General features: G+C 67.8%; 207 protein-coding genes, 2 tRNA genes, 2 pseudogenes and 1 riboswitch (2 of these 212 only partly in view). Of the genes and pseudogenes, 133 read left to right on the forward strand and 78 right to left on the reverse strand.

Translation table 11 applies throughout. The annotated features are described in order from the left end of the window. A protein-coding gene (locus tag GGR03_RS20935) for an L-serine ammonia-lyase (RefSeq protein ID WP_183210742.1) crosses the window boundary here: on the forward strand, positions 1–200 show its 3' portion. Its footprint begins 1,198 nt before the window's first position; only the last 200 of its 1,398 coding nucleotides appear in the window; the start codon falls outside the window, past its left edge; its stop codon occupies positions 198–200. Between the two features lie 166 nt (positions 201–366). Here the strand turns inward: GGR03_RS20935 and GGR03_RS20940 are convergent. Then, positions 367–451 (reverse strand) — tRNA-Leu (locus GGR03_RS20940). A 246-nt stretch (positions 452–697) separates the two neighbouring features. On the opposite strand from GGR03_RS20940, the gene GGR03_RS20945 reads away from it, so the two are divergent. Next, complete coding sequence (locus tag GGR03_RS20945; RefSeq protein ID WP_183210743.1) at positions 698–1,702, forward strand: complex I NDUFA9 subunit family protein; 1,005 nt, start codon at positions 698–700, stop codon at positions 1,700–1,702. 14 nt (positions 1,703–1,716) lie between these two features. Next, complete coding sequence (locus GGR03_RS20950; protein ID WP_183210744.1) at positions 1,717–2,469, forward strand: sulfite exporter TauE/SafE family protein; 753 nt, start codon at positions 1,717–1,719, stop codon at positions 2,467–2,469. Between the two features lie 16 nt (positions 2,470–2,485). Here the strand turns inward: GGR03_RS20950 and GGR03_RS20955 are convergent, their stop codons facing one another. Next, positions 2,486–3,364 (reverse strand): undecaprenyl-diphosphate phosphatase, encoded by an 879-nt coding sequence (locus GGR03_RS20955; protein ID WP_183210745.1) that lies wholly within the window; start codon positions 3,362–3,364, stop codon positions 2,486–2,488. 318 nt (positions 3,365–3,682) lie between these two features. Between GGR03_RS20955 and GGR03_RS20960 the strand changes: the two genes are divergently transcribed. Further along, complete coding sequence (locus GGR03_RS20960; RefSeq protein WP_183210746.1) at positions 3,683–4,375, forward strand: glutathione S-transferase family protein; 693 nt, start codon at positions 3,683–3,685, stop codon at positions 4,373–4,375. A gap of 79 nt (positions 4,376–4,454) precedes the next feature. On the opposite strand, the gene GGR03_RS20965 is transcribed toward GGR03_RS20960, so the two are convergent. Beyond that, positions 4,455–4,724, reverse strand: a complete 270-nt coding sequence (locus GGR03_RS20965) for a carboxypeptidase-like regulatory domain-containing protein (RefSeq protein ID WP_183210747.1) — start codon at positions 4,722–4,724, stop codon at positions 4,455–4,457. A gap of 64 nt (positions 4,725–4,788) precedes the next feature. Next, on the reverse strand, positions 4,789–5,373 hold the full coding sequence (locus GGR03_RS20970; protein ID WP_183210748.1) for a hypothetical protein: 585 nt from the start codon (positions 5,371–5,373) through the stop codon (positions 4,789–4,791). 144 nt (positions 5,374–5,517) lie between these two features. Between GGR03_RS20970 and queG the strand changes: the two genes are divergently transcribed. The 4 genes from queG to GGR03_RS20990 all read left to right on the forward strand — a co-directional run bounded on the left by queG (position 5,518) and on the right by GGR03_RS20990 (position 8,436). After that, positions 5,518–6,675, forward strand: a complete 1,158-nt coding sequence (gene queG / locus GGR03_RS20975; protein WP_246368368.1) for a tRNA epoxyqueuosine(34) reductase QueG — start codon at positions 5,518–5,520, stop codon at positions 6,673–6,675. Continuing rightward, entirely contained in the window at positions 6,653–7,051 is a 399-nt protein-coding gene (locus GGR03_RS20980) for a hypothetical protein (protein ID WP_246368371.1), read from the forward strand. The genes queG and GGR03_RS20980 overlap by 23 nt, the downstream gene beginning before the upstream one ends. Then, entirely contained in the window at positions 7,048–8,001 is a 954-nt protein-coding gene (locus GGR03_RS20985; RefSeq protein ID WP_183210750.1) for an SDR family oxidoreductase, read from the forward strand. Before GGR03_RS20980 ends, GGR03_RS20985 begins: the two co-directional genes overlap by 4 nt. 114 nt (positions 8,002–8,115) lie before the next feature. After that, positions 8,116–8,436: a DMT family transporter gene (locus tag GGR03_RS20990; protein WP_183210751.1), complete on the forward strand. Its 321-nt coding sequence runs from the start codon at positions 8,116–8,118 to the stop codon at positions 8,434–8,436. An 87-nt stretch (positions 8,437–8,523) separates the two neighbouring features. Here the strand turns inward: GGR03_RS20990 and hpxZ are convergent, their stop codons facing one another. Then, on the reverse strand, positions 8,524–8,898 hold the full coding sequence (hpxZ, locus tag GGR03_RS20995) for an oxalurate catabolism protein HpxZ (protein WP_183210752.1): 375 nt from the start codon (positions 8,896–8,898) through the stop codon (positions 8,524–8,526). Positions 8,899–8,996: 98 nt separating this feature from the next. After that, complete coding sequence (locus tag GGR03_RS21000; protein WP_183210753.1) at positions 8,997–10,208, reverse strand: amidase; 1,212 nt, start codon at positions 10,206–10,208, stop codon at positions 8,997–8,999. Positions 10,209–10,387: 179 nt separating this feature from the next. Between GGR03_RS21000 and GGR03_RS21005 the strand changes: the two genes are divergently transcribed. The 14 genes from GGR03_RS21005 to GGR03_RS21070 all read left to right on the forward strand — a co-directional run bounded on the left by GGR03_RS21005 (position 10,388) and on the right by GGR03_RS21070 (position 26,789). Continuing rightward, positions 10,388–11,539, forward strand: coding sequence for an AAA family ATPase (locus tag GGR03_RS21005; RefSeq protein WP_183210754.1), 1,152 nt, complete (start codon positions 10,388–10,390; stop codon positions 11,537–11,539). 177 nt (positions 11,540–11,716) lie between these two features. Continuing rightward, positions 11,717–12,265: a TetR/AcrR family transcriptional regulator gene (locus tag GGR03_RS21010; RefSeq protein WP_183210755.1), complete on the forward strand. Its 549-nt coding sequence runs from the start codon at positions 11,717–11,719 to the stop codon at positions 12,263–12,265. After that, the gene (locus GGR03_RS21015) at positions 12,262–13,461 is read left to right on the forward strand and encodes an MFS transporter (RefSeq protein WP_183210756.1); all 1,200 of its coding nucleotides are present in this window, start codon (positions 12,262–12,264) and stop codon (positions 13,459–13,461) included. The genes GGR03_RS21010 and GGR03_RS21015 overlap by 4 nt, the downstream gene beginning before the upstream one ends. 111 nt (positions 13,462–13,572) lie before the next feature. Then, a complete protein-coding gene (locus tag GGR03_RS21020; RefSeq protein WP_425486730.1) occupies positions 13,573–14,184 on the forward strand; it encodes a DNA-3-methyladenine glycosylase in 612 nt (203 codons plus the stop codon). 115 nt (positions 14,185–14,299) lie between these two features. Beyond that, positions 14,300–15,769 (forward strand): alanine/glycine:cation symporter family protein, encoded by a 1,470-nt coding sequence (locus GGR03_RS21025; protein ID WP_183210757.1) that lies wholly within the window; start codon positions 14,300–14,302, stop codon positions 15,767–15,769. 51 nt (positions 15,770–15,820) lie between these two features. Further along, positions 15,821–16,105 carry a hypothetical protein gene (locus GGR03_RS21030; RefSeq protein ID WP_183210758.1) on the forward strand — a complete coding sequence of 95 codons (285 nt, stop codon included), beginning with the start codon at positions 15,821–15,823 and terminating at the stop codon, positions 16,103–16,105. 88 nt (positions 16,106–16,193) lie between these two features. Then, complete coding sequence (locus tag GGR03_RS21035; RefSeq protein WP_246368374.1) at positions 16,194–17,279, forward strand: HlyD family secretion protein; 1,086 nt, start codon at positions 16,194–16,196, stop codon at positions 17,277–17,279. Further along, positions 17,276–20,059 (forward strand): ribosome-associated ATPase/putative transporter RbbA, encoded by a 2,784-nt coding sequence (rbbA, locus tag GGR03_RS21040; RefSeq protein WP_183210760.1) that lies wholly within the window; start codon positions 17,276–17,278, stop codon positions 20,057–20,059. Before GGR03_RS21035 ends, rbbA begins: the two co-directional genes overlap by 4 nt. Positions 20,060–20,061: 2 nt before the next feature. Continuing rightward, positions 20,062–21,150, forward strand: a complete 1,089-nt coding sequence (locus GGR03_RS21045; protein WP_183210761.1) for an ABC transporter permease — start codon at positions 20,062–20,064, stop codon at positions 21,148–21,150. A gap of 238 nt (positions 21,151–21,388) precedes the next feature. Continuing rightward, a complete protein-coding gene (locus GGR03_RS21050) occupies positions 21,389–22,486 on the forward strand; it encodes a helix-turn-helix domain-containing protein (protein ID WP_183210762.1) in 1,098 nt (365 codons plus the stop codon). Between the two features lie 107 nt (positions 22,487–22,593). Next, complete coding sequence (locus GGR03_RS21055) at positions 22,594–23,763, forward strand: efflux RND transporter periplasmic adaptor subunit (RefSeq protein WP_183210763.1); 1,170 nt, start codon at positions 22,594–22,596, stop codon at positions 23,761–23,763. Then, the gene (locus tag GGR03_RS21060; RefSeq protein WP_183210764.1) at positions 23,730–24,446 is read left to right on the forward strand and encodes an ABC transporter ATP-binding protein; all 717 of its coding nucleotides are present in this window, start codon (positions 23,730–23,732) and stop codon (positions 24,444–24,446) included. Before GGR03_RS21055 ends, GGR03_RS21060 begins: the two co-directional genes overlap by 34 nt. Further along, positions 24,443–25,585, forward strand: coding sequence for an ABC transporter permease (locus GGR03_RS21065; RefSeq protein WP_183210765.1), 1,143 nt, complete (start codon positions 24,443–24,445; stop codon positions 25,583–25,585). The genes GGR03_RS21060 and GGR03_RS21065 overlap by 4 nt, the downstream gene beginning before the upstream one ends. A gap of 4 nt (positions 25,586–25,589) precedes the next feature. Then, entirely contained in the window at positions 25,590–26,789 is a 1,200-nt protein-coding gene (locus tag GGR03_RS21070) for an ABC transporter permease (protein ID WP_183210766.1), read from the forward strand. Positions 26,790–27,012: 223 nt separating this feature from the next. Here the strand turns inward: GGR03_RS21070 and GGR03_RS21075 are convergent, their stop codons facing one another. Continuing rightward, positions 27,013–27,495, reverse strand: coding sequence for a VOC family protein (locus tag GGR03_RS21075; protein WP_183210767.1), 483 nt, complete (start codon positions 27,493–27,495; stop codon positions 27,013–27,015). Positions 27,496–27,970: 475 nt separating this feature from the next. On the opposite strand from GGR03_RS21075, the gene GGR03_RS21080 reads away from it, so the two are divergent. Both GGR03_RS21080 and GGR03_RS21085 read left to right on the forward strand, forming a co-directional pair. Then, positions 27,971–28,969: a helix-turn-helix domain-containing protein gene (locus GGR03_RS21080; protein ID WP_183210768.1), complete on the forward strand. Its 999-nt coding sequence runs from the start codon at positions 27,971–27,973 to the stop codon at positions 28,967–28,969. 142 nt (positions 28,970–29,111) lie between these two features. Next, entirely contained in the window at positions 29,112–29,861 is a 750-nt protein-coding gene (locus GGR03_RS21085) for an SDR family oxidoreductase (protein WP_183210769.1), read from the forward strand. 644 nt (positions 29,862–30,505) lie between these two features. Here GGR03_RS21085 and GGR03_RS21090 read toward each other — a convergent pair. From GGR03_RS21090 to GGR03_RS21105, 4 genes are all read right to left on the reverse strand, one after another. Then, on the reverse strand, positions 30,506–31,168 hold the full coding sequence (locus GGR03_RS21090) for a DUF924 family protein (protein ID WP_183210770.1): 663 nt from the start codon (positions 31,166–31,168) through the stop codon (positions 30,506–30,508). Between the two features lie 252 nt (positions 31,169–31,420). Further along, positions 31,421–31,497: transfer RNA gene (locus GGR03_RS21095), tRNA-Arg, on the reverse strand. Between the two features lie 171 nt (positions 31,498–31,668). Next, the gene (locus GGR03_RS21100) at positions 31,669–33,063 is read right to left on the reverse strand and encodes a hypothetical protein (protein WP_183210771.1); all 1,395 of its coding nucleotides are present in this window, start codon (positions 33,061–33,063) and stop codon (positions 31,669–31,671) included. A gap of 77 nt (positions 33,064–33,140) precedes the next feature. Continuing rightward, positions 33,141–33,773, reverse strand: coding sequence for a hypothetical protein (locus tag GGR03_RS21105; protein WP_183210772.1), 633 nt, complete (start codon positions 33,771–33,773; stop codon positions 33,141–33,143). A 449-nt stretch (positions 33,774–34,222) separates the two neighbouring features. Here GGR03_RS21105 and GGR03_RS21110 point away from each other — a divergent pair, with 449 nt between their 5' ends. Continuing rightward, positions 34,223–35,374: a GNAT family N-acetyltransferase/peptidase C39 family protein gene (locus GGR03_RS21110; RefSeq protein WP_183210773.1), complete on the forward strand. Its 1,152-nt coding sequence runs from the start codon at positions 34,223–34,225 to the stop codon at positions 35,372–35,374. Positions 35,375–35,382: 8 nt separating this feature from the next. Then, complete coding sequence (locus GGR03_RS21115) at positions 35,383–36,837, forward strand: RimK family protein (RefSeq protein WP_183210774.1); 1,455 nt, start codon at positions 35,383–35,385, stop codon at positions 36,835–36,837. A 36-nt stretch (positions 36,838–36,873) separates the two neighbouring features. On the opposite strand, the gene GGR03_RS21120 is transcribed toward GGR03_RS21115, so the two are convergent. Next, a complete protein-coding gene (locus tag GGR03_RS21120; protein WP_183210775.1) occupies positions 36,874–37,773 on the reverse strand; it encodes a response regulator transcription factor in 900 nt (299 codons plus the stop codon). Further along, complete coding sequence (locus GGR03_RS21125) at positions 37,763–41,125, reverse strand: hybrid sensor histidine kinase/response regulator (RefSeq protein WP_183210776.1); 3,363 nt, start codon at positions 41,123–41,125, stop codon at positions 37,763–37,765. The genes GGR03_RS21120 and GGR03_RS21125 overlap by 11 nt, the downstream gene beginning before the upstream one ends. Before the next feature lie 334 nt (positions 41,126–41,459). Between GGR03_RS21125 and urtA the strand changes: the two genes are divergently transcribed. From urtA to GGR03_RS21160, 7 genes are all read left to right on the forward strand, one after another. Continuing rightward, complete coding sequence (gene urtA, locus GGR03_RS21130; RefSeq protein WP_425486731.1) at positions 41,460–42,728, forward strand: urea ABC transporter substrate-binding protein; 1,269 nt, start codon at positions 41,460–41,462, stop codon at positions 42,726–42,728. Positions 42,729–42,820: 92 nt separating this feature from the next. After that, on the forward strand, positions 42,821–43,747 hold the full coding sequence (gene urtB, locus GGR03_RS21135) for an urea ABC transporter permease subunit UrtB (protein WP_183210777.1): 927 nt from the start codon (positions 42,821–42,823) through the stop codon (positions 43,745–43,747). A gap of 5 nt (positions 43,748–43,752) precedes the next feature. After that, positions 43,753–44,910 carry an urea ABC transporter permease subunit UrtC gene (urtC, locus tag GGR03_RS21140; protein ID WP_183211056.1) on the forward strand — a complete coding sequence of 386 codons (1,158 nt, stop codon included), beginning with the start codon at positions 43,753–43,755 and terminating at the stop codon, positions 44,908–44,910. An 11-nt stretch (positions 44,911–44,921) separates the two neighbouring features. Beyond that, positions 44,922–45,668 (forward strand): urea ABC transporter ATP-binding protein UrtD, encoded by a 747-nt coding sequence (urtD, locus tag GGR03_RS21145; RefSeq protein ID WP_163042320.1) that lies wholly within the window; start codon positions 44,922–44,924, stop codon positions 45,666–45,668. A gap of 10 nt (positions 45,669–45,678) precedes the next feature. Continuing rightward, positions 45,679–46,368: an urea ABC transporter ATP-binding subunit UrtE gene (urtE, locus tag GGR03_RS21150; RefSeq protein ID WP_183210778.1), complete on the forward strand. Its 690-nt coding sequence runs from the start codon at positions 45,679–45,681 to the stop codon at positions 46,366–46,368. Between the two features lie 51 nt (positions 46,369–46,419). After that, positions 46,420–47,652 carry a formamidase gene (gene fmdA, locus GGR03_RS21155; protein ID WP_183210779.1) on the forward strand — a complete coding sequence of 411 codons (1,233 nt, stop codon included), beginning with the start codon at positions 46,420–46,422 and terminating at the stop codon, positions 47,650–47,652. A 1-nt stretch (position 47,653) separates the two neighbouring features. Further along, positions 47,654–47,983: an FmdB family zinc ribbon protein gene (locus tag GGR03_RS21160; protein WP_183210780.1), complete on the forward strand. Its 330-nt coding sequence runs from the start codon at positions 47,654–47,656 to the stop codon at positions 47,981–47,983. A gap of 97 nt (positions 47,984–48,080) precedes the next feature. On the opposite strand, the gene GGR03_RS21165 is transcribed toward GGR03_RS21160, so the two are convergent. Next, complete coding sequence (locus GGR03_RS21165) at positions 48,081–48,671, reverse strand: NAD(P)H-dependent oxidoreductase (RefSeq protein WP_183210781.1); 591 nt, start codon at positions 48,669–48,671, stop codon at positions 48,081–48,083. A gap of 387 nt (positions 48,672–49,058) precedes the next feature. Here GGR03_RS21165 and GGR03_RS21170 point away from each other — a divergent pair, with 387 nt between their 5' ends. From GGR03_RS21170 to GGR03_RS21190, 5 genes are all read left to right on the forward strand, one after another. Then, the gene (locus GGR03_RS21170; protein WP_183210782.1) at positions 49,059–50,942 is read left to right on the forward strand and encodes a heavy metal translocating P-type ATPase; all 1,884 of its coding nucleotides are present in this window, start codon (positions 49,059–49,061) and stop codon (positions 50,940–50,942) included. Between the two features lie 256 nt (positions 50,943–51,198). Continuing rightward, positions 51,199–51,615 (forward strand): hypothetical protein, encoded by a 417-nt coding sequence (locus GGR03_RS21175; RefSeq protein WP_183210783.1) that lies wholly within the window; start codon positions 51,199–51,201, stop codon positions 51,613–51,615. 192 nt (positions 51,616–51,807) lie between these two features. After that, on the forward strand, positions 51,808–52,962 hold the full coding sequence (locus tag GGR03_RS21180) for a winged helix-turn-helix domain-containing protein (RefSeq protein ID WP_183210784.1): 1,155 nt from the start codon (positions 51,808–51,810) through the stop codon (positions 52,960–52,962). 26 nt (positions 52,963–52,988) lie between these two features. Next, positions 52,989–53,276: a hypothetical protein gene (locus GGR03_RS21185; protein ID WP_183210785.1), complete on the forward strand. Its 288-nt coding sequence runs from the start codon at positions 52,989–52,991 to the stop codon at positions 53,274–53,276. Positions 53,277–53,628: 352 nt separating this feature from the next. Beyond that, positions 53,629–54,453 carry a lytic murein transglycosylase gene (locus tag GGR03_RS21190; RefSeq protein ID WP_418885001.1) on the forward strand — a complete coding sequence of 275 codons (825 nt, stop codon included), beginning with the start codon at positions 53,629–53,631 and terminating at the stop codon, positions 54,451–54,453. Between the two features lie 77 nt (positions 54,454–54,530). Here the strand turns inward: GGR03_RS21190 and GGR03_RS21195 are convergent, their stop codons facing one another. Beyond that, on the reverse strand, positions 54,531–55,262 hold the full coding sequence (locus GGR03_RS21195; protein WP_183210787.1) for a glutathione S-transferase: 732 nt from the start codon (positions 55,260–55,262) through the stop codon (positions 54,531–54,533). 366 nt (positions 55,263–55,628) lie between these two features. Between GGR03_RS21195 and GGR03_RS21200 the strand changes: the two genes are divergently transcribed. The 5 genes from GGR03_RS21200 (at position 55,629) to GGR03_RS21220 (ending at position 61,217) form a co-directional block, all read left to right on the forward strand. Next, positions 55,629–57,215: a peptide ABC transporter substrate-binding protein gene (locus GGR03_RS21200; RefSeq protein ID WP_183210788.1), complete on the forward strand. Its 1,587-nt coding sequence runs from the start codon at positions 55,629–55,631 to the stop codon at positions 57,213–57,215. A 77-nt stretch (positions 57,216–57,292) separates the two neighbouring features. Next, positions 57,293–58,216, forward strand: coding sequence for an ABC transporter permease subunit (locus GGR03_RS21205; RefSeq protein WP_183210789.1), 924 nt, complete (start codon positions 57,293–57,295; stop codon positions 58,214–58,216). Then, positions 58,213–59,136, forward strand: a complete 924-nt coding sequence (locus tag GGR03_RS21210; protein WP_183210790.1) for an ABC transporter permease — start codon at positions 58,213–58,215, stop codon at positions 59,134–59,136. Before GGR03_RS21205 ends, GGR03_RS21210 begins: the two co-directional genes overlap by 4 nt. Before the next feature lie 4 nt (positions 59,137–59,140). Continuing rightward, positions 59,141–60,157, forward strand: a complete 1,017-nt coding sequence (locus GGR03_RS21215; protein WP_183210791.1) for an ABC transporter ATP-binding protein — start codon at positions 59,141–59,143, stop codon at positions 60,155–60,157. Then, entirely contained in the window at positions 60,150–61,217 is a 1,068-nt protein-coding gene (locus tag GGR03_RS21220) for an ABC transporter ATP-binding protein (RefSeq protein ID WP_183210792.1), read from the forward strand. Before GGR03_RS21215 ends, GGR03_RS21220 begins: the two co-directional genes overlap by 8 nt. A gap of 13 nt (positions 61,218–61,230) precedes the next feature. On the opposite strand, the gene GGR03_RS21225 is transcribed toward GGR03_RS21220, so the two are convergent. The 3 genes from GGR03_RS21225 to GGR03_RS21235 all read right to left on the reverse strand — a co-directional run bounded on the left by GGR03_RS21225 (position 61,231) and on the right by GGR03_RS21235 (position 64,212). Beyond that, on the reverse strand, positions 61,231–62,037 hold the full coding sequence (locus tag GGR03_RS21225; protein ID WP_183210793.1) for an ATP-binding cassette domain-containing protein: 807 nt from the start codon (positions 62,035–62,037) through the stop codon (positions 61,231–61,233). Further along, positions 62,013–63,083: an ABC transporter permease gene (locus GGR03_RS21230; RefSeq protein ID WP_183210794.1), complete on the reverse strand. Its 1,071-nt coding sequence runs from the start codon at positions 63,081–63,083 to the stop codon at positions 62,013–62,015. The genes GGR03_RS21225 and GGR03_RS21230 overlap by 25 nt, the downstream gene beginning before the upstream one ends. A gap of 100 nt (positions 63,084–63,183) precedes the next feature. After that, on the reverse strand, positions 63,184–64,212 hold the full coding sequence (locus GGR03_RS21235) for a substrate-binding domain-containing protein (RefSeq protein WP_183210795.1): 1,029 nt from the start codon (positions 64,210–64,212) through the stop codon (positions 63,184–63,186). A gap of 243 nt (positions 64,213–64,455) precedes the next feature. Between GGR03_RS21235 and GGR03_RS21240 the strand changes: the two genes are divergently transcribed. Beyond that, on the forward strand, positions 64,456–65,685 hold the full coding sequence (locus GGR03_RS21240; protein WP_183210796.1) for an ROK family transcriptional regulator: 1,230 nt from the start codon (positions 64,456–64,458) through the stop codon (positions 65,683–65,685). Between the two features lie 23 nt (positions 65,686–65,708). Here GGR03_RS21240 and rsgA read toward each other — a convergent pair whose 3' ends face one another. The 5 genes from rsgA to GGR03_RS21265 form a co-directional block, all read right to left on the reverse strand. After that, positions 65,709–66,743: a ribosome small subunit-dependent GTPase A gene (gene rsgA / locus GGR03_RS21245; protein ID WP_183211064.1), complete on the reverse strand. Its 1,035-nt coding sequence runs from the start codon at positions 66,741–66,743 to the stop codon at positions 65,709–65,711. 162 nt (positions 66,744–66,905) lie between these two features. After that, positions 66,906–67,520 (reverse strand): thermonuclease family protein, encoded by a 615-nt coding sequence (locus tag GGR03_RS24835; RefSeq protein ID WP_183210797.1) that lies wholly within the window; start codon positions 67,518–67,520, stop codon positions 66,906–66,908. Positions 67,521–67,630: 110 nt separating this feature from the next. Beyond that, positions 67,631–68,308, reverse strand: coding sequence for a glutathione S-transferase family protein (locus tag GGR03_RS21255; RefSeq protein WP_183210798.1), 678 nt, complete (start codon positions 68,306–68,308; stop codon positions 67,631–67,633). 113 nt (positions 68,309–68,421) lie between these two features. After that, positions 68,422–68,997, reverse strand: coding sequence for a DUF2585 family protein (locus GGR03_RS21260; protein ID WP_183210799.1), 576 nt, complete (start codon positions 68,995–68,997; stop codon positions 68,422–68,424). A gap of 86 nt (positions 68,998–69,083) precedes the next feature. Then, positions 69,084–70,685, reverse strand: a complete 1,602-nt coding sequence (locus tag GGR03_RS21265) for a bifunctional metallophosphatase/5'-nucleotidase (RefSeq protein WP_183210800.1) — start codon at positions 70,683–70,685, stop codon at positions 69,084–69,086. A 160-nt stretch (positions 70,686–70,845) separates the two neighbouring features. On the opposite strand from GGR03_RS21265, the gene betI reads away from it, so the two are divergent. Together betI and betA are read left to right on the forward strand one after the other, a co-directional pair. After that, positions 70,846–71,448: a transcriptional regulator BetI gene (gene betI / locus GGR03_RS21270; RefSeq protein WP_183210801.1), complete on the forward strand. Its 603-nt coding sequence runs from the start codon at positions 70,846–70,848 to the stop codon at positions 71,446–71,448. Further along, positions 71,445–73,136 carry a choline dehydrogenase gene (betA, locus tag GGR03_RS21275; RefSeq protein WP_183210802.1) on the forward strand — a complete coding sequence of 564 codons (1,692 nt, stop codon included), beginning with the start codon at positions 71,445–71,447 and terminating at the stop codon, positions 73,134–73,136. The genes betI and betA overlap by 4 nt, the downstream gene beginning before the upstream one ends. Before the next feature lie 5 nt (positions 73,137–73,141). On the opposite strand, the gene GGR03_RS21280 is transcribed toward betA, so the two are convergent. The 4 genes from GGR03_RS21280 to GGR03_RS21295 all read right to left on the reverse strand — a co-directional run bounded on the left by GGR03_RS21280 (position 73,142) and on the right by GGR03_RS21295 (position 77,238). Further along, positions 73,142–73,561, reverse strand: coding sequence for a DUF805 domain-containing protein (locus tag GGR03_RS21280; RefSeq protein ID WP_183210803.1), 420 nt, complete (start codon positions 73,559–73,561; stop codon positions 73,142–73,144). Positions 73,562–73,597: 36 nt separating this feature from the next. Further along, positions 73,598–73,996: a DUF1850 domain-containing protein gene (locus GGR03_RS21285; protein WP_183210804.1), complete on the reverse strand. Its 399-nt coding sequence runs from the start codon at positions 73,994–73,996 to the stop codon at positions 73,598–73,600. Next, positions 73,993–76,179 carry a TRAP transporter permease gene (locus tag GGR03_RS21290; protein WP_183210805.1) on the reverse strand — a complete coding sequence of 729 codons (2,187 nt, stop codon included), beginning with the start codon at positions 76,177–76,179 and terminating at the stop codon, positions 73,993–73,995. The genes GGR03_RS21285 and GGR03_RS21290 overlap by 4 nt, the downstream gene beginning before the upstream one ends. Before the next feature lie 108 nt (positions 76,180–76,287). Next, positions 76,288–77,238, reverse strand: a complete 951-nt coding sequence (locus GGR03_RS21295) for a TAXI family TRAP transporter solute-binding subunit (RefSeq protein ID WP_183210806.1) — start codon at positions 77,236–77,238, stop codon at positions 76,288–76,290. A gap of 182 nt (positions 77,239–77,420) precedes the next feature. On the opposite strand from GGR03_RS21295, the gene GGR03_RS21300 reads away from it, so the two are divergent. Together GGR03_RS21300 and GGR03_RS21305 are read left to right on the forward strand one after the other, a co-directional pair. After that, positions 77,421–77,561: a hypothetical protein gene (locus GGR03_RS21300; RefSeq protein ID WP_183210807.1), complete on the forward strand. Its 141-nt coding sequence runs from the start codon at positions 77,421–77,423 to the stop codon at positions 77,559–77,561. Between the two features lie 106 nt (positions 77,562–77,667). Further along, positions 77,668–79,839: a malate synthase G gene (locus tag GGR03_RS21305; RefSeq protein WP_183210808.1), complete on the forward strand. Its 2,172-nt coding sequence runs from the start codon at positions 77,668–77,670 to the stop codon at positions 79,837–79,839. Between the two features lie 847 nt (positions 79,840–80,686). Here the strand turns inward: GGR03_RS21305 and GGR03_RS24840 are convergent. The 6 genes and pseudogenes from GGR03_RS24840 to polA form a co-directional block, all read right to left on the reverse strand. Then, positions 80,687–81,907: pseudogene (locus GGR03_RS24840) on the reverse strand (polyhydroxyalkanoate depolymerase); the annotation flags it as partial. Between the two features lie 94 nt (positions 81,908–82,001). After that, entirely contained in the window at positions 82,002–82,532 is a 531-nt protein-coding gene (locus tag GGR03_RS21315; RefSeq protein WP_183210810.1) for a GNAT family N-acetyltransferase, read from the reverse strand. 1 nt (position 82,533) lies between these two features. Beyond that, complete coding sequence (locus tag GGR03_RS21320) at positions 82,534–82,827, reverse strand: DUF1330 domain-containing protein (protein ID WP_183210811.1); 294 nt, start codon at positions 82,825–82,827, stop codon at positions 82,534–82,536. Between the two features lie 47 nt (positions 82,828–82,874). After that, a complete protein-coding gene (gene pyrF / locus GGR03_RS21325; protein ID WP_183210812.1) occupies positions 82,875–83,591 on the reverse strand; it encodes an orotidine-5'-phosphate decarboxylase in 717 nt (238 codons plus the stop codon). Further along, positions 83,591–84,856 carry a PAS domain-containing protein gene (locus GGR03_RS21330; protein ID WP_183210813.1) on the reverse strand — a complete coding sequence of 422 codons (1,266 nt, stop codon included), beginning with the start codon at positions 84,854–84,856 and terminating at the stop codon, positions 83,591–83,593. The genes pyrF and GGR03_RS21330 overlap by 1 nt, the downstream gene beginning before the upstream one ends. Before the next feature lie 152 nt (positions 84,857–85,008). Continuing rightward, positions 85,009–87,930, reverse strand: a complete 2,922-nt coding sequence (polA, locus tag GGR03_RS21335; protein WP_183210814.1) for a DNA polymerase I — start codon at positions 87,928–87,930, stop codon at positions 85,009–85,011. A 692-nt stretch (positions 87,931–88,622) separates the two neighbouring features. Here polA and GGR03_RS21340 point away from each other — a divergent pair. The 11 genes from GGR03_RS21340 to GGR03_RS21390 all read left to right on the forward strand — a co-directional run bounded on the left by GGR03_RS21340 (position 88,623) and on the right by GGR03_RS21390 (position 101,989). Next, entirely contained in the window at positions 88,623–90,017 is a 1,395-nt protein-coding gene (locus GGR03_RS21340) for a dipeptidase (protein WP_183210815.1), read from the forward strand. 327 nt (positions 90,018–90,344) lie between these two features. Beyond that, positions 90,345–91,175, forward strand: a complete 831-nt coding sequence (locus tag GGR03_RS21345) for a MipA/OmpV family protein (RefSeq protein WP_183210816.1) — start codon at positions 90,345–90,347, stop codon at positions 91,173–91,175. A gap of 225 nt (positions 91,176–91,400) precedes the next feature. Next, positions 91,401–93,653, forward strand: a complete 2,253-nt coding sequence (locus tag GGR03_RS21350) for a transglycosylase domain-containing protein (protein ID WP_183210817.1) — start codon at positions 91,401–91,403, stop codon at positions 93,651–93,653. A 500-nt stretch (positions 93,654–94,153) separates the two neighbouring features. Continuing rightward, the gene (gene dnaK, locus GGR03_RS21355; protein WP_183210818.1) at positions 94,154–96,082 is read left to right on the forward strand and encodes a molecular chaperone DnaK; all 1,929 of its coding nucleotides are present in this window, start codon (positions 94,154–94,156) and stop codon (positions 96,080–96,082) included. Between the two features lie 209 nt (positions 96,083–96,291). Then, a complete protein-coding gene (locus GGR03_RS21360) occupies positions 96,292–97,374 on the forward strand; it encodes an acyltransferase family protein (RefSeq protein ID WP_252920339.1) in 1,083 nt (360 codons plus the stop codon). Between the two features lie 136 nt (positions 97,375–97,510). Beyond that, positions 97,511–98,653: a molecular chaperone DnaJ gene (gene dnaJ, locus GGR03_RS21365; RefSeq protein ID WP_183210819.1), complete on the forward strand. Its 1,143-nt coding sequence runs from the start codon at positions 97,511–97,513 to the stop codon at positions 98,651–98,653. A 112-nt stretch (positions 98,654–98,765) separates the two neighbouring features. Continuing rightward, positions 98,766–99,452, forward strand: a complete 687-nt coding sequence (locus GGR03_RS21370; protein WP_252920338.1) for a phospholipid methyltransferase — start codon at positions 98,766–98,768, stop codon at positions 99,450–99,452. Next, positions 99,449–100,051 carry a methyltransferase domain-containing protein gene (locus GGR03_RS21375; protein WP_252920337.1) on the forward strand — a complete coding sequence of 201 codons (603 nt, stop codon included), beginning with the start codon at positions 99,449–99,451 and terminating at the stop codon, positions 100,049–100,051. Before GGR03_RS21370 ends, GGR03_RS21375 begins: the two co-directional genes overlap by 4 nt. Beyond that, a complete protein-coding gene (locus tag GGR03_RS21380) occupies positions 100,048–100,632 on the forward strand; it encodes an NADPH-dependent FMN reductase (protein WP_183210821.1) in 585 nt (194 codons plus the stop codon). Before GGR03_RS21375 ends, GGR03_RS21380 begins: the two co-directional genes overlap by 4 nt. A gap of 102 nt (positions 100,633–100,734) precedes the next feature. Beyond that, positions 100,735–101,337: an HdeD family acid-resistance protein gene (locus GGR03_RS21385; RefSeq protein ID WP_183210822.1), complete on the forward strand. Its 603-nt coding sequence runs from the start codon at positions 100,735–100,737 to the stop codon at positions 101,335–101,337. Between the two features lie 4 nt (positions 101,338–101,341). Next, a complete protein-coding gene (locus GGR03_RS21390; RefSeq protein WP_183210823.1) occupies positions 101,342–101,989 on the forward strand; it encodes a hypothetical protein in 648 nt (215 codons plus the stop codon). Positions 101,990–102,008: 19 nt separating this feature from the next. Here GGR03_RS21390 and GGR03_RS21395 read toward each other — a convergent pair whose 3' ends face one another. Next, positions 102,009–102,764 carry an SDR family NAD(P)-dependent oxidoreductase gene (locus GGR03_RS21395; RefSeq protein ID WP_183210824.1) on the reverse strand — a complete coding sequence of 252 codons (756 nt, stop codon included), beginning with the start codon at positions 102,762–102,764 and terminating at the stop codon, positions 102,009–102,011. Positions 102,765–102,937: 173 nt separating this feature from the next. Here GGR03_RS21395 and GGR03_RS21400 point away from each other — a divergent pair, with 173 nt between their 5' ends. From GGR03_RS21400 to hrpB, 4 genes are read left to right on the forward strand one after another with little or no spacing between them, the layout of a single operon-like run. Continuing rightward, positions 102,938–104,161, forward strand: a complete 1,224-nt coding sequence (locus tag GGR03_RS21400) for an ABC transporter substrate-binding protein (protein ID WP_183210825.1) — start codon at positions 102,938–102,940, stop codon at positions 104,159–104,161. Next, complete coding sequence (locus GGR03_RS21405; RefSeq protein ID WP_252920336.1) at positions 104,137–105,882, forward strand: ABC transporter permease family protein; 1,746 nt, start codon at positions 104,137–104,139, stop codon at positions 105,880–105,882. The genes GGR03_RS21400 and GGR03_RS21405 overlap by 25 nt, the downstream gene beginning before the upstream one ends. Beyond that, a complete protein-coding gene (locus GGR03_RS21410) occupies positions 105,879–106,535 on the forward strand; it encodes an ATP-binding cassette domain-containing protein (protein ID WP_183210826.1) in 657 nt (218 codons plus the stop codon). Before GGR03_RS21405 ends, GGR03_RS21410 begins: the two co-directional genes overlap by 4 nt. Beyond that, positions 106,532–108,997, forward strand: coding sequence for an ATP-dependent helicase HrpB (gene hrpB / locus GGR03_RS21415; protein WP_183210827.1), 2,466 nt, complete (start codon positions 106,532–106,534; stop codon positions 108,995–108,997). Before GGR03_RS21410 ends, hrpB begins: the two co-directional genes overlap by 4 nt. A 69-nt stretch (positions 108,998–109,066) precedes the next feature. Here the strand turns inward: hrpB and GGR03_RS21420 are convergent, their stop codons facing one another. Then, entirely contained in the window at positions 109,067–109,564 is a 498-nt protein-coding gene (locus tag GGR03_RS21420; protein WP_183210828.1) for a DUF892 family protein, read from the reverse strand. Between the two features lie 158 nt (positions 109,565–109,722). Here GGR03_RS21420 and GGR03_RS21425 point away from each other — a divergent pair, with 158 nt between their 5' ends. Together GGR03_RS21425 and GGR03_RS21430 are read left to right on the forward strand one after the other, a co-directional pair. Then, positions 109,723–111,072, forward strand: coding sequence for an ActS/PrrB/RegB family redox-sensitive histidine kinase (locus tag GGR03_RS21425; RefSeq protein ID WP_183210829.1), 1,350 nt, complete (start codon positions 109,723–109,725; stop codon positions 111,070–111,072). Between the two features lie 154 nt (positions 111,073–111,226). After that, positions 111,227–111,790, forward strand: a complete 564-nt coding sequence (locus GGR03_RS21430; protein ID WP_183210830.1) for an ActR/PrrA/RegA family redox response regulator transcription factor — start codon at positions 111,227–111,229, stop codon at positions 111,788–111,790. A gap of 54 nt (positions 111,791–111,844) precedes the next feature. Here GGR03_RS21430 and GGR03_RS21435 read toward each other — a convergent pair whose 3' ends face one another. Both GGR03_RS21435 and cueR read right to left on the reverse strand, forming a co-directional pair. Then, positions 111,845–112,354, reverse strand: coding sequence for an MmcB family DNA repair protein (locus GGR03_RS21435; RefSeq protein WP_183211069.1), 510 nt, complete (start codon positions 112,352–112,354; stop codon positions 111,845–111,847). 73 nt (positions 112,355–112,427) lie between these two features. Then, a complete protein-coding gene (gene cueR / locus GGR03_RS21440; RefSeq protein WP_183210831.1) occupies positions 112,428–112,823 on the reverse strand; it encodes a Cu(I)-responsive transcriptional regulator in 396 nt (131 codons plus the stop codon). Positions 112,824–113,058: 235 nt separating this feature from the next. Here cueR and GGR03_RS21445 point away from each other — a divergent pair, with 235 nt between their 5' ends. After that, positions 113,059–113,787, forward strand: coding sequence for a L,D-transpeptidase (locus GGR03_RS21445; RefSeq protein ID WP_183211070.1), 729 nt, complete (start codon positions 113,059–113,061; stop codon positions 113,785–113,787). A gap of 95 nt (positions 113,788–113,882) precedes the next feature. Here the strand turns inward: GGR03_RS21445 and GGR03_RS21450 are convergent, their stop codons facing one another. Both GGR03_RS21450 and GGR03_RS21455 read right to left on the reverse strand, forming a co-directional pair. Then, on the reverse strand, positions 113,883–114,548 hold the full coding sequence (locus GGR03_RS21450) for a ceramidase domain-containing protein (RefSeq protein ID WP_183210832.1): 666 nt from the start codon (positions 114,546–114,548) through the stop codon (positions 113,883–113,885). A 37-nt stretch (positions 114,549–114,585) separates the two neighbouring features. Beyond that, a complete protein-coding gene (locus GGR03_RS21455) occupies positions 114,586–114,996 on the reverse strand; it encodes a VOC family protein (protein ID WP_183210833.1) in 411 nt (136 codons plus the stop codon). 313 nt (positions 114,997–115,309) lie between these two features. Between GGR03_RS21455 and GGR03_RS21460 the strand changes: the two genes are divergently transcribed. The 11 genes from GGR03_RS21460 to GGR03_RS21510 all read left to right on the forward strand — a co-directional run bounded on the left by GGR03_RS21460 (position 115,310) and on the right by GGR03_RS21510 (position 124,800). Continuing rightward, positions 115,310–116,881: an SLC13 family permease gene (locus GGR03_RS21460; RefSeq protein ID WP_183210834.1), complete on the forward strand. Its 1,572-nt coding sequence runs from the start codon at positions 115,310–115,312 to the stop codon at positions 116,879–116,881. 155 nt (positions 116,882–117,036) lie between these two features. Further along, positions 117,037–117,465, forward strand: a complete 429-nt coding sequence (locus GGR03_RS21465) for a DUF2852 domain-containing protein (RefSeq protein ID WP_183210835.1) — start codon at positions 117,037–117,039, stop codon at positions 117,463–117,465. A 141-nt stretch (positions 117,466–117,606) separates the two neighbouring features. Further along, positions 117,607–118,356: a M48 family metallopeptidase gene (locus GGR03_RS21470; RefSeq protein ID WP_183210836.1), complete on the forward strand. Its 750-nt coding sequence runs from the start codon at positions 117,607–117,609 to the stop codon at positions 118,354–118,356. Positions 118,357–118,426: 70 nt separating this feature from the next. Next, positions 118,427–119,098 carry a phosphoribosylanthranilate isomerase gene (locus tag GGR03_RS21475; protein ID WP_183210837.1) on the forward strand — a complete coding sequence of 224 codons (672 nt, stop codon included), beginning with the start codon at positions 118,427–118,429 and terminating at the stop codon, positions 119,096–119,098. Next, positions 119,095–120,318 (forward strand): tryptophan synthase subunit beta, encoded by a 1,224-nt coding sequence (trpB, locus tag GGR03_RS21480; protein ID WP_183210838.1) that lies wholly within the window; start codon positions 119,095–119,097, stop codon positions 120,316–120,318. The genes GGR03_RS21475 and trpB overlap by 4 nt, the downstream gene beginning before the upstream one ends. A 70-nt stretch (positions 120,319–120,388) precedes the next feature. Further along, entirely contained in the window at positions 120,389–120,733 is a 345-nt protein-coding gene (locus GGR03_RS21485) for a hypothetical protein (protein WP_183210839.1), read from the forward strand. Between the two features lie 106 nt (positions 120,734–120,839). Further along, on the forward strand, positions 120,840–121,169 hold the full coding sequence (gene cutA, locus GGR03_RS21490) for a divalent-cation tolerance protein CutA (protein WP_183210840.1): 330 nt from the start codon (positions 120,840–120,842) through the stop codon (positions 121,167–121,169). A 1-nt stretch (position 121,170) separates the two neighbouring features. Beyond that, positions 121,171–122,004 carry a tryptophan synthase subunit alpha gene (gene trpA, locus GGR03_RS21495; RefSeq protein WP_183210841.1) on the forward strand — a complete coding sequence of 278 codons (834 nt, stop codon included), beginning with the start codon at positions 121,171–121,173 and terminating at the stop codon, positions 122,002–122,004. A gap of 46 nt (positions 122,005–122,050) precedes the next feature. Then, a complete protein-coding gene (gene accD, locus GGR03_RS21500) occupies positions 122,051–122,971 on the forward strand; it encodes an acetyl-CoA carboxylase, carboxyltransferase subunit beta (protein WP_183210842.1) in 921 nt (306 codons plus the stop codon). 43 nt (positions 122,972–123,014) lie between these two features. Further along, positions 123,015–124,349, forward strand: coding sequence for a bifunctional folylpolyglutamate synthase/dihydrofolate synthase (locus GGR03_RS21505; protein WP_183210843.1), 1,335 nt, complete (start codon positions 123,015–123,017; stop codon positions 124,347–124,349). Between the two features lie 52 nt (positions 124,350–124,401). Continuing rightward, positions 124,402–124,800: a (R)-mandelonitrile lyase gene (locus tag GGR03_RS21510; RefSeq protein ID WP_183210844.1), complete on the forward strand. Its 399-nt coding sequence runs from the start codon at positions 124,402–124,404 to the stop codon at positions 124,798–124,800. Positions 124,801–124,901: 101 nt separating this feature from the next. On the opposite strand, the gene trxA is transcribed toward GGR03_RS21510, so the two are convergent. The 8 genes from trxA to ahcY all read right to left on the reverse strand — a co-directional run bounded on the left by trxA (position 124,902) and on the right by ahcY (position 140,762). After that, the gene (gene trxA / locus GGR03_RS21515) at positions 124,902–125,219 is read right to left on the reverse strand and encodes a thioredoxin (protein ID WP_183210845.1); all 318 of its coding nucleotides are present in this window, start codon (positions 125,217–125,219) and stop codon (positions 124,902–124,904) included. A 54-nt stretch (positions 125,220–125,273) separates the two neighbouring features. Further along, positions 125,274–128,957 carry a double-strand break repair helicase AddA gene (addA, locus tag GGR03_RS21520; RefSeq protein WP_183210846.1) on the reverse strand — a complete coding sequence of 1,228 codons (3,684 nt, stop codon included), beginning with the start codon at positions 128,955–128,957 and terminating at the stop codon, positions 125,274–125,276. Next, on the reverse strand, positions 128,954–132,064 hold the full coding sequence (gene addB, locus GGR03_RS21525; RefSeq protein ID WP_183210847.1) for a double-strand break repair protein AddB: 3,111 nt from the start codon (positions 132,062–132,064) through the stop codon (positions 128,954–128,956). The genes addA and addB overlap by 4 nt, the downstream gene beginning before the upstream one ends. Before the next feature lie 54 nt (positions 132,065–132,118). Further along, positions 132,119–133,960: a PAS domain-containing sensor histidine kinase gene (locus GGR03_RS21530; RefSeq protein ID WP_183210848.1), complete on the reverse strand. Its 1,842-nt coding sequence runs from the start codon at positions 133,958–133,960 to the stop codon at positions 132,119–132,121. A gap of 251 nt (positions 133,961–134,211) precedes the next feature. Beyond that, positions 134,212–134,955 (reverse strand): nucleotidyltransferase family protein, encoded by a 744-nt coding sequence (locus GGR03_RS21535; protein WP_183210849.1) that lies wholly within the window; start codon positions 134,953–134,955, stop codon positions 134,212–134,214. A gap of 21 nt (positions 134,956–134,976) precedes the next feature. Continuing rightward, complete coding sequence (gene tsaE / locus GGR03_RS21540) at positions 134,977–136,509, reverse strand: tRNA (adenosine(37)-N6)-threonylcarbamoyltransferase complex ATPase subunit type 1 TsaE (RefSeq protein WP_183210850.1); 1,533 nt, start codon at positions 136,507–136,509, stop codon at positions 134,977–134,979. A gap of 32 nt (positions 136,510–136,541) precedes the next feature. Beyond that, positions 136,542–139,064, reverse strand: a complete 2,523-nt coding sequence (locus GGR03_RS21545) for a PAS domain-containing sensor histidine kinase (RefSeq protein WP_246368380.1) — start codon at positions 139,062–139,064, stop codon at positions 136,542–136,544. A gap of 303 nt (positions 139,065–139,367) precedes the next feature. After that, on the reverse strand, positions 139,368–140,762 hold the full coding sequence (gene ahcY, locus GGR03_RS21550; RefSeq protein ID WP_183210851.1) for an adenosylhomocysteinase: 1,395 nt from the start codon (positions 140,760–140,762) through the stop codon (positions 139,368–139,370). A gap of 199 nt (positions 140,763–140,961) precedes the next feature. On the opposite strand from ahcY, the gene GGR03_RS21555 reads away from it, so the two are divergent. Further along, the gene (locus tag GGR03_RS21555) at positions 140,962–142,689 is read left to right on the forward strand and encodes a sel1 repeat family protein (protein WP_183210852.1); all 1,728 of its coding nucleotides are present in this window, start codon (positions 140,962–140,964) and stop codon (positions 142,687–142,689) included. Between the two features lie 15 nt (positions 142,690–142,704). Here the strand turns inward: GGR03_RS21555 and GGR03_RS21560 are convergent, their stop codons facing one another. The 5 genes from GGR03_RS21560 to GGR03_RS21580 all read right to left on the reverse strand — a co-directional run bounded on the left by GGR03_RS21560 (position 142,705) and on the right by GGR03_RS21580 (position 146,633). Then, positions 142,705–143,040 carry an HPr family phosphocarrier protein gene (locus GGR03_RS21560; RefSeq protein WP_183210853.1) on the reverse strand — a complete coding sequence of 112 codons (336 nt, stop codon included), beginning with the start codon at positions 143,038–143,040 and terminating at the stop codon, positions 142,705–142,707. A gap of 7 nt (positions 143,041–143,047) precedes the next feature. After that, positions 143,048–143,449 carry a PTS sugar transporter subunit IIA gene (locus GGR03_RS21565; RefSeq protein WP_163043171.1) on the reverse strand — a complete coding sequence of 134 codons (402 nt, stop codon included), beginning with the start codon at positions 143,447–143,449 and terminating at the stop codon, positions 143,048–143,050. A 181-nt stretch (positions 143,450–143,630) separates the two neighbouring features. Beyond that, positions 143,631–144,092 (reverse strand): HPr kinase/phosphorylase, encoded by a 462-nt coding sequence (locus GGR03_RS21570; protein ID WP_183210854.1) that lies wholly within the window; start codon positions 144,090–144,092, stop codon positions 143,631–143,633. Then, entirely contained in the window at positions 144,089–145,909 is a 1,821-nt protein-coding gene (locus tag GGR03_RS21575; protein WP_183210855.1) for a stimulus-sensing domain-containing protein, read from the reverse strand. Before GGR03_RS21575 ends, GGR03_RS21570 begins: the two co-directional genes overlap by 4 nt. A gap of 19 nt (positions 145,910–145,928) precedes the next feature. Then, entirely contained in the window at positions 145,929–146,633 is a 705-nt protein-coding gene (locus GGR03_RS21580) for a response regulator transcription factor (RefSeq protein ID WP_183210856.1), read from the reverse strand. 521 nt (positions 146,634–147,154) lie between these two features. Here GGR03_RS21580 and GGR03_RS21585 point away from each other — a divergent pair. The 6 genes from GGR03_RS21585 to GGR03_RS21610 all read left to right on the forward strand — a co-directional run bounded on the left by GGR03_RS21585 (position 147,155) and on the right by GGR03_RS21610 (position 151,766). Then, a complete protein-coding gene (locus GGR03_RS21585) occupies positions 147,155–148,765 on the forward strand; it encodes a phosphoenolpyruvate carboxykinase (protein WP_183210857.1) in 1,611 nt (536 codons plus the stop codon). Positions 148,766–148,924: 159 nt separating this feature from the next. Next, the gene (arfB, locus tag GGR03_RS21590; RefSeq protein WP_183210858.1) at positions 148,925–149,359 is read left to right on the forward strand and encodes an alternative ribosome rescue aminoacyl-tRNA hydrolase ArfB; all 435 of its coding nucleotides are present in this window, start codon (positions 148,925–148,927) and stop codon (positions 149,357–149,359) included. Positions 149,360–149,532: 173 nt separating this feature from the next. Beyond that, entirely contained in the window at positions 149,533–150,105 is a 573-nt protein-coding gene (locus tag GGR03_RS21595) for a fasciclin domain-containing protein (RefSeq protein ID WP_183210859.1), read from the forward strand. 227 nt (positions 150,106–150,332) lie between these two features. Beyond that, the gene (gene msrB, locus GGR03_RS21600; protein ID WP_183210860.1) at positions 150,333–150,839 is read left to right on the forward strand and encodes a peptide-methionine (R)-S-oxide reductase MsrB; all 507 of its coding nucleotides are present in this window, start codon (positions 150,333–150,335) and stop codon (positions 150,837–150,839) included. A 207-nt stretch (positions 150,840–151,046) separates the two neighbouring features. Further along, a complete protein-coding gene (locus GGR03_RS21605) occupies positions 151,047–151,481 on the forward strand; it encodes an Hsp20 family protein (protein WP_183211073.1) in 435 nt (144 codons plus the stop codon). A gap of 33 nt (positions 151,482–151,514) precedes the next feature. Beyond that, positions 151,515–151,766 carry a BQ00720 family protein gene (locus tag GGR03_RS21610; protein WP_183210861.1) on the forward strand — a complete coding sequence of 84 codons (252 nt, stop codon included), beginning with the start codon at positions 151,515–151,517 and terminating at the stop codon, positions 151,764–151,766. A 112-nt stretch (positions 151,767–151,878) separates the two neighbouring features. On the opposite strand, the gene ptsN is transcribed toward GGR03_RS21610, so the two are convergent. The 6 genes from ptsN to lptC form a co-directional block, all read right to left on the reverse strand. Continuing rightward, positions 151,879–152,343 carry a PTS IIA-like nitrogen regulatory protein PtsN gene (ptsN, locus tag GGR03_RS21615; protein ID WP_163043161.1) on the reverse strand — a complete coding sequence of 155 codons (465 nt, stop codon included), beginning with the start codon at positions 152,341–152,343 and terminating at the stop codon, positions 151,879–151,881. Between the two features lie 59 nt (positions 152,344–152,402). Then, a complete protein-coding gene (gene hpf / locus GGR03_RS21620; protein ID WP_183210862.1) occupies positions 152,403–152,990 on the reverse strand; it encodes a ribosome hibernation-promoting factor, HPF/YfiA family in 588 nt (195 codons plus the stop codon). 235 nt (positions 152,991–153,225) lie between these two features. Further along, positions 153,226–154,707, reverse strand: coding sequence for an RNA polymerase factor sigma-54 (rpoN, locus tag GGR03_RS21625; protein WP_183210863.1), 1,482 nt, complete (start codon positions 154,705–154,707; stop codon positions 153,226–153,228). Between the two features lie 172 nt (positions 154,708–154,879). Further along, positions 154,880–155,710 (reverse strand): LPS export ABC transporter ATP-binding protein, encoded by an 831-nt coding sequence (gene lptB, locus GGR03_RS21630; RefSeq protein WP_418885002.1) that lies wholly within the window; start codon positions 155,708–155,710, stop codon positions 154,880–154,882. 16 nt (positions 155,711–155,726) lie between these two features. Next, positions 155,727–156,335, reverse strand: a complete 609-nt coding sequence (gene lptA, locus GGR03_RS21635; protein ID WP_183210864.1) for a lipopolysaccharide transport periplasmic protein LptA — start codon at positions 156,333–156,335, stop codon at positions 155,727–155,729. Between the two features lie 3 nt (positions 156,336–156,338). Next, positions 156,339–157,034 (reverse strand): LPS export ABC transporter periplasmic protein LptC, encoded by a 696-nt coding sequence (gene lptC / locus GGR03_RS21640; RefSeq protein WP_183211076.1) that lies wholly within the window; start codon positions 157,032–157,034, stop codon positions 156,339–156,341. A gap of 228 nt (positions 157,035–157,262) precedes the next feature. Between lptC and sppA the strand changes: the two genes are divergently transcribed. The 3 genes from sppA to GGR03_RS21655 all read left to right on the forward strand — a co-directional run bounded on the left by sppA (position 157,263) and on the right by GGR03_RS21655 (position 159,141). Next, the gene (gene sppA, locus GGR03_RS21645) at positions 157,263–158,243 is read left to right on the forward strand and encodes a signal peptide peptidase SppA (RefSeq protein ID WP_183210865.1); all 981 of its coding nucleotides are present in this window, start codon (positions 157,263–157,265) and stop codon (positions 158,241–158,243) included. A gap of 107 nt (positions 158,244–158,350) precedes the next feature. Continuing rightward, positions 158,351–158,632, forward strand: a complete 282-nt coding sequence (locus GGR03_RS21650; protein ID WP_183210866.1) for an integration host factor subunit beta — start codon at positions 158,351–158,353, stop codon at positions 158,630–158,632. Positions 158,633–158,772: 140 nt separating this feature from the next. After that, a complete protein-coding gene (locus GGR03_RS21655) occupies positions 158,773–159,141 on the forward strand; it encodes a lipopolysaccharide assembly protein LapA domain-containing protein (RefSeq protein ID WP_183210867.1) in 369 nt (122 codons plus the stop codon). A 40-nt stretch (positions 159,142–159,181) separates the two neighbouring features. Here the strand turns inward: GGR03_RS21655 and GGR03_RS21660 are convergent, their stop codons facing one another. Then, positions 159,182–159,658, reverse strand: coding sequence for an SRPBCC family protein (locus GGR03_RS21660; protein ID WP_183210868.1), 477 nt, complete (start codon positions 159,656–159,658; stop codon positions 159,182–159,184). 138 nt (positions 159,659–159,796) lie between these two features. Between GGR03_RS21660 and GGR03_RS21665 the strand changes: the two genes are divergently transcribed. The 5 genes from GGR03_RS21665 to olsB all read left to right on the forward strand — a co-directional run bounded on the left by GGR03_RS21665 (position 159,797) and on the right by olsB (position 164,371). Next, positions 159,797–160,900 carry an RsmD family RNA methyltransferase gene (locus GGR03_RS21665; protein WP_246368382.1) on the forward strand — a complete coding sequence of 368 codons (1,104 nt, stop codon included), beginning with the start codon at positions 159,797–159,799 and terminating at the stop codon, positions 160,898–160,900. Beyond that, positions 160,893–161,759, forward strand: coding sequence for a TrmH family RNA methyltransferase (locus tag GGR03_RS24500; protein ID WP_246368384.1), 867 nt, complete (start codon positions 160,893–160,895; stop codon positions 161,757–161,759). Before GGR03_RS21665 ends, GGR03_RS24500 begins: the two co-directional genes overlap by 8 nt. After that, positions 161,756–162,268: a signal peptidase II gene (lspA, locus tag GGR03_RS21670; RefSeq protein ID WP_246368386.1), complete on the forward strand. Its 513-nt coding sequence runs from the start codon at positions 161,756–161,758 to the stop codon at positions 162,266–162,268. Before GGR03_RS24500 ends, lspA begins: the two co-directional genes overlap by 4 nt. Before the next feature lie 68 nt (positions 162,269–162,336). Continuing rightward, entirely contained in the window at positions 162,337–163,329 is a 993-nt protein-coding gene (gene acuI / locus GGR03_RS21675; protein WP_183210871.1) for an acrylyl-CoA reductase (NADPH), read from the forward strand. A gap of 121 nt (positions 163,330–163,450) precedes the next feature. Continuing rightward, on the forward strand, positions 163,451–164,371 hold the full coding sequence (olsB, locus tag GGR03_RS21680) for a l-ornithine N(alpha)-acyltransferase (protein WP_183210872.1): 921 nt from the start codon (positions 163,451–163,453) through the stop codon (positions 164,369–164,371). A gap of 39 nt (positions 164,372–164,410) precedes the next feature. Here the strand turns inward: olsB and GGR03_RS21685 are convergent, their stop codons facing one another. Next, entirely contained in the window at positions 164,411–164,689 is a 279-nt protein-coding gene (locus GGR03_RS21685; RefSeq protein WP_183210873.1) for a hypothetical protein, read from the reverse strand. Positions 164,690–165,052: 363 nt separating this feature from the next. On the opposite strand from GGR03_RS21685, the gene mutS reads away from it, so the two are divergent. The 29 genes and pseudogenes from mutS to moeB all read left to right on the forward strand — a co-directional run bounded on the left by mutS (position 165,053) and on the right by moeB (position 199,626). Next, entirely contained in the window at positions 165,053–167,734 is a 2,682-nt protein-coding gene (gene mutS, locus GGR03_RS21690) for a DNA mismatch repair protein MutS (protein WP_183210874.1), read from the forward strand. A 228-nt stretch (positions 167,735–167,962) separates the two neighbouring features. Further along, the gene (locus GGR03_RS21695; RefSeq protein WP_183210875.1) at positions 167,963–168,391 is read left to right on the forward strand and encodes a hypothetical protein; all 429 of its coding nucleotides are present in this window, start codon (positions 167,963–167,965) and stop codon (positions 168,389–168,391) included. 182 nt (positions 168,392–168,573) lie between these two features. After that, positions 168,574–171,438, forward strand: a complete 2,865-nt coding sequence (locus GGR03_RS21700; protein ID WP_183210876.1) for a [protein-PII] uridylyltransferase — start codon at positions 168,574–168,576, stop codon at positions 171,436–171,438. Next, positions 171,435–173,075, forward strand: coding sequence for a murein biosynthesis integral membrane protein MurJ (gene murJ / locus GGR03_RS21705; RefSeq protein WP_183210877.1), 1,641 nt, complete (start codon positions 171,435–171,437; stop codon positions 173,073–173,075). The genes GGR03_RS21700 and murJ overlap by 4 nt, the downstream gene beginning before the upstream one ends. A gap of 69 nt (positions 173,076–173,144) precedes the next feature. After that, positions 173,145–174,212, forward strand: a complete 1,068-nt coding sequence (gene trpS, locus GGR03_RS21710; RefSeq protein WP_183210878.1) for a tryptophan--tRNA ligase — start codon at positions 173,145–173,147, stop codon at positions 174,210–174,212. Between the two features lie 122 nt (positions 174,213–174,334). Beyond that, complete coding sequence (locus GGR03_RS21715; protein WP_163043141.1) at positions 174,335–174,826, forward strand: universal stress protein; 492 nt, start codon at positions 174,335–174,337, stop codon at positions 174,824–174,826. Between the two features lie 101 nt (positions 174,827–174,927). Further along, a complete protein-coding gene (locus GGR03_RS21720; protein WP_183210879.1) occupies positions 174,928–175,503 on the forward strand; it encodes a NifU family protein in 576 nt (191 codons plus the stop codon). A 79-nt stretch (positions 175,504–175,582) separates the two neighbouring features. Then, positions 175,583–176,296 carry a tRNA (adenosine(37)-N6)-threonylcarbamoyltransferase complex dimerization subunit type 1 TsaB gene (gene tsaB, locus GGR03_RS21725; RefSeq protein ID WP_252920334.1) on the forward strand — a complete coding sequence of 238 codons (714 nt, stop codon included), beginning with the start codon at positions 175,583–175,585 and terminating at the stop codon, positions 176,294–176,296. A gap of 69 nt (positions 176,297–176,365) precedes the next feature. Then, a complete protein-coding gene (locus GGR03_RS21730; protein WP_183210880.1) occupies positions 176,366–176,890 on the forward strand; it encodes a GNAT family N-acetyltransferase in 525 nt (174 codons plus the stop codon). 48 nt (positions 176,891–176,938) lie between these two features. Then, positions 176,939–177,811: a lyso-ornithine lipid O-acyltransferase gene (gene olsA, locus GGR03_RS21735; RefSeq protein WP_183210881.1), complete on the forward strand. Its 873-nt coding sequence runs from the start codon at positions 176,939–176,941 to the stop codon at positions 177,809–177,811. A gap of 48 nt (positions 177,812–177,859) precedes the next feature. Beyond that, complete coding sequence (miaB, locus tag GGR03_RS21740) at positions 177,860–179,272, forward strand: tRNA (N6-isopentenyl adenosine(37)-C2)-methylthiotransferase MiaB (RefSeq protein ID WP_246368388.1); 1,413 nt, start codon at positions 177,860–177,862, stop codon at positions 179,270–179,272. A gap of 41 nt (positions 179,273–179,313) precedes the next feature. Continuing rightward, a complete protein-coding gene (locus GGR03_RS21745) occupies positions 179,314–180,312 on the forward strand; it encodes a PhoH family protein (RefSeq protein ID WP_183211080.1) in 999 nt (332 codons plus the stop codon). Continuing rightward, the gene (gene ybeY, locus GGR03_RS21750; RefSeq protein ID WP_183210883.1) at positions 180,313–180,855 is read left to right on the forward strand and encodes an rRNA maturation RNase YbeY; all 543 of its coding nucleotides are present in this window, start codon (positions 180,313–180,315) and stop codon (positions 180,853–180,855) included. A gap of 8 nt (positions 180,856–180,863) precedes the next feature. Next, the gene (locus GGR03_RS21755; protein WP_183210884.1) at positions 180,864–181,946 is read left to right on the forward strand and encodes a hemolysin family protein; all 1,083 of its coding nucleotides are present in this window, start codon (positions 180,864–180,866) and stop codon (positions 181,944–181,946) included. 140 nt (positions 181,947–182,086) lie between these two features. Beyond that, the gene (gene lnt / locus GGR03_RS21760; protein ID WP_210292245.1) at positions 182,087–183,784 is read left to right on the forward strand and encodes an apolipoprotein N-acyltransferase; all 1,698 of its coding nucleotides are present in this window, start codon (positions 182,087–182,089) and stop codon (positions 183,782–183,784) included. Positions 183,785–183,909: 125 nt separating this feature from the next. Then, positions 183,910–184,335, forward strand: coding sequence for a helix-turn-helix domain-containing protein (locus GGR03_RS21765; protein ID WP_183211084.1), 426 nt, complete (start codon positions 183,910–183,912; stop codon positions 184,333–184,335). A 158-nt stretch (positions 184,336–184,493) separates the two neighbouring features. After that, positions 184,494–185,207 carry a tRNA (guanine(46)-N(7))-methyltransferase TrmB gene (gene trmB, locus GGR03_RS21770; protein ID WP_183210885.1) on the forward strand — a complete coding sequence of 238 codons (714 nt, stop codon included), beginning with the start codon at positions 184,494–184,496 and terminating at the stop codon, positions 185,205–185,207. 253 nt (positions 185,208–185,460) lie between these two features. After that, entirely contained in the window at positions 185,461–186,066 is a 606-nt protein-coding gene (gene rimP / locus GGR03_RS21775; protein ID WP_183210886.1) for a ribosome maturation factor RimP, read from the forward strand. Between the two features lie 97 nt (positions 186,067–186,163). Further along, positions 186,164–187,774: a transcription termination factor NusA gene (gene nusA, locus GGR03_RS21780; protein WP_183210887.1), complete on the forward strand. Its 1,611-nt coding sequence runs from the start codon at positions 186,164–186,166 to the stop codon at positions 187,772–187,774. A gap of 8 nt (positions 187,775–187,782) precedes the next feature. Then, positions 187,783–188,406: pseudogene (locus tag GGR03_RS21785) on the forward strand (RNA-binding protein); the annotation flags it as partial. 144 nt (positions 188,407–188,550) lie between these two features. Further along, a complete protein-coding gene (gene infB / locus GGR03_RS21790) occupies positions 188,551–191,628 on the forward strand; it encodes a translation initiation factor IF-2 (protein WP_183210889.1) in 3,078 nt (1,025 codons plus the stop codon). 225 nt (positions 191,629–191,853) lie between these two features. Continuing rightward, entirely contained in the window at positions 191,854–192,267 is a 414-nt protein-coding gene (gene rbfA / locus GGR03_RS21795; protein WP_183210890.1) for a 30S ribosome-binding factor RbfA, read from the forward strand. After that, entirely contained in the window at positions 192,267–193,253 is a 987-nt protein-coding gene (gene truB, locus GGR03_RS21800) for a tRNA pseudouridine(55) synthase TruB (RefSeq protein WP_183210891.1), read from the forward strand. The genes rbfA and truB overlap by 1 nt, the downstream gene beginning before the upstream one ends. 214 nt (positions 193,254–193,467) lie before the next feature. Beyond that, a complete protein-coding gene (gene rpsT / locus GGR03_RS21805; RefSeq protein ID WP_183210892.1) occupies positions 193,468–193,737 on the forward strand; it encodes a 30S ribosomal protein S20 in 270 nt (89 codons plus the stop codon). Between the two features lie 659 nt (positions 193,738–194,396). Continuing rightward, on the forward strand, positions 194,397–194,831 hold the full coding sequence (locus GGR03_RS21810; RefSeq protein ID WP_183210893.1) for a rhodanese-like domain-containing protein: 435 nt from the start codon (positions 194,397–194,399) through the stop codon (positions 194,829–194,831). Positions 194,832–194,932: 101 nt separating this feature from the next. Next, positions 194,933–196,390, forward strand: a complete 1,458-nt coding sequence (gene dnaA / locus GGR03_RS21815; RefSeq protein WP_183210894.1) for a chromosomal replication initiator protein DnaA — start codon at positions 194,933–194,935, stop codon at positions 196,388–196,390. 144 nt (positions 196,391–196,534) lie between these two features. After that, positions 196,535–197,659, forward strand: a complete 1,125-nt coding sequence (dnaN, locus tag GGR03_RS21820; RefSeq protein ID WP_183210895.1) for a DNA polymerase III subunit beta — start codon at positions 196,535–196,537, stop codon at positions 197,657–197,659. Further along, complete coding sequence (gene recF / locus GGR03_RS21825; protein ID WP_183210896.1) at positions 197,634–198,860, forward strand: DNA replication/repair protein RecF; 1,227 nt, start codon at positions 197,634–197,636, stop codon at positions 198,858–198,860. The genes dnaN and recF overlap by 26 nt, the downstream gene beginning before the upstream one ends. A 1-nt stretch (position 198,861) precedes the next feature. Continuing rightward, positions 198,862–199,626 carry a molybdopterin-synthase adenylyltransferase MoeB gene (moeB, locus tag GGR03_RS21830; RefSeq protein ID WP_183210897.1) on the forward strand — a complete coding sequence of 255 codons (765 nt, stop codon included), beginning with the start codon at positions 198,862–198,864 and terminating at the stop codon, positions 199,624–199,626. Positions 199,627–199,632: 6 nt separating this feature from the next. On the opposite strand, the gene GGR03_RS21835 is transcribed toward moeB, so the two are convergent. From GGR03_RS21835 to GGR03_RS21850, 4 genes are all read right to left on the reverse strand, one after another. Further along, a complete protein-coding gene (locus GGR03_RS21835; RefSeq protein WP_183210898.1) occupies positions 199,633–201,033 on the reverse strand; it encodes a uracil-xanthine permease family protein in 1,401 nt (466 codons plus the stop codon). 172 nt (positions 201,034–201,205) lie between these two features. Further along, positions 201,206–201,376 (reverse strand): DUF1328 domain-containing protein, encoded by a 171-nt coding sequence (locus GGR03_RS21840; protein ID WP_183210899.1) that lies wholly within the window; start codon positions 201,374–201,376, stop codon positions 201,206–201,208. Positions 201,377–201,473: 97 nt separating this feature from the next. Then, positions 201,474–203,300, reverse strand: coding sequence for a flavin-containing monooxygenase (locus GGR03_RS21845; protein ID WP_183210900.1), 1,827 nt, complete (start codon positions 203,298–203,300; stop codon positions 201,474–201,476). Between the two features lie 131 nt (positions 203,301–203,431). Next, positions 203,432–204,433, reverse strand: a complete 1,002-nt coding sequence (locus GGR03_RS21850; protein WP_183210901.1) for a 2-hydroxyacid dehydrogenase — start codon at positions 204,431–204,433, stop codon at positions 203,432–203,434. A 186-nt stretch (positions 204,434–204,619) separates the two neighbouring features. Between GGR03_RS21850 and GGR03_RS21855 the strand changes: the two genes are divergently transcribed. Further along, positions 204,620–205,165 carry an SH3 domain-containing protein gene (locus tag GGR03_RS21855; protein WP_183210902.1) on the forward strand — a complete coding sequence of 182 codons (546 nt, stop codon included), beginning with the start codon at positions 204,620–204,622 and terminating at the stop codon, positions 205,163–205,165. Between the two features lie 91 nt (positions 205,166–205,256). On the opposite strand, the gene irrA is transcribed toward GGR03_RS21855, so the two are convergent. Both irrA and GGR03_RS21865 read right to left on the reverse strand, forming a co-directional pair. Next, positions 205,257–205,727 carry an iron response transcriptional regulator IrrA gene (gene irrA / locus GGR03_RS21860; protein WP_183210903.1) on the reverse strand — a complete coding sequence of 157 codons (471 nt, stop codon included), beginning with the start codon at positions 205,725–205,727 and terminating at the stop codon, positions 205,257–205,259. 168 nt (positions 205,728–205,895) lie between these two features. Next, on the reverse strand, positions 205,896–206,357 hold the full coding sequence (locus GGR03_RS21865; RefSeq protein ID WP_183210904.1) for a hypothetical protein: 462 nt from the start codon (positions 206,355–206,357) through the stop codon (positions 205,896–205,898). 227 nt (positions 206,358–206,584) lie between these two features. Between GGR03_RS21865 and fabA the strand changes: the two genes are divergently transcribed. The 3 genes from fabA to fabI are packed head-to-tail and all read left to right on the forward strand — an operon-like array spanning position 206,585 to position 209,236. Further along, positions 206,585–207,118, forward strand: a complete 534-nt coding sequence (gene fabA / locus GGR03_RS21870; protein WP_183210905.1) for a 3-hydroxyacyl-[acyl-carrier-protein] dehydratase FabA — start codon at positions 206,585–206,587, stop codon at positions 207,116–207,118. A gap of 34 nt (positions 207,119–207,152) precedes the next feature. Continuing rightward, positions 207,153–208,370 (forward strand): beta-ketoacyl-ACP synthase I, encoded by a 1,218-nt coding sequence (gene fabB / locus GGR03_RS21875; RefSeq protein WP_183210906.1) that lies wholly within the window; start codon positions 207,153–207,155, stop codon positions 208,368–208,370. 17 nt (positions 208,371–208,387) lie between these two features. Beyond that, a complete protein-coding gene (fabI, locus tag GGR03_RS21880; protein WP_183210907.1) occupies positions 208,388–209,236 on the forward strand; it encodes an enoyl-ACP reductase FabI in 849 nt (282 codons plus the stop codon). 28 nt (positions 209,237–209,264) lie between these two features. Here the strand turns inward: fabI and GGR03_RS21885 are convergent, their stop codons facing one another. Further along, entirely contained in the window at positions 209,265–209,966 is a 702-nt protein-coding gene (locus tag GGR03_RS21885) for a winged helix-turn-helix transcriptional regulator (RefSeq protein WP_183211086.1), read from the reverse strand. Between the two features lie 63 nt (positions 209,967–210,029). On the opposite strand from GGR03_RS21885, the gene GGR03_RS21890 reads away from it, so the two are divergent. From GGR03_RS21890 to GGR03_RS21900, 3 genes are read left to right on the forward strand one after another with little or no spacing between them, the layout of a single operon-like run. Continuing rightward, entirely contained in the window at positions 210,030–210,467 is a 438-nt protein-coding gene (locus tag GGR03_RS21890) for a YybH family protein (RefSeq protein WP_183210908.1), read from the forward strand. 33 nt (positions 210,468–210,500) lie between these two features. After that, entirely contained in the window at positions 210,501–210,929 is a 429-nt protein-coding gene (locus GGR03_RS21895) for a VOC family protein (protein ID WP_183210909.1), read from the forward strand. Between the two features lie 42 nt (positions 210,930–210,971). Beyond that, positions 210,972–211,328 (forward strand): DUF1428 domain-containing protein, encoded by a 357-nt coding sequence (locus GGR03_RS21900; protein WP_183210910.1) that lies wholly within the window; start codon positions 210,972–210,974, stop codon positions 211,326–211,328. A gap of 88 nt (positions 211,329–211,416) precedes the next feature. Here GGR03_RS21900 and GGR03_RS21905 read toward each other — a convergent pair whose 3' ends face one another. The 6 genes from GGR03_RS21905 to GGR03_RS21930 form a co-directional block, all read right to left on the reverse strand. After that, a complete protein-coding gene (locus GGR03_RS21905; protein WP_183210911.1) occupies positions 211,417–212,025 on the reverse strand; it encodes a thiamine phosphate synthase in 609 nt (202 codons plus the stop codon). Then, a complete protein-coding gene (locus GGR03_RS21910; protein ID WP_183211087.1) occupies positions 212,022–212,801 on the reverse strand; it encodes a thiazole synthase in 780 nt (259 codons plus the stop codon). The genes GGR03_RS21905 and GGR03_RS21910 overlap by 4 nt, the downstream gene beginning before the upstream one ends. A gap of 35 nt (positions 212,802–212,836) precedes the next feature. Next, on the reverse strand, positions 212,837–213,034 hold the full coding sequence (thiS, locus tag GGR03_RS21915; RefSeq protein ID WP_183210912.1) for a sulfur carrier protein ThiS: 198 nt from the start codon (positions 213,032–213,034) through the stop codon (positions 212,837–212,839). After that, complete coding sequence (locus GGR03_RS21920; RefSeq protein WP_183210913.1) at positions 213,031–214,008, reverse strand: FAD-dependent oxidoreductase; 978 nt, start codon at positions 214,006–214,008, stop codon at positions 213,031–213,033. Before GGR03_RS21920 ends, thiS begins: the two co-directional genes overlap by 4 nt. A 119-nt stretch (positions 214,009–214,127) precedes the next feature. Beyond that, positions 214,128–214,238: riboswitch (TPP riboswitch) on the reverse strand. Positions 214,239–214,446: 208 nt separating this feature from the next. Then, positions 214,447–214,962 carry a DUF2937 family protein gene (locus GGR03_RS21925; protein ID WP_183210914.1) on the reverse strand — a complete coding sequence of 172 codons (516 nt, stop codon included), beginning with the start codon at positions 214,960–214,962 and terminating at the stop codon, positions 214,447–214,449. An 82-nt stretch (positions 214,963–215,044) separates the two neighbouring features. Beyond that, entirely contained in the window at positions 215,045–215,938 is an 894-nt protein-coding gene (locus tag GGR03_RS21930) for a LysR substrate-binding domain-containing protein (RefSeq protein ID WP_183210915.1), read from the reverse strand. 101 nt (positions 215,939–216,039) lie between these two features. Between GGR03_RS21930 and GGR03_RS21935 the strand changes: the two genes are divergently transcribed. Further along, entirely contained in the window at positions 216,040–216,318 is a 279-nt protein-coding gene (locus GGR03_RS21935) for a hypothetical protein (protein WP_183210916.1), read from the forward strand. 117 nt (positions 216,319–216,435) lie between these two features. Here GGR03_RS21935 and pnp read toward each other — a convergent pair whose 3' ends face one another. Both pnp and rpsO read right to left on the reverse strand, forming a co-directional pair. Next, positions 216,436–218,568 (reverse strand): polyribonucleotide nucleotidyltransferase, encoded by a 2,133-nt coding sequence (pnp, locus tag GGR03_RS21940; protein ID WP_183210917.1) that lies wholly within the window; start codon positions 218,566–218,568, stop codon positions 216,436–216,438. 304 nt (positions 218,569–218,872) lie between these two features. Further along, positions 218,873–219,142, reverse strand: a complete 270-nt coding sequence (gene rpsO, locus GGR03_RS21945; protein WP_163043103.1) for a 30S ribosomal protein S15 — start codon at positions 219,140–219,142, stop codon at positions 218,873–218,875. 255 nt (positions 219,143–219,397) lie between these two features. Here rpsO and GGR03_RS21950 point away from each other — a divergent pair, with 255 nt between their 5' ends. After that, complete coding sequence (locus GGR03_RS21950; protein ID WP_183210918.1) at positions 219,398–220,129, forward strand: DUF899 domain-containing protein; 732 nt, start codon at positions 219,398–219,400, stop codon at positions 220,127–220,129. 63 nt (positions 220,130–220,192) lie between these two features. Next, entirely contained in the window at positions 220,193–220,963 is a 771-nt protein-coding gene (locus GGR03_RS21955) for a VOC family protein (RefSeq protein ID WP_183210919.1), read from the forward strand. Positions 220,964–220,966: 3 nt separating this feature from the next. On the opposite strand, the gene mutM is transcribed toward GGR03_RS21955, so the two are convergent. Then, positions 220,967–221,860 carry a bifunctional DNA-formamidopyrimidine glycosylase/DNA-(apurinic or apyrimidinic site) lyase gene (gene mutM / locus GGR03_RS21960; protein WP_183210920.1) on the reverse strand — a complete coding sequence of 298 codons (894 nt, stop codon included), beginning with the start codon at positions 221,858–221,860 and terminating at the stop codon, positions 220,967–220,969. 138 nt (positions 221,861–221,998) lie between these two features. On the opposite strand from mutM, the gene ubiE reads away from it, so the two are divergent. Both ubiE and ubiB read left to right on the forward strand, forming a co-directional pair. Beyond that, positions 221,999–222,778 (forward strand): bifunctional demethylmenaquinone methyltransferase/2-methoxy-6-polyprenyl-1,4-benzoquinol methylase UbiE, encoded by a 780-nt coding sequence (gene ubiE / locus GGR03_RS21965; protein ID WP_183210921.1) that lies wholly within the window; start codon positions 221,999–222,001, stop codon positions 222,776–222,778. 16 nt (positions 222,779–222,794) lie between these two features. After that, a complete protein-coding gene (ubiB, locus tag GGR03_RS21970; protein WP_183210922.1) occupies positions 222,795–224,381 on the forward strand; it encodes a 2-polyprenylphenol 6-hydroxylase in 1,587 nt (528 codons plus the stop codon). Positions 224,382–224,462: 81 nt separating this feature from the next. Here ubiB and GGR03_RS21975 read toward each other — a convergent pair whose 3' ends face one another. Then, positions 224,463–224,897, reverse strand: coding sequence for a pyridoxamine 5'-phosphate oxidase family protein (locus GGR03_RS21975; RefSeq protein ID WP_183210923.1), 435 nt, complete (start codon positions 224,895–224,897; stop codon positions 224,463–224,465). Positions 224,898–225,244: 347 nt separating this feature from the next. Continuing rightward, on the reverse strand, positions 225,245–225,870 hold the 3' portion of the coding sequence (locus tag GGR03_RS21980; RefSeq protein ID WP_183210924.1) for an ABC transporter ATP-binding protein. It continues 814 nt past the right edge of the window; 626 of the gene's 1,440 nt are visible here — the last part of the coding sequence; its start codon lies off the right edge, out of view; it ends in the stop codon at positions 225,245–225,247.

The following is a 225,870-nucleotide window of genomic DNA, read 5'->3' on the forward strand; positions in this document are numbered from 1 at the left end:
AAGTGCCCTGCATCGAGCGCAACGGCCTCGGCGCGATCAAGGCCGTCGCCGCGGCCTCGCTGGCGCTCCGCGGCGACGGCGAACACGTCATCCCGCTCGACAACTGCATCGAGACGATGCGCCAGACCGGCCTCGACATGCACACCCGCTACAAGGAGACGAGCCTCGGCGGCCTCGCGGTCAACCTGCCGGAATGCTGATCGCGCGTCGGGCGGACCCGAGTTCCTGGCAAGGTCCGAGAAACCGATGGCTGGCTGCTTGAAAGAATGTGACGTCGCAAGAGTCGGCGACTACCCGGCCACCGCGGGAGCCATCAACTTCATTGATCTTGCGGAAACTCCTGCATCTCAGAGTCTGAGAGAGGATTGGTGCCCAGGAAAGGACTCGAACCTTCACGCCTCGCGGCACACGGACCTGAACCGTGCGCGTCTACCAATTCCGCCACCTGGGCACGGCGCGGACCATTAGAAGCTGGGCCGGTCGCTGTCAACGCGGTTTCTGCGGATGTTCGCCAAAGCGGTGCCGCTTGAAAGCGGTGGCGAGCTGCGGATGCGGGAAACTTGGCCGCGGCGGGCTCGATTTGCAGCGGGCGATCCCCTTCTCCGGCAGCGTTTCGCCTTCACCTCCTCAGGCGAACCGGCTATGACCGCGCGGGAAAGTGCCGTCATGCGGCAGGTGATCGAAGGAGCGGTGCCAGATGGCTGTCGATACGAACAAGACGGTGACGGTGTTCGGCGGATCGGGCTTCATCGGCCGCTATGTCGTGCGGGCGCTGGCCAAGCGCGGTCACCGGATCAAGGTCGCCTGCCGACGGCCCGACCTGGCCTACCATTTGCAGCCGAACGGCAATATGGGCCAGATCATGCCGATCCAGGCCAATCTGCGCTATCCGTGGTCGGTAGAGCGGGCGGTGGATGGCGCCGACTACGTGATCAATCTCGTCGGGATCCTCGCCGAGAGCGGCCAGCAGCGTTTCGAGACGCTGCAGGCCGAGGGCGCCCGGCTGGTGGCCGAGGCGGCGCGCGGGGCCGGCGCCGGCATGACCCAGATCTCGGCGATCGGCGTCGAGGCGGGTGGCGACACGGCCTATGGCCGGACCAAGGCGCTGGGCGAAAAGGCGGTGTTCGAGACCATCCCCGATGCCACGGTCATCAGGCCCTCTATCGTGTTCGGCGCCGAGGACCAGTTCTTCAACCGCTTCGCCGACATGGCGCGTTTCTCGCCGTTCCTGCCGCTGATCGGCGGCGGTAACACCCGCTTTCAGCCGGTCTTCGTGGGCGACGTCGCCGAGGCGATCGCCGCCACGGTGGACGGTGCGGTGCCGGGCGGGCGGGCCTACGAGCTGGGCGGGCCGGAAGTGCTGACCTTCCGCGAGATGATGGAGGAGATGCTGCGGATCATCGGCCGCCGCCGCCACCTCCTGACCATCCCCTTCGGCGCCGCCGGGGCGATGGCCAGTGTCATGCGCTACCTGCCCGGTGCGCCGCTGACGCCCGACCAGGTGCGCCAGCTGCGCCACGACAACGTCGTCTCGGACGCCGCCGAAGCCGAGGGCCGCACGCTTGCCGCCTTCGGTATCAGGGGCCGCACGCTCGAGGCGGTGCTGCCGACCTATCTCGTGCGCTTCCGCCCGCAGGGCCAGTTCACCCAGCCGCGGCCCCAGGCCGGCGGCCTCGACCGGGACGACGACGAGCGCAGCTAGCCCCGGTCGATCCGATGCCGTTTCTGCCGCCGGAGCTCGGCGCCGCCGGCGCCGCCATTCTCGTCGTCGCCAGCTTCTGCACCTCGGCGCTGACCGCCGCCTTCGGCCTTGGTGGAGGCCTGTCGCTGCTAGCGGTGATGACCGCCTTCCTGCCGGTGGCGGTGCTGATCCCTCTGCACGGCATCGTCCAGCTCGCCTCCAATGGCGGCCGCGTGGTCATCCAGCGTCGCGGCGTCGCTTGGGCAGCGCTGCCGCCTTTCCTGCTGGGCGGGGCGATCGGGGCGCTGATCGGCGCGCGCTTCGTCGTGGCGCTGCCCGAGGCGACGCTGCAGGTCTCGATTGGCCTGTTCATCCTGATCGTCACCTTCGTGCCGATCCCGCGGCTCGGCGTGCTCGGCTTCGGCGGCTTTGCGCTGACCGGCGCGGTGACCACCTTCCTGTCGATGTTCTTCGGTGCCACGGCGCCGATCATGGCCGCCCTGTTCGCGCAGACCTTCAAGGAGCGCGAGACGGTGGTGGCGACGCTGGCGGCGGTGACCGCGATCCAGCATGCGCTGAAGGCGGTGGCCTTCTTCGCCATGGGTGTCGTCCTGTGGCCGTATGCGGCGCTGCTTCTGGCGATGATCGTCACCGGCTTCCTCGGAACCCTCGCCGGCACGGCCGTGCTGCGCCGGCTCGACGATCGGTTCTTCCGCCTGGTGCTGCGGATCATCCTGGCCGTGCTCGCGCTCGATCTGGTGCGGCGCGGCGTGCTCGGCCTGCTCTGACTCCGCCGAGCGCCGCCTACTGACCGTCCGGCGTGCCGTGATCGGTGACCCTTTCGCCGCGTCCGTCCGCAGCGCTCTCGTCGATTGCGGGAGACAGGGTCAGCAGCAGGACCATGCCGACGATGCCGACGCCGATGCGCCACCAGGCGAAGGGGGCGAAGCCGTGCCGCGAGACGAAGTCGAGCAGCCGGCGCACCACGAACAGAGCCGCCAGGAAGGCTGCCACGAATCCGATGACCACCAGCCAGAGATCGTCGACCGACAGCAGCGCGTGATTCTTGGCGAGATCGTAGGTGAAGGCCCCTAGCATGGTCGGCATCGCCAGGAAGAAGGAGAACTCGGCCGCCGAGCGCTTGTCGGTCCCCATCAGCAGCGAGCCGGCGATGGTGGCGCCGGAGCGCGACGTGCCGGGGATCATCGCGAGGCACTGGAAGAGGCCGATCTTCAGGCAGAGTGACAGCGGATAGTCCATGATGTTGTCGTAGCGGACCTTGATCGTCATGCGATCGATGATCAGCAGGACTATGCCGCCGACGATCAACGCCACGCAGACCACCATCGGCGTCTCGAACAGCACCGTCTTGATGAAGTCGTGCGCCAAAACGCCGATGAAGGCGGCCGGCAGGAAGGCCAGCACGATGCCGCCGACGAAGTGACGGCTCCGGGGGTTCGACGGCAGGCTGATGAAGAGCTGCCACAGCCGGGCGAAATAGACCGACAGGATCGCCAGGATCGCGCCGAGCTGGATCAAAACCTCGAAGCTGCGCGCCGTCGACTGGAAGCCGAGGAAATGCCCGAGCAGCAGGATATGGCCGGTGGAGGAGACCGGGATGAACTCGGTCAGGCCCTCGGTGACGCCGAGGATGACGGCGTCGAGGATCGCTTTGATGTCCATTCTCGTTCCGTGCTCGCAGGGGGTTTGACGCCGCTCTAGCGCCGATGGCTGGGCCGAACCTGTCGCCGGGGACTCCGGCCTTTCTGCGGCATGGTGTGCGGTCCCCGAGCCCTTTGGCCGGCTTTGGAAGGGATTGCAACGTCTTGCCTGCGGCAGCGAGGCTGCTATGTCGCGAGGAACGCCCGCTGGCAGCCGTTCAGACTTAGTTGACGCATTGCTGCGACGATCCCCGGGAGCGGCCTCAGGCTGCCGCTATCCCTTGCATCCATGCCACGCGCCGGTCGATCCGGGCGAACGGCCGAGAGCCCACCCTCCTTCATGTTGAAGCTCTATCATCACCCGATGTCCGCCGCCTCGCGTTTCGCGCGGCTCGTCCTCGGGGAGTACGGCGAGCGGGTGGAACTCCTCGAGGAACGGCCCTGGGAGAAGCGGCGCGACTTCCTGGCGCTCAATCCGGCCGCCACCCTGCCGGTGATGATCGAGGACGAGGGGCCGGCGATCGTCGGGGCCAGCGTCGTCGGGGAATATCTCGACGAGACCCGCGGCGTCTTCCAGCGCGACAAGCGGCTGATGCCGGAAAAGCCGATCGAGCGGGCGGAATCCCGCCGGCTGACGGAATGGTTCCTGGTCAAGCTCGACGGCGAGGTGACGCGCTACCTGGTGCGCGAGCGGGTGTTCAAGCTGGAGATGCGGCCGGAGGCCGGCGGCGGGCCGCCCGACGCCTCGGCAATTCGCGCCGCAAGGGCCAATCTCAAGCATCATCTGCGCTATCTCGGCTGGTTGGCCGAGAGCCGCGACTGGCTCGCCGGGCCGCGCCTGTCCTATGCCGACATCGCCGCCGCGGCCGCCATGTCGATCCTCGACTATCTGGGTGAGGTCACCTGGGACGAGGAGCCCGCGGCCAAGGACTGGTACATGCGGCTGAAGTCGCGCCCGTCCTTCCGCCCGCTGCTGACCGAGCGCATCCGCGGCCTGCCGCCGGTGCATCACTACACCCAGCTGGATTTCTGAACCGACCGGCCAGGGCGGTCGGCAGCGAAGCGCCAGGTCGTCGCGCCGGATCGGCGCCGGCCGGGCGACCGCGCGACGCCTACTTGGCGAGGATCCGCAGCTGCTGGGGGCGTCCGGCATCCACCGTCACGTCCCGCTCCAGCCATCTTCCGTCGCTGCCGGGGGTCTTGAGCGTGTAGGTGCCGCTCTCCAGATTCTCGAACTGATAGTAGCCTTGCCCGTCGGTGACCTGGCTCTCGCAGCTGCCATCCCCTTTGTCGCAGAGCTCGACCGGCTGGTTGGGCAAAGGCCGCAGGGATGCCTCGCCGTGGGTCGCGGCGAGAACGTCGCCATACAGATCGCCGGCCAAGGCCGGGCCGGATCCGAACGAAAGGCACGCTCCCGCCGCCAGGAGCGACGACAGGAGACGGCGTCTACTCGAGCAGGACGACGGTCGCATCGCTCTCTCCGATCGGGGTCAGGGGCCGCTTCCTCGGCAGGGTGACGGGCTCGAACATCAGTGACGCCGCGGACCCGTTTGGCCGCGCGGCGGACAGCGTGAGCTTCTGTGTGACGAAATCCGGATAGCCGATCAGGATGTGGTCCAGCGGCCTGTAGCCGGCGGCGCCCGGATCTGTGGGCTGCAGCGCCTCCACCTTCCAGTCGAGCTGACCCTCGCCATAGGGCCGACCGATTTCGTAGGAGCGCGGCGCGTAGCTGATGGTCAGCTGGCGGTAGTCCGGCTCCTCGGTCATGCCCTCCAGTTTCACCGTTCCGGCAATCGTGTACAACCGATAGCGATCGGTTCCGGCGACATCGTCGAGGCTTACATAGTTGACGCCGATGATCAGGACGACGACGTAACCGGCGATCGAGCCGGTCAGCTTGATGGGCACGCCGTAGAGCGTGCCGCCCACCTCGCCGGCTGCCGGAAGAAAACGGTAAAGCACGAAAGCCGGGACCATGGGCAAAAGGAACAGCAGTCCCAAGGTTATCCAGTTGACAATAGCCGCGTCCATCGGAACACTCCATCAGCCATCGGCAAGATTTACATGACCGGTGATGAAATTCAATCTGCATCGAGAAATCGTGACTATGGAAATAGTCAGAGAACTCGCCGATCTGATGGCGCGGGGACACATGACGACGCAGCGTCAGGTTCTTTGCCGGCTTCCTGGGGCGACCGGCTGCGGCAATTCATCGAGGCCGACGCCCGCCGCCTCGGCTTCGACGCGGTCGGCGTCGCACCGGCGTCGAGCGAAGGCGTCCTGATCGGCGAGCGGCTCGACGCCTTCGTCGAAGCCGGGCACCACGGCACCATGGACTGGCTGCCGGAAACCGCCGGCCGCCGCCGCTCGGCGCGGGCACTCTGGCCGCAGGTGCGCTCGATCATCGTCCTCGGCATGAATTACGGACCGGACGAGGACCCGCTGGCGATCCTCTCGCGCCCCGACCGCGGCGCGATTTCCGTCTATGCCCGCCACCGCGACTATCACGAGCTGATCAAGGGCCGGCTGAAGGAACTCGCCGGCCGGCTTTTGGCGCAGGCGCGCCAGGCCGGTGCCGGCGAGCATGAGGTGAAGGTCTTCGTCGACACCGCGCCGGTGATGGAAAAGCCGATGGGCGAGATGGCCGGGCTCGGCTGGCAGGGCAAGCACACCAACCTCGTCTCCCGCGAGCACGGCTCCTGGCTGTTCCTCGGCTCGATCTTCACCACGCTGGACCTGCCGCCGGATGCGCCGAGGCGGGATCTCTGCGGCTCCTGCCGCGCCTGCCAGGATGTCTGCCCGACAAACGCATTCCCGGTGCCCTACCAGCTCGATGCGCGCCGCTGCATCTCCTACCTCACCATCGAGACGCGGAATGTGGTGCCGCGCGAATTCCGGCGGGCAATGGGCAATCGCATCTATGGCTGCGACGACTGCCTCGCCGTCTGCCCGTGGAACAAGTTCGCCGGCACGGCGAGGGAGGCCAGGCTGATCGCCCGGGACGATCTGCGGGCGCCCTCGCTGGATCATCTGCTCGGCCTCGACGACGCTGAATTCCGCGCCCTGTTCTCCGGCTCGCCGATCAAGCGCATCGGTCGGGCGAAGTTCGTGTCGAATTGCCTGATCGCCGCCGGCAATTCCGGCCTGGCGGCGTTGCTGCCGCCGGTCGAGCAGCTCCTGTGCGACCCCGCGCCGCTGGTCCGGGCGATGGCGGTCTGGGCGCTCGACCGGCTTTCTCCGCACGACGCCTTGCGCCGGCGCACTTCTGCGCTTGATAGGGAGGAGGACCCTCTGGTCAGGAGCGAATGGCATGCGCTGGGGCAGGAAGACTGAAGCGACCGTCGCGGCGGTCGAGAAGGCGGCGGAGACGGTTGCCGAGGCGGCCGGCGACGCACGCAAGGCCGGGCTGGAAAAGGCCCGCCAGTCGCTACGCTGGACGAGCGACAACATGCCGGAGGCGCTTCGGCGCCAGGAACTCCTCGGCAGCGGTGCCGTCGGCGCTGGCGCGATGGGCGCCGGGGCGATCGGGGCGCTGGCGCTGGGCGCGGTCGCCATCGGCGCGCTCGCGGTCGGCGCCTTCGCCATCGGGCGGCTCTCGGTGGGCCGGGCAAGGGTCGGGGAAGCCGAGATCGGCCGGCTGCGGATCGGCCAGCTCGAGATCGGCGAAGTGGTGCGGCCAGGCTGGCGCTTCGGGCCGTTCCGGCATTGACCGGGCCGCGGTACTTCGTCTTCGGCCACGGCTATTCCGCGGGGCACTACGTCGCGACGCTTGACCCGAAGAGCGTCGAGGGCGTCACCGTGCGGACCCGCGACAAGGCATCCCAGCTCGCCGCGCATGGCCTCAAGCCCTTCGTCTTCGACGGCGAGCATCCGACCGACGGCATCGCCTCGGCCCTCTATCGCGCGACGCACCTGCTGATCTCGGTGCCGCCCGGCCACGAGGCGCCCGCCGGCGCCCATGTCGGCGGAGCCAATGCGAGGCCCGGCGACCCGGTGCTGCGCTGGTACGAGAACGAGATCGCCCATGGCAGCCCGAACCTTCAATGGATCGGCTATCTCTCGACGGTGGGCGTCTATGGCGACCATGATGGCGGCTGGGTAGACGAGACCGCCGATGTGCGGCCGGTCTCCGCACGGTCGCGCGAACGCGTCGCGGCGGAACAGGCCTGGCAGAAGGCGGCTGCGACAAGAGGCGTGCCGCTCGCCATACTTCGCCTGTCGGGAATCTACGGCCCCGGGCGCAACGGCTTCGTCAACCTCGCCAACGGCACGGCACGGCGGCTGGTCAAGCCCGGGCAGGTGTTCAACCGGATCCATGTCGACGACATCGCCGGCGCCCTGCAGCTCCTCGCCGAGCAGCGACAGGGCGGCATCTTCAACGTCACCGACGACGAACCCGCCCCGCCGCAGGACGTCATCGCCCATGCGGCCGAACTGGCGGGCATCGCGCCGCCGCCGGAAACCCCGTTCGACACGGCCACGCTGTCGCCGATGGCGCGCAGCTTCTACGGCGAGAACAAGCGCGTCTCCAACGCGGGCATCAAGGCGGCCGGCTACGTCTTCCGCTATCCGACCTACCGGGAGGGGCTGGCCGGCCTGACGGCGGACGCCGAGCGGGCGAAGGCGGCTCCGGGCGGCAGCGAACCGTCGACAGGCTGACCGCATCTTGCGGCGACGCGGCCGAAGCCTCATCTTCAGGCCCAAGCAGGACGACCTCGCTTCCAAGATCGACCACTGTCCGGGACGACCCGGCCCTCACACAAGGGTTGGACCATGGCCTGGATTTTTCTCTTCGCCGCCGGAGTGCTGGAAGTCGTCTGGGCGTATTTCATGAAGCGCTCGGAGGGGTTCACCCTCCTCTGGCCGACGATCATCACGCTGGTCGTTATGGCAGGAAGCTTCGCGCTGCTGTCGGTTTCCATGAAGACGCTGCCGCTCGGCACGGCCTACACGATATGGACCGGCATCGGCGCCGTCGGGGCGTTCATGGTCGGCATCGTCGTCCTCGGCGAATCGGTGACGCCGATGCGGCTCGTCGCCGCCGCGCTAATCCTCGCCGGACTGGTGATGATGAAGCTGTCGAGCCCGCATTAGCCCTGCCCGCGGCTTCTACGCGCGGTGCGAAGGGGGCGCGATCATCGGGAAAGTGCCCCCGCCGCTATGCCTGGACGTCTCGCACCCTCACTCCGCCAGGCTGACATGCGCGGCGACGATCTGCCAGCCGGCCTCGGTGCGGACCCAGGTCTGGCTCTGGCGACCGACGCGGGCGACGGTGTCGCGCTCGAACAGCGTCATCGCGGTCGCGAAGTCGCGGCCGAAGGTGGTGATCCGCGTGCGCCGGAGCGTCCGCGCCAGTCCCTTCGGGCTGCGACCCGCCCGGAAGGCCCGGATCTCGTCATAGCCGTAGAGATTCTCGGTGGCGCCGTAGCGGACCGTGCGCGGGTCGTTCCAAAAGAGCTCGTCGAGAACCGCGACGTCGTTGGTCACGAGCGCGGTCTCGTAGCGGGCGAACGCCGCCTCGACCTCCGCCACGATCTCCGGCAGATCGATATCCATGTGTCCGTTCCTTTCTACGAGCGGATGCCCAGGCGAGACGAGCAGCCTGAAGCAGGCGTCAGGCCGGAGCACGGCTTGCCGCAGAAAAGTCCCCGGCGTCAGGCGGTCGCCGGCGCCAGTCTGGCCGCCAAGGCGAGCAGCGCCCGGTCGCTGCCGCGCGGCCCCAGCAGCGAGAGCCCGATCGGCATGCCCTCGTGCGTCGCCAGCGGCAGCGAAATCTGCGGCAGGCCGGCAAGGCCGGCGCAGCAGAGCAAGTTCATCGCAGCGTGCCGGTAGGCGACTTCGACTTCCGCGGCGGCGAGATTGCGCAGCGGGGCGACGCGCGGCACGGTCGGCATGAGGATCGCCGCCTCCGGCGTCAGGAGACCGTCCAGCCGGGCCCGTATCGCCAGCCGCCGTTGCTTTGCCGCTTCGATGGCATCCTGATCCAGCAGTTTGGCCGCGGCGAAGCGTTCGCTGACGCCCGGGCCGAAGCGGGGCTTTACCGCCTCGATCCAGTCGCCGAGTGACGCCCAGATTTCGCCGGCCTGCACGGTCCGGAACGTTTCGGACCACTGGTCGAGACCATCTTCCGCCAGGGTGACCGGGGTCGTCGGCGCGACGGCCGCCTCGACCTGTACGATCGAAGCCGCGAATGCCTGGCGAAGCGCCGGGTCGAGCAGCGCGAAGGCGTCCTCAGCGAGGAGGAGACTCGTCACCGGCTCGGCCGGCGCGTCGTCGGGCAGCAGCAACTTGCCGACGCGCGCGAAAGTGTCCGGGTCCCGCGCGAACCAGCCGACGCAATCGAGGCTCGGCGCGAAGGGCACGACGCCGGCTGCCGTGACCGCGCCGTGGGTGGGCCGCATGCCGTAGAGGCCGCAATAGCTCGCCGGCACCCGCACCGAGCCGCCGCAATCGGTGCCCAGCGCGAAATCGACCAGCCCCGCCGCCGTGGCCGAAGCCGAACCGCTGGAGGAACCGCCGGGGACGCGCGCCGGGTCATGGACGTTCACGGGCGTGCCGTAGTGATAGTTCTCCCCGGTCAGCGAGTAGCTGAGCTCGTCGGCGATCGTCTTGCCCACCAGATCAGCTCCGGCATCCAGCATGCGTTGCACGGCTGGCGCGGTGCGGCTCGCCGGCTCCTGGGTGCGCAGCCAGTCGGGGTGGCCGTTTCCGGTTTTCGTCCCGGTAATGTCGAAGACATCCTTGGCCGCGAAGCGGAGACCCGCCAGTTCGCCCGCGGCCGCGCCGCTGAGGGCGATCTGGTTGTCTTCGGGGCAGAAGGCGCCGCTCGCCTCGCGCGAAAGGGCTGGCTGGTTCGATTGAGGCATCGGCACTTCTCGATTCGGTCGATGGATCTGCCACCGCGGCGGCGGGTGTCTTGCATCGATGACATATTTCGACGCTTCAATGCCATGCCCGCCGGGATGGCCAGCGGGCCCACCGGATTTGACCGCGACGCGGTGGGCCGGCGATTCAGGATGCTCGTGGGCCGTGGACGGAGCCAGCAATGATCACGACGCTTGCGGTGTCCGGCTACCGCTCGATCCGCAGCCTCGTCGTTCCTCTCGGAAGGCTGACGGTCGTCACGGGTCCGAACGGCAGCGGCAAGACCAGCCTCTACCGCTCGCTGCGCCTTCTGGCAGAGACGGCGCAGGGCCGGCTGATCCAGACCCTGGCGCGGGAAGGCGGCTTGCAGTCGACGCTATGGGCGGGGCCCGAGACGATCGGGCGGAGCATGCGCTCCGGGGTTCATCCCGTCCAGGGTACCGTGCGCAAGGGTCCCGTGAGCCTGAAGCTGGGCTTCTGCGATGCCGCCTTCGGCTACGCGATCGATCTTGGACTGCCGAGCCCGGATAACCCGTTCCCGCTCGATCCGGCGATCAAGGTGGAAGCGATGTGGACCGGCGGGACACTGCGCAAAGGGTCGCTCTTCGCCGAGCGGCGGGCGTCCCTGGTGCGGCTGCGTACCACGCAGACCCACGAATGGCGGGAGGCCGCATATGGACTGTCGCCCTTCGACTCGATGGTCACGCATTGTGCCGATCCGGACGACGGCGCCGAGCTTCTCGCGATGCGTGAACGCATGCGCGACTGGCGCTTCTACGATGCCCTTCGCACCGACCCCGAGGCCCCGGCCCGGCGCCGCCAGGTGATGACCTACACGCCGGTGCTTTCGGGCGATGGCGCGGATCTGGCCGCCGCGCTCGCGACGATCCGCGCCGTCGGCGATCGGCAGGCGCTGGGCGGAGCGATCGAGCACGCCTTCCCCGGTTCCACGCTTCAGACCAGCATCGACGATCTCGCCGGGCTCCGGCTCGGTCAGCAGGGGCTCCTGCGCCCCTTGGGGGTAGCCGAGCTCTCGGATGGAACGCTGCGCTACCTGCTGCTCGTGGCGGCGCTCCTGTCGCCGCGCCCTCCCGAACTGATGGTGTTGAACGAGCCGGAGGGGAGCCTTCATCCATCCCTGATGCCCGCTTTGGCACGACTGGTCGTTCAGGCCTCCGGCTATGGACAGGTCGTTCTCGTCACCCACAGCGAGGCGCTGATCCAGGCGATCCGCAGCGAGGGCGGCGCCACCGAAATCCGTCTGGAGAAGAGCTTCGGCGAGACTGAAGTGCCCGACTGCGACGCCCCGCCTTGGGTCTGGCCAAAGCGCTGATGATCCGGGCGGGCGCACCCCGCCGAGCGAACCGTGATGCAGCAGGGGCCCTCGCCGTCTTCCGCCGCAGATGCCGTCCGGCGGGACCCGGCAGCCCGCCCGGGCAAAATGGCCGCATACATGCGCGGATACGCGGTCGTCATTGCAATGTAAAACGATCGCTTTACATGTGTCTGTATGAACAAGCGAAATGACATGATCGCCGGGGCGGACCTGGCATTCGACGCCGAAGGCTTCCGGGGCATCGGCGTCGACGGCATTCTCGCTCCCTCCGGCGCCTCGACCCGAACGCTCTACAAGCATTTCGGCTCGCGCGACGGGCTGGTGCTGGCAGTGCTCGAGGAGCGGCACCGGGCTTTCATGGCGCGGCTCGAGGCAGGAGGCGAGACGGCTGATCCGATCGGCGCGCTCTTCGACGCGCTGGAACAATGGCTGGTCGAGCGGGGCGCGCGCGGCTGCATGCTTCTGCGCGCCCGCAGCGAATATGCAGGCGCCAACGCCGATGTCGTGGCCCTCGTGCGGCGTCAGAAGCACGAGTTCGAGGCCGAGATCGCCGCCCGCGTGAAGCAGGTCCTGGGCCGAGCCGACGCCGACCTGACGGTGCAGGTCTGGCTTCTCTTCGAGGGAGCGACGGCGGCGGCAAGCGTTGCCGACCTGTCGGTCGTCGGAGCGGCCAAGCGCGCGGCCGCCAATCTCCTCGCCGCGGCGGGGAGCCGTGAGCGATGAACGGGCGGGGCAATCTCGTCGCGGCCGGCTTCGCGCTGACGGCGCTGAGCTACGGGCTGGCGCGTTTCGCCTACGGGCTCCTGCTTCCCGACATCCGCGAAGAACTCTCGCTTGGCGCCACTGCCGCCGGCTGGATCGGCGGCAGTGCCTTTGCGGCCTATTGCTTCGGTATCGTCTTCGCCCTTTCGGCCGGCGCGCGGCTGGGCGAGCGCGTCCTTACGGTGCTGGCCGGCCTGACCGCGACGGGGGGAATGGCGCTCGTCGCCGCCGCGTCGTCGGGCTGGACCCTCGGGCTGGCGATCGCCCTGGCCGGGCTGAGCACGGGACTGACTTCCCCACCGCTCGCGGCCGCCGTGGGCCGGTGCCTGGGCGATGCGGCGCGGCCGAAGGCGAACGGGGCGATCAACGCCGGCACGGCCGCCGGGATCGTCTTCTCCGGCGTCGCGGTCATTCTGTTCGCCGGGGACTGGCGGGGGCTCTACGGGCTCTTCGCGGCCGTTGGCGCGGCGGTGACGGTCTGGCTCTGGTTCGCCATGCCGCCCGCAGCCGGCGGGCGGGCATCGCGCCGGCTGTCCCTCAAGCGGCTGACGCGCCGCGGCGTTGGCGGTCTCTGCGCCGGCGCCTTCCTGATGGGCGCCGCCAGCACCGCGATCTGGACCTTTGGCGCCAACATCCTGCGTGACGAACTCGGCTTCAGCGACGGCGGCATCGCGCTTGCCTGGAGCGTGCTGGGTGCCGCAGGCATTGCCGGCGCCGCGACCGGTATCCTGACGGTCCGCTTCGGGATCGGCCAGGTCCATCGGCTGGCCGTGTTCGCCATGGTCGTTGCGCTGACTGGGCTCGTCGGCGCGGGCCATGCTCCCGCGGTCGCCTTCGCCGTCATGGGCCTGTTCGGCGTTGCCTACATCGTCTCGAGCGGTGCCTTTCTCCTGTGGGGAATCATGCTGTATCCGGCCCGGCCGGATATCGGGCTCGGCCTGCCCTTCCTGATGATCGCGCTCGGGCAGACGGCCGGCGCACCGCTGTTCGGATTCCTGTGGGACGCGGCCGGGAGCGCCGCAGCCCTCGCGACCTTCGCGGTGATCATGGCGAGTGCCGCGTTCTGGACTCCAGGCCAGCCCTCGGCACGAAGGAGGAGCAGCCGGGTGGCGTCCCCTGCCGCGACAGCGAACGCGTTGTCCGCCGATTGCGGTTGACGGGATGCGAGGCCGAGGGCTCGGGGGCCGGACGCGACGATGATTGCCCTCGACATGGTCACGTAATAGGTCCCATGCCCGAGCACTGCATGCCCGGCCAAGGCCTCTGCCATGCGTGACGCAACCGGGCAGAAGGAAGCCGGGATGGGGCTGCTGCCGTTGGACTTCTTCCGCCGCGATGCCGTCAGCGTCGCCCGGGACCTCCTTGGAACGACCCTCCTGGTCGGAGGCGTCGGCGGCGCGATCGTCGAGACGGAAGCCTACGGTCACGACGACCCGGCCTCCCACTCGTTTCGCGGCCCCACGCCGCGCAATGCCGCGATGTTCGGGCCGCCGGGGCATGCCTATGTCTACCGGTCATACGGTATCCACTGGTGTTTCAACGTCGTTTGCGCGGAAGGCCCTGCGGGAAGCGCCGTCCTGATCCGGGCGCTCGAGCCTCTGGTGGAACTGGATGCGATGCGCGAGCGCCGGCGCGCCGAAGACCCGCGCCTCCTCTGTTCGGGCCCCGGACGGCTGACGCAGGCACTCGGCATCACCAGCGCCCACGATGCCCTGCCGCTCGATGCGGCACCGTTTCGCCTGGAGCAGGGTTTGCCGCCGGCGGAGATCCTCGTAGGGCCGCGCATCGGCATCACGCGGGCGGCAGACATGCCATGGCGCTTCGGCGTGGCCGGCTCGCGCTTCCTCAGCCGTCCGTTTCCCCGGGCGGCGAGACGGTAGACACCGGTGCGGGCCGGGCGCGCTTCCTGGAGCCTGCATCCCCCGCCGGGAGATTTGTGGCAAACCGCGCCGGCGGCCATAGTTGACCGGGGGTCAACGCGGCGGGAGCGAACGCATGGAACTGATCTACCAGTTCTTCGGGCTGATCGAAGACCTCACCTGGGGATGGGCGCTCATCCCGATCCTGGTGATCTTCGGCCTGTTCATCACGGCAATGACGGGCTTCGTCCAGTTCCAGTTCTTCGGCCGGATGTTCCGCGTGCTGTCCTCGAAGAACCAGACGGGGGATCCGAACGCGATCAGCGCGCGCGAAGCGCTGCTCATCTCGGTCGGCGGGCGGGTCGGCGGCGGCAACATCGCGGGTGTCGCGGTGGCGATCACGATCGGCGGGCCCGGCGCGGTCTTCTGGATGTGGGCGATCGCCCTCGTCGGCATGGCGACCAGCCTCGTCGAATCCTCGCTCGCGCAGCTCTACAAGCGGTCCGCCGGTGACGGCACCTACAAGGGCGGCCCGGCCGGCTACATCCTTTACGGACTCGGGCACCAGTACCGCTGGCTCGCGGTGATCTACGCCCTGTGCCTGCTTCTGTCCTTCGCGTTCGGATTCAACGCCTTCCAGGGCAACACCTTCGCCGGCGCGGCCAACGACAGCCTCGGCATCGACCGCATCTGGAGCGCCCTGCTGCTTGCCGTCATCACCGGCTTCATCGTCTATGGCGGCATCAAGCGCATCGCCAAGGTGGCGGACGTCATCATCCCGATCATGGCGATCAGCTACATCGCCATGGCGCTCGTCATCATCGTCATCAACATCACGTCGCTGCCGGGCGTGCTCTGGATGATCGTCGCCAACGCCTTCGGGTTCGAGGAAGCGGTCGGCGGCGGCATGGGGGCTGCCATCGCGCAAGGACTGCGGCGCGGCCTCTTCTCCAACGAGGCAGGCCTCGGGTCGGCGCCGAACGTTGCCGCCACCGCGCATGTGCGCCACCCGATCAGCCAGGGGATCACCCAGTCCTTCTCGGTCTTCATCGACACCATCGTCATCTGCTCCTGCACCGCCTTCGTCATCCTCCTGAGCCCGCTCTACACGCCGGGCGCGGAGATCGACGGGGTCGTGCTGACGCAGCAGTCGCTGGTGAGCCATCTCGGTGATTGGTCACAGTACTACCTCACCTTCGCCATCCTGCTCTTCGCGTTCAGCTCCATCATCTACAACTACTATCTGGGGGAGGTGGCGCTCGGGGTGATGACGAAACATCCGGCCTCGCTGCACGTCCTGAGGATCGCCATCGTCGGCGTCGTGTTCCTCGGCGCCACCGCGCCCGGGGCGACGGCCGTGTTCTTCTTCTCGGACCCGCTGATGGGCATCCTCGCACTGGTCAACCTCATCGCCATCATGATGCTGTTCCCGGTGCTCATGCGGATCCTGAACGACTTCAGGGCTCAGCTGAAAAACGGCGCGCTGCGACCGGTCTTCGATCCTGCGAAATTCCCCGATCTCGACCTCGACCACACGGCATGGCCGGATGCGCACCTGGCAGAACCGGCACGGGATGTCCCGAACGCTGCGCGGGTCGCGGGCTAGCCGAACCCGGCGGGAGCTGCAGGGCTGTTCGCAAGGAAGTCCACGCTGATCATGGCTTATGACAGCGTCTTCGGCGACGTGAAGGCCCCACGCGAAAGCGACGAGTTCAGGAAGGATGCCGCGCGCTGGATCGGCAGCCACGGCAAAACTACGCTCGGTCAAATGCTGACTGAATCGAGGCCAGCGGTCGAGATGACAGACGAGGCGTTCGCGCCGGTGGCTGACAGCTGGCAATATACGAGTACCGCTACGGCCATGGTCACGAGTGATTTCCGTGCACGCTTTGGCCGTCCGCGTAGCGTTCGCGACGAAATCTCGCTCGAGCTTCGGATGTGAAGTTGTCAATGCGTCATGCTTCTCATTTACTGGCAACCGCATAGGCACCTGTCGCGAGTCCAGCACGATCGGCCTGTAAGTTGTGCGAATGCCGGAACGACTGAAAATGATCTCCCGAAGCCGGTGGTATTGGCTGGCGGCCGCCATCGTCGCGCTCGCAGCGGGCTGGTATCTCACCCGGTATGTCGCGGAAGACGCGTTGCCGCCTGGCATGGCCTCGGGCAATGGCCGCATCGAAGCCGTGGCCATCGACATCGCCGCGCGCACGGGTGGCCGCATCAGGGAGATACTGGTTCAGGAGGGGGAAGCCGTGGCGGCGGGCGATGTGTTGGCGCGTCTCGACACGCAGCAGCTCGAAGCCCAGTTGCGCGAGGCGCAGGCACAGCATCGGCGCGGCCGGATTGGAAGGGACGTCGCCGAAAGCGGCGTGGCACAAGCCGAGGCCGAACTCTCCGCGGCGCTCGCGGTCGTTGCGCAGCGGGAAGCCGAACTGGGCTCGGCGGAAAGCCAGTACAATCGCTCGCGCCAGCTTGTGGACCGCAATGCCGTTGCGCAGCAGGTCGTTGATGACAACCGTGCCCGTGTCGAAGGCGCGCGTGCCGTGCTCAATGCCGCGCGCGCCCAGGTTGCCGCCGCCGAGGCCGGTGTCTCGACGGCCCAGCTGCGGATCGTGGATGCGGATGCGACGGTCGAAGCGACCGAGGCGGCCATCGAACGCATCAAGGCCGACATCGACGACAGCTCCTTGCGGGCGCCGCGGAGCGGCCGCGTGCAATACCTCGTTGCGCAGCCGGGCGAGGTGGTCGCAGGCGGTGGGCGCGTGCTCAACCTCATCGACCTCGAGGACGTCTTCATGACGGTTTTCCTCTCGACTGTGGACGCCGGCCGACTTGCCATGGGCGCGGAGGCGCGCATCGTGCTCGACACCGCCCCGGACGTGGTCATTCCGGCACAGGTCTCGTTCCTCTCCGACGTCGCGCAGTTTACGCCGCGCATGGTCGAGACCGCCGAAGAGCGGCAGGGACTGATGTTCCGGGTGAAGGTCCGCGTTCCCCCGGAGCTGCTGCAGAAATATGCCGACTACGTGAAGCCCGGCCTCCCGGGGATCGCCTATGTGCTTATCGATCCCTCGGCCGAATGGCCGCAAAGCCTGCGCACCGGACTGCTCGAATGAACGGCCCGGCCAGAAGCGGCGACGCGCCGCCGTGTGCCGCGCGCGTAAAGGCAGTCAGTCACGTCTTCAAGAAGACGCGTGCGCTCGACGGGGTCTCGATCGACTTCCCGTCGGGTAAGATCCTGGGCCTGATCGGTCCGGACGGCGTGGGCAAGTCAACCTTGCTGTCGCTCATCGCCGGCGCGCGCAAGGTGCAGCAGGGCGAAGTCGAAGCGCTCGGCGCCGACATGAGGAACGCGCGCCAGCGCGGCGAGATCGGCCCGCGCATCGCCTACATGCCGCAGGGGCTCGGCATGAACCTCTATCCGACGCTGTCCGTCTTCGAGAACGTCGACTTCTTCGGCCGCCTCTTTGGCCATGCCCGGAAGGAGCGTGCGCAGCGCATTCACGAACTCCTCGCCGCGACGGGCCTGGACCCGTTTCCCGATCGCCCGGCGGGCAAGCTGTCGGGCGGGATGAAGCAGAAGCTCGGCCTGTGCTGCGCGCTGATCCACGATCCCGACCTCCTGATCCTCGACGAGCCGACGACCGGCGTGGATCCGCTCGCGCGCCGCCAGGTCTGGGAGCTGATCGGCGAGATTCGGACAGGCAGACCCGGCATGGGCGTCATCGTCGCCACCGCCTACATGGACGAGGCGGCCGATTTCGACTGGCTCGTCGCGATGGATGCAGGGCGCGTGCTCGCATCCGGAACCCCGGCAGAACTGCGGGAGCAAACCGGGAGGCCCTCGCTTGACGAGGCCTTCATCGCGCTCCTGCCGGAGGCAAAGCGCAGTCGGCATCGCAAGGTCGAGATTCCCCCCCGTCGGGAAGCCGATGGCGACCGGCCCGCGATCGAGGCGGAGGGGCTGACGATGCGCTTCGGCAGTTTCACGGCCGTCGACGATGTCAGCTTCCGCATCCCGCGCGGCGAGATCTTCGGCTTCCTCGGCTCGAATGGCTGCGGCAAGACCACCACCATGAAGATGCTGACCGGACTGCTGCCGGCCAGCGACGGCACGGCCCGGCTGTTCGGCCAGGAGGTCGACCCGCACGATATCGATACGCGGCGACGCGTCGGATACATGTCGCAGTCCTTCTCGCTCTATTCCGAGCTGACCGTCCGGCAGAATCTCGACCTCCACGCCCGGCTCTTCCAGATGCAGGCGGGCAGTATTCCCGGGCGCATACAGGAAATGGCCAAGCGCTTCGATCTCATGGAGGTGCTCGACGCATTGCCCGGCGCGCTGCCGCTCGGCGTGACCCAGCGCCTGTCGCTCGCCGCGGCAATGATCCACGCGCCCGAAATCCTGATCCTCGACGAGCCGACCTCCGGCGTCGATCCCGTCGCGCGCGATTCGCTGTGGCAGAGTTTTGCTGACCTCTCCCGCCAGGACGGCGTGACGATCTTCATCTCCACCCATTTCATGAACGAGGCGGAACGTTGCGACCGCATCTCGCTGATGCATGCGGGCAAGGTGCTCGTCAGCGATACGCCGGATGCAATCGTAAGAAAGCGCGGCAGCGCCGACCTGGAAGATGCTTTCGTCACTTATCTGAAGGAGGCGATCGATCGGGAGGAGGGCCCGCAGGCCACCAGGCCGGGAGCGGACTCCGCCTCGCCGAAGGTCGTCCATGCTGCTGCTCACGAGTCCGGACCAGCCCGAAGCCGCTTCCTCGATCCTCGACGGATCATGAGTTATGCCCATCGTGAGGCACTGGAGCTGCGTCGCGATCCGATCCGCGCTTCCTTCGCCCTCATTGGCAGCCTGCTGCTGCTCTTCGTGCTCGGCTACGGCATCAGCATGGATGTCGAAGATCTGCCATTCGCCGTCCTGGACTACGACCAGACGACCTTGAGCCGGGACTATACGCTCGACATCTCGGGCTCGCGCTACTTCATCGAACGGCCCCCGATACTCGACCCGGCCGACATGGACCGGAGGATGCGCAGCGGCGAACTCAGCCTCGCCATCGAGATACCGCCCGGCTTTGCGCGCGAGGTGGCTCGCGGCCGGAACGTGGAGATCGGCGCGTGGATCGACGGCGCCATGCCCTCGCGCGCGGAGACGGCCCAGGGCTACGTCGAGGGCCTGCATGCGCACTGGCTGCAACGCCAGGCACGGGAGGCGCGAGGCGACGAGGCGATGGCGAGCGACTTCCGGCTGGAGACGCGCTTTCGCTACAATCCGAACGTCGAGAGCCTCATCGCCATGGTCCCCGCGGTCATAGCGCTCGTCCTGCTCTTCATCCCGACCATGCTGGCGACGCTCTCGATCGTCAGGGAAAAGGACGTCGGTTCCATCGTCAATCTCTACGTGACGCCCGTGACGCGTCTGGAATTCCTGCTCGGCAAGCAACTTCCCTATGTCGCACTGGCGATGTTGAACCTCGTCACCCTGACGGCTTCGGCCATCCTCCTCCAGCGCGTTCCGTTCACAGGCAGTCTTTCTGCCTACGCTCTGGGAGGTCTTCTCTACGTCATTGCCGCGACGGGGCTCGGCCTCCTGGTGTCGAGCTTCATGAACAGCCAGATCGCGGCGATCTTCCTGACGACCGTCGTGACCATGGTGCTGGCGGTTCAGTATTCCGGCATGATCGACCCGGTCGCCTCGATGGAAGGGGAGGCCGCAATCATCGGCGCGCTCAACCCCGCGACCCACTTCGTGACCATCGCCCGCGGAACCTTCTCCAAGGCGCTCGGCGTCGGGGACCTGACCACACCGATCCTGTCACTGCTTGCCACCGGCCCCGTTCTACTGGCCCTGAGCGTTCTGTTCCTCAAGAAGCAGGCACGCTGAGCATGCGGATTGCCACCATCTGGCGACTGGGTATCAAGGAATTATGGGGCCTGCTGCGCTCGCCGGCACTCCTTGTCCTGATCGCAGCGGTGTTCTCGATCCAGGTATATGCGTCGGCCGTCGCGACCCCGTTCTCGCTCAACAAGGCGCCGATATCGATCGTGGACGAAGACGTCTCGCCGCTTTCGGCACGCGTCGCCTCGGCATTCTACCTGCCCTATTTCAATCCGCCGCGGGCGATCACCCTGACGGAGATGAACCGGCGGATGGATGAAGGCACCGACACCTTCGCGCTGGTCATCCCGCCCCACTTCCAGCGGGACCTGCTGGCCGGCAGCGAGCCCACCATGCAGCTCAACGTCGATGCGACCCGCATGACCCAGGCCTTTACCGGCGCCGGCTATGTCCAGGCGATCGTCGCTGGCGAAGTCGCAGAATTCCTGCAGCGTTACCGCGCCGTCACGACCCCGCCGGTGGAACTGATACTCCGCGCCCGCTTCAATCCGGAACTTAATCTCGGCTGGTTCAGCGGGTTGATGGAGGTCGTCAACAACATCGCCCTGCTGTCGGTCATTCTGGCTGGCGCCGCCCTCATCCGCGAACGCGAACGCGGCACGATCGACCACCTTCTCGTCATGCCGGTGAAGCCGGTGGAGATCGTGCTCGGCAAGATCTGGCCGATGGCGATGGTGGTGCTGGTGGCGGCGTGCCTTTCCATCACTGTGGTGGTGCAGACGTGGCTGGCCATCCCCGTGGCGGGCTCGCTCTGGCTCTTCGTGCTTGGCATGGCGCTGCAACTCTTCGCGACGACCTCGCTCGGCATCCTGCTTGCGACGATTGCCGGATCAATGCCGCAATTCGGTCTGCTCCTCATGCTGGTTCTCTTTCCGCTTCAGATCCTGGCCGGCGGGCTGACGCCGATCGAGAACATGCCGGGTGGGCTTCGGCAGCTTATGGCGCTGGCGCCCGACACGCATTTCGTCTCGCTCTCGCAGGCGATCATGTTCCGCGGGGCGGGGCTAGAGGTCATCTGGCCAGAGCTGTTGAGCCTCCTCGCCATCGGCCTGGCGTTTTTCGCGATATCCTTGTGACGCTTCCGAAAGTCACTGCGATAGCGACGATGCCACGGTGGCCGGCCCTGAGTTCGGACCGCCTTGCGGGATAATCTCCAGGTGATGCTGCTCCGGCCGGCGAACTGCTGAAACGTCAGGCCCTGTGCTTTGCGGCAGCGCTGATGTGGTCTCAATCCGTCGCGTTGACCAGCCGGGGTAACCGGCACCGCCCGCTTGAAGGGAGACGAAACGCACCGGTCTTGGTATTCGTCGTGCCATGCCGTCGATCCCGTTGCCGTTCGTCATCTCCCTTGTCCTGTGCCTTCTCCTCGTCCGCATGGGCCGGCAGGATGACGGGAGGCTCGGCCTGTTTCCGTTGCTCGTCGGCGCCTTCGCCCTTCAGGCGGCTCTGTCCGGACTGAACTGGAGCCTCGGCTGGCATCCGGTTCGGCTCGTGCAGCCGATCCTCGCGGCCGTTCTGCCCGCCCTCGCCTTCGTCGCGTTCGACCATCTGCGCCGGAGCGGCAAGCCAGACCCGGCCCGACTCTGGCCGCATCTCGCACCAGCCCTTCTCGTTTCAGTCCTCATCGTCATCCGGCGCGAGCCGATCGACCTCGTGCTCTTCGCCGTCTATCTCGGCTACGGCATCGCGCTCCTGCGGATGAGCCGAGCCGGGCCGGGCGCGCTGGTCGCGGCGCGTATCGGCGACGAAAATGTCGCCCATCGAGCGCTCGTCGCGCTCGGCTCGCTTCTCATCGCCACCGCCTTCATCGATGCCGCCGTCTCCCTCGACCTCGCGTTCGGTGGCGGGCGGCTCGCCGGGACGATCCTTACGGTCTCCGGCGTCCTGTGGCTCGCCGCCGCCGGCTATGCCGCGACCGCCGCCGAAGGCAGTCGCCCCGCATCCGAACCGGACGGCATACAGGACGTGCCGGCATCGCCTACGGCAACGATCGACGGGGGGATCGATGCCGGACCACCACCGGAGGATGCCGCCATCGTCGCGCGGATCGATCGCCTGATGCGCGAGCACCATCTCTACCGCGACCCGGACCTGACGCTCGAACGCCTCGCCCGCCGCGCCGGCACCCCGGCCCGCCAGATATCGGCCGCGCTGAATCGCATCCATGGCCGCAACGTCTCGCAAATCGTCAACGAGTACCGGGTGGCGGAGGCGCGAAAGCGCCTCGTCGAGACGCGCGAACCGGTGACGACCGTGATGCTGGAATCAGGCTTCGGCACGAAGTCCAACTTCAACCGGGAGTTCCTGCGCGTCACGGGCATGAGCCCGAGCGCCTACCGGCAGTCCAACGGCAGCATCCCTGGCGAAGCGACCTCCGCGCCGGGGAGGGGATCGACCGCAGCCGCGTCCTGAGCTTTCGCGCGCGAGCGGGGGGCGCCGCTCGACCCTGATCGCGATCTCGGACGTCCTCGATCCTGTTCGAGGTCGAACAGTGGAGGACCGCCGGCCATCGTCGGGGCATGAACGCTCACGCCCATCCCGACCCCCGCCTGTTCGAGAAGCTGAACGCTCTCTCCCTGACCTCTGCCCCGTCCGGCTCCCGTCCGCGGGTGCGTCGCGGCGGATGGGCCCTTCCCGTGCTCGGCGTTCTCGCGCTCGTCGCGATGGGCGTCGCGGCCGTCCCTATCCTGTCCGGAGTCCGGTTCGACACGGTCCTCGACACATCCGACTGGAGTGCCATCGGTGCCTCGCCGTCGGATGCATCGGGCTCCTCTCGGGCAACGAGGACGGCGCTGACGGATTTCGCGGCAACTGGAACTCCCGTTCCCCCGCCGCCTCCCGCCGCGTCCGTCGTCACCGGCTCCGGCCATGTCGTCGCGCTTGCGGAGGCCAGGGTCCATCCCCGGCGCGGCGGCACGATCGCCTGGCTTGCTGCAGATGTCGGCACTGTCGTGACGGCGGGTCAGGTCCTCCTGCGGCTCGACGATCCCGAAACGAGCTTCGCGCAGCAGGCGGCTGAACTCGCACGGGACCGCGCGCGGCTCGTCCTCGCCGCCCGCCGCCTCGATCAGGACGAGGCGCAAACCGCCGCCCGGCGCTTGGCGGGGCTGGCGAGGAGCGGTGCCGTCAACGCGCAGATGGCGATCGATGCCGACAGCGCGGCCAGGCGGGCGGCCAACCTCGTCGACCAGGGCGTGCAGGATGTGGCCGAGGCCGACCTCGCTCTCGACCGGGGGCGACAGGCCGTCTCCGAACTCACCATCACCGCCCCCATCGCAGGCATCGTGACGGCCCGGGGCGCGCGTCTCGGCGAGACCGTCCTCGCCCAGCTCGACGCACGCGGCGACGCCCCGCTCTTCACGATCACCGACCCGGACCGTCTCGGCATCGACGTCGACATCGCCGAGACCGCCATCGCCGCCATGCGGCCCGCCCTTCGCGGCGAGGCGGTGCTCGACGGCTATCCCCGACCATCCCTTCGCCGTCGAGATCGTCCGGATAGCGCCCGTCGCCTCGGCCGAGCGGGGGACCGTCACGCTGCGCCTGTCGCCTCTCGCGCCGCCGCCCGGCATCCGCCCTGCCATGGCCGTGCGGGTCCGCATCGAGACGGATGCCGCCGTCAACGCCGCCGCCACCAGCCAAGGACACTGACAAGATGGACGCCGAGAATAGCCCCTTCATCGCCCTGACGGGCGTCACCAAGAGCTTCGGCAAGGGCAAGGACAGGATCGCGATCTTCTCCGATCTCTCGCTGACCATTCCCCGCGGCGACTTCGTTGCCATCATGGGTCCGTCAGGATCCGGAAAGTCGACGCTGCTCAACCTCCTCGCCGGTCTCGACGGCGTCGACGCCGGCCGGGTCGCGATCGACGGATGCGACATCGGCGCGATGGGCGAAGGGAACCGGGCCGGCTGGCGGACGCAGACCCTCGGCATCGTCTTCCAGTTCTACAATCTCCTTCCGATGCTGACGGCGGCCGAGAACGTCGAGCTGCCGCTCCTCCTGAAAGATCTCTCCCGCCGGGAGCGGCGCGAACGCGTCGAGACCGTTCTCGACCTCGTCGGTCTGTCCGGGCGGGCGAGGCACTATCCGCGCCAGATGTCCGGCGGACAGCAGCAACGTGTCGGCATAGCGCGTGCGATCGTCGGCGACCCCGCGCTCCTCCTCTGCGACGAGCCGACCGGCGATCTCGACCGCCGCTCCGCTGACGAGGCGCTGGAGATGCTCGGCCTTCTCAACCGTGACCTCGGCAAGACCATCGTTATGGTGACGCACGATCCCGCCGCCGCCTCGGCCGCCCGGCGAACGCTCCATCTCGACAAGGGCGTCTTCCGGGACGCGTCCGGGATCGGGGAAGGAGCCGTGCAATGAGCTTCTTTCGTCTCATGCGGCTGAACGCCTGGCGCAGGCCGCTGCGTACCGTCCTGATGATGCTCTGCGTAGCCGTCGCCTTCCTCATCCACGGCCTCGGCGCGGGCTTTCTCGCGGGCTTGCAAGGGTCGGGAGGCGCGGACGAGAGCCGCCTCGTCGTCGCCAGCCGCAGCGGCCGGGCACAGCCTCTGCCGCTCAGCCATTTCGCCCGCATCGCCGCCGATCCCGACGTCGCGTCCGCCGCCTATTCCGCCCGCATCCGCGGCTTCGTCGAGACGGAGCGGAACGTCGTCGTCGCCAGCGCCGTCGATCCCGCGGCCATGGCCGCGGCGATGGGCGACGAGCTTGGGCTGACGACGGATCTCCTCGCCGCGCTGGCGGGGGCGCGCGACCGGGTGCTGGTCGGCCGGGCGCTGGCAGAGACCATGGGCTGGAGCGTCGGCCGGCGCGTCGCCCTTACGCCCTTCCAGACGATGCGGGCGGACGGCGCGAGGACCTGGAGCTTCGAGATCGCCGGGATCTTCGACGGCGCGCGGGCCGACGTCGACACCCACTTCATGCTGGCCCGCTACGACTATCTGAACGCCGCCAGAGCCGGGGACCGGGACACGGTCGACGGCATCGTCGTCGTGCCGCGCCCCGGCGTGTCGCCAGGCGTCCTCGCCGCCAGGATCGACGCGATGTTCGCAAGCTCCGCGGCTCCGACGCGGACGCAGTCGGAGAAGGCGTTCCTCGAGGCACTGATCCGCCAGATCGCCGATTTCGGCCTGATCGTGACCCTCGTCACATCGGCCGCCTTCGTCACGATCCTGATGATCGTGGTCAACACCATGGCCTTCGCGATCCGCGAGCGGACCTTCGAGATCGGCGTCCTCAAGGTGCTGGGCTTCTCGCCGCGCCGGGTCATGGCGCTGGTGCTGGGCGAGACGCTCTTCGTTTTCCTCGTCGGAGGGCTTGCGGGCCTCGGCCTCGCCAAGGCCGGCTCGCTCCTCCTCGGCGCCGAACTCGGACTCGCCCTGCCGCCGTTGGCGCTGGCGAAGGCCGTCCTCATCCTCCTCGCTCTCGGCCTCTTTGCGGGTCTCGTACCCGCGGCACAAGCCGTGCGGATTCCCATCGCCAACGCCCTGAAGTCGAGGTGATCCCGTGTCCACCATTCCACGCCAAATGCTCGTCCTCACTCGAGCCTCGCTCGCCAGCCTGCCGCGCCGGACCGCGATCTCGCTCTCCATGGTCCTCTCGGTCGCCCTCGTCGTCGCCGTGCTGATCGGCTTTCTGTCCATGGCGGACGGGCTTCGCCAGACGCTCGGCGCCGGCGGGTCGCCCGATGTCGCCATCATCCTCGGCGGCGGCGGCACCCAGGAGGTCGGCTCCAGCATCCCCCCGGAAGCCGCCCGCAGCATCCAGGCGGCCGGCACGTCCGGCGGCATCGCGAGCGACCCGGCCGGACGCCTCCTTCTCTCGCGCGAGATCGTCGTTCCGGTGGAGGCGACGGGCGCGGACGGCACGCCGCGGATGATCGCGCTCCGGGGCATGGAGGCGGCAGGCCCGGCCCTGCGCTCGAGCACGTCGATGAGTGACGGCCGATCCTTTGCGCCGGGGTCGCGTGACATCGTGGTCGGCGTCCGCCTCGCCCGCGATCTCGGCGGCCTCGCGCCGGGGCAGCAGATCCGCCTCGGCCCGGTCGAATGGACCGTCGCGGGCATCCTCTCGGCCGACGGGGGCATCGCGGAGTCCGAGATCTGGGCCGACCTCGACGTTGTCCGCTCGTCCTTCGACCGCCTGGGCGAGATCCAGACGCTGCGCGTCCGGCTTGCCGGGCCGGTCGGGCTTGCAGCGCTTCAGGCCGCGTTGCAGTCGACATCGACGACACCGCTGATCGCCGTTTCCGAGGCCGAATTCCTGGCGGGGCAGTCCGCGCGGACGGAGCGTCTCGTCACCCTCTTCGGCTGGCCGATCGCCCTCCTGATGGCGGTCGGCGCGACGGCCGGCGCGCTCAACACGATGATGAGCTCGGTCTCGGACCGTTCGGTCGAGATCGCAACGCTTCGCGTCCTCGGCTTCAGCCGCCTGGCGGCCTTCACCGCGACCTTCACTGAAGCGGCGCTGCTCTCGCTTGCCGGAGGCGTGCTCGGCGCCTTCGCATCCTGGGCGATCCTCGACGGCTGGCAGGCCTCGACGCTTGGGGCCAACGACACGCAACTCGCCTTCCAGCTCAGCGTCACGCCCCTCGCCATGCTCCAGGCCGGGGCCCTCGCCATCCTCATAGGATGCGTAGGCGGTGCACTGCCCGCCTTCGCCGCGACACGGTTGCCGCTCGTCTCGGCGCTACGGGGCAATGGCTGACGTGTCCAGGACACGGTTACGCTGCGCGCATCCTGTGGCGGGGTGCCGACCGGCCGGCGCCCCGGCGCGTGCGCGATACGGTGGCCGCCGCCCGTCGTTCTGCCTGGCTCGGATCAGATCTGACACTCCGGCGCTCCCGCCTTCGGCCAGAGACCCTGGCAGGCCCCGTGAAACCATGAACGGATCGGCATCGCCAGGGGCGTCGCGGGGGATCGCCTCACGCTCATGGGCCTCTCGCCGCCGCCTCGAGCGTGGCGATGTCGATCTTCCCCATCGTCAGCATCGCATCGAAGACACGTTTCGCCTTGCCTCGGTCGGAACCCGTCGTTAGGTCGAGCAGCAGCCTCGGCGTGATCTGCCACGAATGGCCCCAGCGGTCCTTGCACCAGCCGCAGGCGCTTTCCTTGCCGCCATTGCCGACGATCGCATTCCAGTATCGGTCGGTTTCTTCCTGGTCCTCGGGGATGACCATGAAGGAAACGGACTCGTTCGGCGTGAAGTTCGGGCCGCCGTTGAGGCCGACGAACTTGCGGCCGAGCACGGTGAACTCCACGGTCAGCTCGCTGCCCTCCCTGCCGCCGGGATAGTCAGCCGCGGCCGCATTCACCCGCCCGACCCGGCTGTCGGGAAAGACCGTGGCGTAGAATTCCGCTGCCTTCTTCGCTTCGCCGTGGTCGAACCACAGGCAGGTGACGAGTTCGGTCATGTCCGTTCTCCTCATTTCGAACGGGGTGCGCTACCCGCGGTCGATCTTACAGGCACCTCGTCACCTGTCCGCCCGCAGGCTCGGGTACGGAACTGGGAGTGAGCAGGCAGCCGCCGAACTGGTCGGCTGTATCGAGGCTCGGGCCCGCCCCCGACTCGCAGAACCCTGAATGAAATGTAGAGTTCCGCTCGGCGCGATGGGGAGAAAGAGGGCTTGTACGGCTCTCTTTCCAGATCAGCTCAGGGTCCGCCTTACGGCGTTGTTGCCCTGACCCCGCCATCCGGCACTTGTCGCGGGCCAGACGCCACGCCTTCTCCGGCCCGTGGAGATAATTTATCACTATCGGGGGGATTGAGGTCCGGATGCCTGCGAACGGAGCGGACGCGTCGGCGTTGCAACGGCCGCCGCCGGACGACGTGCTGCGGGCCGTGGCGCGTGGGACATGCCGGCTGACCTGAGACACGCGGTATTTGTCATGAAGACAGTAGATTCTGACGAGCCGGGAGCACACCTTTCCGGAGCCAACCGGGCCGGAGACAGGCTCCCCGTTGCGTCACCCGTGTCTCTCCCAGACGAAGCGCCACCGGATCGGACTTCCCCCCGTGCTCTCGGGGAATATGTCGCTGGCCGCACTCTGGTGAGCGGCGACGGTCCGGCATGGGCCGACCTGTTCGTGCAGGTCTACTCCCGGAACGACAATCAGGAACCGTTTCTCGTACCGGCTGTCGCGGAACCACTGATCGTCTGGATCATGTCCGGGCAAGCCATCGTCGAAGAACGAGACTTGCAGGGAGAATGGCTCGCCAGTCACGTCGGAGTCGACGACTTCTTCCTGACCCGTTCCCCGACACCCTATGAGATGCGGTGGCGATCGACAGGCGCCGACCCTTTCCAGGTCATGCACCTTTATCTGTCTGTCCCGCTGTTCGAGCGTGTCGCCTGCGAGGTGCTCGGCCGCGTCGCTCCTCCGGTACTGCGCGACATATCCGGCGGCAAGGACGAGCAGCTGTCACACCTTCTGGCCCTGATCCGTCAGGAGCTTACTGCCGGAGGCAAGGGAAGCCACCTGTTCATCCAAGGCCTTGCCCAGAGCCTTGCGGTCCACCTGATCCGGACCTACGCCTCGGGCGAGACAAGCGACGACAGGCATAACGCGCTGCCCGGCTTCAAGCTTCGGCGGGCGGTTGCGCATCTCGAAGAACATCTGGCGGAGCCGTTCAGTCTCGCGCATCTGGCGGAAGCAGTCGGCATGAGCGCGTTCCACTTCAGCCGTCTGTTCAAGAAGGCGACAGGGCTTTCGCCGTCCCGCCATCTCATCCGCCAGCGCATTGCGAAGGCGCAGCAGCTTCTGCAGGAGACGGATTTGAGCATTATCGAGATCGGCACGTCCGTGGGCTATTCGAGCCCGAGCCACTTCGCCCAGGTCTTCCGGCGCGAGACCGGTCTGCCGCCAAGCCACTATCGCCGTGGCTAAGGTTTCGGCTGATGCAATTCGAGCAAGATCGCGACAGGTCGAGCAAGGGTCCGTGAGAAGGCCGGGAAAGAAAGGCTTAGTTCCCTCCCTGTGAGACTAAGCGTCGACAGCGGCGCTGATCTCAAGACAAGGAGTGAAGACAATGACCAACCTTAACGGAAAGATCGCCCTGGTGACCGGCGCATCGAGCGGCATCGGCGCTGCGACCGCTGCAAGACTCGCCGAAGCAGGTGCCAAAGTCGGTATCGCTGCTCGCCGCATCGAGAAGCTCGAGGGTCTCAAGAGGCAGATCGAAGCCAAGGGCGGTGAAGCTCAGGTCATCGAGATGGATGTCGTCGACCCGGCCTCGATCGAAGCGGGCGTCAAGAAGCTCGTCGATGCCTATGGCGCGATCGACATCCTCGTCAACAATGCCGGCCTTATGCCGCTCTCCGATATCGACCAGTTCAAGGTCGACGAATGGCACCGGATGGTGGACGTGAACGTGAAGGGCCTGCTCAACACCACGGCCGCCGTTCTTCCCGAGATGATCAAGCAGCGTTCTGGCCATATCTTCAATATGTCCTCGATCGCAGGCCGCAAGGTTTTCAAGGGTCTCGCGGTCTACTGCGCCACCAAGCATGCTGTCGCGGCCTTCTCCGACGGCCTGCGGATGGAGGTCGGCCAGAAGCACAATATCCGCGTGACCTGCATTCAGCCCGGCGCGGTCGCCACCGAACTCTACGACCACATCACGGATCCCGGCTATCGCCAGCAGATGGACGAGCTGTCGGGCCAGATGACCTTCCTTCAAGGAGAGGATATCGGCGACACGATCGTCTTCGCGGCCGAGGCCCCGGCTCATGTCGATGTCGCCGAGCTGTTCGTCATGCCTGTCGAACAAGGTTGGTGACGAGCCGGCTCCCGACAGGTCCCCGCCTCGGTGCGGGGACCTGTCGGGGAGGATGAAGGCGATCCCCGCATCTCAGAACGATCGCCGGAGCCGCGCCCGATCGTGATGGTCTCCACCCGCGATGACGGAAAGCCCAATGGGATGACGATGAGCTTCCATAGGGTGATCATGTCGCCGTCGGAGGCCGAGGCCGTTTTTGCGGCAGAATGGTGAGAGCTTGCTGCAGCCAACCAAGGAAAGCATCCGCTCCCACTCCTCGGCGCTGCCTTCAACAGCGCTATGTGGGGCGCGACGGCGGCCTCGAGGAAAGCGAACTACCCTCGTTGCTCGATCGCTAACGCTCCGTTGGGATATGACCAATGGCGTCGCCGCCAAGGGAAGCCGTGGAAAAGGCCAGCCCGGATCGACAAGCAATGCGCGCTAGCCGGTGCTACCCGAACATTTCAGGGGCTGGAGACCAATAGCCAACCCATTGGAAATAATTGGTGCGCCGGGCAGGATGAAACCAGGTACCAGTACATCATTGTACGTACTTTATAATTTCTGGGCGACGATCCGGTCGTTGCCAGCCCTAGTGGGGCGATAATCCAGACTGGTCGGCATTCGGGCGGTAAAAAAGGATGGTCAGGCTCGGGCGATGGGTATCACGCGTCTGGGGACGGAACTCCAGGCTTCGTGGTGTGCGGAAAATCGCCAGTAGCGATGTAGTCCAATTCCTCTGGCGTGCTGTCGCGCCCGAGAACCGCATTGCGGTGGGGGTGGCGACCGAAGCGGGCGATCACCGCGCGATGCTTGCGTGGTTGGCCCGCGCCCATCACGCTGACCTGCCGCAGGTGCGGCGGCGCCTCGTCGATGAGGCGGTCCGCGATGGCGATGGCGATATCGAGGTTCGCGAGGTGGTCGGCCGGATCGGCGCATTCGCAGTGTTCCAGCGGGATCTTGAAGGCGGTCTTCTGCCAGACGTTCTCCAGCGCGTCGAAATGGCCGTTCCTCAGCCCTTCCAGGCAAAGGTCTCGAGCCTTCTCGTCGTAGGCATAAGCGCGCGGCGTGCCCGCCCAGACCGACCGGGTAAACTGATCGAAGATCAGAATCAGAGCCAGTCGCCCCATGGGCGTATCTGCCCAATGGTCCAGTTCGCCCGCAGCGGCGCCTGTCGTGAGGTCGGAGAATCGCCTGATCACCTCATCATTGGCGCCACCTCGCATACGCCAGCTCCACAGACGCATGTGCTCGTCTGCTGTCGGCGCATCGCCATCGGGGAACCAAAAGGCGACGATGTCTTCGGGGATATGGTCCTGGGTGTGCATTGGCGTCCGGTTCCTGTCTTCCGGGGCAATGAAAGACACGTTGAACCCCTCAACGGATTATTGTCGGGTGCTCAATGCGCGAGTATTGCGGATGCGCACAGGAATTACCATCGTCGCTACGCCCGCCGAACCGCTCCCCGGATCTGGCTCTGGTATGGCGATGAAGGATCATCCCCGGCAGCATTGGCTCAGTGTCCGCTTCGGGCCGATGGCGAGCGATGGTGCCCAGCTTTATTCTGGATTGGTGGATTTTGGTGCACCCGACAGGATTCGAACCTGTGACCTCTGCCTTCGGAGGGCAGCGCTCTATCCAGCTGAGCTACGGGTGCGAGGGCCGCCGCGAGGGCGGGCCGGATATCGTCACTCGATAACCGATCCGGCCGGCGCCCGCAAGGAAGCTTCGCGCGTCGCGAGACGCGAGCCTCAGCCAAGCCGGGGCTCGCCTCCGGCAGCCCTCGCTGCGGACAGGAGAAGTCCGATACCGGAATGTCCTCGTACGATCAGGAAACGTCGAGGATGATGACACTCAACGGTTCGACGAGGCTTCCGGGAGCGGGAAACTGGCTTCTCACCCTGGCACCTGGACGACTCGCATCGCCGCGGACCTCAGGCTGCACTCCGCTGCGAAGCGTCACGAAGAAGAAATCCCCCAATTCCCGCGGGTCGAGCCCCAGTGCGTCCATGTCGTTGCCGAGAAACGCCAGGCAGTGGTCGACGCCCTCCATCTGGATGCACGCCAGCAGACCGACGACGGGATCGGCCATCTGTCCGACCAAATTGGGCATGGCATTCGGGGCGGACAGCGAGCCCGCCGACTCCCTCTTCACGAGCGGCGGCAGGACAGGCTCGGCGAGCGGGGGAGAGAGCGAACCCGGATCGAAGAACTGGGGCGGATTGATCTGTCCTTTCGACAACCTGACTGCATGCGACGTCACCGCATTCATCAGTTTCGTGTAAGCGGCGGACACGCCCAGAAGATCGCTGGCAGGAGGAGGGTCCTGGAAGAACTCCGGAAACCTCAGGGCGAATTCGACGTCGTTGCGCGTCTGGATGTAACGCAGTTTCTTCTCCCTCGCGTCGGCGAGAGCCTCCAGGAAAGCCTCCTGCTCAGTGGGGGTCGGGACGGGTAGGGGAATCGTGTCGTATGTCGCGACCTCGGTCTCGTAAGCGGAGGCACTCGCCTCGGCGATTTCCGGGAACTTTTTGTATCGCTCGATGACCTCTTCGATGGTCACGGTGGGCGAGATCGTCGAGCCCGATCCCGCACGCTGATACATAACGGACGTAAATTCTGATCGGCTCGAAGCGCTGTTCTTTGTTTTCTCGAACTCCAGCTTGAACTCTCCGGACGCGACCAGACCGTTGTATTCGGCCTGCAGCGCAGCAGCGAGAGCGGTCTGCGTGGCTGTCGAGACGGAGGTGATGCGCACCACGGCGTAGAATTCTCCACCTGTCTGCAGACCCCTGACGAAGCTGTCTCCGAACGCGCGCTCGAATTTCTCCATCTGCAGGGAATCCAGAAGAGCCTTGGCTTCCGCCGTGATGCGGAAATTGCGTCCTCGAACCAGCGGGTTCTCGACGACGACGCTCGCGACCACGAAGGTCGACATGGAGTTGTAGTTGGTCCGCTCCGAGAACTGCGCCTTGGCCGACCCTGCCACGAGCCCGTACCGACCCTGCGCCTCGAACGACATGCCTAGCGCTTCCTGGAGTTCTTCATGCGTGGAGATGATCGAGATCGACGAGGCCACCTCCGCCCCGGTCGCGGCGGGATTGGCCTGGATGGTGAAGCCCTCCAGGGCGCTGCCCACGGCCTGACCCGTCCGGCTGTTGAACCCCATGCCTATTTCCTCGTCGTTGAAGGCCAGACGACGAACCTGCGGTACCTCCGGCATGGCAATCTCCAGACGAAGAAACGATCGGCTGGCCCGCGCTATCTTGGGCTCTGCGTAATGATGAAGAACGGGCCGATCTAGAACTGGTTTGAGCTGGAAACGATACGAAAGCTGTTCGACTGATCCGTCCGCCAACTGACGACTATCCAGCCATCGGGCCCTGCCGCCTCTTCGGCTGAGGCCTGGGCCTGTTCCAGCGACATGAAGAGCGGCGACATCGACATGGTGCAGTCTTCGGAGGAAAGGTCGAGATTCACGCCGGAGAAGAACTCCAGAGACCCAGTTCCGAGCGCTTCGAGCGTCGCCGTGATCTCATCTCCGAGGCCGGGAAGCACCTGCTCCGCGGGGAGCGAATGATGCGCGGACGTTCCGACCGAGACAATAACCACCAGAAGGCCCGCGAATGCCCCTGCCAGACCTGCCAGATGACGTGCGTGCCAGCCGGCGTGCAGCAGATGCGCCCCATCGATTGCCAGAGCCACCCCATGGCCGGGGCTCCCTTCCAAAGCAGCGACGCATGGAGAATCGAAGGCAATGCCGTTTTCCGCTACGTCCGCGCCGACTGCGACCCCGTCATTGAATGCATCGAAGTCTTCTTCGGAGATGGAATCGCTGGGGACCGGAGAGGTGATCGCGGCCAATCCGTTGCAGAAACCCTCAGCCCAGGCAGCTTCCTTGAAGGGCACCGCCTCGAATGGATTGCGGATCATCACTTATCCTTAACCTAGACATATCTGGTAAGCGAACGCTCCAGATAAAAAGGAAAGCCGGATTTTGAATATTAGCGAAGACAATATTACACCTATCATTACCTTGCGTCAATCAAGCGGGCTGAAATTACTCCGTCGGGCTTCATTGCTGAATTGTGGCGATGGACCTGGCTCTTCGCAAAGACGGCAGTCTCCGATGCATTTGAGACGGGCTGGCGTGCGAGAATGGATCTCGCTCGCGATGCTGAAGGCGGCGAGCTGCAATTGCGCCGAAAATGCCGACCGATCGCAAAGTGAATATTGCCGGCCCGCAAACGGTGCGGATCACTGTCCTCCGGGCAGGGCGCGTTAGACACCGCAGCCGGGCGCGGAGATTCCCGTCGCCTTCCGGCGTGGTGCGATCTATAGATGCGCGCACCGGCGCCAGTGTGGCGTCACTGGCTTCACCGATGTCGCACGCGTCCCGCTCCGTCTCGCCCGTCGCCGACCTCGTCCTGCGGCGTGCCGGCCCCGACGACGTCGAGCGGCTCGAGCGTCTGGAGAATGCGGCGTTCGACGCCGACCGGATCTCCCGCCGTTCCTTCCGGCGGCTGGTCGCTGCGTCCAGCGCCATTCTGCTCGTCGCCGAGACCACCGGGGCCGGTCCCGACGCCCCGTTCGCCGGCTATGCGGCGCTGCTGCTGCGGCGCGGCACCGGCCTTGCCCGCCTCTACTCCCTCGCGGTCGCGCCGGATGCGGCGGGAGCCGGCGTCGGCCGGGCGCTTCTCGAGGCGGCCGAGAAGGCAGCCTACGAGAGCGACCGCATCGCGCTGCGGCTGGAAGTGCGCGAGGACAATGCCCGCGCGCTGTCGCTCTACCGGTCGGCAGGCTACCGCAGGATCGGCAGGAGCCTCGACTATTATGCCGACCACAGCCCGGCGCTGCGCTTCGAGAAGACGCTGCGCGGCGAGACGGCGATCGATACGGGCGTTCCCTATTATGCCCAGACCACCGATTTCACCTGCGGTGCCTGCTGCCTGATGATGGCGATGGCGCGCGACGTGGCGGACTTCCCCCTCGAGCCAGTCACCGAAATCCGGCTGTGGCGGGAGGCGACGACCGTCTTCATGATGTCCGGTCCCGGCGGCTGCGACCCCTACGGCCTGGCGGTGGCGGCGCACGAATTCGGTCTCGACGCGCAGATCCACGTCTCCGAGCCGGGCGACCTGTTCCTCGAGAGCGTCCGCAGCGCCGAAAAGCAGATGGTGATGGCGCTTGCCCAGGAGGATTTCCGCCGCCGCGCGGTCTCCTACGGCATTCCGGTGCTGATCCGGCCGTTCACCCTGATGGACCTGCGCGCCGCGATCGCCGCGGGAAAGACCGCGGTGGTGCTGATCTCCGGCTACCACATGTTCGACAAGAAGGTGCCGCACTGGGTCCTCGCCCACGGGGACGACGGACGCCACATCGTCATCCACGACCCCTGGGTGGCCGACGAACGCGGCGAGACGGCCGCGGACGCGGCCAGCCTGCCGATCCCCTACGAGACCTTCGACCGGATCGCCCGCTTCGGCAAGGTGGGGCTTCGGGCGGCCGTCTTCCTTTCCAGACGCGAGGCCTGAGTTCCGTCATGTCGCAATGGGTGGTGCTGGTCGGCCGGGCGGCCGATCTCGACAACGGCCTGACGCCGCACAAGATCATGACCAGCCGCGACTATCTGGCGCGACCGGTCCTGTTCCAAGGCCAGCGGCCGAAGATCATCAATTTGTCGCGCTCCTACGCCTACCAGAGCCGCGGCTACTATGCCTCGCTGCTCGCCGAAGCGCGCGGCCACCGCATCATTCCCTCCGTCGAGACGATGATCGACCTGTCGGAGAGGAAACTCTACGAGAACGCTTTGCCGGAGCTCGACGCCGTCCTCGGCAAGGCGCTTGGTGATGCGCCACTGCCGCAATCGCCGATCCGGATCTATTTCGGCTATGGCGAGGATCCGCGCCTCGAGCGCTTCGCCAAGCTGGTGTTCGACTGGTTCCGCGCGCCGGCGCTGGAGATCCACCTGGAAACAAGAGCCGGACGCCCGGCGATCAAGCGCATCGGCTTCGCCTCGCTCGGCAAGCTCGATGCGACCCAGATGGAGCGGCTGCTGGCGGCGATGGCCCGGCACACGGCGCGCGAATGGCGCGAGGCGAAGGCCAAGACGCCGGCGAAATACGCCTTCGCGACCCTCTACGACCCCAAGGAGACGCTGCCGCCCTCCTCGGTCGCCAGCCTCAAGCACTGGGCGCGCATCGCCGGGCGGCTCGGCGTCGATGTCGAGCCGATCACCCGCAAGGACCTGCCGCGGCTCGCCAATTTCGACGCGCTGTTCATCCGCGAGACGACGTCGATCTCCAACCACACCTACCGCTTCGCTCGGCGCGCCATGCAGGAGGGGATGCCGGTCATCGACGACCCGATCTCGATGATCCGCTGCACCAACAAGGTCTACTGCAACGAGCTGATGGCGCAGAACGGCATCGCGACGCCGCCCTCGGTGATGATCGGCAGCAAGGAGGACCTGGTGCGCGCGGCCGACCTGCTCGGCTTCCCGATGGTGCTGAAGATCCCCGACGGCTCGTTCTCGCGCGGCGTCAAGAAGGTCGACGACAAGGCCGGGCTGGAAGCCTTGGCGACGTCCTGGCTCGAGGACAGCGACCTCCTGATCGCGCAGAAATTCATGCCGACCCGCTTCGACTGGCGCATCGGCGTTCTCGGCGGCGAGCCGCTCTTCGCCGTGCAGTATCTGATGGCCGGCGAACACTGGCAGATCATCAATCACGAGGCGGGCGGGCGGCCGCTGGAAGGCGGGTTCCGGGCGTTCTCGCTGGCCGACGCGCCGCCGCACGTGCTCGATGCCGGGCTGAAGGGCGCCCGCTGCATCGGCGACGGGCTCTACGGCGTCGACCTCAAGGAGACCGACGACGGCGTCTTCCTCATCGAGATCAACGACAACCCCAATCTCGAGCACGGCGTCGAGGACGCCGCCGAGAAGGACGAGGTCTGGACCCGGCTCACCCGCTGGTTCATCGACCGGATCGAGCGGTAGCGGGGCGGGCGGCGCCGCTGAACTCCGGCTCTGCCCTTAGCGGCGTTCGGCCAGGAGGTTCATCGCCGAGGCGGTGGCGGAGGAGCGGTTCTCGACGCCGAGCTTGCGGAAGATCGTTTCGAGATGCTTGTTCACCGTGCGCGGGCTCAGCGCCAGGATCTCGGCGACGTCGCGGTTGGACTTGCCTCTAGCGATCCACAGCAGCACCTCGGCTTCCCGCGCGGTGAGGCCGAAGCCGTCGCGGAGCGCCGCGGCGTCGGTCTCGTCGCCTTCGATCCGCGACAGCCGCAGCAGGAACTCGTCCGCGCCGATCTGCCCGAGCAGGGCGAAGCCGAGGCCGGGATTGCCGGGATGGCGCGCCGCCTCGCCCCGGCGCAGGCGCTGAAGCTCGCTCGCCAGTGCGCCGGGCAGGGGGTCGGCCTCGCCTTCGCCGGTCAGCAGCCGACGCGCCTGCGGCGTCATCCAGCGCACCGTGCCGTCGCCGTCGACGGCGAGCAGGAACCGCCCCGTCGTGTCGAGCGCCAGGCGCGCGGCACGGGTCATGCGGGCGTTTTCCTGGTGGACGCGCATCCGCGCCAGGATCTGCTCGATCACCACCGGCTTGGTGACGTAGTCGACCCCGCCGACGGCGAAGGCGTGGACGATGTGCTCGGTCTCGCTGAGCCCGGTCATGAAGATCACCGGGACGTGGGCGAGCGAGGCGTCCTGCTTCAGCCGGCGGCAGGTCTCGAACCCGTCCATGCCGGGCATCACTGCGTCGAGCAGCACCACGTCCGGGGTGATGCGCCGGGCTATGGCGATCGCCTTGCCGCCGTCGAGCGCGACGAGCACGGTGAGGCCCTGTTCCTCGAGCGCCGTGGTCAGGAACTCGATCGTCTCGGGCGAATCGTCGACGACGAGGACGATGCGGCGGGGGGCGGCGCCGTCACAAGGCATCGTCGAGGCCCTCGATGAAGCCGAGGCACGCGTCGAGGTCGAAGCGATCCACGCGGCTGCGGATGCGGGCGACGAAGCGTTGGGTTCGCGGTTGCCGCGAAGCGAGGTCGTCGAGCTTGGCATGGATCCCTCTGACGAAGCCGATTTGCAGGAGTGAGACGAGATCGCGCAGGTCCCCCCGGTCGGGAATCTCGAACGCTTCGAGCTCGACCTCCCCGGGAACCGAAGCCCCGACCGGCGCATCGTCGTAGAGCCAGGCGACGCCCAGCAGCCGGCGCACGCTTTCGAGCAGCATCGGCACGGCCAGCGGCTTGCCGATCCAGTCGTCGCAGAGCCGCATGTCCGGCGAGGCGGGACGCGCGTCGGCCGACAGCATGGCGATCGGCGTGTCGACGCCGCTCTCGCGCAGCCTCGTGGCGAGTTCCCAGCCGTTCATGCCGGGCATGGTGATGTCGACGATCAGGAGATCCGGCTCGGCCAGCGGCACCAGCTTGAGACAGGCCGCGCCGCCTTCGACGGTGAGCACGGTGAAGCCGAGCGGCGACAGGATCTCTTCCAGCAGCTGGCGGTGCGCCGGCTCGTCGTCGACGGCGAGCACCGTCATCCGGCGGCCGGCATAGCCGACGATCCGCCGCTCGCGGGAGACGGCGATCGGCATGGCGCTGACCGAGGGGAGGAACAGCCGCACGGCGAAGATGCTGCCCTGGCCGGGCGTGCTGGTGACGCGGATGTCGCCGCCGAGGATTTCGGTCAGGAGCTTGGTGATGGTGAGCCCGAGCCCGGTGCCGGGCACCGCGCTGGCGCCGCCCTCCAGTCGTTCGAACGGCTCGAAGATGCGCGTCAGGTCCTTCGCCGCCATGCCGGGGCCGGTATCGACGACCCGGAACTCGGCCACCTGGCTGCGATAGCTCACCCGGAGCGTGACGGAGCCTTCATGGGTGAACTTGATGGCATTGGAGAGGAGGTTGATCAGGATCTGCCGCAGCCGCTTCTCGTCGCCGCGGACGAAATCCGGCAGCGTCCGCTCGACCTCGAACGCAAAGCCGATCCCGGCGCCGTCGGCCTGCAGGCGGAACATCTCGACGATCTCGCCGAGCAGGGGCCCGAGCGCGATCTGGTCGCGATAGACCTGCAGCTTGCCGGCCTCGATCCGCGAGATGTCGAGGAGCCCGTCGATCAGCCCCGCCAGATGCTCGCCACTGCGGCGGATCACCTTGACCGCGCCGCGGCGCTTGCCCGGCAGGGCCGGGTCCTGCTCGAGGATCTGCGCGAAGCCGAGGATCGAATTCAGCGGCGTCCGCAGTTCGTGGCTCATGCCGACGAGAAAGCGCGTCTTGGCAAGGCTTGCCGCCTCGGCCTTTTCCTTGGCGAGCTGCAGTTCGGCGTCGGTGCGCCGGTGCGCGTCGATCTCCTGGGTCAGGAGCAGGGTCTGCCGGCTGGATTCCTCCTGGGCGACGCGGCGGCTGGCATGGGCAAGCACGAACAGCCACGAGGCGACGCCGGCGACGATGACGAAGACGGCGAAGACCCGCACCAGGATCGCGGTTATCGTCGCTTGGTTGTGCGGCTGGTCGAGGCTCGCCTGGAAGCCGATCAGCGCCAGGATGCTGCCGGTGACCGCCAGCATCGTCACGAAGATCGCAAGGTAATGGCCGCGCGGTGAGTCGGCGAAACCGGCGAGGCGTTCCGAGACGTTGCGGCGCAACGCCCCGACCACCTGCTCGCGCACCCGGCTGTCGGTCTTGCAGAGATCGTGGCAGCGCGCGTCGAGCGAGCAGCAGAGCGAGCAGATCGGACCGGAATAGGCCGGGCAGGAGGCCATGTCCTCGGCCTCGAAATGATGCTCGCAGATGCAGCAGGCGATAGTCGGCAGCCCGGCCCAGTCCTCGCGCGGGCGGCGCGCGATATAGTAGCGGCCGCCCGTCGCCAGCGCGATCAGCGGCGAGGCGACGAAGGCGGTGCCGATTGCCGCGAAGGCGGCGAGCGCGCTCATCGTCTCGCCGAACAGGCCGGTGTGGCAGAGGCTGGCGACGAGGATGCCGGCGCCCATGGCGCCGAAGCCGACGGGATTGATGTCGTAGAGATGCGCTCGCTTGAACTCGATGTGCCGGGGCGACAGGCCGAGCGGCTTGTTGACGACGAGGTCGGCCACCAAAGCGGCCACCCACGACACCGCGAGAATGGCGTAGAGGCCGAGGATCTCCTCCAGCGCGCGCAGGATGCCCATCTCCATCAGCATCAGCGCGATGGCGACGTTGAACACCAGCCAGACGACGCGGCCAGGATGGCTGTGGGTCAGGCGCGAGAAGAAGTTCGACCAGGCGATCGAGCCGGCATAGGCGTTGGTGACGTTGATCTTCATCTGCGCGATGACGACGAAGATCCCGGTGGCGGCGATCACCAGCGCCTCCTGGGAGAAGACGTGGCCGAAGGCGACGCGGTACATCTCGGTCGGGTGCTGGGCGGTCTCCGCCGGCAGGCCCTGGCTGACGACCAGCACCGCCAGCAGCGAGCCGGCAAGGATCTTCACCGCCCCGATCAGGATCCAGCCGGGACCGCCGGCGATCAGTGCGCTCCACCAGCCGAGCTGCGTCTCGCGCGTGCGGCGCGGCATGAAGCGCAGGAAATCGACCTGCTCGCCGATCTGCGCCGTCAGCGCGAAGAGGATCGCCGTGGCGCTGCCGAAGAGCAGGACGTCGAAGCCGCCACCGGCCGGGCTGCGGACGCCCTCATAGGCCTGCCACTCCTCGAGCGGCAGCGCGCCCTGGGCGGCGAGGAAGACGAAGGGTGCGAGGTTGAGGATGATCCAGGCCGGCTGGGTCCACATCTGGAACCGGCTGATCAGGGTGATTCCGTGGGTGACGATCGGGATCACCGCGACGGCGCAGACGACGTAGCCCGCCCAGAGCGGGAGGCCGAGCATCATCTCCAGCGCCATCGCCATGATGGCCGCCTCGATGGCGAAGAAGATGAAGGTGAAGCAGGCGTAGATCAGCGAGGTGACGGTGGAGCCGAGATAGCCGAAGCCGGCGCCGCGGGTCAGAAGGTCGATGTCGACGCCGTATTTCGCCGCATAGAAGCTGATCGGCAGCCCGGCGCCGAAGATCAGCAGCGCCACGACGAGGATCGCCGGCAGGGCGTTGTCGAAGCCGTAATGCAGCGTCACCGTGCCGCCGATGGCTTCCAGCGCCAGGAACGAGATGCCACCGCAGGCCGTCATCGCGAGCTGCCAGGGAGACCAGCGGCGGCCGCGCTTGGCAGTGAAGCGCAGCGCGTAATCCTCGAGCGTTTCGTCCGCGACCCACTGATTGTAGCTCCGCCGAACCCGGAGTATGCGCTGCGGCGCCGTCATTCCATTCGCGCCCTCCTGCCGATACTCGTGTCGTCTCGCGACAATTCAATCCCCCCAGCATTTCTGCTGATTAGTAATCAAGACTTGCAGTTATATGCGCTGCACGTTTCTTGGTCAGGATGCAGATTTTCATTGCACTCGAATAATCGATCGGAATTCGACGTTCCCCGCGCCGCGCGTGATTAGCGCATGTCATCATCGCCAAGTCACGCGGTTTCGGAATACGTAATTTGACGTATTGTTGCGGCGCAAGATCGGAGCGGATGATCCTCCCGTGAACCGACCCGTCCGACCCAGATGGCGGACCCACCAACGCTCACCACAGGGGGATCAGATGAAAGACCGCATGTCCGGCCCGGACGGGCCCAGCTCCGTCTACCGACGCAAGCTTTTGCTCGGCTCGGCGGCTCTCGCCATCGCCGCCATGGCACCGCGCTTCGCCTGGGGCCAGGGGCCGGCCACCGCCGAGGTCAACACAACGGGTCTCGCCGTCACCGACGACACCGTCACGGTCGGCATCCTGCATTCGGTGACCGGCACGATGTCGATCTCCGAGACCGGATCCGTGCAGGCCGAGAAGCTCGCCATCGATCAGATCAACGCCATGGGCGGCGTGCTCGGCCGCAAGATCGAGTTCATCCAGGAGGACGGCGCCTCGGACTGGCCGACCTTCGCCGAGAAGGCCAAGAAGCTGCTGGTCGAGGACAAAGTCGCATCGGTCTTCGGCTGCTGGACCTCGGCGTCGCGCAAGGCGGTGCTGCCGGTGTTCGAGCAGTATAACGGCATGCTCTACTATCCGACCTTCTACGAGGGTCTCGAGGAGAGCCCGAACGTCATCTACACCGGCCAGGAGGCGACGCAGCAGATCCTCGCCGGCATCGACTGGGTGGTCGAGACCAAGGGCGCCAAGAGCTTCTATCTGCTGGGCTCGGACTACATCTGGCCGCGGACCTCCAACAAGATCGCCCGCAAGCACATCGAGAAGCTGGGGCTCGAGGTGGTAGGCGAGGAGTACTATCCGCTCGGCCACACCCAGTTCAACTCGGTAATCAACAAGATCAAGCTGCGCAAGCCCGACGTCATCTACGCGATTGTCGTCGGCGGCTCGAACGTTGCCTTCTACAAGCAGCTGAAGGCGGCCGGCATCGACATGACCAAGGAAGCGCCGCTGCTCCTCACCATCTCGGTGACCGAGGACGAGATCCGCGGCATCGGCGGCGAGAACATGGTCGGCGCCTACGCGGCGATGAAGTATTTCGAGAGCCTCGAGAACGAGAACAACCAGAAATTCGTCGCGGCCTTCAAGGAGATGTGGGGCGAGGACATCGTCGTCGGCGACGTCACCCAGGCGGCCTATCTCGGCCCCTGGTTGTGGAAGGCGGCAGTGGAGAAGGCCGGTAGCTTCGACATCGACAAGGTGCGCGAGGCCTCGCCCGGGATCGAGCTCGACACCGCGCCCGAGGGCTACGTGAAGATCCACGAGAACCATCACCTCTGGTCGAAGACCCGCATCGGCCACGCCCAGATGGATGGCCAGTACGAGGTGGTGTTCGAGACGGCGGAGCTGATGGAGCCCGATCCGTTCCCGGAAGGCTACCAGTAAGCCCGGAGCCCGTTCCCCGGTCCCGTCGCGGGGCCGGGGCGCCCTTCGCCTTCTCCTGATCACGCCCTTTTCTCGAACTCCCGGAGATACGGATGTTCGCCGACTACAGCTGGAGCGAACTCGGCTCGATCTTTGCCATGCAAGGCTTTGCCGGGCTGGTGCTCTTCTCGGTGCTTCTGCTGATGGCGCTCGGGCTCGCCATCATCTTCGGCCAGATGGGCGTGATCAACATGGCGCACGGGGAGTTCATGATCCTCGGCGCCTACGTCACCTATCTCTGCTCGAACTTCTTCCAGGCCTTCGCGCCGGCGCTGATGGGGATCTCGTTCTTCATCGCCATGGCCCTCGCCTTCGTCGCCAGCGGCGCCCTCGGCATGGGCGTCGAGCGCTACCTGATCCGGTATCTCTACAAGCGCCCGCTCGACACGCTGCTCGCCACCTGGGGCCTGTCGCTGATCATGCAGCAATCCTTCCGCACGATCTTCGGCCCGCGCGAGGTCGGCGTGACGCTGCCGGACTGGATGATGGGCTCGCTCCCCGTCACCGACATGGTGGAGGTGCCGATCAACGGCCTGATCGTCATGGCGATCACGCTGCTGATCACCTTCATGGTCTATCTCATCATGTTCCGCTCGCGCTGGGGCGCGCAGGTCCGGGCCGTCGTCCAGAACCGCACCATGGCCGGCGCCGTCGGCATCGACACCGAGCGGGTGGACTGCGTCACCTTCGGCCTCGGCTGCGGCATCGCCGGAATCGCCGGCAGCGCCTTCACCATGATCGGCTCGACCGGCCCGAGCGCCGGCCAGCTCTACATCGTCGACACCTTCCTCGTCGTGGTGTTCGGCGGCGCCGCCAGCCTGCTCGGCACGGTCGCCTCGGCCTTCACCATCTCGCAGGCCCAGTCGACGCTCGAATTCTTCCTCTCCGGCTCGATGGCCAAGGTGCTGACGCTTCTGACCGTCGTCGCGATCATCATGCTGAGGCCGCAGGGCCTCTTCGTCCTCAAGGTGCGTCGATGAACCCGATGAAAAGCCTCGCCGCCGGCGGCCGCCAGACCGAGATCGTCGGCTTCGTCATCCTTGCCGCCGTGCTTCTGGTGCTCCTGCCGGCGGTTACCGACGTCTTTCGCCTCAACCTCTATGGCAAGTACCTGACCTACGCCTTCGTCGCCGTGGGCCTGGTGCTCTGCTGGGGCAGCGCCGGCATCCTCAGCCTCGGCCAGGGCATCTTCTTCGGCCTCGGCGGCTACTGCATGGCGATGTTCCTCAAGCTGGAATCCTCCACCCCCGAGGCCACCGCCATCCAGTCGACGCCGGGCATTCCCGACTTCATGGACTGGAACCAGATCACCGAGCTGCCGTGGTTCTGGGAGCCGTTCCATTCCTTCGGCTTCACGCTGGTCGCCGTCGTGCTGGTGCCCGTCGCGCTCGCCTTCGTCATCGGCTTCGCGATGTTCACAAGGCGGGTCGGCGGCGTCTATTTCGCCATCATCACCCAGGCCATCGCGGCGATCCTGACCATCCTGATCATCGGCCAGCAGGGCTATACGGGGGGCGTCAACGGCATCACCGACCTGCGTACGCTGCTCGGCTTCGACATCCGCTCCGACCAGGCGAAGTTCGTCCTCTACTTCGTCAACGCCTTCCTGTTGCTCGGCGCGATCGTGCTGGCGATGATCGTGCGGCGCTCCAAGCTCGGCCGCATCCTCGTCGCGATGCGCGACAAGGAGGATCGCGTCCGCTTCTCCGGCTACGGCGTCGCCGGCTTCAAGATCTTCGTGTTCTGCTTCGCCGCGGCGCTGGCGGGGGTCGGCGGCGCGATGTTCACTTTGCAGGTCGGGTTCATGTCACCGACCTTCGTCGGCATCGTCCCGTCCATCGAGATGGTCATCTATTGCGCGGTCGGCGGCCGGCTGTCGCTGATCGGCGCGGTCTACGGCACGCTGCTGGTCAACTGGGCGAAGACCTCGTTTTCCGAAAGCTTTCCGGAACTGTGGCTGTTCGCCATGGGCGCGCTGTTCATCGCCGTGGTGCTCGCCTTCCCGAACGGTCTTGCCGGTGTCTACTCGGCGCATGTCGCGCCGCGCCTGAAGCGCGTCTTCGCCCGCTCCGCCGCCGCGTCCAAGGCCGGCGACATGGCCGCCCCGGGTGCCGCTACCCCCTCCGCCGCCGCGGCCGAATAGGAGACGGTGCCATGACCACCGACAACGACTTTCTCCTGTCCGTCGAAGCCCTCACCGTCTCCTTCGACGGGTTCAAGGCCGTGGACGACCTCTCCTTCTATGTCGACGAGAACGAGATCCGGGTGATCATCGGCCCCAACGGCGCCGGCAAGACCACGGCGCTCGACCTGATCTGCGGCAAGACCCGCGCCACCTCCGGCTCGATCCGGTTCCGGGGCAAGGAACTGACCGCGATGAAGGAGCACCAGATCGTCCATGCCGGCGTCGGGCGCAAGTTCCAGAACCCGTCGATCTACGACGATCTGACGGTCTTCGAGAACCTGGAAATCTCCTATCCCAAGGGCCGCTCGGTCTTCGGCGCGCTGACCTTCAAGCGCGACGGCGTGGTGACCTCCCGGGTCGAGGAGGTTGCCGAGATGATCTTCCTCGCCGACCATCTGGAGGAGCGGGCCGAGTTCCTCAGCCACGGCCAGAAGCAGTGGCTGGAGATCGGCATGCTGCTGATCCAGGACCCCGAACTGCTGATGCTCGACGAGCCGGTGGCCGGCATGAGCGTCTCCGAACGCGTCAAGACCGCCGAACTCCTGCACCGGATCATCGTCGGCCGCTCGGTGATCGTCATCGAGCACGACATGAAGTTCGTCGAGGACATCGCCCACCGGGTCACGGTGCTGCACCAGGGCCGGGTGATCTCCGAGGGCACCATGGCGCACGTCCAGGCCGACCCGAAGGTCGTCGAAGTCTATCTCGGGCATTGAGGGACCGATCATGTTGAACGTCGCCAACCTCCATGCCGCCTACGGATCGAGCGAGGTCCTGCACGGGCTGAACTTCGACGTCGCGAAGAACGAGATCATCGCCATCATGGGCCGCAACGGCATGGGCAAGACGACGCTCATGAAGTCGCTGATGGGCATCGTGCCGGCGACCGGCGGGACGATCACCGTCGACGGCAGCGACATCACAAAAGCCAAGAGCCACGAGCGGGTGAAGGGCGGCGTCGCCTACGTGCCGCAGGGGCGGATGATCTTCTCCACCATGACGGTGCGCGAGAACATCGAGACCGGTCTGACGGTGACCGGCGAGCGCGAGGTGCCGGGCGACATCTACGAATTGTTCCCGGTGCTCCTCGAGATGCGCAAGCGCCGCGGCGGCAATCTCTCCGGCGGCCAGCAGCAGCAGCTCGCCATCGCAAGGGCGCTGGCCTCGCGGCCGAAGGTGCTGCTGCTCGACGAGCCGACCGAGGGCATCCAGCCCTCGATCATCCGCGAGATCGGCCGGACGCTGAAGAAGATCCGCGACGAGCGGGGCCTGTCGATCGTCGTGTCGGAGCAGGTCCTCTCCTTCGCCCTCGACATCGCCGACCGCGTCCTCGTGCTCGAGAACGGCGCCATCGTTCACGACGAGCCGGTCGCCTCCGTCAACGAGGCGAAGATCGCGCGATTCCTGTCGGTCTGACGGGACCCGCACCAGCCACACGCACCATCCAGGATAACAGGGGGACAGCACATGACCGACACGCTCATCAAGGTCGATCTCGAGACATCGCCGTACGACAACGAGATGATCCACAATCGCTGGCACCCGGACATCCCGATGGCCTGCTGGGTGGAGCCGGGCGACGACTTCAAGATCGAGACCTTCGACTGGACCGGCGGCCAGATCAAGAACGACGACGACGCCGCGGACGTGCGCGACGTCGACCTTTCCCAGGTGCATTTCCTGTCCGGCCCGATCGGCGTCAAGGGCGCCGAGGCGGGCGACCTGCTGGTCGTCGACATCCTCGACATCGGAGCCTTCGACCACAGCCTCTGGGGCTTCAACGGCTTCTTCTCCAAGCAGAACGGCGGCGGCTTCCTGACCGAGCACTACCCGCTGGCGCAGAAGTCGATCTGGGACTTCGAGGGCATGTTCACCAAGTCGCGCCACATCCCCGGCGTGCGCTATGCCGGCCTGATCCATCCGGGCCTCATCGGCTGCCTGCCCGACCAGAAGATGCTCGATACCTGGAACACCCGCGAGAAGGCGCTGTTCGACACCGACCCGACCCGCGTGCCGACGCTGGCGACGCTGCCCGACGGCGGACCGAGCGCCCACATGGGCAAGCTGAAGGGCGAAGCGCGCGACAAGGCGGCGGCCGAGGGCGCCCGCACCGTTCCGCCGCGCGAACATGGCGGCAATTGCGACATCAAGGATCTGTCGCGCGGCTCGAAGGTCTATTTCCCGGTCTATGTCGACGGGGCGGGGCTCTCGATGGGCGACCTGCATTTCAGCCAGGGCGACGGCGAGATCACCTTCTGCGGCGCCATCGAGATGGCCGGCTGGCTGCACATCAAGGTGTCGCTGATCAAGGACGGCATGGCCAAATATGGCATCAAGAACCCGATCTTCCGGCCCTCGCCGATGGCGCCGAAATACGATGACTTCCTGATCTTCGAGGGGATCTCGGTCGACGAGGGCGGCAAGCAGCATTATCTCGACGTCCACATCGCCTACCGGCAGGCCTGCCTCAACGCTATCGAGTACCTGAAGAAGTTCGGCTATTCCGGCGCCCAGGCCTATTCGATCCTCGGCACGGCGCCGGTGCAGGGCCATATCTCCGGCGTCGTCGACGTGCCCAATGCCTGCGCGACGCTGTGGCTGCCCACCGACATCTTCGAGTTCGACCTGATGCCGGGCATAGACGGGCCGACGAAATATCTCGATGGCTCGGTCGACATGCCGCTGGCGCCGGATCTCTGAGATGCCGTTCTACGACTATGCCTGCGATGATTGCGGCACCTTCACGCGCCTCCGCCCGATGGCGGAGGCCGCCGAGGCGTCGCCCTGTCCGGAATGCGGGGAGGCGGCGCGGCGGGTGATCCTCACCGCGCCGCGCCTGTCGATGATGGATGCCGGGCGGCGTAGCGCCAGCGCGACCAACGAGCGCAGCGCCCACGAGCCCAAGCGCGCTTCCGGCGGCCACGGCGCCGGCTGCGGCTGCTGCGGGCCGAAGCCGAAGGGCTTCTCGCCGCCGGCCGCGAACGCCGCCAAGGGCTTCCCGTCGAAGCGGCCCTGGATGATCAGCCACTGACGGTCGGCCCTCACGGTAAGTGCGACAGGACGGGCAGCCCTGGCTGCCCGTTTCCGCGTCTGGCGGACGAAACGGCGGATGGGCCGCGCCGAGACCGTCAGATGCCGCTCGTGCCGAGCTTGCGCATCGCCGCGAGCCAGCGGTCGCGCCGATCCTTGCCGATGGACTCCACCTGGCCAAAAAGCGTCTCGCGCACCGGCTTGATGCCGACGAAGTTGAGGATGTTTCGCCTGAGGCAGGCGATGCCGTGGCTGCGGAACCAGAGCCGGTAGGCCAGCGCCGGCATGCCCATGGTGACGACGATCCGGGCCGAGCGGCCGGCAAGCGCCGGCTTCGGCGTGCCCGCGGGCCCCGCGCCGTACAGGAAGGCGAGGCCGGGCCGTATCGTCTGTTCGAGGAAGGCCTTGAGCAGCGCCGGCATGGTGCCGAGCCAGAGCGGGAAGATCAGGACGATGTGCTCGGCCTCGACGAGCGCCGCGCTGGCCTCTTCAAGGCTCGCCGGCAGGTTGCCATGGAGAAAGTCCTCCTGGCTGCGCAGGATCGGAATTTCCAGGGTGGCGAGATCGATCTGGCGGACGCTGTGCCCGGCGCTTTCGGCGCCCTCGCGATAGGCGTCGGCGAGGGCGCGGCAGAAGCGGCCGGGCTCGGGGTCTGGATGCGCGAGGATGATCAGGATGCGACGGGGCATGGGCTGGCTCCGGCGGCGGGAGACCGTCATACTGCCCTCGCTGGCAGGCGGCGCCTTGATGCCGGTCAAGCGCCTCGACGCGGCGGGCTGGTTGCGCCAGATCAAGGCCGGCATTGCCCCGGGCGGGCAATGTCCGGAAGGGTCGCGCATCTGGGAGGCTTCGCATGCCATTTCTGACGCCGTCCGAACGCCCCGCCGATAGCGCCGGCTCTTGCCCGATTCCGCCTTGTGCGCCGAAACCCGCTGCCCATCCGCAGGAGAATTGGCACGATCGGCTGGCGCACGTCGCACTTTCCGAAAGCCTGCTGGCCCATTGCGACCGGGCGACGGTGATAGCCGGGACGCGTCCTCGGTGAGCAGGACTGGACCGGCCATGGCAGCAAGGCGATGACCACCCGGCTTCTGCACGGCGCCATGCTGGCCGTCGCCCTTGCCGGCCTTGTCCTTGGCGGCGTCTTGTGGTGGCGCGGCGCAGGTGACACGGCGGCGGTGGTATGGGCCGTGGCGACCGGCCCGGTCGTCGCGGTGCTGGCCGGGTCGATCGCCCTGAAGCTCTGGCAGCGACGGGTCGGCGTCGACGCGATCGCCCTCGTCTCGATGAGCGCGGCGCTGGCGCTCGGCGAGCCGCTCGCGGCGCTGGTCGTGGCGATCATGTTTGCCGGCGGCAACGTCCTCGAGGATTTCGCGATGCGGCGTGCCGAGGCGGACCTGACGGCGCTGACCGACCGCACGCCGCGCCTCGCCCACCGCCAGTCCGACGACGGCTATGTCGACGTTCCCGTCGCCGAGGTCGAGGTGGACGACCGGTTGCTGGTACGTGCGGGGGAGGTTCTGCCGGTCGACGGCGCGCTGCTCGATAAGGAGGCGAGCCTCGACGAATCCGCCCTTACCGGCGAGCCGATCGCGGTCCGGCACAAGAGCGGCGACGTGCTGCGCAGCGGCAGCGTCAACGCCGGCGAGACGTTCCACCTGCGCGCCACGGCGCGGGTCGAGGCGAGCGCTTACGCCGGCATCGTGCGCATGGTCGAGGCGGCGCAGACGGAGAAGGCGCCGTTCATTCGCATGGCCGACCGCTTTGCGATCCTGCTCCTGCCGCTGACGCTGGCGGTTGCCGGGGCGGCCTGGGCGCTGTCGGGCGACCCGATCCGGGGCCTGGCGGTGCTGGTGGTGGCGACACCGTGCCCGCTGATCCTCGCGGCGCCCGTGGCGCTGATCGGCGGCGTCTCGCGCGCGGCCCGCCGCGGCATCCTGATGAAGGGCGGTGCGGCCCTGGAGGCGCTGTCGGAAGTGCGCACGGCGCTGTTCGACAAGACCGGCACCCTGACCGAGGGCGGCGCCCGCCTCGTCGCGATCCGGACGGCGCCGGGCATCGAGCCGGTGGAGGCGCTGGCGCTCGCCGCTTCGCTCGAGCAGGGTTCGCACCACGTCCTCGCCGAAGCCGTCATGGATGCGGCCCGCCAGCGCGGGGCGTCGCTGAGCTTCCCTTCCGAAATCCGCGAGACCCGGGGCGCCGGCATCGAGGGCAGGGTCGAAGGTCGGCTGGTGCGCGCCGGCTCGCGCCAGATGGTCTGGCCGAACGGCTCCCTGCCCGGATGGGCAGCGCTTGGGAACGAGAGCGAAACGCTCCGGATCTTCGTGAGCATCGACGACGAACTGGCCGCCCTTCTGGTGATGGGCGATGCGCTGCGACCGGATGCGGCCGCCACCGTGCAGGCGCTGCGCCGCGCCGGCATCGTCCGCGTCGGCATGGTGACGGGCGACGACGCGGCGACGGCGAATGCCATCGATGCCGTCCTCGGTCTCGATTTCGTCCATGCCGACTGCACGCCGGCGCAGAAGGTCGATGTCGTGCGGGCCGAACATCGCCTCGCCCCGACGATGATGGTGGGTGACGGCATCAACGATGCGCCGGCGCTTGCCGCCGCCAGTGTCGGCATCGCCCTGGGCGCCCGCGGCGCCACCGCCTCCTCGCAGGCGGCCGACGTCGTCCTTCTCGTCGACAGCATCGACCGCGTTGCCGAGGCGGTCGTCATTGCCCGCCGGTCTCGCGGCATCGCCATGCAGAGCGTCGTCGTCGGGCTGGCGCTCTCAGGCCTCGGCATGGTCGCCGCCGCCTTCGGCTATTTGACGCCGATTGCCGGCGCGCTGTTCCAGGAGGCGATCGACGTGGCGGTGATCCTCAACGCCCTGCGAGCCCTGTCCGGGCCCCGTTCGGCGGGACCCGCGCGCGTGACGACGGTTCGGTCGGCACATTCCCCCGCCCGCCAATGATCTTGGCCTGCCGGTGAAAGTCTTGACCGGGTGCGGCAGCTCGCCGCACTTGGCGTAACGACTGGCGGAAAGCAGTCACCCACAGGTCGGCAGGTTCCCACGATCTGTCGTTCACGCGATCGTACACGTTTCGTTGACAGTCCGTGAAGAAACCATTCCGCCCACAAGCGGTTAGCCCCTCGACGACGATGCACAGACATCGATCATCTCGAAAAAATAGATTAAATCGACATTGCAGAAGAAAGACTGATCACAAATGAGAAACGTTCGTCCTTTCACTATCGCTGTATTTTCGGCCACTTTGCTCTCCGGCGCGGCGCTGGCGCAGGAAGCGACCCCGCAGATCCCGGGCTCGGACGCGACGATCGAACTGAACCGCGCCGCCGAGCGTGAAGCCGTGGCAGCGACGCCGGGCAACGAGACGGCGCCCAAGGTCAACAGCCCGGTCAACGACACGATCGTGCCGGGCAACGACGCCGAGATCCAGCTGAACCGTGCCGCCGAGCGCGAAGCCGTCGCCGAAGGCGTGACGGGCGGAACGGTTGGTACCGCTGACACCGCCTCGGACGTCCTCGTCCCGGGCTCCGGCGCGACCTTCTCGCCGAGCACTTCGCCGGTGACCCAGTCGGGTGAGGCTCTGCAGGACACGGCGGACACCACCGTCGTCCAGTAAGCCGGAAACCGGGTCGCCGCGACCCGTCCACTGCTTCATCAAGGGTCGTCCTCCGGGACGGCCCTTTTTGCGCGCTGTCAGGCGTGGCAAGTCGAACTGCTTCCCGCGGTGACGCGATGGGCGAGCTGAGTTAGGAACGACGCGTCTGCTGCCGAGATGCCGATACCGAATCGGCCCCTAGAGGAGCCAGCCATGTCGCCAGCGCCGCACCCTCGGCCAACGCTCAGCCAGGACGCGGCCCGGCGCATCTGGCTCGGCGCGCAGTGCCTCGACCGCATAGCGCCCTTCGGCGCGGGCCCCGCCGCAACGCCGGCGGCAGTGGCGCAACTCGGCTATGTCCAGATCGACACGATCCATGTCGTCGAACGCTGCCATCATCACATTCTGTGGACGCGGATCCCCGCCTATGAGCGCGCCGATCTCCACCATGCTCAGAGCGTCGACAAGACCGTCTTCGAATACTGGACCCACGCGCTCGCTTTCGTGCCGACGAGCGACATCGGCTTCTTCCTGCCCGCGATGAAGCGCCACCGCGCGGCGCCGGCCAAATGGTTCGGCTCGGTGAGCAAGGCCGACAAGCGCAAGGTCCTCGACCTGATCCGCGAAAACGGCCCGCTCACCATCCGCGACATCGACGACGACGTATTGGTCGACAAGGACCATGCCTGGGCCAGCCGCAAGCCCTCCAAGCGGGCCCTGCAGCTCGCCTTCTACAATGGCGACCTGGTGGTCTCGGCGCGCGCCGGCATGCTGAAGACCTACGAGCTGACGGATCGGCATTTCGGCTGGGAGAAGCTGCCGCGCCCCGCGACCGCCCGCCAGGTTCTCGACTACCGGATCGATCGTGCCCTGCGGTCGCAGGGCGTGGCGAGCCTCGACTCGATCTGCCATCTGCAGCCATCCCTGAAGCCGGCAATCCGCCCGCTGCTCGATGCGCGGGTGAAACGTCGGCAGTTGGTGGAACTGCGGATCGAGGGCGCGGGCGACGCGCCGCACTGGGCGCTGCCGGAGACGCTCGACACCGTCCCCGAGCCAGGATCGACCCTCGTCCACATCCTGTCGCCCTTCGACCCGCTGGTCATCCAGCGCAAGCGGCTGGCGCAGTTCTTCGGCTACGCCCATCGCTTCGAGGCCTATGTGCCGAGGGAGAAACGCGTGCTCGGCTATTTCGCGCTGCCGGTGCTGGTCGGCGATCGCATCGTCGCGGCGCTCGACCTCAAGACCGACCGCGCTGCCGGCAAGGTGCTGATCCAGAAATGGAACTGGGTCGGCGAGGGATCCTCGGCTGACAAGCCGGCGATCGAGGAAGCGCTGCAGCGCTTCGAGCGGTTCCAGCTGGCAAGGTGAGGATCGCGACGGAAGGGATGGAAGGCATGGACGACGACCACGATGGCGGCACGGCGGGCTCCAGCCGCCTCTATCTCGTCGTCGCGGAGGGCGGCGCGTCGCTGGCCGAGATTGCCGGCGAACTCGACGCTTTCGCGCTCGCACCGACGATGCTGCTGGTGCGCACCGGCGAGAGCCGCTCGCGGCTCTACCACTTCGTCAAGCGGCGCGTTTCGCCGGAACGCCTGCTCGTCGCGGGCCTCGACGCGGTACCGAAGTTCAAGGGCTTTGCCGCCGGCGCGCTCAACTGGCTGCGCCGGACTCCGGCGGATTAGGCGAGGGCCATCCGGCCCGCGAGCGTGATCGCGCCGGCGTATGGTCGCTGCTCACGAAGGTTTCATGTCGAGTTTAACGCGCGTTTCCATGGGAGACGAGCACAGGATCACGGGTCTTCTGCGTGCTGTAACCCCGCGTAAACCGGGCCTGCGGCAGGATCCTCCGCAACGGAGGCCAGGCGTCGGTTGCCGCGATCTTCCGGCATGCGAACGGCGCCGTGTCGCCGACCTGCCAGTGTCGCCGCCGTGCACTACGCAACGGCAGCCCGATCGGCTAGGGAACCTGTAATTCACAACGCTCGAGCGCAACCAGGCTGGTTGCCCGATCCGCAACGACGAGGAAGACGACATGATGGCCAGACTGAAGAACGCGAGAAGGCTCGCCGCAATGGCGGCTTTGGCGCTCGGTGTGACCGCCGGCCCGGCATTGGCCGCCCAGTGCGGCAACAGCGCCGCGGGCTTCAACGAATGGAAGCAGCAGTTCGCCGCCGAGGCCCAGCAGGCCGGCATCTCGCAGCGGACGATCCAGTCGGCGCTGATGCCGACCCAGTACTCGTCCAAGGTCGTCAGCCTCGACCGCAACCAGCATTCGATGAACATCTCGCTGGAAGCGTTCATGGAACGCCGCGCGCCGGCATCCTTCGTCGCCAAGGGCAAGCGCATCATCCAGCAGAACGCCCGCCTGCTCGACGCCGTCGAGCAGCGCTACGGCGTCCAGAAGGAAGTGCTGGTCGCGATCTGGGGCATGGAAACCGGCTTCGGCGCCAATTCCGGAAACATGAACATCTTCTCGTCGCTGGCGACGCTGTCCTATGACTGCCGCCGCTCGGCCTTCTTCACCGAGGAACTGCTGGCTGCGCTCATGATCGTCGAGCGTGGCGACATGCAGCCGAGCCAGATGCGCGGCGCCTGGGCCGGCGAAATCGGCCAGACCCAGTTCCTCGCCAAGAACTATCTGCGCTTTGCCGTCGACGGCGACGGCAACGGCCGCCGTGACCTGATCAACTCGACGCCGGACGTGCTGTACTCGACCGCCAACTTCCTGCGCCAGCACGGCTGGCAGCCGGGTGCTGGCTACCAGGAAGGCCAGCCGAACTTCGCCCGCCTGCGCGACTGGAACCGCGCGGGCGTCTACCAGAAGGCCCTGGCACTGTTCGCGACCAAGCTCGCCAACTAACAACGACAGGCTTTCGGCCCGTACAGTCAGGCGACGCCCCGGTCATCGACCGGGGCGTTTGCGTATCCGCCGCTGGTTCAGGCGGCGTCGAGCTCTGGATAGTGGCGGAAGATCCCGTCCTCGTTGAACGCCATGCGCCGATCGCTCTTCAGATAGGCGGCGACCGGCTTGTGGGCCGCGACCCGGTCACGCAGCGCCGTCACCCGCGGATAATCGGCCATCAGCGTCTGCATCCGCTTGGGGAAAGCGTAGGCGAGCCCCTCGACGGTCTGGAACAGGCCGAGATCGGCGTGGCTGAGCCTGTCCCCGACGAGATAGGCGTCGCCATTCGGGTTGCGGGCCAGCAACTGCTCGTACCAGCCGAGGAATTTCGGCATCCGCTCGTCGCGAAATTCTTCCGCCCGCCGTTTTGCTTCCGGCTTCTGGTCCTCGTAGTAGAGCCCGACCCCGACCGGATGGTGGACGTCGTGCGCCTCGGCAACGAGATCGGCGGTGGTCAGGGCCACCGAGCGGGCGAAATGGCGCTCGGGCTCGGTCAGCGGGGCGAGGCCGTGGCGTTCGCCGACATAGGCCGAGATCTCGGCCGCCTGGGCGACGACGATGTCGTCGTCGACGAGAAACGGCGGCGCGAAGGGGATGAAGGCGCCGCGTTCGCCCTCCATGAAGGCCGTCATCGCTGCCATGCCGCCGCCATCCGATGCGGGCAGCCTTGCGACGTCGCGATAGGGGGCCTCGGCCGCCTCGAGCACGAGGCGCGGATACTCGCCGCGGCCGGGGATCATCGGCCAGTAATAGAGGTCGTAAGCCATGGGACGCTCCGGTCATTCGCTTCTTCGTTTCAGGTGTAACGGTCTCGCGCGACGTCAACCGGTGAGAACATCCGATCGATCGGCATTCGCCTCAGGGTGGCAGCAGTAACTCCGCGGGCATTGCCACGCCGACAAAGCCCGGCAGATCAGGACGCGGCTGCCGCGGCCTGCGCAAAACCCACAGAAATTATCTGGCCGTCTTACCAACCTCGGTCTCGATCCGACGGCTGCCTGCGTTCGCGCCGCCCTTACGTCATGCCAATTTGTTAGGCTTCCGGGCTCTGGACATCTTCAAATCCTCGGGTGACACATAAGGCCTGGTGCAGCGCCGTGGGCCGCGCTGCCGCCGTATCGCGAGGATCCAGAATGATTTTTGCCTTCCGCCGCGCAGCCGCCGCGCTCGCGCTTTCCACCGTGCTCGGCGTCAGCGCCGCCGGTGCCGTCCAGCTCAACCTTCACAATGGCGGTGACGTGGCGTCGCTGGATCCCCAGCGCCTGTCGGGCGACTGGGAGAACCGCGTCTCGGGAGACATCTTCGAAGGTCTGATGACCGAAGATGCCAAGGCCGAGCCGGTGCCGGGCCAGGCGGAGAGCTATACGCTCTCCGACGACAAGCTCGTCTACACCTTCAAGCTGCGCGAGGACGCCAAGTGGTCCGATGGCGAGCCGGTGACGGCGGACGACTTCGTCTTCGCCTTCCGCCGGCTCCTCGACCCGGCCAACGCGTCCGAATACGCCTATCTGCAATACGCCATCAGGAATGCCGAGAAGATCAACAAGGGCGAGATCACCGATCCCGAGCAGCTCGGCGTCAAGGCGATCGACGACCGGACGCTGGAGATCACGCTCGAGCAGCCGACGCCATATTTCCTCGGCGCGCTGACCCATTACACCGCCTATCCGGTTCCCAAGCATGTCATCGAGGAGAAGGGCGGCGACTGGGTCCAGATCGACAATATCGTCACCAACGGGCCCTACCGGCCGATCGAGTGGATCCCCGGCAGCCACGTGCTGACCGAGAAGAACCCCGAATGGTACGACAGCGAGAGTCTGGCCATCGACGGCGTCAAGTTCTTCACGCTGGAGGACAATGCCGCCGCGCTCCGCCGCTACCGCGCCGGCGAGTTCGACATCATCACCGCCTTCCCGACTGACCAGTACGAATGGCTCGAGGAGAACCTGCCGGGCGAGGCACATGTCGCGCCCTTCGCCGGCCTCTATTACTACGTCGTCAATTCGAGCAAGCCGCCCTTCGACGATGCCAAGGTGCGCCAGGCGCTGTCGATGGCCGTCTATCGCGAGGTGATCGGGCCGGACATCCTCGGCACCGGCGAACTGCCAGCCTATGGCTGGGTGCCGCCGGGCATGGCCAATTACGACGGGCCGGACGTCAAGGTCGACTGGTCCGAGCTGCCTTATCCGGAAAAGCTGGAACAGGCCAAGGCGCTGCTCGCCGAGGCCGGCTACGGGCCGGACGAGCCGCTGAACGTGACGCTGCGCTACAACACCGACGACAACCACAAGCGCGTCGCGGTGGCGATCGCCGCCATGTGGAAGCCGCTGGGCGTCAATGTCGAGCTGCTCAACACCGAGGTGAAGGTGCATTACGCGGACCTTCGCCAGGGCGACTTCCAGGTGGCGCGGGCCGGCTGGCTGGCCGACTACAACGACCCCGACAACTTCCTCAATCTCCTGAAATCCGGCGTCGAGATGAATTACGGCCGGTGGACCAACCCGGACTTCGACCGGCTGCTGACCGAGGCCGCCGCAAGCACCGACATGGCGGCGCGCGCCGATCTCCTGAAGCAGGCCGAGACGCTCGCCATGGCCGAGACGGCGGCGATCCCGATCTATTTCTACGCCTCGCGCAGCGTCGTCTCGCCGAAGATCTCCGGCTACGAGGACAATGCCTTCGACATCCATCGCACCCGCTGGCTCACCAAGGCCGAGTGAGCGTGGCACGCCTGTCGAGCGGGAGGGCGGCGCCGGGCCGCCTTCCCGTCGTGTCCCCGTCGGGGGAGTGCTGAGCGATGCTGGCCTTCGCCCTCAGACGTCTCCTGTCGACCATCCCGGTCCTCCTGATCGCCGTCACCGCCTGCTTCTTCATCCTGCGGCTCGCCCCCGGCGGACCGTTCGATCAGGAACGCGCGCTGCCGCCCGAGGTGCTGGCCAACCTGCGGGCCTACTACCACCTCGATGATCCGCTGATCATGCAGTACCTGCGCTATCTCGGGCGGCTGGCGCAGTTCGATCTCGGCCCGTCCTTCGTCACCAAGGACTTCACGGTGGCGCGCCAGCTCGCCATAGGCCTGCCCTACACGCTGATCCTCGGCGGCACGGCCTTCGTGGTGGCCGTTCTCGGCGGGATCGCTGCCGGCATCTATGGGGCGCTCTACCAGAACCGCGCCGCCGACTATGCCATCGCCGCTTTGGTGATGGCTGGGCTGGTCGTGCCGAACTTCCTGGTCGCGCCGATCCTGCAGCTGGTCTTCGGCATCAAGCTCGACTGGCTCCCGGTCGGCGGCTGGGGCGACGGGTCGCTGCGGTTCCTGGCCCTACCGGTGATCGTGCTCGCCCTGCCGCACATCGCGCGGATCTCGCGGCTGATGCGCGGCTCGATGATCGAGACGCTGAACGCCAATTTCGTCAAGACCGCCCGGGCCAAGGGGATCGGCCGGCGCCGCATCATCCTGCGCCATGCGCTGCGCCCGGCGCTGACGCCGGTCGTTTCCTATCTCGGGCCCGCCGCCGGCTACCTCCTCACCGGCTCGATCGTCGTCGAGCAGATCTTCGGTCTTCCGGGCATCGGGCGCTATTTCATCGGCGCCGCCCTCAACCGCGACTACGGCATGGTGCTCGGTACGGTGATCTTCTACATGGTGCTGATCGTCGTCCTGAACCTCCTGGTCGATCTCGCCTATGCCTGGCTGGACCCCAAGGTGCGGACGCGATGACGCTTTTCGTCGACAAGCGCGAGGCGCTGGAAAAGGCGTTCGTTCCCACCGACACCGAGATGCCGGCGGGCCGGCCGCGCTCGCTGACCCGCGACGCCATGCGGCGGCTCTTCGCAAACAAGGCGGCCGTGGTCTCGCTTTTCCTGCTCGCCCTGATCGTGCTCGCCGCCCTGATCGGCCCCTATCTGCTTCCCTATGACTACGAGACGCCCGACTGGTCGGCCTTCGGCGCGCCGCCGTCGATCGAGAGCGGGCATTATTTCGGCACCGACCAGAACGGCCGCGATCTCCTCGCCCGCACCCTTTACGGCACACGGATCTCGCTGCTCGTGGCGATCATCGCCACCACCGTCTCGGTGATCGTCGGGGTGCTGTACGGCGCCATTTCCGGCTTCGTCGGCGGCCGTGTCGACCAGGCGATGATGCGCTTCGTCGATGTGATGTACGCGCTGCCCTACATCCTGTTCGTCATCCTCTTGATGGTGATCTTCGGCCGCAACGTCTATCTGCTCTTCGCCGCGATCGGCCTCCTGGAATGGCTGACCATGGCGCGAATCGTCCGCGGCCAGACGCTCAGCCTCAAGGAACGCGAATTCGTCGAGGCCGCGCGCGCCTCGGGCGTCGCCACATTCCCGATCATCCTGCGGCACATCGTGCCCAACCTGGTCGGGCCGGTGGTGATCTACGCGACGCTGACCATCCCGGAGATCGTCATCACCGAGAGCTTCCTGTCCTATCTCGGTTTCGGCGTGCAGGAGCCGCTGACCTCGCTCGGCACGTTGATCTCCGAGGGCTCGGACGTTCTCGAGGTAAGTCCGTGGCTGCTGCTGTTTCCCGGCGGTGTCCTCGTCGCGCTGCTGCTTGCCTTCGCCTTCGTCGGCGACGGGCTGCGCGACGCCTTCGACCCGAAGGACCGGTAGAGCCATGGATGCATCCACGTTGCCTGTTCTCGAACTGCGAGACTATTCGGTCCGCTTCTCGACCCCGGACGGCGAGGTCGCGGCGGTCAGCAGCCTCGATCTTTCGGTCGGGGCGGGCGAGACGCTCGCCGTCGTCGGCGAGTCAGGCTCCGGCAAGAGCCAGACCTTCAACGGCGTGTTCGGCCTGCTGTCGCGCAACGGCCGCGCCACCGGGGCGGCGCTTATCGAGGGCCGGGATCTTCTGGCGATGTCGGAGAAGGGTCTCGACGCCATCCGCGGCCAGGACATGGCCATGGTCTTCCAGGATCCGATGACGGCGCTCAACCCGGCGATGAAGATCCGTCACCAGCTGTCCGAGACGCTGCAGGTGCACAAGGGCATGAAGCGCCGCGACGCGGAGTCCGCGGCGCTGGCGATGCTGCGCCAGGTCGGCATCCCCGAGGCCGAGCGGCGCTTCGAGCAATATCCGCACCAGTTGTCAGGCGGCATGCGCCAGCGCGTCGTCATCGCCATGGCGCTGCTCTGCCGGCCGAAGCTGATCGTCGCGGACGAGCCGACCACCGCGCTCGACGTCACCATCCAGGCGCAGATCCTCGACCTCTTCCGCGACCTGACCGCCGAGTTCGGCACCGCCCTGGTGCTGATCACACATGATCTCGGCGTCGTCGCCGGCATCGCGACCCGTGTGGCGGTGATGTATGCCGGCCGCGTCGTCGAGGAGGCGGGGGTGGACGCGCTGTTCGCCCGCCCGGCGCATCCGTACACGGCGGCGCTGATGCGCTCGATCCCTCGCGTCGATCGCGAGATCGAGGCGGTGGATTCGATTCCCGGAAGGCCGCCGGACGCGATGCGCCCGCCGCCGGGATGTCCGTTCCATCCGCGCTGCCGCCATGCCGAGGATCGCTGCCGACGCGAACGCCCGCCGCTGGGCGAGGTCGCGCCCGGCCGCAGCGCGGCCTGCTGGTTCCCCTTCGTCGACGCGGCTTCCGGCGCCCTGACCGCGGAGTCCGCCCATGGCTGAGACGCTGCTTTCGGTCCAGAACCTGTCGACCGTTTTCGAGCTGCGCGGCCGGACGATGTTCTCCAAGCCCGCGCGGCTCGCCGCCGTCAACGACGTGTCCTTCGACCTCAGGCGGGGCGAAACGCTTGGCATCGTCGGGGAATCGGGCTGCGGCAAGTCCACCCTCGGCCGCTCGATCCTGCGGCTGATCGAGCCGACGGCGGGCCGCGTCGTCTGGCAGGGGCGCAACCTCACCGAACTTTCGGACGGCGACATGCGCCGGGCGCGGCGGGACCTTTCGATCATCTTCCAGGACCCGATCGCCTCGCTCGATCCGCGCATGACGGTGGCCGAGATCATCGCCGAGCCTTTGCGCGTCGCCGAACCTACGCTCGACCGCAAGGCGAGGCGGGAGCGCGTGCTCAGGGCGATGGACGAGGTCGGCCTCGCGCCGGAGATGGCGAGCCGATACCCGCACGAATTCTCCGGCGGCCAGGCGCAGCGCATCGGGATTGCCCGGGCGATCATCACCGAGCCGAAGCTGATCGTCTGCGACGAGCCGGTCTCGGCGCTCGACGTCTCGATCCAGGCGCAGATCGTCAACCTCTTGAAGAGCCTGAAGGAGCGGCTTGGCCTGACGCTGATCTTCATCAGCCATGATCTGTCGGTGGTGCGCCTGGTCTCGGACCGGATTCTGGTGCTGTATCTTGGCCGGGTCGTCGAGATCGGCACCCGGGCCGCGGTATTCGAGGCCCCGGCGCATCCCTATACCCAGGCGCTGCTGTCGGCCGCGCCGATCCCCGATCCGGCGGTCGCCCGCCAGCGCCGGCGCACGGTGCTGAAGGGCGATCCGCCGTCGCCGATCGACCCGCCGTCCGGCTGTGCCTTCCGCACCCGCTGCCCGATCGCCGAGCCGGTATGTGCAGAGGAAGTGCCGCCGCTGATCGCGGTTTCCGACGACCACCGCGCGGCCTGCCTGTTCGCCGGCGAGGAGGCGCGCGCACGGGTGGCACGGGCAAGCCTTGCCGCCGCACCGCTCGGCGCCGGCCTCGAAAGCCCGCCGGCCATCGGCGTCGGCTGACAGAGCCGGCGCGTCAGGCTGCGAGCATCTCCGCTTCCGGCTGCTTGGCGCCGGTCATCAGCGCCACCGCGTCGTTCATCGTCGAGAATTTCGGGTCGATGACGCAGAGGCGGCGGCCGAGCCGGTGGATGTGGATGCGGTCGGCGACCTCGAAGACATGCGGCATGTTGTGGGAGATCAGCACGATCGGCATGCCGCGCGAGCGCACGTCCTGGATCAGTTCCAGCACCTTGCGCGATTCCTTGACGCCGAGCGCCGCGGTCGGCTCGTCGAGGATCAGCACCTTCGACCCGAAGGCGGCGGCCCGGGCGACAGCGACGCCCTGGCGCTGGCCGCCGGACAGCGTCTCCACCGCCTGGCCGATGTTCTGGATGGTCATCAGCCCGAGCTCGGAGAGCTTCTCGCGGGCCACTCGTTCCATCGCCGGACGGTCGAGCATCTTCAGGTATTTGCCGAGGAAACCCGGCTTGCGGATTTCGCGGCCGAGAAACATGTTGTCGGCGATCGACAGCGCCGGCGACAAAGCGAGGTTCTGGTAGACCGTCTCGATGCCGGCGTCGCGCGCCTGCATCGGCGAGGTGAAGCGCACAGCGTCGCCATTGAGGCGGATCTCGCCCTCGTCGATGGTGATGGCGCCGGACAGCGCCTTGATCAGCGACGATTTGCCGGCGCCGTTGTCGCCGATCACCGCCAGGATCTCGCCGGCATAGAGGTCGAAATCGGCATGGTCGAGGGCGGTGACGCGGCCGTAATTCTTGACGATGCCACGGGCGGAGAGAACCGGGGGCTGGACGCTCATGCGGACACCTTCCTGATCCATTGATCGATGGCGACGGCGAGGATGATCAGCCAGCCGGTAGCGAAGACCTGCCAGAGCACGTCGACGCCGGCGAGCCGCAGGCCGGAATTGAACACGCCGACAATCAGCGCACCGATCATCGGGCCGAGGATCGAGCCGCGCCCGCCGAACAGCGAGATGCCGCCGATCACCACGGCGGTGATCGATTCCAGGTTGGCTTCGAAGAACGAGGTGGGGCTGACCGAGCCGACGCGGCCGATCGAGGCCCAGGCGGCGATCGCGGCGATGAAGCCGGCCAGCACGTAGACCGAGACGAGCGTGCGGTCGGTGCGGATGCCGGCGAGTTCCGCCGCCTCCTTGTCGTCGCCGATGGCGTAGACGTGGCGGCCCCAGGCCGTGCGGTTCAGCATGTACCAGAGCACCGCGAAGATCACGATCATCAGCACGACGCCCCAGGTGAGCACCGCGCCGCCGAGGGTGAAGCGCTCGCCGAAGACCTTCAGCAATGGCGCCTCGGCGTCGAGCGTCTGGCTGCGGATCGTCTCGCGATTGGAGAGATAATAGTTCAGCGCCAGGAAGACGTTCCAGGTACCGAGCGTGGTGATGAAAGGCGGCAGCCGGACCTTGGTGATGAGGATGCCGTTGAGCAGCCCGGTGAGCGAGCCGACGATCAGGCCGACGGCGATCGCCAGCGGCACCGGCAGGCCATAGTCGATGCTGAGCCGGCCCATGATCACCGACACCATCACCATCACCGCGGCGATCGACAGATCGATGCCGGCGGTGAGGATGACGAGGCTCTGGGCCGCGGCCAGGATGCCGACGATCGCCACCTGCTGCATGATCAGCGACAGGTTGAAGGCGGAGAAGAAATTGTTCGACACCATGCCGAACACCGCCACCGAGATCAGCAGCACGATGATCGGCACCATGGTCGGCGAGCCGTGCAGGAAGTGCTGGACGGTATCGAGCGGCCCGCGCGAGCGGTGCTGGAAGGCGGCGACGGCGCCGTCACTGCCGGCGAGTGCCGTCTCGTAGTCGGCGGGCGTCTTGCGGCTGTCACTCATGGCGTCTCGCTCCGGCAAGGGTCCCGGCGTTCCGTCCGGACGCCGGCAAGCGCATCAGGAAAGGGTGGCCCCCGGTCGGGAGCCACCCGTCGCGACAGAATCAGCCCCAGCAGCGCGACGTGCCTTCCTCGACGCTGATCGAGGAAACGCCGTCGACCGGCTTGTCGGTGACGAGATTGACGCCGGTGTCGAAGAAGTCCAGCCCCTCGCTCGGCTGCGGCACGGTGCCGTCCTTGGCGAAGGCGGCGATCGCCTCGATGCCCTTGGATGCCATGTCGAGCGGGTATTGCTGCGAGGTCGCGCCGATGACGCCTTCCTCGACATTCTTGACGCCCGGGCAGCCACCGTCGATCGAGACGATCAGGACGTCGTTCTCCTTGCCGAAGGAGCGCAGCGCCTCGTAGGCGCCGGCGGCCGCCGGTTCGTTGATCGTGTAGACGACGTTGATGTCCGGATCCTGCTGGAGAAGGTTCTCCATCGCGGTCCGCCCGCCTTCCTCGTTGCCGTTGGTGATGTCGTGGCCGACGATGCGCGGATCGTCCTCGTCGCCGATCCGGTTCGGATCCTTGATGTCGATGCCGAAGCCCTGCAGGAAGCCCTGGTCGCGCAGCACGTCGACCGAGGGCGCCGACGGCGTCAGGTCGAGCATGGCGATCTTGGCGTTCGCCGCCTCCTCGCCGAGCGTGCCCTTGGCCCACTGGCCGATCAGCTCGCCGGCCTTGAAATTGTCGGTCGCAAAGGTCGCGTCGGCCGCGTCGATCGGCTCCAGTGGCGTGTCGAGGGCGATGACCAGGAGGCCGTTGTCGCGGGCCTGCTGGGTGACGTCGGTGATCGCCTTGGTGTCGGAGGCGGTGATCAGGATGCCCTTGGCGCCCGCCGCGATGCAGCTCTCCACCGCCTGGACCTGGGTCTCGTGGTCGCCGTCCACCTTGCCGGCATAGGTCGAGAGCTCGACGCCGAGCTCGGCGGCCTTGGCGGTGGCGCCTTCCTTCATCTTGACGAAGAACGGGTTGATGTCGGTCTTGGTGATCAGGCAGGCGCGCACCGGCCCGTCCTGGGCGAGGGCGGGCGAAGCGACGGTGGCGACCGCGGCAATGGCGGTCGAAGCAAAGAGCGTGCGGAATCTCACGGACAATCCTCCCGAAAGTCGATGTCCCCGGCGCCGGTTTCGTAATCGGACGGCGAGGCCGGGCCGCCTCCTCGCGGACCCGATCGCCTCTACGAAACACCAGCCGTGACGGCTTGTCAACGAACATAAATCAGATGGATTTATTTATTGACGGGGAGACCCGCGAATGAGATTTTGCCTGCTGGACCAAAGAGGGGCTGTCGACATGCACGCGCCACGGCCGGGGCGCAGAGGGAGGCGGCGATGCAAGCGAACGATGCCATGACGCAGACGCCGCGAAATCGGGGCGACGAGCGGATGCGTGGCTCCAATCAGGCGGGCCTGCGCGCCCACAACGAGCGCGCGGTGCTGACCCTGATCCGTCGCCACGGCGAGATTGCCCGGGCCGATATCGCGCGCCGCTCCGGCCTGTCGCCGCAGACCGCCTCGGTGATCATGCGTTTGCTCGAGGCCGAAGCGCTGGTGCTGCGCGAGACACCCCGCCGCGGCCGGGTCGGTCAGCCTTCCGTGCCCATGCGGCTCAACCCGGACGGGGCGTTCTCGCTGGGGCTGAAGATCGGCCGGCGGACGGTGGAGCTGGTGCTGATGGATTTCGTCGGCGTGGTGCGGGCGCGCCGCCGGCTCGCCTACGCCTATCCGCGCCTCGCCGAGATCCTCGCCTTCGTGCGCCAGGCGGAAGTCGAGGTGACGTCAGGCCTCGCGCCGGCCCTGGCGGCCCGGATCGCCGGGCTCGGCGTCGCCATCCCCTTCGATCTGTGGTCCTGGCCGGACTCGGTCGGGGCGCCCGTTGCAGCGATGGACGAGTGGCGCACCGTCGACATCGTCGCCGAGCTGGCAAAAGTCACCGGCCTGTCGGTGCATCTCGCCAACGACGCGACGGCGGCCTGCGCCGCCGAGAACGTCTTCGGCGCGACGCGTTCTACCGACTATATCTACCTGTTCGTCGGCGCCTTCGTGGGCGGCGGCATCGTCATCGACGGCGACCTCGTCACCGGACGGACGGGCAACGCCGCGGCGATAGGCTCGATGCCGGTTCCGGACGGGGCGGGCGGCGTCTGCCAGCTGATCGGCGTCGCCTCGATCCATGTGCTGGAAAAGATGATCGCGGCCGAAGGCGGCGATCCCCTAGCTATCTGGCGCCATGCAGCCGCCTGGGATGGGCTCGGTCCTGTGCTGGAGCGCTGGCTGACGGCGGCGGCAAAGGCGCTGGCGCATGCGCTGGTGTCGGCGAGCGCCGTCTACGACTTCGAATGCGCCGTCATCGACGGCAGCTTTCCGCCTTCCATTCGCGGCCGGCTGGTCGCTGCGACGGCGGGCGAGATGGCGAGGCTGGAGCGCCAGGGCCTGTCGCCGCTCGACATCCGCGAAGGCACGATCGGCGCCGGCGCGCGGGAAATCGGGGCGGCGAGCCTGCCGCTCTTCGCGCGGTTCCTGCTCGACCACCGGGTGCTCTACGCCGACGGCGGGAGCTAACGGCCCGCGCGAAGACGGGCCGGTCAGCGCTTGCGGCTGCGCCCCGTGGTGCCGGCGCCGCGGTGGCTGACGACCGGCGTGTTGTCGCGGTTTTCGTCCCGGAGCTTGCGCCATCGTGCAAGGCGTTCCGGATCGAGCGTGCCGGCCTCGACCGCCGCCAGCACCGCGCAGCCGGGCTCATGCTGGTGCGTGCAGTCGCGGAACCGGCAGTTCGGCGCGAGCTCGATGATCTCGGCGAACAGCGTGTCGATGCCGCCCTCGGAATCGCTGACATGCAGCGTCCGCATGCCGGGCGAGTCGATCACCCAGCCGCCCGCCGCGATGGCGTGCAGCGAGCGCGAGGTCGTGGTGTGGCGGCCCTTGGCATCGTGCTCGCGGATCGCGCCTGTCTCCTGCGGGCGCTCCTGCCCGGGTCCGGCCAGCGTGTTCAGCAGCGTCGACTTGCCGACGCCGGATGAGCCGATCAGCGCCACGGTCTGCCCGGGCCCGCACCAGGGCGCCAATGTCTCTGCGGCATCCGGGCTGCGGGCGTTGAGCGTGACGACCGCGAGCCCGCGCTGCAGCGCCGCGGCCTGGCGCACGAAATCCGCGGCATCCTCGACCGTATCGGCCTTGGTCAGCACGATCACCGGCTCGGTCCCGGCCTCGTTGGCGAGCGCCAGATAGCGCTCCAGCCGGGCGGGATTGAAGTCGGCGTTGCAGGAGGTGACGATGAACAGCGTGTCGACATTGGCGCCGGTCAGCTGCGGCACGCGGCTGCCTTCGAGGCGCCGCGAGATCAGCGTGCGGCGTTCCAGCCGCCGATGCAGCACGTGGGTCTGCGGGTCGGCGAGGACCCAGTCGCCGACCGCGAATCCGGCGGTGCTGGCATGCGGCGGCAGCGCCAGCCGGACCTGCCCGGTTGGGGTGACCGCGGTCAGGCGCGTGCGGTGGACGGCGGATATGCGGGCGCGAACGAAACCCGTCTCGTCCGGCGTCAGCTGTTCGGCAAAGAATTCGCTCCAGCCGAGCCCGGCGAGGAAGTCGGACGGCGCGCCGTCGGCGGACCCGGTGGGCAAGACGGGCGGATGGGTCGGCAGGTCAGATTCGGGCACGCGGCGGTGGTTTCCTGCTCCGATGCCGGGCGGTGCGAGCGGCGCGGCCGGATCCCTTCTATAGGGGCGTGCCGCGCGGTCTGGCAAGCCGAGCGGGCCGGCGCGGTCCTTAAGCGGCTCCCGCCATCATCCGCACCAGGGATTGCCGCGGTTCGGCCAGCGCTGCGACAGACCTTCGGCCACCAGCACCTCGCCGGCGTCGCGCCCGTCCGATAGCCTCACGGTGACCAGCCGGCGCCCGTAGCGGTCAGTTCCGTGACCCGCCAGCGAATAGCCGCCGCCCATCAGCGTCTGCATCCGGTCCCGCGCCGCCACGGCCGCCCGCCGTTCGGCGGCGCATTCCGGCTTGCTGAGCTCGGGCGTGTCGATTCCGGCGATCCGCCATTTCTCGCCCTTCTCCCAGCCGGTATCGCCGTCGACGAGGCAGGTGACGCCGCGCTCCGCCCGCGCGCCGCCGCTGCAGGTCGGCATCGAGCGATATTGCAAGGGGCGGTTTGCCGGCCTGACGGCGACGGAACGCGGCATGACCTCATGGCCGCCTGCGATGACGCGCGGCAGTTCCGGAAGTTTCACGGCGGCGAGGCTGAGGCCGGCGAGCCGATCGGCGGCAAAGGGCGACGCAAAGGCGATGGCGCAGGCAACGAGGAGCAGCGGCCAGAACCGTGACTGGCGCCGCCGCTTCGGCCGGCCGCCGAAAAGCCGCCGCGGCGAGGAAGTCGAGCCGCTGGGGCGGCGGGACACATTGCGCTGTCGTGACCGTCGTTTCGGAGCCATGCTCCGACGGTAGCGGCGGCGCTGCTAATGCGCGGTTACCGCGCTCCGGGCAATTCTCGCGGTCGGTGCTGCGCCCGTCAGGCCATCTCGGCGGGTTCGCCCTGGTGGAACGGTGCCAGCTGCGCTTCCAGCGCCCGCTTGAACGCCGGCCGCGCCTCGCAGCGCGCCTGGTAGGGGGCGAGTACGGGGTCGGCGGCGACGAGCTCGGTATGGCGCAGATTGCGCAGGACGGTCGTCATCATCAGGTCGCCGGCGGTAAACTGGTCCTCCAGATACTGCCGTCCGGCGAGCCGGTCCGACAGCCGGCCGAGCCGCGTGCGCACCTTCGTCTCCACCTCCGGGCGGCGGATGCGCGCCCAGTCGGCGTCGGGGTGGAACAGGTCGATCGTGGCGAGTTCGGTGATCACCGGCTCGATACTGTTCAGCGCCGCGAACACCCAGGCCGCGGTACGGGCCCGGCCGGGTCGGTCTCCCGGCATCAGCGCCGGCGTGCCCTCGGCGATGTGCAGGACGATGGCGCCGCTCTCGAAAAGCCGGACGTCGGCATCGCGATACACAGGCACCTGTCCGAATGGCTGTTCCTGGAAATAGTCGTGGGGACGTTCGCTCAACGCGTCGAGCAGACGCACGCGGTAGGCGGCGCCCGCTTCCTCCAGTGCCCAGCGGACGCGCAGATCCCGCACCAGCCCCTGGGCGAAGGGCGGCACCCAGCGAAAGGCGCTGATCTCGACGGCGGCTTGCGGATCAACTGGCATGGCGATCTCCCCAACGACTTAAGGCAGCCCGAACATATGAGTTGATATCAACATAAAAGGCGCGGGTCAATGGCGGCGTCGTTCCGGCCTCCGGGTGATTTCGTGAAAGGGCGTTAGCCGCCACCTTGCCAGACGCGCACCGCGTCGACCGGCCAGACCAGCATCAGCACGTTGAGGGTGAGATTGTCGCGGATCCACCAGAGCGTGAACAGCTCGAAGAACACCGCAATCGCCACGGTGAGCCAGACCGGCAACCGGCTGGCGAGCCAGAAGCCGAGCACCATGAAGCCGATGTCGGCGACGGAATTGATGACGCTGTCGCCGAAATAGTCCAGCGCGATGGTCGCCTCGCGGTAGCGCTGGATCACCGCATCGGTGTTCTCGGCGATCTCCCAGGCGCATTCGACGAGCAGCGCCGGGATCAGCCGACCGCCGAGCGACAGGCGCGGCAGCAGCAGCCAGGTGAGGAAATAGAACAGGAAGCCATGGATGAGGTGGGAGGGGGAATACCAGTCCGACAGATGCTGGGAGTTCTCCGAGCTGACGACCGTGCCGTGCCACAGCTTGACGGTGCCGCAGTCGCAGATCGGTACGCGACCCATCCATAAAAGGATCGCCGCCGTGGCGGCGACGATCGCTGTCGCAGCGAGCGCGTGGCGCCAGCCGATCTCGTTTCGTGCAAGATCCATCGTTCCCCCTGGCGGATCGCCGGGCGCGAATCCAGCCTTGCCCTAGCCGGGCCGATCCCGCCCGGCAAGGAGGAGGCGGTCCCGACCTATTCGGCCAACGTGATGCGCCCGTCGGTGTAAGGCTCATACGGTGCGGAGTCGCGGCTGAGATAGGCGGCGACCACGTCATCCAGGGTCGGGCCGTAATCATAGGCCTCGATGCCCTTCTCGGCGAAGACGCTGTAGCCGTCGCCGCCGCCGCGCAGGAAGTTGTTGGAGACGACGAGATAGGTCTTGGCCGGATCGAGCGGCACGAACCCATCCTCCTCCATGACCTCGACGGTCCCGATGCGGCTGCCGGGCGCGGCGTCCATCGACCATGTGAATTTCAGCCCCGAGACCTGCGGGAAGCGGCCACCGCCCTCCTCGACCTGTGAGACGCCGTTCTCGAGCGCCGCCCGGATGTCGGCGCCGGTCAGCTTGAAGGTCGACAACGTGTTCTGGAACGGCAGGACCATGAGGACCTCGCCCATCGTCACCTCGCCTTCGTCGATCGAGGCGCGCAGGCCGCCGCCATTGGTGATGGCGAGGCTGGCGCCCTGGTCGCGCACCCGGTCGAGCATCGCGTCGGCGACGAGATTGCCCATGCTGCATTCGCCGATGCGGCAGACCTGAGGCGCGCCGTCGAGCGGCGCCGCGGTGCGGGCCACCACCTTGGTGCGGATCGCCTCCAGCGGTTTCGCCAGTTCGTCGATGCGCGCCACCAAGGTGGAATCCTGCGGAATCGTGCCGTTCATGATCAGCGGCGTGCCGCTTGCCTCGGTGACCACGCCGGCATCGTCGAACGTGACGACGAGCTCGCCGAGATACTTGCCGTAGGCATAGGCCTGGACGATCGGCACGTCGTGGCCGTCGGGGCCCTTGACCATGGTCGGGTAGGGCCCGGAGGCCTTGTCGTCGTTGTTGGCGAGCAGCGTGTGCGAATGGCCGCCGACGATGACGTCGATCCCGGGAACGGCGGCGGCGATGCGCTTGTCCGCCTCGTAGCCGGAATGGCTGAGGACGACGATCTTGTCGACGCCCTGGTCGGTCAGCGCCTCTACCGCTTCAGTGAGCGCGGCCACCGGCTCCTGGAAGGTGATCCTCGGGCCGGGGCTCGACAGCTCCGCGGTGTTGACCGGGGTCACGCCGACGAGCCCGATCTTCTCGCCGCCCCGCTCGATCACCGCCCAGGGCTTCAGCGTCTCGGCGAGTTCCGGCTCCTTGCTGACATCGGCATTGGCAAGCAGGATCGGGAAGTCCACCGCCTCGATGAAGGCGCGCAGCACCTCCGGCCCGTCGTCGAACTCGTGATTGCCGACGGTCATGGCGTCGTAGCCGATGGCGTTCATCATCTCCGCCGCGGCCTTGCCCTTGTAATGGTTGTAGAACAGCGAGCCCTGAAACTGATCGCCACCATCGACGAGGATGGGGTTCGTGGCGGATTCACGCGCCGCCCTAATGGCGGTGAAGAGCCGGGCCGAACCGCCGAAGCATGCGTCGGCCGTCGCTTCCTCCGCCGAGCAGGTGGAGTCGTATTTGTTGATCGGCTCGATCCGGCTGTGGAAGTCGTTGGTGTGCAGGATGGTCAGCCGGTACTCGGCCTGCGCGATGCCACCGGCCGCCGCGACGATCGCGAGGGCGGCGGCGGTGCTGAGAAGAAGCCGCATGTCACATCCTTCCGTGGGTCGGCGCGTGGAGCGCCCTGGCAGGGGGATCATAGGCAAGGCCGGAGCCGCTTGAACAGGTCGATGCGGCACTGCAGCGCAGCCGTTGCGTTTCATCCGGAACGTTGATTGACTGATCAATCAACATTCATATCTTACGACCATGTCCCACCTCTCCCATCATCGAAACGGTCGCGGCGAGACGGCGCGGCGTGAGGCGATGATCGTCGCGACGATCGGCGCCATCGAGGCCGCCGGCTCGCTCGACGTGACCGTCGCCGACATCGCCGTGCGCGCCGGCGTGTCGCCCGCGCTCGTCCATCATTATTTCGGCACCAAGGACGACCTCCTGATCGCCGCGATGCGCTATCTCCTGCAGGGCTTCCGCGCCGGGGTCACAAGCCGGCTGCGGCAGGCGAATGGGCCGCGCCAGCGGGTGTCGGCCATCATCGAGGCCTCGTTCGACCCGAGCCAGTTCGTGAGCGAGGCGATCGCCGCCTGGCTGGCGTTCTATCTCTATGCCCGCCGCTCGGCCGAGGCGGCACGCCTGCTGCGGCTGTATTTCCGGCGGCTGGAAACCAACCTCGTATCGGCGCTGGCGCCGCTGCTCGGCATGCCGCGGGCGCACGGCGTGGCGGCTGCCGCCGGCGCGATGATCGACGGCGTCTGGCTGCGCCAGGCGCTGACGCCGCTCACCGCCCCGGACGGGGCCACCGCCATCGCCATGGTCGAACGCTACATCGATGCCGAAATGGGTGTGAAATGAAAGTCTTGGACGAAGCCGACTACGTGGTGGTCGGTTCGGGATCGGCCGGCTCGGCGCTCGCCTACCGCCTGTCGGAATCCGGCCGCTACGACGTCGTGGTGATCGAGGCGGGCGGTACCGACGCGGGGCCGTTCATCCAGATGCCAGGCGCGCTCTCCTTCCCGATGAACATGCGCCGGTACGACTGGGGCTATCGCGCCGAGCCCGAACCGGCGCTCGGCGGCCGCCGGCTGGCGACGCCTCGCGGCCGGGTGATCGGCGGCTCGTCCTCGATCAACGGCATGGTCTATGTGCGCGGCCACGCCAAGGACTTCGATCATTGGGCGGAGACCGGCGCGGCCGGCTGGTCCTTTGCCGACGTGCTTCCCTATTTCAAGCGCATGGAGGCCTTCGAGGGCGGCGATCCGGCCTGGCGGGGCACCAGGGGGCCGCTGAACGTGCGCCGGGGCGACATGCTGAACCCGCTCTACCAGACCTTCATCGAGGCCGGGCGCGAGGCCGGCTATCCGGTGACCGACGACTATAACGGCTACGCGCAGGAGGGCTTCGGCCCGATGCAGCAGACGATCTGGCGCGGGCGCCGCTGGTCGGCCGCCAACGCCTATCTGCGGCCGGCCATCGCCCGCGGCAATTGCCGGCTCCTGCATGGCAGCGCCCTGCGCGTCGCCTTCGAGCAGGGCGGCGGGGAACTGCGCGCCACCGGCGTCGAGGTCACCCGTCCGGGCCTGCGCGGTGCCGGTCGCACCGGCCTCGTCAAGGCGCGGCGCGAAGTCGTGCTCGCCGCCGGCGCCATCAACTCGCCGCTCCTGCTGATGCATTCGGGCGTCGGCGACGCGGCCGAGCTATCGCGCGTCGGCATCGACACGCGCCTGCCGCGTCCCGGCGTCGGCAGCAATCTGCAGGATCACCTGGAGCTCTACATCCAGCAGTCCTGCACCCAGCCGATCACCCTGAACGGCTATCTCAACCTCTTCGGCAAGGGGCGGGTGGGGCTCGAATGGATGATGCTCCACACCGGCCACGGCGCCACCAACCATTTCGAGGCGGCGGGCTTCATCCGCTCCGCACCGGGCATCGAGTATCCCGACATCCAGTATCATTTCCTGCCCGGCGCGATCCGCTACGACGGCCAGGCGGCGGCGGCCGGCCACGGCTTCCAGGCGCATGTCGGGCCGATGCGGTCGAAGTCGCGCGGCCACATCCGGCTGAAGAGCAGCGACCCTTCCGAGCCGCCGGCGATCCGCTTCAACTACATGTCGCATGAGGACGATTTCGCCGAGTTCCGCCAGGCGATCCGGCTGACCCGCGAGATCTTCGGCCAGCCCGCCTTCGACCCTTACCGGGGACCGGAGATCCAGCCGGGCGCCGCGCTGAAGAGCGACGACGAACTCGACGGCTTCATCGCCGCCCATGCCGAGAGCGCCTACCACCCGTGCGGCGCGGCGCGGATGGGCGCGGCCGAGGATCCGGACGCGGTCGTCGATCCGGAATGCCGCGTGATCGGGACGCAGAACCTGCGCCTGGCCGATTCCTCGATCTTCCCGCGCATCACGAACGGCAATCTCAACGGCCCGTCGATCATGGTGGGCGAGAAGGCCGCCGATCACATTCTCGGCGAGGGCCTCCTGGCGCCGGAGCCGGACAAGCTCCCGTGGATCAATCCCGGCTGGCGGGACGCGCAGCGCTAGGCCTTCTACGGGCGCCGCGATGGACGCAGGGCACCCGCAGCCCGCGGCGGCGGGCCGTAGGCATTGATGGCCCGCTCGCCGGGCTGGCTGGCGAAATACAGATAGATCACCCAGCCGACCACCGGCACGAGGTTGATCAGGAGCCACCAGCCGGACCGACCGGTATCGTGCATGCGCCGAGCGCCGACGGCCAGCGACGGGATGAAGACCGCGAGGCTGAACAGCGAGCCAAGCGGCTGCGCGCCCTCGAAGGAGAACGGCGAGAAGCCGAGGATCGGCCCGACGACCAGGCCGTCGAGCAGGCCGAACACCAGATTGCCGAGCAGCATGAACAGCACGAACCACCAGAACTCGGCGCGCTGGGCCCGGCCGCGGAAGGTCGCGTACTGGGAGAGGGCCGACTGGATCGCTCCGGTGAATGACATGCTGTCTGCTCCTGGCTTCCTTGCATTGCGCCGAGTCTAGCGCGGGTCCCGGTCGGTGCCGAGAGGCAAATCGCACCAGCGCACCAGGATCGGCGGCCCCTGCTCCGCCCCGAGCGTGAGGCAGGAGCCGCTCCCGGCCTCGGCCGGACAGAGCGTCCAGCCCGAGCCGGTGGCGCCGGAAGCGGCGAGGACGAGTTCCGGGATTGCCGGCACGTCCGGCCGGTAGACATAGGCGTTGCCGTCGCGCACGGCGCCCTCCGGCGGCTCCATGCCCGCGCCGGATCCCGCGATCCTGCCCTCGACCACCGTCAGGCCCGCAGGGCCGGCGCGCCAGCTTTCTTCCCACCGGGTCTTTTCGACGGAATGGGTCCAGGAGAGGGCGAAGGCGGACGCCGCCAGGGTCAGCGTCTTGCCGGCGGCGAGGATGCAGATCATTCGGCGGCGGAGACGCCCTTGTCCGCCGGGCGGCGCGGCGTCGTGCCGCCGCCGGTCTGGTTGGCGATGGCCGGCGCGCCGTGCCGGCGCCGCTGATAGACGTGCCAGGCAATGAACGCCGCAGCCAGGCCGAAGCCGATCTCGTCGGTGATCGGCAGCGCCGCGACCAGCGTGAACGCGGCGACGGTGGCAACAATGCGCTCCCACCATTTCAGCGGCGTCAGAAGGAATCCGATCGCCGCAGCGCCCCATAGCGCGATGGACAGCGACGTCTTGAAGACGATGTAGACGACGGCTGGCCAGAAACCGATTGCGTCGCTGAGCGGTCCGCCGTCCTGCAGCATCAGCGCCGGCGTGTAGACCGCCATGAACGGGATGACGAAGCCGGCGAGTGCCACCTTCACGGCCTGGAACGAGATCTGCAGCCCGGGCGCCTTGGCGATCGGTGCGGCCGCGTAGCAGGCCAGCGCCACCGGCGGTGTCAGGTCGGCGAGAATGCCGAAATAGAACACAAACATGTGGCTGACGATCAGCGGCACGCCGAGCGCCAGCAGCGCCGGGCCGGCGATCGAGGCGGTGATGATGTAGTTGGGGATGGTCGGGATCCCCATGCCGAGGATCAGGCAGGTGATCATCGTCAGCACCAGCGACAGGAACAGCGAGCTGTCACCGACTGCCACGATGAACTGGCCGAACGTGTTGGCGACGCCGGTCAGCGTCATCGTGCCGACGATGATGCCGACGATGGCGCAGGCGATACCGACCGGCAGGGCGGTCTTGGCGCCCTCGGCGAGCGCGTCCCGGGTAAGCAGGAGCGTCTCGCGGCCGCCGCGGAAAAGGACCGCGAGCAGCATCAGCACCACCAGCGTCACCGCCACCGGCATGATGCCGTACTGGAAGAACGAGGCGGCCGATACGCCGAGCCCGATCCAGAAGACGTAGCGCAGCGCCTGGACCGGGATCCGCCCGGCGAGCGGCGCGCCGATGATCAGCAGAGCGGTCAGGGCGAGGCCGATCGTCCCGGCATAGAGCGGGGTGTAGCCGGAGAACAGCAGCCAGACGAGCACGCCGAGCGGCAGCAAGAGGTACCAGCCCTCGCGCAGCGCCTTCAGCGGCGAGGGCAGTTCGGCGCGCGTCAGGCCCATCAGGCCGCGCTTGCCCGCCTCCAGATGCACCATCCAGAACACCGAGCCGAAATACAGCAGCGCCGGGATGATCGCGGCCTGGACGACCGCGGCATAGGGCACGTTCAGCGTCTCGGCCATGATGAAGGCGACGGCGCCCATCACCGGCGGCATGATCTGCCCGCCCATGGAGGCAGTCGCCTCGACGCCGCCCGCGAAGGCCGGCCGGTAGCCGAAGCGCTTCATCAGCGGGATGGTGAACTGCCCGGTCGTTACGACATTGGCGACGCCGGAACCGGAGATCGTGCCCATCAGGCCGGAGGAGATCACCGCCACTTTCGCCGCGCCGCCCCGCGCCCCGCCGACGAGGCCGAGCGAGACGTCGGTGAAGAGCTTGATCATGCCGGCGCGCTCGAGGAACGAGCCGAACAGGATGAACAGGAAGATGTAGGTGGAGGAGACGTAGGTCGGGATGCCGTAGATGCCCTCGGTGCCGAAGGCCATGTGGTCGATGACCTGCGAGAAGTCGTAGCCGCGGGTGACGAAGGGCGACGGCAAATAGTTGCCGAACAGGCAGTAGGCGAGGAAGGCGCCGGCGATGATCGGCAATGCCGGGCCCATGATCCGCCAGGTCGCGACAAACAGGATGACGAGGGCGGCGACGCCGACCGCCGTGTCCGCCGGCAGCGGCAGGCCGGCGCGGAAGATCAGCGCCTCGTATTCCCACCACTGATACGCCGCCACGGCCATGCCCAGCATGCCGAGGGCCCAGAAAACCGCCCGCACCGGCGCGCTCTCGCCCCGGATGACGGCGACCAGCGGCAGGCCGAGCAGGCAGAGGAAGCCGACATGGATCGCCCGAACGATCTGCGAGGGCATGTCGAGGAGATGTGCGGCGGTGGCGAGCTGGAAGATCGAGAACAGGAAGGCGATCGCAAAGAGGATCCTGCCTTCGAGGCTGGCGGGAAAAGCCGAGGCCAGCGGATCCTGCAGCTCGGCATTCTCGCCGCCGCCGGTCTCCGCCCCGTCCGGCTTGTGGGCAGCGCTCTGGCTGGTCATGCGAATCTCCCGAACCCCTGTCGCGCGGGACATTACCGACGCGGGCAGAAGGGCGCAAACGCCCCCGGCCGGGCCTGTCGATCAAGGCCTGCCGGGGGCGGGAGTGGCCTAGAGCAGGCCGGCTTCCTTGTAGTAGCGCTCGGCGCCCGGATGCAGCGGTGCCGGCAGGTTCTTCGCCGCCGTCGCCGGATCGATCGCCGTCGCCGCGTTATGCGCTGCGACGAGATCCGGGATGTGCTCGAAGAGCTGCTTGGTCATCTGGTAGACGAGTTCCTCGTCCACATCGCTCGACGTGACGAGGATGTTGGTGATCGCCAGCGTCGGCACGGCTTCATCCTGGCCGTCATAGGTGCCGGCGGGGATCTCCGCCGCCTGGAACGGCGCGCCGAGCGTCTCGGCGATCTCCGCCGGGACCGCGACGACGTTGATCGGCAGCGACGAGGCAAGATCGCGGATCGAGGCGACGCCCAGCCCGGCCGACTGCAGCGTGGCGTCCAGCTGGCGGTTCTTGATCAGCTCCACCGATTCGGCGAAGGGCAGATACTCGGTCTTGCTGAGATCGTCGTAGCTCATCCCGGCCGCCTCGAAGATCGCCCGTGCGTTGAGCTCGGTGCCGGATGCCGGTGCGCCGACCGAGAGGCCCTTGCCCTTCAGGCCCGCGAGATCGGTCACGCCTGATTCACGTGAAGCGACGATCTGCACGAAATTCGGATAGATCGCGGCGACGGCACGCAGATTCTCGACCGGCGCCTGGAAGCCGGCATCGGTGTCGCCTTCGACCGCCGCCTTGACGGAATCGCCGAGCGCAAAGCCGATTTCGCCGCGTCCCTGGGCGATCAGGTTGATGTTCTCGACGGAGGCCTTGGTGGCCTGCACCTGGGTCTTCACGCCCTCGATGTTCTCGCCGTAGACCTTCGCCAGGGCGACGCCGAGCGGGTAATACACGCCCGACGTGCCGCCGGTCAGCACGTTGATGAACTGCTGCGCCGAGGCGCTGACGGGCGCAAAGGCAAGCGCTGCGACGATGGCGGTCCCGGCAAGCCGGTTGAAAATCTTCATGCATGATCCTCCCATGGAGCCGGCATGGCTCTTGGCGCGATTAGTACCTGCCGGGACGCAAACCTCAAGGCCGCGGCCGGCGAACATCCCTCGAACCGGATCGATGCCCGGGCAAGAAGTCTGTCGGGGAGCCGCGGAACGAACGGCTTGCTGCTTCGTCCTTCATCACGAAGGAGATATCTATGAAGACACCAGTCGCCGTTGCCATCGGCATCGTGCTGTTCATCCTCGTTGGCATCGCCAGCTTCTACCTCTCGCAGGCGAGCAACGCCCCTGAAGGCGAGCTGCCGGGGATGGAAGCACCCGATCCGGGGCCCGAGTAGGGGGCCTCGCCGTCGCGCGAGGCGGAGAACGGTCCCTGCTCCGAAGGATTTGACTTCGCGAACACCATGGTCGATGTCCGCAGCCGAAGCTAACGGGAGTGGGCGCATGCCGGATATGATCGATGTTCACGGCCTGAAGGTCGCGGCGATACTGAAGACCTTCATCGACCAGGAAGCGTTGCCGGGCACCGGCATCGAAGCCGACGCCTTCTGGCAGGGCTTCGCCGCGATGCTCGAGGACCTTGCGCCGAAGAACCGTGAACTGCTGCAGACGCGCGACACGCTGCAGGAGAAGATCGACGACTGGCACCGCGAGCGCCGCGGCAAGACCATCGACATGAAGGAGTACCAGTCCTTCCTGCGCGACATCGGCTATCTGGTTCCCGAAGGCCCGGACTTTTCCATCGACACGGCGAATGTCGATCCGGAGATCGCCCTGATCCCCGGCCCGCAGCTGGTCGTGCCGCTGATGAACGCGCGCTACACGTTGAACGCCGCCAATGCCCGCTGGGGCTCGCTCTACGACGCGCTCTACGGCACCGATGCCATGGGCGACATGCCGGAGGGCAAGGGCTACGACCGCGCCCGCGGCGCTCGCGTCGTCAGCTGGGCCAAGGGCTTCCTCGACGGCCTGGCGCCGCTCGACCGGATCTCGCATATCGACGTCGAGCGCTATTCCGTCGCCGGCGGCACGCTGGTCGCCGAGTTCAACGGCGGCAAGACCGCCAGGCTGAAGAACCCCGCCGCTTTCGCCGGGCACCGCGGCGACGCGGCTTCGCCCTCGGCGATCCTCGTCAAGCACAACGGCCTGCACCTGGAAGTCGTGATCGACGCCACGCACCGGGTCGGCAAGAACGACCGTGCGAATGTCGCCGACATGCTCATGGAATCGGCGGTCTCGACGATCTGCGACTGCGAGGATTCCATCGCCGCCGTCGACGCCGAGGACAAGACTGCCGTCTACCGCAACTGGCTCGGCCTGATGAAGGGCGACCTCGAGGACACGTTCGACAAGGGCGGCACGCCCGTGACGCGCCGGCTCAACCCCGACCGTGACTATGTCGGACCGGACGGCCATCCGTTCACCCTGCCAGGGCGCTCGCTGCTGCTGATCCGCAATGTCGGCCACCTTATGACCAACCCGGCGATCCGGCTCAGCGACGGATCGGACGCGCCGGAAGGCCTGCTGGACGCGATGATCACCTCGATGATCGCCATGCACGACCTGAAGAAGACCGGCGGCATGCGCAATTCGCGCACCCGCTCGGTCTACATCGTCAAGCCGAAGATGCACGGGCCGGAAGAGGTCGCCTTCTCCGACGAGATCTTCGGCCGCGTCGAGGACGTTCTGGGTCTCGACCGCTACACGCTGAAGATGGGCATTATGGACGAGGAGCGCCGCACCACGGTCAACCTCAAGGAGGCGATCCGCGCCGCCCGCCAGCGGGTGTTCTTCATCAACACCGGCTTCCTCGACCGCACCGGCGACGAGATCCATACCTCGATGGAAGCAGGCCCCATGGTCCGCAAGACGGTGATGAAGGACCGCACCTGGATCGCCGCCTACGAGGACTGGAACGTCGACGTGGGTCTCGCCTGCGGCTTCCGCGGCAAGGCGCAGATCGGCAAGGGCATGTGGGCGGCGCCCGCCAAGATGCACGACATGCTGGCCCAGAAGATCGGCCATCCGCAGGCCGGTGCCAATTGCGCCTGGGTGCCGAGCCCCACGGCCGCGACCCTGCACGCGACGCATTACCACAAGGTCGATGTGCTGGCCTGGCAGGATTCCATCGCCGCCAAGGGGCGCCGGGCGATCCTCGCCGACATCCTGACCATCCCGCTCGCCAACCGGGCGAACTGGCCGGAGGAGCAGATCCGCGGCGAGCTGCGCAACAACGCGCAGGGTATCCTCGGCTATGTCGTGCGCTGGATCGACCAGGGCATCGGCTGCTCCACCGTGCCCGACATCAACGATGTCGGTCTGATGGAGGATCGCGCCACCTGCCGGATATCTTCGCAGCACATCGCCAACTGGCTGCATCACGGCGTCGTCTCGAAGGACGAGGTGATGGCGGCGATGAAGGAGATGGCGGAAAAGGTCGACCAGCAGAACGCTGGCGACCCGGCCTACACGAAGATGGCCGACGACTTCGACAACTCGATCGCCTTCCAGGCCGCCTGCGACCTCGTCTTCGAGGGACGTGTGCAGCCTTCGGGCTACACCGAGCCGGTGCTGCATCGCCGCCGGCTGGAGAAGAAGGCCCAGCTCGCGGGCTGAGGCCTGACGGGGCGGCGCTTCGGCGCCGCCCGCTCGGCTCCCGCTTTGCAGGAGCCCGTCCGGATCAGCGTCGGCTGCTGAGCGTCCGCTTGCCGGCGCGCGGCGTGCGGCGGTTCTGCCGCGTGCCGGTCTTGCCCTTCTTGGCGGCATCGGCCGTTGCCTTGCGGCTGACCCGCGCGACCTTCGCCTTTGCCGGCGCGGCAGGCGTCGCTTCCGCGTTTGCCGGGCCGGGGGCGGACGCGGCATCGCCGGCCGACTTCACCGTGGAAGCTGCCGATACGGCCGCCGCACGCGTCGGCGACTTCGGGCTCGCGGCCGTCACCATGCGCAGCTTCTGCGGGCCTTGCGGCGCCACGGGCTTGCGCCGCTCCTTCTTCTGCGGGGCCCGCGACGCGGCGGCCTTCGGCCTGGCGGCGGATTTGGCCGGCGTTTCCGGCGCGGCGGGCGCCGCCGGGACGGGCGAAGCCTCGGGCGCGCTGGCCGGCTGGTCGTTGTCGGCGCGGCGCGGCGGCTCGCCCTGAGCTGCAGCAGCCGCCGGCTTGTCGGCCTTCGGCTTGGCCGGCGCGCGGGCCGACTTCGCGGCAGGCTTTGCGTCTTCGGACGTCGTGGCGGGCCCGGCCTTTGCAGCAGGCTTGGACCTGGCGGCGGGCTTGGCCTTTGCGGCAGGCTTGGCGGGTGCCACCGGCTTCTTCGCCTCCGCCGGCGCAGCGGTCGCTGCCGCTGGTTTTTCGGCGGCCTTGGCGCTCGTTGCGCTCTCGATCGGCGTTGCGAGCGCCTCCGGCTTCAGGTTTTCCGTCTTCGGCGCGGCAGCCTTGCGCGGCAGCGAAGCGGCCGCATGGGTGGTGCCGTGGGTCAGCGCGAAGTCGACGATGCGCGGCGCGATTTCGGCGCGGAAGCGCGAGCCGTTGAACACGCCGTAATGACCGACCTTCGGCTGCATGTAGTGGACGCGCTTGTCCTCGGTGATGTTGATGCAGAGCTTCTGGGCCGCCTTGGTCTGGCCGACGCCCGAGATGTCGTCGTTCTCGCCCTCGACAGTGAGCAGCGCCGTCCGGCGGATCGCCTTGAGATCGACGCGCTTGCCGCGATGCATCATCTCGCCCTTCGGCAGCGAGTGCTTGATGAACACCTCCTCCACCGTCTGGAGATAGAACTCCGCCGTCAGGTCCATCACGGCGTTGTACTCGTCGTAGAAGCCCCGGTGCTTGTCGGCCGAGTCGCCGTCATCCTTGACGAGGTGCCAGAAGAATTCCTTGTGGGCCGTCATGTGCCGGTCGAGATTCATCGACATGAAGCCGGTGAGTTGCAGGAAGCCCGGATAGACCGGCCGCATGAAGCCCGGCTGCGGGAAGGGCACCGGCATGATGACCTTCTCGCGGAACCAGTCGATGCCCTTTTCCTGCGCCAGCCGGTTGACCGCGGTCGGGTTCTCCCGCGTGTCGATCGGCCCGCCCATCAGCGTCATCGTCGCCGGGGCGCACGGATCCTCCTCCGCTTCCATCAGCGCCGTCGCCATGATCACCGGCACCGCCGGCTGGCAGACGCCGACCACATGCGTGTCGGGGCCGAGGAACCGCAGCATCTCGATCAGGTAGTCGACATAGTCGTCGAGGTCGAAGCGGCCTTCGGTGATCGGTACCTTGCGCGCATCCGTCCAGTCGGTGATGTAGACGTCGGCATAGGGCAGCAGCGCCTCCACGGTGCCGCGCAGCAGCGTCGCGTAGTGGCCGGACATCGGCGCGACGATCAGGATGCGGGGATCCTTCCCGTGCCGAGGCGGCAGCGCGCGCTCGAAATGCAGCAGCCGCCCGAAAGGCTTCTCCCAGACCACCTTGTCCTGGACCGGAACCCGCTGGCCTGCGACGACGGTCTCGTAGAGGCCGAATTCCGGCTTGGCGTAGACCCGCGTGTTGCGCTCGAACACCTCGGCGGCGGCGGCGATCGAACGTCCGGCGTGGGTGTGGGACATCGGGTTGAGCGGATGCTGGTAGAACAGGCGCGTGGCATCCGCCACGGCGCGCAGCGGCACGAGTGCCGCATGGTTCATTTCGTAGAGGTGGTACAACATCAGTCGCCGATCTGCTCCCAGAGTGATACCGGATATAGCAATTATTGCTGCAACGCACAAATACGGCGGCTGGTTGCTCCCCCCGGCCGGGCCGTCAGAGCCGTTTCACCATTACCGTCGCTGCCACGACTGGCGTTTCCGGCGGCGGGTCGCGATCCGGCCGTAGCGGCAGTTCCGCCCGTGACATCGGCATGAAGCCGCAATGACGAAAGAATGACGCATCGCCATCCTGCCCGACAGGGCCAGCAAGCGCCAGCGTGCGATGGCCGAACCAGCGTGCCCTTCGCGTCACAGCATCGAGGAGTGCCGTACCGACACCCCGTCCGCGATGATCCGGGGCAACGTTATGTTCGACCAGCCAGTAGATCGGCCCCTGGCCGCCTGCGACGGCGTATCCCACCGCGCGATCCTCGCGCTTGGCCACCGCGACGTAGACCTCGTGTGCAAGCAGCAGACGAATGAACTCCGCCATCGCGAGGGGCTGCGCCCCCGGCTTTGCGGCAGCGTGCCGGATCGCCAGCAGCGCCTCCGCCTCGCCCGGCTCCATCATCCGCAGCCGGTAGCCCTTCGGCGCCATGCCCCGGAACGGCTTGCGCCCGGAGATAGGGGCCGCCGCAGCGCCCATGTCAGCTGTCGTGACCCTCGACGATGACCATCTCGGCGTCGGCGCAGCGCTGCCGGATCGCCGCCGCCTTCTGGTACTGTTCGCTGTCGTAGCAGGCCTTGGCGGTCTCGACGCTGTCGAACTCGATGACGACGTTGCGCCCGCGCACGGGGCCTTCGAGCTGGACGTATCGTCCGCCCCGCGCCAGGAATTTCGCGCCATATTGCTGGAAGGCCGGCGCGGCGGTCGCGACGTAATCCTTGTAGGCCTCGGCATCGTGGACGTCGACGCGCGCGATCCAGTAACCCTTCGCCATTCAGTATCCTCCTCGGTGTGTCGTCGTCTGCCGGTTGATGCCGGGCATCAGCCTGTCGCGCGTGGTGCGTCCATCTCGGCCAGGATGGCCTCCGCCGCCTGCCGCGGATCGGCGGCCTGGACGATCGGCCGCGCCACGACGAGATGCGAGGCGCCGGCCGCCAGGGCCTCCGCCGGGGTCGCGACGCGCTTCTGGTCGCCCGCCGCCGATCCGGCCGGCCGGATGCCGGGCGTCACGATCGCCATGTCGGGCCCAAGCAGGGCCCGCATCGCGGCAGCCTCCGAGACCGCCGAGACGATGCCGCCCATGCCGATGTCGCGGGCCTGCGAGGCCCTGAGGCGCACGAGATCGGCGACCCCCATAGCGTAGCCCGCTTCCGTCAGGTCGGCGTCGTCGAGCGAGGTCAGCACGGTCACGCCGAGCAACGTCACATCGCTGCCGCGAGCAGCCGCGACGGCCGCTCTCATCGCGTGGGGATAGGCGTGCAGGGTCAGCATCGCGGCGCCGAGCCCGATCGCCGACTCGACACCCTTTGCCACCGTGTTGGGAATGTCGAGCAGCTTGAGGTCGAGGAACACCCGCTTGCCGGCCCGGGTGAGGTCGGTGACCAGCGGCAAGCCGCCGCCATAGGCCAGCTGGTAGCCGATCTTGTACCAGAGCACCGTGTCTCCGAGACGATCGACGATCGTCTCTGCCTCGCCGCGGTTGGCGACGTCGAGGCCGACAATCAGCCGGTCCCGCGCCGTATTCTGCAACTCTGCCATCAATCCTCGGGGTCAGGGGGAATGTCGACCGTCACCGTGGTGCCGGAAGTGTTGGTATTGACGTCGAGCCGGGCACCGAGCCCGCGCACCAGCGACACCGCGATCCGGCCGCCGAGCCCGCGCTGCGCCTCGCGCGCACGGCGCCGGCGGTCCGCCTGCTCGCCGGTCTCGACGACGGCGCTGCCGTCGCCGGACTCCGCAGAACGGCCCATCCCGATCGCCTCGGCGATCTCGCGCGCGGCGTTGGGTTCCGCATCGGCAACCGCCTCGGCCGCCGCCTGGCGCACGGTGGCTGCGGTCTCCTCATCGATAGGGGCCGGCGCGCGCGCACCGCCATAGGGCCAGTCGCTGCCTTCCGGCAGGCCGACACCGTCGTCGGTGACGGTCATTCGGATGACGCCGGACGACAGCATCTTCAGCCGCGCCTCGACAAGTCCCTCGTCCCGACCCGCAAAGGCGTGTTTGAGAGCGTTGGTGAGAAGTTCCGAGAACAGCAGGCCGACGCGGGCAGCCCGTTCGACGCTCACCTCGACCGCGTCGCAGTCGACATTGACCCGCACCGACCGGCGACCGTCCAGATGGCCGATCGTCGAGGCGATGCGGCTGACATAGGCCCCCAGCGGCAGGCGCTTGGAGCGCGCCGACCCGACGCCCGCCTCGGTCATCTCCTGGTAGAGCAGCTGCAGGCTTTCGATCCGGCGGGCCAGCGCGTGGAAGGATTCTTCGCTGGTCTTGGTGCGGGCCTGCATGCGGATCATGCCGATGATCATCGCCAGATGGTTCTTCACCCGGTGCTGGATCTCGCCAAGCGCTGCGTCCAGTTCGCCGGCCGCGTCGTCGTTTGCCGGGTGGGTGAGATCGGCGCCGTCGCTCATGTCGCGCTGCACGCCGAGGAAGCACTGGAGCTTGCCGTCGTCGTCGTAGAGCGGCGTGATCATCAGTCGGTTGAGGAACTTGGTTCCGTCGGCCCGGTAGTTGACGATGTCGACCGAGACGTCCCGCCGTTCCCTGAGCGCCTCGCTGATCTGGCGCACATGCTCCGGATCGGTCTCGTCACCCTGCAGGAACTTGCAGTTGCGTCCGATGGCCGCCTCGATGCTGTAGCGGGTGATCGTCTCGAAGGCCCGGTTGGCGTAGACGATCGGATTGCCGTCGAGATGCGGATTGGTCAGGACCAGCGCCAGCGGCACCTTCGCCAACGCCGCCGCACTGACCCCGGCGGGCATCGTGCTGGCGCCCGCCTGCTCTTTTTCCTGTTGATCCATTACCTTCCGCCGCCGCCACTCGCCCGTCGAATCGTCGAGCGCGACAGGCCGCGCAGGGACGAACGGCGCCAGTTTACCGCGTCCGGCATACCCGGCAAGGCAAGGTTGTGCAGCCGGCACAGGGTGCGACAATTCTACAACCCGCCGTGTCCTCAGTGCGCCTCTTCCCAATTGCCTGCAGCCTTGGCGTCGACTTCGAGCGGCACCGACAGGTCGACCCGGGGATGGGCTGCCTCCGCCATGACCTGCCGGATGACCGGCAGTGTCGCCGCCACCTCGTCCTCCTCGACCTCGAAGACCAGCTCGTCATGGACCTGCAGCAGCATGCGCGCCGAAAGGCCGGCCTCCGCCAGCGCCGGCTCCATCCGGATCATGGCGCGGCGGATGATGTCGGCAGCCGTGCCCTGGATCGGCGCGTTGATCGCGGCGCGCTCGCAGAAGGCGCGCACCGAGGGGTTGGGCGACTTGATGTCGGGATAGTGCACCCGCCGGCCGAACAGCGTCTCGACGTAGAGATGCTCCTTGGCGAAGGCCTTGGTCGAATCCATGTAGTCGCGGATGCCCGGGAAGCGCTCGAAATACCGCTTGATGTAGAGCCCCGCCTCGTCGCGCGGGATCGACAGCTGGTTGGCGAGGCCGAAGGCCGAGATGCCGTAGATGATGCCGAAATTGATCGCCTTGGCGCGCCGCCGCACCTCGGCCGGCATCCCCTCCACCGGCACGCCGAACATTTCCGACGCGGTCATGGCGTGGATGTCATGGCGCTGGCGGAAGGCGTCCTTCAGCTGCGGGATGTCCGCGATATGGGCGAGGATCCTGAGTTCGATCTGGCTGTAGTCGGCCGAGACCAGGAGCTTGCCGGGCGGCGCGACGAAGGCGGTGCGGATCGCCCGCCCCTCCTCGGTGCGCACCGGGATGTTCTGCAGGTTCGGCTCGGAGGAGGAGAGCCGGCCGGTGGTCGTTGACGCCATGGCGTAGCTGGTGTGGATCCGCCCCTCGCGGTCCATGTGCGCCGGCAGCGTGTCGGTATAGGTGCCCTTGAGCTTGGCGAGCTGGCGCCAGTCGACGATGCGGCGCGGCAGTTCGTGGCCCTCGGCCGCGAGCTCCTCCAGCACCTTCACGTCGGTCGACCACTGGCCGGTCTTGGTCTTGCGCCCGCCCGGCAACCCGAGCTTGCCGAACAGGATCTCGCCGAGCTGCTTGGGCGAGCCGGGATTGAACGCCTCGCCGGCCATCTCGGCGATCTCCGCCTCGAGCCCCGCCAGCTTCTGGGCGAAGCGGCCGGACAGCCGCGACAGGATCTGCCGGTCGGTGGTGATGCCGCGCTCTTCCATGCGCGCCAGCACTGGCACCAGCGGCCGCTCCAGCCGCTCGTAGACGGACGCGAGGCCCTCGGCTGCCAGGCGCGGCTTGAGCACCAGCCACAGCCGCAGCGTCACGTCGGCATCCTCGGCGGCGTATTCGGTGACCTTGTCGATCGAGCAGGCGGCGATTGCCTTGAGACCCCGTCCCGAGCCGCACAGCTCCTTGTAGGAGATCGGCTTGTGGCCGAGCAGCCGCTCGGACAATTCGTCCATGCCGTGGCCCTCGAGCGAGGCGGAGGCATCGAGCGCGTAGGAGATCAGCATCGTGTCGTCGAACGGCGAAACGGTGATCCCGTGGCGCCGCAGGACGAGATAGTCGAACTTGATGTTCTGGCCGATCTTGAGGATCGCCGCGTCCTCCAGCACCGGCTTCAGGATCGCCATCGCCTCTGCGAACGGCACCTGCGGGCCGATCTCCTCCTCGACCTTCTTGTCGGAGAGGAGGTCCGCCTCGCCCGACGGGGAGACATGGGCGAGCGGCAGATAGGCGGCCCGGCCGGCCCGCGTGGCGAAGGAGACGCCGATCAGGTCGCCGGTCATGGCCGACAGCGACGAGATCTCGGTGTCGATGGATAGAATGCCGGTCTGGCGCGCCTCGTCCATCCAGGCAGCGAGCGTCGCGGCGTCGCGGATTGTCACGTAGGCGCTGCGGTCGAAGACCGAATTGGCCGCCGCCGCCCGGCGGCTTTCCGCCAGCTGTGCCGGCGTGAGGGAGAGCTGCGCCGAGCCGGAAGGAACGGCCGCCACGGCCGGATCGAGATCGGGACCCCTTGCCGGACCCTCGACGGCGATTTCGGCCCGCGCCACCTCGCTGGCGTCGGTACCGAGCTTTGCCGCGACGCGCCGCGTCAGCGTGACGAACTCCATCGCCTTCAGGAAGGACACGAGCTTCTCGCCATCCGGCTCGTGGATGAACAAATCGTCGAGCGGCACGTCCAGCGGCGTGTCGCAGTCAAGCGTCACCAGCCGCTTCGACAGCCGCGCCTGCTCGGCGAAGGCGAGGAGGTTCTCGCGCCGCTTCGCCTGCTTGATCTCGCCGGCCCGCGCCAGCAGCGTCTCGAGATCGCCGTACTCCTCGAGCAGCTGGGCCGCCGTCTTCGGGCCGATGCCGGGAACGCCCGGCACGTTGTCGGAGGTGTCGCCGACCAGCGCCTGCAGGTCGATCATCTTCTCCGGATAGACGCCGAACTTCTCGTGTACCTCGTCGCGCCCGAGCCGCTTGTCCTTCATCTGGTCGTAGAGGACGACGCCCGGACGGATCAGCTGCATCAGGTCCTTGTCGGAGGACACGATCGTCACGTCCCCGCCCGCCTCGATCGCCCGGCACGTATAGGCGGCGATCAGGTCGTCCGCCTCGTATCCCTGCTTTTCGACGCAGGGCAGGTCGAAGGCGCGCACCGCCTCGCGGATCAGCGCGAATTGCGGCACGAGGTCTTCCGGCGGCGCCGTCCGGTTGGCCTTGTACTCGGAATAGAGCTCGTTGCGGAACGTCGTCGAGGAATGGTCGAAGATCACCGCGAAATGCGTCGGCGCGACACCGACCGAAGTGTCCCGCGACTCTTCCACGAGCTTCCACAGCATGTTGCAGAAGCCCGCGACGGCCCCGACGGGCATGCCGTCGGACTTGCGGCTGAGCGGCGGCAGCGCGTGGTAGGCCCGGAAGATGTAGGCCGAGCCGTCGACGAGGAAGAGGTGGTCGCCCTTGTTCATGCGCCGGTGGTATCGCGGGTCCGGGCGCAAGTCCATCGGCCGCTTGGGGACTTTCCGCAACCGTTCGGGCAAGATGGCTTCCACACCTTTGGCCGGGAAACGGCGACCGGCTTCTCGCCGCCGGGCGGAGGTTCGGGAGCGCAGGGTAGGGGCACGGCGCACGACGTCACGTCACCAGACCCCTTGCGTTGCGGCACTAGTCCGTGTTTGTTACCGTCGGTTAATAAATCTTCACGCCGTTGTGACGAACGCGCCCGGGCGCGGTCTTGATTTCCCTATGGGCGAGTCGCATCTTGTTGAGGACGGCATCATTGGTGCCGTGTTCGGCCAAAGCACGTCCCCCGCTCTGGGCCGAATTGAGAGCGATCCGGTCCTCTTCCCCCCTCTCCGGGACCGTCGCTCGCTGAAAGCAAGGGAGTCGTCGCGGTGTATCCCCCTCCAGGCCGCGGCGGCTCTCTTTGCTTGTGGGTTGCTTGATCTTTTGCTTCGATTGCCCGCGATGGCTATGGTCCCGAGACCCTGTTAGGCGCGTGTCCGCGCTGGCCCAGCGCGGCCAAATAACCGGCCGAATTCGTCGGCTGCCCTTGATCCCCCGGCACCGGCTCCTCTAGGCATTGGCATCCGCTCGCCCCGCCGCTCGTCGCGCGTCGGCAGCCAGCCGCCACCCCGTCGCCTTTCCAGGGATCCGTGCCATGCCCAAGCTCGACAGTGTCCTCGCCTGTCTCGACCTCAATCTCGACCGCTCGGTCGAGCGACTGAACGACCTCCTGCGGATTCCCTCCATCTCCACCGACCCGGCCTATGCCGCCGATTGCCGGCGCGCGGCCGAATATCTCGCCGGCGACCTGTCGGCGATCGGCTTCGACGCCGCAGTGCGCGACACGCCGGGCCACCCGATGGTGGTCGCCCATCATGCCGGCCCGGAGGGCGCGCCGCACGTGCTCTTCTACGGCCACTATGACGTCCAGCCGGTCGACCCGGTCGCGCTCTGGGAAACCGACCCGTTCGAGCCGCGCATCGTGATCATGCCGGACGGCACGCGGCGGATCGTCGCCCGCGGCGCCGCCGACGACAAGGGCCAGCTGATGACCTTCGTCGAGGCCTGCCGCGCCTTCAAGGCGGAGACCGGGGGACTGCCCTGCACGGTGACGATCTTCCTCGAGGGCGAGGAGGAATCGGGCTCGCCGTCGCTGCGTCCCTTCCTCGAGACCAACCGGGCGGAATTGACTGCCGACGTTGCCCTGGTCTGCGACACCAACATGTGGGACCGCCAGACCCCCGCGATCTCCACCGGCCTGCGCGGCATGGTCGGCGAGGAGGTGACGATCAAGGCCGCCAACCGCGACCTGCATTCGGGCTATTACGGCGGCGCGGCGCAGAACCCGGTGCGGGTGCTGGCGAAGATCCTTGCCGACATCCACGATGCCGATGGCCGGGTGACCATCCCGGGCTTTTACGAAGGCGTCGACGAGCTGCCGGACGCGGTCCGGGCCATCTGGGACGAGCTCGGCTTCTCAGAAGCGGAATTCCTCGGCGCGGTCGGCCTGTCGGTGCCGGCCGGCGAGAAGGACCGTTCGGTGCTGGAGCAGGTCTGGTCGCGCCCGACAGCTGAGTTCAACGGCATCGAAGGCGGCTATACCGGCGAGGGCTTCAAGACGGTGATCGCCGCCGAGGCACATGCCAAGATCTCCTTCCGCCTGGTCTCTCGGCAGGACCCCGAGCATATCCGCGCGGCCTTCCGCCAGTTCGTGACGGAGCGCCTGCCGGCCGACTGCACCGCCGAGTTCGAGGAGCACGGCGGCTCGCCGGCGATCCAGCTGCCCTTCGACTCACCCTGGCTCGGAGCTGCAAGGGCAGCGCTTTCGGACGAATGGCCGAAGCCGGCCGTAATGATCGCCATGGGAGGCTCGATCCCCGTCGTCGGCGAGTTCAAGGAGCTGCTCGGCACGGAATCGCTGCTGATCGGCTTCGGTCTCGGCGATGACGCGATCCACTCGCCGAACGAGAAGTACGAGATGTCGTCGTTCCACAAGGGCCAGCGTTCCTGGGCGCGGGTGCTCGAGGCGCTGGGGAGCGGCGCGCGTTAAGGAAAGCTTAACGGATTGCCGCCAATCTGACCTATGAGGGGTACCGCACTTTCCCCGGGCGATGATTCGCCTGGCGGGGAAGCGGGGGTAGACGGAAGGGCGCGGCGCCGAGGGGGTTGCCGCGCCCTTCTGCGTTTACAATCGCTTGGTCGGACGGTGCGGCTGTTGTCGCCGCGCAACGCTGCCTGCGCAAACATCGCGGACCCCCGCCAAAGCAACCGATCCAGGATTGTCGATTACTCAGATTACCGTATGAAAGAGGGGCATCACGCGTCCTGCCGGCTCGACCGGTGAATGAAGAGACGCGGACGGCTGGAGTATCAGGACATGCGTATTCTCACCGCCGCTACCGGCCTTGCCCTGCTGGTCGGATCAAGCCTCGGCGCGGCCGCTGCGGATGTCTATGCACCCTACGATCCGAACCCCGCGGCGCCGGCGCCGGCGGCCTACGATTACGGCGATACCGACTTCGTCTTCATCCTGGGTATCGGCGGGATCGTGCTGCCGGAGTTCGAAGGGGCCGAGGACTACGAGATCCGTCCGCAGGCGATCGTCAGCGTCGAGTATCTGAGCATTCCCGGTCTCGGCGCCTTCGGCGGCCCGGATGGCCGCGGCTTTTCGATCGGACCGTCCTTCAACTATGTCGGCGAGCGCGACTCCTCGGATTTCGACGAGCTGGACGGGCTCGACGACGTCGACGACACCTTTGAGGCTGGCTTCAAGGCCAGCTACGAGTGGGAACACGCCGAGATCTACGGCGCCGTGCGCTACGCCTTCGGCGGCGCCGAGGGCGTCGTCGGCGATATCGGCGCCAACCTGATCGCCCGGCCGACCGAGCGTCTCGTCCTGAAGGCCGGCCCGACCGCGAGCTTCGCCTCCAGCGACTACATGGACGCCTATTTCGGCGTATCGACCTCGGAATCCTTCAACACCGGCGGCCGGCTCGCGCCCTATGATCCCGACGGCGGCTTCAAGAGCGTCGGCGTCGCGGCGTCGGCCCGCTACGAGGTCTTCACCGACTGGTTCGTCAATGCCGATGCCTCCTACGACCGGCTCGTCGGCGACGCCAAGGATTCGCCGATCGTCGAGGCGGGCGACGCCAACCAGTTCACCTTCGGCCTCGGCATCTCGAAGCGCTTCTCGCTCGACCTCTGGTAGGCGGCGGCAGACGCCGCGCTGCCGCGAAAGCGGCTTCCGCTTGCGGTGCCGCATTGCTTAACGCCCCGTTAATTCGCCGCATTTAGGCTTCACCCCAGCGATTGCTCGCCGCCTCGACCATGGCGGCGATGCTGGCGTTGCCGACTTCCCCGAAGGCCGGCTCGCCGGATCGAGTGGGGACAGGGTTGCCGGCGCGCCGGCTTGCCCTTCGGACAAGGGCTGCAGATGGCTGCGAAACGGCACGAGCGAATCGAACCGACCTTTTCCGGGCCGGCCGACGACGAGTTCCGGATCAGCGCCGACGACAGGGCCGTGCCGCCCGCCGCCAACGACATCCGCCGCAAGGCCTCGCGCAAGTCGGCCAAGGCGGGATCGGCTTCCGGCAGCCGGGACCGTTCGCGCCGCGGCCGCTCATCCGGTTCCGGCGGCTCGGGCGGCGGCCGGCGCCGTCGCAGCTTCATCGGCCACATGTTCCGACTGTTCGTCCTGCTGGGGATGGTCGGCGGTCTCGCCGTCGCCGGGCTGGTCGGCTATGTCGCCTTCAAGCTGCCGCAGGAGGCCTGGGCGATCCCGGACCGGCCGCCGAACGTCAAGATCGTCTCCGTCACCGGCGACGTCCTTGCCAATCGCGGCCTGACCGGCGGCAAGGCCGTCGCCCTCGACGAGATCAGCCCGTACGTTCCCCAGGCGGTGATCGCCATCGAGGACCGTCGATTCTACGACCATTACGGCATCGACCCGGTGGGCATCGTCCGCGCCTTCTTCGAGAACATGGCGGCCGGCGAAACCGTGCAGGGCGGCTCGACGCTCACCCAGCAGCTGGCGAAGAACATCTTCCTCAGTCCCGAACAGTCCATGGAGCGCAAGCTGCAGGAGGCGGTGCTGGCGCTGTGGCTGGAGCACAAGTTCACCAAGGACCAGATCCTCGAAATGTATCTCAACCGGGTCTATTTTGGCTCGGGGGCGACCGGGATCGAGGCGGCGGCAGGACGCTATTTCGACAAGCCGGCTTCCGAACTCGACCTAGCCGAGGCGGCATTGCTGGCCGGGCTTCTCAAGGCGCCATCGCGGCTTTCCCCGGCACGCGATCCCGAAGCCGCCAAGGCCCGCGCCGAGGTCGTCCTGGCCGCGATGCGCGACACGGGCTTCATCGGCGAGGCCGAGCTTGCCGACGCCAGGGCGCAGAAGCCAACCAATGCGCGCAGCTACTGGAACGGGGCGGAGCACTATGCCGCCGACGTCGTGATGCGCGACATCCTCGATCTGGTGGGGCAGGTGAAGGAGGACGTGATCGTCGAGACGACGATCGATCTCGGCCTCGAGCGGGCCGCCGAGAAGGCGATCCGCGCGACGGTCGACGGCGCCAAGCAGAATGTCAGCCAGGGCGCCCTCGTCGCGGTCGACGGCACCGGGGCGATCCGGGCCATGGTCGGCGGACGGGATTACGCGCAAAGCCAGTTCAACCGCGCCGTAGACGCCAAGCGCCAGCCGGGCTCGACCTTCAAGCCCTTCGTCTACGCCGCCGCGATCGAAGCGGGCTGGCGGCCGGAGACGGTGATCGAGGACGGCCCGGTCCGGATCGGCAACTGGTCGCCGCAGAACTACGACAACCGTTTCCGTGGCCCGGTGACGCTCGCCGACGCGCTGCGCCAGTCGCTGAACACCGTCGCCGCAAAACTGGTCGAGGCCGTCGGCGCGCCGGCCGTCATCGAAATGGCCGGTCGGCTGGGCGTCGGCTCGGCACTCGTCGAGAACGCCTCGATCGCGCTCGGCACGTCGGAAGTCTCGCTGCTGGAGCTGACAGGCGCCTTCGCCCCCTTCGCCAATGGCGGCTATCGGGCCACGCCGCATCTGGTCAACCGCGTCACCAGCGAGGACGGGAAGGTGCTGTGGGAGCGCGGCGCCGAAGTGCCGCCGATCATCGTCTCCCCCGAAGTGGTGGGGATGATGAATGCGATGATGACCCAAGTGGTGACGTCCGGCACCGGGCAGCGCGCAGCGATCGACGGCTGGCAGGCCGCCGGCAAGACGGGCACCACCCAGGACTTCAAGGACGCCTGGTTCGTCGGCTACACCGCCAACCTCGTCACCGGCGTCTGGCTCGGCAACGACAACGGCGCCAACATGCAGAAGGTCACGGGTGGAACGCTACCGGCGCAGGCCTGGCACGCCTTCATGGTCGCCGCGCACGAAGGTCTGCCGGCGACCCCGCTGCCGGGCGACTACCGCATCGGCGAGCAGGAAGCGCCGCTGACCGCCGACAGCGGCTACGGCGAGGGTGGCTATTACGATCCCGCCGCGCCGGACAGCGGCTATTACTACGATGGCCAGGGGGGCGCTCCGGTGCCGCCCGGGGACATCCCGCGCGGGGCGATCATCAGCGACGGTCCGCCGCCACCGGGGCTGACGGTCGAAGGGCGGGTCGATGGCGGTCGCCCCAGCGACCAGTCGCTGTTCCGGCGCATCTTCGGCGGCTAGGACAGCCGGAATTCGTACGCCTGACGCGATGCGACCCCGCCGGCGGGCCAGCGGGGTCGCAAAATTTTCAAGAAATCGATGAAGAGAAGCGGCGTGTCAGAGAACGCCGATGAGCGACAGAACGATGGCGACCACGACGACCAGCCCGACGATGTAAATGATACTGTTCATGACGGTACTCCAGTTGCGAAGACCCCGCACAGGCTGGCTGGGCCACCCGATTCAAGGTCGTTATGGTCGGTAAAGGGAACGAAGACGGTTGCGGTTCCCTACCATCGTGCATTCTCTCGGGCCCAGGGGTTGGATCGCGCCGCTCCTCACGAAAGCGCGACCATCTGCCTTGCGCGCCCAAATCCCGGTTCATATATAGCCGCCAGCCCCGCAGAGCCTGATTGTTCAACGGTTTTGGCCCGGCGGTGTTTCCAAGAATTCTGGGGGCTGCCCTTGGCGGAATGCCTCTTAGAGGGTCCCGGGTGGCTCGCTCGCAAAGGAGAATGCTCATGGCGAAGGTAATCGGTATCGACCTTGGCACCACCAATTCCTGTGTGTCGGTCATGGACGGCAAGACCGCCAAGGTGATCGAGAACGCCGAAGGCGCACGCACGACGCCGTCGATGGTCGCGTTCACGGACGACGGCGAACGGCTCGTCGGCCAGCCGGCCAAGCGCCAGGCGGTGACCAATCCGGAGAACACGCTTTTCGCGATCAAGCGCCTGATCGGCCGGACCTTCCAGGATCCGACCACGCAAAAAGACAAGGGCATGGTCCCCTACAAGATCGTGCGCGCCGACAATGGCGACGCCTGGGTCGAGGCCGAGGGGACGAAATACTCGCCCTCGCAGATCTCAGCCATGATCCTGCAGAAGATGAAGGAAACGGCTGAAGCCTATCTCGGCGAGAAGGTCGAGAAGGCCGTCATCACCGTCCCGGCCTACTTCAACGACGCCCAGCGCCAGGCGACCAAGGATGCCGGCAAGATTGCCGGCCTCGACGTGCTGCGCATCATCAACGAGCCGACGGCCGCTGCGCTCGCCTACGGTCTCGACAAGAACGACGGCAAGACCATCGCGGTCTACGACCTTGGCGGCGGCACGTTCGACGTGTCGGTTCTGGAGATCGGCGACGGCGTGTTCGAGGTGAAGTCGACCAACGGCGATACCTTCCTCGGCGGCGAGGATTTCGACATGCGCCTCGTCGACTACCTCGCGTCCGAGTTCAAGAAGGACCAGGGCATCGACCTGAAGAACGACAAGCTCGCGCTGCAGCGCCTCAAGGAGGCGGCCGAGAAGGCCAAGATCGAGCTGTCCTCGGCCTCGCAGACCGAGATCAACCTGCCGTTCATCACCGCCGACGCCTCGGGGCCGAAGCACCTGACCATGAAGCTGACGCGCTCGAAGTTCGAGAGCCTGGTCGATGACCTTGTGCAGCGCACCGTCGAGCCCTGCAAGGCGGCGCTGCGCGATGCCGGCCTGACCCCGGCCGACATCGACGAGGTGGTTCTCGTCGGCGGCATGACGCGCATGCCGAAGGTCCAGGAGACGGTGAAGAACCTGTTCGGCAAGGAGCCGCACAAGGGCGTCAACCCGGACGAAGTCGTCGCCATGGGCGCGGCCATCCAGGCCGGCGTGCTGCAGGGCGACGTCAAGGACGTGCTGCTGCTCGACGTGACGCCGCTGTCGCTCGGAATCGAGACGCTGGGCGGCGTCTTCACCCGCCTGATCGACCGCAACACCACGATCCCCACCAAGAAGAGCCAGGTGTTCTCGACCGCCGAGGACAACCAGAACGCCGTGACCATCCAGGTCTACCAGGGCGAGCGCGAGATGGCTGCCGACAACAAGTCGCTCGGCCGCTTCAACCTCGAGGGCATTCCGCCCGCACCCCGCGGCGTGCCGCAGATCGAGGTCACCTTCGACATCGACGCCAACGGCATCGTCAACGTCTCGGCCAAGGATAAGGGCACCAACAAGGAGCAGCGGATCACCATCCAGGCTTCCGGCGGTCTGTCCGATGCCGATATCGAGCAGATGGTGAAGGACGCCGAGGCCAACGCCGAGACCGACAAGAAGCGGCGGGCAACCGTCGAGGCGCGCAACCAGGGCGAAAGCCTCGTCCACTCCGCTGAGAAGTCCCTCGCCGACTACGGCGACAAGGTTTCCGCGGATGACCGCGCGTCGATCCAGACCGCGATCGACGAGCTGCGCGCCGAGCTGCAGAACGAGGCGGCCGACGCCGACTCGATCCGCGCCAAGAGCGACCGGCTGGCCGAAGTGTCGATGAAGCTCGGCCAGGCAATGTACGAGGCCGCGCAGGCCGGCGACGCTGCCGGCGAAGCGGGCGGCCAGGATGCCTCGGCATCGGGCAAGGACGACGTGGTCGATGCCGACTTCGAGGAAGTCGACGACGAGGACCGCAAGAAGTCGGCCTGACGCTCCAAGCCTATCGTGACAGTCAGAAGCCCCGGCGGAACCATCCGCCGGGGCTTTTTCGCTCCGTATGGATCCGGCGGGCGGCTACTGCGCTGTTAACGCAATTTTCACCTTCCGCTTGCACGCTGGGCCGCCGGTAGTGCCAATGGACGGCGTTTCACGTCGGGCTTCCGCGTATCGCGCTGCCCCGCATCGGACCGGAGCGTGCCGTGTATTTCCGCCTGTTCGACTGCTGGCGCTTCGTCGCCGCCATCCTCATCATGGCCTATCATTTCCTGTTCGCCGCGCCCTACGGCGCCGAGGTCGGCACGGAATTCCTCCGCCGGCTGCTGCCGCTGCTCGACATGTTCTTCATGATCTCCGGCTTCTTCATCACGACGCGCTACGGCAGCGAATTGCGCGGCCTGTCCGACTATCGCGGCTTCCTGCGGCGGCGGATTGCCCGGCTCTATCCGCTGCACGTCATCGTCACGCTGTTCTTCGTCGCCGTGGCGGTCGCGGCGATGCTCGCCGGCGCCGACAATTACCCCTGGGCGAGGGAACTGGAGGCGGTGCCGCTGCATCTGCTGGCGGTGCACGCGCTCGGAACGACCGACCATCTGGCGCTCAACTACGTCTCCTGGTCGGTCAGTGCCGAATTCTTCTGCTACGCCGCATTTCCCCTGATCATCCTGGCCACACGCTGGAAGGGCTTGCCGGGGCTCTGCCTGTTTACCGCTTGCTGGCTCGCCGGTCTCGAACTCGCGTCGCGCTGGGGCGTCTTTCCGTCGGGCCACTGGACGTCCGCCGACACGATGGGTGCCTACCGGGCGTTTGCCGATTTCTGCATCGGCGCGTGCATCGCCGGGGTCGTCGCCCGGCGATCGCTGGACATCCGCTCGCACCTTCCCGGCCTGGCGCTGCTCGCAGCGGCCGTCGGTGCGATGATCGGCCAGATGCCGACCTATCTCGTGCTGGTGCTGCTTGCCGCCTCGCTGACCGCCACGGCACTGGCGGAAACCGCCCGGCCGCATTCGACCGCCGCGCTGCGTTTCGCCATGCCGGTGACCCGCGTATCCTTCGGCATCTATCTCTGGCACCCGGTGATGGAATTCCTCTTCCTCACCGTTCTCTGGACTCGCTGGATCGAACCGACGGGTATGATCGACTTCTACGTCTTCTGGCTGTTGCCGATGGCGGCGACGCTCGCGGTGGCAATACTGTCGGACCGTTATCTGGAGAAGCGCTTCGGTGCGCTGATCGCCGGCCCGAGGCCGCGGCCGGCCGGCGAAGCGCAGCTCGCCTCCGCCTGAATCCGGGCGATTCCAATCCGGCTGCCGCTATGGTAACCCCCGGCGGCCATTCCTACATGCTGGGCTTGCGACGAAAGGCGTCACCGGCGCCGTCGTCTGCTGCGTCCAGCCCGCCGAACAACCGATGGAAGCGTGAATGAAGGCCGATTACTACGAGATGCTCGGCGTGTCCCGCGAGATCGACGAAAAGGGACTCAAGGTCGCATTTCGCAAGCTCGCGATGCAGCACCATCCCGACAAGAACCCCGGTGACGCTGCGGCGGAAGTAAAGTTCAAGGAACTCGCCGAGGCCTACGAGGTCCTCAAGGATCCCCAGAAGCGTGCCGCCTACGACCGGTTCGGCCATGCGGCGTTCCAGAACGGCGGCGGTGCCGGCGGCTTCCGCGGCGATTTCGGCTCCTCCATGGCCGATATCTTCGACGACATATTCGGCGAGATGATGGGTGGGCGCGCCCGCGGCGGGCGCAGTGCCGGCGGCTCGGGCCGCGAGCGCGGCTCCGATCTGCGCTACAACATGGAGATCTCCCTGGAGGAGGCCTTCGCCGGCAAGACCGCCGAGATCAGCGTTCCCACCACCATCCAGTGCGATGAGTGCACCGGCTCGGGCGCCCGCCCGGGCACCAGCCCGCAGACCTGCCCGACCTGTGGCGGCGTCGGCCGCGTCCGCGCCGCCCAGGGCTTCTTCTCGATCGAGCGGACCTGTCCGAACTGCGAAGGTCGCGGCCAGGTCATCGCCGACCCCTGCCGCAAATGCGGCGGCGACGGGCGGCTGCCGGAAGAGCGCAAGCTGTCCGTCAACATCCCGGCCGGGATCGAGGACGGCACGCGCATCCGCCTTGCCGGCGAGGGCGAAGCGGGGCTGCGCGGCGGCCCTCCCGGCGACCTCTACATTTTCCTGTCGGTGCGCCCGCACGAATTCTTCCAGCGCGACGGGGCGGATTTGTTCTGCAAGGCGCCGATGTCGATGATCACCGCCGCTTTGGGCGGGCATTTCGACGTCAACACGCTGGATGGCGCCACCACGCGGGTCAAGGTTCCCGAGGGAACCCAGACCGGCAAGCAGTTCCGGGTCCGCGGCAAGGGCATGCCGGTGCTGCGCTCGACGCAGACCGGGGATCTCTTCATCCAGGTGACGGTCGAGACGCCCCAGAACCTCTCCCGGCGCCAGCGCGAACTGCTCGAGGAATTCGAGGAGCTGTCCTCTTCGGAGACGTCGCCGCAGTCGAACGGCTTCTTCGCCCGCATGAAGGAATTCTTCGAGGGGTTGAGCGAGACCTGACATGCGCCATGTGCAGGGATGTGCCTCTGATGCTGGCGGTGTCGTGACTTCGTAACAGTATTGGGCGACATACGACCGGGGCAGGTGGCTCCGCACGATGGGAGTATCGCCAGTGTTGGTAACGCCTGAGCCGCGGCTTCCGCAGCGGACGCGTCCGCGCCTGAAGGTCAGCGACGAGGCCCGCTTCTTCAAGGGATGGCTGCAGCGTCCGCTGGTGATGGGAGCGGTCTCCCCGTCGTCGCGCAGCCTGGGGCGGGCCATGGCGGCCTACGTTCCTGATCCATCGGGCTTCGACGAAACGTCGCTCGTTCTGGAACTTGGCCCTGGCACGGGGGTCGTCACGAAGTGCCTGATCGAGCACGGCGTTCCCGAATCGGCTCTGGTCCTGGTCGAGTACTCGCAGGAATTCTGCATTCTCTTGCGTTCGCGTTTTCCGGCTGCCCGGGTGATCCAGGGCGACGCCTACGCCGTCCAGGAGACACTGCGCGAGGTCCTCAAGGGCCGCCGGGTCGAGGCGGTGATCTCCGGCTTGCCGCTGTTCACTAAGCCGGATGCCAAGCGCGAGGAGGTCATCGGCGGCGCGCTGCGCCAGATGCCGGAAGGCGCGCCCTTCATCCAGTTTTCCTACGCGCTGACCGTGCCGGTGAAGCCCGAGCGCATCGGCGCCCGGCTGGAGACCAGCCCGTGGATCAAGCGCAACCTCCCGCCGGCGCGCGTGTTGGTCTATCGCGCGGCGAATGGACAGCCGGCAGCGGCCAAAGCAAAGGCGGGACGGACATGGCGACGAACGGCGAAGTGAGTAACGCAGGCGGGGGCGACTGGGCGCGGTTTTTTGCCACCTGGGTAAAGCATCCGGTCAAGATGGGCGCGGTCGCGCCGTCGAGCCCATCCTATTGCGCGATGATGGTCCGGCACGCCACCACGTCGCTGGACGGACCGATCCTCGAACTCGGACCCGGGCTCGGCGTCGTGACCCGCGCGCTGCTCAGCGCCGGCGTTGCTCCGGAGCGTATCACCTCGATCGAATACGATGCCGAGTTCGCCAGCGAACTGAAGCAGCGCTTTCCCAAGGTGAACGTCATCCAGGGCGACGGCTTCGACCTCGACAAGACGCTCGGCGCGCGTCGCGACCAGAAATTCGCCGCCATCCTCTTCGCCATCCCCATCGTCAGCTTTTCGCAGGCGAAGCGGCAGGCGCTGTTCACCGACTATTTCTCGCGGCTCCTTCCCGGCGGCAATCTCACCCAGCTCTCCTATCTCTGGAAGCCGCCGGTCGAGCCCGTAAAGGGCGTCTTCACGGTCTCGCACTCGCCCATCGTCTGGAGCAACATTCCGCCGGCAAGGGTCTGGGTCTACGATCAGGACCCGGCGGTCGCGGCAAGGGCCGCAGCGCATTGACCGTCAATGTCCTCGTCGTACCCGGCTCGCTGCGCCTTGCCTCCCACAACCGCCGGCTGGCCGCCGAGGCGACGCGAATGCTGGCGATGTCCGACGCCGTGGTGACGCTGCTCGACCTCGCCGACTATCCGCTGCCGATCTATGACGGCGACCACGAGGAGGATGAGGGCGTGCCGCAGAACGCGGTCCTCCTGGCGCAGCGTATCGCCGCCCAGGACGGGCTCCTGCTGGTCAGCCCGGAATACAACCACTCGCTGACGCCGCTGATGAAGAACACGATCGACTGGGTCAGCCGGGTGCGCAAGGTGCAGGGCCGGCCGATCCAGCCGTTCAAGGGCATCGTCGCGGGCCTGGCATCGACGTCGACAGGCCGCTTCGGCGGCATGCGGGGCCTCGAGGCGCTGCGCATCGTCCTGCGAGCGCTGAACGCCGAGGTCCTGACCGAGCAGTGCACCGTGCCCAATGCCGCCGCCAGTTTCGACGAGACCGGTCGGCTCGCCGACGATGTCGCGCGCACCGCGCTCGAGGCCCTCGTCGACAAGCTTCTCGACACGTCCCGCAGCCTCGGCCGCCACGCCTGAGGCCATGCCGGCGTAGGTGGCGGTAGCACCGGGCGAGACGGAATGCGCCGTCATGTTGTACCGTTCGTCTGGGTATCCTCTCTCGCCGAAAGGGAGACTGCAATGACTGTCGATCCCGCCCCCCGTCCGCGCCCGCACGCAGGTCCATCGGGCCTCGCCGAGCGCTATCTCCACGATCACTGGAAGTTCTATGCCTTCCAGGGTGCGCTGATGATCCTCGTCGGCCTCCTGGCGCTGCTCGCGCCCTGGGCCGCGACCCTCGCCTCGACGCTGTTCTTCGGCTGGCTGCTGGTCTTCGGCGGCATCGTCGGGACCGTCTCTGCCTTCCGGGCGCGCGGCGCGCCGGGCTTCTGGTCCAACCTGATCCTCGCCGTGCTCGCAATCCTGCTCGGCCTCGTCATCATCTACGATCCTTTCGCGGGGTCGGTGACGCTGACATGGATGCTGGCGCTGTATTTCCTGATGTCCGGCATCATCAACATCGTCATCGCCCAGGCGGTGCGCGCCTCGACCGGCCGCTTCTGGCTGCTGCTGGTCTCCGGCGTGATCAACATCGCGCTGGCGATCTTCCTGGTGCTGGGCCTGCCGGGCACGGCGGTCTGGGCGATCGGCCTGTTCCTCGCCGTCTCCTTCATCAGCTCCGGCGCGGCGCTGCTGTTCGCGGCGCTCGGGTCCCGGAACGGACCCGCGGGCCGGACGATGTAGCTTGATGGCCGCTTCATCGAAGCACGTGGTCGAGAGACTGATGACGCGCTATGGCGGCGAGACTTACGCCCAAGCCATGGGTCTCGATCTGTCGCAGAATACCCCGATGCCGCTCTTCCTCTGGCTGGTGGCGGCAAACCTCTTCTCCGCCCGCATCGGCGCGGAGCAGGCGCTGCAGGCGGCCAAAGCGCTGAAGGCGGGGGGACTGACCAGCGCCGAGCGCATGGCCGCGGCGACATGGAAGGAGCGGGTGCTGATCCTCAATCGCAACGGCTACGCCCGGTTCGACGAGAAGACCTCGACCTTTCTGAAGGACATGGCCGACCATTGCCTGGAAGCCTATGGCGGCGACCTGCGCAAGCTGCGTGAGGCGGCCGGACGCGATCCCGCCGAGGAGCGCCGGCTGCTGAAGCAGTTCAAGGGGATCGGCGACGTCGGCGCCGACATCTTCTTCCGCGAGGTGCAGCGCGTGTGGGACGAGCTCTACCCGTTCGCCGACGCCCGCGCGCTGAAAGCCGCACACAAGCTCGGCCTCGGCGACGATGCGCAGACACTCGCCGCCCATGTCGAACGCGCGAAGTTCCCCGCCCTGCTGACCGCGCTGGTCAGGGCCGATCTCGACAAGGCGCTGGGCGACTTGGCCGCCGCATGAAACGCGGTCTCAGCCGCCGTCAGACGTGCTGGCCGCCATTGATGTGCAGCTCGGCGCCGTTGACGTAGGACGACTGGTTCGAGCACAGGAAATAGATCACGTCGGCGACCTCCGCCGTCTGGCCGAGCCGGCGCAGCGGGATGTCGTCGATCATCTTCTCCGTCCCCGGCGACAGGATCGCCGTCTCGATCTCGCCCGGCGCGATTGCGTTGACCCGGATTCCCGAAGGGCCGAAATCCGCCGCCATCTCGCGGGTCAGCGAGTTGAGCGCCGCCTTGGACGTCGCATAGGCCGTGCCGGCGAAAGGATGCACCCGGCTGCCGACGATCGAGGTGACGTTGACGATCGAGCCGCGCGCCGCCGCAAGCTCCTTGAACAGGCCGCGCGCCAGCATGATCGGCGCGAAGAAGTTCACCTGGAAGACGTCGCGCCAGACATGCATCGGCGTGCGGATAGAATCGAGCCGCGCGCCGGCTTCCGCCTTGGGCGAGATCGCGGCGTTGTTGACCAGCGCGTGCAGCTCCGAGCCGTTGGCCTCGAGCCGGCGGCGGATCTCGGAGATCGCGTAGCCGACATCCTCCTGGTCCGACAGATCGACGCGGATATGGTCCTCGGGCCCTGCCGGCCAGGGGCAGTTGTCGGCGAATTCCTGGCGCGAACAGGTTATCACGCGCCAGCCCTCGCGGGAGAAGCGCTTAACGGTCGCGTGGCCGATGCCGCGCGAGGCACCCGTCAGGACCAGTGTCTTGCGGTCGTCGCCTGGTGTCTGCGACATCGGCGGATCTCTTTCGGTTGGACGCGCGTGGCAATTGCCATCACACGTCAATCAAGGCAATGCGAGCGGCCGCGGCACCCGTTGCTTTTAGCACGGGTGCCGGGCCATCTGGCACGATGTGAGGCCAAGCAGCGAAAATGTCGAGTGGGCATGCGGTGAACGGAGAGTGCGGGATGATCGTCAAGTGGCTCAGGCTAGGCGCACTGGTCGGGCTTTTCGCTTCGGCAGCGCTGCCGGCTGTCGCGGCCGACCCCGATCCCGCCGACTGGCCGGCGGTGGAGGCGGCGGCTTCGGGTCAGACCGTCTACTTCAATGCCTGGGGCGGCTCGTCGGCGATCAACGACTACATCGTCTGGGCCGCGGGGGAGGTGAAGCGCCAGTTCGGCGTAACGCTCGATCACGTCAAGCTCGAGGACACCGCGACGGCCGTTGCCAAGGTGGTCGCCGAGAAGGCCGCGGGTCGCGACGACGGCGGCTCGGTCGACCTGATCTGGATCAACGGCGAGAACTTCGTCTCGATGCAGGAGCAGGGGCTGCTGGCCAAGGGCTTTGCAACCAGCCTGCCGAACTGGCGCTATGTCGACACTGACAATCCGAGTGTCACCACCGACTTCACCGTGCCGACGCTCGGCCAGGAATCGCCCTGGGGCGGGGCCAAGATGGTGTTCTTCACCGACACCGCCCGCTCCGGCCCGATTGCCGACATGCCGGCCGACACAGATGCGCTGCTCGCCTGGGCGGCTGAACATCCAGGCCGCTTCTCCTATCCCGCGCCGCCGGATTTCGTCGGCTCGAGCTTCCTCAAGCAGGTGCTGATCGAGCAGATCGAGGATCCCGCGCTGCTTGCCGAACCGGTCGACGACGCAACCTTCGCGACCATCACCGCGCCGCTCTGGCAATGGCTGGACGAGATCCGGCCCGTGCTCTGGCGCGAGGGGCGCGACTATCCGCAGAACTATCCGGCGATGAAGCAGCTTCTGGCCGATTCCGAGCTCGACATCATCTTCGCCTTCAACCCGGCCGAGGCCTCGGCGGCCATCGCCGCCGGCGAGCTGCCGGACACCGTGCGCTCCTTCACCTTTCCGGGCGGCACGCTCGGCAACACGCATTTCGTCGCCATCCCGTACAATTCCAGCGCCAAGGCCGGGGCGATGGTGGTGGCGAACTTCATGCTCTCGCCGGAGGCGCAGATCCGCAAGGAAGATCCCCAGTTCTGGGGTGACCCGACCGTGCTCAAGCTGGACAGTCTGCCGAAAGCCGACCGCGAGGCCTTCGCCGCCATCGACCGGGGCGTGGCCACCCTGGCGCCCGACGAACTTGGCCCGGTCCTTCCCGAGCCCCACGCCTCTTGGATGATCCGCATCGAGGAAGAGTGGACGAAGCGCTACGGCAGTTGAGGCCGTCCGGGCAGGGCGCCGTGCGCGGCCTGGCGCTTCCCTGGCTGATCGCGCTGCTGCTGGCCGCCCCCGTCGCCGTCGGGCTGGCGGGCGTGGCGCTGCCGGCCTTCGGCTATCTGCCAGCGCTCGGCGGAGACAGGCTATCGCTCGCGCCGTTCCGCCAGCTTCTCGCCGAGCCGGGCCTTGCCGCATCGGTGGGACTCAGCCTTGCCGCCGGTCTCCTGACGACCCTCGTCTCCGTCGCCGGTGTGGCGATCTTCCTCGCCGCCTTCTTCGGCACGCAGGCCTTCCGTGCCGCCCGCCAGGGCCTGGCGCCGCTGCTGGCGGTGCCGCACGCCGCCGCCGCCTTCGGCCTGCTCTTCCTCATCGCCCCTTCGGGCCTGATCTTCCGGCTGGCCGCGCCGGTGCTGGGGCTTGACCGGCCGCCGGACCTCCTGATCGTCGGCGATCCGCTGGGCCTGTCGATGATGGCGGCGCTGATTGCCAAGGAGATGCCGTTCCTGCTCCTCGTCGCCTTCGCGGCGCTGCCGCAGGCCGAGCCCGAGCGGCGGATGCAACTCGCCCGCTCGCTCGGCTATGGGCGGATGGCGGGCTTCCTCCTCACCGTGTGGCCGACGGTCTACCGGCAGATCCGCCTGCCGATCGTCGCCGTCGCGGCCTTCGCGTCCTCGGTGGTCGACGTCGCGATGATCCTCGGTCCCTCGACCCCGGCACCGCTGGCGGTGCGCCTGCTCTCCTGGATGAACGATCCGGATCTGGCGCAGCGCTTCGTCGCCTCGGCGGGCGCGCTGTTGCAGCTTGCCGTGACGCTGACGGTCATCCTCGCCTGGCTCGGCCTGGAGCGTCTCGCCCTGGCGCTCCGGCGGCTGCTGTCGCGCTCGGGCCGGCGCTTCGCCGCGGACGGCCCGGCGCGGCGACTTGCGGCGCTGCCGGTTGCGCTGTCGGGGTTGGCGGTGATCGTTGGTCTCCTGCTGCTGCTCCTGTGGTCCTTTGCCGGCTTCTGGGCCTTTCCTGACCTTGCGCCGGCCGAACTCACGCTGCGCAACTGGCAGCGGGCCCTCGCCAGCGCCTCCGGCCCGCTCTGGACGAGCTTCGTCGTGGCACTTTCGGCAGCGCTTCTGGCGCTCGTGCTGGTCGTGCTGCTGCTGGAAGGCCGGCGCCGGCGGTTCCCGGCGGCTCGGGCCGGCGAGGTCCGGCTCACCTCGACGATCGCCGGGCTGATCTACCTGCCGCTGATCGTGCCGCAGGTGGCCTTCGTCTTCGGGCTGCAGGTGCTGATCCTCGGCGCCGGGCTGACGCCGTCGCTGCCTCTGCTCGTCGCGGTGCACCTCGTCTTCGTCGCGCCCTATGCGGCGCTGGCGCTGGCCGATCCCTGGTTCGCGCTTGACCCGCGCTACGAGCGCGTTGCCGCAAGCCTCGGCCGCGGGCGTCTGACGGCCTTCACACGAGTCCGGCTGCCGCTGCTGGCCGCCCCCGTCATGACCGCGCTCGCGATCGGCTTCGCCGTGTCGATCGGCCAGTATCTGCCGACCGTGCTGATCGGTGGGGGGCGGCTGCCGACCATCACGACCGAGGCGGTGGCGCTCGCCGCCGGCGGCGACCGTCGCGTCATCGGCGTCTATGCGCTGCTCCAGACGCTCCTGCCCTTCGCCCTGTTCGCGCTGGCGGCCCTCGTGCCGGCCTTGCTTGCCGGCCGCCGACGCGGCATGAGGGCCGCATGACCAACGAGGACGAGGGGCTGCGGCTCGACAGCCTGACCGTCCGGCTCGGCACGCGCCGCCTCTTCGCCATCGACAGCCATGTCGCGGGCGGCGAGACGCTGAGCGTCATGGGCCCATCCGGCTCCGGCAAGTCCACTTTGTTCGCGCTGATCGCCGGCTTTCTCGATCCCGCCTTCACCGCCAGCGGCAAAGTGCGCCTCAACGGCCGCGACCTCACGAGCCTTCCGCCCGAGCGCCGGCGCGTCGGCCTGCTCTTCCAGGACGCGCTGCTCTATCCGCACATGTCGGTCGGCGGCAATCTGCTCTTCGCCCTGCCGCCGCATCTGCGCGGCCGCCGCCGGCGGTTGGACGCGGCCGAGGCGATGCTGGCGAAGGTCGGGCTCGCCGGCTATCTCGGCCGCGACCCCGCGACGCTCTCCGGCGGCCAGGCCGCGCGGGTGGCGCTGGCCCGCACGCTGTTGGCCGAACCCGAGGCGCTGCTGCTCGACGAACCGTTCTCGCGGCTCGATGCGGATCTGCGCTCGACTGTCCGCGACCTCGTCTTCGCCATGGTCGCCGAGCGCGGCATCCCGGCCGTCCTCGTCACCCACGATCGCGACGACGCGGCGGCGGCGGGCGGGCCGGTGATCGACCTTGCGGACCACACGGCATGACGCGACCGCCGCTCCCCGACCTGCCGGTCTCCGCCGTCCTCGACGAACTCGCCGAAGCGCTGGAGACCCGCCGCCGTGCCGTCCTTGTCGCCCCGCCCGGCGCCGGCAAGACCACGCTGGTGCCGCTGCATCTCCTCGGCGCGGCGTTTCGCGGCGACGGCAAGATCCTGCTCATCGAGCCGCGGCGCCTCGCGGCGCGGGCAGCGGCGCGGCGGATGGCCCAGATCCTCGGCGAGGCCGTGGGCGAGACCGTCGGCTGGCGCATGCGGCTCGACACGAAGGTCTCGGCCCGGACGCGGATCGAGGTGATCACCGAAGGCGTCTTCACCCGGATGGTGCTGTCCGATCCGGAGCTTGCCGGCGTTGCCGCGGTGATCTTCGACGAGTTCCACGAGCGTTCGCTGGACGGGGATTTCGGCCTCGCCCTGGCGCTCGACGTCGCCTCGGCGCTGCGGGAGGACCTCCGCCTCCTCGTGATGTCGGCGACGCTGGACGGCGCGCGTGTCGCCAGGCTGCTCGGCGACGCGCCGGTGGTCGAAAGCCAGGGCCGGGCCTTTCCGGTGACGATCCGCTACCGCGACCGGCCGGGCACCGAGCCGGTCGAGAACGCCGTCGCCGCCGCCGTCCGGGCGGCTCTGGCCGAGGAAACCGGCAGTCTGCTGGTGTTCCTGCCCGGCCAGCGCGAGATCGAGCGCGTCGCCGAGCGGCTGCGGGACGGCGTGCCGGCGGGCGTGATCGTCGCGCCGCTCTACGGCGCCATGGAAGGCGCGGCGCAGGATACCGCCGTGAAGCCGGCCCCCGCCGGCACGCGCAAGATCGTGCTGGCGACCTCGATCGCCGAGACCTCGCTCACCATCGACGGTGTCTCGGTGGTGATCGATTCGGGCCTCCGGCGTCGGCCGGTGTTCGAGCCGGCGACGGGCCTGTCGCGGCTGGAGACGGTGCGGATCTCGAAGGCTGCCGCCGACCAGCGGGCCGGGCGCGCCGGGCGTACCGCGCCCGGAACCGCGATACGGCTGTGGCGGGCGGAGCAGACCGCGGCGCTCGAGCCCTTCGACCGCCCCGAGATTCTCGCCAGCGACCTTTCCGGCCTGGTGCTCGACTGCGCCGCCTGGGGCGTCGGCGAACCGGCCGAGATGGCCTTTCTCGATGCACCGCCGGCGCCGGCAGTGGCGGAGGCGCGGGCCCTGCTGGTCGAACTCGGCGGACTGGGTGCCGATGGGCGGCTGACCGACGAGGGCGCGGCGATGCGGGCACTGCCGCTGCCGCCGCGGCTTGCCCGCATGGTGGTCGGCGCTCCGCCGGCAGCGCGGCGCGATGCGGCGATGCTGGCGGTGCTGCTCACCGAGCGCGGCCTTGGCGGCACCGACAACGATCTTGGCGAGCGGCTGCGGCGCCTGCGCAATGACGACGGGCCACGCGCCCGCGGTGCCGCCAAGCTCGCCCGGCGCATCGCGGCGACACCCGGCATTCCCGATTCCGCCGACACCGAAGCGGGCAGCGAGCCGGGCGATCTCCTGGCGCTCGCCTATCCCGATCGCGTCGCCATCGCCCGCGGCGCGCGCGGCCATTTCGTGCTCGCCAACGGGCGCGGCGGCGTGCTCGACGCGTCGCACGCGCTGGCGCGGGAGAAGTTCATCGTCGTGGCCGAACTGCAGGGGGCCGCACGGGCCGGGCGCATCCTTGCGGCCGCGGCGCTGCCGGCGGCCTCGATGGAGCGGCTGGTGGCCGAACGCGGGACAGTCGAGGATGTTGTCGGCTTCGACATGGCGGCACGGCAGGTGCGTGCCCGCCGCGTCCGCCGTCTGGGCCGGGCGACGCTGGAGGAAGCGCCGCAGCCGGTGCCGGCCGGCGAAGCCGCGGCGACAGCACTCGCCGATGGCATCCGCCGGCTCGGCTTCGCGTCACTGCCCTTCGGCAAGGATGGCGAGCGGCTCTTGCGGCGGATGCGGTTCCTCGCTGCCGCCTACGGCCCGCCCTGGCCGGACCTGTCGGACGAGGCGCTGCTGGCCTCGCTGGAAACCTGGCTGATGCCCTATCTGCCGGGGGCGACCGGGCTGGCCCAGATCGCGCCGGGCGCACTGTCGGAAGCCTTGCGCGGGCTCTTGCCGGAGGGCGTCGCCAGCCGGCTCGACGCGATGGCGCCGACGCATTTTGCGGCGCCCACCGGCTCGATGGTGCCGATCCGCTACGAGACCGACCAGCCGGTGCTGGCGATACGGGTCCAGGAATTGTTCGGCCTGATCCGCCACCCGACCATCGCCGACGGTCGGCTGAAGCTGACGCTGGAACTTCTGTCGCCGGCACACCGGCCGATCCAGATCACCCGCGACCTGCCGGGCTTCTGGGAAGGCTCATGGGCGGATGTGCGGGCCGAATTGCGCGGGCGCTATCCCAAGCACGAATGGCCGGAGGACCCGGCACGGGCTCGGGCAACGGCGAAAGCCAAGTCGCGCCGCTGAGGCGACCTCGCGGCGCGGCCATCCGGTCGACGGTCGGAGAAGGGGCGGCTGGAACCGCCCCTCGTTTCGTCAGCTCATGGCGGCTTCGTTGATGCCACCGGTGGCGATGGCGGTCATCGTGTCGTCACCGTCATAGGTGGCGTCGAGGCATTCCTGCAGCTTCTCGCGGTCCGACTCCAGGCCGAGCCGCTTGGCGAAGGCGACGAGGCAGCCATAGCCGGCAATGCCGTAATGCGTCATGCGCTGGTACTGGGTGATGATCATCGCGTCGCGCGCGTCGGGATCGGTGATCTCCTCCTCGATCGCATGGGCGCGGGCTTCCTTCACTAGCCCTTCCATGCCGCGGCAGAACTCGCCCTTCGGATCGGCACCGTGCGCGGTGATCAGCTCCTTGAGCGTGGCCATGCCTTCCTCGATGCCTTCGACGCCTGCCTCCAGCGCTTCCTTCAGGTTCGCGTCGTGCGCCTTGGCAGCCAACTCGCGCGTGACCTTCGCCGCCTGGGAATCGGCGCTGTAGAGGTCCTGCAGCTGGTCGATATAGATGTCCTTGAGATTGTTCAGAGCCATGGGGCGTCCTTTCCTGATGGGTTGATCAGGTAAGCCTTCGACAGGCTGCCGTGTTCCATGATCGATGCGCGCGGCCGCCGCGCCGACACGGCCCCGTTGTCGCTGCTGCGCCGCTTTGCCCACTGTCGCCTCCCCGCGCCGGGCGCTAGGTGTGGCGGATGGATCAAGCCACCCGAGCCAGCTTCAACCTGCGCCTGCCCGCCTTCGTCACGATGATGCGCGAAAGCCAGCGGCTGCGCCTCGCCACGCTGGTGCGGCTGCGCTGGCTGTCCGTGGCCGGCCAGACCGCGGCCTGCGTCTTCGTCGCCTGGGGCCTGTGGTGGCCGTTCCCGATCGCCGCCTGCCTGATGCTCATCGCCATGTCGGTGGCGCTGAACGTCTATCTGACGCTGCGGTTTCCGGCGAGCCGGCGCATGTCGCCGACTTCGGCCGCGGCGGTCCTCACCTTCGACATTTTGCAGCCGACGGGCCTCCTGTTCCTGACCGGCGGCATCGAGAACCCGTTCACGGTCTTCCTCGTCGTGCCGGCGATCATCGCCGCGGCGACGCAGCCGCCGCTCACCACCGTCGCGCTCAGCGTCCTCGCCGTCGCCGCGACCACCTTCCTTGCCGCCTACCATCTGCCGGTTCCCTGGCCGGAGGGCCATTCGCTGATGCTGCCGCCGAGCTATGTCGGCGGCCTGTGGTTCGCGATCGTCACGACGCTGGTCTTCGCCTCGATCTACATCTACCGCGTCGCCGCCGAATCGCGTGCGCTGGCCGATGCGCTAAGCGCCACGGAACTGGTCCTGCAGCGCGAGCAGCATCTGTCGGCCCTCGACGGCCTCGCCGCGGCCGCCGCGCACGAGCTCGGCACGCCCCTCGCCACCATCGCGCTTGTCGCCAAGGAGATGGCGGCGCAGGTTCCCCGCGACGACCCGCAGCGCGAGGATGTCGAACTGCTGGTCGAGCAGTCCGAACGCTGTCGGACGATCCTTCGCCAGCTGAGTTCCCTCTCCTCGGCCAGCGAGTCGCACCTTGCCCATCTGTCGGTGACGTCGCTGATCGACGAGGTCGCCGAGCCGCACCGGCACTTCGGCGTCGCGGTGCGGGTGGTGATGCGCGAACGCGCCGGGCCGGAGCCTGTCGCCCGGCGCAATGCCGGGATCGTCTACGGGCTCGGCAATATCGTGGAAAATGCCGTCGACTTCGCCGCCGCCGACGTGACGATCGCCATCGGCTGGACCGAGCGCGAGATCCGCATCGTGGTGGAAGACGACGGACCGGGCTTCGCCCCGGAGATTCTCGGCCGTATCGGCGATCCTTATATGTCCGACCGCGAGCCGGCCGAACGCAAGGGCGGCGGCGGCCTGGGCCTCGGCCTGTTCATCGCCAAGACGCTGCTGGAGCGCTCCGGCGCCACCGTCAGGACGGCCAATTACGAGGATGGTCTGCGCAGCGGCGCCCGCGTCGAGATCGTCTGGCCGCTCGACGTGTTCCTCGCCAGCCGCTCGGCGAGCCGGGACTGACCCGTTGCACAGCCGGGTTGTCTTGGAAGCATTCGGGATCACGTGGCGGTCACGATTGCCGTGAGGGCAGGCCCTGGCCGTTGAAGGCGACATGCCTGGCCCCATGTCAGTCTTCGGCTCGATCGAGCGCTTCACGGGAGTGCATGAGATGTTGATGGAAGAGACTGCGGCCGCCCCTGCCAGATTGCCGGAAGGGAACCGTTCACTTCTCCTGGTCGACGACGACCGGCCCTTCCTGCAGCGCATGAGCCGTGCGCTCGAGCAGCGCGGCTTTGCCGTGACCACCGCAGAGAGCGTCGCCGACGGCATCGCGGCGCTTCGCAACGCCGCCCCGGCCTACGCGGTCGTGGACATGCGGCTCGCCGACGGCAACGGTCTCGACGTCATCGAGGCGCTGCAGCGGGCCCGCGAGGATGCCCGCGTCGTGGTGCTGACCGGCTACGGCAACATCGCGACCGCCGTGACCGCCGTGAAGCTCGGCGCCATCGACTATCTCGCCAAGCCGGCCGATGCCGATGAAGTGATCGGCGCCCTGACCCGCGATCCCGGCGATCGCGCCGCGCCGCCGGAAAACCCGATGTCGGCCGACCGGGTCCGCTGGGAACACATCCAGCGCATCTACGAACTCTGCGACCGCAACGTCTCGGAAACCGCGCGGCGTCTGTCGATGCACCGCCGGACCCTGCAGCGCATTCTCGCCAAGCGCGCCCCGCGCTGAGACCATCGGCACCGGCCCTTCATCCAATCTCCGCGGCCATGAGCCGCGGAGGGATCAGCCCTCGTCTTCAAAACCCAGCAGCCCGGTCATGAACGGGTTCGCGGCCCACTCAGCCTGCAGCAGGCGGTCAGCGGAAAGCCGCGCGAAGCGCAGTGTCAGCGCCTTTCGCGTCGCCGGCGCGAGCTTGGCCGGCTCGGCCTCGCGCAGGATCTCGGCGCTGTAGCCGTCCGACAGGATCAGGCCGCAGCTCGGCGGGAATATATCGACCGGCACGCCCGGATGGGTGGCGAAATACAGCCGGTCGCAGTGCAGCTGATAGACCGGCCATTTTCGATCCGTACGAAAATCCTCGATCGAGGTCTTGATCTCGATGATCGAGAATTCGCCCTTTTCCGACAGGCACAAAAGATCCGCGCGGCGCCCCGACACCAGCGGAACCTCTGGCAGCACGGCGACGCGGCTGGCCATCATCAGCCGCTGCACGCCGCGCCGGACCATCAGCGCGCGTTCGGACTGGCGACCGTCGACCAGCGGATCGACGCGGAAGGGAGCAACCAGTGGCATGCCGCAGAAATAGCCGGCATCCCGGCGCGGCCGCAAGCAAAAACGAACAAACCGGAAACGACTCGCGCCAGGATCAGGCGTCGGCGCGCCCGGCGATCTCCTCGAGGATCGGGCAGTCCGGCCCGCCGCCACCCTGGCATTGCTCGGTCAGGTCGACCAGCACGCGCTTCAGCGACATCAGTTCGGCGATCTTGCGGTCGATCTCGGCCATGCGGCGGCTGGCCAGCCGCTTGACGTCCTCGCTCTTGCGGTTCTCGTCCGCATAGAGCGCCAGCAGACGACGTGCCTCCTCGATGGAGAAGCCCAGCGAACGCGAGCGCTGCAGGAAGCGCAGCATGTGCACGTCGCGGTCGCGATAGTTGCGGTAGCCGTTGCTCGATCGCGCCGGAGTCACCAGCCCGACTTCCTCATAGTAGCGCAACGTCTTCGGCGGCAGACCCGATAGTCTGGACGCCTCTCCGATGTTCATGAGAAGCCCTCGCCGGTCGCTTCGATGTCCACGCGCGGTGAGATGTTGCGGCAGCTTGGCCCGTCAACTGTCACCCGCTGGCAACAAGGCCTTTCTTAACCATCTCGGTGCCTAATGCTGCCATTGCTTCGCCAGATTGCGCAGCCTATCGAGGGACTGGCTCAAGATGGCCGGGACCGTGAAGGCAGCGCAGCCTGACGACGGCCCCACCCATCGCACCGAAATTGGCATCGTGATGAAGATCAAGTCGTTCCTTCTCGTCGGCGTCGCTGTCGCGTCCATCGCCACCATGGCGGGCTGCGCGAGTTCCCAGCGTGCGTCCCTGCAACCGTCGAGCGTTTCCGCCGCCTATACGGGGCCGGACGGTCTGCAGAACGGTGGCAGCATGGCCGCCGCTTCGGCCCTCGGCTACGGCGGCACCGTCGATGACGGCTACACGCTGCCGCCGATCCCGACCCAGAAGATCGATCCGCAGTATCTGCGCCAGCGCGTGACCTTCGAGGAAGGGCGCGAGCACGCGCCGGGCACCGTCGTCGTCGACACGCCGAACCGCTTCCTCTACGTCGTCGAGCCCGACGGCATGGCGATGCGCTACGGCATCGGCGTCGGCAAGACCGGGTTTTCCTGGGCGGGCGAGGCCAATATCCGCAACAAGCAGCATTGGCCGAAATGGTTTCCGCCGGCCGAGATGATCGACCGCAAGCCGGAGCTCGAGCCGTATCGCCAGGGCATGGATCCCGGTCTTCAGAACCCGCTCGGCGCCCGCGCCCTCTATCTCCACCAGGGCGGCAAGGACACGCTGTTCCGCCTGCACGGCACGCCGGAATGGTGGACGATCGGCACGGCGGCCTCGTCGGGCTGCATCCGCCTGATGAACCAGGACATCATCGATCTGTACGAGCGCGTCCCGATGGATGCCAAGGTCGTGGTTCGACAGGGCGCGGAGCGGCTAGCCGCTCGCTGACGCGAACACGGGCGCCGCGCCGCGACGCCCCGACAAGTTACCAAGGCGGGGGACCGCCAGGGCCGGATGCTTCGGGGGAGGCGTCCGGCCCTTTTTTATGCCGCACCGAGGCCGTTACGCCGCGGCGCTCCCTGGATCGCCGCGACCAGCAGCAGGCCGAGGGTCGTGGCGTTCAGGACGTGCCAGGCGAAATGCGTGCCGAGCGGCCAGCCGGCGCAGAGCGGCTGGTCCGCCATCCGGAACGCCAGCGACAGCGCGAAGACGAAGCCGGCTGCCAGCACCAGCGGGCCCTGGGCCTGTTTCCTCAGGGTCAGCGCCCCGCCGATGCCGATCAACGCCAGCAGCCCCGGGACGTATCCGGACGAGGAGCCGGCCAGCGGCGCAAGCACGGGCCCTGCCAGCAGCGACGCGCCGAGGAAGGCCAGCGTCGCCAGCGCGGCTATGGATGGCCGCCATCCGACGAACCGCACCAGCGCCAGGCCGAAATAACCGTAGATGAACACCGCGATCGGCAGGACGTCGGCGAGGCTCGACCAGCGATTGGCGAAGGTGTGGAAGAGAAACGAGCCGATTCCGATCACGGCGACCAGGACCACCAGCAAGAGGCTTGCCGGATCGCGCGTCCCGGCGCGGCGCCAGAGGCCGAAGCCGATCAGCGCTGCAAGGAGAAAGGCGGCATTGGTGACGGCGTTGACCGGCTCGGCCCAGAAAGCCTCGCTCGTCCGCTCGCAATAGGCGTCTATCGCCTGGAACCAGTCCACGAGGTTCGCGTCTCCGGGCCGGCGATCCGGGCGCCCGTCACTCGCCGACCTTCCACGGATTGTAGGTGCCGAAGTTCCACAGATGGCCTTCCGGGTCGCGGCAGGAAAACTCCCGTGACCCGTAGCTCTGGTCGCGAAGATCCATGACGATGGTGGCGCCTGCCGCCCGGGCCGCCGCGTAGAGCTGCTCGACGTCCTTCACCACCACATACGGGCTCTGGCTGACCGGTCGATCGCCGGCCGGCGGCGCCTGCAGGGAGCCGAAGGCATCGTCGCGCGCATCGCCCAGCATGACCATGCCGTCGCCGTATACGAGCTCGGCATGAACGATCCCGCCATTCTCGCTTTCGTGGATGGCATGCCGTTCGAAGCCGAACGTGTCGCAGAGCCAGGCGATCATCGTCTTGGCGTCCCGGTAGCGCAGCGTCGGAATGATTGTCGAAGCCATGCTGGACCTCCCCGGCTTGCCTTGTGCGCTCGGCGCAGAGGCGCCCCGGTGTGCCTGATCATCATCGCACGGACCTTCGAGCGTCAAGCCTGGCCCGCTGAGCCTCCGAAAGTGGCTGGCGGGACGGCGATTTTGGCTGGATCGGGCGAACGGGCATCGGGAACGGATCTGCGCTTACCGGGGAGCTGGGAGGTCGGCACCCTTACCGGGCCCATGCGTCAGCGCGATGACACGGGCGTTAAGTTTCTCCAAGGCGTTGGCGGAGCCGGCTTTTTCGCCTATCACCGCGCGCAACGCATTCGGAGGGCACGAGATGGCGGCAGCGAGCAAGCGGAACAGGAACCGGCCGACGGGCAGCGGCAATCGCACGAAATCGTCGCCACCGGAGGCCGAGGATGCCGGCTCCCTGCGCCTGCTGCCGGCACTCGTCGGGATCGCCGTCTTCGTCCTTTTGTTGCTGCTGCCTGCCCCGGATGGGCTGAGCCCGGAAGCCTGGGCCGTCGTCGCCGTCGCCGCTCTGATGATCGTCTGGTGGATCACCGAGGCCGTGCCGGTGCCGGTGACCGCGCTTCTGCCGCTGGCGCTGTTTCCGTTCCTCGGGGCACGGTCGATGGGCGAGGCCGCCTCGCCCTATGCCGACCCGGTGATCTTCCTCTTCATGGGCGGGTTCATCCTGGCCAAGGCCATGGAGCGCTGGGGCCTGCATCGGCGGGTGGCGCTCAACATCGTCTCCCGGACGGGTTCGCGCCAGCACAACGTCGTCGGCGGCTTCATGATCGCCACGGCGTTCTGCTCGATGTGGGTGTCGAACACCGCGACGACGGTGATGATGCTGCCGATCGCCCTCTCGGTGGCGGAGCTTCTCGATCCGGAAGGGCGTACCGACAGCAAGTTCTCGATCGCGCTGCTCCTCGGCGTCGCCTACGCGGCCTCGATCGGCGGCGTTGCGACGCTGATCGGCACGCCGCCCAACGCGCTGCTCGCCGGCAGCCTGAACCAGGCCTATGGCTACGATCTCGGCTTCGGCCGCTGGATGCTCATCGGCCTGCCGGTCGCAATCGTCATGCTGCTGATCTCCTGGCTCCTGCTGACGCGCTTCGTGGTGCGCCTCTCGACCGGCGAGATCGAGGGCGCGACAACGCTCATCGGCTCGGAACTCGCCGGCCTCGGCAAATGGTCGCGCGCCGAAGTGCTGGTTGGCATCGTCTTCGTCGTGACAGCATTCCTCTGGGTATTCCGCACCTCGCTCCAGTCGATCCTGCCGAACCTCAACGACAGCAGCATCGCCATTGCTGCGGCCGTCATCCTGTTTCTGCTGCCGTCCGGCCGCAAGCCCGGCGAGGCCGTGCTCGACTGGGGGACAGCGGCAAAGCTGCCGTGGGGCATTCTCCTGCTCTTCGGCGGCGGGCTCAGCCTTGCCAGCGCGGTGGCGGGCACCGGCCTCGACCAGTGGATCGGCGAGGCGCTCGGCTCGACGGCGAGCTATCTGCCGCTGATCGGCCTCGTGGCTCTGGTGACGCTGGTCATCCTGCTCCTGACCGAGTTCACCTCGAACACCGCGACGGCGGCGACCTTCCTGCCGCTGGTGGCGGCCTTGTCGCTGACATTGGGAGAGAATCCGCTGATGCTGGCCGTCCCGGCGGCGCTGGCCGCGTCCATGGCGTTCATGCTGCCGGTTGCGACCCCGCCCAACGCGATCGTCTTCGCCTCGGGCAAGATGTCGATCCCGACCATGGCAAAGATCGGCGTATGGCATAATCTCGCCGCCCTCATCGTCATCTCGAGCCTTGGCTACCTGCTGCTGACGACGCTGTTCGGCGTGACGATGGGCGAGGTGCCGGACTGGGCGAGAGGGGCAGATCCCGTTCCGGCGGCGGGCGGCTGATCGCGGAATCGGCAGCCCTCCTCGGGTCTGCCGATTTTTTCCCGCAGACGATTGAACGGGGGTTCGCCACTCACCATTTCGAAACTGTGTAGAGGAGTACTAACTCCCGCGGTGCTCGCGCATCGCGGCCATTTTCGAAAAGGAACGTGACTGCGATGACTTCGCAAGCTTTGATTCGTCCTGCCTGGACACCCGCAACCATCGCCCTGATGATCGGTGGTTTCATGATCTTCTGGCCGCTTGGTCTTGCCATGCTGGCTTATATTCTTTGGGGTGACCGCCTCGAAGGCTTCCGCCGTGATGTCGGCCGCTCGACGGACCGCTTCATGGGCTCGATGCGCCGTACCGGCATGGGGCAGCCTTTCGCGACCCAGACCGGCAACGTCGCCTTCGACGATTGGCGCGAGAAGGAACTCGCCCGTCTCGACGCCGAGCGCCGCCGTCTGCATGACGCCGAGGCCGAGTTCGCCTCCTATGCCCGCGAACTGCGCCGGGCGAAGGACCAGGAGGAGTTCGACCGCTTCATGGCCGAGCGCCGCAACCGTCGTGATGACGGCCCGATCGTCGACGGCCAGCCGGCCTGATACGGCCGTCGGTATCGCCGATGAAACAGTGTATGGCGGCGTCCTTCGGGCGCCGCCATTTTTCGTCCCGGCCGGTGTAGAATGCGATTCGCCTTCCTCGGTGCATCGGCCCGACCTTCAACTGATGTCGTTCGTCCTTTCATGAAATTTCTTTTGCGCCGGGCCACCGCCGACCTGCCCGTGCCGGATCGCCTGGAACTCGCCGGCGGCCCGCTGCCGGTCACCGTGCGCCGCAACCCGCGGGCCAAGCGGATAATCCTGCGCCTTGCGCCCGGGGGCGCCGGCGTCGTGGTCACGGCGCCGCGCTCGACCCCCGCACGCACTATCAACGAATTCCTGGAGCGGCATCGCGGCTGGGTTGAGGGCCGCCTGGCGCGCATCCCGGCGTCGATCGCCGTCGTCGACGGGGCGACACTTCAGCTGCGCGGTGAGGCCGTCTCGCTGGTTCATCGCCCGGATCTGCGCACGAGCCGCTTCGAATCCGGCGAGGCCGGCGGACGCCTCCTGATCGGCGGCGACGCGAGGCATTTCGCCCGGCGGGTGGCCGACGCGCTGAAACGCGAGGCGCGGCGCGATCTCGAAGCGTCTGTCGCGCGTCATGCCGCCTCCGTCGGTCTCCAGCCCCGCGCCATCACGCTGAAGGATACGCGCAGCCGCTGGGGCTCCTGTACCGCCGACCGGCGGCTCGCCTTTTCCTGGCGGATCGTCATGGCGCCGCCCGCCGTGCTCGATTATCTCGCCGCCCACGAGGTGGCGCATTTCCGCGAGATGAATCACGGGCCGGGCTTCTGGGCGCTCTGCCGCGATCTCTGCCCCGAGATGGATTTCGGCCGCGACTGGCTGAAGCGGCACGGGGCGCAACTCCACGCGATCGATTTTACGCCTCGCTGATTGCCGGCACGTCGGCGCCCACGCTCTCACGAACATCGACAAACGCCGCGGCTGATATTAACTCCGGTGGATGGACATCAAGATCTGCGGTCTTTCCACGCCCGAGACGGTGAACGCGGCGCTTTCGCGCGGCGCGAGCCATGTCGGCTTCGTGTCGTTCGAGAAAAGCCCGCGGCATCTCGACCTTGAGGCGATGGCCGAACTCGTGCGCTTGGTCGACGGACGCGCCGAGACGGTGATCGTCACCGTCGACCCTGACGATGCGCTGGTCGACCGTTTTGCCGCCGAGGTCCGGCCGGACTGGCTGCAGCTGCATGGCGCCGAGACCCCCGGCCGGGTGCGCGACATCAAGGCGCGGACCGGGCTCCAGGTGATGAAGGCGCTGCCGGTCGCAACCGCCGGGGATCTCGGCGCGATCGCGGCGTTCGACGGCGTCGCCGACCGCATGCTGCTGGATTCCCGCCGCCCGAAGGGCTCGGTGCTCCCCGGCGGCAACGGCGTCGCCTTCGACTGGACGCTGCTCGCCGCGCTTGATCCTTCCTTGCGCTACATGCTTTCCGGTGGCATCGATGCCGGTAACGTCGCCGATGCCGTGCGGATTGCCCGGCCGGCGGGCATCGACGTGTCGTCCGGCGTCGAAAGCGCGCCGGGCGTCAAGGATCCCGCCCGCATCCATTCCTTCTTCGACGCATTGGATCGTCTGGCAGAGGACGTTCCACCCAGAAAGGCCCGAGCCTCGTGAACCAGCAGCTGCAGCCCAATTCCTTCCGCGCCGGCCCCGACGAAGAGGGCCGTTTCGGCATCTTCGGCGGCCGTTTCGTCGCCGAGACGCTGATGCCGCTGATCCTCGACCTGGAACAGGCGTGGAACGAGGCGCGCGTCGATCCGGCATTCAAGGCCGAGCTCGACCATCTCAATACCCATTACACCGGCCGGCCCTCGCCGCTCTATTTCGCCGAGCGTCTGACCGAGAAGCTCGGCGGCGCCAAGATCTATTTCAAGCGCGACGAGCTGAACCACACCGGATCGCACAAGATCAACAACTGCCTCGGCCAGATCCTGCTCGCCAAGAAGATGGGCAAGACCCGGATCATCGCCGAGACCGGCGCCGGCCAGCATGGCGTCGCCTCCGCGACGGTAGCGGCGCGCTTCGGCTTTCCCTGCGTCGTCTACATGGGCGCGACGGATGTCGAGCGGCAGGCGCCGAACGTCTTCCGCATGAAGCTCCTGGGCGCCGAAGTCGTGCCGGTCACCTCCGGCCACGGCACGCTGAAGGACGCCATGAACGAGGCGTTGCGCGACTGGGTGACCAATGTCGACTCGACCTACTATTTGATCGGCACCGCCGCCGGCCCGCACCCCTATCCGGAACTCGTCCGGGAATTCCAGAGCGTGATCGGCAAGGAGACCCGCGAGCAGATGATGGCCGCCGAGGGCCGCCTGCCGGACATGCTGGTGGCCGCCGTCGGCGGCGGCTCCAACGCCATCGGCCTGTTCCACCCGTTCCTCGACGACAAGGACGTCCAGATCGTCGGCGTCGAGGCCGGCGGCCGGGGCCTCGACGGCGAGGAGCATTGCGCATCGCTGACCGCCGGCTCGCCCGGCGTCCTGCACGGCAACCGCACCTATCTGCTGCAGAACGAGGACGGCCAGATCAAGGAAGGCCACTCGATCTCGGCCGGGCTCGACTATCCCGGCATCGGGCCCGAGCACTCCTGGCTGAAGGATACCGGCCGTGTCGAATACGTGCCGATCCTCGACACCGAGGCGCTGGATGCGTTCCAGATGCTGACCCGCGTCGAGGGCATCATCCCGGCGCTGGAGCCGGCGCATGCGCTGGCCGAGGTGATCAAGCGGGCGCCGACCATGGGCCGCGACAAGATCATCGTGATGAATCTCTGCGGGCGCGGCGACAAGGACGTCTTCACGGCGGCCAAGCATCTGGGCGTCGACCTCACCTGAGATTGCCGCCGAGCCGCTCCCTTGCCGGCGATATCTTTCCGCATGGCCCGATCCAAGCTAGGGTCGGGCCATGAACATGATGATCTCCGAGCTTTACGATGCGCTGATGAGCGCCGGCGCCGACGAGGCCAAGGCCCGCCGCGCGGCCGAGGGCATGGCGACCTCGGACCAGGATTTCCGCAAGCAGTTCGGCGAACTGCGCGAGGACAATCAGAAGATGCGCACGGAGATGGCCGATCTTCGCGGCGAACTGAAGAGCGAGATGCAGGCGCTGCGCGGCGAGCTGAAAGGCGAAATGGCTGGTGTTCGCCTGGAGATGCAGGCGCTGCGCGGCGAGTTGTCGACGATCAAGTGGATGGGCGGCGTGATGATCGCGCTCGCCGCCGCCATCCTGGCGCGGGTGCTGTTCGTCTGACCGCCGTGCTTTGACCCACCGGCCATCGGCCTGTATTGCCAGATCGGACGTCGGCGCCGCGGAAGGGCCGCAAGCGACGCGTCCGGACCGCGAGCATCACGGAACCATGACCGCCATCGTCAAGATCCATGTCACCTGCCCGACGCTCGAGGACGCGCGACAGCTGTCGCATATCCTGCTCGACGCGCGGCTGGCGGCCTGCGTCAATATCGGCAAGGAAGTCGACAGTCGCTATCTCTGGCAGGGCGAGAAGCAGCGCCACGACGAATGGCCGCTGACGATCAAGACGCTGAGCGCCCGCTTCGAGGATTGCTGCGAAGCGATCCGCCAGAACCATCCCTACGACACGCCCGCGATCCTCGGCTTTGCCGTCGACCATGTCGACGCCGCCACCGCCGACTGGATCGCCGAAACCGTCCGGCCGACCAAGGACTGACATGACCACACGCATCGAAGACCGTTTTCGCGCTCTGGCAAAGGAGGGCCGCCCGGCCCTCGTCACCTTCGTCATGGCGGGCGATCCCGACCACGAGACCGCGCTGTCGATCGTCAGGGCGCTGCCGGCGGCCGGGGCCGACATCATCGAGCTCGGCATGCCGTTCTCCGACCCAATGGCCGACGGCAAGGCGATCCAGAAGGCCGGGCTGCGCGCGCTCCAGGCCGGCGAAAGCCTCAGGAAGACGCTAGCGCTGGTTCGCGCCTTCCGCGAGACCGATACGACGACGCCGATCATCCTGATGGGCTATTTCAACCCGATCTACATCTACGGCGTCGAGCCCTTCGTCGAGGCGGCGCTGGAGGCCGGTGTCGACGGGCTGATCGTCGTCGACCTGCCGCCGGAGATGGACGACGAGCTCTGCCTGCCGGCGCTTTCGAAAGGTCTCAACTTCATCCGCCTGGCGACGCCGACCACCGACGACAAGCGCCTGCCGGCGGTTCTCAAGAACACCTCCGGCTTCGTCTATTACGTCTCGATCACCGGCATCACCGGCGCGGCGGCCCCCGATGCCGGCAAGGTGTCGGCCGCCGTCGGCCGGATCAAGCGGCACACCGACCTACCGGTCTGCGTCGGCTTCGGCGTGCGCAGCGCCGACCAGGCGCGCGAGATCGGCCGGGCCGCGGACGGCGTCGTGGTCGGCTCTGCGATCGTCGACGTCATCGAGGCCTCGCTGGTCGACGGGCGCGCCGGGCCCGGGACCGTCGAGGCGGTTGCCGCGATCGTCCGCGATCTCGCGGCCGGCGTCCGCAGCGCCCGCCTTGCCGACGCCTGAAACACGCGCCATCTGCGCCTGACGACAAAGACCGGAGCCCTGCGCCGTGAACTGGATCACCAACTACGTCCGCCCGAAGATCTCGAGCCTCCTTGCCCCCCGCGAGGTGCCGGAGAATCTCTGGATCAAGTGTCCGGAAACCGGTGAGATGGTCTTCCACAAGGATCTGGAAGCCAATCAGTGGGTCATTCCCTCGTCCGGCTTCCACATGCGCATCCGCGCCAAGGACCGGCTCACGAGCTTCTTCGACGACGGCGCTTTCGAGCTGATCGACCTGCCGAAGGCACCGGTCGATCCGCTGAAGTTCCGTGACTCCAAGCGCTATGTCGACCGGCTGAAGGAATATCGTACCAAGGCGGAGATGGACGACGCCGTGATGGCGGCGAAGGGTTCTATCGCCGGCCTGCCGATCGTCGCGACGGTGCAGGATTTCGCCTTCATGGGCGGCTCGCTCGGCATGGCCGCCGGCGAGGCGATCGTCCGCAGCTTCGAGGTGGCGATTGCCGAAAAGCGGCCGATGGTGCTGTTCGCGGCCTCCGGCGGCGCGCGCATGCAGGAGGGCATACTGTCGCTGATGCAGCTGCCGCGCACCACCGTCGCGGTGGAGATGCTGAAGGAGGCCGGGCTTCCCTATATCGTCGTCCTGACCAACCCGACGGCCGGCGGCGTCTCGGCGTCCTATGCGATGCTCGGCGACGTGCATATCGCCGAGCCCGGCGCGGTGATCGGCTTTGCCGGCGCGCGGGTCATAGAGCAGACGATCCGCGAGAAGCTGCCCGAGGGCTTCCAGCGTGCCGAATATCTGATGGCCCACGGCATGGTCGACATGGTCGTGCATCGCCACGAGCTGAAGGCGAAGATCGCGACACTGCTCAGCCTGCTGACCCGGACGCCGCTCGCGAACGACGCCGCCCGCCTGCGTGACGCGGCGGCGAGCGCCGAGGCGCAGCCGGAGCCCGTCGCCTGAGGCCGCTTTTGCATCTGCCCGGACGCTGGCGTAACTGTCCGCGATGACCACGACTTCTCTCGCCACCGCGGAGATCGAGGCCCTGATGCACAAGCATCCGAAGGGGTTCGATCTGTCGCTGGAGCGCATCCGCCGGCTGCTCGCCGCGCTCGGAGAGCCGCAGCACGCGCTGCCGCCGGTGATCCACGTCGCCGGCACCAACGGCAAGGGATCGGTCACCGCCTTCTGCCAGGCGATCCTTGAGGCTGACGGGCGGGCCGTCCACGTCCATACCTCGCCGCATCTCGTCAACTGGCACGAGCGCTACCGCCTCGGCCGGCCGGGCCAAAGGGGCGCGCTCGTCGACGACGCGATGCTGGCCGATGCCGTGCGACGGGCGGCGGCGGCGAACGCCGGACAGCCGATCACGGTCTTCGAGATCCTGACGGCGGTGACGTTCCTCTTGTTCTCCGAACAGCCCGCGGACGTCGCCATCATCGAGGTCGGACTCGGCGGCCGGTTCGACGCCACCAACGTCATTGATCGCCCGGCGGCGAGCGTCATCACCTCGATCTCGCTCGACCACCAGTCCTATCTCGGCGACCGCGTCGAGCTGATCGCGGCCGAGAAGGGCGGGATCATCAAGCGCGGCGTGCCGGTGATCGTCGGCCAGCAGGGTGAGGAAGTGGCGCTGGAGGTGCTGACCTCGATGGCCGACCGCGTCGGGGCGCCGCTGATCACCTATGGCCAGGACTTCTTCGCCTTCGAGGAGCATGGACGCCTCGTCTACCAGGACGACACGGGCCTTCTAGACCTGCCGATGCCGCGTCTTTCCGGCCGCCACCAGCTGACCAATGCCGCGACGGCGATCGCCGCGTTGCGCCATGCCGGCTTTTCGCCCAGCGACGCGGCGATAGAGGCGGGCATGGCCAGCGTCGAGTGGCCTGGCCGCATGCAGCAGATCGCCGCCGGCCCGCTCTGGCGCGCCGCCGTGCCCGGAGCCGAGATCTGGCTCGACGGCGGCCACAACCCGGGGGCAGGCGCCGCGATCGCCGAGACGTTGGCGGACATGGAAGACCGCGTGCAGCGGCCGCTGTTCCTGATCGTCGGGATGATCAACACCAAGGACCCGGTCGGCTTCTTCGCCTCCTTCGCCGGCATCGCCCGGCATGTCTTTACCGTGCCGGTGAATGCATCCGATGCCGGAATCGATCCGGACGATCTGGCCGATGCGGCAATCGAGGCGGGACTCGACGCCGAGCCCTGCGACAGCGTCGAGGAGGCGATCCAGCTCGTCTCGACCAACTGGCAGAGCGAGCCGACCCCCCGCTTCCTGATCTGCGGATCGCTCTATCTGGTCGGCGAGGTGCTGGCGCAGAGCGGTCTCGCACCGGCCTGAGGGCGCCGCCCCGGCCGATCTTGAACGATCAACCGGAAGAGGGGAGCCAAAGATGCAGATCATCCGCCGCGGATCGGTGCCGACGAAACGGGCGCCAGCGAGCTATTTCACCGGGACGGTCTGGCAGGATCCGATCGTCGAGGCACCGGAGCCGGCGCGGCTGCGCGCCACGCTGGTGACATTTGAGCCGGGCGCCCGGACCGTCTGGCACACCCATCCGCTCGGCCAGACGCTGTACGTCACGGCGGGCACGGGCCGCTTCCAGACCGTTGGCGAACCGGTCCAGACGATCGGTGCCGGCGACGTCGTGTGGATCCCGCCGGGCGAGAAGCACTGGCACGGTGCAGGCCCCGATACGATGATGAGCCACCTCGCCATGCAGGAAGCCCGGGAGGGCACCGCCGTCGAATGGCTCGAGCCGGTCAGCGACGCCGACTATCTCGGCGCCTGAGCCTCCAGCTACCCGATCAGACAGGCCCGGAATCAGAAAGCCCGGAGCGCATGCCCCGGGCTTCTGATTCACGTGAAACGGTCGTTACCTGTCGAAGGCGCTCAGGCGGCGCCCTTGATCCAGTCGACCAGCTTCGACTTCGACTGCGCGCCGACCTGTACGGCGGCGGGCTTGCCGTCCTTGAACAGCATCAGCGTCGGGATCGAGCGCACACCGAAGGTCGCGGCGATGTCCGGGTTCTCGTCGATATTGACCTTCACGACGTCGATATTCGACATCTCGTTGGAGATTTCCTCGAGCGCCGGCGCGATCATCTTGCAGGGGCCGCACCACTCCGCCCAGAAATCCACGACAACCGGCTTGGCGTTCTCCAGAACGTCGGTCTTGAAATTGTTCGTATCGATCTTCTTCGTGGCCATCGGGCGGCTCCTCAAACGAGTTCTCTTCCTAGGTAGAAGTCGGGCCGCGGCAAATCAAGCGACGGAGGCGTTCGGTTGACGTTCCGTTGACCCTGCGGCGACGGTCGTGGGGTCGCCGCGATCCGCGACATCGGCCGAGGACCGCCGCGCGATCGCCGAGTCCATTGTCGCCTCGTCGAGCGGGATCAGGCGCGGCGCCTCGGTGAACAGCAGCGCGGCGAGGATCGGCCGGTCCGGATAGAGCGGCTTCAGGATCTCGCGATAGAGCGCCAGCTGCAGCACATAGGCGGGCTCCACATCGGCGAGCGTCGCCGGCGGCGGCCGGTTGGTCTTGTAGTCGACGATCAGCACGGCTTCCGGCGTCACCGCCAGGCGGTCGATCGTGCCATTGACCCGGAAGGCGCGGCCGGCGAGGCGGATCTCGCCGACGACCGAGACTTCGGCGCGGCTGCCCGGGGCAAAGATCGGGGCGAAGTCCGGCGTATCGAGCACGGCGAGGGCCGAGGCGACGAGGCGGCCCTGTTCGCCGACGCTCATGTCGTCGGCGGTGGCGGCGACGAAGCGCTCGGCCGCGGCTTCTCGCTCGCCCTGGTCCAGCTCCGGCAGCACCTGCAGCAGCCGGTGGACGATCAGGCCGCGGCGGATGGCCAGCGGCGGCGCCTCGCCGGCGCCCAGAACCGGAGAGACATACACGTCACCGATGCTCTCGGCGACCTCAGCGGGCTCGATCTCGGTGGCCGCGCCGGCAGAGGACGGGGAGAGCGGCCGTGGCGGCAGGATCTCGGGCGGCAGCGGCGACAGGTCGAGCGGCCGGGGCGGGGCGGGCGTCGCCTGCACGGACGCCGCCTCCGGCAACGCGCCGGCTGCCGGCCCCTCGTCGCCATAGCGCCACGCGACGACACTGCCGTCCGCGTCCTCGACCGGACGGCAATCGGCTTCCAGCGCGGCCTGTACGCGCGGCAGCCAGGCCGCTTCATTGGGCCCGCGCGTGCCGGCGGTGCCGCAGATCACCAGCCGGTCGGCGGCGCGGGTCATGCCGACATAGAGCAGCCGGCGATATTCCTCCTCGGCGAGCTGCTTCTCGGTCTCCTTAAGCTCGGCGACGACTCCGTTGGCGAGTTCCTTGGCGGCGCGCCAGAGGAAGCCGGGCGCCTGGCCGGACCTGAGGCCCGGCATCGTCCCCCATTCCATCAGCCGTGCGCCATGGGCGTGCGCGAAGGGCGCCGAGCCCGGATCGACGAGGAACACCACCGGCGCCTCCAGCCCCTTGGCGGCGTGGGTGGTCATGATCCGTACCGCGCCGCGGCCCTGGTCCATCTCGCGCTTGAGCACCGGCGGCGCCGAGGCAAGGCGCGAGAGGAACGCGTCGAGGCCCGGCATCCCGGCCTCTTCCTCGGACAAAGCGAGGTCGAGAAACGCGTCGATCACCTCGCTGGCATCCGAGCCCAGCCGGGCGGTCAGGCGCCGGCGTCCGCCCTCGGGGCCGAGAATGCGGGCGTAGAAGGCGAAGATCGTCTCGAAGCCGGCGCGGTCGCGCAGCGTGTCGAGGCGCTCCAGCGCTTCCCGCGCCTTCGCCAGGAACGCTGCGGCCGTCTCGTCCGGCACGAATTCCGGTAGTCGCACCAGCCCGTCCGGCCCGGCGAGGCGCCGCAGGCCCAGCGACAGCGGCTCCCAGTCCTCGCGCGATAGGGCAAGCGCCATCAGCTCGTCGTCGGAGAAGTCGAAGAGCGGCGATTTCAGCACCTCGGCGAGCGACAGATCGTCCTCGAAATTCGCCACCGTGCGGCCGAGCGCCATCAGATCCTTGACCGCGATGTGGTCGGTGATCACCAGCCGGTCGGCCCCCGCCACCGCGATCTTCTCGTCGCGCAGCGCCTTGGCCATCGCCGCGACGAAGCCCGAGCGCTTGCGCACCAGGACGATGAAGTCCCCCGGCGACAGGCGCTTCGCCTCGCCCTTGTGGATGATCGTGTCGCCGAGCCAGGCGCCGATCTGCGCCGCGATCCGCCGCGCCAGCCGGTTGGCGGGCGAGTTCGCCGGCTCGTGGTCGAGCGGCTGCAGCCAGTCGCGCGATTCCGGCTGCGCCTCCGCGACACAGGCCGGCCAGATCTCGACGAGGCCGGGCGCGTCGCCGCGCGCCGTCTGGTGCGAGGGCGCCTCGTCGTCGAAGGCGACGCCCCGGCGGTTCAGCGGATCGGCAAACACCTTGTCGACTGCCGCCAGCACCGGCGCGGCGGTGCGGAACGACTGGGTGAGGCGCACTGCCTCGAAATCCGCCCCGGCGTCGCGGGCGCGGCGCTCCATGGCGCGGCGCTCCTCGCCGAACATGCGCGGCGAGGCGCCCTGGAAGGAATAGATCGACTGCTTCTCGTCGCCGACTGCAAAGACGGTGCGCACGGCGTTGCGTGCACCCGCGCCAGCGAAGAACTCGTCGACCAGCTGGCGCATCACCTGCCACTGCCGTGGGCTGGTATCCTGCGCCTCGTCGATCAGCACGTGGTCGATGCCCTGGTCGAGCTTGTAGTGCACCCAGGACGCCGCTTCCGAGCGGGTGAGCAGATCGGCGGTCCGAACGATCAGATCCTCGAAATCCAGCCGGCCGCGCCGCCGCTTCAGCAGCGCATAGTCGCGCTCCAGCCGGTCGGCGAGGACGAGGGCGGCGCGGCTCGCGGCAAACAGCCGGGCAGAGGCGAGGCGGTCCTCGATGGCAAGCACATGCCCGGCGAGCAGTTCCAGCCGCTCGGCGAAATCCTCGAAGAAGTCCGTGACGTGTTTCGTCGCGACGCTGCCGGGCTTGCAGGGCGCTCCGTCCTTCCTGAGGCACAGCGTCCGGAGCGCCTGATAGCGGGCAGCCGGGGTGTCGCCCCCGGCCGGCGGGTCGAGCAAGGCGGTGAGGCCGGCGGTAAGGTCGATGTCGGTCTTCTTCGTGCTGGTCAGGGCGACGGCCAGCACGCTGCGACAGAATTCCGCGTCGAAGCCCGGCGCCGGCCAGACGCCGGCGAGGATCGTCTCCTCGCTGTGTCCCGCGGGGACGTCCAGCGCCCGGCGCAGCAGCCCGATTGCCGCATCCAGGCCGCCGGCCTCGTCGACGTGCCGGCGGATCGCGTCGCGCTTGCGGACGATCTCGTCGATCAGCTGGTCGAGGCCCCATTCGCCGGCCAGCGACAGCGCGGTAGCGAAGGCCTCGGTAAGAAGCTTCGCCGCATCGTCGCTCGCCTGCGAGGCGCTGGCGCCGGTGATCAGCCGGCGTCGCGCCTCGCCGAGCAGCGCCGCGCTCTCGGTCTCGTCGAGCACCTCGAAATGGCCAGGAACGTTCGCCTCGAGCGGAAACTGGTGGAGGATCGCCTCGCAGAAGGCGTGGATGGTCTGGATCTTCAGCCCGCCCGGCGTCTCCAGCGCCTCGGCGAACAGCCGCCTTGCCGCCGCGACGCGCGCTGCGTCCGGCCGGCTGCCGTCGAGCGCGGCGATCTCGTCGGCCAGCACGTCCGGCGCCGCCGTCGCCCAGCGGGCGAGCCGCGCGAACACCCGCGTCGACATCTCCGCCGCCGCCGCCTTGGTGTAGGTGAGGCAGAGGATGCGCGCCGGCTCGACGCCGGAGAGCAGCAGTCGCACCACGCGCTCGGTCAGCACATGCGTCTTGCCCGAGCCGGCATTGGCCGACACGAACACCGAGAGGGTCGGGTTGGCGGCGCGCGCCTGGGTGGCGAGGGTGTGCTCGATTCCGACGAAACCGCTCATGACGTGCCTTCCTCGCCGGCATCGTCCATGCCGATCGCCCATTCCTGCGCCCGCGCCAAATGGTCGTAGGGGCCGGACATGTCGCCGGCGAGAAAGGGCCGCACTCGCGATGTGAAGGGCGTCGTTTCCTGGCGGTAGGCGGCGGCAAGGCCGAGCAGCTTGGCGAAGGCCTCCTCGCTGAGCGCGTCGGGATCGACCGGCTCGCTCTTCTTGCCGCCGTCGGTGGCGAGGCGGTCCTCGTAGAACTCGCGCTCTCGCAGCCGCACATAGACGAGGTCGGCGATGCGGGTTGCCGACGCCGCCTCCCCGAAGCCACCACGCTTGGCCATGGCGCCTTCCAGCGGCAGCTGCGGGGCGAGCAGCGCGCGGGCCTGCGACAGCGACGGCGTCGTGCCGGTCTTGTAGTCGATGATGACGGTCGAGCCATCACGCATGCGGTCGATGCGGTCGGCGCGGCCGGTCAGGGTCGTCGATAGACCAGGCAGTTCCTGGGCGCCGCCGATCTCGGCATGGCGCTCGGCAACCTCGGCCCCGCGCCCCCGCTCCCAGCCGATGTAGTTGGTCGCCAGCGTCTCCATGCGCGGCCACCAGACGGCCTCGATGTCCGCCGGCAGCGCTTCCGCGGCGAACGCCTCCCGCGCGATCGCCAGCAGCTCCGCAACGGCGTCCTCGGCCTCCGGATCGTGCCCCTCGATGACATACCGGCCCAGAATGTCGTGGAAGAGATTGCCGCGCTCGGCGGCGTGCGGGTCGCGCATCAGCTCCGGCAGTCTCTCCAGCCGCAAGATGTCGCGGGCATGAATGGCATAGGGATCGCGGATCAGCGTCTCGACATCGGTGATGCGGTACCGTGTCGGGCGGTCGGCCAGAGGCGGTCGCGGTGTCGGCCGCGCCACGCGCGGGGCGATCTCGGTGCGATCGAGGTCGCGCGCATGGGCGAGGTACGTCTCGCCTTCGCGAACGAGCCGCGCGGCGCCCTCGGCACCAGCGAGCGTCAAAAGCCGCTGCAGCCAGCGCGAGGCGATCGCCGGGGCGCCGCCGGCGCGCCGCGCGCGCGACAGGATCACCCGCTTCGTGCCCATCGCCATCCAGAAATCGTGAGCTGAAAGGCCGATCCGGCGCTCCGGCGGATCGAGCGCGATCTCGCGCCGCATCACCCGCGACAGGAACGCCCCGGAGCGGGCACCCGCCGGCCATGTGCCCTCGTTGAGACCGCCGAGCACGGCGAAATCGACATGCTGCAGCCGCGCCTCCAGCGTGCCCCAGACGAAGGCCCGCGCCGACAGGCCGCCACGCGGGCGCACCGTCTCGCCGGCCATCAGCGCCGCCACCACGTCCGGCAGTTCGGCGGCTGCGAAATCGAAGCCGGTCCGGGGCGCCTGGACGAGGCCGGAGAGGAAACCAGTCAGCGTCTGCCCCGCCTCGCCGGCATAGAGCTCGTCGGCGCTGCCCGACGGCGAGCGTGCCAGCGCCTCGAGGCAGTGCGTCATCGCCAGCGCGTAGTCGGCGATCTCGCCGCTGGCCGAGCGCAGCCTCACCAGCGGTTCCAGCGCCTCCTCCAGTCGCTGCGCCATCGTGTCGGCGAGATCGCGTTCGGCGGCGCTCACCTGCCGCACCGGGCGGGCGGCCCGGTAGGGATGCTCCTCCAGCGTCTTGCGCCGTGCCGCCTGGATCGCCGCGAGCCGCGCCCCGTCGGCGATGCCGACCGAACCGCGCAGCGCGATAAGCTCGATGGCGCGGGCCGCCCGCCTTGCATCGCCCGGCGCCATGCCGAGGCGGGTCAGCGGATGCTTGAGCAGCGCGACGAGGGCGATCGGGTCGCCCGGCTTCAGCGCCACCTCTATGGCGGTTGCCGCCAGCGTTCCGGGCGCCGTCGCCGAGAGCGGGCGGCCGGCAGAATCGTTGGCGGCAATGCCGAAGCGCGACAGCTCCGAGACGACGCGGCGGGCGAGATTGCGGTCGGGGGTGATAAGGGCCGTCGTGGCTTCGGGGTCGGCCAGCGCGTCGCGCATGGCGCAGGCGATCGCCATCGCCTCCTCGCGCTCGTCCTCCGCCTCGATCAGCGCCATCCCGTCGAGCGCCTCTGGCCCGTGCTTGAGACTCCCTTCCGCCCAGGCGTCCGTCGTCTCCGCCGGACGCAGCGCGTCGGCGACGAAGGCCTCGCGCGCCGCCAGCGCCGGATCCTCGCCATCGCCGAGATGGTCGACGCTGTGCGGCGCGCGGGCGAAGCGGTCGAGAATGGATTTCAAGCCATATTGCGGGTGGCCGGGTGCGGCGATCGAGGCGTCGCGGGCGATCGCGTCGAAGGCCGTCGGCGGCAGGTGCCGGTCGAGCCCTGGCAAAACCAGCGCCCCCTGTTCGAGATGCGCGATGGCATGCATCAGCTCCAGCGTCGCCGGCGCCGTGGCGGTGGAACCGGCAAGGATGACCGGTCCGCGCGCGCCGCCCTGCCGCAGCCGCTCGGCCTCGCCGCGCAGCCAGGCATTGCGCGCCGCCGCTTCGCTGACGCGGCCTTGCGCTGCGAGCAGCGCCGGCCAGTGCTCGGTGACGATCGCCAGGAACTGCAGCGTCAGGCGCCACCAGTCGGCGAGATCGTCAGGCGCCAGCGCCGCGATGCCGGCGAGCGAGGCGGCTTCCGTCTCCACCTCGTCGAGCAGCGTGCCGAGGTCGCCGGCGAGCCACAGCGCATCCGCCGCCGATGCCGGCAGTACCGGCGCCTCGAGGCCGAGCGCCTGGCGTTCACTGGCGGCGGTCGCCGTGCGCCAGTGCCGCGCCAGTCGGGCGAGATGCAGCCGGCGCGTCAGCTCGTCCATCACCGGCAGCAGGGTCGGCCGATTCTGCGGCGCGGCGAAGAGATCCGCCGCGTCGCTCTCGCCGATCGGCCGGATCGCCGGCAGGATGGCGCTGCCCTTGCCGAGCGCCCGGGAGAACTCACCGGCCAGTGCCCGCGCGGCGCGACGGGTCGGCACGTAGATGGTCACGTCCGCCAGCGCCAGCGGGTCGCCCTGGTAGGTGAAGGACGGGACGATGCGTCCGGCCAGCAGGCTGTCCGCAAGGGTCGGCAGGAAAGGCCGGCCGGGCGGGATCGACAGGATGTTGGCGCTCATCGCCCGAGTCTACAGGGGCCCCGAGCGATTCGCACCGGGCGGGAAGGAGCGGGCCTACGCGGCGCCGGCGGACGGCACGTCGATCCGGCAGGCGACGCCCTCGGGCTCGAAGGACAAGGCCACCGCTCCGTCCAACTCGCCCGCCAGGCTCTTCTCGATCAGCCTTGTGCCGAAACCCTTGCGCGTCGGCACGGTGACCTTCGGCCCGCCCATCTCGCGCCAGGTCATCAGCAGCCGCCGGTTCGTCGGTGGTCCCTCCTCGGTCCAGTCGATGACCACCCGACCGCCCTCGACCGAGAGCGCGCCGTATTTGGAGGCGTTGGTGCACAGCTCGTGCAGCGCCAGGGAGAGCGCCAGGGCGGTCTTGGGCGTCAGGCTGACGAGCGGGCCCCTCGCGACGATCTGCCCGTCGCCTCCGGGACCGCGATGGGCCGCCAGCGCTCGGTCCACCACCGCCTGGAGGGTCGCGCCGCTCCAGCTCGCTTCGGTGAGAACATCGTGGGCGCGCGCCAGTGCCAGCAGGCGGTGCGAGAAATCCTGCCGCGCGTGCTCCCAGGAAACCGGGTTGCGGAAGGTCTGCGAGGCGATGGCCTGAACCGTGGCGAGGGAGTTCTTCACCCGGTGGTTCAGCTCGTTGATCATCAGATGCAGGTGTTCTTCGCCCACCTTGCGCTCGTGGATGTCCTCGGTGGAACCGTACCACTGCACGATCCGCCCGTCGGCGTCGCGGCGCGGATAGGCACGTGAATGCATCCAGCGATAGCGGCCAGACACCATCCTGGCGCGGTGCTCGATGTCGTATGGCTCGCCTGTCGACAGCGCATCTTGCCAGGCCGCGATGGATCGTTCGAGGTCTTCCGGGTGCAGGACGTCCCCCCAGGACGAGCCGAGGCCGCTGGTGCCGGTCCATTCGCGCCAACGCTCCGCGACCCGGTCCAGATGGCCGTCCGGTCTCGCGGTCCACGTGGTCTGCGGATTGAGCTCGACCACGTGGCGATAGTTGTCCTCGCTCTCCCTGAGCGCGATCTCGGCCTCGCGGCGCTCGTGGATGTCGATGACGCAGCCGACATAGCCGAGATAGCTGCCGTCCTCGGCAAAGCGCGGCCGTGCGGCGTCGATCGCCCAGCGATAGGCGCCGTCCGCCCGCCGCAGCCGGTATTCGACCCGGAAGGGCAGATGCGCGGTATTGGCGACGTGGAACGCCTCTTCGGCCTCCGGACGATCGTCGGGATGCGTGGCGTTCAGCCAGCCATATCCTTCGCCCTCGAGTTCGGTCTGGCCGGTATATTCGTACCAGGGCTGGTTGAGATAGCTGCAATAGCCGTCGGGGTCGGTGATCCAGATCATCACCGGGGCGCTGTCGGCCATGCTGCGGAAACGCGCCTCGCTCTCGCGCAGCTGGCGTTCGGCTTCCACCTGGCGGGTGGTTTCGGCGGCTCCGCACAGCATGCCCCGAATGGTGCCGTCCTGGTCGCGGACCGGCGAGTAGGAGAACGTGAAATAGGCCGTCTCGTCATAGCCGTGGCGGTTCACGACCAGCGGCCAGTTCTCGAACATCGTGGGCTCGCCGGCGAGTGCCTTGTCGATGAGCGGCGCGATGTCGGTCCAGATTTCCGGCCAGACGGACTGGAAACGCTCGCCCAGTCCTGATGGATGCTTGTTGCCGAGAAGCTGCGAATAGGCGTCGTTGTAGAGAAAGCCGAGCCCCGGACCCCATGCGACGAACATCGGCAGGCCGGAATCCAGGATCAGCCCGGCGGTCATGCGGAGCGCCTGCGGCCAGGTCTGCGGCGCGCCGAGCGGCGATGTCGACCAGTCGCGCTCGCGCATCAGCCGGCGAACGTCGCCCGTCCCCTCGAGAAACCGGAGCGCGGGCAGGTCGGCGGTGTCGGCCATGATCAGACCAGTCTCAAGCCTTTGGCTCGGGTCGCGATGACGAGGACGCCGCGTTGGCTGCAGCGAATGGCGGCTTAAATCCGCGCCCGCCGTCGCCGCCCCACGGAAGGGGTGACGAGGCATCGGGACCTTCGCGGCATGACCGGCTATCTCGTCACATCCTGCCCCATCGTCAAGGGAAGAGCCGCACCAAGAACGCCGCCGGCAAAGCATTGGCGGCCGGCTGCCTGGACTTGAGCGTAGCTGTCGGCTCAGGCCGCCGCGCTGGACTGGAAGGCCGCCTCGGCCTCGACGAGAGCGGCGGGGGTGCCCACGGTGATCCACAGGCCGCCCAGCCGGACGCCGTAGAGCCGCCCCGCTTCGATCGCATCATCGAAGACGCGGTTCAGCGAGAATCTCTCCGGCTGCATGCCGGCAAACACCGACGGCTTGATGATCGCCGCGCCGGCATAGATGAACGGCGACATGTCGCGCTCGGCCACCCGGGCAAGGCGGCCTTCGGGATCCATGGCGAAGTCGCCGCGGCCGTCATAGCCTGTTGCCTGCCGCATCTCGGCAATGAGCAGGCTGACGTCCATCTTCGCCGGGTCCCAGAGATCGGCCATCAGGTCGAGATTGTCGCGGTAGCCGTCGATCCAGAAAGTGTCGGAATTGATCACGTAGAACGGCTCGGTGCCGAGTTCCGGCAGCGCCTTGACGATGCCGCCGCCGCTGTCGAGCAGCATGTCGCGCTCGTCGGAGATGACGATCTCCATGTCCTTGCGCCGTCGCAGATGCGCCTTCATCAGGTCGGCGAGGTAATGGACGTTGACGACCACCCTGGTCACGCCGTTGCGTGCCAGCGCGTCGAGCCCGTAGTCGATCAGCGCCCGGCCGCGCACCTCGACCAGCGGCTTGGGAATCGTCGAGGTGATCGGGCGCATCCGCTTGCCGAGGCCGGCGGCGAGAACCATCGCGGTGGTCGGTTTGAAGGTCGGGGATTTCACAGAGGTCATCGTGCGTCGCATGTCGAGAGTTCAGGAGGCCTCGTCGTCGAGAACACCCCAGGCGGCATAAAGCGCTTTCAGCGCTGCCAGCGAGGGGTGGCCGAGCGTCCGGCCGAGATAGGTCTTAATACGCGGTATGTGACGCAGATATTGTGGCTTGCCGTCGCGTTCCAGCAGCCGGACGAAGATTCCGAGCACCTTCGAGGCGCGCTGGGCCGCCATGATCGCATAGGCGCGTTCGAAACCGGCCGCGTCGAAGCCGGGATCGCCCGCCGTTCGCCGCGCGACGTAGGCCTCGCGCAGGCGGGCCTCGAGCGCGGCCGGGACGTCGACGCGCGCGTCCTGGGCGAGCGCCGCGACGTCGTAGGCCGAGGGGCCGATCACCGCATCCTGGAAGTCGATCAGCCCGATCCGCCGGCGACCCGTCTCGCGCGGACGCCAGATGACGTTCGGCGAATGGAAGTCGCGCAGGACGAGGGTGGTTTCCGTGGCGCGTACTTCGGCGAAGAGATCGGCCCAGATCCCGGCGAAACTCGCTCGCTCCTCGGCGGTGGCGGTACGCCCCTTGGCGCGCGGCAGATACCAGTCCGGCAGGAGATCGACCTCGATCGCCATGGCGCCTGGGTCGAACAGCGGCACCGTGTAGACGCCGCCGCCGGCGACGGGCAGGTCCGCGGGCCATGCCGTCTCGTGCAGGTCCGCAAGGCAGAGGACGGCCGCTTCGTAGCGCTCCGCCACCGGTTGCCCGGCGTCGTCGAGCAGCGTGTCGTCGCCGAGATGCTCGATCAGCAGCAGTCCGTGGTCGAGATCGGCCCGGTGGATCGCGGGCGCGGCGAAGCCCGCCGCGGTCAGTGCATCGGCGATGGCGACGAACGGGATGACGTCCTCGGCGAGATGCGCGATGCGGCTGTAAGGCAATCCGTCGCGGACCGGCGGTCCGTCTGGCTGGTGCGGCGCGTCCATGAGGATCTGCGGCTCGGCCGTGCCGGTGTGGACGGTCTCGTAGCGCCGAGTGGAGGCATCGCCGAAGAAGCGTCGGCGTTCGGCATCGGCAAGGCCCGCGCCAGCAAGGAACGACCGGATCGCCAGCGTGCGGCGCGCCCGCTCCGCCGCTTCACCGCGGCCGCCAAGGACCGCGACGCGCCCGCCGCCCGCCGCCATGTCGAGCGAGACGACGAGGCCCGCCTGGCTGAGCACGCGCGGCGCGTTCTGCGGCCATTCGACCAGCGCGACCCCGGCCTCCACCAACTCGTCGAAGCCAAGCTCATCGAGCTCGTCGTCGCCGCCGATGCGGTAGAGATCGAAATGCGCGATCTTCGGCGCGGTGTCGTAGGCCTGGACCAGCGTGTAGGTCGGCGAGGGCACCTCGAGAGATGCGTCCCCGGCCAGATGCCGGATCGCGGCGCGGGCCAGCGTCGATTTGCCGGCGCCGAGATCGCCGCACAGCGCCACGACGTCGCCGGGCCGCAGCATCATCGCGAGGTCGGCGCCGAGCCGTTCGGTGGCTGCGGCGTCGACGAGTTCGAGGCGCACGATCTCTTCCAGCCCGTCAGCAGCGATCATCGGCTCTCTTGTCAGGGCAGTGGCCGAACGCGTCATTCGGCCGCGTCCTCGAAATGGGTGCGGCTGTTCTCCTGACGGTCGGGCGATGTCGGACCGACGGGCAGCGTGCAGATGACCGTCGTTCCCTCGCCGGGCGCCGAGACGATCTCGATCGTCCCGCGGTGCAGCTCGACGAAGCTCTTGACGATGGAGAGACCGAGACCTGCACCCGACTGGCGGCCGCCGTTCGGATTGGCCTCGAAGCGCTCGAAGATCTTGTCGAGATTGTCGCGGGCGATGCCCGGGCCGCGGTCGGTGACCTCGAAGCGGATCGTGTCGTCGCGTCGCCGGGCGCGCAGCGCGACGGCAGAGCCGGCCGGCGCGAAATTGGCGGCGTTGGACAGGAGGTTGAAGAGGATCTGGGTGAGGCGGGGCCCGTCGGCGCGCAGCGTCTCGCCGGCTTCCGCGAGGTCGATGTCGAGCGTCACGCCGGCTTCCGTGAGCCGCTCGCGCACGCCGTCGGCGGCATGCGACACGGTCTTGGCGATGTCGACCTCGTCGAGTTCGAGCTCCATGATGCCGGCGTCGATCGTGGCGAGGTCGAGAATGTCGTTGACGATGGTCAGGAGCTGCGACGTCGAGGTGGAGATGTAGTCGAGATACTCGCTCTGGCGCTCGTTCAGCGGGCCGGTCTCCGGCGTGCGCAGCAGCGCCGAGAAGCCGATGATGTTGGTCAGCGGCGAGCGCAGCTCGTAGTTCACGTGCTGGACGAAGTCGTTCTTGATCTGGTTCGCCTGTTCCAGCGCCTCGTTGCGCTCGCGCAGCATCCGCTCGGCCTCGCGGGCATCCGAAATATCGGAGAAGGTGAGCATGGTCTGCCCGTTCGGCAGCGGCACGATGCCGTAGGCGACGGTGTGGCCGGACGTGAGCGCAAATTCGCCGGTCTCGGTGTCGCGACCCGCCTCGTCGAACGCGGTGACCGCCTGGCTGAACCTCGTCCAGCCGCGGGCCTCGCCATTGTCATCGTCGCCGCCGACGATGGCGAAATTGCAGAGTTCCGGCAGCGCGTGGATGCGCGGACGCGAGCGCAGATATTCCGCGTCGAGACCCCACAATTCGGCGAAGGCCGGGTTGGAGAGGCGCAGCCGTCCGTCGCTGCTGAACACCGCGACGGCTTCGCGCAGATAGTCGATGGTCTCGCGCTGCAGCCGGACGGTCGCCTTGACCTGGCTCTCCAGCTCCAGCTTCTCGGTGATGTCCTCGAACACCCATGTGGCGCCGCCGCGGGGCTGCGGCGTCGCGATGACCCGCAAGGTGCGGCCGTCAGACAGGTGCCACAGCGTCTCGGTGGGTTCCGTCGCCCGGTACGCGGCGAGATCCTGCTCGCGCAGCTCGCTGCGGAACTCCTTCTCGATCGGCAGGATGCCGGCGGTGCGCAGATGGTCGAGCAGCGCGAGGTGGTCGGGCTGGGAATCGAGATAGGTGTTCGTGAGATCGAAGAGGCGCTGGAACGCGGCATTGTAATAGGCGAGCCGCGTCTTCTCGTCGAAGCGCGCAACCGCCGTGGTGAGCTGGTTCAGCGTCTCGGACTGGCTGTCGATCGTCTGGCGCAGTTCCATGCGAACCTGCTCGGTTTCCGACACGTCGGCGGCGAGGCCGGCCGATCCGAGCGGTCCGTCGGCTTCCACGACGGCGAAATTGCGCCGGTCCGCGGCGACGACCGTCGAGAGCTTTCCGGAAAACACCTTCGCCTCCGCGCGATGGGCGGCGATGGCGAGGCGGTCCTGCTGGCTGAGAAACTCGCTCTGGCGCTCCAGACACTCGGCGACGGAGCCGGCGTCGACGGCGCTCGCATAGCTTTCGTTGACCCAGACCAGGCGGCCGCCTTGCTCGCGCAGCCAGATCGGGATGGGCGCGGCGTCGAACAGGCGCTGCATCGTTTCGATCGTCGCCAGCGCGCGCTGCTCGGCGGCCTCGATCTCGCGCAGCCGCTCGCGCAGGCCCTGAAGTCGCGTGAAGCGCACGGTCGCCAGCGCCCCGATGGTCCGCCCGGTTGCCTCGACCACCTGGCCCTCTGCGAGCTCGATCTCGAGGCAGAAGGGTTTGGCAGCTCCCCGCAGACGGTCGATGCTGTCGGCAAGCGTCCGGGCCGTTGAGGCGGGCATCCAGTCGGCGAAGGCCAGGAACCGCTTCTCCTCGAGCGGCGCTTGGCAATCGCCCGGCAAGGCGCCGAGGACTTCGGGCGCCCCGGGGCCGGAATAGATCAGGATACGCTCGTCCGCCCCCGCCAGCAGCGCTGCGCGCGACTCGGCCTCGGCGCGGCTGTCCGCCAGGCTGGCCCGCAGGAGGTCGTTCTCGGCGGCGGTCTTGACGCGCTGGCGGATGATGAACACCGCCGTCAGCATCGTCGTGCCGATCATCATGGCGAGCAGGGCGAGATAGAGGATGTCGACCGGGTTGAGCACACCGGACAGCCCGTTGCGACCGGCGGACGGGGCTTCGGTCTGCGCCAGGGCGAGCGTCGGGACGAACTCCGCCAGGACGATCGCCGCCATCACCGCGTAACCTGCCAGCATTCGCGCCCGTCGGCGCCGCGCGCCTTGGGCGGAATCGCTGTTCGGCCGGAAAGCGCTCGCGCGCCCGGACCCACCTTCCTCGAACATCCTGTCTGTCCCCGTTTGAACTGCCGCCGCTTATCGAGACATGACTCAAGGCACGCGTCGTGGCGCCGGCCCACCCTCCGGCAGCCACGATTCGGACATAGTAGCTCTTGGTTAATTCGGCGCAATCCACAAGAAAGCCGGGTCGGCAAAAAGAAAAGCCGCCGGACGGCTTGCGTCGCGGCGGCTTCTCTGAGTCGAAGTGGCTGGATCAGCGTATCAGTAGCGGTAATGCTCTGGCTTGTAAGGGCCCTGCTGGGTCACGCCGATATAGGCGGCCTGCTCTTCGGTGAGTGTCGAGAGCCTTGCGCCAAGCTTGCCGAGATGCAGGCGGGCAACTTTCTCGTCGAGATGCTTGGGCAGGACATAGACTTCGTTCTGGTACTGTTCACCCTTGATGAAGAGTTCGATCTGCGCCAGCGTCTGGTTGGTGAACGACGCCGACATCACGAAGCTCGGGTGGCCGGTGGCATTGCCGAGATTGAGGAGACGGCCTTCCGAGAGCAGCAGCATGCGGTTGCCCTTGGGGAACTCGACCATGTCGACCTGCGGCTTGATGTTCGTCCATTTCAGGTTCTTCAGGGCGGTGACCTGAATCTCGTTGTCGAAATGGCCGATATTGCCGACGATGGCCATGTCCTTCATCTCGCGCATGTGCTCGATGCGGATGATGTCCTTGTTGCCGGTCGTGGTGATGAAGATGTCGGCGCTGGCGACGACGTCCTCGAGCTGAACCACTTCAAAGCCGTCCATTGCCGCCTGCAGGGCGCAGATCGGGTCGACCTCGGTGACCTTCACGCGGGCGCCGGCGCCCTGCAGCGAGGCGGCGGAGCCCTTGCCGACGTCGCCGTAGCCGCAGACGACGGCGACCTTGCCGGCCATCATCACGTCGGTGGCGCGGCGGATGCCGTCGACCAGCGATTCCTTGCAGCCGTATTTGTTGTCGAACTTCGACTTGGTGACCGAGTCGTTGACGTTGATCGCCGGGAAGGGCAGCAGGCCCTTCTTCTGCAGCTGGTAGAGACGGTTGACGCCGGTCGTGGTCTCTTCGGTGACGCCCTTGATGGCGTCGCGCTGCTTGGTGAAGAAGCCGGGCGACATCGCCATGCGCTTCTTGATCTGCGCGACGAAATATTCCTCTTCCTCGCTGGCCGGGTTGGACAGGACGTCCTCGCCCGCCTCGGCACGGGCGCCGGTGAGGATGTACATCGTGGCGTCGCCGCCATCGTCGAGGATCATGTTGGTCGGCTCACCGTCCGGCCACTGGAAGATCTGGTCGGTGTAGGTCCAGTAGTCCTCGAGCGTCTCGCCCTTGATGGCGAAGACCGGTATGCCGGCGGCGGCGATCGCGGCGGCGGCGTGGTCCTGGGTCGAGAAGATGTTGCAGGAGGCCCAGCGGACCTCGGCACCGAGCGCCGTCAGCGTCTCGATCAGCACCGCGGTCTGGATCGTCATGTGCAGCGACCCGGTGATCCGGGCGCCCTTCAGCGGCTTGTCGGCGCCGAATTCCTCGCGGCAGGCCATCAGGCCCGGCATTTCGGTCTCGGCGATGTCGATTTCCTTGCGGCCATATTCCGCGAGGGCGATGTCCTTGACGACGTAGTCGTTGGCCATGAGAGCGTCCATCCGTTTGAGGTCTGGCCGGGCGTCGAGCCGCGACCGCTGCCGCCGATTTACCAGCGCCCGATCCGTCGGGCAAGAGGACATAAACATTTACTTATATCTTGATCACCCGACCGACTGGCCTGACCTCTTCCGGCCGCAGGGGCTTTCGCGGTAGGTTCTCGCCCTGTCTGACGCTGGGGAACGGGTGATGCGACTACGGATGGCCAAGCTGGGGGCAACGATCGCCGCCCTCCTCCTCGTGCCGACCAGCGACCTTGTGGCGCAGCCTGCTCCGGCTGCCGCCGTGCCGCCGTCGATGCCGGCGAGCTTCAGCGAATTCGCGCTGCCCTATGCGCCGTATCTCTTCGACTTCGCCGTCTATGCCGGCCGCAACCTCGCGCGCATCACCTATCGCTCGCGCCGCTACGATCCGGTGACGAAGGCGCTCGTCGTGACCGGCCTTTCGGTCGAGCGGGACGGCTTCTCCGCGGCGGTGGGGCAGATTCGGGTCGCCGCGGATGGCGTCGCCTACGAGGACGTCGCGGTCGACACGCGCGGGCTGCCGCTCGATCCGGCCGTCCGCGAGGCCCTGCAGCGCCTCGACAGCGAGACCGTGACCGGCGACCTGATCATGACCGCGGCGAGCGACGTCGCCGCGGCCGACTACGACGTGAACCTGGTGCTGCGAGCGGAGAAGATCGGCACGTTCGACGTCACCGCGGATCTTGCCGGCTTCCACATTCTTGCGCCGCTCGAGGACCTTGCGGAGGGCGGCTCGGAGATGCCGACGGTGATCGGACAGCTGCGGTCCGGGCGCATCGGCTTCACCGACGCTGGGCTGGCGGCGGTGCTCTACGACATGGCGGGCGAGCGACAGGGGCTGACGGGCGAGCAGGCCCGCGGCGCCGTTGCCATGATGGCCGGGATCGGCGTCGCCTCGGTGGTCGCGGGCCTTTCCGATGGCGCCGGGCCCGAACTGCAGCGCAGGGGGCAGGAATGGTCGGCGACGGCGCAGGCGTTTCTCGCCAAGCCCGACCGGCTGGACGTGACCTTCGCGCCGGTCGAGCCTTTCGATCTCTCCCGCCTGACCGACGGGGAGATCGGCGAGGCGGAGATCCTCGCCCTCAACCCGTCCGCCGTGGCGGGGATCGCTGCCCGCGTCCCGCTGCGCGATCCTGCCACGCTGGTTGGCGAGGACGCGCCGCCGGATGCGGTTCTGGATGCCGCCGAAGCCCTGCTCGAGGGCCGGGGCGTGCCGCAGGACGTTGCTCGCGCGGTCGCGCTGGCACTGCCGCTGGCGGTAAACGACAACCGCCGTGCGATGGGGATTCTCGCCCGCGGGCTTGCCGCCGATCCGGGCGTGGCGATCCCGCAGGACGAACTGGCAGGCGCCTATCTCGCGCTGCTGATCGCCAGGGCAGATGGCCTCACGGTCGACGATGCTGGTCTCGTCGCGCTGCGCGGCCGGCTGAGCCCGGAGGAGACCGTCGCCGCGGAAGACGAGGCCGTGCAGCGTTGGCGGGCGATGCCGGTGGGGCAGGAGCAGAAGCGCGTCGAGGTCGCGGCGTTCGCGGAGCGCGACTGGGCGACGGTGCGGCGCTTCGCCTATGCCTATTATGAAGGCGTGACGATGCCCCGGAACCTCTTGCGGGCCTATGGCTGGGCCTCGATCGCGGCGGCGGGTGGCGATCCGCTGGCAGGGCGGCTGCGCGACGACTTGTCCCGCGCCGTCGGCAGCGGCCTGGTGGCACTGCCGCTCGACCGTGCGCGTGAGGCAACCGACGATCTCTGGCGGCTGCTCGTTACCGAAGCCAATGGCGGTGCCGCGGCGCCAGCAGGCCCATTGGAAGGAAAGGCGGATACGGCCGTGCCGGCGTCGCCCGCGCCCCCGGCTGCGTCCGTTCCTGATGCGCCGGCTCGGCTGCCGACCGAGTAGCAGGAACCCCGGCGGTCAGTGCTCCTCGCCGAAGCGGTTGGCGACGAGCGCCTCGATCGCATCGAGGGCCGCCGTGGCATCGGTCCCGGTCGCCGTCACCTCGATCGTGCATCCCTGGCTCGCCGCGAGCATCATCAGGCCCATGATCGACTGGCCACCGACCGACAGCCCGTCGCGCGAGATCGTCAGCTCGGCGTCGAAGGTCTCGGCGGTCTGGACGAAGCGGGCGGAGGCGCGGGCATGCAGCCCGCGACGGTTGACGATCGTCAGGATGCGCGCATCAGGGTTCGGGCGACCTTCGGGTCCTTCCGCGTCCTTGCCACATCGGGACCCGTCGTTCGTGCCGGACATCGCCAGATTATTTTCCACTGAGGACCCGGCTCGCCACGTTGATGTATTTGCGCCCGGCATCCTGGGCTTCCACCAGCGCCTGCGCGATCGGCTTCTCGTTCCGCACGCTCGCCAGCTTGATCAGCATCGGCAGGTTCACGCCGGCGAGGACATCGACCCGCGTCCCGTCCATTACCGAGATGGCGAGGTTGGAGGGGGTGCCGCCGAACATGTCGGTCAGGATGATCACCCCGTCGCCGCGCTCGGCGCGGCCGACCGCCTCGACGATGTCGACACGCCGCTGCTCCATGTCGTCTTCCGGTCCGATCGAGATCGTCTCGAAGGCTTCCTGCGGTCCGACCACGTGTTCGACCGCATTGCGGAATTCGTCGGCGAGCCGCCCGTGGGTGACAAGCACCAGTCCGATCATGCGGCGAACGCTCCGATTGTCCGGCAGGTCATCCGACCGGCTCCCTGATAGGCAGCCGGGACCGCTCCGGCCCCGGAGGGCAACGGACGGCGGTCCGGCATATGGGCGCGCATCCTCACCATCTGGCTGGCGATACGCAAGTTAAATGATCGGCCGGAGGCGGCCGTCTTCCGGTACCGGCTCATCCGCCGGTCCGTGCGTCAGCAAGCGCCAGCGAGACGAGCACGTCGGCGCCGAAGGCCGCGGAGCGCGCCGGGAGCCGCACGCGGCGGATGACCGCGCCGAGGATCGTCTCCTCTTCATCAGACGCTTCGGGCATCCGGTCGATCGCATCCAGCTCGCAGAGGTCGACGACCAGGGATAGGGGGGCGGCAGGGGTTGCAGGTTCGGGGACGATGCCGACGCCCGAAATCTCGATCAGTCCGCGCAAAACATCCGGCGCGGAGAGGACGAGGCCCGTGGATGTCGCTTCGATCACCACCCGGTCGTCGCCGACCAGCCAGCTCTCCAGCCCGAGCGAGGCGGCGCGCCTGATTGCGGAGAGACAGAGCGCCGACTTGCCGCTGCGCGCCGGGCCGCGCACCAGGATGCCCATCCGGCCGACCAGCACCGCCGAGCCATGAACGTTCAGGCCCTCGCTCATTCCGCTGGCAGCGAGACGATGAAGCGCGCCCCCGCCACGCCGCCCGGCGCGGCGGGATCGATAATATTCTCGGCGCGGATCGTGCCGCCATGGGCTTCGACGATCTGCCGGCTGATCGACAGGCCGAGACCCGAATTCTGGCCGAACGCCTCGCCGGACGGACGGTCGGTATAGAAGCGCTCGAAGATCCGGTCGATGAACTCGGCCTGGATGCCCGGTCCGTTGTCCTCGACCGTCGCGACGACGCGCTGGCCGCGGCGCCGCAGCGAGACCTTGATCCGGCCGCTCTCGGGCGGAACGAACGAGCGGGCGTTCTCGATGAGGTTGGTGAAAACCTGGCTCAGCCGCAGATCGTGACCGGTGACGCTGTAGCCGCCTTTCACCGAGGCCGGCAGCGGCTGCGGCTCGAAACTGATCGACACGTTCCGCCCGTCGCGCCTGTGGCCGTGGGCGCCGTCGACGACGGAGCGCAACAGGCCGGCGAGATCGACCTTGGCGGCGATCTGCCGCGCGAGCTCGGCATCGAGCCGCGAGGCGTCGGCGATGTCGGTGATCAGCCGGTCGAGCCGCCGCACGTCGTGCTGGATGATCTCCAGCAGCCGTTCGCGCGAGGCCTCGTTGCGGGCGAGCGGCAGCGTCTCGACGGCACTGCGCAGGGACGTCAGCGGGTTCTTCAATTCGTGCGAGACGTCCGCGGCAAAGGATTCGATGGCGTCCATGCGGGCGTAGAGCGCGTTGGTCATGCCCCGCAGCGCCGTGGCGAGATTACCCACCTCGTCGGCGCGGTCGCCGAAATCGGGGATAGCCGTGCGCTCGTTCACCCCTCGCCGGACGCGGATGGCGGCGGCCGACAGCCGGCGCAGCGGCGTCGCGATGGTCGAGGCGAGCAGCGTCGACAGCACGATGACCACCACCGCCGCCACGGCGAAGACGCGCACGATCGCCATGCGCTCGGCCTGGACGATCTTGTCGATGTCGCCGCCCTGGGTGGACAGGAGAAGGACGCCGAGCACCGCCCGGAAGCGCTGGATCGGCACGGCGACCGAGACGATCAGTTCGCCCCCTTCGGTCGCCCGCACGACGCTCGCCGGCCCGCCGGTGAGGGCGTTCATCACCTCCGGATACGCAGTGCCCGAACCGCCGGGGGTCTCGCGATAGACCGGCAGGTCGCTGCGCTGGAACAGCCGGCGCACGAACGACACCGTCTCCTCGAGGAAGGAGGGTTCCTCGTCAGCCACAGGCGGCAGGTCGTAGCGCAGGATCTGGCCGCGCGAATAGAGATGCCGGGAATCGAGGATCAGATTGGCGTCGCGGTCGTAGAGCCGGGCGCGGGTGCGGGTCGGGGAGATCAGCCGGCGCAGCAGCGGCGCGACACGTTCGGGGTTGATCGGAAACTCCAGGCTTTCCGCCGTGTCGGAACCCGGCGCCAGCGTGTCGCCGGCCTGGAGCTCGAGCAGCCGCTCGGGGTCGAGCGTGATCGAATTGGTTTCGACCGTCGCCGACGAGGCGATCGCGCTCGCGATGATCTCGCCCTGGGTGAGCAGGCTTTCGACGCGGGCGTCGATCAGCCCGGCGCGGAACTGGTTGAGATAGAGGATGCCGGAGACGAGGACGATCAGGGCGACGAGGTTGAGGAAGACGATGCGCCGTGTCAGCGACGAGAAGATCGTGTGCCCCAGCGCCCAGCGCATGCGGTAGAGCACCCGGCGGATGAACGGCAGCCGCCGCAGGCGCTTGCGCATGGCAAGGTCGCGCGGCGGCCGCCGCACGCCCGCGCGCCGGCCTTCATCCTCGTGGGAACCTGAGATCGATACCATCGGTGGCCTTTGCGCCGCTTCAGGTTTCCCGGAAGCGATAGCCGACGCCGTAGAGCGTCTCGATCATGTCGAAGTCGTCGTCGATCACCTTGAACTTCTTGCGCAGCCGCTTGATGTGGCTGTCGATGGTGCGGTCGTCGACATAGACCTGCTCGTCGTAGGCGGCGTCCATCAGCGCGTCGCGGCTCTTCACCACGCCCGGGCGCTGCGCCAGGGAATGCAGGATCAGGAACTCGGTCACCGTCAGGGTCACCGGCCGGCCCATCCAGGTGCAGGTATGACGCTCCTGATCCATCACCAGCTGGCCGCGCTCCAGCGAGGATTCCGGCGTGGCCGCGGCGCTCTTGCCGGCGTTGTCGCGTGGCTGGCCGCGGCGCAGGATGGCCCGCACCCGCTCGACCAGCAGCCGCTGCGAGAAGGGCTTCCGGATATAGTCGTCGGCGCCCATCTTGAGCCCGAACAATTCGTCGATCTCCTCGTCCTTGGACGTCAGGAAGATGACGGGGATGTCGGATTTCTGTCGCAGGCGACGGAGCAGTTCCATCCCGTCCATGCGGGGCATCTTGATGTCGAAGATCGCCAGTTGCGGCGGCCGCGACTGCAGGCCCTCCAGGGCGGACGCACCGTCCGTGTAGGTCTCGACGCGGTAGCCCTCGCTTTCGAGGGCGATCGATACCGAGGTGAGGATGTTCCTGTCGTCGTCGACAAGAGCGATCGTTGGCATTGCGGTCTTCTCCAGTTTCCACCCTCCCGGCGGTCGTGAGGCCGTCAGGTGGGCAGCCGGCGCCTCATTCTATCGGCGGCGCCTGCCGTCCGTAGGTTCGGGAAGGCTGCCGATCGGCGGCGGCCGTCCAGAACGGCGCGAGTCGCGTCATCAATCTGCGCTAAATGTGGCAGGAAGCGAAGATTACAAAGACGTAACGTCAGATTCCGGGGAAAACCTCAGGATTTCCGGTGGGTTTTGTTCGTCGCCGGAGCCCGCGTCGCACCTCGGTTGACGCTCTGCGTGTGAAAGGAAGCGCGGCGTCCGCCCCAAAGTTCCGCGAAAGAAATTTTCCAAGATCGGCGTTCATCGCGCCAGCATCGAACCGATTGAATCGGAAGATGACACTGCTAAATCGATTAACTACCTGTCAGCGCTAAGGAAATTCGGGCGGGACAGCTTGATGAACGGTCGCCTTCGCAGTATCTAGCTGCAAGCAGCCGCTCCGGGCGGGGGCGCGCGAATTCTATGGGGAGATCACCGTGGACGAGATCGGCACGCGCAATCCGCACAGCGGCATCGAGACGACCGGACTGGAGGGAGTGTCTTCCCTGCGGTGGAACCTGCCGTCGGCCGAACTGGTCGAGACCGCGATCCGGCGGGGCGAGGGCCGGCTGACCGCCCATGGCGCGCTGGTCGTCACCACCGGCCGGCATACCGGCCGCTCTCCGAGGGACAAGTTCGTCGTGCGGGACGAGGCCACGGACGACGTCGTCTGGTGGGACAACAACAAGCCGATGGAACCGGCGGCCTTCGAGCAGCTCTATGCGGACTTCAAGGAGCATGCGCGCGGTCGCGACCTGTTCGTGCAGGACCTCATCGGCGGTGCCGACGCGCAGAACGCGATCCGCGTCCGCGTCGTGACCGAATATGCCTGGCATGCCCTGTTCATCCGCAACCTGCTGATCCGCCCGACGGTGGAACAGCTGGCGGATTTCGTCCCGGACATGACCGTCATCGATCTCGCCTCGTTCAAGGCCGATCCCGAACGGCATGCCTGCCGCTCCGAGACCGTCATCGGCTGCGATCTCTCCCGCAATATCGTGCTGATCGGCGGGACGACCTATGGCGGCGAGATGAAGAAGTCGGTCTTCACCGCACTGAACTACCAGCTGCCCGGTCGCGGCGTCATGCCGATGCACTGCTCGGCCAATGTCGGCCCCGATGGCGACGTGGCGATCTTCTTCGGCCTGTCGGGCACCGGCAAGACGACACTCTCCGCAGATCCGCACCGCACGCTGATCGGCGACGACGAGCATGGCTGGGGCGAGGACGGCATCTTCAATTTCGAGGGCGGCTGCTACGCCAAGACGATCAATCTCTCGCCCAAGGCCGAGCCCGAGATCTTCGCGACGACGCGCCGCTTCGGCACCGTCCTCGAGAACGTCGTCCTCGACAAGAATCTGGTCCCGGACTTCGCCGACTCCTCGCTGACCGAGAACACCCGCGCCGCCTATCCGCTCGACTTCATCCCCAATGCCAGCGAGACCGGGCGCGCCGGTCATCCGAAGAACATCATCATGCTCACCGCCGATGCCTTCGGCGTGATGCCGCCGATCGCGCGGCTGACGCCGGCCGAGGCGATGTACCACTTCCTGTCCGGCTACACCGCCAAGGTGGCGGGGACCGAAAAGGGCGTGACCGAGCCGGAGGCGACCTTCTCGACCTGTTTCGGCGCGCCGTTCATGCCCCGGCACCCGTCCGAATACGGCAATCTCCTGCGTGACCTCATCGCCCGCCACGAGGTCGACTGCTGGCTGGTCAACACCGGCTGGACCGGGGGCGCCTACGGCACCGGCCAGCGCATGCCGATCGGCGTGACGCGGACCCTGCTGGCAGCGGTGCTGGACGGCAGCCTGAAGAACGCCGAGTTTCGCACCGACGCCAATTTCGGCTTCAAGGTCCCGGTGGCGGTCGAAGGGGTCGACAGTGCGATCCTCGATCCGCGTTCGACCTGGGCGGATACGGCGGCCTACGACGCGCAGGCGCGCAAGCTGGTCGAGATGTTCAGCCGCAATTTCGAGAAGTTCGAGCAGCATGTCGATCGCGACGTGATGGACGCGGCCCCGAACCTGCAGCTCGCGGCCGAGTAGGCGCCGCTGCGCCACCCCTTGTCTGAGACGGGGGCGGCTCGGCCATCCAGCCGGGGCGTCGCCGTTTCCTGAGGATCGCGCTCCCGCTTACGGCGATTCTCGGCTATCTCCTCGGGGGCGGCTGGTGCTGCCGCCCGCAAGGAGGAAGACCGCCCCGTCATGGCAGCCGCGAACGATCTTCAGGTCACCAGCCGGGTGATCATCCCCGAGGCCGCTCTCGAGGAGCAGTTCATCCGTGCCGGCGGACCGGGCGGGCAGAACGTCAACAAGGTGTCGACGGCGGTGCAGCTGCGCTTCCAGGCCTCCCGCTGCGAGGCTGTGCCGCCGGATGCGCGACGACGGCTGCTGAAGCTTGCCGGTCGGCGTGCCACGAAGGACGGCGACATACTGATCGAGGCGTCGCGCTTCCGCAGCCAGGACCGCAACCGCGAGGATGCCCGCGAACGGCTGGCCGAGCTGGTGCGCGAAGCCTTGAAGCCGCCGCCGCCGCCGCGTCGCAAGACCAAGCCCACCCGCGGCTCCGTCGAGCGGCGGCTGAAGGCGAAGAAGGGTCGCGGCGACATCAAGCGCAATCGCGGCCCGGTGGCCGACTGAGCCGGCGCGTTGCGGAATGTTCACTCGCGGATCGTTCCGCCCGGAGCATCACGTCGGCCCAAACTTACTGTGATGAGCAAAGGCGAAGCCCTGCCGTCCGGCCTCCCGTAACTGTTGCGACTTCCCCACGGAAGCGGCGGTCCCAGGACCGGCAACACAGGGAGAAAACCATCATGCTGAAGACCCTCATCCGCAGCACCGCCTTCGCCTCATTGATCGCCGTCAGCGCCGCCGGCATGTCCACCGGCGCCGTGGCGCAGGACATGCCGATGGTCGGTGGCGTCGCCATGGACCCGGCCAAGACTATCGTCGAGAACGCCTCGGCGGCGCCCAACCTTTCGACGCTGGTCGCGGCCGTCACGGCTGCCGGTCTCGCCGAGACCCTGAGCGGCGAGGGTCCCTTCACGGTCTTCGCGCCGACCAACGCGGCCTTCGAGAAGCTGCCCGACGGCACCGTCGAGGAGCTCCTGAAGCCGGAGAACAAGGCACAGCTGACCAAGATCCTGACCTATCACGTGGTCCCGGCGGCAGCGACGTCCGAGGCCGCGATGAAGATGATCGAGGACGATGGCGGCGAGCACCCGGCGCCGACCGTGGCGGGCGAGACTATCAGCCTGTCGATGGAAGGTGACAGCATCATCGTCACGGACGCGCAGGGCAACAAGGCGACGGTCGAGCAGGCGGACGTGATGCAGTCGAACGGCGTCGTCCACGTCATCGACACCGTCCTGATGCCCGCGGACTGATCAAGACCTGGCCGCGCATCGGCGCCGGCCAGGGAACCGGGCTCCGCATCGTCCCCCGGGATGGCGCGGAGCCTGCGGCTTCCCATCCAGGGGCTGTTGCCGGGCAGGCGCCGAACACAATGCGGTGCGCTCCCGGTGTCCCCCTTGCGGTAACGGCCGGCAATGCCGACCATCTCACGCTGCGGGACGCAGTCCCGAGCCCGACGAACCGAGCAAGGAGATCGAGCATGCTGAGGCGCAACGTTCTGTTGACGGGAGCCGCCGCCGCGGTCGTCGCGATCGGTGGCGGGCTGTTCAGCCGCAGCCGGGCGGCGAGCGAGTCGGAGTTTCCGGTATCCTTCACACCCGAGGAATGGCGCCAGCGCCTGACCCCGGAACAGTTTGCCGTGCTGCGCGAGGAGGCGACCGAACGGCCGTTTTCCAGCGAACTCAACGACAACAAGCAGAGCGGCCTCTATGCCTGCGCCGGCTGCGACACGCCGGTGTACTCGTCGGAGACGAAGTTCGATTCCGGCACCGGCTGGCCGAGCTTCTGGGCGCCTCTGTCGGACGAGGCGGTGCAGACCCGCACCGACTACAGGCTGATCCTGCCGCGCACGGAAGTCCACTGCGCCACCTGCGGCGGTCATTTCGGCCATATCTTCGACGACGGGCCTGCACCCACCGGCAAGCGCCATTGCCTCAACGGCGTCGCGCTGGCCTTCAAGCCGGGCGCGACCGGCACGGCGTCCTGATCACCGCCAGCGCTCTTTCGAGGGCGCTGGTGATCCGTCTGGCGCCGTTGAGGAATGCGTAACTGATCTGCGCAACCATCCGTGACGAAGACGACAACGCATTGAAGGGCAACGATCGGAACGCCATATGAGCCGGGTAGAGGAAAGGCGGTGCCGCAAACGGGCCGCTTCTCCGACAAGTCGCTTGTCAAAGGACTTTGTACGCCCATGAGCCGTATGACGCCGTTTTCCAGCCCGTTGCTGCTCGGCTTCGACAGTGTCGAGAAGACGCTCGAACGCATAGCAAAGGCCGGCGACGGCTATCCTCCCTACAACATCGAACGCGTCCGCGCTTCGGTGTCGTCCGATGCCCCGCAGGATCTGATCCGGATCACGCTCGCCGTGGCCGGGTTTCGTCCCGAGGACCTCGAGGTGACGACCGAGGAAAACCAGCTGCTGATCCGCGGACGGCAGAACGACGACGCCGAACGGGAGTTTCTGCACCGCGGTATCGCGGCGCGGCAGTTCCAGAAGTGCTTCCTGCTGGCGGAGGGAATGCGGATCATCGGCGCGCAGCTGAAGAACGGCCTGCTGCTCATTGACCTCGCCAAGCCCGAACCGGAGCGGATCATCCGGAAAATCGAGATTGCGGTCGAAGACTGACCGGGTCCCGCGTTGGCCTTGAAAGGAAACGTTATGATCGACCACAACATTGCTATCAGCGAGGCCGATCTGGCAGCCATCGGCGAGGGTGATCTCGCCTATCTGCGCCAGATGTCTTCCGACGACATTCGCGCCCGCTTCCCGACCGCCCAGGCCATCCGGCCGGGCCTGCGGCTCTGGGCGCTGTTCTCCGCCGACGGCACGCCGCTCGCGGTCTCCGACGACCGCGGCAGCATCCTCGCCAGCGCCGACGAGAACGAGCTGCGGACGGTGAGCATCCACTGATCGCCGAACGACGATCGTTTTTCGAGAAAGCGGGCGGCCCGGCGGGCACGTCCGCTTTTTTCGTTTGGGGGTCTGGTGGGTTCTGGAGAAGCAGTCTCGGGCGGGCGCGGCCTCAGGCGGCGTTCTTGGCCGAGGCGCTGGTCATCAGCGCGTAGATCGCGCCGGCATCGCGCGAGGCCCGGATCTGGCCCACCGTTTCCGGATTGCGCAGCAGACGGGCAACCTTCGACAGCGCCTTCAGGTGGTCGGCGCCGGATCCCTCCGGCGCCAGGAGCAGGAAGACAAGATCGACCGGCTGGTCATCCAGCGCGTCGAACTCGACCGGACGGCTGAGCCGGGCGAAGACCCCGACGATGTGGTCGAGGCCTTCGAGCTTGCCGTGCGGGATGGCGATGCCGTTGCCGACACCGGTCGAGCCGAGCTTCTCACGCTGAAGGATCGTCTCGAAGATCTCGCGCTCCGGCCGGCCGGTCAGCTCTGCGGCCTTCTCGGCCAACTCCTGCAGTACCTGCTTCTTGGAGTTGGCCCGAAGGCCCGGCAGGATCGCGGCCGGTTCGATGAGCATCTCGAAATCCATCGCTGAACTGCCTCTTGCTGCGGAGCGCGTCACCCTGGCCGACAAAGCTTGTGTGGCGCTCAAGCGTCGCCTGCCTTGGCGTAGGAGGAGGGGTCTACCCAGCCATAATTGCCATCCGGGCGGCGGAAGACGATGTTGAGGTCGCCCGACTTGGCATTGCGGAACAGGACCACCGGTCCGTCCTGCCGGTCGAGTTCCATCACCGCACCCGCCACCGAGAGCGTGCCGACCTTGAGCGTCGTCTCGGCGATGATCGCCGGAGAATAATCCTCCGGGACCTCGTCTTCCGGCTCGTCGGGAATCGCCGCCATGACCGAATACGCCATGTCGCGCTGCTGCCCGTTGGCATGCAGATGGTGATCCTTCAGGCGCCTCTTGTAGCGCCGCAGGCGCTTCTCGATGCGTTCGGCCGCATCCGCGAAACAGGCTTCCGGATCGTGCGCCTGGCCGGCGGCCTGGAACACCACTCCAGTGTCTAGATGCACGGTGCAATCGGTGGAGAAGCGCGGGCCGTCCTTGGAGACGACCACGGTGCTGGAGAAATTGCCGTCGAAATATTTGTCGACGGCATCGCCCAGCCGCTGCTCGATCCGTGCGCGGAACGCCTCGCCGACGTCCATGTGCTTGCCCGAAACGCGAATACTCATTCTTGAACTCCCTTGCGGTGACCTGGCACCGGTTCTGCCCATTCTACGACAAACGTCTGGCGACGCCCTTCGGTGCCGTGTCGGCGTCGTATTTCGTAGGGGCGTGTAGTCGGGGCGGCAGGCTCGAACCCAATGGAGAAGTGGCGCCTTCTAGGAACCTTCGCCAGGGGTGTCAACGCGCGGCCCTCCTGCCGACGGGCCATCCCGCCGATACCGGGGCGGCCGCTTCCATGCGTCAGGACGCCAGCCGGCGCGCGTTCATCTCGCGCCGGCGCTGGATGGACGAGGGGATTCCCAGTGCCTCGCGATATTTCGCCACAGTGCGCCGCGCGAGGTCGATGCCTTCATCCCGCAGCACCGCCGCGATGTCGTCGTCGGACATGACCTTGCCCTGGCTCTCGGCGTCGATCAGCAGCTTGATCCGGTGCTTGACGCTCTCGGCCGAATGGGCGTCGCCGCCATTCACCGAGGCGATCGCCACGGTGAAGAAGAACCGCATGTCGAAGGTGCCGCGAGGGGTGGAGATGAACTTGCTGGCGGTGACGCGGCTGACCGTCGATTCGTGCATGCCGATCGCCTCGGCGACCGACATCAGCGTCATCGGGCGCAGGCCGCCGATGCCGCGCGTCAGGAAGCCGTCCTGGCGTCGGACGATCTCGCTTGCGACCTTCACGATCGTCTTTGCCCGCTGGTCGAGCGAGCGGATCAGCCAGTTCGCCGATTGGTGGCACTCGCCGATGAAGCTGCGGTCTTCGTCCGAAAGCCGGCCGCGACGCACGATCTTCAGATAGTCGTTGTCGACGAGGACGCGCGGCAGGGCCTCCGGGTTCAGCTCGACCTGCCAGCCGCCGTCGGCGGCTGCCGTGACCAGCACGTCCGGAACGATGGCTTCGGGCCCGTGATGATCGAAGGCATGGCCGGGCTTGGGGTCCAGCGCGCGTATCTCGGAGAGGATTTCCATCAGCCCCGATTCGTCCTCGCCCGTCAGGCGGCGCAGTTGCGCGAAATCGCGGCGCGCCAGAAGGTCGAGATTGGCGAGGACGGTGCGCATGACCGGATCGAGCCGGTCCTGACGCTGCAGCTGCAGGGCGAGGCACTCCGAAAGATCGCGGGCGAACAGCCCGGCCGGCGTCGCCTCACGCTGGAGCTGCGCCAGGACCGCCTCCACCGTTCCGACCTCCACCCCGAGCTCGGCGGCGACGATTTCCGTCGCCCGCCACAGATAGCCGTTCTCGTCGAGATGCTCGACCAGGGCTTCGCCGAGCTTGCGCTCGATGCCGGGCGCCAGCGCGTCGGCGACCTCGTTCAGCGCGTGCGCGTGCAGCGACGGCCGGCGTTCGGCTAGGTCGTCGATGCTGAAATCGCCATCCGCCGCAAGGATCCGTCCCTCGCCCCGCGTCGCCGGGGCCGGGCCGCGTGCCGGCCGGGAGACGGGATCGTCCTCGCGCCCGGAAAAGCCGCTCTCATAAGCCGCGCCGTCGCTTTCCGCACCGGTGACCTGACGCTCGCTTGTATCCTGGACAGGCGGCGGAACGGGCGGGTCGGCGACGGCATTCGCCGGCTCGTAGGAGAGCAGCGGATTGCGCTCCATCTCGGTCTCGACGAAGCTCTGCAGTTCCAGATGGCTGTACTGCAGCAAACGGATCGACTGCAGCAGCTGGGGTGTCATCACCAGCGACTGGGTCTGCCGCATCTGCAGTCGGGCCGAAAGAGCCATGAACCCCGATCAATTCGCCTGGAGCCGGTCGGCCCGCCCTTTCGGGCAGCCCGCGTCGGGTCCGGCGCCACCCCCTTGTCCCGCACGATGCGGGTGACGGCGCCATCCCCGCATCAAAGCGGCTGTCGAACTTCCTTGTCAATCGGAACCGCGCGAGGCGGCCCGACGCACGTCAGAAGCTGAACTGGTCCCCGAGATAGAATCGCCGCACGTCGACATTGTCGACGATCTGCTGCGGGCTGCCGTGGGTGAGCACGGCGCCGGCATGCATGATGTAGGCCCGGTCGATCAGGCCCAGCGTCTCGCGCACGTTGTGGTCGGTGATCAGGACGCCGATGCCGCGCTTGGTGAGATGCCGGACCAGGCCCTGGATGTCCGAGACGGCGATCGGGTCGACGCCGGCGAAGGGCTCGTCGAGCAGCATGAAGGTCGGCTTGGAGGCCAGCGCGCGCGCAATCTCGCAGCGCCGCCGCTCGCCGCCGGAGAGCGACGTCGAGGCCTGCTTGCGCAGGTGCTCGATGTTGAATTCCTGCAGCAGGCTGGTCAGTTCCCGCTCGCGCGTCGCCTTGTCCTTCTCGACCACTTCGAGCACGGCGCGGATATTGTCCTCGACGGAGAGGCCGCGGAAGATCGAGGCTTCCTGCGGCAGGTAGCCGATGCCGAGCCGGGCGCGGCGATACATCGGGATCTGGGTGATGTCGTGCCCGTCGAGCAGGATGTTGCCCTTGTCCACCGGCACCAGCCCGGTGATCATGTAGAAGCAGGTGGTCTTGCCGGCGCCGTTCGGTCCGAGCAGGCCGACGGCTTCGCCGCGTCGCACCGCGATCCCGACATCGTCCACGACGCGCCGGCCCCGGTAGGTCTTGGTGAGGTTTGCTGCGACGAGGGTTCCCTCGGCGTTGGCAAAGCGCGGGCCGGCCTTGTTGCCGGCCGCAGCGGACGGCGGGCCTGCCCGCGGCTTGTCCGCCACGTCGGCGGCGGCGCGCTGGGCGGTCTGTGCGATCGTCACGCAGCCGGCCTCAGTTCGTCGCCGCGCCGTCGGACTGCCCGTCGGGGCTGAGCATGAGCCGCACTCGGCCGTTGCTGCCGCCCTCGCCGCAGGCGCTTTCGAGGCGAGCGAGGCCGGTATCCATCTGGATCGTCAGCTTGCAGCCTTCGGCGATGTTCTCGCCCTGGCTGAGCACGACATTGCCGGTCATCACCACGAGCTGGCTGGTCATGTCGAACGAGGCCTGTTCGGCGGTCGCCACCTGGTCGACCGACTTGACGTAGACCTTTCCGGTCGCTTCGAGCCGGTCGATCTGGTTCGAGCCGCCCGGCAGCGCACCGCCGCGTGCCGGTGCGGCCTCGCCGTCCTCGGGCTTCTTGTAATGCACGACGAGCTTGCCGCTCCGCAGCTCGGTGTCGCCCTGCGCCACCGCGACATTGCCGGTAAAGGTGGCGACCGCCTGGGCGTCGTCGACGTCGAGCAGGTTCGATTCGATCGAGATCGGCTGGTCGCCGTCGAGCTGCAGGCCGGTGAAACTGCTGCCGAGCCCTTCCTGGGCAAAAGCGCCAGGGGCGCCGACCGCAGCGAGGAAGACAGCCGCGACGAATGGCGCCGCGCGACGTAGGACGAAGGCTTGCATGATCTACTCGCTCTTGAAGGCTTGTTTGTCGTCCGACCCTGGCTGCGACGGCGCAATCACCATCTTCACCCGGCCGCCGAAGGAAAGGACTTTACCACCCTCGGACACGTTGAGGGAGCTGGATCGGATGGTCTGGTTGGGCGTGTCGATCTCCACCGGGCCACCGCCCTGCATGGAACCGGCGGCAAGGTCGATGTCGGCCGTCGCGAGCCGGATCGCGATGCCGTTGCTCGTCTCGACCTCGATCCCGTCCGTCAGCCGCAGCTTGTTGGTTTCCGAATCGTAGAAGCCGGCGGCGGCGGTGATGTCGGCGGTGGTGTCGTCGCCGACGAACAGCGTGGCAGCGACCTTCTCCAGATCGACGCCACCGCCCGTCAGCGACTGGAATGCGCGTTCGGCGCGCATCTCGTACGGCCGTTCCTGGCTGTCGACACCGGACATGCGGGGATCCTGCATGACCACGCGTCCGTCCTGGATCGAGGTCCCCGTCACCGAGATTTCTCCCGGCAGGCTGCGGGCGAGCCAGGTGGTGACGACGCCGACCACGACGATGATCGCGGCGGTCAGCGGGAGGGCGATCTTCAGACGGCGCACCAGGCGCGAATGGCGCCGTGCCCGCGCGAACTCGCGCTCGCTGCGGCTCGCGGTCGGGGCGAGCGGCGAAGCCGGAGTCGCGGAGGGCGCCTGCGTGTTGTTCATCTGCACCGTGATCAAGCTTTCCCCGATCCGTCGCCCGCTTCCGGATGGGAGGCGACTGAGACGTCGGCGAACCGTGATGGGACGCGTTTCACACCAATATGGGGTTTTTACGTCGGCGCCCAGTTACTGCGGCATATTCCTAACCATAGGGAATGAACGTTTCGTGAGCCTTCACAGGCACCCCGGTTCAAGCTAACGCTCGCGCAGTCAAACGCGAGGGAGGCCGAGATGGCCGCAACCACCGAGGATCTGATCGACCGCCGCCGCCTGCGCGGCAAGCTGCGCTTCTGGCGGGTGGCGGCAATCGTCGTCGTCGCGCTGGCCGTCCTCGCCGTTCCGTTGTTCGGCTGGAAGGGCACGATCTTGCCGCGCGAGCAGATCGCGCGGGTCGAGATCGAGGGCATGATTTTGGAGGATCGCAAGCTCCTGGAACTCCTGGAACGGCTCAAGGACGAGGATTCCGTCAAGGCCGTGGTCCTGCGCATCGACTCTCCCGGCGGCACGACGGTCGGCGGCGAGTCGATCTACGAGGCAGTACGTGCCATTGCCGCGGTAAAGCCGGTCGTGGCGGAAGTCGGGACGCTGGCGGCATCTGCCGGCTACATGATCGCCGCCGGCGCCGACCACATCGTCGCGCGGCGGACCTCGATCGTCGGATCGATCGGCGTGATCTTTCAGTATGTCGACGCCTCCACGCTGCTGAACACGATCGGCGTCGAGGTCAATGCGATCAAGTCGGCGCCGCTGAAGGCCGAGCCGTCACCTTTCGCGCCGGCGAGCGAGGAAGCCAAGCAGATGATCGGCCGGCTGGTCATGGATACCTATGACTGGTTCGTCGCCCTCGTCGCCGAGCGCCGCGGGCTGAGCCAGGCGGACACTCTGGTGCTGGCCGACGGCTCGGTGTTCAGCGGTCATCAGGGCCTGGAGAACCGTCTGGTCGACGCCTTGGGCGGCGAGGACGAGGTGCGGGCATGGCTCGAAGCCGAGCGCGGGGTGCCGGCCGGCCTCGACTTCGTCGACCGCGAGCCCGAAAAGGAGGGCGACGGGTTCTTCTCGATCTTCACCCAGGCCCGTTCGGGCGTCTTCGCGGCGCTGGGTCTCGACCCGCGGGCGGCCTCGCTGGAGGATGCGCTGCTGCGGCGGGCCGGTCACCTTGACGGGCTGGTGTCGCTCTGGCAGCCTTCACGAACACGTGTGACGTCGCAGTAAGTGATGGAAATGGCCCGGGTTTCGATCGGCCGTCTGGGACGGGCGCGGCACCATGGCCGAAGCAGCGTCCGAGGCGGCGCGACAGGTCTCGGGAAGGGGAACTCGTCTTGATCAAGTCGGAACTCGTGCAGGCGATCGCCAGCCGCAACCCCCATCTCTACCAGCGCGACGTCGAGACCATCGTCAACGCCATCTTCGACGAGATCACCGCAGCGCTCTGTGACTCCAACCGCGTCGAGCTGCGCGGCTTCGGGGCCTTCTCCGTCAAGAACAGGCCGCCCCGCTCAGGGCGCAATCCCCGGACCGGCGAGGCCGTCGAGGTGGAAGAGAAGTGGGTGCCGTTCTTCAAGGCGGGCAAGGAGTTGCGCGAGCGGCTCAACGGTCGCTAGGCGTCGAAGGCCGGCACGAGGCGCCCTCGGGCGTTGACGGCCCGGGCGCGGCGCCCATGTTTGTTTCTGAGCCGATGGCGGCGGACGCTGCCGGCAACAGAGCCCGGACCCGGTGACGGGACGGGCGCGAGGCGGAGCCCATGATCTCGAGAATTCTCACCCTCGTCATTCTTATTCCGCTGGCGATCCTGCTGGTGGTGTTCTGCGTCGCCAACCGCCAGATGGTCCCGGTCTCGCTGGATCCGATCGGCACCCTGCCGCAATTCGCCTTCGCCGCGCCGCTGTTCATCCTGCTGATGGGCGCCGTCATTCTCGGCGTCGTCCTCGGCGGCCTCGGCACCTGGTTCACCCAGGCGCATTACCGCCGCAAGTCGTGGAAGCGCAAATACGAGGTCGAACGGCTGCGCCGCGAGGCCGACGAAAGCCGCGCCAGGCTTCGCCAGATCGAGGAAGAACGGGCCCGCGCCGGTTCCGGGTCGACCGCTCTGGTCACCTCCCAGGCCGCCTGAACGCCGCGCCTTGCGACAGCGACGCCAGCGCGGCGGGTCTTCACGCCGTGACGGCTTCTCCCTCGGGCGCCGTCTGCGGGCCTGAAACCTTTTCGACAAAACAGTCGAAGAACTGGCCGGCCAGCTTCTTGGCGGTGGAGTCGATCATCCGTCCGCCGAGCTGGGCGATCTTGCCGCCCACCTGCGCGTTGACCTCGTAGGTGAGGATCGTCTCGGCGCCGTCTTCCTCGAGCCGCACGTCGGCGCCACCCTTGGCGAAGCCGGCAATGCCGCCCTTGCCTTCGCCGACGATCGAGTAGCTCTCCGGCGCGTTGATGTTCTCCAGCCGGACCTCGCCGGAGAATTTCGCTTTCACCGGCCCGATTTTCATCGTCACCGTCGCCGCCATCATGTTGTCGCCGGTCATTTCCAGGCTTTCGCAGCCCGGGATGCAGCTTCTGAGCACATCCGGGTCGTTGAGTGCCGCCCAGACCGTTTCCCGCGGTGCCGGCAGCCGGTATTCGCCCTTGAGATCCATCGAAACCCTCCCTTGCGCCGATGCATGTCGGCGCCGCTCCTTCGTCGCAGGATCTAGAATCACGTTTCTGCCGGCTTTGCCAAGCATGCCGGAACCGCTAATGACCTAACCCCTGATATCGAAAGCATGGAGTTTGCCTTGGCGCGAGCGCGGCGGCCCGGCCATCACACGGATTCGAGCCCGAACGGTGCGGCATCGCGCGGCCCGCGCGCCCGGCCGACTGACGCGCCGCGTCCGCAGGGCGACGACGATGCGCCCCGCACGAGACCGGCCATCGGCGACCCGCCGGTGCGGGCGCTCGACCTGCCGCGCCCGACCGGCCCCCGCCCGGTGCCGCGCGAGCCGGTGATCCTCACCGTCGAGCCCTCGGCCGATTACGCGCTTCTCGACTCCGGCGCCGGCGAGAAACTGGAGCGCTACGGCCCGCTCACCGTCCGCCGTCCGGAGAACCAGGCGATCTGGCAGAAGCGCCTGCCGGAGGCCACCTGGGATGCGGCGGATGCGATCTTCACCGGCGACACCGACGAGGAAGGCACCGGGCGGTGGCGTTTTCCGCACGAGCCGCGGGGCGAGACCTGGCCGCTCGTCCAGGACGGCGTCGACTATCTCGGCCGCTTCACCTCCTATCGCCATGTCGGCGTGTTTCCCGAACAGGCGGTGCACTGGCGCTCGACCGAGGCGGCGATCACCGCGGCGCTCGCTGGCGGCCAGCACCCGGTGCGCATGCTCAATCTCTTCGGCTATACCGGCGTCGCCTCGCTGATTGGTGCCCGCGCCGGCGCCGAGGTCACCCATGTCGACGCCTCCAAGAAGGCCATCGCATGGGCGCGCGAGAACCAGGAGGTCGCCGGCCTGGAATCGAGCCCGATCCGCTGGATCTGCGAGGACGCGGTCCGCTACGCCGAGCGCGAGGTCAAGCGCGGCAGCCGCTACGACGTGATCCTGCTCGACCCGCCGCGTTTCGGCCGCGGCCCCAAGGGCGAGGTCTGGCAGCTCTTCGAGGACCTGCCCTATCTGCTGTCGCTGACCCGCGCCCTGCTGTCGGACCGGCCGCTTCTCGTCATCCTCACCGCCTATTCGATCCGGGCGTCCTTCTATGCCTTGTCGGCGCTGACCGGCGAGGCCTTCCGCGGCCTCGGCGGCACCGCCGAATCGGGCGAACTCGTCATTCGCGAGGCCGGCGACGAGCCGCGCCTCCTCTCAACTTCCCTCTTCTGCCGCTGGACCCCCGATCATGTCTGACAAGCCCCCAACGGACGGCCGGACCCGGCTCCCGCCTACGAGCGCACCTGGCCGGGTCAAGGAGGTCTCCAGCGTCTCCAACCCGATCGTCAAGGACATCCGTTCGCTGGCCCAGAAGCGGCATCGCGAGGAGACCGGGCTGTTTCTCGCCGAGGGACTGAAGCTCGTCGTCGACGCGCTCGACGCCGGCTGGCAGATCCAGACGCTGGTCATCGCCAAGTCCGCTTCCGGCCACGAACTGCTGGAGCGCACGGCCGCCCGGACGGTCGCGCTCGGCGCCGACGTGCTGGAAGCCAACAACAAGGTGCTGGAGGCGATCACCCGGCGCGACAACCCGCAGAGCGCGGTCGGCGTTTTCAAGCGGCGGGTGACGCCGCTCGCCCGCCTGGAAGCTGGCAAGGGCGACGTCGTGGTTGCGCTCGACCGGGTGCGCGACCCCGGCAATCTCGGCACCGTGCTCAGGACGGCAGACGCGGTCGGCGCCAAGGGCGTGATCGTCATCGGCGACAGCGTCGACCCGTTCTCGCTCGAGACCGTACGGGCGACGATGGGCTCGATCTTCTCCGTGCCGCTGGCGCGGGTGAGCGAGGCGGAGTTCCTCGAATGGCGCGCCCGCTTCCGCGGCCTCGTCGTCGGCACCCATATGGAAGGAACGGTCGACTACCGGACCCCGAAATACGATGCCCAGCCGACCCTGCTGGTGATGGGCAACGAGCAGGCGGGCCTCACCGAGGCGCTGGCCAAGGCCTGCGACGTGCTCGTGCGCATCCCTCAGGCGGGCCGCGCCGACAGCCTCAACCTTGCCATCGCCACCGGCGTGATGCTGTTCGAGGCACGGCGCGGGAGCCTCAGCCTTTGAACCGCCGCCTGTTCGTTTCCGGCCTTGTCATCGTCATCCTGGCCGTTGTCGCCGACCAGGCGATCAAGGCTTTGGTCGTCGCCACCATGGGGCTCGGGGAGGCGATCGAGATCCTGCCCTTCCTGGCGCTCTACCACGCCCGCAACACCGGCATCGCCTTCTCGATGTTCTCGGGCCTCAGCGACGTCAGCCTGTCGCTGATCGCGGGTGTCGTGCTGATCGTCGTCCTCTATCTCTGGTACAAGACGCCGGCCGAGCGCCGGCTCACGCATTTCGGCCTCGCCATCATCGTCGGCGGCGCCATCGGCAACCTCATCGACCGCGTCAGCCTCGGCTACGTCGTCGACTACATCTATTTCCACACCCCGGTCTGGGACTTTGCGGTCTTCAACCTTGCCGACGCTTTCATCACCGTCGGCGCCATCATCATCCTCGCCGACGAATTCATCCTCGCACCCCGCGAGGCACGCCGGGCCCGCCGGGCGAACGAAGCCACGCCCGGCGATTGACAACCGCTGGGGCCGCCCTTCGTCTCAGATGACACCGCCGGCATCTCGCCGGCGGCCGGGAGGATGCGATGAGCGAGACATTCAGGGCGATCTTGATCTCCCGCGACGAGGCGAGGAACCAGTCCGTCGACATCGTCGAGATGACGCCGGATCAGCTGATGGACGGCGATGTCGACGTTGCCGTCGAGGCGACCACCGTCAACTACAAGGACGGGCTGGCGATCACCGGCAAGGCGCCGGTGGTACGACACTGGCCGTTGGTCCCCGGCATCGATCTTGCCGGGACCGTCATCACCTCCTCGCACCCCGATTGGCAGGCCGGCGACCGCGTCATCCTCAATGGCTGGGGCGTCGGCGAGACACATCACGGGGCCTATGCCGGGCGAGCCCGGCTCAACGGCGACTGGCTGGTGGCACTGCCTGACCGCTTCACCGCGATGGACGCGATGGCGATCGGCACGGCCGGCTACACGGCGATGCTCTCGGTCCTGGCGCTCGAGCGGGCCGGCATGACACCGGATCGCGGCCCGGTCGTGGTCACCGGCGCGGCGGGCGGCGTCGGATCCGTCGCCGTGGCGCTGCTGTCGGGGCTCGGCTGGCACGTCATCGCCTCGACGGGTCGCACCGGCGAGGCCGACTGGCTGCGCGACCTCGGCGCTGCCGAGATCATCGACCGCGCGGAGCTGTCGGAACCCGGCAAGCCGCTCGCCAAGGAGCGTTGGGCCGCCGGCATCGACGCGGTAGGCAGCCATACGCTCGCCAACGTCCTGGCCGCGACGCGCTATGGAGGTGCGGTCGCCTGTTGCGGCCTCGCCCAGGGCATGGATCTGCCGGCGAGCGTCGCGCCCTTCATCCTGCGAGGCGTCTCCCTGCTCGGGATCGATTCGGTGATGGCGCCGAAGCAGCGGCGGGTCGAGGCCTGGAGCCGGCTCGCCCGCGATCTCGACGCTTCCAGGCTGCGCGCCATCACCACGGAAATCGGGTTCGAGGCGATCATCGACGCAGCGAAGGAGATCGTCGAGGGCCGGATCCGGGGCCGTGTGGTCGTGAACATGCGATGACCGGCGAACCGTCCATTGTTGAAGGGCAGCGCATTTGCGATAATGGCGCCGGGCCAGTCACAAAATTTTCGCCGAGTGGCCGTATGGGCTAATGGCATGGGACGGCCCGACGGAGGACGCGATGGCAGCCGAGAGCACGAAGCTGGATCTGGCTCTGACACCGACCTCGCTGAATTTCGGCGGCGTCGTGATGGGCTTCGTGCCGGCGAAGATGCGCCATCTGGTGCGGCGTTTCGATCCTGCCGCGCCGACGCTCGGGCGCATCGGCCAGCTCGAGGTCCGGCTGGCCCGTGGCCCCGCCGAGGTCAAGGCGGCCCAGCAATTGCGCTACCGGGTCTTCTACGAGGAGATGAGCGCCCAGCCGTCCAAGTTCCAGAAGATGACGCGGCGCGACCGGGATGGCTTCGACCGCTATTGCGACCATCTCCTGGTGATCGACCAGGCGCGCCCCGGCCCGATCGCCGAGCGGATCGTCGGCACCTACCGGCTGATGCGCAGCGATGTTGCGGCGCTCGCCGGCGGATTCTACACCGCCCAGGAGTTCGACATCGCGCCGATGCTGGCCCGCCACGCGGGCAAGCGCTTCCTGGAGCTCGGCCGATCCTGCGTCCTCAAGGAATATCGCGGCAAGCGCACGGTCGAACTGCTTTGGCAGGGCATCTGGAGCTACGTGATCGCCCACGACATCGACGCGATGTTCGGCTGCGCCTCGCTGGCCGGCACCGATCCCGATGCTCTGGCCGCGCGCCTGGCCTTCCTGCGGGAACACGCCTCGGCGCCGGCGGAGTGGCACGTCCGGGCCCTGCCTAGCCGCGGCACGTTCCTGTCGGGCAGCGTGCAGATCGCCGACCCGCGCCGCGCTTTGTCGGATCTGCCGCCGCTGCTGAAGGGCTATCTGCGGATCGGCGGCTATATCGGCGAAGGCGCCGTGGTGGACCACCAGTTCGGCACCACCGACGTTCTGGTCGTGCTGCCGCGGGAGCGGATCAATCCGCGCTATATCGGCCATTACGGTGCCGACGCCGGGCGCTTTGCCGCCTGACGCCGCGCTGCCCGCGATTAGCCCATTTTCGGGCGCCGCCTACTGGCCGACCCGCACGACGCTCCGCGTCTTCAGGTCGACGATGACCGGCTGGCCGTTATAGTAGAAATAGGCCAGCGACGAGTTGGGATCGGGCTGCCTGAGCGCCACCGATTGCGGGACTGAGTCCCCGAGCGATGGTGGCGTGGCGATCTGCGCATTGTCGGTCGGGTTGGCCAGGGCGAACTGCAGGACGTTGACACTGTCCTGCGCTCCGGCGGGCGTGCCCACCGACGCAGCCAGCAGGGCGAGGGCCAGGAGAAGGGTTCTCGACATCATGCATCTGTCCTTGTGCGTCCGACGCCAGGGGGCGGGCGCGACAACACCCTTGCCCTATCCCCGATGAACGGAGCCTGACCAGCCAGAAGATGGCGCGTCGGTTATCGGCGCGCAACTGTTGCCGATTGTCCGCCATGGGGCTGCATCGATCACGTCGTCGCGAGAAGCGCCGTGGACCCCGGGATCGACCAATCATCCCGGAATTTGGCCGGCGCCGGCAGGGAACTTCATGTCTCGGGTGCCCTCGCCTTGGGATTGTCGGCGTTTCCCCTTTTCTCGCGATGGCCGCAAAGCTAAGCCGGGGCAGGCAAAGCCCGGCAGCCAGGCGGGCCTTTGGCCGGCGAGGGAGGATCGATCCGGACGATGACGATCGACAAGGACGCGGCCCCGACGCCGATGATGGCGCAATATATCGAGATCAAGGCGGCCAATCCGGATTGCCTGCTGTTCTACCGCATGGGCGACTTCTACGAGCTGTTCTTCGACGATGCGGCGGAAGCCTCGCGCGCCCTCGGCATCGCGCTGACCAAGCGCGGCAAGCATCTGGGTGCCGATATTCCCATGGCCGGCGTGCCGGTGGTCTCGGCCGACGACTATCTGCAGCGCCTGATCGGCCTCGGCCACCGCGTCGCCGTCTGCGAGCAGATCGAGGATCCGGCGGAAGCCCGCAAGCGCGGCGGCAAGTCGGTTGTGCGGCGCGACGTCGTCCGGCTGGTGACCCCCGGCACGATCACCGAGGAAGCGCTGCTCGATCCCGGCCGGCCGAACTTCCTGATGGCGCTGGCGCGGCTCGGCGGTAGCGGCGAGAACGCCGCCTATGCGCTTGCCTGGACCGATCTGTCGACGGGCACGTTCCGCCTTGCCGAATCCAGCCGGATGCAGCTCGAGGCGGACATAGCGGCGATCGAGCCGAGCGAGATCGTCGTCGCCGAGCCGGTGTTCCACGACCCGTCGCTGCAGCCACTGTTCCGGCGCTACGGACGGCGGATCCAGCCGGAGCCGCAGACCCTGTTCGACGGCACCACCGCCGAGGAGCGCGTCTGCCGCTTCTTCGGCGTCGCGACGCTGGAAGGGTTCGGCGGCTTCGGCCGGACCGAATTGTCGGCCGCCGCCGCCCTGATCGCCTATCTCGGCAAGACCCAGATGGCGGCGCGTCCGGGGCTGCAGCGGCCCGAGCGCATCGTCGCAGGCTCGCTGATGCAGATCGACCCGGCAACGCGGGCGTCGCTGGAACTGACTCGCACGACCGCCGGCAAGCGCCAGGGCAGCCTCCTGTCCGTGATCGACCGCACCCGCACCGGCCCGGGCGCGCGTCTCCTCGCCGGACGGCTCGCGGCACCGCTGACCGATCCGGCGGCGATCCGCGAGCGCCAGGCCTCGGTCGGCTGGTTCGTCGACGCGGCGGCGCTGCGCCAGCGCTTGCGTGAGGCGCTTTCCGGCCTGCCGGACATCGAGCGGGCGCTGTCGCGGCTGTCGCTCGGCCGGGGCGGGCCCCGCGATCTCGCTGCCATCCGCGACGGGCTGGAGGCGGCCCTGGCGATCGGCGCGATGCTCGGCGACGACCTGCCTTCGGAATTGGCGATGCGCCGAAAAGCTCTCGCGGCGCTGCCCGCCGCTCTCCTGGAAGAGCTGTCGCGGCTGCTCGCCGACAGCGTGCCGCTGCAGCGTCGCGACGGCGGCTTCGTGCGGGAGGGGGCGCTGCCGGCGCTCGACGAGGCGCGCACGCTGCGCGAGGACGTCCGCCGTGTCGTCGCCGAGCTGCAGGGCCGCTACGCCGCCGAGACCGGCATCCGCAACCTGCGGATCAAGCACAACAACGTCCTCGGCTATTTCATCGAGGTGGGTGACGAGAAGGGCCGGGCGCTGGTCGGCGTTGGGGACTTCGTCCATCGCCAGACCATGGCCTCGGCCATGCGCTTTTCGACCAGCGAACTGGCTGAGCTCGAGAGCCGCATCGCCGGCGCCGCTGCCGAAGCGCTGCGGCTCGAACTCGAATGCTTCGACAGCCTGGCAGGTCAGGTCGAGGCGGCGGCCGACGCGCTGCGGCAGGGGGCAGAGGCGCTGGCGGTGCTCGACGTTTCCGCCGCGCTCGCCGAACTCGCCGTCGCCGACGACTGGGTGGCGCCCGTGGTCGACGACAGTCTCGCCTTCGCCGTCGAATGCGGTCGCCACCCGGTGGTCGAGGCGGCGCTGAAAGCGGGCAGCGGCCACCCCTTCGTTGCCAATGATTGCGACCTCTCGCCGCCGGCCGATGGCTCGGCGGGGGCGATCTGGCTGATCACCGGTCCGAACATGGGCGGCAAGTCCACCTTCCTGCGCCAGAACGCGCTGATCGCCGTGCTCGCCCAGGTCGGCTCCTACGTGCCGGCGACGAAAGCCCACATCGGCGTGGTCGACCGGCTGTTCTCCCGGGTCGGCGCCTCCGACGATCTCGCCGAGGGCCGTTCGACCTTCATGGTCGAGATGGTCGAGACCGCGGCGATCCTCAACCAGGCCGGCGAGCGGGCGCTGGTCATTCTCGACGAGATCGGTCGGGGCACAGCGACCTATGACGGCCTGTCGATCGCCTTTGCCGCCGTCGAGCACCTGCACGAGGTCAATCGCTGCCGGGCGCTGTTCGCCACGCATTTCCATGAGATGACGGCGCTGGCGGCGCGCCTTGCCCGCATGCGTAACGCGACGATGCGGGTGAAGGAGTGGGAGGGCGACGTGGTCTTCCTGCACGAGGTCAAGCCGGGGGTCGCCGATCGCTCCTACGGCATCCAGGTGGCCAAGCTGGCCGGTCTGCCGCCCGCAGTGGTCGAGCGGGCACGGCACGTGCTGGAGGAGCTGGAGAAGGGGGAGCAGGCCGGGCGCCGCACCGCCCTGGTCGACGACCTGCCGCTGTTCTCGGCGATGTCCCGGCGCGCCGACCCGCCGGTAGCGGCCCCGCCGTCTCCCGTGTGCGAAGCGGTCGCCGCACTCGATCCGGATGCGCTGTCGCCACGCGAAGCACTGGACGCACTCTATCGCCTCAAGGGGTTGGTGGGGGCGACCCGCTCGTGACGGTTGCCTCACCCGCCCAAACAGATTGGGTGGAACCATCGAGCGATTGATGCATTGAATTTCACAACGAGGGTACGATCCGCTCCCTTTTCTGGATCGTGACAATGTCCTCTACGATGGAACCCTGATGGCGTTGCATCGTTTCTACCACTGATCATGGTGTGTGACACCGTTTGCTGACATCGCGACGAATTCGCGAGATCAGCACTTTATGAAAGGTTTTACGACATGAAGAAGACCGCAATCATTTCTGCCATGCTGATTGGTGCCTCGTCTTTCGCAATGCCGGCTTTCGCGCAGACCGGTGCGCCGGATGTGCCGGGTTCCGAGGCGGTGATCCAGGAAAACAACGCTGCCGAGCGTGAGGCCGTGGCCGCAGAGCCGGGTACTTCGTCGGCCCCGACCAGCGGCACGCCCGAGTCGGCGACGATCGTTCCCGGCAACGATGCCGAGCGTGACCTGAACAATGCCGCCGAGCGCGAAAGCGTCGCGGAAGGCACCGACGCGAACACGACGAGCGCCACGACGCCGGCAACTCCTTCTGCCGACGCACCGATCGTGCCCGGCTCCGGTGCGACTTTCTCGCCGGACAATGCGCCCGAGTCGCAGGAAGGCGAGGCTCTGCAGGACGAGTCCTCGACCGAGGCAGTGCAGTAAGTCGACATAACCGTCCCGACGTCTCACCGACGGCGGGGAGTTTGGAGGGTCGCCCGTTAGGGCGGCCCTTTTTGCGTTCGGCATGACGATTGGCGCCGAGGGCTCAGCCTTCCGGTGTCGCGCGCGGTCGGCAAGTGGGCTATAGGCCCCCTTACGTGCCACTTCGCACCTTAGGAACATGTATGTCGTTGATCGAGGCGAGGTCTCTTCCGTCAAAGCGACGTGTCCAGGCTGACGTCGAGGAAATCGATCTCTCCGGCATCCTCGATGTCGAGACGCTGCGCGGCGGCCTCGCCGAGATCGCCTCAAGCGATGGCGCGAACGGGGCCTCTCCGGCTGCGCGGCTGAAGATCCTGTCTCTGCTGAAGCAGACTTTCGCCGACGCCAGGGCATCTATCGAAGATGCGCTCTTCGAAGACGGCGGTGGGCTTCTCTGCGCCCGACGGCTGGCGGCGGTCCAGGACGTGGTCGTGCGGGAGGTCCACGACTATGCGATCCGGCATGTGTTCCAGACTGCCAATCTCAGTGCCGGCGAGCGGATGGCGGTGGTGGCGGTCGGCGGCTATGGCCGTGGCACGCTGGCTCCCGGCTCCGATATCGATCTGCTGTTCGTGCTGCCCTACAAGCAGACCACGCTCGGCGAGCAGGTGGCGGAATACCTGCTCTACATGTTGTGGGATCTCGGCTTCAAGGTCGGGCACGCGTCCCGCACCGTCGATGAATGCATCAAGCTGGCGCGCGCCGACTTCACCATCCGCACCTCGATCCTCGAACGCTGGCTGGTTGCCGGGGATGTCGAATTGTTCGCCGAGCTCGGCCGGCGGTTCGACGCGGAAGTGGTGGCCGGCACCAGCGAGGAATTCATCGCGGCCAAGCTCGCCGAGCGCGAGGCGCGGCACGCCAAGAGCGGCAACACCCGCTATCTCGTCGAGCCGAACGTCAAGGAGGGCAAGGGCGGGCTGCGTGACCTCCACACGCTGTTCTGGATCGCCAAGTACCATTACCGGGTGGCGACCACCGAGGCACTGGTCGAGGCGGGTGTCTTCTCGCGGCGCGAATGGCGCCTGTTCGCCAAGGCGGAAGACTTCCTGTGGGCGGTGCGCTGCCACATGCATTTTGTCACGGGCAAGGCGGAGGAGCGGCTGGCCTTCGACCTGCAGCCGGAGATCGCCAAGCGGCTCGGCTACAACACCCATCCGGGGCTCAAGGACGTCGAGCGCTTCATGAAGCACTACTTCCTGATCGCCAAGGATGTCGGCGATCTGACGCGCATCTTCTGCGCGGCGCTGGAGGAGGAGCATGCAAAGGACGCGCCGGGCCTGAAGGGCTTCGTGCGCAGCCTGCGCGGCCGCGCCCGCAAGATTCCGGGGACGCTCGATTTCCACATCGACAACAACCGGATCAACGTCACCGGGCCGAACGTCTTCCGCGATGATCCGGTCAACCTCATCCGGATCTTCCGCCTCGCGGCGATGCACCAGCTCGAGTACCATCCGGACGCGTTGAAGCTGATCCGCCGCTCGCTGCGGCTGGTGGACGCGGCGCTGCGGGAGAACCGCGACGCCAACAGCCTGTTCCTCGACGTCCTGACCGATCGCGTCGACCCGGCGCTGCATCTGCGGCGCATGAACGAGGCCGGCGTGCTCGGCCGCTTCATTCCCGATTTCGGCAAGATCGTCGCGATGATGCAGTTCAACATGTACCACCACTACACGGTGGACGAGCATCTGCTTCGGACGATCGACACGCTGTCGCTGATCGAGCATGGCCAGCTTGCCAGCGAACTGCCGCTCTCCACCGGCTTCGTCAACGCGCTGAAGGATCGTACGCCGCTCTACGTGGCTCTGCTCCTGCACGACATCGCCAAGGGCAGGCCTGCCGATCACTCCGTTGCCGGCGCCCGGATCGCCCGGGAGCTCTGCCCGAGGCTCGGCCTCGACGAGCGGGAGACCGACCTGGTCGCCTGGCTGGTGGAGGACCACCTGGTCATGTCGATGACGGCGCAGCAGCGCGACCTGACCGACCGCAAGACGATCCTCGACTTCGCCGAGAAGGTCCGCACGCTCGATCGGCTGAAGCTGCTGACGGTCCTGACGGTCTGCGACATCAAGGCTGTCGGCCCCGGCGTGTGGAACGGCTGGAAGGGCCAGCTTCTGCGCACGCTCTACCTCGAGACCGAGCCGACCCTCACCGGGGGCTTCACCCAGTCGTCGCGGAGCGAACGACTGGCGCGGGCAAAGCTGCGGCTGGCCGAGCGCCTGTCCGGCTGGCCCGATTCCGAGCGCGCGGCCTATCTCGAGCTGCATTACCCCAACTACTTCCTCACCACCCCGCTCGAGGACCAGCTGCGCCACGCCGATTTCCTGCGCGAGGCATCGGACGGACGGCCGCTCTCGACCCGCATCCGCACCGACCGGTTCCACGGCATCACCGAGATCATGGTGCTGGCGCCCGACCATCCGCGGCTTCTGTCGCTGCTCGCCGGTGCCTGCGCCGGTGCCGGTGCGAACATCGCCGACGCGCAGATCTTCACCATGTCGGACGGGCGCGCCCTCGACGTCATGCTGCTGAACCGCGAATTCGAGTCGGACGACGACGAGATTCGCCGCGCCGAGCGCATCTGCGACAATATCGAGCGGCTGCTGCAGGGGCGCGAAGTGCCGGCCAACCTGCTCGCCCATCGCAAGCCCTCGCGGGGCACGCGGCTGTTCAGCCTGTCGCCGCGCATCCGGCTCGACAACGATCTGTCCAACCAGTTCACCGTCATCGAGGTCGAGGGGCTGGACCGGCCGGGCCTTCTGTCCGACATCACCGGCGCGATCTCCGACCTCAATCTCGACATTCGCTCGGCCCACATCTCCACCTATGGCGAGAAGGTCGTCGACGTCTTCTACGTGACGGATCTGATCGGCACCAAGATCACGTCTGAATCGCGGGCCGAACGGATCGAGGCGCGGCTGAAGGCGGTGTTCGACAATCCCGAGGGCGAGGTCTCCTCGCTCGTTGCCATGTCTTCGCCGCGGGCCTTCGGCATGCCCGCCCGATGAGCCTTCTTTCCAAGTTTGCGACTGTCGGCGGCGCCACGCTGGTGTCCCGGATCTTCGGCTTCGGCCGCGAGATGATGATGGCCTCGGCGCTCGGCGTCGGCCCCGTCGCCGACGCCTTCAACCTCGCTTTCCGCTTTCCCAACCTCTTTCGCCGCCTGTTCGCCGAGGGGGCCTTCAACGCGGCCTTCATCCCGCTCTTCGCGCGCTCGCTCGAGGAAGAGGGCGAGGCCGGCGCGAGGCGCTTCGCCAGCGAAGTCTATTCGACGCTGTTCGCCGTCCTGGTGGCCCTCACCGTCGTCGCGATGATCTTCATGCCGTTCCTGGTGAAGACGATCATCGCCCCCGGCCTTGCGGTCTGCGTCGACGACCCCTCCGCTGGCGGCGACGTCCTGTCCTGCGCGGCGCGCTACGACCTGACGGTCACGCTGTCGCGGATCATGTTCCCCTATCTCGCCTGCATGTCGCTGATGGCGATGGTCAGCGGCATCCTCAACGCCTTCCGGCGCTTCTTCGCCGCCGCGGCGGCACCGACACTCCTGAACTTCGTGCTGATCGGTGTCCTCGTCTGGTGCCAGTATGCCGGTGCCGACAAGGCGACGATCGGCTTCCTGATGAGCTGGGGCGTGCTCTTTGCGGGTTTCGCGCAGCTGGCGATGGTAGTCGTCGCCATGCGCATGGCGGGTTTCGGCGTCGCGCTCCGGCGGCCGCGCTGGACCAAGGGGCTGAAGCGGCTGCTGGTCCTTGCCGGCCCCGCCGCCCTGATCGGCGGCATCACGCAGATAAACCTCTTCGTCGGTCAGGCCGTCGCATCGTTCAAGCCAGGGGCGGTGTCGATCCTGCAATATGCCGACCGGCCCTACCAGCTGCCGCTCGGCATGGTCGGCATCGCCATCGGCGTCGTGCTGCTGCCGGAACTCGCACGTGCCTTGAAGGCCGGGCACCTGCGCGAGGCCCAGCACACCCAGAACCGCAGCCTCGAATTCGCGCTGTTCCTGACGCTGCCGGCCGCCGTCGCCTTGTTCATCATTCCCGAGCCGATCATCCGGGTGATCTACGAGCGCGGTGCCTTCGACCCTACGGCGACCCCGGCCGTCGCCGCGGTGCTCGGCATCTTCGCCCTCGGCCTGCCGGCCTTCGTCATGATCAAGGTCTTCTCGCCCGGCTATTTCGCCCGCGAGGACACGCGCACGCCGATGTATGTGACGCTGTTCTCGGCCGGGGTGAACATTGTCCTGTCGCTGGCGCTGTTCCCGCTGCTTGCGGAGCAGGGCATCGCCTGGGCCACCACCATCGCCGGCTGGCTGAACGCCGGGCTGCTGTTTGCCGGGCTCTATCGCAAGGGCCTCTGGGAGGTCGACCGGCAGCTCGTCAAGCGCTCGACCCTGACGCTTCTGTGCTCGCTCGTAATGGGCGCAGCGCTGATCGGTGCGATGCTGGAGCTGGACGGCTGGCTCCGGCCAGATAGTCCGCTGGCGACGCAGATCCTGGCGATCGGCATCCTCGTCGCGTCGGCCATGGCAATCTACTTCGCATTGGCGCTGGCCACCGGCGCCGCCGACCGCCGGTTGCTCTTCGCGGTGCTGAAGCGACGTCGGCCGGCGCCCCCGGCGGCAGGCCCGGATGAAGGCAGCGCTTGATCGATGCCTGCCCCTCGGCCATAACCCGCCGCGATTTCACCTCATCTTCCGACCCCGGAGCCGCGATCCATGAGCGCCATCACTCCCCGCGTCTTTTCCGGCGTCCAGCCGACGGGCAATCTGCATCTCGGCAATTATCTGGGCGCGATCCGCAAGTTCGTCGCCCTGCAGGAAAGCCACGACTGCCTCTATTGCGTCGTCGATCTCCACGCCATTACCGCGCAGCTCGTCCATGACGACCTGCCGGGCCAGATCCGCTCGATCACCGCGGCCTTCCTTGCCGCCGGCATCGATCCGGCGCGCCACATCGTCTTCAACCAGAGCCGGGTCTCCGGCCATGCCGAACTCGCCTGGATCTTCAACTGCGTCGCGCGCATCGGCTGGATGAACCGCATGACGCAGTTCAAGGAGAAGGCCGGCAAGGACCGCGAGAACGCCTCGCTCGGCCTGCTCGCCTATCCGAGCCTGATGGCTGCCGACATCCTGCTCTATCGCGCCACCCACGTCCCGGTCGGCGACGACCAGAAGCAGCATCTGGAATTGACCCGCGACATCGCCGCGAAGTTCAACAACGACTTTTCGCAGAAGATCGCCGCCGCAGGGCTCGGCGAGCCGATGGCGACGGGCGACGAGACGGTGAACGGCTATTTCCCGATCACCGAGCCGCTGATCGAGGGGCCGGCGACGCGGGTGATGAGCCTCAAGGACGGCGCCAAGAAGATGTCGAAATCCGACCCCTCGGATCTCTCGCGCATCAACCTGACGGACGACGCCGAGGCGATCGCCCGCAAGATCCGCAAGGCCAAGACCGATCCCGATGCGCTGCCGTCCGAGCTGGAGGGTCTCGCCGGCCGGCCGGAGGCGGACAATCTCGTCGGCATCTACGCGGCGCTTGCCGAGCGGCCCAAGGCCGAAATCCTCGCCGAGTTCGGCGGCCGGCAGTTCTCCGAGTTCAAGCCGGCGCTGGTTGATCTCGCGGTCGAGACGCTGGGGCCGGTGACCTCGCAGATGCGCCGCCTGATGGCCGATCCGGGCCATATCGACGCCGTGCTGAGGGACGGCGGCGAGCGCGCCGGCGCCATCGCCGAACGGACCATGAAGGACGTCAAGCAGATCATCGGCCTTCTCGACGACTGAAGCCGAGCGGACATTCGCGGCGCGAGGCGGTTGATCGTTGCGCCGCTGACGGACGCGGCAAAGTATGTGGGCGGATGGCGCCGCCGCTTGTCGGCGGGCACCGCCGCTGCCATCTTGCCGCAATGGTATCAAGACGAATTGGCCGGGATGCCGGCGGCAAGCGCAAGTTCCTTGCGATCATCGACGGCACGCCGGAATGCGGGCGCGCCGCCTCCTATGCGGCGCATCGCGCCAAGGCCAGCGGCGGCGGTGCTGTGCTGCTCTTCGTGATCGAACCAGGCGATTTCCAGCATTGGCTGGGCGTCGAGAAGATCATGAGGGCCGAGGCTGCCGAAGAGGCCGGCACCAAGCTCGCCAAGGTCGCGGACGAATTGCGCGAGAAGGTCGGGATAGAGCCGGAGACCGTCGTGCGCGAGGGCAAGATCGTCGAGGAGATCCACGCGCTGATCGAGGCGGACCGCGAGATCGCGATCCTGGTGCTGGCGTCGGGCGACGCGTCCGAGGGGCCGGGGCCGTTGGTTTCCTCGGTCGCCGGCAAGGGCGCTGCCTTCCCGATCCCGGTCACGATCGTGCCGGCGACGCTGACCGATGAGGATATCGCCAGCCTCTGTTGATAGGAGGCCGCGCACCTTATGTTGCGATAAGCGGCACCGCGCTGTATAGTTTAGAACAATTCCAATGAAGTCGGCGGCACCGGTCGCACGAGAGGCAAGCCATGTTCATCCAGACGGAAGTGACCCCGAATCCCGCCACGCTGAAGTTCCTGCCCGGTCGGGTCGTTCTCGAGACTGGCACCGAGGAGTTCCTGTCGCAGGCCGACGCCGCGGGCCGCTCGCCGCTTGCTGCCCGCCTGATGGCGGTGCCGGGCGTGACCGGCGTGTTCTTCGGCTACGACTTCGTCACCGTGTCGAAGGACGGGCCGGACTGGCAGCATTTGAAGCCGGCCATCCTCGCCGGGCTGATGGAGCATTTCCTCTCCAACGATCCGGTGATGCTGGCAGCCGGCGAGAGCACGGCGGCGCCGGAAGGCGAGGAATTCTTCGAGGAGCGCGACGCAAATACCGTCGCGACCATCAAGGAGTTGCTCGAGACGCGGGTTCGTCCTGCCGTCGCCCAGGACGGCGGCGACATCACGTTCCGCGGCTACCGGGACGGCACGGTCTATCTCAACATGCGCGGCGCCTGCGCCGGCTGCCCGTCCTCGACCGCCACGCTGAAGCACGGCATCCAGAACCTGCTGCGCCATTTCGTGCCGGAGGTCGAGGCGGTGGAGGCGATGGAAGCAGCCTGATCGCCGGAGTTCCGCCCGTGGCCGTTTCTGCCGCATCGGCCGGCGCGCGAGCGGCGCGGCGCAGACGGACGCCGGTGACGTGACGCAACTGCTTCTCGCCATCGACACCGCCTTCGCGCGCTGTTCCGCCGCGGTTTTTGACGGAGCGAGCGGCCGGCTTCTCGCATCGGCCGAGCCCGAGATCGGCAAGGGCCACGCCGAGCAGCTGATGGCGGTGATCGCCGACGTTCTGGAGCGGGCGGGCGTTGCCTATGGCGACCTTGCGCGGATCGGCGTGACCGTCGGCCCCGGCTCTTTCACCGGGATCCGGGTCGGCGTCGCCTCGGCCCGCGGCCTGGCGCTGGCACTCGACATCCCGGCAGTCGGCATCGACACGCTCTCCGCACTGGCCGCGCCCGAGTTCGGCAAGGGCCGGGCGGTTCTTGCGACGCTCGACGCCAAGCGGGGCGAGATCTACGCCGCGCTCTACGATGCCGAAGGCGCCGTCATCGCGGCACCGCGCGCTTTGGCGCCGGCGGACTTGTCGGCGATTCTCGCCGGCCTCGATGCCGACGCGCCGCTCGGACTGGTCGGTACCGGCTCCCCGATCGCACAGGCCGCCCTTCCTGACCGGCGCCCAGAGCTTCTCGGCAGCGATTCGCGCATCGACATGGCCGCGTTCGCCCGTCTCGCCGCACTCGCACCCGAAGCGCCGCCCAAGCCGCTGTATCTGCGCGGCGCCGACGCCAAACCGTCCAGTGCCGCGGGCACGATCAGCTTTCGTGTCCCGGCCTCTCCTCAAGCCGTGCCGTGATGGAGTAACCTCGCGGCAAGCGGTGTCTGCCACGGTGCGGCGTGTGGCCGAAGAAGGGGAGGACGTTCGATGTACTGGTATCTGCCCTGGGCCTGGACGACCTCGTTTCTGGAAGCACTGGTGCGCACCGGGCCTGTCGTCTGCACCCCGCTGACCGATGACGATCTCGACACCGCCGCCGAGCTGCACAGCGAGGCCTTCGACCATCCCTGGTCGGGAGACGAACTGGCCTCGCTGCTCGGGCAGGCCGGCAGTTTCGGCTTCGTCGCGCGCCGGGTCGGCCATGCCGGCGAGCCGCCGCTCGGCTTCGTCCTCGCCCGCAACACCAAGGGCGAGGCCGAGATCCTCACCATCGCCGTTGCGCCGCGGGCCCGCCGCCATGGTGTCGGCCGGCTCTTGATGGACCACGTGCTGCAGCATCTCCACGCCGAGCGCGCCGAGTCGCTGTTTCTCGAAGTGGACGAGGAGAACACGGCCGCCCGCCGTCTCTACGAGCGCCTTCGCTTCGTCGAGGCAGGGCGCCGGCCGGCCTATTACCGCCAGCCGGACGGCCGGCGCACCAGCGCGCTGACCCTCAAGCGCTCGCTCCGTTAGCCGTGCAGGAAAAATCCCCGGCATGATGGCGCAGAGAGCCGGCAGAGCATGATCGCCTGGCTGCGCGTCGGGTTCGTCGCCTTCGTGCTGACGACGATGACGCTTGTCCTCTGGCCGCTGCAGAACCTTGCCATGGCGCGTGGCTGGACCCTCGCGCGGCGTCTGCCGCATTTCTGGCATGTCGTCGCCTGCGCCGTCACCGGCCTCAAGGTAACGGTGGTGGGACGGCCAAGCCCGGACCACCCGCTGCTGATCGCGTCCAACCACCAGTCCTGGGCCGACATCATGGTGCTCGGCCGGATCATGCCGCTGTCCTTCATCGCCAAGGCGGAGGTGCGGGACTGGCCGGCCTTCGGGCTTCTCGCCCGGCTGCAGCGGACGGTCTTCGTCGAGCGCGGCGATCGCCGGCGGACCGGCGTGCAGGCCGACGCCATCGCCGAACGGCTCAATCAGGGCGACGTGATGGTGCTTTTCGCCGAGGGAACGACCTCGGACGGCAACGAGGTGCTGCCGTTCAAGACTGCCCTCTTCGGTGCGGCGCAGGCAGCGCTCCGGAACGCCGAGACGCATGCCGTTCGCGTCCAGCCGGTTTCGATCGCCTATACAAGCGCCCACGGCGTGCCGCTCGGGCGTTTCTTCCGCCCGCTCGCGGCCTGGCCGGGAGACGTCCCGCTCGGGCCGCATCTCCTTGCCTTCCTGCGCGAAGGCGCCGTCGAGGCGGAAGTGACCTTCGGCGAGCCGCTGCTCTTCGACGCCGCGTCCGACCGCAAGCAGGTCGCGCGGACCGCCGAGGAGCGGGTGCGGCACATGCTGGTGGCGAGCCTTCGCGGCCACAGCAGGACGACGAATCGCGACGCTCGACGGCGGGAAACCGATCTCCGACTTGCGCCCGGTCGCGATGGTGGCGATATAGGTATCTAACCAGTTCCGTCGGCACGGCCGGGGGCTATGGTCCGATCAGAAGGACGCATGACCGAAACAACCGAAGCACCCGTCCCGGTGGGCGCCGGCGCCAATACCCGCAAGGTCTTCATCAAGACCTACGGCTGCCAGATGAACGTCTACGACTCGCAGCGCATGGGCGACGCGCTGGCGAAGGACGGCTACGAGCCGACGGAGACGATCGAGGACGCCGACCTCGTCCTGCTCAATACCTGCCACATCCGAGAGCGCGCCGCCGAGAAGGTCTATTCCGAGCTCGGCCGCATCCGGTTGCTGAAGGCCGAGCGCCACAGCCAGGGCCGCGAATTCCACGTCGGCGTCACCGGCTGCGTCGCCCAGGCCGAAGGTAGCGAGATCATCAGACGCGCGCCGGTCGTCGATCTCGTCGTCGGCCCGCAGACCTATCACCGCCTGCCCGAGGCGCTCGCAAGGGTGGCGCGCGGCGACAAGGTCGTCGATACCGATTATGCGGTCGAGGACAAGTTCGACCATCTGCCTCGCACCAACGACCGGCAGATCCGGGCGCGCGGCGTCACCGCCTTTCTCACCGTCCAGGAAGGCTGCGACAAGTTCTGCACCTTCTGCGTCGTGCCCTACACGCGCGGCTCCGAGGTCTCGCGGCCGTTCGCCGGAATCGTCGAGGAGGCCCGCCGCCTGGCGGATTCGGGCGTCCGCGAGGTGACCCTGCTCGGCCAGAACGTCAACGCCTGGGCGGGCGAGGATGCCGCCGGCCGACCGGTCGGCCTCGCTGGCCTGCTGCGGGCCTTGGCAGAGATCCCCGGCATCGCCCGGCTGCGCTACACCACCTCGCATCCGCGCGACATGGATGCCGAGCTGATCCGCGCCCATGCCGATCTCGAAAGCCTGATGCCGTATCTGCACCTGCCGGTGCAGTCGGGCTCTGACCGGATCCTCAGGGCGATGAACCGGCGCCACACGGCGGCCGACTACCTGGAGCTTGTCCAGACGATCCGCGCCGCCCGGCCGGACATCGCGATGTCGGGCGATTTCATCGTCGGCTTTCCTGGCGAGACCGAGGAGGATTTCGACGCGACGATGCGGCTCGTCGTCGAAATCGGCTACGCCTCGGCCTTCTCGTTCAAATACTCTCCGCGTCCGGGCACCCCCGGCGCCGAAATGGACGACCATGTCGACGAGGCGGTGAAGTCCGAGCGGCTGCAGCGCCTGCAGGCGCTGTTGCGCGTCCAGCAGGACCGCTTCGCCGCGAGCCTCGTCGGGCAGACCATCCCGGTTCTGGTGGAAAAGCCGGGCCGCTATGCCCATCAGCTCGTCGGACGCTCGCCCTTCCTGCAGCCGGTCGTCCTGCCGGCCGGGGCCGGGGCGATCGGCGACATCGTGACGGTATCCATCGAAGCGACCCTGCCGAACTCGCTGATGGCAGCGGGCGCCGGGATCGAAGCCGGAAGGAAGGTCGCTTGAAGTCAGAGAATGTGACGCTGCCGGTATCCGGCGCCTCCGACATGGCGCATATCGTGCTGACCTACGAAGACAACCGCCTCGCCAGCTCGCTGTTCGGCCAGTTCGACGAGCATCTGGCGCTGCTGGAGCAGAAGCTAGGCGTCGATGCGCGGGCGCGCGGCAACAAGGTCGAGATCCGCGGCACGCAGGCGGCCAGCGAACAGGCGCGCCGAGCGCTCGACCATCTCTACGAGCGCCTGCAGCGCGGCAGCGAGATCGGCCAGAAGGACGTCGACGGCGCCGTTCGCATGGCCATCGCCCAGGATGACCAGCTGATCCTGCCGACGCTGGAGAAGAAGGGCCGCATGTCGCTGGCCCAGATCGCCACCCGCCGCCGGACGATCCACGCGCGAACCCCGACGCAGGACGCCTACATGCGGGCGATGGACCGCGCCGAGCTGGTGCTCGGCGTCGGCCCTGCCGGTACCGGCAAGACCTATCTTGCCGTCGCCCACGCCGCGATGCTGCTGGAGCGTGGCCAGGTCGACCGGATCATCCTGTCGCGCCCGGCGGTGGAGGCGGGCGAACGGCTCGGCTTCCTGCCCGGCGACATGAAGGAGAAGGTCGATCCGTATCTGCGGCCGCTCTACGATGCGCTCTACGACATGATCCCGGCCGAGAAGGTCGAGCGGGCGCTCGCCGCCGGCGCCATCGAGATCGCGCCGCTCGCCTTCATGCGCGGCCGCACGCTCGCCAATGCCGCGGTGATCCTCGACGAGGCGCAGAACACCACCGCGATGCAGATGAAGATGTTCCTCACCCGCCTGGGCGAGAACGCAAGGATGGTGGTGACCGGCGATCCCTCGCAGATCGACCTGCCGCCCGGCCAGAAATCCGGCCTGGTCGAGGCGCTGCGGGTGCTGGTCGGCGTGCCGAACGTCGTCACCGTGCGCTTCGAGGCCAAGGACGTGGTGCGCCATCCGCTGGTCCAGGCCATCGTCGAGGCCTATGAGGAGGATGCGACGCGCCACCGCGCGCCGAGCATCCCGCTGGACAGTTAAGTGCCCGAAGACCGACAACCGCGTTCATATGACGGACTGACCGTCGCCCTCGCCGTCGAGGTGCCGGCCTGGGACGAGGCCGGCCTCGGCGACATCGCGTTGCTGGCGCACTTGGCCTTTGCCGCTGCCGCCCGCCGCATCGGCCTGCCAGGCGACGTCGTGAGCGAGATCGGCCTGACGCTCGCCGACGACGCCATGGTGCAGGCAGCCAACGCCGAATGGCGCGGCAAGGACCGGCCGACCAACATCCTGTCCTTCCCGATGGCGGCGCCCGGGGCTCCACCCGGGCCGCTGCTCGGCGATCTCATCCTCGCCTACGAGACCGTCGCCCGCGAGGCGACGCTGGAAGACAAGCCCTTCGATGCCCACTTCCGACATCTTCTCGTGCATGGGTTCCTCCATCTTGTCGGATACGACCATGTCGACGACACCGAGGCGGAGGCCATGGAACGGCTTGAAGTCGAGATCCTTAACGAGCTGGGTGTCGCCGATCCCTATGCCGAAGGCACAGCAACACCGGCCACGATGCCGATCGAACGATGAGTGAGACGATGACTATCGAAGCGCACGTGCCTGACCGGGACCGTGGCGACACACAGGTCGGCGATGCCGCCGAAGACCGCAACGCCGGCGACGACCGAAGTCGGCGCGCCGGGACGCCGGGTCAGCCCGGCGTCTGGGCGAGCCTCTTGCGTCGGATGCGCCCGCGCATGCCCCGCGTCATGCGCGAGGATCTGACGGAGGCCCTGATGCATCAGGGCTCCGGCGAGGACGCCTTCAGCCCGGCCGAACGGGCGATGCTCAACAACATCCTGCGGCTGCGCGAGGTGAGGGTCGAGGATGTGATGGTTCCGAGGGCGGATATCGAGGCTGCCGAGATCGGTACCACGCTCGGCGAACTCATGCGGCAGTTCGAGGCGAGCGGCCATTCTCGCATGCCGGTCTATGGCGAAAGCCTCGACGACCCGCGCGGCATGATCCACATCCGCGACGTCGTTGCCCACATCACCCGCGTGGCGCGTCCGGCGAGGCCAGGCGGCACGGCCGCGGGCGGCGGCAACGGCTCGCGCAAGCCGAAGTCGGGGCTCGATCTGCGCCAGATCGACCTTGCCAAGAAGATCGAGGACCTCGGCATCATCCGCAAGGTGCTGTTCGTGCCGCCCTCGATGCTTGCCTCCGACCTGATGGCGAGAATGCAGGCGACGCGAACCCAGATGGCGCTGGTCATCGACGAATATGGCGGCACCGATGGCCTCGTCTCGCTGGAGGACGTCATCGAGATGGTCGTCGGCAATATCGAGGACGAGCACGACGACGAGGCGCCGATGATCACGGCCGGCGGCGACGGCATCTGGGTTGCCGATGCCAGGGCCGATCTCGACGAAGTGAAGGCGCTGGTCGGTGAGGATTTCGACATCAGCGAGTATGAGGAGGAAGCCGACACGATCGGCGGCCTGTTGTTCTCCGAACTCGGACGGGTACCGACCCGGGGCGAGGTGATCCAGGCCGTGCCGGGCTTCGAGTTCCAGGTACTCGATGCCGATCCGCGGCGCGTCCGGCGCGTGCGGATCGTGCGCTTCCGGCAGGGGGACAAGCGCCGCCGCGTCGTCGAGGGCCTGGCAAATGCCCCCTAGGCGTACCGCCGGCACCGGTTTTCGGCCCGGCGGCTCTGGTTGCCCGGCCGCCGGATGACATCAGCCTCGCGAAAGCGAGTATCGTTAACTGGCGGACCGGCATCGTGCATGGGGTCGTCGACCTCACATGCGGGGGCAATTTGAGCGCCATAAGCCGTCGCGGCGGCCTCCTCGGCGAGGGCCGCCTTCTCGATCGTCTGGCCGGCCGCGTCCTCCTCGTCGCGGGCTGGCGGCGCGCTTTGCTGACCTTCGTTGCTGGCGCGCTTGCGACGCTCGCGCTGCCGCCGTTCAATTTCCCGGCGATCGGCTTCGTTTCCTTTCCGCTGCTGGTCTGGCTGATCGACGGCGCGGCCTTCGACCCCGGTCGCTCGCTGCCGCGACGGCTGATGCCGGTGTTCGCCACCGGCTGGCTCTTCGGCTTCGGCTATTTCGTCGCCGGCCTGTGGTGGCTCGGCGCGGCCATGCTGGTGGATGCCGCGGAGTTCGCGATCTTCATCCCGCTTGCGGTACTCGGATTGCCGGCAATCCTCGCGGTCTATTATGGCGTCGCCGCCGTGCTCGCCCGGCTGCTCTGGAGCGACAGCGCCTACCGCATCTTCGCGCTGGCCGCCGCCTTCGGCTTCGTCGAATATCTGCGGGCCTTCCTGTTCACCGGCTTTCCGTGGAACGAGATCGGCGTCATGGCCGCGCCGGTGCCGCTGCTGATGCAGACCGCCGGCCTCGTCGGCGTGCATGGGCTGACGCTGCTCGCCGTGCTCGTCTTCTCCGCCCCGGCCGTCCTCGCCGACCGGCGCGGTCGCGCAGCGACGCTGGCCGTGGCGGCGGCGCTCCTGGTCTTCCATGTCGGCTTCGGCGCCTGGCGTCTTGCCACCCACCCCACCGAATTCGTCGAGGCGGTGAATGTCCGCGTCGTCCAGCCGAACATCGAGCAGACCCAGAAATGGGAGGACAGCCAGGCGGAGACGATCTTCGATCGGCATATCAGGCTGACCGAGACGCGGGCGGAGCCCGGCGAGATCATCGGGGCGACCGCTCCCGCCGACGCGGCCGGAACCGCCGAACCCGACGTTCCGGCAATACGCACGCTGGTGATCTGGCCGGAATCGGCGTTCCCCTTCCTGCTGACCGAACGCCCCGATGCGATCGCCCGCATCGCCGACACGCTGCTGCCGGGCGAGACGCTGATCGCCGGTGCGGCGCGGCTGGAGGGTCCCGACGACGTCAGCTCGCGCGTCTACAACTCGGTCTATGTGATCGACGACAACGGCGAGATCATCGACGCCCGCGACAAGGTGCATCTGGTGCCGTTCGGCGAGTACCTGCCGTTCCAGACATTCCTCGAAGGCCTCGGCGTGTCGCAGCTGGCCGACATGCCGGGCGGGTTTTCCCCGGGCGCCGTGCGTAGCAGGGTGCCGCTCGAGGGCGCGCCGTCCTTTCTGCCGCTGGTGTGCTACGAGATCATCTTCCCCGGCGAGATCGATGCCGGCTCGCCGCAGACGCGGCCCGGCTTCCTCGTCAATGACACCAATGATGCCTGGTACGGTGCGACACCGGGGCCTTACCAGCATCTGCGGCTGGCTGAGCTGACCTCCGTCGCCCTCGGCCTGCCGCTGGTGCGCAGTGCGAATACGGGTATTTCAGTCGTGAACGATGCCTATGGGAGACAGGTCGGCGGCCTGGCGCTGGGATCGACCGGTACCGTCGAAGTGGCGCTGCCCGAGGCTGGCGCGCCGACAGCCTATGCTCTTTTCGGTAACGTGCCCTTCTGGCTGGCCTGGACCGCGGCCCTGGCAATAGGGTTGCTTTCCCGGGCGAGGATGCACGTAAGGATTGATTGACAGTCCGGAGCCACACCGCTTAGGCCGGAATTCGAAATTGATTTAAGACAATTTTGGGTTCGCACGTGGCGCATGCAATGCGCCGCCGCAGCGGGTCGGGCGGGACAAGGATGAAGGCGCTTCCGATGCTGGAGAACAAGAAGAAGCCGAACCCGGTCGACACGCATGTCGGGTCGCGTGTCCGCCTGCGCCGGACCATGCTCGGCATGAGCCAGGAAAAACTCGGCGAAAGCCTCGGCATCACCTTCCAGCAGATCCAGAAATACGAGAAGGGATCGAACCGCATCGGGGCCAGCCGGCTGCAGCGCATGTCGGAGGTCCTGAACGTGCCGGTGGCCTTCTTCTTCGAGGATGCCCCGGGCGGCATCGACGGCAAGGAGGGTTTCGCCGAGCCATCCGGGCCCGACTATGTCGTCGATTTCCTGTCCTCCACCGAGGGGCTGCAGCTCAATCGCGCCTTCGTGCGCATCGCCGACCCCAAGGTCCGCCGCCGGGTCATCGATCTGGTCCGCACGCTCGCCGATGCAGCGGCGGCTGAAGACAAGGCTTGATCCGGGCGACGGGGTCCAGTCTTCCAAACCCTTGACGGGATCGGCAAGGCGCGGCAATGCGGGCCTCGCCGGGCTCGCTATGTCGATGGGTCCGACATCGCCCGAATGCTTGCGGCTCGCCCGCGGCCGCTGACAACGCCAGCAGAAGCAAGTCCCTCATGGAGAACGATCCGTCCGCCGTCCCCCACCGGGAGCGCGCCCGCGAGGCGTTTTTCGGCAGGCTGAAGGGTCCCGCGCTGCGGCCGGGCCAGGCGGCGCTGCTCCAGACGCTGCTGCCGACGCTGCTTGTCGATCTCGATACGCCCGCCCCGACCGAACTTACGGGGTTGTTTTCGGCCCCGGTCGAGAGGGTGCATCTGGAGATCGGCTTCGGCGGCGGCGAGCATCTCCTGGCCGAGACCAGGCGCCGGCCAGAGACGGGCTTCATCGGCGTCGAGCCCTTCGTCAACGGCATGGCCAAGCTGCTGTCGGTCGTCCAGGCGGAGCCGCGGCCCAATCTGCGCCTCTATGACGACGACGCCACGCGGCTGCTCGACTGGCTGCCGGAGGCCAGCCTTTCCGGCATCGACCTGCTCTACCCCGATCCCTGGCCGAAGAAGAAGCATTTCAAGCGCCGCTTCGTGAATGCGCGCAATCTCGATCGCTTCGCACGGGTGCTGGTCCCCGGCGCATCGTTCTGCTTTGCCTCCGACATCGACACCTATGTCGACTGGACGCTGCAGCACTGCCGCGACCACCCGGCCTTCGAATGGACGGCATCGCGGGCGGCCGACTGGCACGAGCCCTTCGAGGGCTGGCCCGGCACGAGATACGAGGCGAAGGCGATCCGCGAGGGAAGGCGTCCGGCCTACCTGACGTTCCGGCGGGTGTGAGCTGCTGCCGCGTCCGGGCGGCGGCAGTGAGCGACACCTGCCCGCCGACTTGATGCAGCCGCGGGAAGCTTGTATAGAACACGAAATTCTCTGCGATGCGATCGTGAGAGTGGGTCCTGCCGGTCCCGCTCTTTTTTGTTTCAGGGGCCCTGGTTTGCGCGATGGCGCGCTCCGACGGCCCCGGCCGAACGCCCGCAGGAGGACCACCGGTCCGATCCGGCAGGACCCGGACCGCAGCGATTTTCGGAGCAACGTGATTACCGCAGACCAGCGCATCGTCAAGGAACAGGGGCTCGAGGCCGCCGTCGCGACAATCGTCGAACCGGCGATCGAGCAGCTCGGCTATCGCCTTGTGCGGGTCAAGATCTCCGGCCTCAACGGCATGACCGTGCAGATCATGGCCGAGCGGCCGGACGGCACGATGAATGTGGAAGGCTGCGAGGCGGTGTCGCGCGGCATCTCTCCGGTCCTCGACGTCGACGATCCGATCGACAAGCCCTATCATCTGGAGGTCTCCTCCCCGGGAATCGACCGGCCGCTGGTGCGCAAGGGCGACTTCGAGATCTGGGCGGGTTTCCTGATGAAGCTCGAGACCACCCGGCTGATCAACGATCGCAAGCGCTATCGCGGCAAGATCGTGAAGGTCGGCGAGGACGCCATCACCGTCGAGCGCGAGCAGCCGGCGCCGGACGAGACGCCGACCGTGGAAATTCCGTTCGATGCCATTGGCGAGGCGCGCCTGATTCTGACCGACGACCTCATCGAGGCGTCGCTGAAGGCGGACAAGGCTGCCCGCAAGGCATCGGGAGAGCCGCAGGACGAAGACGCCGCAGACGAGGCGCCCGGGCGGCCGCACTGAACGGCGAGAAGCGATTGCGGCGCCTTCGGCCCCGCTGGACCATATGGAGCCGCCGCGCCAGCTGCGCGGCAGGGACCCGAATTCAGGAGAACCGACAATGGCAGTGAGTGCGAACAGGCTTGAGCTTCTGCAGATCGCCGACGCAGTCGCGCGCGAGAAATCGATCGACCGCGAGATCGTCATCGGCGCCATGGCCGACGCGATCCAGAAGGCGGCCCGCAGCCGCTACGGTCAGGAGACCAATATCCGCGTCGACATCAACACCAAGACCGGCGAGATGCGGCTGCAGCGCCTGCTCGAAGTGGTCGAGGAGGTCGAGGATCCGAACATCCAGATCCATCTCGACCTGGCACGCGACAAGAACCCCGACGCCGAGCCGGGCGACTTCATCGCCGAGCAGCTGCCGCCGATGGATTTCGGCCGGATCGCCGCGCAGTCGGCCAAGCAGGTGATCGTGCAGAAGGTCCGCGAGGCCGAGCGCGACCGCCAGTACGAGGAATTCCGCGACCGCGTCGGCGAGATCGTCAACGGCACGGTCAAGCGCGTCGAATACGGCAACGTCATCGTCGATCTCGGCCGCGGCGAGGGCATCATCCGCCGCGACGAGCAGATCCCGCGCGAATTGTTCCGCTACGGCGACCGGGTGCGGGCCTTCGTCTACGACGTGCGGCGCGAACAGCGCGGACCCCAGATCTTCCTGTCGCGCACCCATCCGCAGTTCATGGCCAAGCTCTTCACCATGGAAGTGCCGGAAATTTACGACGGCATCATCACCATCAAGGCGGTCGCCCGCGATCCGGGCTCCAGAGCCAAGATCGCCGTGATCTCCAACGATTCTTCGGTCGATCCGGTCGGCGCCTGCGTCGGCATGCGCGGCAGCCGCGTGCAGGCCGTCGTCGGCGAGCTGCAGGGCGAGAAGATCGACATCATCCCCTGGTCGCCGGACGCCGCGTCCTTCCTCGTCAATGCCTTGCAGCCGGCCGAAGTCTCGAAGGTCGTGCTCGACGAGGATGCCGAGCGCATTGAAGTCGTCGTCCCGGATGACCAGCTATCTCTGGCGATCGGCCGCCGCGGCCAGAACGTCCGGCTGGCCTCCCAGCTGACCGGCTGGGACATCGACATTCTCACCGAGCAAGAAGAGTCGGAGCGCCGCCAGAAGGAATTCCAGGAGCGTTCGGAGATCTTCATGAACGCCCTGAATGTCGACGAGATGGTCGCCCAGGTGCTGGCATCGGAAGGCTTCGCCAGCGTCGAGGAAGTCGCCTATGTCGAGCAGGACGAGGTCGCCTCGATCGAGGGCTTCGACGACGAGACGGCCGGCGAGATCCAGGCGCGGGCCCGCGAATACCTGGAGCAGCGCGAGGCCGAGTTCGACGCCAAGCGGGTTGCGCTGGGCGTCTCGGACGAGCTGAAGGAAATCGACGGGCTCACCACCGAGATGCTGGTGGCGCTCGGCGAGGAAGACATCAAGACAATGGAAGACTTCGCCGGTTGCGCGGCGGACGACCTCATCGGCTGGAGCGAACGCAAGGACGGCGAGACCAAGCGGTTCCCGGGCGCGCTGAGCAAGTTCGAGATTTCCCGTGCCGCGGCCGACCAGATGGTCCTCGCCGCACGGCTGAAGGCCGGCTGGATCACCCAGGCCGACATCGACGGCCCGCAGGTCGAGGCGGACGAAGACGCCGAGACGGAAGAGGCGGCGGTCTGACGGCGGCGATGGACGATCCGGCGGATGCTGCAGGGGAGGCGGAACTGAACGACCGCACCTGCATCGTCTCCCGCAAGGCGCAGCCGCCGGAGGACCTGATCCGCTTCGTGCGCGGACCCGACGGCGCGGTGGTGCCGGATCTGCGGCGCAGGCTGCCGGGGCGCGGCGCCCATGTGGCGATGCGCCGGGCATCGGTCGACGAGGCGGTCCGCCGCAAGCTGTTCGGCCGGGCACTGAAGGCGGAAGTGATGGCGGCCCCGGACCTCGGCCAGATGGTCGACGGGCTGCTGGCGAAGTCGGCCCTCGGCGCGCTGGGACTGGCCCGAAAGGCCGGCCAGCTGGTGACCGGGGCGACCAAGACCGAGGCGGCTGTCCGCACGGGCCGGGCTCTGCTTCTGGTGCAGGCATCGGACGCTGCGGCGGATGGGCTGCGCAAGCTCGACCAGGCACGCCGCGCCGCGGCGGCATCGCGGTCGGAGCCGGCCATAGCGGCCCTGCGTCTGTTTACGTCAGACGAATTGGGTTTGGCTTTGGGCGGCGGGAATGTGATACATGCAGCCATCCTTGCCGGTGACGCGGGCTCGGCTGCGGCGAAGCGCATGGCAGCGCTTGACAAATATCGGGGCGAGAGCCCCGGACCGGTTTCCGGCGATGCCCCTTTCGGGCGCGGGGAAGCTGCGACTGAGAAATTGAACGACACGGGAGCGCCTTCTGAGCGACGCTCCGGGCAAGATGAAGGGCGCGGGATCGATCCCGCGCAGGAAGCGGAAGCGTAGATGAGCGATACCAAGTCCGGCGACGACAAGACGCTGAGCGTGAGCACGAAGAAGACTCTGACCCTGAAGCGGGGCGGCGTCGAGCAGTCCACCGTTCGGCAGAATTTCTCGCACGGTCGCACGAAGAACGTCGTCGTCGAGACCAAGAAGCGGCGGATCGCCAAGCCGGAGGACGCCGCGCCGTCCGTCGCGGCGGCTCCGACGCCGCAGCCGCGCGCGCCGCAGCCAGCGCCGACGCCGGCACCGGCGCCGGCTGCAACGACGCAGGCTGCGCCCGCACCGTCGACGCCCCCGCCGACGCCGCCCCAGGTGGGCGGCCGTCCGCCACAGATCCAGCTGGGCCCGAAGCCGGGCCAGGCGCCCGCCGCCAAGGCGCCCGAGCCGGTCGAAGCCGCGCCGGAGCCGGTCGAGGCGAAGAGCCCTGCCCCTGCTCCAGAGGCACCGGCACCGGCCGCCGAGGCGCCGTCTGCGCCGGCGGCCGCCCCGACCGCTTCTGCCGCAGCGCCTGCCGAGGCACCGCCGGCACCCCGCCCTGCCGCTCCCGTGGCGACGGCTCGGCCTGCTGCGCCGCCCGTGGCCACCGCGCGTCCGGCTTCCGCCGCGCCGCGTCCGGGCAGCCCGCAGCAGGGTCGTCCGCAACAGCCGTCGGCCGGACCATCGCGTCCCGGCCAGGCGCCGGCGCGTCCGGGTGGTCGCGACGATCGCCGGCCCGCCGCTGCCGCGCCGGGTGCCCGCCAGCCGCGCGGCGCCGTGCTCAGCGATCTGTCGTCGCGTGAAATGGATGCGCGTCGCCGGGCGCTCGAACTGGCCAAGCAGCGCGAAGTCGAGGATCGGCGCCTGTTCCGCGAGGAAGAGGACCGTCGCATTGCCGAGGACGAGCGCCGTCAGCGCGAGCGGGCCGAATCCGAGCGCCGCCAGGCCGAGGAGAATGCCCGGCTCGAGGCCGAGGCGGCATCGCGTCGCAAGGCCGAAGCCGAGGCCGAGCGCCGGGGCCAGGCTCCCGCCGCCGTGGTGTCGCCGGCCGATGCCGAAGCGGCTGCCGCCCGCGGAGTCCGCGCCGAACCGCGTCGGCGTCCCGGTGCAGACGAGGACGAGGCATCCCGTGCCCGTCCCGGCGCGCGCCGTCCCGTCAGGGGCGCACCCGCCGAGGCGCCGAAGCCGGCCCGTCCGGACCGCGACGACGGTCGTCGCCGCGGCAAGCTGACGCTCGACAAGGCGCTCACCTCCGAGGAAGGCGCGCGCGGACGCTCGCTCTCGTCGATCCGCCGTCGTCAGGAGAAATTCAAGCGCTCGCAGCAGAACCAGCCGCGAGAGAAGATTGCCCGCGAAGTGATTATTCCAGAGACCATCAGCATCCAGGAACTCGCCAACCGCATGTCGGAGCGTTCCGTCGACGTCATCAAGTTCCTCATGCAGCAGGGACAGATGATGAAGCCGGGCGACATCATCGAGCCCGACCTCGCCGAGCTCATCGCGTCGGAATTTGGCCACACGGTTCGCCGCGTCGCCGAGTCGGACGTCGAGGAAGGCATCTTCAACGTCGCCGACAATGTCGAGAACCTCGTGCCGCGGCCGCCGGTCGTGACCATCATGGGCCATGTCGACCACGGCAAGACCTCGCTGCTCGACGCGATCCGCAAGACCAGCGTCGTTTCCGGCGAGGCCGGCGGCATCACACAGCATATCGGGGCCTACCAGGTCGAGCAGGGCGGTCAGAAGATCACCTTCATCGACACGCCGGGCCACGCCGCCTTCACTGCGATGCGGGCTCGCGGCGCCCAGGCGACCGACATTGCCATCCTGGTGGTGGCGGCCGACGACAGCGTGATGCCGCAGACCATCGAGTCGATCAATCACGCCAAGTCGGCGGGCGTCCCGATCATCGTGGCGATCAACAAGATCGACAAGCCGGGCGCCGATGCCAGCAAGGTGCGCAACGCCCTGCTGCAGCATGAGGTGTTCGTGGAATCGATGGGCGGTGAAGTGCTCGACGTCGAGGTCTCGGCGCTCAAGGGCACCAATCTCGACAAGCTGCTCGATGCGATCCTCCTGCAGTCGGAGATCCTCGAGCTGAAGGCCGATCCGACCCGCACCGCCGAAGGCGTTGTCATCGAGGCGCAGCTCGACAAGGGCCGCGGCCCGGTCGCCACCGTCCTCGTCCAGACCGGCACGCTGAAGATCGGCGACATCGTCGTCGCCGGCGACGAATGGGGCCGCGTCCGCGCCCTGATCACCGACAAGGGCGCCCAGCTCAAGGAAGCCCTGCCGTCGATGCCGGTCGAGGTGCTCGGCATGCAGGGCACGCCGCTCGCCGGCGACCGCTTCGCGGTGGTGGAGAGCGAGTCCAAGGCACGCGAGATCGCCGAATACCGTCAGCGCGTGGCGCGCGAGAAGCAGGTGGCCAAGAGCGCCGGCCAGCGCGGCTCGCTCGAGCAGATGATGTCGCAGCTTCAGGATACGGGGCTCAAGGAGTTCCCGCTGCTGATCAAGGGCGACGTGCAGGGTTCGATCGAGGCGATCATCGGTGCGCTCGACAAGCTCGGCACCGACGAGGTGCGTGCGCGGATCGTCCATTCGGGCGCCGGCGCGATCACCGAGTCCGACATCGCCCTTGCCGGCGCCTCGCGCGCCGCAATCATCGGCTTCAACGTCCGCGCCAACAAGCAGGCGCGCGAGGCGGCCGAGCGCGAGGGGATCGAGATCCGCTACTACAACATCATCTACGACCTCGTGGATGACGTGAAGGACGCGATGTCGGGCCTCTTGTCGCCGGAGCGGCGCGAGACCTTCATCGGCAATGCCGAGATCCGCGAAGTGTTCAACATCACCAAGATCGGCAAGGTCGCAGGCTGTCTCGTCACCGAGGGCGAGGTCGAGCGTGGCGCGGGCGTCCGCCTCATCCGCGACGGCGTCGTCATCCACGAGGGCACGCTCAAGACGCTCAAGCGCTTCAAGGACGAAGTCGCCAAGGTGCAGAGCGGCCAGGAATGCGGCATGGCCTTCCAGAACTACGAGGACATGCGCCAGGGCGATGTCATCGAGTGCTTCCGCGTCGAGCACGTCGCCCGCACGCTGTAGGCTCGCGCCCGCGAAACACGATCGGGCGGGCGGGGCTCTTGCTCCGCCCGCTTTCGTTCGCGGCAGCAGATGTTGGCAGCGGTCGAGCCGTTCACCCGGCGGCTTCCAGGACAGCCATCGCGGTTCCGGACGCCGGCCGTCTCGATTTCGGCCGCGTTACTCATCATCATTAATCGGCGGCTCGGCGCAATGCCCGCCGCGACAAGGCAAGGACTCCAATACGGTATGGCCCGTTCGCCCCACTCCGCACACTCCCAGCGGCGGCTCAGCGTCGGCGAGAAGGTCCGCCACGCTCTGACCGAGGTCATGCAGCGGGGCGAGATCCGCGAGCCGCTGCTCGAGACGGCCGTCGTCACGGTGACCGAGGTCGACATGTCGACCGACCTCAAGCTCGCCACGGCCTACGTCACGGTGCTCGGCCAGAGCGATGTCGAGCCTTATGTCGCGGCGCTGAACCAGCACGCCAAATTCATCCGAGGCCGGATCACGCCGGCGCTGCGGCAGATGAAGTTCATGCCGGAGGTGCGGTTCCGGCCCGACACTTCCTTCGACAATTTCGCGCGCATCGACGCGCTCCTGAAGTCGCCTGAGGTCGCCCGCGACCTCGACGACCAGGACGATGACGGGGACAAGAACTGATGGCGCGTCGCGGCAAGAAGCCGAAGGGCCGTCCGATCAACGGCTGGGTGATTCTCGACAAGCCGAAGGGCATGGGCTCGACGGACGCGGTGGCAAAGCTGAAGCGCCTCTATTTCGCGCAGAAGACCGGCCATGCCGGCACGCTCGATCCGCTCGCCTCCGGCATGTTGCCGATCGCCTTCGGCGACGCGACCAAGACGGTCCCCTTCGTCATGGACGGGCGCAAGGTCTATCGCTTCACCGTCCGCTGGGGCGCTGAGACGACCACCGACGACACCGAGGGGACGGTCGCCCAGTCTTCCGACCAGCGGCCCAGCGAGGCGGAGATTCGGCTCGCGATGCAGGACTATGTCGGCGAGATCAGCCAGGTGCCGCCGACCTTCTCGGCCATCAAGATCGCCGGCGAGCGCGCCTACGATCTTGCCCGCGAGGGCGAGACCGTCGAGATCGCCGCCCGGACGGTGTCCGTGCATCGGCTGGAACTGCAGGCGTTGCCTGACGCCAACACCGCCATCTTCGAAGCCGAATGCGGCAAGGGCACCTATGTCCGCGCCATCGCCCGCGACCTCGGCCGCGACCTCGGCTGCTTCGGCCACGTGATCGATCTCCGGCGGGTCTCGGTCGGCGGCTTTACGGAAGCCGACATGGTGACGCTGGACGATCTGGAGGCCGCGGCGGACGAGGGCCGCGAGACGCTCGACGCGGAATCGGTGGAAGCCGGTGCGACCGCGCGCGTCGTGGATTTCGCACCGCTCGACGAGTATCTGATCAATCCGGAAGCTGCCCTTTCCGATCTCTACGAGGTGATGCTGTCGGAGGAGCAGGCCGGACGGGTGCTTTCCGGCAATTCCGTGCTGCTGCGCGGGCGCGACGCCCCGGCCTCCTGCGACGAAGCCTTCGCCACCGGTCACGGGCGGCTGATCGCGCTCGGCTCGATCGACCAGGGCCAGTTCCACCCGCGTCGCGTCTTCGGCGGCCGCGGCTGATCGGCGGACATGGCGCGGCGCTTGCTCGGGACGACTCCGGCAAACTGCCGTTCCGCCGCGTCGGCGATTGACGGAGCCTGGGAAGCGACCTATAAGGACGCCTAATTCGGCGGCGTCGGAAGACGTGGCCGGTTTTTTTGCGTTGCGGCGCGGCTGATGCCGCGAGCGGCGCCGCCACCCAAAAGCTGATTCGACAGACAGAAAGAGACGAACGATGGCCAATACCCCCTCGGCCAAGAAGGCGACACGCAAGATCGCGCGCCGGACCGCCGTCAATACCGCCCGCCGCAGCCGCGTGCGGACCTTCCTGCGGAAGGTCGAAGAGGCGATCGCCGCAGGCGACAAGGAAGCTGCCGTTTCCGCCTTTAAGGTTGCGGAGCCCGAGATGATGCGCGCGACCTCCAAGGGCATCTTCCACAAGAACACCGCTTCCCGGAAGATCTCGCGCCTGTCGCACCGCGTGAAGGGCCTCGCCGAGGCCTGATCGCCGCCGCTCTGGCTGCATCTTCCGCATTCGAAACGCCCGGCCCCGCGCCGGGCTTTTTGATTCGTGGCCCATTTTGAAGGCAGGTTGCCTGCCACGTCATCGGCTTGTCACGAAGGCCCGCGCCGATTCCTGCCCCTTCAAGTCCGCGCAGAAAACTGCATTCGGAATCAGTGGCTTGTAAGAGGTCAGTGAACAGTTACGAATAGCTGGCTAAGCGAAGACCGGAGAGTCCTTGAGTCAAGCGGGAAGGTCGCCACCGGGGCGATTTTTATGTTTGTCCCCTGCCGGTCGACCCGGAACGAAGGCGTAAGTTGAGGGCTGTCAGCACCTTGCGCCCCATTCGCCGGGCACACGGATGACGAGTCTGCCACAGCCGATCCTCCCGTCTTACGATTCAGACCAGACTCCGCTTGCCGCATCCCGCCACGTTTCGTAGTTTCCGCCTGACACAAGTGCGGAGAAGACGAAGTGCGGGGACAACCAGTGTTTTCCAAAGTTTTATGGAGCCGCACCAAGGTTCCAGCGATGGGAAGCGTCCCGCAGGTTCAGCTGAGCTGACGTCATCCGACGCATCACGTAGTTTCTGAGCGCACCAAGCCGATTTAAGCATTGAGAACTTCTGTCCCCACGGGGTCAGGGGCGGGGAGTTGTTTTGCATGGATGAAAGATACAGAGGCGACGTCACGGCGTCGGCTTGCTGGTCCGCATTGTCGGAATCCGAAGATGCCGTCCTGGTCGATGTGCGCACCAGCGCCGAATGGACCTATGTCGGGCTTCCCCAGCTGGCGCCCATCGGCAAGTCGGTGGTCCTTGCCGAATGGCAGAGCTTTCCATCCATGGGTGTCGACCCGGCTTTCGCGCCGAAGCTTGCCGAACGGCTCGAGGCGGCCGGGATCGGCAAGTCGGCGCCGATCTATTTCCTCTGCCGGTCGGGCGTCCGTTCGATCGCCGGCGCCGTGGCGATGACCGGATATGGCTACGAGAACTGCTTCAACGTGCTCAACGGCTTCGAGGGACCGCCCGACGAGCAGGGGCACCGGGGCCGCAAGGCAGGCTGGAAGGCGGAGGGGCTCCCATGGTCGCAGAACTAGGCCTGCGACCGGCACACGCAGCGTTCGCTGCCGTGCCGTCGCCACGGCTGCCCTATGCGGGCGACCGATCAACAAGAAACGATAGCAATGGCGGGGCAGGTATGGACGACGGCGCGAAGGTTTCGGCGGAGATCATCGAACGGGTCAATGCGCGCCTGAAGGCGCAGCTTGGCCCGGACATCTTCTCCAGCTGGTTCCAGCGCATGAAGCTCGAGTCCGCTGGCAAGGGCGTGTGCCGGATCTCCGTGCCGACGGCGTTCCTGCGCAGCTGGATCCAGTCGCATTATCACGATCTGCTCACCGAGATCTTCCGCGAGGAGGTCCCGGGGACGCTGAAGGTCGAGATCGCCATCCGCAGCGCCGTGCGGGGCGGCGGCGTGACGATTCGCGAGCCGCGGGTCGCCGGCCACAGCCAGCAGGAGTTGCTGAGCACCGCGGAGATCCGGCCCGTCGCCGTCGGCGAGAAGGCAGCCGCACGGATCGAGCGGGTGGTCGAGGCGCCGCGTTCGGCAGCTGATTTCGGCTCGCCGCTCGATTCCCGCTATGTCTTCGACAATTTCGTCGAGGGTGCCTCGAACCGCGTCGCACTCGCCGCCGCCAAGGCGATCGCCGAGAACGGGCCGCAGTCGGTGCGCTTCAACCCGCTGTTCATCCATGCCGCCGTCGGCCTCGGCAAGACGCATCTGCTGCAGGCGATCGCCAATGCCGCCGTGCGCCGCCACGACGGACCGCGCGTCGTCTATCTGACCGCCGAATATTTCATGTGGCGCTTTGCCACCGCGATCCGCGACAACCGCGCCCTCGACCTGAAGGAGACGCTGCGCGGCATCGACATCCTGATCATCGACGACACCCAGTTCCTGCAGGGCAAGTCGATCCAGCAGGAATTCTGCCACCTGCTGAACGCGCTCATCGATTCGGCAAAGCAGGTGATCTGCGCCGCCGACCGCCCGGCCTCGGAGCTGGAATCGCTTGATCCGCGGGTCCGCTCGCGGCTCTCCAACGGCATCACGCTGGAACTCGCGCCGCCGGACTACGCGATGCGCCGGGCGATCATCGACAGCCGCGTCAAGGCGATGCGCGCAGAGGATCCGAGCTTCGACATGCCGGAGCGGGTCATCGAGACGATCGCCCAGCGCGTCGCCGGCTCGGGCCGCGACCTCGAGGGAGCGTTCAACCAGATCGCCTTTCGCCACTCGCTCGGCCAGCCGCTGTCGCCGGAACATCTCGACGATCTCCTCAACCAGCTGACCAGGGCCAATGTCGAGCGCCGGGTGCGCATCGAGGACATCCTCAAATTCGTCTCGCGCCACTACAACGTGCCGCGCACCGAGCTTCTGTCGGCGCGGCGCACCCGCACCATCGTTCGGCCGCGGCAGATCGCCATGTATCTCGCCAAGACGATGACCCCGCGCTCGCTCCCTGAGATCGGCCGCAGGTTCGGCGGCCGGGACCACACCACCGTCCTGCACGCAGTGCGCAAGATCGAGGGCGAGCGCTCGAAGGACGAGAAGCTCTCCGAAGAGCTCGATCTCATCCGCCGCATGATCGAGGAGTGAGCCCGAACCGCCGCCGAAGCGCGGCCGCAGCGGGTGTTTTGGCGGTTTAGCCTTCCCAAGCGGGCCGCCAGTCTCTAAGAACTTCGAACCCGGAAAGGCCGCTGGAAAACCCCGGCGGTCTTCCGAATGAAACGGCGTCGGTCCATGCGTATCATCATCGAACGGTCGAACCTCCTGAAGTCGCTGGCTCACGTCCACCGGGTCGTCGAGCGCCGCAACACGATTCCCATCCTGTCGAACGTGCTGCTGAAGACCGAGGCGGGCGGGCTGCGCCTGAAGGCGACCGATCTCGACCTCGAGATCACCGAGACCGCGACGGCGACCGGCGAGCAGGAGGGGGCGACCACCGTCCCGGCGCATCTCCTCTACGACATCGTCCGCAAGCTGTCTGACGGCGCCGAGGTGCGGCTCGCGACCAATGCCGAGGGCACCCAGATGACGGTCTCCTCGGGCCGCTCGAATTTCCGCCTGCAGTGCCTGCCGGAATCGGACTTTCCCGACATCACCGCCGGGCCGCTCTCGCATGGCTTCACCATCAAGGCGGGTGAACTCGCCCGGCTGATCGAGCGCACGCAGTTCGCGATCTCCACCGAGGAGACGCGCTATTATCTGAACGGCATCTTCCTCCACACGATCGAATCCGAGGGTGACCTGAAGCTGCGGGCCGTCGCCACCGACGGTCACCGGCTCGCCCGCGCCGAGATGAAGGCGCCGGCGGGTTCGGAAGGCATGCCCGGCGTCATCGTGCCCCGCAAGACCGTGGGCGAGCTGCAGAAGCTGCTCGGCGACATCGGCGCCGACGAGGAGGTCAGCGTCGAGCTCTCCGACGCCAAGATGCGCTTCACCATCGGCGCGGTGGTGATGACGTCCAAGCTGATCGACGGCACCTTCCCGGACTACCAGCGGGTGATTCCGCAGAACAACGACAAGGCGCTGACCCTCGACCGGCAGACCTTCTCCGCCGCCGTCGACCGCGTCTCGACGATTTCCTCCGAGCGCGGCCGGGCGGTGAAGCTCGCGCTGACCGACTCGCAGCTGGTGCTCACCGTCAACTCGCCGGATTCCGGCACGGCGACCGAAGAGCTGTCGGTCGGCTACGATTCCGACGACATCGAGATCGGCTTCAACGCCCGCTATCTGCTCGACATCACCGGGCAGCTCTCGGGCGACGACGCGGTGTTCATGCTGGCCGATCCGGGCTCCCCGACGCTGATCCGGGACGGCGGCGACGATGCGACGCTCTATGTCCTCATGCCGATGCGGGTCTGACGCCACGAGCTCCCTGCACGACACGCCGCCTGTCCCGGCCGATGCGCCCGCCGCGCCGATCGGACTGAGCCGGCTGCGGCTTGCCGATTTCCGCAACTACAGCACCCTCCGACTCGAATTCGACCGTCGCTTCGTGGTGTTTCACGGGTCGAACGGCGCCGGCAAGACCAACCTCCTCGAGGCGATATCGCTGCTATCGCCCGGCCGCGGCCTGCGCCGCGCGACGTACCAGGAGATCGCCCGGCAAAGCGGTGGCGGGGGCTTCTCCGTCGCGGCCTCGGTGATCTCGGCATCGGGCGAGACCGATATCCTCACCAAGGTCACCCCCGACGCCGCGGGCGCGGCGAACCGCTCCATCCGCATCGACGAGACCAATGCCCGCAACGCCGAGGAACTGCTCGAGCTGCTGCGCGTCGTCTGGCTGACCCCGTCGATGGACGGGCTGTTCAATGGCCCCGCCGGCGACCGGCGGCGCTTTCTCGACCGCATGGTGCTGGCCGTCGATCCGACCCACGGACGGCGGGCGAGCGACTACGAGCGGGCCATGCGCTCGCGCAACCGGCTGTTGTCGGAGGAGCGGCTGGACGATTCCTGGCTCTCCGGGCTCGAGGCCCAGATGGCCGAGCTCGGCGTCGCCATGGCGGTGGCGCGGGCCGAGCTCGTCGATCTTCTGGCCGGCATGATCGGCGAGAGCGATGTCGCCAATCCGTTTCCGAAAGCCGGGCTGGACCTTGCCTCCGGTTATGGCGAGATCGATTTCGCGCGGCCGGCGGTCGAGGCGGAGGACGAGGCGCGGGCCCGCCTGCGCAGCGGCCGCGGTCTCGATCGCAGCGCCGGACGGACGCTGCTCGGCGCCCATCGGGCCGAGCTGTCGGTCACCCATGTCGCCAAGGCGATGCCGGCGGGCCTCGCCTCGACCGGCGAGCAGAAGGCGCTGCTGATCGGCCTGGTGCTGGCGCACGCCAAGCTCGTCACCGCCCTCTCCGGCATGCCGCCGGTGCTGCTGCTGGACGAGATCGCCGCGCATCTCGATCCCGGCCGCCGCGCCGCTCTGTTCGACCTGATCGACGATCTCGGCGTCCAGGCCTTCATGACCGGCACCGATGCCAGCCTGTTTGACGCGCTCGCCGATCGCGCCCAGATGCTGGAGGTCGATTCGGGGGCGATCCGGCCATCCGGTTCGCCGGTTGCGGAGGACTGAGATGAACGAGACCAGGCTCGACCACCGCGAACTGGAGCGCTACGCCCGCCACATCGTCCTGCCGGAAGTCGGCGGTCCGGGTCAGCAGCTTCTGAAGCGCGCCCGTGTGCTGGTCATCGGCGCCGGCGGCCTCGGCTCGCCGGTGGTGCTGTATCTCGCTGCCGCCGGCGTCGGCACGATCGGCATCGTCGACGACGACACCGTCTCGCTCTCCAACCTGCAGCGCCAGGTCCTGCACCGGACCGAGGATGTCGGACGTTCCAAGCTCGACAGCGCCACCGATGCGGTCGCCGCGCTCAACCCGCATGTCGCCATCGTGCCGCACGCCCTGCGCATCGACCCGCAGAACGGCGCGGCGATCGTCGCTGCTTATGATCTCGTCATCGACGGTTCGGACAATTTCGAGACCCGCTATGCCATGGCCGATCTCTGTGCCGCTGCCGGGCGGCCGCTGGTTACCGCCGCGGTGAACCGCTTCTCGGGCTCGCTCACCGTGCTGAAGCCCTACGCGGCGGCGGCGGACGGCGTACCCAACCCGAGCTATCGCGACCTCTTCCCCGAGGCGCCGCCGGCGGGCCTGGTGCCGTCTTGCGCCGAGGCGGGCATCCTCGGCGTCACCACCGGCGTCCTCGGCACGCTGGCGGCGAGCGAGGCGATCAAGCTGATCTGCGGCGTCGGCGAGCCGCTCGTCGGCAAGCTCCTGATGGTCGACCTCCTGACCATGCGCTTCGAGACGATCCGCTACCGGCGCCCTCGGCAGGGCTGAGCGGCGTCAGGTCGTCGGCTCGCTTTCCATCGGCGCGACGACCGCCGCGCGGGGGCTTTCCGGCTGCGGTTCGGGCAGGGCCAGCGACAGGAGAATAGCGGTGAGCCCGCTGAGCGTGATCGGGGTGGCGAAGACCTGGCGTACGAAATCCGGCAATTGCTGGGTCGCCTCCGGCACCAGCGTCACGCCGAGACCGAGGCCGAAGGAAACCGCCATGATGTAGGCTCGGCGCCGGTCGATCTCCTGCGTCGCGAGGATCCGGATGCCGGCGACGGCGATGGTGCCGAACAGGACCAGCGTCGCGCCGCCGAGCACGGGCTTCGGCACCAGGAGCAGCAAATTGCCGATGATCGGGAAGAAGCCGAGCACGGTCAGGATGGCGGCGATGTAGAGGCCGACATGCCGGCTGGCGACGCCGGTCATCTGGATGACGCCATTGTTCTGCGAGAAGGTCGTGTTCGGGAAGGTGTTGAAGATCGCGGCGAGGCCGGAATTGATACCGTCCGCCAGGATGCCGCCCTTGATGCGGCTGATATAGAGCGGCCCCTTCACCGGCTCGCCGGCGATCACCGAGTTGGCCGTCAGGTCGCCCGTCGTCTCGATGGCGGTGATCAGATAGAGGAACGCGATCGGCACGAATAGTCCGAGATCGAAGTCGATCCCGTAGCGGAACGGAATCGGCAGGGCGACGAACGGCCCGGTGCCGAACGCCGAGACATCGATCCGGCCGAGCAGTGCCGCGACCAGGCAGCCGAAGACGAGGCCGCCCATGATCGCCGAGATCCGCACCATCGGCCGCTTGTGGAAGCTGAGCACCAGGATTGCCGCGATCACCACGAGGCCGAGCAGCAGGTTGACCGGGTCGCCGAGCGTTTCCCCGGCGTTGGCGCCGCCGGCGAAGTCGGTGAAGCCGACCTTGACCAGGCTGAGCCCAATGACGGTGATGACGATGCCGGTCACCGTTGGCGTGATGATCCGGCCGAGCCGTTCGACGAAGCGGCTGAGGACGATCTCGACGAGACAGCCGACGAGGCAAAGCCCGAAGATCATCGCCAGCATGTCCTCGGGCGTGCCGCCGCGCGCCTTGACGGCGAAGCCGGCTGCCAGGATCGCGCCGAGAAAGGCGAAGCTCGTGCCCTGCACGCTAAGGAGCCCGGATCCGACCGGGCCGATGCGGCGGCACTGGATGAAGGTTGCGACGCCCGAGACGAAGAGCGACATCGCGACGAGATAGGGAATGTGCTCGCCGAGGCCGAGCACGCCGCCGATCACCAGAGCGGGCGTCACGATGCCGACCACCGAGGCGAGGATATGCTGGATGGCGGCGAGGGTGCTGGGGCCGGGCGGCGGCGTGTCGTCGAGGCCGTAGATCAGGCCGCTGGTAGAAATTGCCGGATTCTGCGCCATGGCGATGCTCCGCTGTTCAGGGCGCACCGCAACCACGGCGCGAAAGGGCCCTGTCTGCACGAAGCAGGAAGCATGCCATGCGGGGGGATCGACGTCGTCCCGAAATGCCAGAAGGGCGGCATCTCTCGATGCCGCCCTTCTTCAGGCGAAGTTCGTCAGCGGTCGACCGACCTCAGAGCGAGGGGCGGCGCGACCGGCCGAAGATCAGCGACAGGACGAACAGCACGATGGCGACGAAGAAGATGATCTTCGCGATGCCGACGGCGGTGCCCGCGATGCCACCGAAGCCGAGAACGGCGGCGATGAGGGCGATAACCAGGAACGTGATGGCCCAACCGATCATGGTCGGTACTCCTTTGGATGTTTGTCTGGCTTACAAACGCGCGGAAGCGGAAAAGGTTCGATCGGGACCGTTGCGGACGTATCGGGCCCGCCTCGCGTCAGCGGCCCGAGTGATGCACGTCCTGCAGCCCGTACACTTGCGTGGCAAGACCCGCCTCCCGCGCCTTCAGCTGCAGCGCCAGATAGAGCGAGTAATGCCGCGACTGGTGGAGATTGCCGCCGTGGAACCAGAGGTTCGGCTGCTGCGTCGGCTTCCACATGTTGCGCTGCTCGCCCTCCCAGGGGCCGGGGTCCTTCGGCGTGTCGGAGCCGAGGCCCCAGACCTTGCCGACCTTGTCGGCAACCTCCTGGCTGATCAGGTCGGCCGCCCAGCCGTTCATCGAGCCGTAGCCGGTGGCGTAGACGATGAGGTCGGCGGGCAGTTCCGTGCCGTCGACGAAGCGCACCCCGGTCTCGGTGATCTCCTCGATCTCGACGCCGCTCTTCAGCTTGATCTTGCCGTCGATGATGAGCTGCGAGGCGCCGACATCGATGTAGTAGCCGGAGCCGCGGCGCAGATATTTCATGAACAGGCCGGAATCGTCGGCGCCGTAGTCCAGCATGAAGCCGGCCTTCTCCAGCGCCGCGTAGAAGTCGGCGTCGACCTCGCGGATCTTGTCGTAGATCGGGATCTGGAACTCGTGGAGAATCCGGTAGGGGAGCGAGGCGAAGATCATGTCGGCCTTCGCCGTGTCGATGCCGCTGGCGACGGCGCGCTCGGAATAGAGCGAGCCGAGCCCGTGCTCCATCAGCGAATCCGACTTCACGATATGCGTCGTCGAGCGCTGCACCATGGTGACGTCGGCGCCGGCCTCGTAGAGCGCCGCAGAGATGTCGTGGGCGGAGTTGTTCGACCCGATGACGACGGCCTTCTTGCCTTTCCAGGCGTCGGGGCCGGGATGCTGCGACGAGTGGTGATGCTCGCCCTTGAAGCGCTCCATGCCCTTGATCGTCGGCATGTTCGGCTTGCCCGACATGCCGGTCGCCAGCACCAGCTGTTTCGGGTGAAGCGTCACTTCCTCGCCGTCCCGGTCGACGACGACGGTCCACTCGCCCTTGGTCTCGTCGAAACTGGCGCTCTTGCAGGTCGTGCGCGACCAGTAATTGAGCTCCATGATCTTCGTGTACATCTCGAGCCAGTCGCCGATCTTGTCCTTCGGGGCGAAGACCGGCCAGTTCTTCGGGAACTCGAGATAGGGCAGGTGGTCGTACCAGACCGGATCGTGCAGGCAGAGCGACTTGTAGCGCTTGCGCCAGGAATCGCCCGGCCGGTCGTTGCGCTCGACGATGATCGTGGGAACGCCGAGCTGGCGCAGCCGGGCGCCCAGCGCGATGCCGCCCTGGCCGCCGCCGACGATCAGCACGTAGGGTTGCGTCGCGTAGCCGAGATCCGCCGCCTCCTGCTGGCGCTTCTCCAGCCAGGACTTGCGGCCGGCCTCCGAGCCGTGCTCGGCGCCCATCGGCCGGCGATCCGCAAGCGGCTCCTCGAAGCCCTTCAGCTCGGTCATCGCCGTCAGCAGCGTCCAGGCCTTGCCGTCCTTGAGGCGTAAGAGGCCGTTACCGCGCGCCACCGCCGTCTCGAAGGTGATCCACGCCTCGGTGACGCCGCCCGCTTCGCTCGGCTCGCCGGTGACGGCGAAATGGCCGGGCTGCACGTCGGAGAGCACCGCCCGCAGCATGTCGCGCACCTCGCCCGGCCCCTCCATCGTGCGGATGTTCCAGGTGAAGGTGACGAGGTCCCGCCAGAAGCTGACAGGGGCGAACATCGCCGCCGCCGCTTCCGCATCGCCTTTCGCCAGGGCCGTCTCGAAGGCGGCCAGCCACGCCGTGACCGTGCCACGCGCGTCGCTCTCGACCGTCGCCGGCCGTTCCAGTGTCTCGCTCATGATTCCTCCCGAAGCGCGACGGTCCGCCTTTCGGCGGCCGCCTTCTTGTCGCTGCGCTCAGTCTGCGACAGGCCGGGAAGTCAGGCAAGATGGCGGGCACGAGCGCCGGGAGCGCACGTCGACGCAGGCGGTCAGTAGCCGCCGGGGAGGATGCGGTCGGGCGGACGGTGGCCGTCCATCAGCGTGCGGATGTTGATGATCACCTTCTCGCCCATGTCGATGCGGGCCTCGATCGTCGCCGAGCCGAGATGCGGCAGCAGCACCACCCGGTGCTGCTCGGCGAGGCGCAGGAGCCGCCGGTCGATCGCCGGCTCCTCCTCGAACACGTCGAGGCCGGCGCCGGCGATGCGGTTCTCCTCCAGGAGCCGGACCAGCGCCTTCTCGTTGATGATCTCGCCGCGGGCGGTGTTGACGATGAAGGCATGCGGCTGGATCAGCGCCAGCCGCCGCGCCGACAGGAGGTGGAACGTCGCCGGCGTCGACGGGCAGTTGACCGAGACGATGTCCATGCGGGCGAGCATCTGGTCGAGGCTCTCCCAGTAGGTGGCGCCGAGCTCGGCCTCGGTCTTCGGGCTGACGCGGCGGCGGTTGTGGTAGTGGATCTCGAGGCCGAAGGCCTTGGCGCGCCGCGCCACCGCGGTGCCGATCCGGCCCATGCCGAGAATGCCGAGCTTCTTGCCCCAGATCCGCCGCCCGAGCATCCAGGTCGGCGACCAGCCCGGCCAGCCCTCGCCGGATGTGAGCCGCATGCCGCCCTCGACCAGCCGGCGCGGCACTGCCAGGATCAGCGCCATGGTCATGTCGGCGGTGTCCTCGTTGAGGACGTTCGGCGTGTTGGTGACAAAGAGATTGCGGCCGAGCGCTGCCTCGACGTCGATATTGTCGACGCCATTGCCGTAATTGGCGATCAGCTTGAGGCGCGGGCCCGCCTGCTCGATCACCGCCCGGTCGATGCGGTCGGTGACGGTCGGCACCAGCACGTCCGCCTCGCGCACGGCTGCGACGAGTTCGGGCTGTTCGAGCGGCCGGTCGGTCTCGTTGAGCCGCGTGTCGAACAGTTCGCACATGCGCGCCTCGATCGGCGCCGGCAGCTTGCGCGTGATGATCACGAGCGGTTTTTCGCGCGTCGTCATCGGCCACGATCCTTTGAACTCAAGACGTTGTTAACCGAAACGGACGATTATCGATCCGAGAGCCGAGCGCCCCTCCTAGCAAGCGGGAGCGCTGAAAACAAAGTGTTTCCCGCGCCCGGCTCGGCCCCGCCGCGCGGAGGGCCCGAGAGCTGCGCGGCTTCCCGGTCCATCCTCTGGAGTATCGTCATGGTTTTCGCCTTTCTCCGCCGTTCGTTCCTCGCTCTGGTCGGCGCGGCCGTGCTCGCCACCGGGACGATCGCCCCCATGGCGCCGGTGCTGGCCGTCGAGGTCGGTCCGGTCTCCAAGCTGCCGCTGCCGCGCTATGTCAGCCTCAAGTCGGCGCGGGTGAACCTGCGCATCGGCCCGGGCCGCGACTACCCGGTCAGCTGGCTGTATCTCAAGCCCGGCCTGCCGGTGGAGGTGGTCCAGGAATACGAGCTCTGGCGGCGGATCCGCGATTCCGAAGGTACCGAAGGCTGGGTCTACCATTCGCTGCTGTCGGGCGAGCGTACCTCGATCGCCGCCCCCTGGCTGAAGGGCAAGGCGACGATGATCGACGTGCATGCCAACCCGGCGACGGATGCACCGCTGACCGCACGGCTGGAGCCGGGGGTCGTCGCGCCGGTGCGCGAATGCGCCTCGGGCTGGTGCCAGCTCGCCGTCATGGACCGCAGCGGCTATGTGCGGCAGCAGGAAATCTGGGGCGTCTACCCGGACGAGAACTTCCAGTAGGCGCGGCCGCCCGAGATCAATCGCCCGCCCATGAAAAAGGCCCGGATCGTTCGACGACCGGGCCTTTTCTGCGTCTGATAGTCAGTGTCCGTCAGTCGGCGGCAATGGCTGCCGGGACCGGCTCGGCCGCGACCGCCGACGCCTTGCGACGCAGCCGCACAACGACGTCGACATTGACGATCTCCATGCCTTCCGGCGGCTCCGGCAGCTGATCGAAACGCAGGCTACCGTCGGGAATGTCGATCATCGCATTGTCGTCTTCGACGAAGAAATGGTGATGATCGTCGGTGTTGGTGTCGAAATAGGTGCGCTGGCCCTCGGCCGAGAGCGGCCGCACGAGGCCGGCATCGGTGAACTGGTGCAGCGTGTTGTAGACCGTGGCGAGGGATACGGGCTCGCCGGCCTTGTGCGCCTCGGCATAGAGTTCCTCGGCCGAGAGATGACGATCACCGGCGCCGAACATCAGGTTGCAGAGCGCCACGCGCTGCCGTGTCGGGCGAAGGCCCACCGAACGCAGGCGTTCGAACACGCAGAAACGAGTGGGGCGCGGCCGGTTATCCATCGCAAATGCCCGATATTTCGAGTTTTGGTTCAAGCAAGAGGTTTTTTAAGGAGGCACCCTCGCATACGCAAGACATAATAAGGCACAACGCCTTTCGCCACAAATGCTTTGACCGGTCGGCCCCGTCCGTGGCCAGATTGATCGCCCGGGCTGCTGCCTGGCGCCGGTTCAGCCGCAACGCTGCCGGAACGTCTCGACGGCCCGACCCGAGCCCGCGAGCGGCACGACGTAACGGCCGGCAGGGCTCGACACTTCCGCCGCACGCCCCTGTGCCAGCGCGTCCAGCAGTGTCGTCAGTTCGGCCATCGGTGCCGCATGCACGAGGTTCGAGAAGTCGCGGCTGCCGCCGTCGCGCGCCTGCGCCTCGAAGAGGAACGCCGTGCCGTCGACGCTGACGGGCACCGTGTAGGCGCCCCCGGTCGGCAGATGGGCGGGAAAGCCGGAGAAGGCCAGCTCGACGCGGCCGCGTGTCACGCAGGTCAGCGACAGCCCGGTGAACGACCCGCCCACCGTCAGCCCGGCCGTCTGCCCCGACACGGTCCAGTTCTGCGCACCGGCCGGCGCAGCCGTCGCCAAGGCGGCCGCCACAAGGACGGCGGCACCGATCGGCAGCGGGGCATGCTTGTTCATGGGCTGGCGTTGCTCCGTCGATTTCCGGGCCATTTGTAACGAAGAGACGACACCCTATCGAAAAACACATGCGGCGACCATATTTGGCGCCGGGCCGGCAATTCGGCGCCCCCTTCGCCGGTGTCGGATCTGGGGGGAAGGTTTCCAGCGCAGCGACAGCCATGCTAAGGGCCAGCGCGACAGCGGCCCACAGATGGCCGCGCACATGAGGGCGGACACGACGGAACATGGCGACGCAAAAGACCGCATTCGACTACGACGATCTCATCGCCTGTGGTCACGGGCAGCTCTTCGGGTCGGGTAACGCGCAGCTTCCTCTGCCACCGATGCTGATGTTCGATCGCATAACCGAGGTGAACGAGAGCGGTGGCGAGTTCGGCAAGGGCATGATCCGCGCCGAATTCGACGTCAATCCGGACCTCTGGTTCTTCGGCTGCCATTTCGAGGGCGACCCGGTCATGCCCGGCTGCCTCGGCCTCGATGCCCTCTGGCAACTGACCGGCTTCTATCTCGGCTGGCTCGGCGAGCCCGGGCGCGGCCGCGCCCTCGGGGTCGGCGAGGTGAAGTTCACCGGCCAGGTGACGCCGAAGGTCAAGCTCGTCGAATACGGCGTCGAGTTCCGCCGTGTCATGCGCTCGAAGCTGAAGCTTGGTATCGCCCATGGCTGGATGAAGGCCGATGGCGAGGTCATCTACCGCGCCAGCGACCTCAGGGTCGGCCTGTTTGCCGATGCCGATGGCGAAGCCTCGGCGACCGGCTGATGGGCTCGATCGCGGCGGGAAAAGGGGGCGGACAATGAGACGCGTGGTCGTGACCGGCATGGGTATCGTTTCCTCGATCGGCAACAATGCCGAGGAGGTGACGCAATCGCTGAAAGAAGGCCGCTCCGGCATCAGCTTTGCGCCGGAATACAAGGAGCTGGGCTTCCGCAGCCATGTCCACGGTCGGCCGAGCCTCGACCCGACGACCGTTCTCGACAGGCGGGCGATGCGCTTCCATGGCGGCGGCACCGCGTGGAACCACGTCGCGATGGACCAGGCGATCGCCGATGCGGGCCTGTCGCCCGAGGACATCTCCAACGAGCGCACCGGCATCATCATGGGCTCCGGCGGCGCCTCGACGGCGACCATCGTCCAGGCCGCCGACACGACGCGTGAGAAGGGCCCGAAGCGCATCGGCCCGACCGCCGTGCCGAAGGCCATGTCCTCCACCGCCTCGGCGACGCTGGCGACCTGGTTCAAGATCCGGGGCGTCAACTATTCGATCTCCTCGGCCTGCTCGACCTCGAGCCATTGCATCGGCAACGCCGCCGAGATGATCCAGTGGGGCAAGCAGGACGTGATGTTCGCCGGCGGCTGCGAGGATCTGCACTGGACGCTGTCGGTGCTGTTCGATGCGATGGGCGCGCTCTCCTCGGACTTCAACGACCGTCCGGACGTCGCCAGCCGCGCCTATGACAAGGACCGCGACGGCTTCGTCATCGCCGGCGGCGCCGGCGTCCTGGTGCTGGAGGAATACGAGCGGGCGAAGGCCCGCGGCGCCAACATCCTGGCGGAGATCGTCGGCTACGGCGCCACCTCCGACGGCGCCGACATGGTCGCCCCGTCTGGCGAAGGGGCGGTACGCTGCATGCAGCAGGCGATCGCGGGTCTCTCAGGACCGATCGACTACATCAATCCGCACGCCACTTCGACGGTCGTGGGCGACCGGATGGAAGTCCAGGCGATCCGGGAAGTGTTCGGCTCGGCCATCCCGCCGATTTCGGGCACCAAGTCGCTGACCGGCCATTCGCAGGGCGCCACCGGCGTCCACGAAGCCATCTACTCGCTGCTGATGATGAAGCACGGCTTCATCGCCGGAAGCGCGCATATCGACGCGATCGATCCGGAGTTCGCCGACCTCCCGATCGTGCGCGAGCGGCGGGACGGCGTGAAGCTCGACCGCATCCTGTCGAACTCGTTCGGCTTCGGCGGGACCAATGCCTGCCTCGTGTTCCAGCGCGTCGCGGACTGATGAACGGAAGGGGCACCATGGGCGATCTTATGGCTGGCAAGCGAGGCCTCATCATGGGCGTCGCGAACCACAACTCCATTGCGTGGGGCGCTGCCAAGGCGCTGTCGGCGCAGGGCGCGGAGATCGCGCTCACCTATCAGGGCGAGGCGTTCGGCCGCCGCGTGCGGCCGCTGGCGGCCGAAATCGGCAGCAGGCTGGTGATCCCCTGCGACGTCGAGGACACGGCTTCCCTCGACCAGGTCTTCGAGACGCTGAAGGCGGAATGGGGCACGATCGACTTCGTGCTTCATGCCATCGCCTTCTCGGACAAGTCGGAGCTGAAGGGCCTCTACGCCGACACGACGCGCGAGAATTTTTCGCGCACCATGCTGATCTCCTGCTTCTCCTTCACCGAGGTCGCCAGGCGGGCGGCGGCGATCATGACGAATGGCGGCTCGATGGTCACCATGACCTACGGCGGCGCCGTCCGCGTCATGCCCAACTACAACGTCATGGGCGTCGCCAAGGCGGCGCTCGAGGCGTCGGTGCGCTATCTCGCGGCGGATTTCGGCCCGCGCAACATCCGCATCAACGCCGTCTCCGCCGGACCGGTCCGCACGCTCGCCGGTGCCGGCGTCTCCGACGCGCGGCTGATGTTCAATTTCCAGCGGCGCAACGCGCCGATGCGGCGCAACACGACGATCGAGGAGGTCGGCGGCGCCGTGCTCTACCTCATGTCGGATCTCGCCAACGGCGTCACGGGCGAGATCCATTACGTCGATTCCGGCTACAACATCATGTCGATGCCCTCGCTGGACGAGCTGAAGGCGCAGGAGCACCGCAAGGCGATCGTCGAGGGCGACGAGATACCCGACGACGTCAAATAGGAGGCGTGCGCCCGCCGGTGCTCCCCGGTCAGCCCGGTAGCACTGCCTTTGGCGGCAGCGGAAACAGGCTGACGAAGCGTTCGGCGAGCCTTCTGTCGCCGCCCACCGCTAGACAACCCTCCGCCTCCAGCGCCCCCAGGTCCTGCCCGCCATAGATCGCGGCCGCGATCATCGGCGGCGGACCGGCGAAGACGACGTCCGCGCCCTCGGTCGGACCCGGCTCGATGTCGATCTCTCCGTTTGCCAGATGCGCGACGAAGCTCTCCGCCCCCAGCGCAAAGCCGATGCGCGCGTCGAGACCGCCGGCGCGCTGTGGATCCAGCATCGTGCGCAGCGACAGGAGCAGCGAGGCGGCGCTGAACGGCAGCGTCGGGTCGTGGCTCGGCGAACGCGCCGCCCAGCGGCCGAGGGCCTGGAAGATCGGCTCGCTCTCGTATCCCCACTCCGTCAGTTCGTAGACCTGCGCCCCGGAAGGCGGCGGCAACTTGCGACGGATCAAAATCCCGGCGGCTTCGAGCCCCTCCAGCCGCTGCGTCAGGACGTTGGCGCTGATCCCCGGCAGGCTGGCGCGCAACGCGCTGAACCGCTTCGGTCCCCAGAACAGCTCCCGCATCACCAGCAGCGCCCAGCGCTCGCCGACCAGATCGAGGGCATGAGCCGCTGCGCAGGAATCGTCGTAGTGGCGGCGTCGAGGGCCGTCAGGAAGTGCAGTTATTTTTTCTAACTTCATGGTTGCCATTTATAACTTGATGAGGCATGACTAGCAAATGAAACCCGAGGAGGAGTGCGGGTCATGGCAGGGATGGAAGCACGCGCCATACGCGACCTGATCGACGCGCGGAACGACGCCGTCCGCGCCGGCGACACGGCCCGCGCCATGGCTGCGATGGCAAAGGACGTGGTGACCTTCGACCTCGCGCCGCCGCTGCAGCTGGCCGGGGCGCCGGCCCGCGACACCGCCGGCATGGAAGAGTGGTTGGCGACGTGGGATGGCCCGGTCTCGGTGGTGATGCCGGAGCCGACAGTGGTCGTCGAGGGCGACATCGCCTTCGCCCACGGTCTCAGCCGGATGCGCGGCGTGAAGCGCGGCGAGGGACCGATCGACCTCTGGTACCGGTCGACCCTCTGCCTGAAGCGCGGCCCCGACGGCTGGTCGCTGCTGCACGAGCACCATTCCGTGCCGATGAAGATGGACGGCAGCGGTCTCGCCGCCACCGACCTTCACCCCTGACATCATGATCGCCACGCTGAGGAGGACGAACCTTTGGCCCAGATGATTTTCGTGAACCTGCCGGTCGCCGATCTCGACCGATCCATTGCCTTCTACGAGGCCATCGGCGCGAGGCGTAACCCGCAATTCTCCGACGACACCGCGGCCTGCATGGTGTTCTCGGACACGATCCACGTGATGATCCTCACCCATGCCAAGTTCGGCGCCTTCACCCCCAAGGCGATCGCCGACGCCCGCGCCACCAGCGAGGTGCTGATCGCCCTGTCCACCGACAGCCGCTCGGAGGTGGACGCGATGGTGGACGCCGCCGCGAGCGCCGGGGGATCGGCCGACCCGGTGCCGCCCCAGGACCACGGCTTCATGTACAATCGCAGTTTCGAGGATCCGGACGGCCACATCTGGGAGCCGGTATGGATGGATCCTGCCGCGGTGGCGGGAAATGAGGAAACGCAGGCGGCGTGAACTGCTGAGCAGGCGCGCCGGTAAAGATCAGGGAGGAAGAGCATGGACTATATCGACGGATTCGTGGTGCCCGTCCCGGCCGAGAACCGGGAGGCCTATCGCGCCCTGGCCGCGAAGGTCGCACCGTTATTCATGAAGCACGGCGCCAAGCGCCTGGTGGAATGCTGGGGCGACGACGTGCCGGACGGCAAGGTCACCGACTTCCGCGGCGCCGTGAAGGCCAAGGAGGGAGAGGTCGTGGTGTTTTCCTGGATCGCCTGGCCGGACAAGGCGACGCGCGATGCCGGCATGGCAGCGTTCAGGGAAGATCCCGAGATCAAGATGGAAGCCGACATGCCTTTCGACGGCCAGCGGATGATCTTCGGCGGCTTCGAAACCATCGTGGACGAGGCCGGCTAGGCGGCGACCTACCAGCCTCGTCAGCGGTCGCTAAGGCGGATGCTGCCGATGGGGCTGGGCGAACTTGCTGGCGGCTCCGGCGATCGGCTCACCGCCACGGGGCCGTTGCCGCCAGCCATTGCCGCGTCCGCGCTTCCGGGTCGGCATGGCGCGTCACGTCGGTGACGACGGCGGCGACGTCGGCGCCCGCCTCGAAGACTTGCGGCAGGTTCTCGGCGGTGATGCCGCCGATCGCCACGAGCGGCAGGTCGCCGACCTGCTCGCGCCACCGCGTCAGCCGGGCCGGCGTCTGCGGCGCCCATTTCATCGCCTTGAGCTTGGTCTCCCAGATCGGGCCGAGCGCGACATAGTCCGGCGCCGCGGCAAGCGCGGTGGCGAGTTCCGCGCGGTCGTGCGTGCTGATCCCGAGCCGCAGCCCCGCCGCCCGTATTGCGACAAGATCGGCCTCCGCCAGGTCCTCCTGGCCGAGATGCACGAAGTCGCAGCCTTCCTCGATCGCCAGCTGCCAGTGATCGTTGACGACCAGCGTGCAGCCATGGACGGTGCACACCGCCTTCGTCCGCCGCACCGCATCGCGGAGCCTCTCCGGATCCATGTCCTTGGCGCGCAGCTGCAGGAGCTTCACCCCGACCGGCACCAGAAGCTCGGCCGTCTCCGCATCGTCGACGATCAGGTAGAACGGGTCGAGCCGGGTCATTCGCCGCCGCCCAGCATCGCCTGTCCGAAGGTCGGCGTCGAGGGCGCTGCCATGTCACGCGGGTCCATCGGGTCGGCGCACCAGGCAAGTCGCCCGGCCTCGACCGCCGTCGCGAAGGCGCGCGCCATCGCGACCGGGTCGCCGGCGCGGGCGACCGCGGTGTTGAGCAGCACGCCGTCATAGCCGAGCTCCATCGCGGCGGCGGCATGCGACGGCAGGCCGAGCCCCGCGTCGACGATCAGCGTCAGCTCCGGGAAATAGGCCCGCAACTGCCGCAGCCCGTAGCGGTTGTTGAGCCCGAGCCCGGAGCCGATCGGCGCGCCCCACGGCATCAGCACGCGGCACCCGGCCTCCACCAGCCTGTCGGCGACCGACAGATCCTCGACCGTGTAGGGCAGCACCTTGAAGCCGTCCGCAACGAGGATCCGCGCCGCCTCGACCAGCCCGAACACGTCGGGCTGCAGCGTCTCGGCGTCGCGCACGACTTCCAGCTTGATCCAGTCGGTGGCGAACACCTCGCGGGCCATCTGCGCCGTCGTCACCGCCTCGCGCGCCGAGTGGCAGCCGGCGGTGTTCGGCAGTACCTTCACGCCGAGTTCGCGGATCAGCGACCAGAAGGCCTGGCCGGCACGGCCTGTGCCGGACTCACGGCGCAGCGAAACCGTTACCACCCCGACGTCGGCGGCTTTCACCGAGTCCGAGAGAATCTGCGGCGAGGGGTAGAGCGACGTGCCGAGCATCAGCCGCGAGCCAAGTCGCGTGCCGTAGATGTCCATGCCGTCCGGCATGGTTGCGGATCCGTCCATATGGCTCAGCCTCCCTTCATCGGGGCGATGATCTCGACAGCGTCGCCCTCGGCAATCGGCGTGTCGGCGCGCGCCTCGCGTGGCACGAAATCGCGGTTGAGGGCGGTCGCGACGATCGCTCCCTCGTAGCCGAGCTCCAGGAGCAGGGCATCGAGCGTCGGGGCGAGGACGTGCTGCGCCTCGCCATTGACGATTATGTTCATGATGCTGCCTTCAATCCTTCGCCGAGAATGTGGGTGACGGCCTCCTCCGCCACTGCCGGGGAGAGCAGGAAGCCGTGGCGGTAGAGCCCGTTGACGGTGACGACGCGCCCGTGCCGGGAAACGCGCGGCAGATTGTCGGGGAAGGCGGGGCGCAGGCCGCTGCCGGTCTCGACGATCTCCGCCTCGGCAAAGGCGGGGTGCAGCGCATAGGCCGCGTTGAGGAGATCCACCATCCCGCGTGCGGTGACGCCGCGCCGGTCGTCGCTTTCCACGACGGTAGCGCCGACCATGAACAACCCGTCGCCGCGCGGCACGACATAGACCGGCCAGCGCGGATGCAGCAGCCGGACAGGGCGCGACAGCGACAGGTCGTCGCTCTTCAGGATCAGCATCTCGCCCCGCACCGGCCGCAGCGCCGGCGTTTCTTCGGCCGCCGCGAAACCGCGGCAATCGACGACAAAGTCATGATCGAGCGTCGCGGCGTCGACGGAAGCGCCGAAACGGACGGGGCCGCCGGATCGGCTGACGCGGGCGGCAAGGCTCTCCAGCGCAAGGCGCGGGTCGAGATGGGCTTCCTCGGGGAAGAACAGCGCCTCGCTGAAGCGACCGGCCAGATCCGGCTCCAGCATCGCGATCCGGTCAGACCCGATCCGCTCGTGACCGCGCGTGCGGCGGGCGAACCGGGCGAGGTCGCTGCGGTCCCGCCAGGGTGCGACCACCAGCGTGCCGCCGCGCTCGACGCGGGGTACGTTCGTCGACCACCAGTCGATCCCGGCAAGCCCGGGGGCAATGATGCCGGGGCCGGCGTCCTCGGCCTCGCAGTACGGGGCGAGCATGCCGCCGGCGAGCCATGACGCCGCGCCCGCGCCGAGACGGTCGGAGGCTTCGAATATCTCGGCCGTCAGGCCCCGCTCGGCGAGCCGTGCCGCGGTGACCAGCCCCGCGGCGCCGGCGCCGATGATGGCGATGCGCATGGTCAGGCCGGTCCCGTGCCGGATGTGCCCGAATGGCTGGCGTGCATCGCGTCCTCCGCCTTTTGTCGGGTTCGCGTGCTGACGAATAGGATGAAAATACCGTGCATGACCCGCCGATCGGGGGTCGCCGACACCATCCCTCCGCCAGTGCAAACTGGATCAGGTTCGAAGGGTCGCCACGCACATGGGTGGCCTCTCAGTTCCCTGCCGGAACTCCCCTTGGATGGGGTGAATCTGTGGGTGCGGGCCGGCAGTGTCAACGGTGGCCACGAATTACTCGCGCAATCACGCAGCCGGCCGGGCAGTCGGTCTCCCTGCGTCGGCCTACCGCAGTTTCAGCGAGTGGGTGCCGGCGTTTCTCACGGCGTCATCCTCGGGCTTGACCCGAGGACCCGTGCCAAGCCGCCGCCGTCCGCCGCTGAGAGCGTGGCGCCCGCCTCACCCGTACGGAATCCGATTCGCCCGCCGCCGTCGCCGCATGCGTACCGCGCCGTGGCAGCTTGCCCCGAAGGCCCAGCCGAGCCCGAAGCCGGCAAGCGTCAGCAGGAGGCCCTCCAGCGACACCGGCAGCGCCGGGCGGTAGTCCTCGCCGGTCCGCCGGGCGATCGCCCAGTCCGGGTCGCCGGCGGCGATGAACGGGCGCGACAGCGGCGCGGCCTCGATCAGATCGCGGTAGCGCCGCTCGACATCCTCGAACCGCGCTATCGTGGTGGCGGCATCGGCGCCCTGCCGCACGACGAGCGTGTCGGCATTGGTCCGCAGTCGCTCCAGCGCCTCCTGGCGCGACAGGGCGAAGCTGCGGGCGCTCTCGTCGAACCGGGCGACGATCTGCCGAAGCTCGTCCGCCGCGCCGCCCAGCCGCTGCAGATATTGCTGGGTGAACTCGACCGACTGGCTGAAGGTCAGGCCGAGAAGGATCGCCGCAAAGAGGCGGATCAGCAGCGCCGACATCATGCTTTCTCCGTTGGCCGCACCTGCCGTCGCACGACAATGACGCGCGGGGCTTGCGCGATCCACGCGCGGGCCTGAAAGCGCCTCAGGCGAACAGCCGCGTGCCGCGCTCGCCAATCGAGCGGAAGCTCGCGGCGACATGCTCGGCCAGCGCTTCCGCCACAGCCCCGACGCCATCCCGCCGGGCGAGCGTCATCCGGTAGGAGCCGAGCTGCGGCAGCCCGCGTTCGGGGCCGAGCCGCACCAGGCTGTCCGAGACGACGCTGAGCGGCAGCGGCGCGATGGCGAGATCGGCGGCCACCGCCGCGATCTGGCCCTGGCAGAACTCGCTGCGATAGGCGAGGCGGTAGTCGATTCCGGCCCGGTCGAGCGCGTCCAGCGCCACGGCGCGCCAGGAACAGCCGTGATCGGCGAGCGCCAGTGGCAAGGGCCGGGTCTCCGCCGCCATGCCGCCCCGCGCGCCGATCCATACCAGCGGCTCGGTGTGGATGACGTTCGGGCCGTCGGCAGCGGCGTCGCTGGCATGGATCGCGATGTCGAGTTCGCCGTTCGCGCACAGCCGCTGCAGCTCCACCGTGCGGTCCAGCAGCACCGCCACCTCGACCCGCGGATGAGTCTCGGCGAAGCGCCGCAGAATGTCGGGGATGGCGATTATGCCGGCATCGTTCGGCACGCCGAGCCGCACGCTGCCCTCGCAGCAGGCGGATTCCGTGAACCGGGTAAACGCCTCGTCGTTGAGCTTCAGCAGCCGGCGCGCATAGCCGAGGAAGATCTCGCCATCCGGTGTCAGCGCCACGCTGCGGGCGTCGCGCCGGAACAGGTCGCGGCCGACCATGTCCTCGAGCTTCTTGACCTGCAGGCTGACGGCGGAGGGGCTGCGATGCACCCGCTCGGCGGCGCGCGAGAAGTTTCCGGTATCGGCGATCGCCACGACCGTCCGCGCGAGATCCATGTCGAGATTGGGAAGGGCCCGGAACATGTGCAACCTGTTAGAAAAACTCGACGACAGGGTTACAGTTTCTCGTTTCTCAAATCAATGAGGAAACCTCATATTGCCACCAACAGCAATTGGAGGTTCTCATGTTCAGATCCCTTTACGACCCCCGCCTCGGCGACGAAGAGGCGGATCTGCCGGCTTCCGGTCTCGTCACGCGGCTCAAGTCTTGGACCGTCGAGCGGCGCCGGCAACGACTGCAGCGGGATGCGTTCAACACGCTGCTGCGGGTCGACGGGCATATCCTCGCCGACGTCACGGGCCTCACTCGCGAGCAGGTCGAGCACGCGGCCAGACTGCCGCTGAGCGTCGATGCGACCCAGGTGATCCGCCTGATACAGGCAGATGCCTGGCGCCGTCGCTAAGCGGTGCGACGCCGTGGAGGCAGGCCGGTCCTGCCTCGCCGCTACCCCAGCGACACACGAAAAAAGGCGCGCCCCAAGGGGCACGCCTTTCATCATGCGAAGTGAAGATGGGGCCGATCAGGCCGCGTCTTCGGCCTTGTCGCCGGCGATTTCCTGGCCGGTCGCCTGGTCGACGACCTTCATCGAGAGGCGGACCTTGCCGCGCTCGTCGAAGCCCATCAGCTTGACCCAGACCTTCTGGCCTTCCTTGACGACGTCGGTCGTCTTGGCGACGCGCTCGGCGCCGAGCTGGCTGATGTGCACGAGGCCGTCGCGGGCCCCGAAGAAGTTGACGAAGGCGCCGAATTCGACGGTCTTCACCACCGTGCCCTCGTAGATCTCACCGACTTCCGGCTCGGCGACGATCGAGTGGATCCACTTCTTGGCCGCCTCGATCTCCTTGCCGGAGGCCGACGCGATCTTCACCGTGCCGTCGTCCTCGATGTTGATCTTGGCGCCGGTCTTCTCGACGATCTCGCGGATGATCTTGCCGCCGGCGCCGATGACGTCGCGGATCTTGTCGGTCGGGATCTGCATGACCTCGATGCGCGGCGCGAACTCGCCGAGCTCGGCGCGGTTGGTCGACAGCGCCTTGGCCATCTCGTCGAGAATGTGCAGGCGGCCGCCCTTGGCCTGGTCGAGGGCGATCTGCATGATCTCCTCGGTAATGCCCTGGATCTTGATGTCCATCTGCAGGGCGGTGATGCCCTCCGAGGTGCCGGCGACCTTGAAGTCCATGTCGCCGAGATGATCCTCGTCACCCAGGATGTCCGACAGCACCGCGAAGCGCTCGTCTTCCTTGATCAGGCCCATGGCGATGCCGGCGACCGAACGGGTCAGCGGGACGCCCGCATCCATCAGGGCAAGCGAGGTGCCGCAGACCGTCGCCATCGAGGACGAGCCGTTCGACTCGGTGATCTCGGAGACGGCACGGATCGTGTAGGGGAACTGCTCCGGTGCCGGCAGGATCGGGCGCAGGGCGCGCCAGGCGAGCTTGCCGTGGCCGATCTCGCGACGGCCGGGCGAACCCATGCGGCCGGTCTCGCCGACCGAGTAGGGAGGGAAGTTGTAATGGAGCAGGAAGCGCTCCTTGTAGGTCCCGGTCAGCGCGTCGACGAACTGCTCGTCCTCGCCGGTGCCCAGCGTGGCGACGACCAGCGCCTGGGTCTCGCCGCGGGTGAACAGCGCCGAACCATGGGTGCGCGGCAGGACGCCCGCCTCCGACACGATGGCGCGGACCGTCTTCAGGTCGCGGCCGTCGATGCGGTTGCCGGTGTCGAGGATGTTCCAGCGGACGATCTTGGCCTGCAGCGACTTGAAGACGGCGCCGACGACTTCCTTGGGAGCCTTGGGTTCTTCGCCCTCGGGCAGAAAATGCGCCATGACCTTCGCCTTGACGGCGTCGACGGCGGCGTAGCGGGCCATCTTGTCGGTGTTCTTGTAGGCGTCGCGCAGCTCGCCCTCGACCAGCGAGAGCATTTCCTGCTCGAGCGCCGAACGGTCGGGAACCTGGTGGTCGCGGGGCTCCTTGGCGGCGTGCTCGGCAAGCTTGATGATCGCGTCGATCACCGGCTGGAAGCCGCGGTGGCCGAACATCACGGCGCCGAGCATGACGTCCTCGGCCAGCTCGTGGGCTTCCGATTCCACCATCAGCACGGCGTCCTCGGTGCCGGCGACGATCAGGTCGAGCTTCGACTCGCCCATCTCGTCGACATGCGGGTTCAGCTTGTACTCGCCGTTGATGTAGCCGACGCGGGCGCCGCCGATCGGGCCCATGAACGGCACGCCCGACAGCGTCAGGGCGGCGGAAGCGGCGACCATCGCGACGACGTCCGGGTCGTTCTCGAGGTCATGCTGCAGGACGGTGAGGACGACCTGCGTGTCGTTCTTGTAGCCTTCGGCGAAGAGCGGGCGGATCGGACGGTCGATGAGGCGCGACGTCAGCGTCTCCTTCTCGGAAGGACGGCCTTCGCGCTTGAAGAAGCCGCCCGGGATCTTGCCCGCGGCGAAGGTCTTCTCCTGGTAGTTGACGGTCAGCGGGAAGAAGTCGAAGCCCTGCTTCGGCTGCTTCTCGGACACGACCGTCGCGAGCACGACGGTCTCGCCGTAGGTCGCGAGCACGGCGCCGTCGGCCTGGCGGGCGATCTTGCCGGTCTCGAGGGTGAGCGGACGTCCCGCCCAGTCGATTTCCACCTTGTGGGTGTTGAACATGTTCTTGCCTTTTCATCCTGCGCTCCGTGGTGCCCGCCTGGGGCACCGGAGCCGGAGCGCGTTTCGTGGTCGAAACGCGTCATGGGCAAGACGACGGGAGGCTTCGCGGGAACCCTTCTCGGTTCCGCCGCGGTGGCCTGGCCACCACGTTTTCCGGAAGCATCCGGCAATCCTGCCCCATGACCGTTCGGTGGTCGGACGCCGCGACTGTTTCGCGATATCCGGGGCTGTGGCGCTCTTGAGGAGCGCCGAAATGCGACCGGCGGGCCCCGGTTTCATCCAGGGCCCGCCGGAGCTAAATTGGTTAGCGGCGCAGGCTGAGGCGGCCGATAAGCGTCTGGTAGCGCTCTTCTTCCCGCGACTTCAGATAGTCGAGGAGGCGGCGGCGCTGCGAGACCATCTTCAGAAGGCCACGACGCGAGTGGTTGTCCTTCTTGTGGTCCTTGAAGTGACCGGTCAGATTGTTGATGCGCTCGGTGAGGATCGCCACCTGGACTTCCGGCGAACCGGTGTCGCCTTCCTTGGTGCCGTATTCCTTCATGAGCTCTGCTTTACGCTCAAGCGTGATCGACATCGAAATCCCTTTCTTGGAAGTCGTGAGGGTTCGGTCGCCCTTGGCCGGGATGTCGTCCAGCGAGGGCCATGAATACGCGGACGGACACGAGGTCAGTCGGCGCCTGCCGCATATAGGCCAAAAAAGCGGGGATTGCTAGCCGCTCCCGGAGAGCCGGCATCGGCTCCCGGAGCGCCGGCCGGCTTTGACAGAAGCGAAAAGGGTTGATATCAACACAAAGGGAGAATGAGACGGTTCGCTGATCAGGAGGATTTCATGCAGCCGATCCGCATCGCAACACGTGAAGAATGGCTCGCCGCCCGCCTGGCGCTCCTCGCCAGCGAGAAGGCCGAGACCCGGATGCGCGATGAGAACCGCGTCCGGCGCCTCGATCTGCCCTGGGTGGCGGTCGAGGCGGACTACCGCTTCTCGACGCCGCACGGCGAGCAGCGCCTCGCCGATCTCTTCGACGGCCGCAGTCAGCTGGTGGTCTATCATTTCATGTTCGGGCCGGACTGGGAGGCGGGCTGCCCGGGCTGCTCGTTCCTCGCCGATCATCTCGACGGCACCCTGGCGCATCTCAACCACCACGACGTGACGCTCGTGGCCGTGTCCCGCGCGCCGCTGGAAAAGCTCGAAGCCTACAAGCGTCGCATGGGCTGGCGCTTCCCGTGGGTTTCCTCGATGGGCAGCGACTTCAACCGCGATTTCCACGTCTCGTTCAGCGAGGAGGAGCTGGCTTCAGGGGCAGTCCGCTACAATTTCGAGGAGATCCCCGCCGACCGGGCCGCGCCGGAGCTGCCCGGTCTCAGCGCCTTCGCGAAGGACGCGAGCGGTAGGGTCTTCCATACCTATTCCAGCTACGGGCGCGGCCCGGAGGAGCTGATCGGCACGCTGATGATCCTCGACCGCGCGCCGAAGGGGCGCAACGAGGACGAGACGATGGATTTCGTGCGCCGTCACGACGAATATGAGCAGCGCGCGCCGCAGGGCGTCGCGGCGGAATGATCCGCAGCCGGCTCCGGCAAGGAACTCGCCGGACAACGCAAGGCAAAGGGAGAGGGACGGCGCATGCAACAGGGTGACTTTATCTGGTGCGAACTCATGACGCCGGACGCGAAGGCGGCGGAGGGCTTCTATCGCGAGGTCGTCGGGTGGACCGCGGACGACACGAGCGTCGAGGGAATGGCCTACACGACATTCAAGGCGGCCGGCGTGCCCGTCGCTGGCCTGATGGAACTGTCGGCGGAAATGCGCGATGCCGGTGCCAGCCCGGGTTGGATCGGTTATGTCTATGTCGACGACGTCGATGCGACGGCGCGGCGGGTGACGGAGCTCGGCGGGCTGGTCCATCGCGCCGCTTCCGACATCCCTTCGATCGGCCGCTTCGCCGTGGTCGCCGCGCCGGACGGTGCGGCCTTCGCACTGTTCAAGCCGAACGACGATGACGGCCCGACGCGGCAGCGGATGGTGCCCGGCCATGTCGGCTGGCACGAGCTGATGGCCGGCGAGCTCGATGCCGCCTTCGCCTTCTATGCCGAACTGTTCGGCTGGGTGCGCACCGAGGCGATCGACATGGGGCCGATGGGTACCTACCAGATATTCGCCCCCAGGGACGGCGGTGACGCGATCGGCGGCATGATGACCCGTCTGCCGGAGATGCCCGCCAGTTTCTGGCTCTATTACTTCAACGTCGAGGCGCTCGATTCAGCGCTGGAACGCGTCACGGCCGGCGGCGGCACGCTGATCAACGAACCGATGCAGGTGCCGGGCGGCGCCTGGATCGGCCAGTGCCTCGATCCGCAGGGGGCGATGTTCGCGCTGGTGGCGCTGCGCCGGTAACGCTCAGCGCTGGCAGACGGGGCAAAAGAAGGTCGAGCGGCCGGACTGGACGATGCGCCGGACGACGCCCCGGCAATCGTCCCGCTTGCACGGCTCGTCCTCGCGCCCATAGACCGCGAAGCTGTGCTGGAAATAGCCGAGTGACCCGTCGGCCTGGCGATAGTCGCGCAGCGACGATCCGCCGGCGGCGATCGCATCCGCGATCGTCGCCCGGATCTCCTCCGCCAACCGGTCCAGCCGCTGGCTGGCCGTTCCGTCCTTGCGCACGACGGTGCCGGCGGCGCGTCGCGGCGACAGTCGCGCCCGCCACAGCGCCTCGCAGACATAGATATTGCCGAGCCCGGCGATCACCCGCTGGTCGAGCAGCACGGCCTTGAGCGGCGCCGCGCGGCCGGCGAAGAACGGCGCCAGCACTGCGCCCGACAATTCGTTGCCGGTGGGCTCGATCCCGAGGCCGGCGAAATGCGGATGCGCTTCGAAAGCCTCGCGTTCGATCAGGCTCATGTAGCCGAAGCGGCGCGGGTCGTTGAACACGATGCTTGCCGAGGTACCGTCGCTGGTCGTCAGGTCGAAGCGCACATGGTCGTGCAGGCGCTCGGCTGACCGCGGATGCGCGAAGACGCCGGGCACGACGGCGCCCTCCGGGCTCTCGATGCGGAACGAGCCCGACATGCCGAGATGCATCGCCAGCAGCAGCCCGCCCTCGATCTCCACGAGGAGATATTTCGCCCGCCGCCCAAGCGCTTCGATGCGTCTGCCTGCCAGCCTTTCGGCGAAGCGCTCCGGCAACGGGAAGCGCAGATCCGGCCGCGACAGGACGACATGATCGATGCGCGCGCCCTCCATCACGTCGACGAGTCCGCGGCGGACGGTCTCGACCTCTGGCAATTCCGGCATTTTCGATTAAGTCCCTGATCCATGGACGCGCCCACGGGGTGCGCCCCGGCGTCTCGCTCTGTCACGCAAGGCCCCCCGAGGCCAGCGCCTGCCCATTATCCCGCATCCGGCCGATGCGATGCAACGAAGGTGCCATCCATGTCGCGAACCCGTGCCACCGGAGCCGAAGCGATGGAGACCGCCTATGGCTTCTCCACCGTCACGGGCCGCGAGGAAAAGCAGGCGCGCGTCAACGAGGTGTTCCACCGCGTCGCCGAACGCTACGACCTGATGAACGATCTGATGTCCGGCGGCCTGCACCGGCTCTGGAAGGGCGCCATGGTGTCGTGGCTCGCGCCGCCGCATCGGGCCGGCTGGCGTTTCATCGACGTGGCGGGCGGCACCGGCGACGTCGCCTTCCGGATCGTCGAGGCCTCGCGCCGCAGTGCGTCCGGTACCGTCCTCGACATCAACGCCTCGATGCTCGGCGTCGGCGCGGAGCGGGCGGTCAAGCGCGGCCTGCAGGACAATCTCGTCTTCGTCGAGGGCAATGCCGAGAAGCTGGCGCTGCCCGATGCAAGCTTCGACGCCTATACGATCGCCTTCGGCATCCGCAACGTGCCGCGCATCGACCTCGCCCTCGCCGAGGCCTATCGCGTCCTGAAGCCGGGCGGGCGCTTCCTGTGCCTGGAATTCTCCGAGGTCGACATGCCGGTGCTCGACAAGGTCTACGAAGCCTGGTCGTTCAAGGCGATCCCGCGGATCGGCGAAGTGGTCGCGCGTGACCGCGAGTCCTACGAGTACCTGGTCGAATCGATCCGCCGCTTTCCCAACCAGGAAAACTTCGCTGCCGCGATCCGCGCCGCCGGCTTCGAGCGCGTCACCTATCGCAACCTGTCGGGAGGCATTGCTGCCATCCATTCCGGCTGGAAACTCTGACGGGATCTAGCGACCTTTGGCCCATCCCGTAACTGGCACGATCGCCCTCATCAGGGCCGTCTACGTGCTCGCCCGCGAGGGCGTCATCGCCTCGTTTCCGGCCGAGGGTCTGCCGCCCGGCCCGGCGATGCTGCATGGCCTGGCGCGGCTCATCGCCCGTGGCTCGACCGAGGAGCGCGCCCGCCCGGACAATCTGTCGCGGGCGCTGCACCGGCTGGGTCCCTCCTATGTCAAGCTCGGGCAGTTCCTCGCGACAAGGCCGGACCTCGTCGGCGTCGGCACTGCGCGCCAGCTCGGCATGCTGCAGGACAACGTCCCGCCCTTCCCGCGAGAACTCGCCGTCGCCGAAATCGAGACGACGCTCGGCCGGCCGCTGGATGCGCTGTTCATCGACCTAGGCGAGGTCGTGGGCGCGGCGTCGATCGCGCAGGTCTACAAGGCCCGGATCCGCAACGAGGACGGCAGCGAGCGCTTCGCCGCGGTGAAGGTCATCCGCCCGGGCATCAGGGCCCGGTTCCGCCGCGAGCTCGACACCTTCGCCTTCATCGCGCGCTTCCTCGAGCGCTACATCCCGGCCGCCCGCCGGCTGCGGCCGATCGCGGTGGTCGAGACGCTCGCCCAGTCGACGCGCATCGAGATGGATCTGCGGCTGGAGGCCGCCGCGGCCTCGGAAATGGCCGAGAACACGGCAGACGATCACGGCTTCCGGGTGCCGGCGATCGACTGGGAGCGCACCGGCCGCGACGTCGTCACCATGGAGTGGATCGACGGCATCAAGATGAGCAATGTCGCGGCGATCGCCGAGGCCGGTCACGATCTGAAGCAGCTCGGCGTGACGGTCGTTCAGTCCTTCCTGCGCCAGGCCATGCGCGACGGCTTCTTCCATGCCGACATGCACCAGGGAAATCTCTTCGTCGCCCATGACGGGACGGTGGTGGCGGTCGATCTCGGCATCGTCGGGCGGCTGAGCGACGACTCCAAGCGCTTCCTCGCCGAAATCCTCTACGGCTTCATCCGGCGCGACTATCGCCGGGTGGCGGAGCTGCATTTCGAGGCGGGCTACGTCCCGCGGACGCAGGATGTCGCGAGCTTCGCGCAGGCGCTGCGGGCGATCGGCGAGCCGATCTACGGCCAGCCGGCCGAGACGATCTCGATGGGCCACCTGCTGTCGCTGCTGTTCGAGGTGACCGAACTCTTCGACATGCGGGCGCGGCCGGAACTCGTGCTCCTGCAGAAGACCATGGTGGTCGTCGAAGGCGTGGCGCGCACCTTCGACCCGAAGTTCAACATGTGGGTGGCGGCCGAACCCGTCGTCTCCGACTACATCCTCCACGAACTGGGCCCAGCCGCGAAGCTGCGTGAGGCGCGCGACGGGATCGAGGCGATGCTGCGGCTGGCGCGGCGGGCGCCGGATCTGGCGACCGGGCTTGAAATCCTCGCCAAGCAGATGCCCGATCTCATCGAGAACGGCATCCGCCTCAACGACGACACGCTGAAGGACCTGGCGTCCGAGAAGCGCGCCAGCATCATGTCCGGCCGCATCGCCCAGTGGGTGATCGCCCTGTCGCTGCTGACCATCGCGGGATCGCTGGTCTTCGGTTGAGCGGCCGGCGCGAAGCGCTCTCGTCGCGCTTTTCCGGCGCCGCGAGACGGCGCCGGATCTGGTGGTCGCGCGTGCCCGAAATCAGGGCGTGACGTCGCCCTCGTCCTTGCCGTTCCCGTAATGGATACGGTCGGCATGGACCTTGATGAGCACCACCCCGGGTGTGTCGATCCCGTCCTCGAACCAGTAGTCGAGGTCGGAATTCCAGTGCGCCTCGAACTGCGACTTGTCGCGGATCAGCTCCGCCGTTCCCTCCACCGAGATGAACATCGGCGGCTTGCCGAGCAGCCCCGCCTTGCCCTGGAACGACAGGCCGACCTTCGGGTCCCGCTCGATGTCGGAGACGGTGCGGGCCTGCTCGTAGGTGAAGAAGAAGGAATCGCCGTCATAGTCGACGTCGCGGTTGTTGCTCATCGGCCGCGCGGCGATGTCGCCGGCTTCGGTCTTGGTGGAGAGCATCGCAAAGTCGATGTCGCGCATCGCCTCGGCGAGGTCGGAAAGGGTCATGTCGCTCATGGAAGGCTCCGTTGTTGTCGGAGCCTAACGCAGAGGCCCGCCGACGGGTCCATCCGGCAGGCGCAGATGATGCCCGATTGACCGCGACACGACGAGGATCTGCCGCCTGGCACGACGTTTTTGCCGCCGCGAACCGGGCGAGGCCTGGTCGGCACAAAGCGCCGCGTGGACGTTAAACTTTCACCCTGTCGCTCCATCGGTCCACGCCACGAAACGCTTGGTGCACCTTTCGCACTGGGGTGCGGATCAAGGAACGCTCCCTCTGGTTTGTCCGCTGTTGTCGGCCAACTCGGATGTCGGTGATCGCGTGCCGATAGGGGCGAGGTCGCGCGGGGCCCGCCGGCAGATTATGCGGCTTGGCGGGCCTCGACGTTCACCGAGCGGTCGCCCTCCAGCCGGAGCCTACGATCGGCCACCGCATCTACCAGCGCCTCGTCGTGACTGATCAGGATGATGGCGCAACCGTCCCGGTCGGCGGCGTCGACGATCAGTTCGATCATCTCCTTCTGGGTGACGAGGTCGAGGCGCGAGCTCGGCTCGTCGGCGACGATCAGTGCCGGCTTGAGGAGGAGCACCCGCAGCAGCGAGAAGCGCTGGAGTTCGCCGCCGGAGACCTGGCCGGGCCGGCGGTCGAGCAGTGCCGGATAGAGGCGCAGGCGCTCCATGAGGTCTGGAATCCTCGACGCGTCCAGCCGATGCAAGGCGGCGAGGTCGCAGAGGGTGCGGCGCAGCGTTCGGCGCGGCGGGAAGGCCGCGACGGGATCCTGATAGAGCTTCTGGAAGGCGGTGGACGGCAGGCCGACATGGTGCTGCACCGTGCCCGCATCCGTGCGCACCAGGCCGAGGGCGACGTCGCCGAGGGTCGACTTCCCGCAGCCGCTTGGACCGGTCAGCCCGACGATCTCGCCGCGGCGCACCGCCAGGGATAGGCCGGAAAACAGGGTGCGCCCGCCGCGCGAGGCGGCGACGTCGC

The organism is Aurantimonas endophytica (genome assembly GCF_014196845.1).
GTDB lineage: Bacteria > Pseudomonadota > Alphaproteobacteria > Rhizobiales > Rhizobiaceae > Aurantimonas > Aurantimonas endophytica.

What these genes read in the sequence shown, in the direction of transcription:
- GGR03_RS20945 (WP_183210743.1), top strand. Translation starts at nt 698, where the DNA reads ATGGCTGTCGATACGAACAAGACGGTGACGGTGTTCGGCGGATCGGGC.
- GGR03_RS20950 (WP_183210744.1), top strand. Translation starts at nt 1,717, where the DNA reads ATGCCGTTTCTGCCGCCGGAGCTCGGCGCCGCCGGCGCCGCCATTCTC.
- GGR03_RS20955 (WP_183210745.1), bottom strand. Translation starts at nt 3,364, where the DNA reads ATGGACATCAAAGCGATCCTCGACGCCGTCATCCTCGGCGTCACCGAG.
- GGR03_RS20960 (WP_183210746.1), top strand. Translation starts at nt 3,683, where the DNA reads ATGTTGAAGCTCTATCATCACCCGATGTCCGCCGCCTCGCGTTTCGCG.
- GGR03_RS20970 (WP_183210748.1), bottom strand. Translation starts at nt 5,373, where the DNA reads ATGGACGCGGCTATTGTCAACTGGATAACCTTGGGACTGCTGTTCCTT.
- GGR03_RS20980 (WP_246368371.1), top strand. Translation starts at nt 6,653, where the DNA reads ATGCGCTGGGGCAGGAAGACTGAAGCGACCGTCGCGGCGGTCGAGAAG.
- GGR03_RS20990 (WP_183210751.1), top strand. Translation starts at nt 8,116, where the DNA reads ATGGCCTGGATTTTTCTCTTCGCCGCCGGAGTGCTGGAAGTCGTCTGG.
- hpxZ (WP_183210752.1), bottom strand. Translation starts at nt 8,898, where the DNA reads ATGGATATCGATCTGCCGGAGATCGTGGCGGAGGTCGAGGCGGCGTTC.
- GGR03_RS21000 (WP_183210753.1), bottom strand. Translation starts at nt 10,208, where the DNA reads ATGCCTCAATCGAACCAGCCAGCCCTTTCGCGCGAGGCGAGCGGCGCC.
- GGR03_RS21005 (WP_183210754.1), top strand. Translation starts at nt 10,388, where the DNA reads ATGATCACGACGCTTGCGGTGTCCGGCTACCGCTCGATCCGCAGCCTC.
- GGR03_RS21010 (WP_183210755.1), top strand. Translation starts at nt 11,717, where the DNA reads ATGAACAAGCGAAATGACATGATCGCCGGGGCGGACCTGGCATTCGAC.
- GGR03_RS21015 (WP_183210756.1), top strand. Translation starts at nt 12,262, where the DNA reads ATGAACGGGCGGGGCAATCTCGTCGCGGCCGGCTTCGCGCTGACGGCG.
- GGR03_RS21020 (WP_425486730.1), top strand. Translation starts at nt 13,573, where the DNA reads ATGCGTGACGCAACCGGGCAGAAGGAAGCCGGGATGGGGCTGCTGCCG.
- GGR03_RS21025 (WP_183210757.1), top strand. Translation starts at nt 14,300, where the DNA reads ATGGAACTGATCTACCAGTTCTTCGGGCTGATCGAAGACCTCACCTGG.
- GGR03_RS21030 (WP_183210758.1), top strand. Translation starts at nt 15,821, where the DNA reads ATGGCTTATGACAGCGTCTTCGGCGACGTGAAGGCCCCACGCGAAAGC.
- GGR03_RS21035 (WP_246368374.1), top strand. Translation starts at nt 16,194, where the DNA reads ATGCCGGAACGACTGAAAATGATCTCCCGAAGCCGGTGGTATTGGCTG.
- rbbA (WP_183210760.1), top strand. Translation starts at nt 17,276, where the DNA reads ATGAACGGCCCGGCCAGAAGCGGCGACGCGCCGCCGTGTGCCGCGCGC.
- GGR03_RS21045 (WP_183210761.1), top strand. Translation starts at nt 20,062, where the DNA reads ATGCGGATTGCCACCATCTGGCGACTGGGTATCAAGGAATTATGGGGC.
- GGR03_RS21050 (WP_183210762.1), top strand. Translation starts at nt 21,389, where the DNA reads ATGCCGTCGATCCCGTTGCCGTTCGTCATCTCCCTTGTCCTGTGCCTT.
- GGR03_RS21055 (WP_183210763.1), top strand. Translation starts at nt 22,594, where the DNA reads ATGAACGCTCACGCCCATCCCGACCCCCGCCTGTTCGAGAAGCTGAAC.
- GGR03_RS21060 (WP_183210764.1), top strand. Translation starts at nt 23,730, where the DNA reads ATGGACGCCGAGAATAGCCCCTTCATCGCCCTGACGGGCGTCACCAAG.
- GGR03_RS21065 (WP_183210765.1), top strand. Translation starts at nt 24,443, where the DNA reads ATGAGCTTCTTTCGTCTCATGCGGCTGAACGCCTGGCGCAGGCCGCTG.
- GGR03_RS21075 (WP_183210767.1), bottom strand. Translation starts at nt 27,495, where the DNA reads ATGACCGAACTCGTCACCTGCCTGTGGTTCGACCACGGCGAAGCGAAG.
- GGR03_RS21080 (WP_183210768.1), top strand. Translation starts at nt 27,971, where the DNA reads ATGAAGACAGTAGATTCTGACGAGCCGGGAGCACACCTTTCCGGAGCC.
- GGR03_RS21085 (WP_183210769.1), top strand. Translation starts at nt 29,112, where the DNA reads ATGACCAACCTTAACGGAAAGATCGCCCTGGTGACCGGCGCATCGAGC.
- GGR03_RS21090 (WP_183210770.1), bottom strand. Translation starts at nt 31,168, where the DNA reads ATGCACACCCAGGACCATATCCCCGAAGACATCGTCGCCTTTTGGTTC.
- GGR03_RS21100 (WP_183210771.1), bottom strand. Translation starts at nt 33,063, where the DNA reads ATGCCGGAGGTACCGCAGGTTCGTCGTCTGGCCTTCAACGACGAGGAA.
- GGR03_RS21105 (WP_183210772.1), bottom strand. Translation starts at nt 33,773, where the DNA reads ATGATCCGCAATCCATTCGAGGCGGTGCCCTTCAAGGAAGCTGCCTGG.
- GGR03_RS21110 (WP_183210773.1), top strand. Translation starts at nt 34,223, where the DNA reads ATGTCGCACGCGTCCCGCTCCGTCTCGCCCGTCGCCGACCTCGTCCTG.
- GGR03_RS21115 (WP_183210774.1), top strand. Translation starts at nt 35,383, where the DNA reads ATGTCGCAATGGGTGGTGCTGGTCGGCCGGGCGGCCGATCTCGACAAC.
- GGR03_RS21120 (WP_183210775.1), bottom strand. Translation starts at nt 37,773, where the DNA reads ATGCCTTGTGACGGCGCCGCCCCCCGCCGCATCGTCCTCGTCGTCGAC.
- GGR03_RS21125 (WP_183210776.1), bottom strand. Translation starts at nt 41,125, where the DNA reads ATGACGGCGCCGCAGCGCATACTCCGGGTTCGGCGGAGCTACAATCAG.
- urtA (WP_425486731.1), top strand. Translation starts at nt 41,460, where the DNA reads ATGAAAGACCGCATGTCCGGCCCGGACGGGCCCAGCTCCGTCTACCGA.
- urtB (WP_183210777.1), top strand. Translation starts at nt 42,821, where the DNA reads ATGTTCGCCGACTACAGCTGGAGCGAACTCGGCTCGATCTTTGCCATG.
- urtC (WP_183211056.1), top strand. Translation starts at nt 43,753, where the DNA reads ATGAAAAGCCTCGCCGCCGGCGGCCGCCAGACCGAGATCGTCGGCTTC.
- urtD (WP_163042320.1), top strand. Translation starts at nt 44,922, where the DNA reads ATGACCACCGACAACGACTTTCTCCTGTCCGTCGAAGCCCTCACCGTC.
- urtE (WP_183210778.1), top strand. Translation starts at nt 45,679, where the DNA reads ATGTTGAACGTCGCCAACCTCCATGCCGCCTACGGATCGAGCGAGGTC.
- fmdA (WP_183210779.1), top strand. Translation starts at nt 46,420, where the DNA reads ATGACCGACACGCTCATCAAGGTCGATCTCGAGACATCGCCGTACGAC.
- GGR03_RS21160 (WP_183210780.1), top strand. Translation starts at nt 47,654, where the DNA reads ATGCCGTTCTACGACTATGCCTGCGATGATTGCGGCACCTTCACGCGC.
- GGR03_RS21165 (WP_183210781.1), bottom strand. Translation starts at nt 48,671, where the DNA reads ATGCCCCGTCGCATCCTGATCATCCTCGCGCATCCAGACCCCGAGCCC.
- GGR03_RS21170 (WP_183210782.1), top strand. Translation starts at nt 49,059, where the DNA reads ATGACCACCCGGCTTCTGCACGGCGCCATGCTGGCCGTCGCCCTTGCC.
- GGR03_RS21175 (WP_183210783.1), top strand. Translation starts at nt 51,199, where the DNA reads ATGAGAAACGTTCGTCCTTTCACTATCGCTGTATTTTCGGCCACTTTG.
- GGR03_RS21180 (WP_183210784.1), top strand. Translation starts at nt 51,808, where the DNA reads ATGTCGCCAGCGCCGCACCCTCGGCCAACGCTCAGCCAGGACGCGGCC.
- GGR03_RS21185 (WP_183210785.1), top strand. Translation starts at nt 52,989, where the DNA reads ATGGACGACGACCACGATGGCGGCACGGCGGGCTCCAGCCGCCTCTAT.
- GGR03_RS21190 (WP_418885001.1), top strand. Translation starts at nt 53,629, where the DNA reads ATGGCCAGACTGAAGAACGCGAGAAGGCTCGCCGCAATGGCGGCTTTG.
- GGR03_RS21195 (WP_183210787.1), bottom strand. Translation starts at nt 55,262, where the DNA reads ATGGCTTACGACCTCTATTACTGGCCGATGATCCCCGGCCGCGGCGAG.
- GGR03_RS21200 (WP_183210788.1), top strand. Translation starts at nt 55,629, where the DNA reads ATGATTTTTGCCTTCCGCCGCGCAGCCGCCGCGCTCGCGCTTTCCACC.
- GGR03_RS21205 (WP_183210789.1), top strand. Translation starts at nt 57,293, where the DNA reads ATGCTGGCCTTCGCCCTCAGACGTCTCCTGTCGACCATCCCGGTCCTC.
- GGR03_RS21210 (WP_183210790.1), top strand. Translation starts at nt 58,213, where the DNA reads ATGACGCTTTTCGTCGACAAGCGCGAGGCGCTGGAAAAGGCGTTCGTT.
- GGR03_RS21215 (WP_183210791.1), top strand. Translation starts at nt 59,141, where the DNA reads ATGGATGCATCCACGTTGCCTGTTCTCGAACTGCGAGACTATTCGGTC.
- GGR03_RS21220 (WP_183210792.1), top strand. Translation starts at nt 60,150, where the DNA reads ATGGCTGAGACGCTGCTTTCGGTCCAGAACCTGTCGACCGTTTTCGAG.
- GGR03_RS21225 (WP_183210793.1), bottom strand. Translation starts at nt 62,037, where the DNA reads ATGGATCAGGAAGGTGTCCGCATGAGCGTCCAGCCCCCGGTTCTCTCC.
- GGR03_RS21230 (WP_183210794.1), bottom strand. Translation starts at nt 63,083, where the DNA reads ATGAGTGACAGCCGCAAGACGCCCGCCGACTACGAGACGGCACTCGCC.
- GGR03_RS21240 (WP_183210796.1), top strand. Translation starts at nt 64,456, where the DNA reads ATGCAAGCGAACGATGCCATGACGCAGACGCCGCGAAATCGGGGCGAC.
- GGR03_RS21255 (WP_183210798.1), bottom strand. Translation starts at nt 68,308, where the DNA reads ATGCCAGTTGATCCGCAAGCCGCCGTCGAGATCAGCGCCTTTCGCTGG.
- GGR03_RS21260 (WP_183210799.1), bottom strand. Translation starts at nt 68,997, where the DNA reads ATGGATCTTGCACGAAACGAGATCGGCTGGCGCCACGCGCTCGCTGCG.
- GGR03_RS21265 (WP_183210800.1), bottom strand. Translation starts at nt 70,685, where the DNA reads ATGCGGCTTCTTCTCAGCACCGCCGCCGCCCTCGCGATCGTCGCGGCG.
- betI (WP_183210801.1), top strand. Translation starts at nt 70,846, where the DNA reads ATGTCCCACCTCTCCCATCATCGAAACGGTCGCGGCGAGACGGCGCGG.
- betA (WP_183210802.1), top strand. Translation starts at nt 71,445, where the DNA reads ATGAAAGTCTTGGACGAAGCCGACTACGTGGTGGTCGGTTCGGGATCG.
- GGR03_RS21280 (WP_183210803.1), bottom strand. Translation starts at nt 73,561, where the DNA reads ATGTCATTCACCGGAGCGATCCAGTCGGCCCTCTCCCAGTACGCGACC.
- GGR03_RS21285 (WP_183210804.1), bottom strand. Translation starts at nt 73,996, where the DNA reads ATGATCTGCATCCTCGCCGCCGGCAAGACGCTGACCCTGGCGGCGTCC.
- GGR03_RS21290 (WP_183210805.1), bottom strand. Translation starts at nt 76,179, where the DNA reads ATGACCAGCCAGAGCGCTGCCCACAAGCCGGACGGGGCGGAGACCGGC.
- GGR03_RS21295 (WP_183210806.1), bottom strand. Translation starts at nt 77,238, where the DNA reads ATGAAGATTTTCAACCGGCTTGCCGGGACCGCCATCGTCGCAGCGCTT.
- GGR03_RS21300 (WP_183210807.1), top strand. Translation starts at nt 77,421, where the DNA reads ATGAAGACACCAGTCGCCGTTGCCATCGGCATCGTGCTGTTCATCCTC.
- GGR03_RS21305 (WP_183210808.1), top strand. Translation starts at nt 77,668, where the DNA reads ATGCCGGATATGATCGATGTTCACGGCCTGAAGGTCGCGGCGATACTG.
- GGR03_RS21315 (WP_183210810.1), bottom strand. Translation starts at nt 82,532, where the DNA reads ATGGGCGCTGCGGCGGCCCCTATCTCCGGGCGCAAGCCGTTCCGGGGC.
- GGR03_RS21320 (WP_183210811.1), bottom strand. Translation starts at nt 82,827, where the DNA reads ATGGCGAAGGGTTACTGGATCGCGCGCGTCGACGTCCACGATGCCGAG.
- pyrF (WP_183210812.1), bottom strand. Translation starts at nt 83,591, where the DNA reads ATGGCAGAGTTGCAGAATACGGCGCGGGACCGGCTGATTGTCGGCCTC.
- GGR03_RS21330 (WP_183210813.1), bottom strand. Translation starts at nt 84,856, where the DNA reads ATGGATCAACAGGAAAAAGAGCAGGCGGGCGCCAGCACGATGCCCGCC.
- polA (WP_183210814.1), bottom strand. Translation starts at nt 87,930, where the DNA reads ATGAACAAGGGCGACCACCTCTTCCTCGTCGACGGCTCGGCCTACATC.
- GGR03_RS21340 (WP_183210815.1), top strand. Translation starts at nt 88,623, where the DNA reads ATGCCCAAGCTCGACAGTGTCCTCGCCTGTCTCGACCTCAATCTCGAC.
- GGR03_RS21345 (WP_183210816.1), top strand. Translation starts at nt 90,345, where the DNA reads ATGCGTATTCTCACCGCCGCTACCGGCCTTGCCCTGCTGGTCGGATCA.
- GGR03_RS21350 (WP_183210817.1), top strand. Translation starts at nt 91,401, where the DNA reads ATGGCTGCGAAACGGCACGAGCGAATCGAACCGACCTTTTCCGGGCCG.
- dnaK (WP_183210818.1), top strand. Translation starts at nt 94,154, where the DNA reads ATGGCGAAGGTAATCGGTATCGACCTTGGCACCACCAATTCCTGTGTG.
- dnaJ (WP_183210819.1), top strand. Translation starts at nt 97,511, where the DNA reads ATGAAGGCCGATTACTACGAGATGCTCGGCGTGTCCCGCGAGATCGAC.
- GGR03_RS21385 (WP_183210822.1), top strand. Translation starts at nt 100,735, where the DNA reads ATGACTGTCGATCCCGCCCCCCGTCCGCGCCCGCACGCAGGTCCATCG.
- GGR03_RS21390 (WP_183210823.1), top strand. Translation starts at nt 101,342, where the DNA reads ATGGCCGCTTCATCGAAGCACGTGGTCGAGAGACTGATGACGCGCTAT.
- GGR03_RS21395 (WP_183210824.1), bottom strand. Translation starts at nt 102,764, where the DNA reads ATGTCGCAGACACCAGGCGACGACCGCAAGACACTGGTCCTGACGGGT.
- GGR03_RS21400 (WP_183210825.1), top strand. Translation starts at nt 102,938, where the DNA reads ATGATCGTCAAGTGGCTCAGGCTAGGCGCACTGGTCGGGCTTTTCGCT.
- GGR03_RS21410 (WP_183210826.1), top strand. Translation starts at nt 105,879, where the DNA reads ATGACCAACGAGGACGAGGGGCTGCGGCTCGACAGCCTGACCGTCCGG.
- hrpB (WP_183210827.1), top strand. Translation starts at nt 106,532, where the DNA reads ATGACGCGACCGCCGCTCCCCGACCTGCCGGTCTCCGCCGTCCTCGAC.
- GGR03_RS21420 (WP_183210828.1), bottom strand. Translation starts at nt 109,564, where the DNA reads ATGGCTCTGAACAATCTCAAGGACATCTATATCGACCAGCTGCAGGAC.
- GGR03_RS21425 (WP_183210829.1), top strand. Translation starts at nt 109,723, where the DNA reads ATGGATCAAGCCACCCGAGCCAGCTTCAACCTGCGCCTGCCCGCCTTC.
- GGR03_RS21430 (WP_183210830.1), top strand. Translation starts at nt 111,227, where the DNA reads ATGGAAGAGACTGCGGCCGCCCCTGCCAGATTGCCGGAAGGGAACCGT.
- GGR03_RS21435 (WP_183211069.1), bottom strand. Translation starts at nt 112,354, where the DNA reads ATGCCACTGGTTGCTCCCTTCCGCGTCGATCCGCTGGTCGACGGTCGC.
- cueR (WP_183210831.1), bottom strand. Translation starts at nt 112,823, where the DNA reads ATGAACATCGGAGAGGCGTCCAGACTATCGGGTCTGCCGCCGAAGACG.
- GGR03_RS21445 (WP_183211070.1), top strand. Translation starts at nt 113,059, where the DNA reads ATGAAGATCAAGTCGTTCCTTCTCGTCGGCGTCGCTGTCGCGTCCATC.
- GGR03_RS21455 (WP_183210833.1), bottom strand. Translation starts at nt 114,996, where the DNA reads ATGGCTTCGACAATCATTCCGACGCTGCGCTACCGGGACGCCAAGACG.
- GGR03_RS21460 (WP_183210834.1), top strand. Translation starts at nt 115,310, where the DNA reads ATGGCGGCAGCGAGCAAGCGGAACAGGAACCGGCCGACGGGCAGCGGC.
- GGR03_RS21465 (WP_183210835.1), top strand. Translation starts at nt 117,037, where the DNA reads ATGACTTCGCAAGCTTTGATTCGTCCTGCCTGGACACCCGCAACCATC.
- GGR03_RS21470 (WP_183210836.1), top strand. Translation starts at nt 117,607, where the DNA reads ATGAAATTTCTTTTGCGCCGGGCCACCGCCGACCTGCCCGTGCCGGAT.
- GGR03_RS21475 (WP_183210837.1), top strand. Translation starts at nt 118,427, where the DNA reads ATGGACATCAAGATCTGCGGTCTTTCCACGCCCGAGACGGTGAACGCG.
- GGR03_RS21485 (WP_183210839.1), top strand. Translation starts at nt 120,389, where the DNA reads ATGAACATGATGATCTCCGAGCTTTACGATGCGCTGATGAGCGCCGGC.
- cutA (WP_183210840.1), top strand. Translation starts at nt 120,840, where the DNA reads ATGACCGCCATCGTCAAGATCCATGTCACCTGCCCGACGCTCGAGGAC.
- trpA (WP_183210841.1), top strand. Translation starts at nt 121,171, where the DNA reads ATGACCACACGCATCGAAGACCGTTTTCGCGCTCTGGCAAAGGAGGGC.
- GGR03_RS21505 (WP_183210843.1), top strand. Translation starts at nt 123,015, where the DNA reads ATGACCACGACTTCTCTCGCCACCGCGGAGATCGAGGCCCTGATGCAC.
- GGR03_RS21510 (WP_183210844.1), top strand. Translation starts at nt 124,402, where the DNA reads ATGCAGATCATCCGCCGCGGATCGGTGCCGACGAAACGGGCGCCAGCG.
- trxA (WP_183210845.1), bottom strand. Translation starts at nt 125,219, where the DNA reads ATGGCCACGAAGAAGATCGATACGAACAATTTCAAGACCGACGTTCTG.
- addA (WP_183210846.1), bottom strand. Translation starts at nt 128,957, where the DNA reads ATGAGCGGTTTCGTCGGAATCGAGCACACCCTCGCCACCCAGGCGCGC.
- addB (WP_183210847.1), bottom strand. Translation starts at nt 132,064, where the DNA reads ATGAGCGCCAACATCCTGTCGATCCCGCCCGGCCGGCCTTTCCTGCCG.
- GGR03_RS21530 (WP_183210848.1), bottom strand. Translation starts at nt 133,960, where the DNA reads ATGGCCGACACCGCCGACCTGCCCGCGCTCCGGTTTCTCGAGGGGACG.
- GGR03_RS21535 (WP_183210849.1), bottom strand. Translation starts at nt 134,955, where the DNA reads ATGACCTCTGTGAAATCCCCGACCTTCAAACCGACCACCGCGATGGTT.
- tsaE (WP_183210850.1), bottom strand. Translation starts at nt 136,509, where the DNA reads ATGATCGCTGCTGACGGGCTGGAAGAGATCGTGCGCCTCGAACTCGTC.
- GGR03_RS21545 (WP_246368380.1), bottom strand. Translation starts at nt 139,064, where the DNA reads ATGCTGGCAGGTTACGCGGTGATGGCGGCGATCGTCCTGGCGGAGTTC.
- ahcY (WP_183210851.1), bottom strand. Translation starts at nt 140,762, where the DNA reads ATGGCCAACGACTACGTCGTCAAGGACATCGCCCTCGCGGAATATGGC.
- GGR03_RS21555 (WP_183210852.1), top strand. Translation starts at nt 140,962, where the DNA reads ATGCGACTACGGATGGCCAAGCTGGGGGCAACGATCGCCGCCCTCCTC.
- GGR03_RS21560 (WP_183210853.1), bottom strand. Translation starts at nt 143,040, where the DNA reads ATGTCCGGCACGAACGACGGGTCCCGATGTGGCAAGGACGCGGAAGGA.
- GGR03_RS21565 (WP_163043171.1), bottom strand. Translation starts at nt 143,449, where the DNA reads ATGATCGGACTGGTGCTTGTCACCCACGGGCGGCTCGCCGACGAATTC.
- GGR03_RS21570 (WP_183210854.1), bottom strand. Translation starts at nt 144,092, where the DNA reads ATGAGCGAGGGCCTGAACGTTCATGGCTCGGCGGTGCTGGTCGGCCGG.
- GGR03_RS21575 (WP_183210855.1), bottom strand. Translation starts at nt 145,909, where the DNA reads ATGGTATCGATCTCAGGTTCCCACGAGGATGAAGGCCGGCGCGCGGGC.
- GGR03_RS21580 (WP_183210856.1), bottom strand. Translation starts at nt 146,633, where the DNA reads ATGCCAACGATCGCTCTTGTCGACGACGACAGGAACATCCTCACCTCG.
- arfB (WP_183210858.1), top strand. Translation starts at nt 148,925, where the DNA reads ATGGCAGCCGCGAACGATCTTCAGGTCACCAGCCGGGTGATCATCCCC.
- GGR03_RS21595 (WP_183210859.1), top strand. Translation starts at nt 149,533, where the DNA reads ATGCTGAAGACCCTCATCCGCAGCACCGCCTTCGCCTCATTGATCGCC.
- msrB (WP_183210860.1), top strand. Translation starts at nt 150,333, where the DNA reads ATGCTGAGGCGCAACGTTCTGTTGACGGGAGCCGCCGCCGCGGTCGTC.
- GGR03_RS21605 (WP_183211073.1), top strand. Translation starts at nt 151,047, where the DNA reads ATGAGCCGTATGACGCCGTTTTCCAGCCCGTTGCTGCTCGGCTTCGAC.
- GGR03_RS21610 (WP_183210861.1), top strand. Translation starts at nt 151,515, where the DNA reads ATGATCGACCACAACATTGCTATCAGCGAGGCCGATCTGGCAGCCATC.
- ptsN (WP_163043161.1), bottom strand. Translation starts at nt 152,343, where the DNA reads ATGGATTTCGAGATGCTCATCGAACCGGCCGCGATCCTGCCGGGCCTT.
- hpf (WP_183210862.1), bottom strand. Translation starts at nt 152,990, where the DNA reads ATGAGTATTCGCGTTTCGGGCAAGCACATGGACGTCGGCGAGGCGTTC.
- rpoN (WP_183210863.1), bottom strand. Translation starts at nt 154,707, where the DNA reads ATGGCTCTTTCGGCCCGACTGCAGATGCGGCAGACCCAGTCGCTGGTG.
- lptA (WP_183210864.1), bottom strand. Translation starts at nt 156,335, where the DNA reads ATGCAAGCCTTCGTCCTACGTCGCGCGGCGCCATTCGTCGCGGCTGTC.
- lptC (WP_183211076.1), bottom strand. Translation starts at nt 157,034, where the DNA reads ATGAACAACACGCAGGCGCCCTCCGCGACTCCGGCTTCGCCGCTCGCC.
- sppA (WP_183210865.1), top strand. Translation starts at nt 157,263, where the DNA reads ATGGCCGCAACCACCGAGGATCTGATCGACCGCCGCCGCCTGCGCGGC.
- GGR03_RS21655 (WP_183210867.1), top strand. Translation starts at nt 158,773, where the DNA reads ATGATCTCGAGAATTCTCACCCTCGTCATTCTTATTCCGCTGGCGATC.
- GGR03_RS21660 (WP_183210868.1), bottom strand. Translation starts at nt 159,658, where the DNA reads ATGGATCTCAAGGGCGAATACCGGCTGCCGGCACCGCGGGAAACGGTC.
- GGR03_RS24500 (WP_246368384.1), top strand. Translation starts at nt 160,893, where the DNA reads ATGTCTGACAAGCCCCCAACGGACGGCCGGACCCGGCTCCCGCCTACG.
- acuI (WP_183210871.1), top strand. Translation starts at nt 162,337, where the DNA reads ATGAGCGAGACATTCAGGGCGATCTTGATCTCCCGCGACGAGGCGAGG.
- olsB (WP_183210872.1), top strand. Translation starts at nt 163,451, where the DNA reads ATGGCAGCCGAGAGCACGAAGCTGGATCTGGCTCTGACACCGACCTCG.
- GGR03_RS21685 (WP_183210873.1), bottom strand. Translation starts at nt 164,689, where the DNA reads ATGATGTCGAGAACCCTTCTCCTGGCCCTCGCCCTGCTGGCTGCGTCG.
- mutS (WP_183210874.1), top strand. Translation starts at nt 165,053, where the DNA reads ATGACGATCGACAAGGACGCGGCCCCGACGCCGATGATGGCGCAATAT.
- GGR03_RS21695 (WP_183210875.1), top strand. Translation starts at nt 167,963, where the DNA reads ATGAAGAAGACCGCAATCATTTCTGCCATGCTGATTGGTGCCTCGTCT.
- GGR03_RS21700 (WP_183210876.1), top strand. Translation starts at nt 168,574, where the DNA reads ATGTCGTTGATCGAGGCGAGGTCTCTTCCGTCAAAGCGACGTGTCCAG.
- murJ (WP_183210877.1), top strand. Translation starts at nt 171,435, where the DNA reads ATGAGCCTTCTTTCCAAGTTTGCGACTGTCGGCGGCGCCACGCTGGTG.
- trpS (WP_183210878.1), top strand. Translation starts at nt 173,145, where the DNA reads ATGAGCGCCATCACTCCCCGCGTCTTTTCCGGCGTCCAGCCGACGGGC.
- GGR03_RS21715 (WP_163043141.1), top strand. Translation starts at nt 174,335, where the DNA reads ATGGTATCAAGACGAATTGGCCGGGATGCCGGCGGCAAGCGCAAGTTC.
- GGR03_RS21720 (WP_183210879.1), top strand. Translation starts at nt 174,928, where the DNA reads ATGTTCATCCAGACGGAAGTGACCCCGAATCCCGCCACGCTGAAGTTC.
- GGR03_RS21730 (WP_183210880.1), top strand. Translation starts at nt 176,366, where the DNA reads ATGTACTGGTATCTGCCCTGGGCCTGGACGACCTCGTTTCTGGAAGCA.
- olsA (WP_183210881.1), top strand. Translation starts at nt 176,939, where the DNA reads ATGATCGCCTGGCTGCGCGTCGGGTTCGTCGCCTTCGTGCTGACGACG.
- miaB (WP_246368388.1), top strand. Translation starts at nt 177,860, where the DNA reads ATGACCGAAACAACCGAAGCACCCGTCCCGGTGGGCGCCGGCGCCAAT.
- GGR03_RS21745 (WP_183211080.1), top strand. Translation starts at nt 179,314, where the DNA reads ATGGCGCATATCGTGCTGACCTACGAAGACAACCGCCTCGCCAGCTCG.
- GGR03_RS21755 (WP_183210884.1), top strand. Translation starts at nt 180,864, where the DNA reads ATGACTATCGAAGCGCACGTGCCTGACCGGGACCGTGGCGACACACAG.
- GGR03_RS21765 (WP_183211084.1), top strand. Translation starts at nt 183,910, where the DNA reads ATGCTGGAGAACAAGAAGAAGCCGAACCCGGTCGACACGCATGTCGGG.
- trmB (WP_183210885.1), top strand. Translation starts at nt 184,494, where the DNA reads ATGGAGAACGATCCGTCCGCCGTCCCCCACCGGGAGCGCGCCCGCGAG.
- nusA (WP_183210887.1), top strand. Translation starts at nt 186,164, where the DNA reads ATGGCAGTGAGTGCGAACAGGCTTGAGCTTCTGCAGATCGCCGACGCA.
- infB (WP_183210889.1), top strand. Translation starts at nt 188,551, where the DNA reads ATGAGCGATACCAAGTCCGGCGACGACAAGACGCTGAGCGTGAGCACG.
- rbfA (WP_183210890.1), top strand. Translation starts at nt 191,854, where the DNA reads ATGGCCCGTTCGCCCCACTCCGCACACTCCCAGCGGCGGCTCAGCGTC.
- truB (WP_183210891.1), top strand. Translation starts at nt 192,267, where the DNA reads ATGGCGCGTCGCGGCAAGAAGCCGAAGGGCCGTCCGATCAACGGCTGG.
- rpsT (WP_183210892.1), top strand. Translation starts at nt 193,468, where the DNA reads ATGGCCAATACCCCCTCGGCCAAGAAGGCGACACGCAAGATCGCGCGC.
- GGR03_RS21810 (WP_183210893.1), top strand. Translation starts at nt 194,397, where the DNA reads ATGGATGAAAGATACAGAGGCGACGTCACGGCGTCGGCTTGCTGGTCC.
- dnaA (WP_183210894.1), top strand. Translation starts at nt 194,933, where the DNA reads ATGGACGACGGCGCGAAGGTTTCGGCGGAGATCATCGAACGGGTCAAT.
- dnaN (WP_183210895.1), top strand. Translation starts at nt 196,535, where the DNA reads ATGCGTATCATCATCGAACGGTCGAACCTCCTGAAGTCGCTGGCTCAC.
- recF (WP_183210896.1), top strand. Translation starts at nt 197,634, where the DNA reads ATGTCCTCATGCCGATGCGGGTCTGACGCCACGAGCTCCCTGCACGAC.
- moeB (WP_183210897.1), top strand. Translation starts at nt 198,862, where the DNA reads ATGAACGAGACCAGGCTCGACCACCGCGAACTGGAGCGCTACGCCCGC.
- GGR03_RS21835 (WP_183210898.1), bottom strand. Translation starts at nt 201,033, where the DNA reads ATGGCGCAGAATCCGGCAATTTCTACCAGCGGCCTGATCTACGGCCTC.
- GGR03_RS21840 (WP_183210899.1), bottom strand. Translation starts at nt 201,376, where the DNA reads ATGATCGGTTGGGCCATCACGTTCCTGGTTATCGCCCTCATCGCCGCC.
- GGR03_RS21845 (WP_183210900.1), bottom strand. Translation starts at nt 203,300, where the DNA reads ATGAGCGAGACACTGGAACGGCCGGCGACGGTCGAGAGCGACGCGCGT.
- GGR03_RS21850 (WP_183210901.1), bottom strand. Translation starts at nt 204,433, where the DNA reads ATGACGACGCGCGAAAAACCGCTCGTGATCATCACGCGCAAGCTGCCG.
- GGR03_RS21855 (WP_183210902.1), top strand. Translation starts at nt 204,620, where the DNA reads ATGGTTTTCGCCTTTCTCCGCCGTTCGTTCCTCGCTCTGGTCGGCGCG.
- irrA (WP_183210903.1), bottom strand. Translation starts at nt 205,727, where the DNA reads ATGGATAACCGGCCGCGCCCCACTCGTTTCTGCGTGTTCGAACGCCTG.
- GGR03_RS21865 (WP_183210904.1), bottom strand. Translation starts at nt 206,357, where the DNA reads ATGAACAAGCATGCCCCGCTGCCGATCGGTGCCGCCGTCCTTGTGGCG.
- fabA (WP_183210905.1), top strand. Translation starts at nt 206,585, where the DNA reads ATGGCGACGCAAAAGACCGCATTCGACTACGACGATCTCATCGCCTGT.
- fabB (WP_183210906.1), top strand. Translation starts at nt 207,153, where the DNA reads ATGAGACGCGTGGTCGTGACCGGCATGGGTATCGTTTCCTCGATCGGC.
- fabI (WP_183210907.1), top strand. Translation starts at nt 208,388, where the DNA reads ATGGGCGATCTTATGGCTGGCAAGCGAGGCCTCATCATGGGCGTCGCG.
- GGR03_RS21885 (WP_183211086.1), bottom strand. Translation starts at nt 209,966, where the DNA reads ATGAAGTTAGAAAAAATAACTGCACTTCCTGACGGCCCTCGACGCCGC.
- GGR03_RS21890 (WP_183210908.1), top strand. Translation starts at nt 210,030, where the DNA reads ATGGCAGGGATGGAAGCACGCGCCATACGCGACCTGATCGACGCGCGG.
- GGR03_RS21900 (WP_183210910.1), top strand. Translation starts at nt 210,972, where the DNA reads ATGGACTATATCGACGGATTCGTGGTGCCCGTCCCGGCCGAGAACCGG.
- GGR03_RS21905 (WP_183210911.1), bottom strand. Translation starts at nt 212,025, where the DNA reads ATGACCCGGCTCGACCCGTTCTACCTGATCGTCGACGATGCGGAGACG.
- GGR03_RS21910 (WP_183211087.1), bottom strand. Translation starts at nt 212,801, where the DNA reads ATGGACATCTACGGCACGCGACTTGGCTCGCGGCTGATGCTCGGCACG.
- thiS (WP_183210912.1), bottom strand. Translation starts at nt 213,034, where the DNA reads ATGAACATAATCGTCAATGGCGAGGCGCAGCACGTCCTCGCCCCGACG.
- GGR03_RS21920 (WP_183210913.1), bottom strand. Translation starts at nt 214,008, where the DNA reads ATGCGCATCGCCATCATCGGCGCCGGCGCCGCGGGGCTGGTCACCGCG.
- GGR03_RS21925 (WP_183210914.1), bottom strand. Translation starts at nt 214,962, where the DNA reads ATGATGTCGGCGCTGCTGATCCGCCTCTTTGCGGCGATCCTTCTCGGC.
- GGR03_RS21930 (WP_183210915.1), bottom strand. Translation starts at nt 215,938, where the DNA reads ATGTTCCGGGCCCTTCCCAATCTCGACATGGATCTCGCGCGGACGGTC.
- GGR03_RS21935 (WP_183210916.1), top strand. Translation starts at nt 216,040, where the DNA reads ATGTTCAGATCCCTTTACGACCCCCGCCTCGGCGACGAAGAGGCGGAT.
- pnp (WP_183210917.1), bottom strand. Translation starts at nt 218,568, where the DNA reads ATGTTCAACACCCACAAGGTGGAAATCGACTGGGCGGGACGTCCGCTC.
- rpsO (WP_163043103.1), bottom strand. Translation starts at nt 219,142, where the DNA reads ATGTCGATCACGCTTGAGCGTAAAGCAGAGCTCATGAAGGAATACGGC.
- GGR03_RS21950 (WP_183210918.1), top strand. Translation starts at nt 219,398, where the DNA reads ATGCAGCCGATCCGCATCGCAACACGTGAAGAATGGCTCGCCGCCCGC.
- GGR03_RS21955 (WP_183210919.1), top strand. Translation starts at nt 220,193, where the DNA reads ATGCAACAGGGTGACTTTATCTGGTGCGAACTCATGACGCCGGACGCG.
- mutM (WP_183210920.1), bottom strand. Translation starts at nt 221,860, where the DNA reads ATGCCGGAATTGCCAGAGGTCGAGACCGTCCGCCGCGGACTCGTCGAC.
- ubiE (WP_183210921.1), top strand. Translation starts at nt 221,999, where the DNA reads ATGTCGCGAACCCGTGCCACCGGAGCCGAAGCGATGGAGACCGCCTAT.
- GGR03_RS21975 (WP_183210923.1), bottom strand. Translation starts at nt 224,897, where the DNA reads ATGAGCGACATGACCCTTTCCGACCTCGCCGAGGCGATGCGCGACATC.